At 63.3% G+C, this 201,344-nt stretch carries 203 protein-coding genes, 2 tRNA genes, 3 pseudogenes and 1 riboswitch (1 of these 209 running past the window's edge); of the genes and pseudogenes, 111 read left to right on the top strand and 97 right to left on the bottom strand.

What is annotated here, in order from left to right:
* Window positions 1-169 precede the first annotated feature (169 nt).
* Both NKI31_RS07695 and ykgO read right to left on the bottom strand, forming a co-directional pair.
* Entirely contained in the window at window positions 170-751 is a 582-nt protein-coding gene (locus NKI31_RS07695) for a tetratricopeptide repeat protein (protein ID WP_023711628.1), read from the bottom strand.
* A 113-nt stretch (window positions 752-864) separates the two neighbouring features.
* Window positions 865-990, bottom strand: coding sequence for a type B 50S ribosomal protein L36 (gene ykgO, locus NKI31_RS07690; protein WP_006327841.1), 126 nt, complete (start codon window positions 988-990; stop codon window positions 865-867).
* Window positions 991-1,232: 242 nt separating this feature from the next.
* Here ykgO and NKI31_RS07685 point away from each other — a divergent pair, with 242 nt between their 5' ends.
* On the top strand, window positions 1,233-1,661 hold the full coding sequence (locus tag NKI31_RS07685; RefSeq protein WP_352651061.1) for a lysozyme inhibitor LprI family protein: 429 nt from the start codon (window positions 1,233-1,235) through the stop codon (window positions 1,659-1,661).
* Window positions 1,662-1,699: 38 nt separating this feature from the next.
* Here the strand turns inward: NKI31_RS07685 and NKI31_RS07680 are convergent, their stop codons facing one another.
* From NKI31_RS07680 to NKI31_RS07645, 8 genes are all read right to left on the bottom strand, one after another.
* On the bottom strand, window positions 1,700-2,776 hold the full coding sequence (locus NKI31_RS07680) for a 5-(carboxyamino)imidazole ribonucleotide synthase (protein ID WP_023702776.1): 1,077 nt from the start codon (window positions 2,774-2,776) through the stop codon (window positions 1,700-1,702).
* Complete coding sequence (purE, locus tag NKI31_RS07675) at window positions 2,773-3,270, bottom strand: 5-(carboxyamino)imidazole ribonucleotide mutase (RefSeq protein ID WP_023708578.1); 498 nt, start codon at window positions 3,268-3,270, stop codon at window positions 2,773-2,775. The genes NKI31_RS07680 and purE overlap by 4 nt, the downstream gene beginning before the upstream one ends.
* Before the next feature lie 74 nt (window positions 3,271-3,344).
* A complete protein-coding gene (locus NKI31_RS07670) occupies window positions 3,345-4,550 on the bottom strand; it encodes an aminotransferase class V-fold PLP-dependent enzyme (protein ID WP_031197096.1) in 1,206 nt (401 codons plus the stop codon).
* A gap of 20 nt (window positions 4,551-4,570) precedes the next feature.
* Complete coding sequence (locus NKI31_RS07665; protein ID WP_023673109.1) at window positions 4,571-5,032, bottom strand: RidA family protein; 462 nt, start codon at window positions 5,030-5,032, stop codon at window positions 4,571-4,573.
* A 117-nt stretch (window positions 5,033-5,149) separates the two neighbouring features.
* Window positions 5,150-5,944, bottom strand: coding sequence for an amino acid ABC transporter ATP-binding protein (locus NKI31_RS07660; RefSeq protein ID WP_352651048.1), 795 nt, complete (start codon window positions 5,942-5,944; stop codon window positions 5,150-5,152).
* A 4-nt stretch (window positions 5,945-5,948) separates the two neighbouring features.
* Window positions 5,949-6,599, bottom strand: coding sequence for an amino acid ABC transporter permease (locus tag NKI31_RS07655; RefSeq protein ID WP_352651046.1), 651 nt, complete (start codon window positions 6,597-6,599; stop codon window positions 5,949-5,951).
* Window position 6,600: 1 nt separating this feature from the next.
* Window positions 6,601-7,266: an amino acid ABC transporter permease gene (locus NKI31_RS07650; RefSeq protein ID WP_023693641.1), complete on the bottom strand. Its 666-nt coding sequence runs from the start codon at window positions 7,264-7,266 to the stop codon at window positions 6,601-6,603.
* 69 nt (window positions 7,267-7,335) lie between these two features.
* Complete coding sequence (locus NKI31_RS07645; protein ID WP_023673105.1) at window positions 7,336-8,166, bottom strand: transporter substrate-binding protein; 831 nt, start codon at window positions 8,164-8,166, stop codon at window positions 7,336-7,338.
* A 156-nt stretch (window positions 8,167-8,322) separates the two neighbouring features.
* On the opposite strand from NKI31_RS07645, the gene NKI31_RS07640 reads away from it, so the two are divergent.
* A complete protein-coding gene (locus tag NKI31_RS07640; RefSeq protein ID WP_352651044.1) occupies window positions 8,323-9,138 on the top strand; it encodes an IclR family transcriptional regulator in 816 nt (271 codons plus the stop codon).
* Window positions 9,139-9,162: 24 nt separating this feature from the next.
* Here NKI31_RS07640 and NKI31_RS07635 read toward each other — a convergent pair whose 3' ends face one another.
* Entirely contained in the window at window positions 9,163-9,366 is a 204-nt protein-coding gene (locus tag NKI31_RS07635; RefSeq protein ID WP_023673103.1) for a YdcH family protein, read from the bottom strand.
* 239 nt (window positions 9,367-9,605) lie between these two features.
* Here NKI31_RS07635 and NKI31_RS07630 point away from each other — a divergent pair, with 239 nt between their 5' ends.
* The 6 genes from NKI31_RS07630 to NKI31_RS07605 all read left to right on the top strand — a co-directional run bounded on the left by NKI31_RS07630 (window position 9,606) and on the right by NKI31_RS07605 (window position 14,887).
* Window positions 9,606-9,785 carry a YdcH family protein gene (locus NKI31_RS07630; RefSeq protein ID WP_023684024.1) on the top strand — a complete coding sequence of 60 codons (180 nt, stop codon included), beginning with the start codon at window positions 9,606-9,608 and terminating at the stop codon, window positions 9,783-9,785.
* A gap of 286 nt (window positions 9,786-10,071) precedes the next feature.
* Window positions 10,072-11,325, top strand: a complete 1,254-nt coding sequence (ispG, locus tag NKI31_RS07625) for a flavodoxin-dependent (E)-4-hydroxy-3-methylbut-2-enyl-diphosphate synthase (RefSeq protein WP_023834970.1) — start codon at window positions 10,072-10,074, stop codon at window positions 11,323-11,325.
* A gap of 3 nt (window positions 11,326-11,328) precedes the next feature.
* Window positions 11,329-12,186: a lytic transglycosylase domain-containing protein gene (locus tag NKI31_RS07620; protein WP_023748319.1), complete on the top strand. Its 858-nt coding sequence runs from the start codon at window positions 11,329-11,331 to the stop codon at window positions 12,184-12,186.
* 14 nt (window positions 12,187-12,200) lie between these two features.
* Window positions 12,201-12,752 (top strand): chloramphenicol phosphotransferase CPT family protein, encoded by a 552-nt coding sequence (locus NKI31_RS07615; protein WP_352651041.1) that lies wholly within the window; start codon window positions 12,201-12,203, stop codon window positions 12,750-12,752.
* 163 nt (window positions 12,753-12,915) lie between these two features.
* Window positions 12,916-14,055: a sterol desaturase family protein gene (locus tag NKI31_RS07610; protein WP_198020049.1), complete on the top strand. Its 1,140-nt coding sequence runs from the start codon at window positions 12,916-12,918 to the stop codon at window positions 14,053-14,055.
* 79 nt (window positions 14,056-14,134) lie between these two features.
* Window positions 14,135-14,887: a Stf0 family sulfotransferase gene (locus NKI31_RS07605; protein ID WP_352538596.1), complete on the top strand. Its 753-nt coding sequence runs from the start codon at window positions 14,135-14,137 to the stop codon at window positions 14,885-14,887.
* Here NKI31_RS07605 and NKI31_RS07600 read toward each other — a convergent pair whose 3' ends face one another.
* The 3 genes from NKI31_RS07600 to NKI31_RS07590 form a co-directional block, all read right to left on the bottom strand.
* Window positions 14,888-17,230, bottom strand: a complete 2,343-nt coding sequence (locus NKI31_RS07600; protein ID WP_352651039.1) for a response regulator — start codon at window positions 17,228-17,230, stop codon at window positions 14,888-14,890. It abuts the gene before it with no gap.
* An 85-nt stretch (window positions 17,231-17,315) separates the two neighbouring features.
* Window positions 17,316-17,501, bottom strand: a complete 186-nt coding sequence (locus tag NKI31_RS07595) for a hypothetical protein (protein WP_023684018.1) — start codon at window positions 17,499-17,501, stop codon at window positions 17,316-17,318.
* 37 nt (window positions 17,502-17,538) lie between these two features.
* Entirely contained in the window at window positions 17,539-18,558 is a 1,020-nt protein-coding gene (locus tag NKI31_RS07590; protein WP_031195645.1) for a LacI family DNA-binding transcriptional regulator, read from the bottom strand.
* 218 nt (window positions 18,559-18,776) lie between these two features.
* Here NKI31_RS07590 and NKI31_RS07585 point away from each other — a divergent pair, with 218 nt between their 5' ends.
* From NKI31_RS07585 to NKI31_RS07560, 6 genes are all read left to right on the top strand, one after another.
* Entirely contained in the window at window positions 18,777-19,610 is an 834-nt protein-coding gene (locus tag NKI31_RS07585; protein ID WP_352538598.1) for an inositol monophosphatase family protein, read from the top strand.
* Between the two features lie 61 nt (window positions 19,611-19,671).
* A complete protein-coding gene (locus tag NKI31_RS07580) occupies window positions 19,672-20,697 on the top strand; it encodes an ABC transporter substrate-binding protein (RefSeq protein ID WP_023748323.1) in 1,026 nt (341 codons plus the stop codon).
* A 91-nt stretch (window positions 20,698-20,788) separates the two neighbouring features.
* Window positions 20,789-22,993, top strand: coding sequence for an ABC transporter permease (locus NKI31_RS07575; protein WP_502899104.1), 2,205 nt, complete (start codon window positions 20,789-20,791; stop codon window positions 22,991-22,993).
* 14 nt (window positions 22,994-23,007) lie between these two features.
* Window positions 23,008-24,108, top strand: a complete 1,101-nt coding sequence (locus tag NKI31_RS07570) for an ABC transporter ATP-binding protein (protein ID WP_352651036.1) — start codon at window positions 23,008-23,010, stop codon at window positions 24,106-24,108.
* 98 nt (window positions 24,109-24,206) lie between these two features.
* Window positions 24,207-24,680, top strand: a complete 474-nt coding sequence (locus NKI31_RS07565) for a carboxymuconolactone decarboxylase family protein (protein ID WP_023673089.1) — start codon at window positions 24,207-24,209, stop codon at window positions 24,678-24,680.
* Complete coding sequence (locus tag NKI31_RS07560) at window positions 24,680-25,537, top strand: sigma-70 family RNA polymerase sigma factor (RefSeq protein WP_352651034.1); 858 nt, start codon at window positions 24,680-24,682, stop codon at window positions 25,535-25,537. Before NKI31_RS07565 ends, NKI31_RS07560 begins: the two co-directional genes overlap by 1 nt.
* A 115-nt stretch (window positions 25,538-25,652) precedes the next feature.
* On the opposite strand, the gene NKI31_RS07555 is transcribed toward NKI31_RS07560, so the two are convergent.
* Window positions 25,653-26,237: a TetR/AcrR family transcriptional regulator gene (locus NKI31_RS07555; RefSeq protein ID WP_023818413.1), complete on the bottom strand. Its 585-nt coding sequence runs from the start codon at window positions 26,235-26,237 to the stop codon at window positions 25,653-25,655.
* A gap of 104 nt (window positions 26,238-26,341) precedes the next feature.
* On the opposite strand from NKI31_RS07555, the gene NKI31_RS07550 reads away from it, so the two are divergent.
* Together NKI31_RS07550 and NKI31_RS07545 are read left to right on the top strand one after the other, a co-directional pair.
* Window positions 26,342-27,157 (top strand): oxidoreductase, encoded by an 816-nt coding sequence (locus NKI31_RS07550; protein WP_352651031.1) that lies wholly within the window; start codon window positions 26,342-26,344, stop codon window positions 27,155-27,157.
* Between the two features lie 68 nt (window positions 27,158-27,225).
* Window positions 27,226-28,227, top strand: a complete 1,002-nt coding sequence (locus NKI31_RS07545) for an NADP-dependent oxidoreductase (protein WP_352651029.1) — start codon at window positions 27,226-27,228, stop codon at window positions 28,225-28,227.
* 97 nt (window positions 28,228-28,324) lie between these two features.
* On the opposite strand, the gene NKI31_RS07540 is transcribed toward NKI31_RS07545, so the two are convergent.
* Window positions 28,325-29,242, bottom strand: coding sequence for a polyprenyl synthetase family protein (locus NKI31_RS07540; protein WP_352651027.1), 918 nt, complete (start codon window positions 29,240-29,242; stop codon window positions 28,325-28,327).
* Between the two features lie 132 nt (window positions 29,243-29,374).
* Here NKI31_RS07540 and NKI31_RS07535 point away from each other — a divergent pair, with 132 nt between their 5' ends.
* From NKI31_RS07535 to NKI31_RS07520, 4 genes are all read left to right on the top strand, one after another.
* On the top strand, window positions 29,375-30,082 hold the full coding sequence (locus tag NKI31_RS07535; protein WP_352651057.1) for a transglycosylase domain-containing protein: 708 nt from the start codon (window positions 29,375-29,377) through the stop codon (window positions 30,080-30,082).
* Window positions 30,083-30,235: 153 nt separating this feature from the next.
* Window positions 30,236-30,418: a 50S ribosomal protein L32 gene (gene rpmF / locus NKI31_RS07530; RefSeq protein ID WP_008834724.1), complete on the top strand. Its 183-nt coding sequence runs from the start codon at window positions 30,236-30,238 to the stop codon at window positions 30,416-30,418.
* 197 nt (window positions 30,419-30,615) lie between these two features.
* Window positions 30,616-31,563: an agmatinase gene (locus NKI31_RS07525; protein WP_352651025.1), complete on the top strand. Its 948-nt coding sequence runs from the start codon at window positions 30,616-30,618 to the stop codon at window positions 31,561-31,563.
* A gap of 193 nt (window positions 31,564-31,756) precedes the next feature.
* Window positions 31,757-32,158, top strand: coding sequence for a hypothetical protein (locus NKI31_RS07520; protein WP_023670154.1), 402 nt, complete (start codon window positions 31,757-31,759; stop codon window positions 32,156-32,158).
* 245 nt (window positions 32,159-32,403) lie between these two features.
* Here the strand turns inward: NKI31_RS07520 and NKI31_RS07515 are convergent.
* From NKI31_RS07515 to NKI31_RS07505, 3 genes and pseudogenes are all read right to left on the bottom strand, one after another.
* Window positions 32,404-32,833, bottom strand: a pseudogene (locus tag NKI31_RS07515) (GlcG/HbpS family heme-binding protein).
* Between the two features lie 175 nt (window positions 32,834-33,008).
* Window positions 33,009-33,242, bottom strand: a complete 234-nt coding sequence (locus NKI31_RS07510) for a hypothetical protein (RefSeq protein ID WP_023684002.1) — start codon at window positions 33,240-33,242, stop codon at window positions 33,009-33,011.
* A gap of 79 nt (window positions 33,243-33,321) precedes the next feature.
* Window positions 33,322-33,849: a winged helix-turn-helix transcriptional regulator gene (locus NKI31_RS07505; protein ID WP_352651023.1), complete on the bottom strand. Its 528-nt coding sequence runs from the start codon at window positions 33,847-33,849 to the stop codon at window positions 33,322-33,324.
* A gap of 104 nt (window positions 33,850-33,953) precedes the next feature.
* Here NKI31_RS07505 and NKI31_RS07500 point away from each other — a divergent pair, with 104 nt between their 5' ends.
* The 5 genes from NKI31_RS07500 (at window position 33,954) to NKI31_RS07480 (ending at window position 36,771) form a co-directional block, all read left to right on the top strand.
* Window positions 33,954-34,787 carry an alpha/beta fold hydrolase gene (locus tag NKI31_RS07500; protein ID WP_352651021.1) on the top strand — a complete coding sequence of 278 codons (834 nt, stop codon included), beginning with the start codon at window positions 33,954-33,956 and terminating at the stop codon, window positions 34,785-34,787.
* 116 nt (window positions 34,788-34,903) lie between these two features.
* Window positions 34,904-35,560, top strand: coding sequence for a glutathione S-transferase family protein (locus NKI31_RS07495; RefSeq protein ID WP_352651019.1), 657 nt, complete (start codon window positions 34,904-34,906; stop codon window positions 35,558-35,560).
* Window positions 35,561-35,565: 5 nt separating this feature from the next.
* A complete protein-coding gene (locus NKI31_RS07490) occupies window positions 35,566-35,892 on the top strand; it encodes an ArsR/SmtB family transcription factor (protein ID WP_352651017.1) in 327 nt (108 codons plus the stop codon).
* A 23-nt stretch (window positions 35,893-35,915) separates the two neighbouring features.
* Window positions 35,916-36,290, top strand: coding sequence for a nuclear transport factor 2 family protein (locus tag NKI31_RS07485; protein ID WP_032887163.1), 375 nt, complete (start codon window positions 35,916-35,918; stop codon window positions 36,288-36,290).
* Between the two features lie 16 nt (window positions 36,291-36,306).
* Window positions 36,307-36,771 carry an SRPBCC family protein gene (locus tag NKI31_RS07480; RefSeq protein WP_023715031.1) on the top strand — a complete coding sequence of 155 codons (465 nt, stop codon included), beginning with the start codon at window positions 36,307-36,309 and terminating at the stop codon, window positions 36,769-36,771.
* A 29-nt stretch (window positions 36,772-36,800) separates the two neighbouring features.
* On the opposite strand, the gene NKI31_RS07475 is transcribed toward NKI31_RS07480, so the two are convergent.
* The 3 genes from NKI31_RS07475 to NKI31_RS07465 form a co-directional block, all read right to left on the bottom strand.
* A complete protein-coding gene (locus tag NKI31_RS07475; RefSeq protein ID WP_352651015.1) occupies window positions 36,801-37,064 on the bottom strand; it encodes an ArsR/SmtB family transcription factor in 264 nt (87 codons plus the stop codon).
* Between the two features lie 32 nt (window positions 37,065-37,096).
* Entirely contained in the window at window positions 37,097-38,335 is a 1,239-nt protein-coding gene (locus tag NKI31_RS07470; RefSeq protein WP_352651013.1) for an MFS transporter, read from the bottom strand.
* Window positions 38,336-38,431: 96 nt separating this feature from the next.
* A complete protein-coding gene (locus NKI31_RS07465; protein WP_023670145.1) occupies window positions 38,432-38,626 on the bottom strand; it encodes a DUF1192 domain-containing protein in 195 nt (64 codons plus the stop codon).
* Between the two features lie 146 nt (window positions 38,627-38,772).
* On the opposite strand from NKI31_RS07465, the gene NKI31_RS07460 reads away from it, so the two are divergent.
* The 3 genes from NKI31_RS07460 to NKI31_RS07450 all read left to right on the top strand — a co-directional run bounded on the left by NKI31_RS07460 (window position 38,773) and on the right by NKI31_RS07450 (window position 41,362).
* Complete coding sequence (locus NKI31_RS07460; RefSeq protein WP_352651011.1) at window positions 38,773-39,783, top strand: NAD(P)H-quinone oxidoreductase; 1,011 nt, start codon at window positions 38,773-38,775, stop codon at window positions 39,781-39,783.
* A 421-nt stretch (window positions 39,784-40,204) separates the two neighbouring features.
* Complete coding sequence (locus NKI31_RS07455) at window positions 40,205-40,345, top strand: DUF1127 domain-containing protein (protein ID WP_023670143.1); 141 nt, start codon at window positions 40,205-40,207, stop codon at window positions 40,343-40,345.
* Between the two features lie 324 nt (window positions 40,346-40,669).
* Complete coding sequence (locus tag NKI31_RS07450) at window positions 40,670-41,362, top strand: DUF1013 domain-containing protein (protein WP_023670142.1); 693 nt, start codon at window positions 40,670-40,672, stop codon at window positions 41,360-41,362.
* 63 nt (window positions 41,363-41,425) lie between these two features.
* On the opposite strand, the gene NKI31_RS07445 is transcribed toward NKI31_RS07450, so the two are convergent.
* The 3 genes from NKI31_RS07445 to NKI31_RS07435 all read right to left on the bottom strand — a co-directional run bounded on the left by NKI31_RS07445 (window position 41,426) and on the right by NKI31_RS07435 (window position 43,034).
* Window positions 41,426-42,145 (bottom strand): helix-turn-helix transcriptional regulator, encoded by a 720-nt coding sequence (locus NKI31_RS07445; RefSeq protein ID WP_023683994.1) that lies wholly within the window; start codon window positions 42,143-42,145, stop codon window positions 41,426-41,428.
* 126 nt (window positions 42,146-42,271) lie between these two features.
* The gene (locus NKI31_RS07440; RefSeq protein WP_033001206.1) at window positions 42,272-42,682 is read right to left on the bottom strand and encodes a hypothetical protein; all 411 of its coding nucleotides are present in this window, start codon (window positions 42,680-42,682) and stop codon (window positions 42,272-42,274) included.
* A 181-nt stretch (window positions 42,683-42,863) separates the two neighbouring features.
* Window positions 42,864-43,034, bottom strand: a complete 171-nt coding sequence (locus tag NKI31_RS07435; RefSeq protein ID WP_023670139.1) for a hypothetical protein — start codon at window positions 43,032-43,034, stop codon at window positions 42,864-42,866.
* A gap of 204 nt (window positions 43,035-43,238) precedes the next feature.
* Between NKI31_RS07435 and NKI31_RS07430 the strand changes: the two genes are divergently transcribed.
* Window positions 43,239-43,400: a hypothetical protein gene (locus NKI31_RS07430; protein ID WP_023670137.1), complete on the top strand. Its 162-nt coding sequence runs from the start codon at window positions 43,239-43,241 to the stop codon at window positions 43,398-43,400.
* Between the two features lie 218 nt (window positions 43,401-43,618).
* Here NKI31_RS07430 and NKI31_RS07425 read toward each other — a convergent pair.
* From NKI31_RS07425 to tkt, 6 genes and pseudogenes are all read right to left on the bottom strand, one after another.
* A pseudogene (locus NKI31_RS07425) lies at window positions 43,619-44,158 on the bottom strand (DUF899 domain-containing protein); the annotation flags it as partial.
* Between the two features lie 173 nt (window positions 44,159-44,331).
* Entirely contained in the window at window positions 44,332-45,357 is a 1,026-nt protein-coding gene (locus NKI31_RS07420; protein WP_023693667.1) for a class I fructose-bisphosphate aldolase, read from the bottom strand.
* Between the two features lie 120 nt (window positions 45,358-45,477).
* Window positions 45,478-46,680 carry a phosphoglycerate kinase gene (locus NKI31_RS07415; RefSeq protein ID WP_023752898.1) on the bottom strand — a complete coding sequence of 401 codons (1,203 nt, stop codon included), beginning with the start codon at window positions 46,678-46,680 and terminating at the stop codon, window positions 45,478-45,480.
* Window positions 46,681-46,825: 145 nt separating this feature from the next.
* Entirely contained in the window at window positions 46,826-48,712 is a 1,887-nt protein-coding gene (locus NKI31_RS07410; RefSeq protein ID WP_023683985.1) for a potassium/proton antiporter, read from the bottom strand.
* 205 nt (window positions 48,713-48,917) lie between these two features.
* Window positions 48,918-49,928, bottom strand: coding sequence for a type I glyceraldehyde-3-phosphate dehydrogenase (gene gap / locus NKI31_RS07405; RefSeq protein WP_023683984.1), 1,011 nt, complete (start codon window positions 49,926-49,928; stop codon window positions 48,918-48,920).
* Window positions 49,929-50,083: 155 nt separating this feature from the next.
* Window positions 50,084-52,075, bottom strand: a complete 1,992-nt coding sequence (gene tkt / locus NKI31_RS07400; protein ID WP_023670129.1) for a transketolase — start codon at window positions 52,073-52,075, stop codon at window positions 50,084-50,086.
* A 273-nt stretch (window positions 52,076-52,348) separates the two neighbouring features.
* Here tkt and NKI31_RS07395 point away from each other — a divergent pair, with 273 nt between their 5' ends.
* The 4 genes from NKI31_RS07395 to NKI31_RS07380 all read left to right on the top strand — a co-directional run bounded on the left by NKI31_RS07395 (window position 52,349) and on the right by NKI31_RS07380 (window position 54,867).
* Window positions 52,349-52,621: a DUF4164 domain-containing protein gene (locus tag NKI31_RS07395; RefSeq protein ID WP_023670128.1), complete on the top strand. Its 273-nt coding sequence runs from the start codon at window positions 52,349-52,351 to the stop codon at window positions 52,619-52,621.
* A 12-nt stretch (window positions 52,622-52,633) separates the two neighbouring features.
* Window positions 52,634-52,999 carry a cell division protein ZapA gene (locus NKI31_RS07390; RefSeq protein WP_023670127.1) on the top strand — a complete coding sequence of 122 codons (366 nt, stop codon included), beginning with the start codon at window positions 52,634-52,636 and terminating at the stop codon, window positions 52,997-52,999.
* Window positions 53,000-53,189: 190 nt separating this feature from the next.
* The gene (locus NKI31_RS07385) at window positions 53,190-53,849 is read left to right on the top strand and encodes a peroxiredoxin (protein ID WP_023727298.1); all 660 of its coding nucleotides are present in this window, start codon (window positions 53,190-53,192) and stop codon (window positions 53,847-53,849) included.
* Between the two features lie 145 nt (window positions 53,850-53,994).
* Window positions 53,995-54,867 carry an MBL fold metallo-hydrolase gene (locus NKI31_RS07380; RefSeq protein ID WP_352651006.1) on the top strand — a complete coding sequence of 291 codons (873 nt, stop codon included), beginning with the start codon at window positions 53,995-53,997 and terminating at the stop codon, window positions 54,865-54,867.
* Window positions 54,868-55,172: 305 nt separating this feature from the next.
* Here NKI31_RS07380 and rpoH read toward each other — a convergent pair whose 3' ends face one another.
* Window positions 55,173-56,084 carry an RNA polymerase sigma factor RpoH gene (gene rpoH, locus NKI31_RS07375; RefSeq protein WP_023670124.1) on the bottom strand — a complete coding sequence of 304 codons (912 nt, stop codon included), beginning with the start codon at window positions 56,082-56,084 and terminating at the stop codon, window positions 55,173-55,175.
* Between the two features lie 244 nt (window positions 56,085-56,328).
* Window positions 56,329-57,387, bottom strand: a complete 1,059-nt coding sequence (locus NKI31_RS07370) for an RluA family pseudouridine synthase (RefSeq protein ID WP_023706286.1) — start codon at window positions 57,385-57,387, stop codon at window positions 56,329-56,331.
* A 25-nt stretch (window positions 57,388-57,412) separates the two neighbouring features.
* On the opposite strand from NKI31_RS07370, the gene NKI31_RS07365 reads away from it, so the two are divergent.
* From NKI31_RS07365 to tolA, 6 genes are all read left to right on the top strand, one after another.
* Window positions 57,413-57,793, top strand: coding sequence for a hypothetical protein (locus tag NKI31_RS07365; RefSeq protein ID WP_023690093.1), 381 nt, complete (start codon window positions 57,413-57,415; stop codon window positions 57,791-57,793).
* A 13-nt stretch (window positions 57,794-57,806) separates the two neighbouring features.
* Complete coding sequence (locus tag NKI31_RS07360; RefSeq protein WP_352651004.1) at window positions 57,807-58,220, top strand: VOC family protein; 414 nt, start codon at window positions 57,807-57,809, stop codon at window positions 58,218-58,220.
* 85 nt (window positions 58,221-58,305) lie between these two features.
* Window positions 58,306-58,380: transfer RNA gene (locus NKI31_RS07355), tRNA-Glu, on the top strand.
* Window positions 58,381-58,974: 594 nt separating this feature from the next.
* Entirely contained in the window at window positions 58,975-59,556 is a 582-nt protein-coding gene (locus NKI31_RS07350) for a VOC family protein (protein ID WP_023818427.1), read from the top strand.
* A gap of 25 nt (window positions 59,557-59,581) precedes the next feature.
* Complete coding sequence (locus NKI31_RS07345; RefSeq protein WP_023818428.1) at window positions 59,582-60,463, top strand: glutathione S-transferase family protein; 882 nt, start codon at window positions 59,582-59,584, stop codon at window positions 60,461-60,463.
* 220 nt (window positions 60,464-60,683) lie between these two features.
* Window positions 60,684-61,052: a cell envelope integrity protein TolA gene (gene tolA / locus NKI31_RS07340; protein WP_023690097.1), complete on the top strand. Its 369-nt coding sequence runs from the start codon at window positions 60,684-60,686 to the stop codon at window positions 61,050-61,052.
* Window positions 61,053-61,187: 135 nt separating this feature from the next.
* Here tolA and NKI31_RS07335 read toward each other — a convergent pair whose 3' ends face one another.
* Window positions 61,188-61,403: a hypothetical protein gene (locus NKI31_RS07335; protein WP_023690098.1), complete on the bottom strand. Its 216-nt coding sequence runs from the start codon at window positions 61,401-61,403 to the stop codon at window positions 61,188-61,190.
* Between the two features lie 292 nt (window positions 61,404-61,695).
* Between NKI31_RS07335 and NKI31_RS07330 the strand changes: the two genes are divergently transcribed.
* Complete coding sequence (locus NKI31_RS07330; protein ID WP_023737394.1) at window positions 61,696-62,601, top strand: DUF2865 domain-containing protein; 906 nt, start codon at window positions 61,696-61,698, stop codon at window positions 62,599-62,601.
* Between the two features lie 118 nt (window positions 62,602-62,719).
* Here NKI31_RS07330 and NKI31_RS07325 read toward each other — a convergent pair whose 3' ends face one another.
* Window positions 62,720-63,076, bottom strand: coding sequence for a hypothetical protein (locus NKI31_RS07325; RefSeq protein ID WP_023670115.1), 357 nt, complete (start codon window positions 63,074-63,076; stop codon window positions 62,720-62,722).
* Between the two features lie 242 nt (window positions 63,077-63,318).
* Here NKI31_RS07325 and NKI31_RS07320 point away from each other — a divergent pair, with 242 nt between their 5' ends.
* From NKI31_RS07320 to phoB, 7 genes are all read left to right on the top strand, one after another.
* The gene (locus tag NKI31_RS07320; protein ID WP_352651000.1) at window positions 63,319-67,827 is read left to right on the top strand and encodes a PAS domain-containing hybrid sensor histidine kinase/response regulator; all 4,509 of its coding nucleotides are present in this window, start codon (window positions 63,319-63,321) and stop codon (window positions 67,825-67,827) included.
* A gap of 496 nt (window positions 67,828-68,323) precedes the next feature.
* On the top strand, window positions 68,324-69,352 hold the full coding sequence (locus NKI31_RS07315; RefSeq protein ID WP_023670113.1) for a substrate-binding domain-containing protein: 1,029 nt from the start codon (window positions 68,324-68,326) through the stop codon (window positions 69,350-69,352).
* A gap of 96 nt (window positions 69,353-69,448) precedes the next feature.
* Window positions 69,449-70,909: a phosphate ABC transporter permease subunit PstC gene (gene pstC, locus NKI31_RS07310; RefSeq protein ID WP_023706293.1), complete on the top strand. Its 1,461-nt coding sequence runs from the start codon at window positions 69,449-69,451 to the stop codon at window positions 70,907-70,909.
* A complete protein-coding gene (gene pstA / locus NKI31_RS07305; protein ID WP_352650998.1) occupies window positions 70,906-72,222 on the top strand; it encodes a phosphate ABC transporter permease PstA in 1,317 nt (438 codons plus the stop codon). The genes pstC and pstA overlap by 4 nt, the downstream gene beginning before the upstream one ends.
* A 17-nt stretch (window positions 72,223-72,239) precedes the next feature.
* Window positions 72,240-73,064 carry a phosphate ABC transporter ATP-binding protein PstB gene (gene pstB / locus NKI31_RS07300; RefSeq protein ID WP_352650996.1) on the top strand — a complete coding sequence of 275 codons (825 nt, stop codon included), beginning with the start codon at window positions 72,240-72,242 and terminating at the stop codon, window positions 73,062-73,064.
* 41 nt (window positions 73,065-73,105) lie between these two features.
* Window positions 73,106-73,810, top strand: a complete 705-nt coding sequence (gene phoU / locus NKI31_RS07295) for a phosphate signaling complex protein PhoU (protein ID WP_023670109.1) — start codon at window positions 73,106-73,108, stop codon at window positions 73,808-73,810.
* A 16-nt stretch (window positions 73,811-73,826) separates the two neighbouring features.
* Window positions 73,827-74,516, top strand: coding sequence for a phosphate regulon transcriptional regulator PhoB (gene phoB / locus NKI31_RS07290; protein ID WP_031193203.1), 690 nt, complete (start codon window positions 73,827-73,829; stop codon window positions 74,514-74,516).
* A gap of 30 nt (window positions 74,517-74,546) precedes the next feature.
* Here the strand turns inward: phoB and NKI31_RS07285 are convergent, their stop codons facing one another.
* Window positions 74,547-75,782 carry an ROK family protein gene (locus tag NKI31_RS07285; protein WP_352650994.1) on the bottom strand — a complete coding sequence of 412 codons (1,236 nt, stop codon included), beginning with the start codon at window positions 75,780-75,782 and terminating at the stop codon, window positions 74,547-74,549.
* A gap of 266 nt (window positions 75,783-76,048) precedes the next feature.
* Here NKI31_RS07285 and xylF point away from each other — a divergent pair, with 266 nt between their 5' ends.
* From xylF to NKI31_RS07265, 4 genes are all read left to right on the top strand, one after another.
* Window positions 76,049-77,089, top strand: a complete 1,041-nt coding sequence (gene xylF, locus NKI31_RS07280) for a D-xylose ABC transporter substrate-binding protein (RefSeq protein ID WP_023683968.1) — start codon at window positions 76,049-76,051, stop codon at window positions 77,087-77,089.
* 144 nt (window positions 77,090-77,233) lie between these two features.
* On the top strand, window positions 77,234-78,550 hold the full coding sequence (locus NKI31_RS07275; protein ID WP_023683967.1) for a sugar ABC transporter permease: 1,317 nt from the start codon (window positions 77,234-77,236) through the stop codon (window positions 78,548-78,550).
* 12 nt (window positions 78,551-78,562) lie between these two features.
* Window positions 78,563-79,360: an ATP-binding cassette domain-containing protein gene (locus tag NKI31_RS07270; protein ID WP_023683966.1), complete on the top strand. Its 798-nt coding sequence runs from the start codon at window positions 78,563-78,565 to the stop codon at window positions 79,358-79,360.
* Between the two features lie 156 nt (window positions 79,361-79,516).
* Window positions 79,517-81,163, top strand: coding sequence for a CHASE domain-containing protein (locus NKI31_RS07265; protein WP_023670103.1), 1,647 nt, complete (start codon window positions 79,517-79,519; stop codon window positions 81,161-81,163).
* Window positions 81,164-81,202: 39 nt separating this feature from the next.
* On the opposite strand, the gene NKI31_RS07260 is transcribed toward NKI31_RS07265, so the two are convergent.
* The 6 genes from NKI31_RS07260 to NKI31_RS07235 form a co-directional block, all read right to left on the bottom strand.
* Entirely contained in the window at window positions 81,203-81,445 is a 243-nt protein-coding gene (locus NKI31_RS07260; RefSeq protein ID WP_023670102.1) for a YMGG-like glycine zipper-containing protein, read from the bottom strand.
* A gap of 83 nt (window positions 81,446-81,528) precedes the next feature.
* Window positions 81,529-81,855 carry a hypothetical protein gene (locus NKI31_RS07255; protein ID WP_023670101.1) on the bottom strand — a complete coding sequence of 109 codons (327 nt, stop codon included), beginning with the start codon at window positions 81,853-81,855 and terminating at the stop codon, window positions 81,529-81,531.
* 142 nt (window positions 81,856-81,997) lie between these two features.
* On the bottom strand, window positions 81,998-82,174 hold the full coding sequence (locus NKI31_RS07250; RefSeq protein ID WP_023683964.1) for a hypothetical protein: 177 nt from the start codon (window positions 82,172-82,174) through the stop codon (window positions 81,998-82,000).
* Between the two features lie 129 nt (window positions 82,175-82,303).
* The gene (locus NKI31_RS07245) at window positions 82,304-83,338 is read right to left on the bottom strand and encodes a sensor histidine kinase (protein ID WP_023711673.1); all 1,035 of its coding nucleotides are present in this window, start codon (window positions 83,336-83,338) and stop codon (window positions 82,304-82,306) included.
* Between the two features lie 160 nt (window positions 83,339-83,498).
* Window positions 83,499-83,666, bottom strand: coding sequence for a DUF1328 domain-containing protein (locus tag NKI31_RS07240; RefSeq protein WP_023670098.1), 168 nt, complete (start codon window positions 83,664-83,666; stop codon window positions 83,499-83,501).
* A 220-nt stretch (window positions 83,667-83,886) separates the two neighbouring features.
* Entirely contained in the window at window positions 83,887-84,681 is a 795-nt protein-coding gene (locus NKI31_RS07235) for a response regulator (RefSeq protein WP_023670097.1), read from the bottom strand.
* A gap of 212 nt (window positions 84,682-84,893) precedes the next feature.
* Between NKI31_RS07235 and NKI31_RS07230 the strand changes: the two genes are divergently transcribed.
* Entirely contained in the window at window positions 84,894-85,097 is a 204-nt protein-coding gene (locus NKI31_RS07230; protein WP_023670096.1) for a NepR family anti-sigma factor, read from the top strand.
* Between the two features lie 3 nt (window positions 85,098-85,100).
* Window positions 85,101-85,652: a sigma-70 family RNA polymerase sigma factor gene (locus NKI31_RS07225; protein WP_023670095.1), complete on the top strand. Its 552-nt coding sequence runs from the start codon at window positions 85,101-85,103 to the stop codon at window positions 85,650-85,652.
* A gap of 56 nt (window positions 85,653-85,708) precedes the next feature.
* On the opposite strand, the gene NKI31_RS07220 is transcribed toward NKI31_RS07225, so the two are convergent.
* Window positions 85,709-86,086, bottom strand: a complete 378-nt coding sequence (locus NKI31_RS07220; protein WP_023806536.1) for a response regulator — start codon at window positions 86,084-86,086, stop codon at window positions 85,709-85,711.
* 279 nt (window positions 86,087-86,365) lie between these two features.
* Between NKI31_RS07220 and NKI31_RS07215 the strand changes: the two genes are divergently transcribed.
* From NKI31_RS07215 to NKI31_RS07205, 3 genes are all read left to right on the top strand, one after another.
* A complete protein-coding gene (locus NKI31_RS07215; protein WP_023806537.1) occupies window positions 86,366-87,127 on the top strand; it encodes a Crp/Fnr family transcriptional regulator in 762 nt (253 codons plus the stop codon).
* Between the two features lie 124 nt (window positions 87,128-87,251).
* Entirely contained in the window at window positions 87,252-87,578 is a 327-nt protein-coding gene (locus tag NKI31_RS07210; RefSeq protein ID WP_023670092.1) for an ElaB/YgaM/YqjD family protein, read from the top strand.
* An 11-nt stretch (window positions 87,579-87,589) separates the two neighbouring features.
* The gene (locus NKI31_RS07205; protein ID WP_023706299.1) at window positions 87,590-88,051 is read left to right on the top strand and encodes a hypothetical protein; all 462 of its coding nucleotides are present in this window, start codon (window positions 87,590-87,592) and stop codon (window positions 88,049-88,051) included.
* Window positions 88,052-88,109: 58 nt separating this feature from the next.
* On the opposite strand, the gene NKI31_RS07200 is transcribed toward NKI31_RS07205, so the two are convergent.
* Window positions 88,110-89,630, bottom strand: coding sequence for a sensor histidine kinase (locus tag NKI31_RS07200; RefSeq protein ID WP_502899103.1), 1,521 nt, complete (start codon window positions 89,628-89,630; stop codon window positions 88,110-88,112).
* A 166-nt stretch (window positions 89,631-89,796) separates the two neighbouring features.
* Between NKI31_RS07200 and NKI31_RS07195 the strand changes: the two genes are divergently transcribed.
* On the top strand, window positions 89,797-90,024 hold the full coding sequence (locus tag NKI31_RS07195) for a hypothetical protein (RefSeq protein WP_023696424.1): 228 nt from the start codon (window positions 89,797-89,799) through the stop codon (window positions 90,022-90,024).
* 26 nt (window positions 90,025-90,050) lie between these two features.
* On the opposite strand, the gene NKI31_RS07190 is transcribed toward NKI31_RS07195, so the two are convergent.
* Window positions 90,051-90,971 (bottom strand): diacylglycerol/lipid kinase family protein, encoded by a 921-nt coding sequence (locus tag NKI31_RS07190; protein ID WP_023696423.1) that lies wholly within the window; start codon window positions 90,969-90,971, stop codon window positions 90,051-90,053.
* A 259-nt stretch (window positions 90,972-91,230) separates the two neighbouring features.
* Here NKI31_RS07190 and NKI31_RS07185 point away from each other — a divergent pair, with 259 nt between their 5' ends.
* The gene (locus NKI31_RS07185) at window positions 91,231-92,535 is read left to right on the top strand and encodes a PRC-barrel domain-containing protein (RefSeq protein WP_352650989.1); all 1,305 of its coding nucleotides are present in this window, start codon (window positions 91,231-91,233) and stop codon (window positions 92,533-92,535) included.
* Between the two features lie 89 nt (window positions 92,536-92,624).
* Here the strand turns inward: NKI31_RS07185 and NKI31_RS07180 are convergent, their stop codons facing one another.
* A complete protein-coding gene (locus NKI31_RS07180) occupies window positions 92,625-94,175 on the bottom strand; it encodes an alkaline phosphatase family protein (protein WP_352650987.1) in 1,551 nt (516 codons plus the stop codon).
* A gap of 217 nt (window positions 94,176-94,392) precedes the next feature.
* Between NKI31_RS07180 and NKI31_RS07175 the strand changes: the two genes are divergently transcribed.
* The 4 genes from NKI31_RS07175 to NKI31_RS07160 all read left to right on the top strand — a co-directional run bounded on the left by NKI31_RS07175 (window position 94,393) and on the right by NKI31_RS07160 (window position 97,562).
* Window positions 94,393-95,325 (top strand): VOC family protein, encoded by a 933-nt coding sequence (locus NKI31_RS07175; protein WP_023715016.1) that lies wholly within the window; start codon window positions 94,393-94,395, stop codon window positions 95,323-95,325.
* Window positions 95,326-95,329: 4 nt separating this feature from the next.
* Window positions 95,330-95,962: an alpha/beta hydrolase gene (locus NKI31_RS07170; protein ID WP_352500613.1), complete on the top strand. Its 633-nt coding sequence runs from the start codon at window positions 95,330-95,332 to the stop codon at window positions 95,960-95,962.
* Complete coding sequence (locus NKI31_RS07165; RefSeq protein ID WP_023715014.1) at window positions 95,955-96,254, top strand: GNAT family N-acetyltransferase; 300 nt, start codon at window positions 95,955-95,957, stop codon at window positions 96,252-96,254. The genes NKI31_RS07170 and NKI31_RS07165 overlap by 8 nt, the downstream gene beginning before the upstream one ends.
* A 249-nt stretch (window positions 96,255-96,503) precedes the next feature.
* On the top strand, window positions 96,504-97,562 hold the full coding sequence (locus NKI31_RS07160) for a dipeptidase (RefSeq protein WP_352650985.1): 1,059 nt from the start codon (window positions 96,504-96,506) through the stop codon (window positions 97,560-97,562).
* A gap of 3 nt (window positions 97,563-97,565) precedes the next feature.
* Here the strand turns inward: NKI31_RS07160 and NKI31_RS07155 are convergent, their stop codons facing one another.
* Genes NKI31_RS07155 through NKI31_RS07140 form a run of 4 tightly spaced genes read right to left on the bottom strand, consistent with a single transcriptional unit; the run spans window position 97,566 to window position 102,263 of the window.
* Window positions 97,566-97,811 carry a hypothetical protein gene (locus NKI31_RS07155; protein WP_352650983.1) on the bottom strand — a complete coding sequence of 82 codons (246 nt, stop codon included), beginning with the start codon at window positions 97,809-97,811 and terminating at the stop codon, window positions 97,566-97,568.
* A 2-nt stretch (window positions 97,812-97,813) separates the two neighbouring features.
* The gene (locus tag NKI31_RS07150) at window positions 97,814-99,040 is read right to left on the bottom strand and encodes an aminomethyl transferase family protein (protein ID WP_352650982.1); all 1,227 of its coding nucleotides are present in this window, start codon (window positions 99,038-99,040) and stop codon (window positions 97,814-97,816) included.
* A gap of 51 nt (window positions 99,041-99,091) precedes the next feature.
* Window positions 99,092-100,657 carry a phytoene desaturase family protein gene (locus NKI31_RS07145; protein ID WP_352650980.1) on the bottom strand — a complete coding sequence of 522 codons (1,566 nt, stop codon included), beginning with the start codon at window positions 100,655-100,657 and terminating at the stop codon, window positions 99,092-99,094.
* Window positions 100,644-102,263 (bottom strand): phytoene desaturase family protein, encoded by a 1,620-nt coding sequence (locus tag NKI31_RS07140; protein WP_352650978.1) that lies wholly within the window; start codon window positions 102,261-102,263, stop codon window positions 100,644-100,646. Before NKI31_RS07140 ends, NKI31_RS07145 begins: the two co-directional genes overlap by 14 nt.
* A 202-nt stretch (window positions 102,264-102,465) precedes the next feature.
* On the opposite strand from NKI31_RS07140, the gene NKI31_RS07135 reads away from it, so the two are divergent.
* The 5 genes from NKI31_RS07135 (at window position 102,466) to NKI31_RS07115 (ending at window position 107,600) form a co-directional block, all read left to right on the top strand.
* Window positions 102,466-103,266, top strand: a complete 801-nt coding sequence (locus NKI31_RS07135) for a methyltransferase domain-containing protein (protein WP_352650977.1) — start codon at window positions 102,466-102,468, stop codon at window positions 103,264-103,266.
* A 27-nt stretch (window positions 103,267-103,293) separates the two neighbouring features.
* The gene (gene betI, locus NKI31_RS07130) at window positions 103,294-103,974 is read left to right on the top strand and encodes a transcriptional regulator BetI (RefSeq protein ID WP_023708595.1); all 681 of its coding nucleotides are present in this window, start codon (window positions 103,294-103,296) and stop codon (window positions 103,972-103,974) included.
* Window positions 103,975-104,032: 58 nt separating this feature from the next.
* Window positions 104,033-105,115, top strand: coding sequence for an ABC transporter substrate-binding protein (locus NKI31_RS07125; protein WP_023708596.1), 1,083 nt, complete (start codon window positions 104,033-104,035; stop codon window positions 105,113-105,115).
* Window positions 105,116-105,231: 116 nt separating this feature from the next.
* A complete protein-coding gene (locus NKI31_RS07120; RefSeq protein ID WP_023742923.1) occupies window positions 105,232-106,308 on the top strand; it encodes an extracellular solute-binding protein in 1,077 nt (358 codons plus the stop codon).
* Window positions 106,305-107,600, top strand: a complete 1,296-nt coding sequence (locus NKI31_RS07115) for a flavin monoamine oxidase family protein (RefSeq protein ID WP_352650974.1) — start codon at window positions 106,305-106,307, stop codon at window positions 107,598-107,600. The genes NKI31_RS07120 and NKI31_RS07115 overlap by 4 nt, the downstream gene beginning before the upstream one ends.
* A gap of 40 nt (window positions 107,601-107,640) precedes the next feature.
* Here the strand turns inward: NKI31_RS07115 and NKI31_RS07110 are convergent, their stop codons facing one another.
* The 3 genes from NKI31_RS07110 to NKI31_RS07100 form a co-directional block, all read right to left on the bottom strand.
* Entirely contained in the window at window positions 107,641-108,714 is a 1,074-nt protein-coding gene (locus tag NKI31_RS07110) for an ABC transporter ATP-binding protein (protein ID WP_352650972.1), read from the bottom strand.
* Between the two features lie 91 nt (window positions 108,715-108,805).
* Window positions 108,806-109,630: an ABC transporter permease gene (locus tag NKI31_RS07105; RefSeq protein WP_023670071.1), complete on the bottom strand. Its 825-nt coding sequence runs from the start codon at window positions 109,628-109,630 to the stop codon at window positions 108,806-108,808.
* A complete protein-coding gene (locus NKI31_RS07100; RefSeq protein WP_023701363.1) occupies window positions 109,627-110,544 on the bottom strand; it encodes an ABC transporter permease in 918 nt (305 codons plus the stop codon). Before NKI31_RS07100 ends, NKI31_RS07105 begins: the two co-directional genes overlap by 4 nt.
* A gap of 292 nt (window positions 110,545-110,836) precedes the next feature.
* Between NKI31_RS07100 and NKI31_RS07095 the strand changes: the two genes are divergently transcribed.
* Window positions 110,837-112,249 (top strand): aminotransferase, encoded by a 1,413-nt coding sequence (locus tag NKI31_RS07095; RefSeq protein WP_352650970.1) that lies wholly within the window; start codon window positions 110,837-110,839, stop codon window positions 112,247-112,249.
* 182 nt (window positions 112,250-112,431) lie between these two features.
* Here the strand turns inward: NKI31_RS07095 and NKI31_RS07090 are convergent, their stop codons facing one another.
* Window positions 112,432-113,634, bottom strand: coding sequence for an aromatic ring-hydroxylating oxygenase subunit alpha (locus NKI31_RS07090; protein ID WP_023696407.1), 1,203 nt, complete (start codon window positions 113,632-113,634; stop codon window positions 112,432-112,434).
* 504 nt (window positions 113,635-114,138) lie between these two features.
* Between NKI31_RS07090 and NKI31_RS07085 the strand changes: the two genes are divergently transcribed.
* Window positions 114,139-114,519: a hypothetical protein gene (locus NKI31_RS07085; protein ID WP_023701367.1), complete on the top strand. Its 381-nt coding sequence runs from the start codon at window positions 114,139-114,141 to the stop codon at window positions 114,517-114,519.
* A gap of 234 nt (window positions 114,520-114,753) precedes the next feature.
* On the opposite strand, the gene NKI31_RS07080 is transcribed toward NKI31_RS07085, so the two are convergent.
* Together NKI31_RS07080 and NKI31_RS07075 are read right to left on the bottom strand one after the other, a co-directional pair.
* Window positions 114,754-116,844, bottom strand: a complete 2,091-nt coding sequence (locus NKI31_RS07080; protein WP_352650968.1) for a PAS domain S-box protein — start codon at window positions 116,842-116,844, stop codon at window positions 114,754-114,756.
* 223 nt (window positions 116,845-117,067) lie between these two features.
* Window positions 117,068-117,796, bottom strand: coding sequence for a response regulator (locus tag NKI31_RS07075; protein ID WP_023670064.1), 729 nt, complete (start codon window positions 117,794-117,796; stop codon window positions 117,068-117,070).
* 94 nt (window positions 117,797-117,890) lie between these two features.
* Between NKI31_RS07075 and NKI31_RS07070 the strand changes: the two genes are divergently transcribed.
* Window positions 117,891-118,595, top strand: coding sequence for a response regulator transcription factor (locus NKI31_RS07070; protein WP_023670063.1), 705 nt, complete (start codon window positions 117,891-117,893; stop codon window positions 118,593-118,595).
* Between the two features lie 71 nt (window positions 118,596-118,666).
* Here the strand turns inward: NKI31_RS07070 and NKI31_RS07065 are convergent, their stop codons facing one another.
* On the bottom strand, window positions 118,667-118,837 hold the full coding sequence (locus NKI31_RS07065) for a hypothetical protein (protein ID WP_023670062.1): 171 nt from the start codon (window positions 118,835-118,837) through the stop codon (window positions 118,667-118,669).
* A 33-nt stretch (window positions 118,838-118,870) separates the two neighbouring features.
* Entirely contained in the window at window positions 118,871-119,203 is a 333-nt protein-coding gene (locus tag NKI31_RS07060; RefSeq protein ID WP_023670061.1) for a hypothetical protein, read from the bottom strand.
* 331 nt (window positions 119,204-119,534) lie between these two features.
* Between NKI31_RS07060 and NKI31_RS07055 the strand changes: the two genes are divergently transcribed.
* On the top strand, window positions 119,535-119,996 hold the full coding sequence (locus tag NKI31_RS07055; RefSeq protein ID WP_023670060.1) for a L,D-transpeptidase: 462 nt from the start codon (window positions 119,535-119,537) through the stop codon (window positions 119,994-119,996).
* A 164-nt stretch (window positions 119,997-120,160) separates the two neighbouring features.
* On the opposite strand, the gene NKI31_RS07050 is transcribed toward NKI31_RS07055, so the two are convergent.
* Together NKI31_RS07050 and NKI31_RS07045 are read right to left on the bottom strand one after the other, a co-directional pair.
* Complete coding sequence (locus NKI31_RS07050) at window positions 120,161-123,244, bottom strand: efflux RND transporter permease subunit (protein ID WP_023696405.1); 3,084 nt, start codon at window positions 123,242-123,244, stop codon at window positions 120,161-120,163.
* Window positions 123,241-124,545, bottom strand: a complete 1,305-nt coding sequence (locus tag NKI31_RS07045; protein ID WP_352650965.1) for an efflux RND transporter periplasmic adaptor subunit — start codon at window positions 124,543-124,545, stop codon at window positions 123,241-123,243. The genes NKI31_RS07050 and NKI31_RS07045 overlap by 4 nt, the downstream gene beginning before the upstream one ends.
* A gap of 149 nt (window positions 124,546-124,694) precedes the next feature.
* On the opposite strand from NKI31_RS07045, the gene NKI31_RS07040 reads away from it, so the two are divergent.
* The 5 genes from NKI31_RS07040 (at window position 124,695) to NKI31_RS07020 (ending at window position 129,925) form a co-directional block, all read left to right on the top strand.
* Complete coding sequence (locus tag NKI31_RS07040; RefSeq protein WP_352650963.1) at window positions 124,695-125,231, top strand: TetR/AcrR family transcriptional regulator; 537 nt, start codon at window positions 124,695-124,697, stop codon at window positions 125,229-125,231.
* Window positions 125,232-125,564: 333 nt separating this feature from the next.
* Window positions 125,565-126,353 carry a 3-hydroxybutyrate dehydrogenase gene (locus tag NKI31_RS07035; protein ID WP_023714996.1) on the top strand — a complete coding sequence of 263 codons (789 nt, stop codon included), beginning with the start codon at window positions 125,565-125,567 and terminating at the stop codon, window positions 126,351-126,353.
* A 141-nt stretch (window positions 126,354-126,494) separates the two neighbouring features.
* Window positions 126,495-127,313: a chromate resistance protein ChrB domain-containing protein gene (locus tag NKI31_RS07030; RefSeq protein ID WP_023737426.1), complete on the top strand. Its 819-nt coding sequence runs from the start codon at window positions 126,495-126,497 to the stop codon at window positions 127,311-127,313.
* Window positions 127,310-128,701: a chromate efflux transporter gene (chrA, locus tag NKI31_RS07025; RefSeq protein WP_352650962.1), complete on the top strand. Its 1,392-nt coding sequence runs from the start codon at window positions 127,310-127,312 to the stop codon at window positions 128,699-128,701. The genes NKI31_RS07030 and chrA overlap by 4 nt, the downstream gene beginning before the upstream one ends.
* A 237-nt stretch (window positions 128,702-128,938) precedes the next feature.
* A complete protein-coding gene (locus NKI31_RS07020) occupies window positions 128,939-129,925 on the top strand; it encodes a methyltransferase (RefSeq protein ID WP_352650960.1) in 987 nt (328 codons plus the stop codon).
* 10 nt (window positions 129,926-129,935) lie between these two features.
* On the opposite strand, the gene NKI31_RS07015 is transcribed toward NKI31_RS07020, so the two are convergent.
* Window positions 129,936-130,012: transfer RNA gene (locus NKI31_RS07015), tRNA-Arg, on the bottom strand.
* Window positions 130,013-130,119: 107 nt separating this feature from the next.
* Entirely contained in the window at window positions 130,120-131,283 is a 1,164-nt protein-coding gene (locus tag NKI31_RS07010) for a M20 aminoacylase family protein (RefSeq protein ID WP_023742908.1), read from the bottom strand.
* Between the two features lie 233 nt (window positions 131,284-131,516).
* Between NKI31_RS07010 and NKI31_RS07005 the strand changes: the two genes are divergently transcribed.
* Window positions 131,517-132,695 carry a D-alanyl-D-alanine carboxypeptidase family protein gene (locus NKI31_RS07005; protein WP_352651055.1) on the top strand — a complete coding sequence of 393 codons (1,179 nt, stop codon included), beginning with the start codon at window positions 131,517-131,519 and terminating at the stop codon, window positions 132,693-132,695.
* Window positions 132,696-132,698: 3 nt separating this feature from the next.
* Window positions 132,699-133,802 carry a CobW family GTP-binding protein gene (locus tag NKI31_RS07000; RefSeq protein ID WP_352650958.1) on the top strand — a complete coding sequence of 368 codons (1,104 nt, stop codon included), beginning with the start codon at window positions 132,699-132,701 and terminating at the stop codon, window positions 133,800-133,802.
* 12 nt (window positions 133,803-133,814) lie between these two features.
* On the opposite strand, the gene NKI31_RS06995 is transcribed toward NKI31_RS07000, so the two are convergent.
* The 5 genes from NKI31_RS06995 to NKI31_RS06975 all read right to left on the bottom strand — a co-directional run bounded on the left by NKI31_RS06995 (window position 133,815) and on the right by NKI31_RS06975 (window position 137,776).
* Window positions 133,815-134,063 carry a sulfurtransferase TusA family protein gene (locus NKI31_RS06995; protein WP_027050749.1) on the bottom strand — a complete coding sequence of 83 codons (249 nt, stop codon included), beginning with the start codon at window positions 134,061-134,063 and terminating at the stop codon, window positions 133,815-133,817.
* 60 nt (window positions 134,064-134,123) lie between these two features.
* Entirely contained in the window at window positions 134,124-135,419 is a 1,296-nt protein-coding gene (locus NKI31_RS06990) for a L,D-transpeptidase family protein (protein WP_023714988.1), read from the bottom strand.
* A 233-nt stretch (window positions 135,420-135,652) separates the two neighbouring features.
* Window positions 135,653-136,603, bottom strand: coding sequence for an acetyl-CoA carboxylase carboxyltransferase subunit alpha (locus NKI31_RS06985; RefSeq protein WP_023685389.1), 951 nt, complete (start codon window positions 136,601-136,603; stop codon window positions 135,653-135,655).
* 88 nt (window positions 136,604-136,691) lie between these two features.
* Window positions 136,692-137,603: a site-specific tyrosine recombinase XerD gene (locus NKI31_RS06980; RefSeq protein ID WP_352650956.1), complete on the bottom strand. Its 912-nt coding sequence runs from the start codon at window positions 137,601-137,603 to the stop codon at window positions 136,692-136,694.
* 20 nt (window positions 137,604-137,623) lie between these two features.
* Window positions 137,624-137,776 (bottom strand): hypothetical protein, encoded by a 153-nt coding sequence (locus tag NKI31_RS06975; RefSeq protein WP_023670666.1) that lies wholly within the window; start codon window positions 137,774-137,776, stop codon window positions 137,624-137,626.
* Window positions 137,777-137,948: 172 nt separating this feature from the next.
* On the opposite strand from NKI31_RS06975, the gene NKI31_RS06970 reads away from it, so the two are divergent.
* The 3 genes from NKI31_RS06970 to NKI31_RS06960 are packed head-to-tail and all read left to right on the top strand — an operon-like array spanning window position 137,949 to window position 140,583.
* On the top strand, window positions 137,949-138,560 hold the full coding sequence (locus NKI31_RS06970; RefSeq protein WP_023670667.1) for a shikimate kinase: 612 nt from the start codon (window positions 137,949-137,951) through the stop codon (window positions 138,558-138,560).
* On the top strand, window positions 138,557-139,687 hold the full coding sequence (gene aroB / locus NKI31_RS06965; RefSeq protein ID WP_023737433.1) for a 3-dehydroquinate synthase: 1,131 nt from the start codon (window positions 138,557-138,559) through the stop codon (window positions 139,685-139,687). Before NKI31_RS06970 ends, aroB begins: the two co-directional genes overlap by 4 nt.
* Entirely contained in the window at window positions 139,687-140,583 is an 897-nt protein-coding gene (locus NKI31_RS06960) for an HlyC/CorC family transporter (RefSeq protein ID WP_023737434.1), read from the top strand. The genes aroB and NKI31_RS06960 overlap by 1 nt, the downstream gene beginning before the upstream one ends.
* 41 nt (window positions 140,584-140,624) lie before the next feature.
* Here the strand turns inward: NKI31_RS06960 and NKI31_RS06955 are convergent, their stop codons facing one another.
* Genes NKI31_RS06955 through NKI31_RS06945 form a run of 3 tightly spaced genes read right to left on the bottom strand, consistent with a single transcriptional unit; the run spans window position 140,625 to window position 145,459 of the window.
* Window positions 140,625-142,175, bottom strand: coding sequence for a SpoVR family protein (locus NKI31_RS06955; protein ID WP_352650954.1), 1,551 nt, complete (start codon window positions 142,173-142,175; stop codon window positions 140,625-140,627).
* A gap of 9 nt (window positions 142,176-142,184) precedes the next feature.
* Entirely contained in the window at window positions 142,185-143,492 is a 1,308-nt protein-coding gene (locus NKI31_RS06950) for a YeaH/YhbH family protein (protein ID WP_023686733.1), read from the bottom strand.
* Between the two features lie 17 nt (window positions 143,493-143,509).
* Window positions 143,510-145,459 carry a PrkA family serine protein kinase gene (locus NKI31_RS06945; RefSeq protein ID WP_023714986.1) on the bottom strand — a complete coding sequence of 650 codons (1,950 nt, stop codon included), beginning with the start codon at window positions 145,457-145,459 and terminating at the stop codon, window positions 143,510-143,512.
* Between the two features lie 536 nt (window positions 145,460-145,995).
* Here NKI31_RS06945 and NKI31_RS06940 point away from each other — a divergent pair.
* Window positions 145,996-147,549 carry an acetolactate synthase large subunit gene (locus NKI31_RS06940; protein ID WP_352651053.1) on the top strand — a complete coding sequence of 518 codons (1,554 nt, stop codon included), beginning with the start codon at window positions 145,996-145,998 and terminating at the stop codon, window positions 147,547-147,549.
* Window positions 147,550-147,560: 11 nt separating this feature from the next.
* Here the strand turns inward: NKI31_RS06940 and NKI31_RS06935 are convergent, their stop codons facing one another.
* Complete coding sequence (locus NKI31_RS06935) at window positions 147,561-147,863, bottom strand: BolA family protein (protein WP_023670675.1); 303 nt, start codon at window positions 147,861-147,863, stop codon at window positions 147,561-147,563.
* A 168-nt stretch (window positions 147,864-148,031) separates the two neighbouring features.
* On the opposite strand from NKI31_RS06935, the gene NKI31_RS06930 reads away from it, so the two are divergent.
* From NKI31_RS06930 to NKI31_RS06915, 4 genes are all read left to right on the top strand, one after another.
* Window positions 148,032-148,661: a J domain-containing protein gene (locus NKI31_RS06930; RefSeq protein ID WP_032887126.1), complete on the top strand. Its 630-nt coding sequence runs from the start codon at window positions 148,032-148,034 to the stop codon at window positions 148,659-148,661.
* Window positions 148,662-148,784: 123 nt separating this feature from the next.
* Window positions 148,785-149,771, top strand: coding sequence for a cobaltochelatase subunit CobS (cobS, locus tag NKI31_RS06925; protein ID WP_352459735.1), 987 nt, complete (start codon window positions 148,785-148,787; stop codon window positions 149,769-149,771).
* A gap of 11 nt (window positions 149,772-149,782) precedes the next feature.
* Window positions 149,783-151,681 (top strand): cobaltochelatase subunit CobT, encoded by a 1,899-nt coding sequence (gene cobT, locus NKI31_RS06920; RefSeq protein ID WP_352650950.1) that lies wholly within the window; start codon window positions 149,783-149,785, stop codon window positions 151,679-151,681.
* Window positions 151,678-152,703 carry an esterase-like activity of phytase family protein gene (locus NKI31_RS06915; RefSeq protein WP_352650948.1) on the top strand — a complete coding sequence of 342 codons (1,026 nt, stop codon included), beginning with the start codon at window positions 151,678-151,680 and terminating at the stop codon, window positions 152,701-152,703. Before cobT ends, NKI31_RS06915 begins: the two co-directional genes overlap by 4 nt.
* Before the next feature lie 5 nt (window positions 152,704-152,708).
* On the opposite strand, the gene NKI31_RS06910 is transcribed toward NKI31_RS06915, so the two are convergent.
* From NKI31_RS06910 to rpmB, 3 genes are all read right to left on the bottom strand, one after another.
* Complete coding sequence (locus NKI31_RS06910; RefSeq protein ID WP_352650946.1) at window positions 152,709-153,380, bottom strand: polyamine aminopropyltransferase; 672 nt, start codon at window positions 153,378-153,380, stop codon at window positions 152,709-152,711.
* A 3-nt stretch (window positions 153,381-153,383) separates the two neighbouring features.
* Window positions 153,384-154,064, bottom strand: a complete 681-nt coding sequence (locus tag NKI31_RS06905; protein WP_023711707.1) for a queuosine precursor transporter — start codon at window positions 154,062-154,064, stop codon at window positions 153,384-153,386.
* A gap of 162 nt (window positions 154,065-154,226) precedes the next feature.
* Complete coding sequence (gene rpmB / locus NKI31_RS06900; protein ID WP_023670682.1) at window positions 154,227-154,523, bottom strand: 50S ribosomal protein L28; 297 nt, start codon at window positions 154,521-154,523, stop codon at window positions 154,227-154,229.
* A 259-nt stretch (window positions 154,524-154,782) separates the two neighbouring features.
* Here rpmB and NKI31_RS06895 point away from each other — a divergent pair, with 259 nt between their 5' ends.
* From NKI31_RS06895 to NKI31_RS06885, 3 genes are read left to right on the top strand one after another with little or no spacing between them, the layout of a single operon-like run.
* Window positions 154,783-155,583, top strand: a complete 801-nt coding sequence (locus NKI31_RS06895) for a DUF3108 domain-containing protein (RefSeq protein WP_352650944.1) — start codon at window positions 154,783-154,785, stop codon at window positions 155,581-155,583.
* A 45-nt stretch (window positions 155,584-155,628) separates the two neighbouring features.
* Entirely contained in the window at window positions 155,629-156,516 is an 888-nt protein-coding gene (gene yddG, locus NKI31_RS06890; protein ID WP_023699112.1) for an aromatic amino acid exporter YddG, read from the top strand.
* Window positions 156,513-157,187 carry a lysoplasmalogenase family protein gene (locus NKI31_RS06885; RefSeq protein WP_352500403.1) on the top strand — a complete coding sequence of 225 codons (675 nt, stop codon included), beginning with the start codon at window positions 156,513-156,515 and terminating at the stop codon, window positions 157,185-157,187. The genes yddG and NKI31_RS06885 overlap by 4 nt, the downstream gene beginning before the upstream one ends.
* On the opposite strand, the gene NKI31_RS06880 is transcribed toward NKI31_RS06885, so the two are convergent.
* Window positions 157,184-157,615, bottom strand: coding sequence for a cupin domain-containing protein (locus tag NKI31_RS06880; protein ID WP_352650942.1), 432 nt, complete (start codon window positions 157,613-157,615; stop codon window positions 157,184-157,186). The genes NKI31_RS06885 and NKI31_RS06880 overlap by 4 nt on opposite strands.
* A 20-nt stretch (window positions 157,616-157,635) precedes the next feature.
* Window positions 157,636-158,403 carry a hydroxyacylglutathione hydrolase gene (gene gloB / locus NKI31_RS06875; RefSeq protein WP_352650940.1) on the bottom strand — a complete coding sequence of 256 codons (768 nt, stop codon included), beginning with the start codon at window positions 158,401-158,403 and terminating at the stop codon, window positions 157,636-157,638.
* 117 nt (window positions 158,404-158,520) lie between these two features.
* Between gloB and NKI31_RS06870 the strand changes: the two genes are divergently transcribed.
* From NKI31_RS06870 to NKI31_RS06860, 3 genes are all read left to right on the top strand, one after another.
* A complete protein-coding gene (locus NKI31_RS06870; protein WP_023670688.1) occupies window positions 158,521-159,303 on the top strand; it encodes a class I SAM-dependent methyltransferase in 783 nt (260 codons plus the stop codon).
* A 136-nt stretch (window positions 159,304-159,439) separates the two neighbouring features.
* On the top strand, window positions 159,440-161,260 hold the full coding sequence (locus NKI31_RS06865; protein ID WP_352650938.1) for an ABC transporter ATP-binding protein/permease: 1,821 nt from the start codon (window positions 159,440-159,442) through the stop codon (window positions 161,258-161,260).
* A gap of 64 nt (window positions 161,261-161,324) precedes the next feature.
* Window positions 161,325-162,113 (top strand): DUF1194 domain-containing protein, encoded by a 789-nt coding sequence (locus NKI31_RS06860; protein ID WP_023714977.1) that lies wholly within the window; start codon window positions 161,325-161,327, stop codon window positions 162,111-162,113.
* Between the two features lie 51 nt (window positions 162,114-162,164).
* On the opposite strand, the gene NKI31_RS06855 is transcribed toward NKI31_RS06860, so the two are convergent.
* Complete coding sequence (locus NKI31_RS06855; protein WP_023673297.1) at window positions 162,165-163,100, bottom strand: glycosyltransferase family 2 protein; 936 nt, start codon at window positions 163,098-163,100, stop codon at window positions 162,165-162,167.
* A 248-nt stretch (window positions 163,101-163,348) separates the two neighbouring features.
* Between NKI31_RS06855 and NKI31_RS06850 the strand changes: the two genes are divergently transcribed.
* On the top strand, window positions 163,349-163,669 hold the full coding sequence (locus NKI31_RS06850; protein ID WP_023685354.1) for a DUF1330 domain-containing protein: 321 nt from the start codon (window positions 163,349-163,351) through the stop codon (window positions 163,667-163,669).
* Window positions 163,670-163,676: 7 nt separating this feature from the next.
* Here NKI31_RS06850 and metW read toward each other — a convergent pair whose 3' ends face one another.
* Both metW and metX read right to left on the bottom strand, forming a co-directional pair.
* On the bottom strand, window positions 163,677-164,291 hold the full coding sequence (metW, locus tag NKI31_RS06845) for a methionine biosynthesis protein MetW (RefSeq protein WP_023685353.1): 615 nt from the start codon (window positions 164,289-164,291) through the stop codon (window positions 163,677-163,679).
* Window positions 164,288-165,457: a homoserine O-acetyltransferase MetX gene (gene metX, locus NKI31_RS06840; protein WP_023685352.1), complete on the bottom strand. Its 1,170-nt coding sequence runs from the start codon at window positions 165,455-165,457 to the stop codon at window positions 164,288-164,290. Before metX ends, metW begins: the two co-directional genes overlap by 4 nt.
* A 60-nt stretch (window positions 165,458-165,517) precedes the next feature.
* A riboswitch (SAM riboswitch) is annotated at window positions 165,518-165,595 on the bottom strand.
* A 126-nt stretch (window positions 165,596-165,721) separates the two neighbouring features.
* Here metX and hisC point away from each other — a divergent pair.
* A complete protein-coding gene (hisC, locus tag NKI31_RS06835; protein ID WP_023686716.1) occupies window positions 165,722-166,831 on the top strand; it encodes a histidinol-phosphate transaminase in 1,110 nt (369 codons plus the stop codon).
* Window positions 166,832-166,835: 4 nt separating this feature from the next.
* Window positions 166,836-167,771: a prephenate/arogenate dehydrogenase family protein gene (locus NKI31_RS06830; RefSeq protein WP_023735196.1), complete on the top strand. Its 936-nt coding sequence runs from the start codon at window positions 166,836-166,838 to the stop codon at window positions 167,769-167,771.
* Between the two features lie 7 nt (window positions 167,772-167,778).
* Here NKI31_RS06830 and NKI31_RS06825 read toward each other — a convergent pair whose 3' ends face one another.
* Window positions 167,779-168,702, bottom strand: a complete 924-nt coding sequence (locus tag NKI31_RS06825) for a sugar kinase (protein WP_352650934.1) — start codon at window positions 168,700-168,702, stop codon at window positions 167,779-167,781.
* Window positions 168,703-168,826: 124 nt separating this feature from the next.
* Window positions 168,827-169,825 (bottom strand): DUF2125 domain-containing protein, encoded by a 999-nt coding sequence (locus tag NKI31_RS06820; RefSeq protein WP_352650931.1) that lies wholly within the window; start codon window positions 169,823-169,825, stop codon window positions 168,827-168,829.
* A gap of 124 nt (window positions 169,826-169,949) precedes the next feature.
* On the opposite strand from NKI31_RS06820, the gene NKI31_RS06815 reads away from it, so the two are divergent.
* From NKI31_RS06815 to NKI31_RS06805, 3 genes are all read left to right on the top strand, one after another.
* Window positions 169,950-170,483 carry a gamma-glutamylcyclotransferase gene (locus NKI31_RS06815; protein WP_023754180.1) on the top strand — a complete coding sequence of 178 codons (534 nt, stop codon included), beginning with the start codon at window positions 169,950-169,952 and terminating at the stop codon, window positions 170,481-170,483.
* A gap of 164 nt (window positions 170,484-170,647) precedes the next feature.
* Window positions 170,648-171,595, top strand: a complete 948-nt coding sequence (locus NKI31_RS06810; RefSeq protein ID WP_352650928.1) for an aldo/keto reductase — start codon at window positions 170,648-170,650, stop codon at window positions 171,593-171,595.
* A gap of 82 nt (window positions 171,596-171,677) precedes the next feature.
* Window positions 171,678-172,304, top strand: coding sequence for a LysE family translocator (locus NKI31_RS06805; protein ID WP_023698717.1), 627 nt, complete (start codon window positions 171,678-171,680; stop codon window positions 172,302-172,304).
* A gap of 69 nt (window positions 172,305-172,373) precedes the next feature.
* Here NKI31_RS06805 and NKI31_RS06800 read toward each other — a convergent pair whose 3' ends face one another.
* Together NKI31_RS06800 and NKI31_RS06795 are read right to left on the bottom strand one after the other, a co-directional pair.
* Window positions 172,374-173,183 (bottom strand): lysophospholipid acyltransferase family protein, encoded by an 810-nt coding sequence (locus tag NKI31_RS06800; RefSeq protein ID WP_023673308.1) that lies wholly within the window; start codon window positions 173,181-173,183, stop codon window positions 172,374-172,376.
* Window positions 173,184-173,298: 115 nt separating this feature from the next.
* Entirely contained in the window at window positions 173,299-174,204 is a 906-nt protein-coding gene (locus NKI31_RS06795) for a LysR family transcriptional regulator (protein ID WP_352650926.1), read from the bottom strand.
* A gap of 114 nt (window positions 174,205-174,318) precedes the next feature.
* Between NKI31_RS06795 and NKI31_RS06790 the strand changes: the two genes are divergently transcribed.
* Window positions 174,319-174,951: a pyridoxamine 5'-phosphate oxidase family protein gene (locus NKI31_RS06790; RefSeq protein ID WP_023711719.1), complete on the top strand. Its 633-nt coding sequence runs from the start codon at window positions 174,319-174,321 to the stop codon at window positions 174,949-174,951.
* A gap of 98 nt (window positions 174,952-175,049) precedes the next feature.
* On the opposite strand, the gene NKI31_RS06785 is transcribed toward NKI31_RS06790, so the two are convergent.
* From NKI31_RS06785 to ftsE, 3 genes are all read right to left on the bottom strand, one after another.
* The gene (locus NKI31_RS06785) at window positions 175,050-175,769 is read right to left on the bottom strand and encodes a YdcF family protein (RefSeq protein WP_023748503.1); all 720 of its coding nucleotides are present in this window, start codon (window positions 175,767-175,769) and stop codon (window positions 175,050-175,052) included.
* 133 nt (window positions 175,770-175,902) lie between these two features.
* A complete protein-coding gene (locus NKI31_RS06780; RefSeq protein ID WP_023673312.1) occupies window positions 175,903-176,892 on the bottom strand; it encodes a cell division protein FtsX in 990 nt (329 codons plus the stop codon).
* A complete protein-coding gene (gene ftsE, locus NKI31_RS06775) occupies window positions 176,885-177,544 on the bottom strand; it encodes a cell division ATP-binding protein FtsE (protein WP_023685344.1) in 660 nt (219 codons plus the stop codon). The genes NKI31_RS06780 and ftsE overlap by 8 nt, the downstream gene beginning before the upstream one ends.
* A gap of 173 nt (window positions 177,545-177,717) precedes the next feature.
* On the opposite strand from ftsE, the gene NKI31_RS06770 reads away from it, so the two are divergent.
* From NKI31_RS06770 to NKI31_RS06760, 3 genes are all read left to right on the top strand, one after another.
* Complete coding sequence (locus NKI31_RS06770) at window positions 177,718-178,353, top strand: hypothetical protein (RefSeq protein WP_352650923.1); 636 nt, start codon at window positions 177,718-177,720, stop codon at window positions 178,351-178,353.
* A 24-nt stretch (window positions 178,354-178,377) separates the two neighbouring features.
* Window positions 178,378-178,920 (top strand): hypoxanthine phosphoribosyltransferase, encoded by a 543-nt coding sequence (gene hpt, locus NKI31_RS06765; protein WP_023673315.1) that lies wholly within the window; start codon window positions 178,378-178,380, stop codon window positions 178,918-178,920.
* A 64-nt stretch (window positions 178,921-178,984) separates the two neighbouring features.
* Window positions 178,985-179,356 (top strand): response regulator, encoded by a 372-nt coding sequence (locus tag NKI31_RS06760; protein WP_023673316.1) that lies wholly within the window; start codon window positions 178,985-178,987, stop codon window positions 179,354-179,356.
* A gap of 6 nt (window positions 179,357-179,362) precedes the next feature.
* On the opposite strand, the gene NKI31_RS06755 is transcribed toward NKI31_RS06760, so the two are convergent.
* Entirely contained in the window at window positions 179,363-180,313 is a 951-nt protein-coding gene (locus tag NKI31_RS06755) for a DMT family transporter (protein WP_023673317.1), read from the bottom strand.
* 226 nt (window positions 180,314-180,539) lie between these two features.
* Here NKI31_RS06755 and NKI31_RS06750 point away from each other — a divergent pair, with 226 nt between their 5' ends.
* Window positions 180,540-181,403 (top strand): LysR family transcriptional regulator, encoded by an 864-nt coding sequence (locus NKI31_RS06750; RefSeq protein ID WP_023701399.1) that lies wholly within the window; start codon window positions 180,540-180,542, stop codon window positions 181,401-181,403.
* On the opposite strand, the gene NKI31_RS06745 is transcribed toward NKI31_RS06750, so the two are convergent.
* The 3 genes from NKI31_RS06745 to NKI31_RS06735 all read right to left on the bottom strand — a co-directional run bounded on the left by NKI31_RS06745 (window position 181,387) and on the right by NKI31_RS06735 (window position 185,478).
* Window positions 181,387-181,770, bottom strand: a complete 384-nt coding sequence (locus NKI31_RS06745) for a glyoxalase superfamily protein (RefSeq protein WP_352650919.1) — start codon at window positions 181,768-181,770, stop codon at window positions 181,387-181,389. The two genes, NKI31_RS06750 and NKI31_RS06745, sit on opposite strands and share 17 nt — an antisense overlap.
* A gap of 41 nt (window positions 181,771-181,811) precedes the next feature.
* Window positions 181,812-184,400 carry a TIGR02302 family protein gene (locus tag NKI31_RS06740; protein ID WP_352650916.1) on the bottom strand — a complete coding sequence of 863 codons (2,589 nt, stop codon included), beginning with the start codon at window positions 184,398-184,400 and terminating at the stop codon, window positions 181,812-181,814.
* Between the two features lie 136 nt (window positions 184,401-184,536).
* The gene (locus tag NKI31_RS06735; RefSeq protein ID WP_352650913.1) at window positions 184,537-185,478 is read right to left on the bottom strand and encodes a threonine/serine dehydratase; all 942 of its coding nucleotides are present in this window, start codon (window positions 185,476-185,478) and stop codon (window positions 184,537-184,539) included.
* Between the two features lie 50 nt (window positions 185,479-185,528).
* On the opposite strand from NKI31_RS06735, the gene NKI31_RS06730 reads away from it, so the two are divergent.
* Window positions 185,529-185,831: an ArsR/SmtB family transcription factor gene (locus NKI31_RS06730; RefSeq protein WP_352650911.1), complete on the top strand. Its 303-nt coding sequence runs from the start codon at window positions 185,529-185,531 to the stop codon at window positions 185,829-185,831.
* A gap of 20 nt (window positions 185,832-185,851) precedes the next feature.
* On the opposite strand, the gene lysA is transcribed toward NKI31_RS06730, so the two are convergent.
* From lysA to argH, 3 genes are all read right to left on the bottom strand, one after another.
* The gene (gene lysA, locus NKI31_RS06725) at window positions 185,852-187,120 is read right to left on the bottom strand and encodes a diaminopimelate decarboxylase (RefSeq protein ID WP_352650908.1); all 1,269 of its coding nucleotides are present in this window, start codon (window positions 187,118-187,120) and stop codon (window positions 185,852-185,854) included.
* Between the two features lie 64 nt (window positions 187,121-187,184).
* The gene (locus NKI31_RS06720) at window positions 187,185-187,391 is read right to left on the bottom strand and encodes a hypothetical protein (protein WP_352650906.1); all 207 of its coding nucleotides are present in this window, start codon (window positions 187,389-187,391) and stop codon (window positions 187,185-187,187) included.
* A gap of 68 nt (window positions 187,392-187,459) precedes the next feature.
* Window positions 187,460-188,860 carry an argininosuccinate lyase gene (gene argH / locus NKI31_RS06715; RefSeq protein ID WP_352650903.1) on the bottom strand — a complete coding sequence of 467 codons (1,401 nt, stop codon included), beginning with the start codon at window positions 188,858-188,860 and terminating at the stop codon, window positions 187,460-187,462.
* Between the two features lie 34 nt (window positions 188,861-188,894).
* Here argH and tlpA point away from each other — a divergent pair, with 34 nt between their 5' ends.
* Window positions 188,895-189,587, top strand: a complete 693-nt coding sequence (gene tlpA / locus NKI31_RS06710) for a thiol:disulfide interchange protein TlpA (protein WP_023737451.1) — start codon at window positions 188,895-188,897, stop codon at window positions 189,585-189,587.
* Here tlpA and NKI31_RS06705 read toward each other — a convergent pair.
* Complete coding sequence (locus NKI31_RS06705) at window positions 189,584-192,031, bottom strand: bifunctional diguanylate cyclase/phosphodiesterase (RefSeq protein ID WP_352650900.1); 2,448 nt, start codon at window positions 192,029-192,031, stop codon at window positions 189,584-189,586. The genes tlpA and NKI31_RS06705 overlap by 4 nt on opposite strands.
* A 477-nt stretch (window positions 192,032-192,508) precedes the next feature.
* Between NKI31_RS06705 and ugpB the strand changes: the two are divergent.
* The 4 genes and pseudogenes from ugpB (at window position 192,509) to NKI31_RS06685 (ending at window position 196,700) form a co-directional block, all read left to right on the top strand.
* Window positions 192,509-193,818: pseudogene (gene ugpB, locus NKI31_RS06700) on the top strand (sn-glycerol-3-phosphate ABC transporter substrate-binding protein UgpB).
* A 70-nt stretch (window positions 193,819-193,888) separates the two neighbouring features.
* Entirely contained in the window at window positions 193,889-194,773 is an 885-nt protein-coding gene (gene ugpA / locus NKI31_RS06695; RefSeq protein ID WP_023685330.1) for a sn-glycerol-3-phosphate ABC transporter permease UgpA, read from the top strand.
* Between the two features lie 9 nt (window positions 194,774-194,782).
* Entirely contained in the window at window positions 194,783-195,631 is an 849-nt protein-coding gene (ugpE, locus tag NKI31_RS06690; protein ID WP_023737453.1) for a sn-glycerol-3-phosphate ABC transporter permease UgpE, read from the top strand.
* A 7-nt stretch (window positions 195,632-195,638) separates the two neighbouring features.
* Entirely contained in the window at window positions 195,639-196,700 is a 1,062-nt protein-coding gene (locus tag NKI31_RS06685; protein ID WP_023673333.1) for a sn-glycerol-3-phosphate import ATP-binding protein UgpC, read from the top strand.
* 35 nt (window positions 196,701-196,735) lie between these two features.
* Here NKI31_RS06685 and NKI31_RS06680 read toward each other — a convergent pair whose 3' ends face one another.
* The 3 genes from NKI31_RS06680 to NKI31_RS06670 all read right to left on the bottom strand — a co-directional run bounded on the left by NKI31_RS06680 (window position 196,736) and on the right by NKI31_RS06670 (window position 200,548).
* A complete protein-coding gene (locus NKI31_RS06680) occupies window positions 196,736-197,818 on the bottom strand; it encodes an ABC transporter ATP-binding protein (RefSeq protein WP_352650898.1) in 1,083 nt (360 codons plus the stop codon).
* The gene (locus tag NKI31_RS06675) at window positions 197,815-199,386 is read right to left on the bottom strand and encodes an ABC transporter permease (RefSeq protein WP_023685328.1); all 1,572 of its coding nucleotides are present in this window, start codon (window positions 199,384-199,386) and stop codon (window positions 197,815-197,817) included. The genes NKI31_RS06680 and NKI31_RS06675 overlap by 4 nt, the downstream gene beginning before the upstream one ends.
* 154 nt (window positions 199,387-199,540) lie before the next feature.
* Window positions 199,541-200,548, bottom strand: a complete 1,008-nt coding sequence (locus tag NKI31_RS06670; RefSeq protein ID WP_023698702.1) for an iron ABC transporter substrate-binding protein — start codon at window positions 200,546-200,548, stop codon at window positions 199,541-199,543.
* Between the two features lie 204 nt (window positions 200,549-200,752).
* Between NKI31_RS06670 and NKI31_RS06665 the strand changes: the two genes are divergently transcribed.
* Window positions 200,753-201,304 carry a sigma-70 family RNA polymerase sigma factor gene (locus tag NKI31_RS06665; RefSeq protein ID WP_023671665.1) on the top strand — a complete coding sequence of 184 codons (552 nt, stop codon included), beginning with the start codon at window positions 200,753-200,755 and terminating at the stop codon, window positions 201,302-201,304.
* A 1-nt stretch (window position 201,305) separates the two neighbouring features.
* Window positions 201,306-201,344, top strand: the start of a protein-coding gene (locus tag NKI31_RS06660) for an NrsF family protein (RefSeq protein WP_352650896.1). 600 nt of this gene lie beyond the right edge of the window; the window shows 39 of its 639 coding nt (coding positions 1-39); it begins with the start codon at window positions 201,306-201,308; its stop codon lies off the right edge, out of view.

Here is a 201,344-nt window from a genome sequence, read left to right as displayed (position 1 = left end):
GGAGTAGGGAGTAGGGAGTAGGGAGTAGGGAGTAGGGAGTAGGGAGTAGGGAGTAGGGAGTAGGGAGTAGGGAGTAGGGAGTAGGGAGTAGGGAGTAGGGAGGTGGCGTCTCGACCAATCTCTCTACTGACTACTGACTACTGACTAATCCCTAATTCCTACTGCCTAATCAAATTCCTTCGCCGGCAAGCTCTTCCGAAATTGCCGCGACCTGGTCCTGGGCGCTGCGCATCATCGGATAGATGGTAAGCACCTTCTGCCAGGCTTCCAGCGCCGATTGCTTGTGGCCGGTGGCGGCCATGATCTGGGCCAGGCCGGAAAGCGCGCCGAAATGGCGTGGTTCCAGCTGCAGCGTCTGGTCGATGTCGGACATCGACTTCCCGAAATTCTTCATCATGTAATGCACGGTGGCGCGCCGGTTCCAGCCTTCGGCATATTTTGGCTGCAGGACGACGACCTGGTCGAGGAAGTCGAGGGCGACGTCGAACTTCTGGTCGTCCATCGCCTTTTGCGACCATTGCATCATCAGGTCGATCGAGGCGCTGCCGGACTGGAACCATTCGCCCCAGATGCGCCCGGCGATGCGCTCGGCCGCCTTTTCGTTGCGCTCGCGCTTCAGCTCGGCAAACAGTTGGTCGAGCCTGGCTTCCCTGGTCAGGGCAACCGGCGGCTTTGCCGGCGGATCGTCCGCCGACGCCGGAGCGACGCCGAAAAGAAACAGGGTCGCCAAAAATGCAAAAAGAATCCGCATCACCGGAATCTAACCCCGGACGGCGGATCGTCAAACTGAAATTAGCGTGAAAGTGCCTGAAACCAGGCAATTACCATCATATGGACGGAGGCAACGAGCCCCCGGCCGAACGCTCAGCCCTGGCGCGCCTTGTAGCGCGGAGCGGTCTTGTTGATGATGTAGACGCGGCCCTTGCGGCGAACCAGCTGGTTGTCGCGGTGACGCGCCTTCAGCGCCTTGAGCGAATTCTTGATCTTCATGGTCTTGCCCGTCGGTCTGGGCCCTGTCCGGGCCGAATTATTAAGGCGCGCCTGAAAAGCGCGCCTTTGAACTTGCGGTGGCTCATAAACGAGGAGCCTTGCCCGTGTCAACCGCAAGCGTGCTGGATAGAGGCCGAGAATGGCTTTGGCAATCAAATATCCGCCATCTCGGCTCCACGCCATTGCGCGGCCGAAGGCGGGCTGGAATGGTGCGGCACCCGCAAGCCGATTTGGAGACCTCCATGCGCCTGTTGTTTGTGTCCGCGAGCCTTGCCGTTATGGCAGCGGCATCCACCGCGCAGGCGCAGGAATGCGACCGCAACGACGACAGCCAGCAGATGATGAACATCTGCGCCGGCGAGGACTATCAGGCGGCCGATGCCAAGCTCAACCAGGCCTACAAGGATCTCGTCGGTCGCAACGACGACAAGAGCAGGAAGCTGCTGCAGGTCGCGCAACGCGCCTGGATCGCCTTCCGCGACGCCGAATGCGCCTATACGACGACAGACAGCGAGGGCGGCTCCATCCATCCGATGGAGGTTTCACAATGCCTGACCGAACTGACGGACCAGCGCATCAAACAGCTCACCGCGGGCGCCAATTGTAGGGAAGGCGATGCGAGTTGCGCCAGCCCCGACGAGGACGGGGATCTGAACGACGAGCTGCAATAGGGCTCGAGCCACGCCCTCGCGCAAAGTGCCGGAATGGCTTAGCTACGGCGGCTGATGCGCGTGAAATGGCCCATCTTGCGGCCTGGGCGCGCTTCCGCCTTGCCGTAGAGATGCAGCATCAGATCGGGCTCGGCGAGCAAAGCGGGTACGCGCAGCACATCGTCGCCGATCAGGTTTTCCATGATGCAGTTTGAATGCCGGCCAGGGTTGCCCAGCGGCAGGCCGGCAATGGCGCGGATATGCTGCTCGAATTGCGAAACGATGCAGGCGGCTTCCGTCCAGTGGCCGGAATTGTGCACGCGCGGCGCCATTTCGTTGGCCAGCAGCGTGCCATCGGCAAGAACGAAGAACTCGACGCCGATGACGCCGACATAGTCGAGGGCCGCCAGGATTTTCGCTGCCGACCCCTGTGCCGTCGCCGCCGTCTCCAGCCTGATCTGGGCCGGCAGGGTCGAGGTATGCAGGATGCCGTCGCGGTGGACGTTCTCAGCCGGATCGTAGGCGGCGACCGCGCCGTCCAACCCGCGCGCGGCGATGACCGAGATTTCGCGCTCGAAAGCGACGAAGGATTCGAGGATCAGCGGCACATTGCCCATGGTCTCGCATGTGCCGGCAAAGCCGCCCGTCTCCATGTTGCGGAAGACGCGCTGGCCCTTGCCGTCATAGCCCATGCGGCGGGTTTTCAAGATGCCGCTGCCACCGAACTCTCTCAGCGCCGCCGTCAGCTCGTCGTCATTGTCGACGGAGCGGAAATCCGCTGTCCTGATGCCGATGCCGTTCAGGAATAGCTTCTCCGCCACCCGGTCCTGGGCGACTTCCAGCGCCCTGGGCGGCGGATAGACCGGGACCTTGGCGGCGAGCGCGCCGGCAGCCGCTACCGGCACATTCTCGAATTCGTAGGTGACGACGGCGCTGACTGCCGCCAGTTCGGCAAGGGCGTCCGCATCGTCATAGGCGGCGGTGATCTGGCGGTTGGCGACCTGAGCCGCCGGGCAATCGGCCTGCGGTTCGAGGATAATTGTGCGGTAGCCGAGGCGCGCTGCGGCAACAGCCAGCATGCGGCCGAGCTGGCCGCCGCCGATGATGCCGATGCTCGATCCGGCGGGCAGGCTCACGGCGCGTCCGTCGGTTCGGTGGCGACCCTGGCGGTTTGGGCGGTGCGCCAGGCATCCAGGCGGGCGGCAAGTTTTTCGTCGTGCAGCGCCAGCACGGCGGCCGCCAGAAGGGCGGCGTTGGCCGCACCCGCCTTGCCGATGGCAAGCGTGCCGACCGGAATGCCGGCCGGCATCTGGACGATGGAGAGCAGCGAATCCTGGCCGGACAGCGCCTTCGATTCGACCGGCACGCCGAACACCGGCAGCGGCGTCATCGCCGCCGTCATGCCGGGCAGGTGGGCGGCGCCGCCGGCGCCGGCGATGATCACCTTGTAGCCGGCCGCCTTGGCGCCTTTGGCGAAATCATAGAGGCGGTCCGGGGTGCGGTGGGCGGAGACGATCAGCCGCTTGTGCGGAATGCCCAGCGCCTCCAGCGTTTCGGCGGCGTGGCGCATCGTCGCCCAGTCGGACTGGCTGCCCATGATGATGGCGACGTCGGCGCGGTGGTCGGTCAAGCGCATGCTCCCGGCGGTAAAGGCGCGCCTTAGCGGAATTCGGGCTGGCCCGCAAGGATGGCGGCCGCCGCAGCCTAGTCCGGCCAGCGCAGGGCGCCGGATGAATCCTTTCGCGGCTGTCTCATCGCATCCGCCGGCCTGTCGGCCGCGGTGAGCACGGCGCGGAGGCGTTCGGCGACGATCTCGGCCTCGCCTGGGTGCAGGTTGCACGGGTCGAGGAAGAAATGGCCACGCTCGACTTCGTGGTTGCGCACGATGATAGGCGGCGATCCGGCCGCCAATGCCGAGGCGAGGCCGGCGGCACTGAAGCGGCTTTCGGGGGAGACGAAGATCTGCAGCCGGTCGAGCGGATTGGCGGTCGGGTCGGGAATGATGTTTGCGACGATGCCGGGTATTCCCTGCAGCGAATCCCTCCACAGATGGAGCGCCGCTTCCTCGCGTCGGCGGATGCCGGCATGGTCGCGCTTTTCCCAGGCTTCGAGCGCCGCGATGGTGCCGGCGATGCTTTCCTTGCCGACCTTCATGGCGCGGGCGACGCCGCGGTTCTGCAGATAGGCGGCGCGGACCAGATCCTTGCGGCCGGTGACGATGCCGCTGGTCGGCCCCGAAAGGAATTTGTGGCCGCTATAGACGACGATGTCGGCGCCGCGCGCCAGGAAGCTGCGCAGGTCATATTCGGAAGCCGCATCGACGATCACCGGTACGCCCCTGGCGTGGCAGATATCGCAGAATTCCTCAAGGGAAAGCATGCCGTATTGCACGGTGTGGTGCGCCACGACGTAGAGCGCCGCCGCCGTGCGCTCGTTGATAGCCTCGCGCACATGATAATCCTGCGTGACGCTGACCGTGCCGGCCGGAATGACCTTGGCGCCGGCGACGCGGATCGACTGGTCGATCGGTGCGCCGTAATTGACGATATGGCCGAGCTGGATGACGACTTCGGACTTCAGCCCTTCGGTATCGTCGGGCAGCCGTTCGATCGCCAGCAAATTGGTGCCGGTCATCGCCCCGGCGATCGCCATTGTGATGCCTGAGGCGCAGCAGGCGGTGATGAAGCCGGCCTCGCCGCCGGTGAGGCGGGCGGTGATCACGCTTGCGGCGCGCTGCAGATCGTCCATCTCCACCCATTGCGAGGCGATCTCGGCCATGGCGCTGATCGCCTCGGGAACGATGATCGAGGCGCCGAGCGTCGTCATCGTGCCGGAGACGTTGATGATCGGCCGCAGTCCCAGCCGTTCACGGATCGTGGTGTTGGAGCCGGTGTCGGAATAGGTTTTCATGTTCAGCAATCCCTTGACGGTCAGGCGGCGATCTCGACGACCGCTTCGATTTCGACGGTGATGTTTCCAGGCAGCGAGCCGACCCCGATCGCCGAGCGGGCATGGCCCCCGATCTTGTCGAAGACGCTGGCGAACAGGTCCGAGCAGCCATTGACCACTTTCGGGTGGTCGCTGAAGGTCGGCGTCGCATTGACGAAGCCGAGCAATTTGACGACGCGCACGATGCGGCCGAGATCGCCGGCGGCGGCGTGCATGACGGCGAGCAGGTTGAGGCCGGTGAGGCGGGCATGTTCATAGGCCTGCTCGACGGTGACGTCCTCGCCGACCTTGCCGGTGCACAGCGTGCCGTCGGCGCGCAGCGGCCCTTGACCCGAAAGAAAGATCAGCCGGCCGCTCTCGGCATGGGTGACGAAATTGGCGATCGGTGTCGGCGGCTCGGGCAGCGTCAGGCCGAGCTCGGCGAGCCGGATGTAAGGCGTCATGGAAGAATTCTCCTTGGGCCGGCCTGTTGTTTTACGCAATTCCCAAGGGAAAGCGCTTCGCGCTTTTCCCGGGAAAACCGCTTACACTTTTCCTGGAATTGCTTTGGGCCGCCCATGTCAGAAATGGGAGGCGCGGAAGCGCGCCAGGAAAGAGCTTAGGCGCTCATTGGTGGTCTCTTCGGCAAGGATCTCCTTCGGCGGGCCAACAGCGCTGACACCGCCATCGGCCATGAAGACAATGCGGCTCGAAGCGTCGCGGGCGAAGGCCATCTCGTGCGTGACCATCACCATGGTCATGCCGTCTTCGGCCAGGCTGCGCACAACGGCCAGCACCTCGCCGACCAATTCGGGATCGAGCGCGGAGGTGATCTCGTCGAGCAGCAGGATCTTCGGCTCCATGGCGACTGCCCGCGCTATGCCGACGCGCTGCTGCTGGCCGCCGGAGAGTTCCGCCGGCAGGCTGTCGGCCTTGTGGGCGAGGCCGACGCGGCTCAGCCAATGCTCGGCGATCTGGCGCGCCTCGGCCTTGCTCTTGCCGCGCACCTTGGTGAGGCCGAGCATGATGTTGCCGGCGGCGGTGAGGTGCGGAAACAGGTTGAAGCTCTGGAACACCATGCCGGTTTCGGCGCGCATATTGGCAAGGTCGCGCTCGCTGCGCCGCTGGCGCGCGCCGGCCTCACGAAAACCGACCTCCTTGCCGTCGATTCGGATCGAGCCTGAGTCGTAGCTTTCGAGAAAGTTGACGCAGCGCAAAAGCGTCGTCTTGCCGCTGCCGGAAGGGCCGATGACGGTGACCACCTCGCCCCTGTCCACCTTGAGGCTGACCGAGCGCAGCACCTCGACGGAACCAAAGGCTTTCGAGACCCCGGCAATGTCGAGAAGGGCGGCATTGTCGTTCGAGCTTGTGGCCATCGTGCTAGTCCCGGATGAAGGCAAAGCGCCGTTCCAGCTGCCGGCTGGCGTAGGAAAGCGCATAGTTGACGGCGAAATAGATCAAGGCGCCGAGGATGTAGAGCGGCATCGCCTCATAGGTGCGGCCGATGACCTGGTTGATCGCCTGCATCAGGTCGGTGATGCCGAGCAGCGAGACCAGGGCGCTGCCCTTTACCGCATCGGTGACGCCGTTGATCCAGGGCGGCAGGAAGCGGCGGAAGGCCTGCGGAAAGATGACGTAGGTGAGCCGCTGGCGAAAAGTCAGCCCAATGGCCATCGCCGCTTCTGACTGGCCCTTGGGAATGGAGCCGACGGCGCCCCGGAGATACTCAATGACCTGCGCCGTCTTGAACAAGGTCAGCGCCAGCACCGCCGCCGAGAAGGATTGCAGATGCAGGCCGATGGCCGGCAGGCCGTAATAGACGAAAAACATCAGCACCAGGATCGGGATGCCGCGGATGGTGTCGGAGAAGATGCGCACCGCCCAGCGCAGCGGCGCCGGGCCGTAGACCAGGCCGACGCCGAGCGCGACGCCGGCAATCAGCGACAGCACCACGACCAGCAGCGACACCCACAAGGTGATGGCGAAGCCCTGGGCGAGGAACGGTACGGCGTAGAGGATCTGGCTCAGCATGTCAGCGCGCAGCCCTGAACCGGCGTTCGACCAGCCGCAGCCCGAAGAGCAGGGTGTAACCGGTCACCAGGTACATCGCCGTCGTCACCAGATAGACCTCGACGATGCGGAAGGTGTTGAAGTTGATCCACTGGGCGCCGAAGGTGAGCTCGGGCACCGAGATGACCGATGCGATGGACGTGTCCTTGAACAGCGAGATGAAGGTGTTGGACAGCGCCGGCAGCGTGATGCGCAGCATGGTCGGCAGGCGCACGTGAACCAACCGCTGCCAAGGCGTCAGCCCGATCGCCTTGCCGGCATCGAGCTGGCCGCGCGGCACGGCTTCCAGGCCGGAGCGGAACACCTCGACCAGATAGGCGCCGCTATAGACCGACAGCGTCAGCACGAACGAGGTCGGCGCGTCGTAGGCGACGTCGATCACCGTCGGCAGGCCGTAGAAGACAAGATAGACGAGCAGGATCAGCGGCACGTTGCGGATGAATTCGACGTAAGCCGCAATGATGGCGCGCACCACGCGTCCGGCCGAGACATACCAGACCGCCAGCACCAGGCCGATGACGACGCCGATGGCAATCGAAATCACGGCAAGCTCGAGGCTGAGCAGAAGGCCGCCCCACAGCTTGTCGAAATGCCGCCAGATCAGGTTGAAGTTGAGCGTATAGCCCATGCGTCTCCCGCAATAACCAAGGGGATGCGAACTAGAAGGCGGAAGGGCTAACCCTTCCGCCAGCACTTGTCAGACAACCGGGAAACCGGGATGGCGGGCCGGCGGCTCCTGGCCGAAATAGTCCTTGAAGGCGGCGTCGTAGAGTGCGGTCTCATGGCCGAACATGGCGATGGTGAAGGTCTGGTTGACGAAGGTCAGCCAGTCCAGGTCGCCCTGCCTGACCGCCGCGCCGTAGAGCATCGAGTACCAGCTCTTGCCGGCATCGAAATATTTGTCGGGGTTGCGCGAGGCCAGCCAGCGCACGGTTGAAAGATCGACAGCGGCGGCATCGGCGCGTTTCGATTCCAGTGCCTGCAGCACATTGGCCTGAGTGTCGATCTGCAGCACCTGCGCCTCCGGCAGGGCGTAATGGACCGAGCTTTCGGCATCGACATTCTGCAGGATCGAGATGCGCGTCGCCGAACCACCGGCGAGCAGCTTGTCGAAGGTCTTGTTTTCCGCCGTCGGCAGCGTCAGCAGGGCGACGCCCTCGACATAGTATGGCCTGGAGAAGTGGATGAGCTGCGAGCGCTGCGCGGTCATGGTCATGAACTGGATGGTAATGTCGACCTTGTTGGTGGTGACATTGGGGATGCGCTGCGCCGGATCCTGCATGACGAACTCGACCTTGCTCGGATCGTCGAACAGACCCTTGGCCAGAATGCGGCCCATGGTGATGTCCATGCCGACTAGCTCGCCGGCATCGTTTTCGAAATGCCATGGCGCGTTGGTGCTGCCGGTGCCGACGATCAGCTTGCCGCGGTCAAGCGCGGTGCGCAGAACGCTGTCGGATGCGGCTTGTGCCGCCGCCTTTTCGGCGCTGACAGCGGTCATCACGCCCGCCGTTGCAAGCCCGGCCATGCCCAGTTTCAGAAAATCTCGCTTGGATGCGTCGTTCACTGCGACCTCCTGTTGTTTGAGTTCCCCTTACAGACACACGTGTCGCCGACCTGAATTGTCTCTTACAATAGACACATGTATCCTATACAAGACAGATACTAACATCAGGAATCAGTTATGCAAGACAGCAATGGACTCACGGATCGGGCGGAGCTTGGTCCAGCCGAGAGCCCGACGCCCGACAAGACCTCCGGCTCGCGCGAGAAGGGCCTCAACCGGGTGCTGGAGATCCTGGAATTCCTGCATGTCACGCAGCGCGCCATCGGCATTGGCGATCTCGCCAAGGGGGTGAATGCGCCGCGCTCCACCACCTATACGCTGGTGCGTTCGCTGGTCGATGCGGGTCTCCTGGAGATGGAGGGCGACGGCAACCGGGTCTATTTCGGCAAGAAGCTCTACCTCTATGGGATGGACTATGTCAGGGGCAACGACCTGCTTAGGCGGGGCCGGCAGGAGGTCGACAATCTGTCGCGCGAGACCGGCGAGACCTCCGAATTGTGCATGCTGCAAAGCGGGCGCTATACCATCGTCCATTCCAGCCCCGGCACCAGGCCGTTCCGCATCAGCTCGGCCACTGGCTTGCAGATCCCGCTGCCATGGACGGCATCGGGGCGGCTGCTTCTGGCCGGATTGGAAAGGGCCGCCATCCAGGACATGGTCTCGGAAGACGACCTTTTGCTGCCCGACGGCCGCAGGCTGCAGTTCGACGACTTCATTGCCGATATCGCGACGGCCAGAAAGACCGGCTATTGCATCACTTCGGGGCTGGTCGACGCCTACACCAAATGCCTGGCCGCCCCTGTCTTCGCGGCCGCCGGCAAGGTCGAGGCGACGATGTGCCTGGTGGTGCCGATCGACACTTCAGCGGAGAAGACCGACGAATTGCTGACGTTGCTGCGCCATCGCGCGGCGCGGCTGTCGATAGCGGGGTGAGCAGTTAGGCCCCGAGGCCGTCGGCTAAGCGATGATGTCCGGAATGATCTTGTCTTCCAGCGCCATCAGCCGGTCCTTGAGGAAAAGCTTCTTCTTCTTCATGCGCTGGATCTGCAAGGGGTCGCAGCCCATGGCGATCATCGCATTGATGGCCGCGTCGAAATCGGCATGCTCCTGCTTCAGGCGGGAAAATTCGAGGCGGACATCGGCCTTTTCCTGGTCGGACATTCTCTACCGTCTGCATGTCTGCGGCGCCCGGCAATGGGCATGATTGGGCGGGGGCGGCATCAATTGCCGCCGGCGCGCAGCCAATATCACATATCACATTGTCGTGGAATGCTACCACGCAGCATTCGACATCGCAGCCGGATGGTGGCAGACTGTCATGGTGCCGTCACAGATGCGACCTGCGGTGGACGTGCCTTTGACGGCTGCAATCGAGGAAACCATGAAAGGGAGAACCAATCATGTCTCTTGCATCCCATCTTGATGAGTTGCAGCGGAAACACGGTGATATCGAACGCGAGATCGACGATGCGATGAACCATCCATCGGTCGACGACCTCGAAATCGTGAATCTGAAGCGACGCAAGCTGGCACTCAAGGACGAGATTGAAAAACTGAAGGCGAAACCGACGAGACACTGACGCCCTTCCAGGATTAGACGCGCCGCCTTGGCGCGTGACTATCGCTCCGGTGGCGACATGCCGCCGGAGGCCTGTGTTTGCTACTGATTCCGATACTGTTGCCGGCGAAACCCGTCTGTGGGGTCGCCGCGCTGCTGCGATTTGGCGGCTCTGCTTGTCTGTCGCCATTGACAAGCCATCTTTGCTCCTCCACCTCATGCCCGAACCTCAGCGCTATGCGCTGATAGCTGATTGAGCGTGCGTCGACGTGGACGTGTGTCGCTCGGGTGATCAAGAGGCTGCCGGCATGACCGGGTATTTTTCCTCCCCCTTTGGGCGCCGGACATCGGTCGGCGTCGATGTCGGCGGCGTGGTCGTCGGCGGCGGCGCGCCGGTCGTCGTGCAGTCGATGACTAACACCGACACGGCCGATATCGACCAGACCGTCGCGCAGGTTGCGGCTTTGCATCGCGCTGGCTCCGAGATCGTGCGCATCACCGTCGATCGTGACGAGAGCGCCGCCGCCGTGCCGCGCATCCGCGAACGGCTCGAGCGGCTCGGCATCAATGTGCCGCTGGTCGGCGACTTCCACTATATCGGCCACAAGCTGCTGGCCGACCATCCGGACTGCGCCGAGGCGCTGGCCAAATACCGCATCAATCCCGGCAATGTCGGCTTCAAGGACAAGAGGGACCGCCAGTTCGCGGCGATCGTCGAAATGGCGATCAGGCATGACAAGCCGGTGCGCATCGGCGTCAATTGGGGGTCGCTCGATCAGGAGTTGCTCACCCGGCTGATGGACGAGAACCAGCGTCAAGGCTTCCCGCTGACGGCGCAGGAAGTAACCCGCGAGGCGATCGTGCAGTCGGCGATCCTGTCGGCCGAAATGGCTGAAGAGATAGGCCTCGCCCGCGAAAAGATCATCCTGTCGGCCAAGGTCAGCGGCGTGCAGGATTTGATCGCCGTCTACACCGAGCTTGCCACGCGTTCCAACCATGCGCTGCATCTCGGCCTCACCGAAGCCGGCATGGGCTCCAAGGGCATCGTCGCCTCGTCGGCGGCCATGGGCATCCTCTTGCAGCAAGGCATTGGCGACACCATCCGCATCTCGCTGACGCCGGAGCCGAATGGCGATCGCACTCGCGAGGTGCAGGTCTCGCAGGAACTGCTGCAGACCATGGGCTTCCGTCAGTTCGTGCCGATCGTCGCCGCTTGCCCCGGCTGCGGCCGCACGACATCCACCGTGTTCCAGGAACTCGCCCAGAACATCCAGGCCGATTTGCGCAAGAACATGCCGGTCTGGCGGGAGAAATATCCCGGCGTCGAGAACCTCAAGGTCGCGGTGATGGGCTGCATCGTCAACGGCCCCGGCGAATCCAAGCACGCCGATATCGGCATCTCGCTGCCCGGCACCGGCGAGACGCCGACCGCGCCCGTCTTCGTCGATGGCAAGAAGTCGGCGACGCTGCGCGGTCCGTCGATCGCCGCCGATTTCGAAAAAATGGTTGCCGACTATATCGAGCAGCGGTTTGGCCAGCACGGCAAGGCTGCGGCCGAATAAGCCATGCGGGGGCTGCTCAAAGCCGGTGTGATCCTGCTCTGCGGGCTGGGTGCCGGACAGGCGCTCGCCGATCCACCGCAATCGCGCTCGGCGGCGAAACGATTGATCGGCCGTGTCTGTGACCTGATCGAGACGCATGCCGAGCGGAACGGCCTGCCGAAGGATTACTTCGCCCGGCTGATCTGGAAGGAAAGCCGCTTCGACCCCAATGCGGTGAGCCCGGTCGGTGCCGAAGGCATCGCCCAGTTCATGCCGGGCACCGCCAAGATGCGCGGGCTGGCCGATCCTTTCGACATCGACCAGGCGATCCCGGCTTCGGCGAAATATCTCGCCGAAATGAAGACCGGCTTCGGTAATCTCGGCCTGGCGGCGGCTGCCTACAATGCCGGCGAGAGCCGCGTTTCGCGCTGGCTGGATTCCGGCGGTTTCCTGCCGATGGAGACCGAGAGCTACGTCTTCGACATCATGGGCGAACCGGCCGACAAGTTTTCCGACAGCGCTTACGCCGGGACGGTCGAGCCGCTCGACGCGAAAACCAGCTTTCCCGTCGCCTGCCGCAAGCTGCCGGTGATCATGTCCAGAACCGTGGCGATGGCCTCGATCACTGTGAAGCCATGGGGCGTCCAGGTGGCCGGCAATTTCCGCAGGGGAGCTGCGATCAATCAGTGGCTGCGGGTCAGGAGCCGGTTTCCGGCGCTGCTTTCCGGTCGTGACCCGGTGGTCAGCCGGGTGCGCACGCCGATCGGCCGACGCGGCATCTACGCCGTCAGGATCGGCGTCGACGACCGTGCCGCCGCCAACGTCATCTGCCAGAAACTGCAAAGCGTCGGGGGCGCCTGTATCGTCGTGCGCAACCGATAGGCCGAGGGGGCGACATGACGGCCAAAATCGTCCTGCTTAATGGCGTCGGCAGCGCCGGCAAAAGCTCGATCGCCAGGGCGCTGCAAACAATCGCCACCGAGCCCTTCCTGCATGTCCAGATGGATGCTTTCATCGACATGCTGCCGCCGGCGCTGCAGGATCATGCCGACGGGTTTTCCTTTGAGACCGTGCTGGAAGACGGCAAGCCGTCGGTGGTGATCAGGAGCGGGCCGGTCGGCGCGCGAGCCATGCGCGGCATGCGCCATGCCATCGCCGCCATGGCCGGGCAAGGCAACAATCTCATTGTCGACGACGTGATCTTCAATGACGAGATAGCGGAGCACCGCATGCTGCTGTCGGGTTTCGACCTGCATCTGGTCGGCGTCATGGCGCCGCTGGAGGTGCTGGGAGCGCGCGAGGCCGCGCGCGCCGACAGGCTGCCTGGCCTGGCGCGCTGGCAATATGGACGCGTCCACAAGGGCATAGACTACGACCTCGAAGTCGACACCAGCCGGCTGACGCCGCTTGAATGCGCCCGTCGCATCCAGGAAAGATTCCGACTATAGTGGCCGGTGTTCTTTTGTTGCAATCATAGCTCTTCCAATCGCCCGAAAGCGATAGTCACCCGTCATGTGCAGGGTCGTGGCGATTAAATATTAATGAGCCCTGCTGTAGCAAAAGAGGTCGATATCTCGACGAGAGCTTTTGCGATCGTCAAAAAGGCGGGGCATGGGGGCGGTGGCAAATTTCCTTAGACGCGTTGTAAGTGAACTTGAAACGCCGCGCGCCAAACGGCCGTTCGGTTCTGGCTGGCTGTCCGGCTCGATTGGCTTGCTTGCCGGGGTCACCGCCCTGCTGATGGTCATCGTGCTGCGCTACCCGTCGCTTACATCGATGCCGGATCTGGCCCCCATCCACCAGATGCTGTTCTTCAAGCCGGTGCTCTATTTCGTCCTCATCTCCGGCTATATCCTGGCGATCCTCAGCATGACGCTGCGCAGGCAAAAGACGCTCGGCGCGGCAGCGATGTTCACTGTGCTGCTGGCGTCGCTGGTCGGCATGCTTCCGGTGCGCCATCAACTGCACATCGAAGGGGTGTTCTTCGGGCTTGATTTCTTCATCCTGAACGCCCTGTTCATGGGTGTGCTGTTCGTTCCGCTCGAACGTCTTTTCGCGCGCAACAAGGATCAGACCGTGTTCCGCGACGAATGGCGCGAGGACCTGTTCTACTATCTGGTCTCATCGCTGCTGGTGCAGATTTTGACCTACCTGACCTTGGCGCCGTCCAACTTCGTCAATGCGCAGGGCGCCCTTGGTTCGGTGCGCGCCTGGGTCCACGACTTGCCGTGGCTGGTGCAACTGCTGGCGGTAATGTTCCTGACCGACCTTGCCCAGTATTGGGTGCATCGGGCCTTCCATCGCATTCCCTGGCTGTGGAAGTTCCATGCCGTGCACCATTCCGCCAAGTCGATGGACTGGATTGCCGGTGCGCGCATGCATTTCCTGGAAATCATCGTGCTGCGCAGCCTGACGGCCACCCCGATGTTCGTGCTGGGGTTCGATGAATCGGCTATCCAGACGTATATATTGATCGTCTACGTCTATTCGTCTTTCATCCATTCCAACATCGGAACCAGTTTCGGTCCAGTCGAAAAGGTGCTGGTGTCGCCGCGTTACCACCACTGGCATCACGGCCTCGAGAAAGAAGCGATCGACGTAAACTTCGCCATCCATTTCCCGCTGCTCGACCGGCTGTTCGGTACCCACCATATGCCTGAAGGACGCTGGCCGAACGGCTACGGCATTCACGGACATCCCGTTCCGAACGGATACTGGCAGCAATTCCTCTATCCCTTCCGGCGCGGCTAGACTGGATCCATTAGCGAAGCGCGCGTGTCACCGCGCCTGGCGAGGTAGCCCAATCCATGACAAGCGACAGAGCCCCCAGATGCGTGACGGCTACATAATCTGCGGCACGCCGAGAACCGGAAGCACATTGCTGTGCGGTCTGCTGGCATCGATGAAAACAGCCGGCGATCCGCACTCCTTCTATAGGCGGGAGGACAAGGCGGAATGGGCCGAAGAGTGGAAATTGCCGCATCCCGAGACGATGAGCGCGCATGATTTCGACCTCGCCTATCTCGGTGCGGCAATCAGCGCGGGAAGGGGCGGAACGGGCGTCTTCGGCTTGCGCCTGATGCGGGAAAACCTGGATGAACTCTCGGCAATCCTCGACCGGATCTACCCAGACCTGCCATCGGACAAAGCACGCTTTGAAAAGGCCTTCGGGCGGGTCCTCTACATCCATCTTTCGCGCGAAAACAAGCTGGCGCAGGCGGTGTCGCTGATCAAGGCCGAGCAGACCGGGCTTTGGCACATCGCGCCCGACGGAACCGAGATCGAACGAGTCGCACCGCCGCAGGAACCCCGCTACGATTTCAAGCGGATCCAGCGCGAGCTTGCCGAACTCGAAGCCTATGACGCGGGCTGGAACGTCTGGTTCGCGGAGCAGGGGATCGTCCCGCTGCGCATCGGCTATGAGCGCCTGTCAGGCGATCCGGCAGCGGCATTGGCATCCATCTGCAAGGCCCTGGGCGTTCCGGCGCCGAATGCCGCCGACGTAAAGCCGGGCGTCGCCAAGCTCTCGGACGAGATTAGTCTGGACTGGATGCGCCGCTATCGTCTGGACGCGGCGATTTGATCAAGCCCTCTTTACCGCGACCGTTTCGCTGAGCCATGTGCCGATCTTGCTGCCGAGGCGGTCGGGCGACACCGGCTTGGGCAGATAGTCGTCCATTCCGGACTCGATACATTTGTCGCGGTCGCCCTTCAGTGCGTGCGCGGTGACGCCGATGATTGGTGTGTGATTGCCACTCGCTGCCTCCGCCGCCCGGATGGCGCGGGTCGCCTCGTAGCCGTTCATCTCCGGCATGGAGACGTCCATGAGAATCAGCTTCGGCCGCAGCGCCCGGTACATCTCGACGGCCGTGCGGCCATTGCTGGCGATGCGGTAGCTGAGGCCAAGCCCATTGAGGATCTGGCCGAACACCAGCTGGTTCACGTCATTGTCCTCGGCGATCAGAATATCGATCGGGCCGTTTGGCGTGGCGATCGATTCAGGCACTGTGGCCGCCGGAATTGCCGGGCCGCGAATGACGGTGAAGGCGGGTGGCGTCACGGGTGCCGCCTGCGGAACAACAGGCTCGCGAACGAACTGGGCCTTGCCGATCTGGGCCCGCGCTTTCTGGATGGCCGAGATGACGGTGCCGAGCAGGATGGCCGAGCGCGCCGGCTTGGTGAGATGCGCGGCGATGCCGAAATCGATGACCATCTTGCCGAAATCGACCTGGTCGACGGAGGTCAGCAGCACCACCGGGATGGCGGAGAGACGGCTGTCGGCGGAAATCGCCTTGGCGACATCGGCGCCGTTCATGCCGGGCATCTGGTAGTCGAGGATGATGCAGTCGACCGCAGCACCGAGTTGGCTGGCCCGGTCTAGAAAGGCGAGGCCGACGGCGCCGCTTTCGGCGGCCGCGCAGTCGAAGCTCCAGCTTCTGAGCTGCTCCAGCAAGATCTCGCGGTTGACCGGGTTGTCGTCGATGACCAGCACGCGAGCGCCGGTGACATCGACCGGCACGACCTCGTTGCGCGTGTCCTGCTGATGCGCCGGCAGCGGCACGGCGAACCAGAACACCGAGCCGCGGCCGATCTCGCTTTCGACGCCGATCTTGCCGCCCATCAGATCGATGAGGCGGGCGGCGATGGCAAGGCCGAGGCCGGTGCCTTCATGGCGGCGCGTCGACGAGCCGTCGACCTGCGCGAATTTCTCGAACACGTTCTCGAGCTTCTCGGCAGGAATGCCGATGCCTGTGTCCTCGACGCGGACCTTGAGCTGGACCATGCCGTCGACCACCTCGCCGCCGACATCGATCAGCACATGGCCCTTCTCGGTGAACTTCACCGCATTGCCGAGCAGATTGGTGACGATCTGACGGAACCGTCCGGCATCGCCGACGACATGGGCAGGCAGGCGCGGGTCGACACGCACGATCAGCTCGAGGTTCTTTTCGGCGACGCGCGCCGACACCAGTGTGGCCACGTCCTCGACCGCTTCGGCAAGCCGGAAGGGTGCAGGATCGAGCGTCAGCTGACCGGCATTGATCTTGGAGAAATCGAGGATGTCGTTGATGATGGTGAGCAGCGCATTGCCGGACTTGACGATGACTTCGGTGAAGGTTTTCTGGCGCGCGTTAAGCTCGGTCTTGGCGAGCAGTTCGGCCATGCCCAGCACGCCATTCATCGGCGTGCGGATCTCATGGCTCATATTGGCCAGGAATTCCGATTTGGCGCGGTCGGCCGCTTCGGCCTTGAACAAGGATGCGGCGGATTCGGTGAATGCGCGGCGGATCGCCTTTTCCATCGGCCGGAAGATCCAGAGGGCAACGATGGCAAGAACCGCGAACAGAAGGCCGCTTGCCCACAACAGCAGCCTGTCGCTGGAGGCGTCGGCCAGATGGCGTTCGCCATCCATGGCGGTACGCACACGCACCAGCATCGGCTGGACGAACAGGTCGTTCTGGTTGAGGATTTCGCGCGGGCTCCATTCGTCGGTCTGTTGCGCCGCCGACATCAGGTTGAAGTTGCGCACGATGTCGCGCGACGACCAGAACAGGTCGCCGTTGACGGCGGCCGACGAGAGTTCGTCCAGCGTTTTGGCCGACAGGCTCGGCTTGATGGCGGCCAACTCCGCGGACAGTGTTTCGATCTCGCCGGTCAGGCGTTGCGAATGGCCGCGCGCTGCGGCGGCAAGGCCGTCACGGGTTTCGGTGCGCCAGGTCGTGCTGGCGGTTTCGGCAAAGCTGGAGGCGTTGCGCAGGTCGCGGGTGAAGACGACGAGATTGCTGCTCAGCGCGTCGATGTCGTGGCGGAAGGAATTGACGCGATTGAGCGCAAACATCACCGCGGTGGAAGCCAGCGCAAAGATGAGCAATCCCGAGATGTAGCGGAACCGGATCGAGCGGATGAAGAAAGAATATTCCGGCATGCGCAACCCCAACACATACGCATCATTTTAACGGTCGGGATTACGCTTGATTTACATTAAAATTCCGTTCGCGCCTGGCGGGCCGTCAAGATCCTGGCTGCACGTGCCCGGAGTTGGCGCCATAGAGGGTGGCATCGCATTCGCGCATCATGCGCAGTGCTTCTTCCTCGGTCAGGCCGAACTTGCGCATCATGCTCCGGATTTCGGGGCCTACAGCTATCTCCACCGGTCTTGCCGCCTGGCGGGTCTTCCTGGCCTTTTTCTTGGACATCAGTACGTTTCCCGTCTTGACCGACACATGTTTCGCATCAGCCCTGGCCCGGCCTCACCGTGCTGCGCCAGACCATGGGCGCATGGCAGATCAGGCGGCTGCCAGCCTCCTCCCGCGCGCCGGTCGCGAGCCGCACGGCGCGCCTGGCGATCTCCTCGATCGGCGGCGAGAACGTCGTCAGCCGGTAAGAGGCCCAGTCGGCCTGTTCAATGTCGTCAAAGCCGATGACGCAGAGATCGCGGGGTACGTTGATGCCGAACTCGTGGCGGGCCGCATCGAGAAAGCCGCACGCAATCAGGTCGGTCACGCAGAACGCCGCATCCGGCCGCTGCCGGCCGGAAAAGAGCCGCCTGGCGCCATCGGCTCCGGTGGCATAGCCGGTGCGGCCCTCGCGCCACACGGTCACCTCCAGCCCTTCCTTCTGCGCGGCGGTAAGGAAGGCGGTTTCGCGGGAGAGCAGGCTGGGCGTGCCGGCAGCCGAGGTCACCAAAGCGGGGCGGGTACAGCCGGCCCGGATGAAGGCATGCAGCGCTGCCTCTGCGGCTGCAGCGTTGTCGACACCGATATTGTGCGGGCCGTCGAAGCGGTCATCGCGATTGATCAGCACCAGCCGCTGGCCGTTCTCAAGACAGGTGCGGATCAGCAACTGCGGCGGCGAGCCGGACAGAACGATGCTCGCATCGGCGCGATAGTTCAGCGTGTTGCGCAGCGCCTGGTCGACATGGTGGCTGGGGCCGGAGGTGTTGAACACCATGGCCATTTTGCCGGCGTCCCGCAGATGTTGGGTCAGCGCCTTCTGCAGGCGGGCATGATAGGGCGTGTCGCCATCGGCAACGATGAGGCAGACGATGCCGGTCGAAGCCCGCATCAGGCCGCGAGCCAGATGGTTGACGTGATAGCCGAGTTGCTCGGCCGCCAGCATCACCCGCTCGCGGGTTTCCCCGGAAACGGAAGCGCCGGGCGTGAAGGTACGTGACACGGCCGAGCGTGAAACCCCGGCGAGGTCGGCAACCTGCTGGGCGCTGGAAAAACCGGTGCGGATTCTCGGAACCGTCAAGCGAACGCTCTCGCTGCTGTTTTCGTGATTCTTTGCACGCCAGTGCAATGTAATGCAACTCTTCTGCCATTGCCACCCACCGCACTTGACAGGCATGGCCGAATGCAACAGCTTTGCACAGCCGTGCAATACAAGCCGGCTCAAGAGTGGCATCGGAGGAATACCCTGTCCATTTCGCCGAAGACGGCATTGAGGGCGCGATTGTCCGGACCGGCTGCATGAGCAGGGCGGCGGCGCATCCGAAGGCGGACCGGCTGTCCAAGGCCGAGATGGACAGGCGTGCCGAGGTCTGCCGGAAACTGCTTGTCACGGCCGGGCAACTGGCGATGGAAGGCTATGCCCGGCAGGGCGCCGTCCAGCCGGTGGCGATGAAAGGCCCGCAGGATTTTCTCACTGAAACCGACGGCAAGGTCGAGGAGCACATCCGCGCGACGCTGGCAGAGGCTTTTCCGCAGGACGGGTTTTTGGGCGAGGAAGGCGGCGGCATCGGCTCTGCCCGCATGTGGGTCGTCGACCCGATCGACGGCACCGCCAATTTCATGCGCGGTATTCCGCATTTCTGCATTTCGATAGCTTTCGTAGAGGACGGCCGCAGCGAGATCGGCGGCATTGCCAATCCGGCCATCGGCGAAACGTATTTTGCCCGTCGCGGGCAAGGCGCTACTCGCAATGGCGCGCCGATCCATGTGTCGCCGACGAAAGCGTTCGACCGCGCCTTTGTCGAATTCGGCTGGTCGCCCAGGATTCCCAATCGCGACTATCTGGACAAGGTGAGCCTTGTCTGGGCACTCGGCGCCAATGTGCGGCGCTCCGGCTCCGGAGCGCTTGGGCTGGCCTATGTGGCCGACGGCCGCTCGGATGCCTATGCCGAGCTGCACATCAATTCGTGGGACTGCCTGGCCGGATTGCTGCTGGTGGAGGAGGCCGGCGGCCGGGTGAACCGGTTCCTCGACGGCGACGGCATGGCGAAGGGCAATCCCGTGCTTGCGGCAGCACCCGGTGTTGCGGCGACATTGTCCCAGGTGATCGGAGTGCCTCTCGACGACGGGTAGATCGTTTCCAGTGAGAAGACAGGGAGGAATATCGATGAAGACATTTGACAGTAAGCAAGGCTTGCGCGCCGCCTGGCTTGGCCTTGGCGCGGCGCTGGCCATGTTCGGATTGGCGAGTGCCGCCCAGGCGGCCGACCGCAGCCTCACAATGTATTGCGCCGTCGACGAGGCCTGGTGCCGGGCGATGGCGACCACCTACCAGAAGGAGACGGGCGTCAGCGTCGACATGACCCGCATGAGCGCCGGCGAAATCTACGCCCGCCTCCGGGCCGAGAAGGACAATCCGCAAGCCGATATCTGGTGGGGCGGCACCGGCGACCCGCATCTGCAGGCGGCGGAAGAGGGCCTCACCCAGGAATACAAGTCGCCGCAACTGGCAAACTTGCGCGACTGGGCGCTGAAGCAGGCCGACAGGTCGAAGAACCGCACGGTCGGCATTTATCTCGGTGCGCTCGGCTACGGCTATAATGAGGAAGATCTGAAGCAGCGCGGGCTGACCGCTCCGGCGTGCTGGGCCGATCTGGTCAAGCCGGAATTCCAGGGCGAGATCGAGATGGCCGACCCGAATTCATCGGGCACGGCCTGGACTATGCTTGCCACCATCGTCCAGCTGATGGGCGAGGACAAGGCATTCGACTATCTCAAGCAGCTCAACAAGAACATCGCCGAATACACCAAGGCAGGGGCCGCGCCGGCGCTCGCCGTCGGCAAGGGCGAGACGCTGATCGGCATCTCCTTCCAGCACGACGTGATCAATGCCGCGAAACAGAACCCTGCCGTGAAGGTGGTGTCGCCTTGCGAAGGCACCGGCTTCGAGATCGGTTCGATGAGCATCGTGACGGGCGCCAAGCATGCTGAAGAGGCGCAGAAATTCTACGACTGGGCGCTGAGCCCGGACGCGCAGAAGCTCGCGGCGCCGAACGGCAGCTTCCAGATCCCGTCGAACACCGCCACGCCGGTGCCGCCCGAGGCGCCGGACCTCTCGAAGATCAAGCTGATCGACTACGACTTCGCCAAATACGGCTCGTCGGCCGAACGCAAGCGGCTGTTGAAGAAGTTCACTGACGAGGTCCGCAATGGCGGCTGAGCGCGTTCTTTCGCGCTCACTCTAGCATCTGATCGCCGGCTGCCCTTCGCGGCAGCCGGCGCACCATCCTTTGGCAACAGAAAGACATTGAATGGCCGCGGCCGGTTCCATGGTCAGTTCCGCTCCTGGACGCAGCGCGCTCGCCTGGGTAATGGCCGCGTGGGCGAGCTTCGTGCTCTTGCCTTGGTACAAGGTCGAAGGCGGCTTCCTGTCGTTCGACTGGCTGGCACAGCCGGCGGATGCGACGCCGGCCATCTTGCTGGCGCTCGGTGGCCGGCCCTGGCTGTTGCCGCTTATCCTGCCGCTTCTGCTGGCGAGCTGGCTAGTGGCGCGCAACAACCCCAAGAGCCTGGCGGTTGCAGGCGCGGCGGGCCTGCTGTGGCTGGCCATCGAAGGCTTTTCCATCATCCATTCGGGCTGGGGATTTGGCTTACTTACCCAGATCGCCGGCACGCCGGGACCGATACAGCCGGGGCTCGGCTGGGGTGCGGCGCTCTATGCCGTGGCGATGCTGATGTTCATCGCCGAGGCGCTCGCCGCGCGCGGCTGGTGCAAGGGCGACCGCTTCGTCGTCGGCTCGCTCTCAATCGTGATTGCTTCGCTGATCCTGTTCGTCGCCTATCCGCTGCTGTCGATCCTCACCTCGGCCATCAAGGACAATGACGGCAATGTCGTGCCGGCGCTGTTCGTCGAAAAGATCTTCAGCGCCAACATATGGAGCCTGCGCTGCCTCTATGGCGAGGGCTCCTGCGGCGTGGCGTGGAACACGGTGGCGATCGCAGTCCTCGTCGGCTTTTTCTGTACGGCGCTCGGTCTGGCGCTGGCGCTGATTGCGCTGCGCACCAAGCTGCCGGCCAAATGGCTGCTGCGCGGCCTGTCGATCCTGCCGATCATCACGCCGCCCTTCGTCATCGGCCTGGCGTTGATCTTGCTGTTCGGCCGCGCCGGCATCGTCACCAACCTCATGTCGGTGCATCTCGGCATTCCGCGCAGCCGCTGGATCTATGGCATGGCCGGCATCACCATCGCGCAGGTGTTGGCTTTCACGCCGATCGCCTTCCTGGTTTTGGTCGGCGTGCTGCAAGGGGTCAGCCCCAGCATGGAGGAGGCATCGCAGACCCTGCGCGCCAGCCGCTGGCGCACGTTTCGCACCGTCACCTGGCCGTTGATCCGGCCGGGGCTGGCCAGCGCGTTTCTGATTTCGTTTATCGAGAGCATGGCCGATTTCGCCAATCCGCTGGTGCTGGGCGGCAATTTCAACGTGCTGTCGACCGACATCTTCTTTGCCGTGGTCGGTGCGGCGCACGACCAGGGCCGCGCGGCGGTGCTGGCGATCGTGCTGTTGATGTTCACGCTGGCAGCCTTCGTCATCCAGCGCCGCTGGATCGGCAGCCGCAGCTACGTCACCGTCGCAGGCAAGGGCGATGGCGGCGTACCGGCGACGCTGCCCAAGGCCTTGCGGATCGGCTGCTACGCCGCCGTCGTTCCGTGGCTGGTTCTGACCATCGTGGTCTACGGCATCATCCTGGGCGGCGGTTTCGTGCAATCGATCGGGCGCGACAACACGCCGACGCTCGAATATTTCCTCACCGCCTTTTCGATCGAGAAAGGCGTCAATGGCTGGTTTTTCAGCGGCTCGGCATGGCCGTCGCTGCTGATGACCATCGGCCTGGCGCTGGTGGCGATGCCGTTCACCGCGGCGCTCGGCATCCTGACGGCCTATCTGCTCGACCGGCAGCGTTTCGCCGGGCGCACCATGTTCGAATTCCTGGCGATGATGAGCTTTGCGATTCCCGGCACGGTGATCGGCGTCAGCTATATCCTTGCCTTCAACGTGCCGCCGGTGCAGTTGACCGGCACCGGGCTGATCATCGTCATCTCCTTCATCTCCCGCAACATGCCGGTGGCGATCCGTGCCGGGCTCGCCAATCTCGGACAGATCGACAAGAGCCTGGACGAGGCATCGCTGACGCTTGGGGCGCGGTCTTTTGCTACCTTGCGGCGGGTGATCCTGCCGATCCTGAAGCCGGCGATCGTGACCGCGATGATCTACAGTTTCGTGCGCGCGGTGACGGCGGTCAGCGCCGTCATCTTCCTGGCGAGCGGCCGGTTCAATCTCGCCACGGTCTACATTGTCGGGCGCGCAGATGTCGGCGAATACGGCATCGCGATTGTCTATTCGGCGGTGATGATCGTCGTCATGATGGTCATCCTCATCGGCATCCAGCTGCTGGTCGGCGAACGCCGGCTCGGCCGGCGCCGGCCTGGGGCGGAAGCCGTGGTGGCAGCAATCTGATGGGGAGAAGCGGCGTGGATCAGACGGCGAAGAATGCTGCCCCGGTTGTCACGGACAGGCCGGCCGTGCGGTTCGAGGGCGTCACCAAGAAATACGGCGCGGTGATCGCCGTCGACAATGTCAGCTTCGACATCGCGCCGGCCAGCCTGGTGACGCTGCTCGGGCCCTCGGGTTGCGGCAAGACGACGACGCTCAGGCTGATCGCCGGGCTGGAACAGACCAGCACCGGGCGCATCCTGATCGACGACAAGGATGTCACCTTGCTGTCCGCCGCCGAGCGAGATGTCTCCATGGTGTTCCAGTCCTATGCGCTGTTCCCGCACATGAACGTGATGGAGAATGTCAGCTACGGCTTGCGGGCTATGGGGCTTGGCAAGGCGCAGGCAGCCGAGCGCGCCGCCGAAAAGCTGTCGCTTGTCGGCCTGTCCGGCTACGAGAAGCGCCAGCCGAGCGAATTGTCCGGCGGCCAGCAGCAGCGCGTCGCGGTGGCGCGAGCCATCGTACTGGAGCCGAAGGTGCTGCTGTTCGACGAGCCGCTGTCCAATCTCGACGCCAAGCTGCGCCGGCGCGTGCGCGACGAAATCCGGGGTCTCCAGCAAGATCTGGCGCTGACCATGGTCTATGTCACGCATGACCAGGAAGAGGCGCTCGCCGTCTCCGACCGCATCATCGTGATGAACGCCGCTCGCGTCGCCCAGGACGGCACGCCGCGCGACCTCTACAACGAGCCGACCAACCGTTTCATCGCCGACTTCATGGGCGACGCCAATCTGCTCGACGTCGAGGTGCTTTCCAGCAATGCGACCAGAGCGAGGGTCAAGGTCGGACCCTTGCTGCTCGACATGCCGGGTCGCGGTAACGCTCCGGGGCCGGCGATCCTCGCTGTGCGCCCGAATGCCGTGCGCATCTTGCCCGGCCAGCCAGCGGGCACCATGAAGGGCCAGGTGGTCAAGAGCTCGTATCTCGGCGACCACATTGAATACCGAATCGCGATCAGCGATCCGGCGGTCGAACTGTTCGCGACATCGCCTGATGTCACACCCGCCGTGGCGGAAGGGACGATGGTCGGGATCGATTTCGATCCGGCGAAGATCGTGCTGATCAAAGACGATTGAACGCGCCGGGAAAGCACCTTCGAAAAAATCCAGCCTGAATGTCACACCGGCCGGACCTGCCTCGTCATGATGGCGTACCCAACACAAGGACTGCAATCATGACTGCCAAAATCGACCTCTTCGCCGCCGCCCCTGCGCTGATCAAGCAGTGGCAGCGCGCATCGACCGAACTCTCCGTCGCCGCCGGGCTCGAGCACAGCCTCAACGAGCTGGTGAAGCTTCGGGCGTCGCAGATCAATGGCTGCGCCAACTGCATCAATCTGCATGCCACCGAAGCGCGCGAGAATGGCGAGACCGAGCAGCGCATCTATCTGCTGCCGGCCTGGCGCGAAGCGCCCTGCTACAGCGACCGCGAGCGTGCCGCGCTCGGCTGGACCGATGCGCTGACGCGCCTCTCGGAAGGACAGGACCGCGAAAGCGCCTATGATGATCTTAAGGCGCATTTCACCGAGGAGGAGCAGGTGAAGCTCACCGTTTTGATCAACATCATCAATGGCTGGAACCGCATCGCCGTTGGCTTCGGGCTCTACACCGACGCAGCAACGATACGCGCCAGCGCCAAGGCGGCCTGATGACGGCGACGGCACCCGACGACGCGGCAGCGGGCTTCGGCCCGCTGCGTCCGAAGCTGATGCGGGTCGCCTATCGCATGCTGGGCTCGGTGAGCGACGCCGAGGATGTCGTGCAGGATGCCTTCATCCGCTGGATGGGGACCGACCGCTCGCAGGTTCGCGAGCCAGAAGCGTTCCTGCGCCGCACGGTGACGCGGCTTTGCCTTGACCAGCTCAAATCCACGCGGCGCCAGCGCGAGACCTATATCGGCCCTTGGCTGCCCGAGCCCATCGTCGAAGAGGACGATCTTGAAGATGTCACCTTGCCGCTGATGTTGGCGCTGGAGCGGCTTTCGCCGCTCGAGCGGGCGGCCTTTCTGCTGCACGATGTGTTCGGGCTGGAATTCGAGGAGGTCGCGACCGCCATCGAGCGCGATTCAGCCGCCTGCCGCCAGCTTGCCGCTCGCGCACGGGGCCATGTCCGCGAGGCGCGGCCCCGCTTCAAGGTGGAGAAGCAGCGTGGCCTGGAGATCGCCGAAGCCTTTTACGCGGCATCGCGCAGCGGCGACATGCAGGCGCTCGGCGCGCTGCTGACGGAAGATGTCAGCGCTCATGCCGATGGCGGCGGCAAGCGTCCGGCGGCTTTGGCGCCGGTGCTGGGCTTCGACGCCGTCATGAAGCAATACGCGCAAGTCGCGGCCTGGCTGCGCGACAATCGCTCGACGCTGGTGCGCATCGGCTTCGTCAATGGACTGCCGGGGTTCGTCACGCGGGAGGCCGATGGCGAACTGCAGACGACCGCGCTTGACATCGAGGACGGGAAGATCGCGGCCGTCTATGTCATGCGCAATCCCGACAAGCTCAGGCATCTGCGTTAGACCCGATTGAATCGGAGCGAAATACCGGTTCGGCCCGCCTCCAAAAGCCGGCCCTTCCTGTGTGCGACCCGAGGACGATGTCAGGGCTGCCCTTTGCCGCTGCCGCCACCGACCTCTAGGATGCCTTCTCCCCGTCACGTGGCTGGATCAGCCTGCGCGCGGCATCTGCTCCTGCCGCAAGGAAGCGATCCGACAATTCGGTCCCTGCCACCGCGCGGGCCAGTTGAAGCGCGCCGATGAGGGTCGCAAAGACGCCCATGGCAACGCCTTCCGGATCCCTGGCCTGCGGAAGCGCTGCAGACAACTGGCGCACCAGAACCAGCAAGCGTTCGGTATAGACTTGTCGCGTTTCGAGCGGCTGACGCGCGAGTTCCGGGAGCAGCGCGGCGTTGGCGCAGCCCGTTCCCGGGTTGTCCCGGTGCGCAGCTGACAGATACGCCGCTATGCCCATCTCCGGACCACCGGCGGCCAATACCTCCTGCAGTTGCTGCACCTGGCTCTCCAGTGCCGCTACAAGGCTTTCACGCACGAGCTCCGCCTTGGACTGGAAATGCGGATAGAAGGCTCCGTTCGTCAGTCCGGCGTCGCCCATAATGGCTGCCAGTCCGGACGCGGCGATGCCGTCACCGCGAAAACGCTGGGCTGCGACCTCCACGATGCGATCGCGGGAGGCGTCCTTTCGGCCCTTTTCGTAGCGCATGGCTGCTATTCCTTTCTGCTATTGCATTACGGTCGTAATTTGATATTATGATCATAATTCAACCAGCGAACGAAAGCTAGCCCCAGTGGCTTTGGAGCATAAAAATGAATGCGAACTCTGGAAAGACCGCAGTCGTGACCGGAGCCTCTTCGGGCATCGGCCGCGCCAGTGCCGAGGCCTTGGCGCGGGCGGGGTATACCGTCTTCGGGACAAGCCGCAGCAAGGCCGGCAACGGCCCGGCGCAGGTGTCCATGCTGACCTGCGACGTGACCGACGGAGAGTCGGTCAGCGCCCTGGTTTCAACCGTGCTGGCCCAGACCGGCCGCATCGACCTCTTGGTCAACAATGCCGGTGTCGGCCTGCTTGGCGGCGCCGAGGAATCTTCGGTCGCACAGGTGCAGGCTCTGTTCGACGTCAATCTGTTCGGCGTCATGCGCATGACCAATGCGGTGTTGCCGTCGATGCGGCGCCGCGGCCAAGGGCGCATCGTCAACATCGGCTCGATTCTGGGATTGGTGCCCGCGCCATACTCAGCGCACTACTCCGCGGTCAAGCACGCGCTGGAGGGCTATTCGGAATCGCTCGATCATGAGGTTCGCGCCTTCAACATTCGCGTCTCGGTCATCGAGCCGGCATTCGTGCGCACCGTCTTCGACCAGAACGGCATCGAGCCGGATTCCCTGTTGAAGGACTACGATCAGGCGCGCGCCGGTCTCAAGGCGCTGCTTGCCGATGTGATGCCCAAAGCCGATCGGCCGGAAGTGGTGGCGGATGTGGTCGTCAAGGCAGCGACGGACGCCCGTCCGCGACGGCGCTATACCGCAGGGAAGGCAGCGCGCCAGGTCAGCCTGCTGCGCCGCTTCGCCCCCGCGGGGATGTTCGACAAGACCTTGCGCAAGCAGTTCCGCCTGCCGGTCTGAACAACGGTGGGACGGAGAATTTCACACACAAACGGCACACCAACGGACACTCTCAGAAAGTCACTGCCATGAAGGCATTCGTTGTCGATAAATATAGCAAGAAAGGCATTTTGCGGCTGGCCGAGATGCCGGAGCCGGAGCTGCTGGACAATGACGTCCTGGTCGAGGTCCATGCCGCCGGGGTGAACCTGCTGGATTCCAAAATCAGGACCGGCGAATTCAAACTCGTCCTTCCCTATCGCCGGCCCTTCATCCTCGGTCACGACGTTGCCGGGAGGGTTGTCAGGGTGGGCTCGAAAGTCCGCAAATTCAAACCCGGCGACGCCGTCTATGCGCGGCCGCCCGACGGCCGGATCGGGACATTCGCCGAATTCATCGCAATCGATGAAGCCGACGTGGCGCTGAAGCCGGCGAACCTCAGCATGGAAGAGGCGGCCTCGATCCCGCTGGTCGGTCTGACCGCCTGGCAGGCTCTCATCGAGAGGGCGGGTCTGAAGACAGGCCAGAAGATCTTCATCCAGGCTGGCTCCGGCGGCGTGGGGACATTCGCCATCCAGTTGGCAAAGCACCTCGGCGCGATCGTTGCGACAACAGCGGGCGCGGCAAGCAACGATCTGGTCAGGGATCTCGGCGCCGATGTCGTCGTCGACTACAGGAAGGACGACTTCGAGAAAATCCTGTCGGGCTACGACGTCGTCCTGAACAGCCAGGACGCCAAGACGCTTGAGAAATCCCTGACTGTGCTGAAACCGGGTGGGAAGCTCATCTCGATTTCCGGTCCTCCGGATCCCGAATTTGCCAGGAAACAGGGACTGAACGTGGTGCTAAGGCTGCTGCTGCGGCTGCTGAGCCGTGGTATCAGGACCAAAGCCAAGCGCCGGGGCGTGGGATTTTCGTTCCTGTTCATGTCGGCGCAAGGTGAGCAACTGAGCAAAATCACGTCCCTCATCGAAGATGGGGCGATTCGCCCGGTCGTCGACAGGGTCTTTCTTTTTGAAGCGACCAATGAGGCGCTGGCTTACGTCGAAACAGGACGCGCCAAGGGCAAGGTCGTCGTCAAGGTCAGATAGAGCGCGCAGTTGCTTTGGGGCATTTGAGAGACACCAAAGCAAGGCAGCGCAAGGCCGACAAATTCCGAAAACGGTTCGGCATCCGATCGCCCAAACCTCAGTTGTTGCGGATTGCAACGAAGCTTGCCGCTGCCTTCAGCAAGGCTGCCTGTTCACCGTAAGGCTCGAGCAGTTCATGGGCCTGCTTGACCAGCCCATGGAGCTGGCTGCGCGCCCAGTTCGCGCCATGCAGCGCCACCAGCGTCGCCTTGCCGGCGGCTGCGTCCTTGCCGGTCGCCTTGCCCATCTGGCTGGCATCGGCGGTCAGGTCGAGCAGGTCGTCGGCGAGCTGGAAAGCAAGCCCGACCGCCGAGCCGAATTCGGCCAGCCGGTCGCGGTCCTGCGGTGCGGCGCCGGCAATAATCGCGCCGGCTTCGCAGCCGAAGCGGATCAGCGCGCCGGTTTTCATCGCCTGCAGCCGGATAATGCCGGCTTCGTCCGGCCTGCTGCGCTCGGCTTCGAGATCGAGCGTCTGCCCGCCGACCATGCCCCCAGTGCCGGCCGCGCGCGCCAGCGCCAGCACCAGTGCCGCCCTGCGCTCCGCCGGCAGCGCCGTCGCCTCATCGGCGAGGACATCGAAGGCAAGCGTCAGAAGCGCATCGCCGGCAAGGATGGCGGTGGCTTCACCGAAGGCCTTGTGCACGGTCGGCTGGCCGCGGCGCAGATCGTCGTCGTCCATGGCAGGCAGATCGTCATGGATCAGCGAATAGCAATGCACGCATTCGATGGCCGCCGCCACGCGCATCGCCGCCTCGCCATCGGCGCCGAAAAGGGCGGCACTTTCCATGACCAGGAAGGGGCGCAGCCGCTTGCCGCCGTTCAGCACGCCATGGCGCATGGCCGCCATCAGACGCTCCGGCCGGGCGATCTCGCCGGCAAGCGTGCGGCCGTCGAGCAGCAGCCTGAGCCCGGCCTCGATCGCCGCCGCCCGCCCCAGAAGTGCGGCCTCAAAGGCCAATTGCTCGTCTTTCGTCATGGCCGGGAGCGGTAGCCGACACTCAGACGTTGCGCAAGAAGCCTCGCGCCATTATGCCGGAGGCGGGAGAGTGGCGCGGGTGGGGGCGGCTTGACGGAACCGATCGTCGATCATGAAACCGAAGGGTTTGAGATGGCGCGACCGAGGCGCGTGAACCGCGCCGGTCTGAAGCGCCTGGCACGGCGCGGCCTGGTCGTCGCCGTCGTGCTGGCGGCGATACCCGTTGGGCTGACCTTCCTCTATCTGCCGTCCTTCGTGCATCCGATATCGACCTTGATGGTCAAAGACCTCGCGACCTTCTCCGGTTACGACCGGCGCTGGGTGTCGATCGACGATGTGTCGCCGGTGCTGGCCAATTCGGTGATCATGTCGGAGGACGGGCAGTTCTGCTTCCATCGCGGCATCGATCTCGGCGAATTGCGCGGCGTCGTCGACGACGCGCTGGCCGGCGAAGCGACGCGCGGCGCCTCCACCATCACCATGCAGACGGTGAAGAACCTTTTCCTGTGGTCGCGGCCGCTGGGCTCGGTGCGCAAGGTGGTCGAACTGCCGCTGGCCGTCTATTTCGACGCGGTGATGTCGAAACGACGGATCATGGAGATCTACCTCAACATCGCCGAATGGGGGCCGGGCATTTACGGCATCGAGGCGGCGGCGCAGCATCATTTCGGGGTTTCGGCCAAACAGCTGTCGCGGCGGCAGGCGGCATTGCTCGCCGTCTCGTTGCCCAATCCGATCGCCCGCAATCCGGCCAAGCCCGGTCCGGGTCTGCGGCGCCTGGCGTCGCTGATCGAACGCCGCGCCGGCCGTTCGGGCGCGTATGTCGGTTGTCTTGATTAGGTCGAACCGCTGCCGGCTCAAAAAAAATCGCCACGGTGCTGGCCAAAACGGCGCAGGGCGTGTATAGGCACCCGACTTTCTCAGATTATGGCCCTGACGCGGCCCTTTCACGAGGGCTATCGGGGCATTTTGACCATGTAGTGGAGCATATCCATGGCCGTTCCGAAACGAAAAACCTCTCCGTCCAAGCGCGGCATGCGCCGCTCGGCCGACGCTCTCAAGGCCCCGACCTATGTCGAGGACAAGAATTCCGGCGAAATGCGCCGCCCGCACCATATCGACCTGAAGACCGGCATGTATCGCGGTCGCCAGGTGCTGACGCCCAAGGAAAGCTGAGACCAGCTTTCGAAGGGTTTGAATACCAAAAGAACCGGCCATTGGCCGGTTTTTTTGCGTTTGGTGCGCCGCGCCGCCAACTATGCCAAAGACCGGGCGTCCGTGGCGATACAAGCTGCGGCGGCGGTGCTGTATTGAGTCCGCATGCCTTGTCGCGGCGCTTCCGCGCGATGATCGACCGGCTTCAGAGGGACCGCATGACCAAGCTCACCACAGCACCCCGCGATATCTTCCAGACCTTCATGAACTTCCCGCTGGTCGAGGACCTCGATGCGCTGAAGGCGGATGTCGCCATCATCGGCATGCCTTACGGCAGTCCCTACACGATCGACGAGCTGGTCAACGACCAGACCAACGCGCCGACCGCGGTGCGGCGCGCCTCGCAGCGCATCAGCCTCGGGCTCGACCGCTATGATTTCGACATTGGCGGAACCCTGTTCGACGGGCAGGACGTCAAGGTGGTCGATGTCGGCGATGTTCCCGGCGATGCCGCCGGCGGCCACTACAGGTTGGCCGAAACGGCGATCCGCAAGATCCGCGTCGCCGGCGCCTTGCCGATCACCATTGGCGGCGATCACGGCATCCCGATCCCGATCCTGCGGGCGCTTGACGGCGAAGGGCCGATCACCTTGGTTCAGATCGATGCCCATCTCGACTGGCGCGACAATGTCAACGGGGTCAGGGAAGGCTATTCCAGCCCCATCCGCCGCGCTTCGGAGATGGCGCATATAGCCGGGATTTTCCAGCTCGGCATCCGTGGCCAGGGCAGCGCCCGGCTTGAGGAGGTCGAGGCGGCCCGCGCCTACGGCTCCAACATCGTCACCGCCAATGAATGGCAGGATATCGGTACGGCGGCGCTGCTCAAGCGCATCCCGGACGGTGGCCGTTATTACCTGACCATCGATGCCGACGGTCTCGATCCCGCTGTCATGCCGGCGGTCGAAGGGCCGGCGCCTGGCGGCATCAGCTACCGGCAGACGATCGAACTGATCAAGGGGCTGTTCGCCAAGGGACGTGTCGTCGGCATCGACATCGTCGAGATCGCGCCGGCGCGCGACGTCAACGAGATCACCTCGATGACCGCCGGCCTTTTCATCCTGAACGCTATCGGCGCCGCCGTGCGGACAGGCCAGTTCAAGCGCTGAATCCCGGCGTGTCGGTGGTCAGCCGGGGCAACTGTGGCTGACAGGGTTGTTTCGCGCGGTCTTTTTCCGTGTTTGCGGGCGCTAGCGAAAAATCTTGACGGCGTGCCTGCGGGGCATTCTACAGAAGGTGCCCCCATTGTTTAGGCAATTCCTTGGGAAACCGCTTTCCTGGAATTGCTAGAGGAGACGCCTGATGTTCGGTGCCATCCCGCTGCTGATCGTGCCCTTCGTGGCCTACAATCTCGGACTCCTCGGAATATTCGGCAGCGGCGACGATCCGTGGGCGACCGAGATCTTCTCGTTCAGCATGATGTCGGGCGGGGTGTTCTCGATGACGCTCGGCGACCTGATGGTGGTGATCGGGCTGATCTTCCTGTTCCTCGAAATGGTGAAGTCGGTGCGCACCACGAACGCCTCGATCATGGACCATCTGTTGTCGACGCTGGTCTTCGTGGCGTTCCTGGTCGAGTTCCTGCTGGTGAAGGGCGCGGCGCACTCCGTCTTCTTCACGCTGATGGTGATCGCCCTGTTCGATGTGCTGGCCGGGTTTTCGGTGTCGATGCGGTCGGCGAGTAGAGACATAAATTTGAACTAGCCGCCTTCGTTGGATGGTCGCATCCGTTCGCGATTGGCGTGGCTGCTCTTTCTGGTCCTCCTGGGGCGAAGCAAGGAGCGAAGCGACGCAGCGCAGACCTTGGGATCCATTCCGTGAAGCTAAGGCGTTGCAACGGTTCAGAATTCTGCTCCGCTTACACTTGCGGCAAAGGTCGCGGCATGGATCCCGGGGTCTTCGCGACGGAGCTTCGCTCCTGCTTCGCCCTGGGATGACGAAGCTCCCCCTCAGCCCGGATCGGCGGTGAAGCCGGCGGCTTCGATGCCAGCGATGGCGGCGGCCTCGTCATTGTCCGACGTATCGCCCGAAATTCCGACGGCGCCGATGGCGGCGCCTGCCTTGTCGCGGATCAGCACGCCGCCGACGACTGGCAACACGCGTCCACCCGAGACGTCGGAAATGCCGGCGACGAGATGCGGCCGCTCCTTGGCGAAAGCCTCGACACGGCGCGAGCCCATGCCGATGGCCAGCGCCCCATAGGCCTTGCCGGCCGACATTTGCGGGCGCAGGAACGAGGCGCCGTCCTGACGCTGGAAGGCGACGAGATGCGCCGGCATCCAGCACGGAAACGCCGAGCGGTTTGAGCTTCATCTCGGCGCCCTTGGCGAAGGCGGCGTCGATGATGTGCTTGGCTTTTTCGAGGGTCAGTGCGGTCATGGCTGTCTCCTGATCAAAACGCGTCAATCATCGACCTGACATGCGGGATGCGAAATCCCGGTTGCGGTTGAAATTGCTTCGCGTGGGAAAGCGGAATGGCGGGCATTGCTGATCGTGGCACATGGCGGATACGATCCGCCGGCATCCAGATCGGGCGTCGATGAAGAAGGCCGCGCTATTTTTTCTTGGCTCGGGGCGCTTTCTTGACCGGAACGGCAGGGGCGTTGGCGAGGTCTTCCGCTTCCTTGGCAAGGCGCAATGCCCGGAGCTTGTTGGTCTTGGCCTGGCGGGCGTCGGCCTCGGCGACATACTCCGCCATCGCCTTCTGCCGCACCGTGGCTGCCTCTTCCTGCTTCTTGAAACGCATATCTGCCCTGGCGCGGGCAGTATCCTTAGAGTTCTCGACCAAGAGCGTTATCCAATCCCGTAAATTATGTTTTTCAGCCCCTTGATAGCAGAGCCGGCCTGATAATGGGGAAATAAGTTGGTCAAGCGGCCGGGGCCTCGATGCCGCTCGACGCCTTGCGGGCGACCACCGCCTCATATCCGGCCTGCAATGTAGCGCGGACGGAAGGCTGCGCGGGTGTGGCGACAGGCGTGCCCAGATGGTCGTGGCGCAACTCGTCCATGAACTGCTCCCACATTGGCGGCCCGCCTTTCTCCAGCAGCTCGGCGCGGATCGAAAGTTCCTCGCTCACCGGCAGCCAGACGCGGCCCCAAGCGCCGAGATGCGCCATGATCGGCACCAGCGTGATGGCCATCTCGGTCAGGCTGTAGATCGCCTTCTGCTTGTGCGAGGGGTCGTCGGCCTTGGTCAGCATGCCGAGTTCCATCAGCCGCTTCAGCCGGTCGGCCAGGATGTTGGAAGCGATGCCCTCGATCGAGCCGTTGAGCAGTTCGCGAAAGTGGCGTTTGCCGCCAAAAATCATGTCGCGCAGGATGATCAGGCTCCAGCGATCGCCGAACACTTCCAGCGACAGATTGATCGGGCATCCCGAGCGGCGTTCGGTTTTCATCCGACTCTCCTCAAAAAAACCAGTTGCATTATCGTATCAGTTTTATTATCGTGCAACCGATTGTAAAACGCAATCAGTTTGATGGCCGGAGCGAGGAGAGTTCCATGACAAACGCCGAGGCACCCGAAATCGCCTCCCACACGTTCGGCGATCCCGGCGATCCAGCCGTTCTGCTGATCATGGGCGCCATGGCCTCGATGCTGTGGTGGCCGGAGGCGCTCTGCAAAAAACTCGCCGGCGAAGGCCGCTTCGTGATCCGCTACGACAACCGCGATACCGGCCTGTCGACCAAATATGCGCCGGGCGAGCCGCCGTATACGTTCGACCACATGGCGGACGATGCGGTGCGCGTCCTCGACAGCTATGGCATAGGAAAGGCGCATGTGGTCGGGATGTCGATGGGCGGCATAATCGCGCAACGACTGGTGTTGAAACATCCCTCGCGTGTCATCTCGCTGACGGTGATCAGCAGTTCGCCGGTGGTGATCGACACATCGAAGCTGCCGGGGGCGACCGAAGCCTATATGGAGCACTCGGCCGGTGGCGCCAGGGTCGACTGGTCGAACCGCGACCAGGTGATCGGCTTCGTCGTCAAGGACGCGCGTGCGATCGCCAGCACCGCGCATCCGTTCGACGAGAAGGCGATGCGCGCGTTCGTCGAACGGGACTACGACCGATCCGGCGGCTTCCTGAGCGCGACCAACCATTTCATGCTGAAGGGCGGCGAGGATATGAAAGGACGCCTGCGCGAGATCAAGGTTCCGCTGCTCGTCATTCACGGGACATCGGATCCGATCTTTCCGGTCGAGCATGGCGCAGCCCTTGCCGACGCTGTTGCCGGCGGGCGGCTTGTCCGCGTCGAAGGCGGTGGCCACGAACTGCATCCCGACGACTGGAGCACGATCGTTGCCGCCATCGTCACGCATACCAAACCCTGAAGGCAGTCTAGAACCTTGACACATTCGCCTCACGGAAATAGTTAAGTAAATGCTTCAGTGTCGGCGCAGGCTGGCACCGCTCCAGCATCGGCGAACCACAAACAGACGAGCAAAAAATGTCCCTGACCTTCCATTTCCATCCGCTGGCATCGTTCTGCTGGAAACCGCTGATTGCGTTCTACGAGAACGACACGCCCTTCACGCCGGTTATCGTCGACCTCGGCGACGAGCAGTCGCGGGCAGCGTTCCTGAAGGTGTCGCCGACCGGCAAGATGCCGGCGCTGCGTGACGATGCACGCAACCGCACGGTGCTGGAATCGACCATCGTCATCGAATATCTGGCGGCGCATTATCCCGGGCCGGTTGAGCTTATCCCGGCCGAGGCCGACCTTGCTCTCCAGGTCCGCCAGGCCGACCGTTTCTACGATTTCTACGTGCAGGCGCCGATGCAGAAGATCGTCGGCGACAGGTTGCGCCCGCAGGACAAGACCGATCCGTTCGGGGTCTATGAGGCGCGCGCGCAACTGCGCAACGCCTATGCGATCATCGAGGAGGAGATGCGCTCGAAACTCTGGGCGGCCGGGCCTACCTTCACCATGGCCGACTGCGCGGCCTCGCCGGCGCTGTTCTACGCCAACAAGGTCGAGCCATTCGGCGACAGCTATCCGGCCGTGAAACACTACCACGACCGCCTGCTCAAGCGGCCGTCCTTCGCCCGGGTGGTCGAGGAGGCGCAGCCCTACTTCAAGTTCTTTCCCTACAATAACGGCTGATCGCGATGCTGCACGATCCCGCCCAGTTCGACCTGATGTTCCAGGCGCTCGCGGACCCAGCCAGGCGCAGCATGGTCGAACGGCTGTCGCGTGGGCCGGCCTCGGTCAGCCAGTTGGCCGAACCGCTGGCGATGTCGCTGTCGGCCGTCGTCCAGCATCTCAACGTGCTCGAAGCAAGCGGGCTGGTGCGCTCGGAAAAGCTCGGCCGTGTGCGCACCTGCCAGATCGCGCCGCAGGCGCTGCGCAGCGCAGAACACTGGATCAACGAACGGCGGCTGACATGGGAGCGTCGGCTCGACCGGCTCGGCGATTTTCTCGCCGGGACCGAATGACCTGAAGCAGAGGAGAATTGACCATGCCCGGCAAAAGCAGAGCGGAGTTGATCCGCGGCTATTTTTCCGCCTACCAGGCGAATAACAAGGCTGCCGTCGCGGCGGTGCTCGCCGACGATTTCACCTTCACCAGCCCCTATGACGACGCCATCGACCGTGCGACCTATTTCGAGCGCTGCTGGCCGGACAGCCCGGCCTTCAGCTCGATCGTCATCGAGCGGATATGCGAGGACGAGGACGCCGCCTTTGTCCTCTATCGCTGCGAGACGGCGGACGGAAAGACCTTCCGCAACACCGAACTGCATCTGTTCCATGACGACAGGTTGCGCGCCGTCGAAGTCTATTTCGGCGCGTCCTATCGCGACGGCGTCTTCGTCGCGCAGAAACCATCAAGCTGACCAAGAGGACCTGACCATGGCCGAACGATCCGTCGTCCACTCCACCTTCGTCCTCGAGCGCCTCTATCCAGTTGCACCGGCGAAAGTCTATTTCGCGCTCAGCGATCCGGCCGCCAAGCGGCGCTGGTTCGCCGACCCCGACAACCCGATGACCCACAGGCACGAAATGGATTTTCGCGTCGGCGGCCAGGAGGTCAATGCCGGCGGGCCGAAGGACGGGCCGATCCACACCTATACCGCCACCTATCAGGACATCGTGCCCAACCAGCGCATCGTCTACAGCTACGACATGCTGTTCGGTGATGTCAGAATCTCGGTTTCGCTGGCGACAATTGAGCTTCGCCCGGAAGGCACGGGCACGCGTCTGGTGCTGACCGAGCAGGGCGCGTTTCTCGATGGGCACGACACACCGTCATCGCGCGAGCATGGTACCGGATTCCTGCTCGATGCGCTGGGCAAGGCGCTGGCAACGGACACTTGAAAGCCAGGGAGGCGAGCTGGAATCGCGGCCTATGCTTCCCAGAACTGATCAAGCCAAATATTGAGCTTGAGGAAGCCGCCATTGCTGACTGTATAGACCCGCCTCGTGCCCTCGGCCTTGGCCTGAACCAGACCGGCGTCCAGCAACACTTTCAAATGCTGGGACACGGCCGGGCGGGAGACTGGCAGGCCCGAAGCCAGTTCGTTGACGGTTTTCGGGCCACGCCGGAGCTCTTCCAGAAGATAGCGCCGGTTGGGGTCGGCAATCGCCATGAAGGCGTCAGAAAAGATCATGCCTATATTTGTGGGGCAAAGCTTTTCAAATCTCAACCGTCGGCTTCCGCTTTTCTGAGCCGCAGTGCTTCAGGGGTGACCGAGCGATCGGCCGGCTGGGTCTTGAAGGCATCGCGGTCTTCGATCGGCACCGGCGCGCGGCGGCTGATGCGCAGGAACGTGTAGGCGGCGAGGCTGAGATGCGCCAGCGCGGTGGCCAGGAACAGGCCTTCGGGGCGGAGCCAACCCATCAGGGCGGCAGCCAGCAGGGGCCCGATCATGGTTCCGAAGCCATACAGAAGCAGCAGGCCGCCCGAGACCTTGACGAAATCCTCCGATCGGGCGTGGTCGTTGGCATGCGCCACGGCGATCGAATAGAGCGTGTAGGCAAAGGCGCCGTAGGCGGCGGCGAAGACAATGACGAGGACGGCGGAACGCGGTTCGAACAGGAAGATCAGGATGGCGAACAGTGCGGCGCCGAAAGCCGCGCCCGCCAGCACGAAACGGCGGTCGGTCTTGTCGGAGAGGCGTCCGGCCGGAAGCTGCATGGCCGCGCCGGCAATAACGACAAGGCTCATCATCAGTGCGATCTGGGCGGTGGAGATGCCGATACGGGCGCCGTAGACGGCGCCAAGCGTGCCCCAGGCGCCATTGGCGATGCCGACCAACAGGCAGGCGATCGCCGACACCGGCGAGTTGGCGTAGAGACCTTTGACGTCGAGCTTGACGTCCTGCAAAGGCTTGGGAGACGAAGCGGACGACACCGCGGTCGGGATCAGCGACAGGCAGAACAATATGCCGGTGATCATGAACAGCGATGCCGATCTGACGTCGCCGCCGGCAACGATCATCTGGCCGCCCATGATCGAGGCATAGGTGACCATCATGTAGAGGCCGAAGACGGTGCCGCGGTTCTCGTTGGTGGCCTTCTCGTTCAGCCAGCTTTCGATGACCATGAAGGCTCCGGCCATGGTGAAGCCGGTGAAGGCGCGCAGCAGGATCCAGACATATTCGTCGATGATCAGGCCGGTAAGCAACGCCACGATGGCGCCCGAAGCGGCAAAGGCGCCGAACGCCCGGACGTGGCCGGCGCGGCGCACCAGGCGCGGTGCGAAGAAGCAGCCGGTGACGAAGCCGCCGGCCCAGGCCGTGCCCATCAGACCGAGCGATGCGGTCGAAAACCCTTCGATCTGGCCGCGCAACGGCAACAACAGGCCGTGCAATCCCGAAGCCGCAAGCAGGAAAGCGGTGCCGCGAAGCAGCGAGAGGATCGGCCTGTAGCTTGCAAACATTGTTTGATCCGTCTGGAGATTCGGTGGCGGAGTCTGAAGACAGGCGCATTCGGGCTTTTCGGCGGCGGATGCTCAACGCCGAAACTAACGCGAAAACTAGCCGCGGCGAAACAGGGCTTCGGCCGCCGATTTGGTGCTGCCCTTGGTCTGGAGCTCGGCTTCGAGCCGGGCAATCTCCTCGCGCAGGATGCTGATCCGTTCGGTAAGGTCACCGACCGAAAGCAGCGACAGATCCTGTCCGATCTCATGCGGGCGGGCTTTCTTTTTGGGTTCGTCGTCGAAGATCGCCATCGTCGCTCCTCCCTATTCGGTATTGGGCTGATTTGGCCATTTGCCTGATCCGGCAATCAGCATACATAGGGCAGGGGCGCAGATGCAAACAGCCGGCAAGAAGCTGGCACCCGGCGACAGACCGGCGGACCGAGACGGGAAATTTCATGGCGAGCGGACATAAAATTCCAGCCACGATGACGGCCATCGCGATCTCGCAACCGGGCGGGCCGCGGGTGCTGAAACCGGAAACGCGCGACGTGCCGGTGCCTGGTCCCGGCGAAATCCTGATCCGGGTGCGTGCGGCCGGCGTCAACCGCCCCGACGTGCAGCAGCGCAAGGGCGCCTATCCGGCGCCGCCCGGCGCCTCCGACCTGCCCGGTCTCGAGGCATCGGGCGAAGTGGCCGCCCTTGGCGACGAGATATCGCGCTGGCGCATCGGCGACCGGGTCTGCGCGCTGACGCCGGGGGGCGGTTATGCCGAATATGTCAAGGTTCATGTCGGCAGCGTGCTGCCGCTGCCCGCCGGCTTCACCCACACGGAGGCGGCCGCGGTTCCGGAAAACTATTTCACCGTCTGGCACAATGTGTTCGAGCGCGGCGGCTTGAAAAAGGGTGAGACGCTGCTGGTCCATGGCGGCTCATCGGGCATCGGCACCACGGCGATCCAGCTGGCGTCGGCCTTCGGCGCCTATGTCGTCACCACCGCCGGCAGCAAGGAAAAATGCGACGCCTGCCTGAAACTCGGCGCCGACCGGGCGATCAACTACCGCGAGGAGGATTTCGTCGCGGCGGTCAAGGATGCGACCGACGGCAACGGGGCCGACGTCATTCTCGACATGGTCGGCGGCGACTATATCGCGCGCAACTACGAGGCCGCCGCGGTCGAGGGCAGGATCGTCCAGATCGCCGTCCAGGCCGGCGCGGTGGCGAGCGCCGATTTCTCGAAAATCATGGTCAAGCGGCTGACCCACACCGGCTCGACGCTGCGGCCTCGCACGGTCGAGTTCAAGGCGGCGCTCGCCGCCGCACTGGAAGCACAGGTGTGGCCGCTGCTCGGCACCCGGAAGGTAGCGCCGGTGATGGACATGATCTTCCCGCTGACCGACGCCTGGCGGGCGCATGAGCGCATGGAAGAGGGCGAGCATATAGGCAAGATCGTTCTCGACGTCGGCTAGATGGGGCGAGATTCAGGTGAGGCCGGCCTGCGAATGGCGGCTCCCTGCGCTTCCGGCCTTCGCCGGCCGAAGCCCTCATGAGGCGTTGCGGCAGTTAAGGCTACGGCCGGCGTAGGCCGGTGCTTCGTACTGAAGTACGCTCCGCTCCGGCCTTCGCCGGCCGAAGGCGTCATAAATGCCTCCGCTCTATGAAGGCTACGGCCGACGTAGGCCGGTTCTCGGGAGCCGCCATTCTCTGCTCGGCCTGACCTGAACCTCGCGCCATGCTCCGCGCTCAGCCTGTCGGCAAGATGAACACAAGCTTAATGCTGCAATGCAGCATTTGCATTGCGGCTATGCAAAGACGTCTGTTCAATTCGTGGGCAGCACTGCCTATCTAAGCGTCATCGAAACGATTTGATCCAACAACTGGAGGACAACCATGAACCCGATCCGCGCTTTCCGTAACTGGCGTATGTACAACGAAACCGTGCGCGAGCTGAACAAGCTCAACGCCCGTCAGCTCAGCGACCTCGGCATTAGCCGCGGCGACATCGAGAGGATTGCCCGCAAGGCCATCTAATTCGAAGCCTGGTCGGCCGATGAGGCCTGACCACGCGGCAGAAGCAAGAGCCGCCGCAGCGTATCCCGTCGCCGGTTCCGAGCCCGCTGGACCCTGTCCGGCGGGTTTTGTCGTCTTGGACCCCCTGTACAACTCGGCATCAATGATCGCCGGAGCCGAGGTCCTCCTGGCCTCCCCCGCTGTCCGGTGTCCGACGGCTGCGCCCTGCGCCAAAAACATTGCGAAACGGCAGCGGAGCGGTTATACAGGCCGCGAATTTCCCATTTTGGTGGCTCTAAACCACCGCCCGCGCGGGAACGCGGGCGAACGAGAAGGATTTTTGAAATGGCCAATACGCTGCTGATGCCCAAGGCGACCGCCGTCTGGCTGGTCGACAACACCGCGCTTTCCTTCGAGCAGATCGCGCAGTTCTGCGGGTTGCATCCGCTCGAGGTCAAGGCGATCGCCGACGGCGAATCGGCGCAGGGCATCAAGGGCATGGATCCGATCATGACCGGACAGCTGACCCGCGACGAGATCGCGCGCGCCGAGAAGGATCCGAACCAGCGCCTGAAACTGTCCGACCCCAAGGTGCGGGTGCCGGAATCCAAGCGCAAGGGTCCCCGCTACACACCGCTGTCGAAGCGCCAGGACCGGCCCAACGCCATCCTGTGGCTGGTCCGCAACCATCCGGAATTGAAGGACGCGCAGATTTCGCGCCTGGTCGGCACGACCAAGTCGACGATCGAACAGATCCGCGAGCGCAAGCACTGGAATTCGGCCAATCTGCAGCCGATGGACCCGGTGACGCTGGGTCTCGCTTCGCAGATCGACCTCGACATGGAAGTCAACCGCGCCTCGCGCGGCCGCGAGCAGGCGCAGCCTGTCGGCGACACGCTGCTGCCGGCTGCCGTGACCGAGCGCCTGGTGCCGGCGCCGGAGAAGCCGAAGGACGAGGATGCCGAGCTCGACGCAAACGCCGTGTTCGCCAAGCTCTCGGCGCTCAAGTCCAAGAAGGAAGATGCGGACGACGAGTAAGGTTTGCGACAGTTCATCAAAAAAGCCCGCTTCGAGCGGGCTTTTTCATTGATTATCGAAGTCTCAGCTGCGCGCCGCCCGGTCCGGCGTCATGCCATAGTCCTCCGAGCGTTCGACGGCGCGGTAGAAGTCGGCGAGCTGCTTGCCGCGCTCCGGCTTGAAGATGCGGCCGGCGATGACCACCGAGGCGATGCGGTCGATGCGGAAGGCGCGGAAATCGTCGCGCATCTCGCACCAGGCAACCAGCGTCCATACCTTGCCCCAGAACCACAGACCGAGCGGACGGATGTCGCGCCCGGTGCCGCGGCCGGCCTCGTCGCGGTAGTCGATGGTCAGCACCTGTCGCTTCTCGACAGCGCGCTCGATCACGTCGATCGCCTCACGCGCGGCGTCGCTCACCACCCACATGGGCGTGTGGATCTCGGTGCGGGCGATGCGGTCCTTCTCGGCGTCGGGCAGGACGGCGCCGATCTTGACCAGCGCCTCGTCGGCCGCACGCGCCATGGCCGCGCCGCCAAAGGCCCGCACCATGCGGGCGCCGGCGACCAGCGCGACGATTTCGTCACGCGTGAACATCAGCGGCGGAAGGTCGAAACCCTCCCTCATCATGTAGCCGACGCCGGCCTCGCCGTCGATCGGCACTCCGGTCGACTGCAAATCGGCGATGTCGCGGTAGATGGTCCGCTCGGAAACCTCGAGCCATGTGCCGAGCTTCTGGGCGGTGACCAGCCGGCCGCCACGCAGGTGCTGCACGATCTGAAAGAGCCTGTCGGCACGTCGCATCGTATGGTCCCTCGGCTGCTTGTCTATGAATGTCATGGTCCCGAAACCGGTTCCGGGTGACATCCATGTCCTGTTTTATGCTTGTCGTTCTCCCAAAAACCGCTGCGCACTTTTGGGCGACACGCATTATGGTTTAAGTCCTTCGCGCTTGCGCTGCACGGCGACGAATTCCGCGCCGAAGGACAACTTCTTCGTTGTCGGCGTGTTCACGTCGAGCACACGCCAGTACGGCGTGATATCGTTCAGCGTCATGCCGCGTTCGAGATCCTCATTGGCGGCTTCGGCGACGGTTCGCAGATGATAACCGATGGTGACCGGACATGTCACTTGCGCCCCATGCTCGATGGCGAGCGCGGTGCGCAAGGCGCGTACATCCATCTCAAGGCCGTTGGGGATCGTGCGGATGAAATCATCGACCTGACGGGGCGTCGGCACCAGCATCGGCTGGCCCTCGACGACGTCGCCCATTGTGCGTGGCGTCGGCTTCACGCCGTTGACGCCCGGCGTGTTCAGCCTGTCGTTCCAGCTTTTCACCATTCATGTCTCCTGACACGTTTATGGCATGGTGCTCCTGACAGCATTCTGTCAGGAGCCTTCAGCATTGTCCGTAGCAGGCGCCAAAGTTTTTGCGCCAGCCCGAGGGGTCGCCGCCCGGGGGGCCATGTCAATGATCCGGGCGTTGCGGGGTTCGCATCCAAGCATTGTCATGTAAAACGCCTCAGATCTCGCGAATGCGGCTGTGACCCTCATACATATCCGGCCAGCCAATGTCCTTGCGGATGTCCGCGGGCAAGGAGTTCAGGAAGCGCTGGGTACGAACTTCATTGCGCATCGTGCGGATCTTGCCGACATAGTGCTGTACGCTGTTCAAAATACCAAAGCTGTTCATGACCATCTCCTCTTCTCTGATGGAGACACTATTGCATACCCCTCCTGACAGCAGTCTGTCAGGAGCATGTCAGGTCGTTGAAGAAAGCTGCGAGGTGCTTGGCGGTCGGTTCGGAAACGAGCCTTTTGTCAGGAATGGCCAAGTCGACCGAGACCATGCAAGAACCGCTTTGACAGCCTGTCGCGATGCTGCTCAAAGGCGGGCATGTCGAAACTCCTCGCGCTCGTCATCATCGGCATGATGGCCATTCAGCTGATCAAGCCGCTCGGCTGGCCGGGCCTGAAGCGGCGCGGCGATTTCTGGAAGCTGGCCCTGATCGCCATGGCGGCCATCGCGCTGGCGGGTGCGCTGGGGCACTGGACATAGCCTTGAGGGTCAGGTCGGGTCCACCGTTCCCATGGCAATCATCCGGATGGCGTTGAGGCTGGGCACGAAGAAGTAATCGCCACCGCGCGTCGTCATGAATTCCGGCAGGTTCGCCGCAATAAAAGGCGTGGCGCTGGCCGGGCCGGCCGGAATGACATGCTTGCTCGATTCGGCGCGGTTGCCGGTCAGCGTGCAGGTGTCGTTGCCGGTTTCGGAATCCAGAAAACACTGGTGCCGGGAAGGTCCTTTGACGTGCGCGGACGCGTCTCGAAATTGTAGGTGGTGTCGCCGCCCGCGATCTGCTTGTCGGTGAAGGAGACCTGCATGTCGAAGTTGAAATCCGAGGCGTAGGACGACACCCAGTCGAATTTCCAGCCCATACGCTGCTTGTAAGGCAGCAGTTCCGCCAGCGGCGCGCGCGCAACCACCACCAGCGACACGTCGTGGTGCCTGAGATGCTGATCGGCGCCGTCTATATGGTCGGCAAGGAAGGAGCAGCCTTCGCAGCGATGGTTCGATCCTGGCGTCATCATGAAGTGGTAGACGATCAGTTGGCTGTTGGCGCCGAACAGTCCGGCCAGGTTCTTCGGACCCTGCTCGGTCTCGAAGACATAGTCCTTGCGGATTTTCATCCAGGGCAGTTCACGCCGCTCGGCGGCGATGCGCTCACGCAACCGTGTCAATTCCTTCTCGCGCGCCAGATGCGCCTTGTGCGCCTCAAACCAGTCTTCACGCGAAACCACCTTGTTGCGAGTCATGAAGTTCTCCCTGTCTGTTCACCCAAGGACGTTTGGGGTGGGCAGAAACCGACATCGCTGTCAGCTTTTGCCGAAAGGTAGATAAGGATGAACGAACTCCGTCCAAGCCGGGCTTTGCATAAACAAAACCCGGGCGCATCGGCCCGGGTTGTATGACAACGGGAGGACTGCGCTCAGGCGGCCTGTTCGAGGCTCGCCGTCCATTGTCCCAGCGCCGCCAGATGGTTCATGTGGGCACGATGGGTGAAGGCGGCCTGGCCGGCGGCGACGTTCGATGCCTTGCCGCTCCAGGCCTTTTGCGGGGCGGCCTGCAAGGCGCGGCCATAGGAGAAGGTCAGCTTCCACGGATGCGGCCCGATGGCGTTGATGGCGTTGAGGTTGGCGGTCGCCTCCTCGTCCGACTGCCCGCCCGAAAGGAAGGCGATGCCCGGCACCGCTGCCGGTACGGTTTCGCGGAACAGTTTTATGGTCTTTTCCGCGACCTCTTCGGGGCTGCTCACCTTGCCTGATTTCCTGCCGGCCAGCACCATGTTCGGCTTCAGGATGGTGCCTTCCAGCACAACGCGCGCCGCATGCAGCTCGTCATAGAGCTTGATCAGCGTTGCCTTCGAGATGTCGTAGCAGGTGGCAATGTCGTGCGCGCCGTCCATCAGCACTTCCGGTTCGACGATCGGCACGATGCCGGCCTCCTGGCACAGTGCGGCATAGCGGGCCAGCGCATGGGCATTGGAGGCAATCGAATTGACCGAGGGCACGCCCTTGCCGGTGTCGATGTCGATCACCGCGCGCCATTTGGCGAAGCGGGCGCCGAGCTTGTAATAATCTGCGAGCCGCTCGCGCAAGCCGTCGAGGCCTTCGGTAACGGTATCGCCGGGAAAGCCGGCGAGTGGCTTGGCGCCGGCATCGACCTTGATGCCGGGAATGGCGCCCGCCGCCTTGATGATGTCGACCAGAGGCGTGCCGTCGGCAGCCTTCTGACGGATGGTCTCGTCGTAGAGAATGACGCCGGAGATGTACTTCGTCATTGCGTCCTTGGCGCGGAACATCATCTCGCGGTAGTCGCGGCGGCTATCGGCGGTCGATTCGACGCCGATAACGTCGAAGCGCTTCTTGATGGTGCCGGAGCTCTCATCGGCGGCCAGCAGGCCCTTGCCGCCGGCCACCATCGCGGCGGCAATGTCTTCGAGACGTTCGCTCATTTCTCTTCTCCTAAGGGGGTACGTTCCGCGCGTAACGGAAGTCTACCGCCAAAGGAATGGGATCGGAAAGCTCGAATCGATTGAAAGTTCCTGGCGTCCGTTTTTGCGCCCCCGATCCGGTCAGGCTTGTTTCTTCAGCACGTCGACGCCGGGCAGCGGCTTGCCTTCCATCCATTCGAGGAAAGCGCCGCCGGCGGTCGAGACATAGGTGAAGTCGTCGGCGACGCCGGCATGGTTGAGGGCGGCCACCGTATCGCCGCCACCGGCGACCGAGACCAGCTTGCCGGCCCTGGTGCGGGCCGCCGCGTGCCTGGCCGCCGCCACCGTGGCGTGGTCGAAAGGCTCGATCTCGAAGGCGCCGAGCGGGCCGTTCCAGACCAGCGTCGCGGCGCGGTCGATCCATTCACCGATCGTCTTCACGGTCTTTTCGCCGACATCGAGGATCATGCCGTCAGCCGGGACATCCGAAATGGCAACGGTCTCGCTGGCCGCACCCGCCTTGAATTCCTTGGCGACGACACCGTCGACAGGCAGGATGATGGCGCAGCCGGCCTCGGCGGCCTCGATCATGATCTGCTTGGCGGTCGCGGCAAGGTCATGCTCGCACAGCGACTTGCCGACAGCGGTGCCACGCGCGGCGAGAAAAGTGTTGGCCATGCCGCCGCCGATCACCAGCGCGTCGACCTTCTTCACCAGGTTCATCAACAGGTCGATCTTGGTCGACACCTTGGCGCCGCCGACAATGGCGACGACAGGGCGGACCGGATTGCCGAGCCCCTTCTCCAGCGCCTCGAGCTCGGCCTGCATGGTGCGGCCGGCATAGGACGGCAACAGCCGCGCCAGGCCTTCGGTCGAGGAGTGCGCCCGGTGGGCGGCGGAAAAGGCGTCATTGACGAAGATGTCGCCATTGGCGGCGAGCCGCTCTGTGAAATCAGGATCGTTCTTCTCCTCGGTCTTGTGGAAGCGGGTGTTTTCCAGCAGCAGCACATCGCCCTTGTTCATGGCGGCGACCGCACTGCCCGCCGTGTCACCGACGCAATCGCTGGCAAAGCCGACCGGGCGGCCAAGCACTTCCGCGGTAGCCTTGGCGATCGGCCTCAGCGAGAATTCGGGCGAGGGACCATCCTTCGGGCGGCCGAAATGCGCGAGCAGGATGACCTTGGCGCCCTTGCCGGACAGTTCGGCGATGGTCGGTGCGATGCGTTCGATTCGGGTGGCGTCGGTGACCTTGCCATCGGCGACGGGAACGTTGAGGTCGACGCGCACCAGCACGCGCTTGCCGCTGATATTGCCGATATCGTCGAGTGTCTTGAAGGCGGCCATGCGGGTTCCTTTCCGTGGAAAATCGCCGGGACCATACCTCGCATCGATGACGATGCAAGGCTTGAGCCGGGGTGCGAGCTAAATTTTGAGATCAAGGCGAAGGCTGTCGTGATGATGCGGGACGTCAGCGTGAACCGATCGCTTGTCAGCCTTCTGTCGTTATCTTTTCCGCCGTCGGCTCAAGGGCCTTCTCATTGGCTGTCGCCTCTGCAGTCTGCGTCTCGGTCGGCTTGCGCCAGTTGCGGATGAAGGCGGAGACACGATCGCCGATCTCGCCGGCGCTCAGGAACACCGGAACCCGCGCCACCGGCGCGGTCGGCTCGAAGGAGAGGCCGAGACCGGTGATCTTGCCCTTGTCGTCGACGTCGCGGACGATCAATTCGATCGGGCCGATCAGCACCCGGTCGGCATATTCGGCATGGCCGCCAAGCCTTGCCGTCACCAGCGCGCCGACGGTGAGCTTCTGCTCGGCTTCGCTCAATCCCGGTGTGTATGCGGCCTCGAGCTCTGCGGCCGAGCGGGCGGGATCGACGGCGAAGGCGCCGAAGAAGTCGGCATCCTCGGGGTCGACTACGGCGCGGCTGGCAAACAGCTTGTCAAGCAGGCGCGGATAGCGGTCGGGCACGAAGATATAAACCTGGTCGCCGGCCGCGAGCCGGCCCATGTCCTGGAAACGCATCGAGCGGCCGTCGCGCAGCACCAACGAGGGCCGTGCCCAGCGCGGGATACGCTCGCCGCGCGCCACCGGGCTGCCGGGCGCCACGCGGTAGGCGAGCAGTTCGTGATGGGCGGAGCCCGGCAGTTCGAGTTCGACCTTGTCGAGCGGCCCGAGCCTCGCCGGCACGATCAGGCCGAGCCGGCGCGCCAGCGGACCGACCGACCAGCCCTGCACCACCAGCGATACCAGCACGATGATGAAGGCGACGTTGAAGATGGTGCGGCCGTTCTCCAGTCCGCCGAGCAGCGGGGTGATGGCAAGCAGGATGGACACGGCGCCGCGCAGGCCGACCCAGGAGACGAAGGCGATCTCGGGACGCGGCAGGCGGAACGGGATCAGGCAGAGCCAGACGGCGACAGGGCGCGCGACAAACATCAGGAATAGGCCGAGCAGCACCGCCGGCACCATGATCGCCGGAAACTGCGAGGGTGTCGCGAACAGGCCGAGGATCAGGAACATGATGATCTGTGCCAGCCACGACATGCCGTCCTGGAAGCGCTTCAGGATGGTGACGGCGCGGATGTCGGAGTTGCCGGCAATGAGCCCGGCGAGATAGACCGCCAGGAAGCCCGAGCCGCCAATGGCGCCGGCCGCGGCGAACACCATCAGTGACAGGGTCAGCACGAAGATCGGCAGCAAGCCATGGTCAAGGTTGAGCCGGTCGACGAGGCGCACGATGCCGAGCCCGCCAAGCACGCCGACGACGGCGCCGAGCCCCATATTGAGCAGGAAGCCGAGGATCAGGTCGGTGACCAGCACATGGGTCTCGGGATTGGCGTGGGCGGCGATGATCTCGACCAGCGTGATGGTCAGGAAGATGGCGATCGGGTCGTTGGTGCCGGATTCAACTTCCAGTGTCGCGCGCACGCGTTCGCGCAGATTGATCTCGCCGGCGCGTAGCAGGAAGAAGACGGCCGCCGCATCGGTCGAGGCGACCGCGGCGCCGAGCAGGAAGGATTCCAGCCAGCTGAGGTCGAGCAGGTAATAGGCGGCGGCGCCGAACAGGCCAGTGGTCAGGATTACGCCGAAGGTCGCCAGCGACACCGCCGGTCCGGCCGCCTGGCGCAGCGCGTTGAGCGGCGTGCCGAAACCGGAATCGAACAGGATGACCGCCAGCGCCAGCGAGCCGGCAAAATATGCCACGCGCGCATTGTCGAATTCGATGCCGAGACCATCGACGCCGCTGGCGAGGCCGATGCAGAGGAAGAGCAGCAGCAAAGGGGCGCCGAAGCGGAAGGCGATCAGGCTCGAGAACGCTGCGGCGACGACTAGCGCTGTGCCGACCAGCGTGACGAGATAGATCGCATGCTCCATCCGTGATTTGCCCCTCGAATTCCTCTTTCTACCGATTCACGGGAGAGTGGGGCGAAGGCATGGCCGGTGCAAGGCGCAAGGATGGCTTTTTGCCTGATGCCGCTGATTTTCCGGCGTTTGGCGGCTTGGCGCGCCTTGCCCGCCGCCCTGACGAAAAACGCCCGGACAAGCCGGGCGTTCGAAGCTGCGAGACGATGCCTTCAGGTCAGGCGATGGTCTTGCCAAAGGCGACCGAGGTGTCGGCCATGCGGTTAGAGAAGCCCCACTCATTGTCGTACCAGGACAGCACCGAAACGAAGTTGCCGTCCATGACCTTGGTCTGGTCGAGCGCCAGGATCGACGAGCGCGGATCGTGGTTGAAGTCGATCGACACATTCGGGTGATGGGTGACGCCGAGAATGCCCTTCAACTTGCCGTTGGAGGCGGCGATCACCGCTTCGTTGATCTCCTGCACGGTGGTGGCGCGCTTGGCGATGAACTTGAAGTCGACAACCGAGACGTTGGGGGTCGGCACGCGGATCGAGATGCCGTCGAGCTTGCCCTTGAGGTCGGGCAGCACCAGGCCGATCGCCTTGGCCGCACCGGTCGAGGTCGGGATCTGCGACAGGGCAGCCGCGCGGCCGCGGTAGAGATCCTTGTGCATGGTGTCCAGCGTCGGCTGGTCGCCGGTGTAGGAGTGGATCGTCGTCATCATGCCCTTTTCGATGCCGACGGTCTCGTGCAGCACTGCGGCCAGCGGCGCCAGGCAGTTGGTGGTGCAGGACGCATTCGAGATGACGATGTGGTCCTTGGTCAGCTTGTCGTGGTTGATGCCGTAGACGACGGTGAGGTCAGCACCTTCGGCAGGCGCGGAGACCACGACGCGCTTGGCGCCGGCGGTCAAATGCGCGGCAGCCTTGTCGCGGGCGGTGAAGATGCCGGTGCATTCGAGCGCGATGTCGATGCCGAGTTCCTTCCACGGCAGTTGCGCCGGGTCCTTGATCGCGGTGACCTTGAAGGTCTCCTTGCCGACGGTGATCTGGTCGCCCGAGACCGACACTTCGTGCGGGAAGCGGCCGTGCACGCTGTCATAGCGCAGCAGATGCGCGTTGGTCTCAACCGGGCCGAGGTCGTTGACGGCGACCACGTCGATATCCTTGCGGCCGGATTCATGGATGGCGCGCAGGATGTTGCGGCCGATGCGGCCAAATCCGTTGATGGCAACTCTGACGGTCATTTTACTCTCCCTGGGAGCTGGAGGCGGCAGATGGGTCCGCAGCTTCATAGCGGCGGATGGCACAAGAATCCAGCCGCAGAAGGCCGAATTTAAATCGATTAGGTTGGTCCAGCCCCGCGAATCCGCCTTGGAGGTGCGCGGGACTGACCCTGATCTTACTTGCCGTGCAGGCGGGCTTCCGCGGCCTTGGCCGCGGCTTCGGCGGTGATGCCGAAATGCGGGTAGAGCTGCTCGATGGTGCCGGAAGCGCCGAAGCCGGTCATGCCGATGAAGATGCCGTCGGAGCCGATCAGGTGATCCCAGCCCTGGCGGATGCCGGCCTCGATCGCCATCTTGATCGGCGCGTTGCCGATCGTCTCCTTGCGGTAGGCGTCGCTCTGCTGGTCGAACAGTTCGAAGCAAGGCACCGAGACGACGCGGGTCGGGTGCCCATGCTTTTCAAGCAAATCACGGGCGCCGAGCGCGATCTCGACCTCGGAGCCGGTGGCGAAGATCGTCACCGCCGCTTCGCCGCTCGCCGCGGCCAGTTCATAGGCGCCCTGGCTGCTGAGGTTCCTGGCCGAGTGCTCGGTGCGCACCGTCGGCAGGTTCTGACGGGTCAGCGCCAGGGTGGACGGAGTCTTTTCCGATTCAATGGCGATCTGCCAGCATTCGGCGGTTTCCACCGCGTCGGCCGGGCGGAAGACATTGTGGTTGGGGATGGCGCGGAGCGCCGCCAGGTGCTCGACCGGCTGGTGGGTCGGGCCGTCTTCGCCCAAACCGATCGAATCATGGGTCATGACGAAGATCGAGCGGATGCCCATCAGCGACGCCAGCCGCATCGACGGACGGGCATAGTCGGAGAAGCACATGAAGGTGCCACCATAGGCGATGAGGCCGCCATGCAGCGTCAGGCCGTTGAGGGCGGCCGCCATGCCATGCTCGCGGATGCCGTAGTGGACATAGCGCTGGCCGTAATCGTCCGGCGTGATGTTCTTGGTCTGGCTGGTCTTGGTGTTGTTGGAGCCGGTGAGGTCGGCAGAGCCGCCGATGGTTTCCGGCACCGCGCCATTGATGACTTCCAGCGCCATTTCCGACGATTTGCGGGTGGCGACCTTCGGCTTGTCGGCCGACAGCTTCTTCTTGTAGTCGGCAATGACGGCATCGAAATTCGACGGCAGCTTGCCGGCGAGGCGGCGCTCGAACTCGGCCTTCAACTCAGGCTTGGCCTTGGCCAGGCGGCCTTCCCAGTCGGTGCGCGGCTTGACGCCGGCCTTGCCGGCGGTGCGCCAGGCGTCGAGAATGTCGGCCGGAATTTCGAAGGGCGGCGAGTCCCAGTTGAAGAATTTCCGCGCGCCTGCGATCTCGTCGGCGCCGAGCGGCGAACCGTGCGCCTTGTTGGTGCCGGCCTTGGTCGGGGCGCCGAAGCCGATGGTCGTCTTGCAGGCGATCATCGTCGGCTTGTCGGAATGGCGGGCGGCTTCGATGGCGTAGGCGATCGCCTCGGGGTCGGTGCCGTCAATGTGGCTGGCGTTCCAGCCCGAGGCCTGGAAGCGGGCGACCTGGTCGGTGTTGTCTGCAAGCGAAACCGGACCGTCGATCGAGATGTTGTTGTTGTCCCAGAAGACGATCAGCTTGTTGAGCTTGAGGTGGCCGGCCAGCGCGATGGCTTCCTGGGAAACACCTTCCATCAGGCAGCCGTCGCCGGCCAGCACATAGGTGTAGTGGTCGACGAGGTCGTTGCCGAAGGCGGCGTTCATGATGCGCTCGCCGAGCGCGAAGCCGACCGAATTGGCGAGACCCTGGCCGAGCGGGCCGGTCGTCGTCTCGATGCCGGTGGCATGGCCGTATTCGGGATGGCCGGCGGTCTTGGAACCCAGCTGGCGGAAATGCTTGATCTGGTCGAGGGTCATGTCCTCGTAACCGGTCAGATGCAGCAGCGAGTAGAGCAGCATCGAACCATGGCCGGCCGACAGGATGAAGCGGTCTCGGTCCGGCCAATGGGGGTTCTTCGGATCATATTTCAGGAAGCGGGTGAACAGCACTGTGGCGATGTCGGCGCAGCCCATGGGCAGGCCGGGATGGCCGGACTGGGACTTCTCGACGGCGTCCATGGAGAGAAAACGGATCGCATTGGCCATCCGGTCATGTTGTTCACGCGACGTCATGGTACCTCCGGGGTGGGGATTTGTGGGCTTGGCAGAGCCCAGGAAAGAGTGCGCGACACATAGCAGCCACGGGCTTTTAGTCAACAAATCGGCTGCACATTTGCCGGTCTTGTGATGGCTTTGAGACCTTATGGGGCGACCTACATTAGCGTTAGCGGGGGACAGTCGCGAGAGCTTTGTTGACGTTGCCTTCACCCGGTGCCTAATGTTTCCTTGTTAACGCGTTCTGAACGCGAAGCGATTCGGTGATGGGCAGGGCACAGGACGAAGGCCATGACCGGCGAAACCACACTCAAGGAAGTCATCCACAGGCTGGGCAAGGCCATCGAGGGGCTGGAAAACGCCGTCGCGGCCAAGCTCGAGCACGAGCGCGACTATTCCGAAGCCGAGGCTGAGGTGCAGCGCATGAACGCCGACCGTTCACGGCTGGCGCAGGAACTCGACAATTCCGAAGCCCGCGCCGAACGGCTGGAAGATGCCAACAAGGAAGTGTCGCGCCGCTTGGTGACCGCCATGGAAACCATCCGCGCGGTGCTGGACAGGTAGGAGCTGCAGGCCATGGCACAGGTCACGGTTTCCATCGACGGCAAGCAGTATCGCATGGCTTGCGACGAGGGTCAGGAAGAGCACCTGATCGACCTCGCCGAGCGGTTCGACCGTTATGTCTCGCATCTGAAGGATTCGTTCGGCGAGATCGGCGACCAGCGGCTGACGGTGATGGCCGGCATCATGGTGATGGACGAGCTTTCGGAGCTGCAGAAGCGGGTCAAGGGCATGGAGACCGAAGTGCAGACGCTGCGCAAGACGCGCGACGAAGCGCTGACCAAGGCCGACAAGAACGACACTGTGCTGACCAGCGCGCTCGGCGCGCTCGCCCAGCGCATGGAAGACCTGGCCACGTCGCTGGCGGTCAACAAGGCCTGAGCCTTTCCCGCACAAACGAAAGATTGTCGGCCCAACGTCGGTCCGTAGAACGAAAGTGCTCGTTCCGTCGCCAATAATAGTTTTCTATTGTCCTGCAGCCGCGATTTTTGCGCTAAGATGCGGGAATGCCGGAGCGTTGACGCCGTCCACGGCCGCTCCTGACGAAATCTGTTGCTGGGGAAATAATGCCATGAGCCTTCGTATCAACGACATCGCGCCTGACTTCACCGCCGAGACCACGCAAGGGCCGATCAAGTTTCATGACTGGATCGGCGACGGCTGGGCGATCCTGTTCAGCCATCCGAAGAATTTCACCCCGGTCTGCACCACCGAGCTGGGCACGATGGCGGGGCTCGAAGGCGAGTTCAAGAAGCGCAACGTCAAGGTCATCGGCATTTCCGTCGATCCCGTTGCGAGCCACGACAAGTGGCAGGCCGACATCAAGACGGCGACCGGCCAGACGGTGAACTACCCGCTGATCGGCGACAAGGATCTCAAGGTGGCCAAGCTTTATGACATGCTGCCGGCGGGCGCCGGCGAGACGTCGGAAGGCCGCACGCCGGCCGACAACGCCACGGTGCGCTCGGTCTATGTCGTCGGGCCGGACAAGAAGATCAAGCTGGTGCTGACTTACCCAATGACGACGGGCCGCAACTTCGACGAGATCCTGCGCGCGGTCGATTCCATGCAGCTGACCGCCAAGCACCAGGTGGCGACGCCGGCCAACTGGAAGCAGGGCGAGGATGTGATCATCACCGCCGCGGTTTCGAACGAAGATGCGGTCAAGCGTTTTGGCGCTTTCGAGACGATCCTGCCCTATCTCAGGAAGACCAAGCAGCCGTCAGCCTAGGTTTTCTCCGTCGGAGCTATTTGGGGCTTCAGTCCTATTTGTGGCAAGGCGTGCTTGACCGGCGCGCTTTGCCAGATGACCATGCTCTTGTTCAACCCGACGGAGAAAACGGTTCCTGTCGGGCAAGGGGCAGGGGGGCCGGACATTGGACATCGCTTCGGCCAAACCTGAGGTCGCCGGCTTCTACGACAAGCCGACCGGCGCCATCCAGTACGTCGTCACCGACCCGGTGACGAGACGCTGCGCCGTCATCGACCCGATCCTCGATTTCGACGAAAAATCCGGCGCGACGGCGACGAAGAATGCCGACGCCTTGCTGGATTTTATCCGCGAAAACGGGCTGGAGCTCGAGTGGATCCTGGACACCCATCCGCATGCCGATCATTTCTCGGCGGCGCACTATCTCCGGGAAAAGACCGGCGCGCCGACGGCGATCGGCGACAGGATCATCGAAGTCCAGGCGCTGTGGAAGGCGATCTACAACTGGCCGGATTTCCCCGCAGACGGCTCGCAGTGGGACCGGCTGTTTGGGGAAGGCGAAACGTTCATGATCGGCAACCTTCCGGTCAAGGTGCTGTTCTCGCCCGGCCACACGCTGGCCTCGATCACCTATGTCATTGGCGACGCAGCCTTCGTCCACGACACGCTGTTCATGCCCGACAGCGGCTCGGCAAGGACGGATTTTCCCGGCGGCAGTGCCGCGCGGCTGTGGTATTCGATTGAGGGCGTTCTGGCGCTGCCGGACGAAACGCGGGTGTTTGTCGGCCACGACTATCAGGCCGGCGGGCGCGAGCCGTGCTGGGAGAGCACGGTCGCCGAGCAGAGGGCAAAGAATATCCACCTCGTTGCGGCGCGCAGCGAAGCCGAGTTCGTCGCCTTGCGCGAAGCGCGCGACAAGATACTGCCGATGCCGCGGTTGATCCTGCATGCGCTGCAGGTCAACATGAATGGTGGACGGCTGCCAGAACCGGAGGCCAATGGAAGGCGGTATCTGAAGTTTCCGCTTGATGGTTTGTGAGAGGGTGCTGTCGGTGAACAGCTAAACTAATCTCCCCCCTTGAGGGGGAGATGCCCGGCAGGGCAGAGGGGGGTGCTGTCCCGCCGACCCGTCTAATGGTCTTAGCTGTGTGATCGAGCTGGTTCGGTTGGGGTAGCTAGCACGAAAAGGCGGCGTTCCGTCACGCCCCCTCTGTCCTGCCGGACATCTCCCCCCTCAAGGAGGGAGATTGGCTGTCGCCCGGTTTTCGCCAACCACCAGCGGACCCACAAAAAAGCGGCGCCAGTTTCCTGGCGCCGCTTTTTGTTTCGTAACCGAACCCGGCTTTACGCCGCCGGCTGCGCCTCGATCGTGCGCAGGGCCTGCATCTGGCGCTTGGCGGCGGCCTTGACCGCGTCCTGCACCTTCTCGAAGGCGCGCACCTCGATCTGGCGCACGCGCTCGCGGCTGATGTCGAACTCGGACGACAGTTCTTCCAGCGTCAGCGGCTCCTCGGCGAGGCGGCGGGCCTCGAAGATGCGCCGCTCACGATCGTTGAGCACGGCCAGAGCGCCCGACAGCATGCCGCGGCGGTTTTCCAGCTCGTCCTGCTCGATCAGCATGTCTTCCTGGCTTTCGTGGTCATCGACCAGCCAGTCCTGCCATTCGCCGGATTCACCTTCGCTGGCGCGGATCGGCGCGTTCAGCGACGCGTCGCCCGACAGGCGGCGGTTCATCGACACGACTTCGGCTTCCGACACGTTCAGCCGGGTGGCGATCTCGGTGATTTGGTCGGGCTTGAGGTCGCCATCGTCCAGCGCCTGGATCTTGCCCTTCACCTTGCGCAGGTTGAAGAACAGGCGCTTCTGATTGGCGGTCGTGCCCATCTTGACCAGGCTCCACGAGCGCAGGATGTACTCCTGGATCGAGGCCTTGATCCACCACATGGCGTAGGTCGCGAGGCGGAAGCCACGCTCGGGTTCGAATTTCTTGACGGCCTGCATCAGGCCGACATTGCCTTCCGAGATCACTTCGCCGATCGGCAGGCCGTAGCCGCGATAGCCCATGGCGATCTTGGCAACGAGCCGAAGGTGGCTGGTGACGAGCTTGTGCGCAGCGCTGGTGTCTTCATGCTCGGCGTAGCGCTTGGCGAGCATGTACTCTTCCTGCGGCTGAAGCATGGGAAAGCGGCGGATTTCTTCCAGGTAGCGGCTGAGGCCGCCTTCGCCGGAAACAATACTGGGTAGTGACTGGGCCATGATTGCGCCCCCTCTCTATTGGAGTTATGCCCCCGAAACGCGGCGGGCATGTGACGCGAGCACCAAAAGGCTCGCCCGCGGCAACTGATTTATATAGGAACAAAACCAGAAAAGACAGGCATTTGTTCAACACGAAACAGTGTGTCACGCTGAAGTGAACAATGCCGCTCAGGTTTTAGCTGGCTTGTTTAGACGCAATTCCGGACGGAAAACCGTTTCACACTTTTCCTGGAATTGCTCGGGTTCAGAGTTTGCGAAAGCCGCCGACGAGTTCCTCCATGTCCCCCGGTATCGGCGCCTCGAACCTCATCGACAAATGGGTAGCCGGGTGCCGAAATGCAAGGAGCCAGGCATGCAAAGCTTGCCTGGAAAATGCCTTGACCTGGGTTTTCAGCGGCTCGGGCAGCCGGTTGGCCTTGGTGCGGAAGGCCTGGCCGTAATCCGGGTCGCCGATGACGGGGTGGCCGATATGAGCCATGTGGACGCGGATCTGGTGGGTGCGGCCGGTTTCCAGCCGGCATTCGACCAGGCTGGCGGCGGCGAACGGCTGCTGGTTTTCGCCGAAACGCTCCTTGACGGTGAAATGGGTCACGGCGTGGCGGGCGTCGTCACGGCCTTCCGACACGACGGCGCGGCGCACGCGGTCGGCGGCACGGCCAAGCGGCGCGTCGACCGTTCCGGTCGGCCGCGACGGGATTCCCCAGACCAGCGCCAGATAAGCACGTTCGAGGTCGCCGGTGCGGCCGTGGTCGGCAAAGGCCTCCGACAGCGCCTTGTGGGCGCGGTCGGTCTTGGCCACCACCATGACGCCGCTGGTTTCCTTGTCCAGCCGATGGACGATGCCCGGCCGCCTGACGCCGCCAATGCCTGAAAGACTGTCGCCGCAGTGGTGGATCAGGGCATTGACCAACGTGCCGGTCCAGTTGCCGGCGCCGGGATGGACGACGAGGCCGGCCGGCTTGTTGATGACGATCAGCTCGTCGTCCTCATAAAGCACGTCGAGCACGATGGCCTCGCCTTGCGGTTCGGCCGGTTCCGGCTCGGGCATGACGACCGATACGCGCTCGCCGGCACTCATCTTGCGCTTGGTCTCGTCGACCGGCTTGCCGTCGATCGAAACGGCACCTTGCCGGATCAGCATCTGCACCCGGCTGCGCGACATGTCGGGACCAAGGGCGCTCGCCAGCCACTGGTCGAGGCGCTGGCCGGCCGCTTCCGCGCCGGCTTCGAGCACGGTTGGCGCCGCCTCTATGAATTGTCCAGCCTCTATCAATTCAGGGGTCTCTTCGCTATGAGCGCTCATCGAAAAAAGTTCCGGAAGTTCTGCCATGGCCCGGCCCGTTGCCGATGAAGAAGAAAAGCCGCTCGATCCCGAGATCGAAAAGGTGCGCGGCAGGCTCATCCGTTTCATGGCCATCAATCTCGGCCTGCTTTTGCTGGCCCTTATGGTGGTGATCGCGGCCATTGTCTACAAATCCCGCAAGGCGCCGCCCGCGAACCCGCCGCTCGCCAACGACATTCCAGTTCCGCCCGGCGAGCCGCTCGCGGCTGACATAGTGCTCCCGGTCGGAGCCAAGGTGATCAGCCAGGCTCTGTCGGGCAATCGCATTTCGATCGACGCCGAGCTCAGCGACGGCAGCCGCACCATCTTCGTCTACGACATCGCCGAGCGCCGTATCATCGGCCGCTTCGCCATCCGCAACAAATGAGCGGGCGGCAATTGTGAGCGGCTTCGCCGAACATCGCCGGGTCGCGACCGTCGCGCTGGTCGTCGCCAACTATGATGAGGCGATTGCCTGGTATGTCGAACGGCTCGGCTTTCTGCTTGCCGAAGATGTCGATCTCGGCGGCGGCAAGCGCTGGGTGACGGTGGCGCCGGCGAACGGTCAGGGCGCAAGGCTGCTTCTGGCCGAAGCTGACGGCGCGGCGCAAGAGAAGAGCATCGGCAACCAGAGCGGCGGCCGCGTCTTCCTGTTCCTCGAAACCGATGACTTTGCCCGCGACCACAAAGCGATGCTTGCGAAGGGCGTCGACTTTCGCGAAGCGCCGCGCTTCGAGCCCTACGGCACGGTGGCGGTGTTCGCCGATCTCTACGGCAATCTGTGGGATCTGATCGAGCCCAAACGGCAGGCATGAACAACGCAAATCAATGGTTCGGCGGAAGCGCTCGAAGCCCAGTTGCTTTTTCCCAAGCGTCAGCCTATATCGCCGGTTCTTGAACGCGCCCATCGTCTAGCGGTCAGGACACCGCCCTCTCACGGCGGGAACAGGGGTTCGATTCCCCTTGGGCGTACCAAGCAACCGCTTTCCTTCCGCATCATCGACAATTTCGGGCAGCAGCCGCGCGGATCGCGTGTGACCGCGAGGGCCGGCGGCATAAGCGAAAACCCGGCAAATCCGCGTCACAGATACACCCAATTTAAGTCAGACCGCGACGCTTGAAAGCGTAGCGATCTCTGTTACTTGCGGTGCGGGGATAGCATCTGCGGCAACGCGGATTTGGTTGGGCATAGCAGGTATGAGTTCGGCAAAAATGATATGCCCGTGCTGTCACGGCAGCGGGCAGGTTTTCGATTGCTTGAAATGGCGCGAGTCGAAAGGGCATTGCTGCCCGCAAGGCACGCATCGGGCCGGCTGTCCCGGGCAGACCATGGCATGCGCCGAATGCGCGGGCCTGGGCACGCTGGCGGAAGCCGAGCTCAGAGCGGTCGCGTAGCCTCAGGTCATGCAACCTTACGCCTCTTTCACCATCCAGCGCCGGCAGTCTCCGCGAGCTTCTGGCGCGGCGCTGCCAATTGCACTAGCATCATGTACGAAGCCTTGCCAAAGGGCTCGTTGCGGCGCGCAAGACGCCGGGGAACATAGGCGAGGGTCGGCGAGGAGGAGACCGATGCAGAAACTGCAGTCGCAGGGCGTCCATCACATCACCCTCGTCGGCGCCGGCCGCCAGACCTCGATCGATTTCTGGGAGGGCGTGCTCGGCATGCCGTTCATTTTCGAGCAACCCAATCTCGACAAGCCAAGCGAAAGCCATCTCTATTTCGATCCCGGCGACGGCAGGTTGATCACCGTCTTCACCGACGAGAGCCGCACGCCGGTCAAGCGGCGCACGCCCACCGAACCGGGCTGCGTCCATCATATTGCGTTCTCGGTGTCGCGCGTGACCTTCCTGCAGGCGGTCGCCCGGCTCGACGAGCGCGCCATCAAGCACAGCGGCGTCAAGGATCGCGGCTTCATGGATTCGATCTATTTCGAGGATCCGCTCGGCCTTCTGATCGAGCTGGCGTCCTACCGCTTCGAGCCGCCGGCCGGCTTCACCCATGCCGACGTCTTGATGCAGGCGCACAAGCTGCGCGTTGCGCGCGGCGACTACAACATCGCCGAAGTGCACCTTGCCGACGCGATCCAGACGCTGGTCGAGTGGTCGCGCGCGACCTTGTCGGACGACCGGACGCCGAAGAATCCATACTGACGGCCAGCAAAAGGGGAGGACCACAATGGCAAAGACAGTTAAGAGCGCTGGCAAATCAGCGCCCAAGCCTGCGGCAAAAGCGGCTGCGAAGCCGGCGGCAAAAGCGGCGGTAAAGGCCGCGCCGAAGGCAGCCGCAAAGCCGGCCGCGAAAACCGCGACGAGGCCGGCTGCCAAGAAATCCGCGCCGAAGGCCAAGGCGGCGAAAAAACCGGCGCTGAAGCTCTCGATGCTGAAGCCAAGCGTCAACAACATGACCGTTCGGGTGTTTGCCCGTGCGGCCGGGTTCGACGCCGCCGAGACCGACGCCTGGGGCCATACCCGGTCGCCGGAATATATGGCGCGCAATCCGGCGCATCTGACGCCGATGATCGAGGACAAGGGGCTGCCGCGCGGCGTGCTGTGGGAGAGCTGCGCCATCATGCAGTATCTCGCCAACAAGCACGGGCTGGAGAAATTCTATCCCAAGGCGCCGGCCAAGCGGGCGATGGTCGACAGCGCCATGTTCTACCTGATCGGCACGCTCTACCCGTATGTGGCGCGCGCCACCTATCCGGCGCTGGGTTTCCCGCACTATGCCGGCGAGGTCGGCCATAGCGACGCCCATCCGGAGAAGAAGTCCGAGGCGCAGAAGGCCGCCATGGCGGCAATTGCCGAGCCGCTGGAGGTGTTTCACTCCTTCTTCAGGGACGGCAAGCCGTTCATCGGCGGCAAGCACCCGTCGATCGCCGACATACGCCTGGCATCGACGCTGGAGTTCCTGGCCGTCATCGACTATGCGCTGCCCAAATGGGCCAAGGAGTATGTCGCTGCGATGGAGAAGAAACTCGGCCAGGCCTATGCCGAGCCGGCCGGCGATGTCAGAGGCTACATTGCCTATGTGAAGTCGCAGGCCAGCGCGCAACGCTAAGGATTCATTAACCAGAACGCTGTCTATTGAAGGCACCGCGCGACCACGGATGTACTGGCGCAAGGGTGAAGGGAAAGGTCGGCGCAATGCCGGCCTTTTGCTTTTCGCCGATGCGCCATCAGGCGCGTCTCATGCTGTAAAGTCCGACATCAGGCATATTGCCATCGTCTGCTTCGACCCTACCATCATGGTCGGCGGACGACACACGAGGAGCTTTGCGATGAAGGGCGTAGCGAGAGTGTTTGCGATTGCCGGTGTTGTGTTGGTCGGAGGCTACCCGTGCAATGCCGCGCCGCTCGACACGATGGCGGAGGTCGGCGATGCCATCCAGGCGTGCTGGACGCCGCCGGCGGGTGTTGGAAATGCCAGCGTCACCTTGAGCTTCAGCTTCAAGCGCGACGGCACGCTGATCGGTCCGCCGCGGCCGACGGCGATCAAGGTCGATGGCGATGCCGATACCAGGAAGTCATTCGTCGACGCCGCAACCACTGCCCTGCAAAAGTGCCTCCCGTTGAGCTTCTCGCCGACGCTGGCGCAAGGCGTCGCGGGCAATGTCTTCACCGTGCAATTCGCTTCGCCCAAGCAGTAGGCGAGCGGGCGAGCGTTTCACCGTTTTCACAGAAACGGCGACCCCCTCTCTCGTTGTCTTGACGCAATTCCCAGGGGAAAGCGCTACGCGCTTTTCCCGGAAAAACGACTCACACTTTTCCTGAAGTTGCTCTGATCAGTTGTGCGGGCGTCTGATATCGACATGCCGCTGCAGTTCCGGCGTCTCGAAGACGTAGTCGGCCCAGGCGGATTCCGGAATCTGTCCGGCCAGATAGCATTCCAGCAACAGGCTCTGTTCGGGATCGAGCGCTCTCGGCGCCCGCTCATGGTCCAGCCCCAGCGAGTGGAACAGGTTCCTGGTCAGGCCAGAGACAGTGAAGTGAATAGACATCTTCGTCTCCTTTGCCCGACACAACGCGAGACACCGGAGAAAGGTTTCATCCGCAAGGGCCCGATAACGCGGGATCGATGATTGCGGCGGCCCGGGCTCGCCCGAGCCTGGCCTCGTCGCAATCTTGAAACAAAAGTGTAATAGCGAATTTACAGGAACCGGCATAATACACTCGGCATAAAATACCTGGCGGTTGCTGGCGTCTCTTGAATTAGACTTACCTCACGCATTGAGGCTCAATCGGCTGGAGCGGCGATCGGCTCCACAGGGGTACAAGGACCAGGTGTCGCCGATGATGCGTTTGTGGCTTGTCGTGACCTTTGCACTGGTGTCGGCAAGCGTCCTCGGCATTTCGGCTTCCCTTGCCGATCCATGCGCCGCGCTCAGGAGCCAGCTGGCACCGTCCGGCCGCAGCGGCGGGATCAGCTCCGAGCTTGCGCAGCTGCGTCGCCAGCTTGCGGCGATCCAGGGGCTGGAGAGGCAACGCCGGTGCACGGCGCAAAGTGCGGTGGGGGGCTTCTTCAATGCTTGCGCCGACCTCGCCAAAAGCCGCACACAGGTGCAACGCCAGATCGCCGGCGCCGCGATTTCGCGCCGGGATGCGTCCGGACTGCAGGCCAGGCTCGTCGCGCTCGGCTGCACGCCCGCCGCCGGGCAACAAAGACAGCGTCCGGCTGGCGCCATGATCGGCAGCAATTCGATGCTGTTTTGCGTTCGTCTCTCCGACGGCTATTTCTTCCCGGCGCCGAAATCGCAGTTCGTGCAAGGCGGCGATGTCAAGGAGATGGTCGATCAGTGCCGCTACATCTGCGACGATGCCGGCGTCGACCTGTACACGCTCAGTGATCCAAGCCTTGAAACCGAAGAGATGGTCGCGCTCGATACGCGCACATCCTACAAGGACCTGCCGACGGCCTTCAAATATCGCAATGATGCGAACTTCAGGGCCTGCGACCTCAAGCGCTATCACCGGCGCGTTGCCGAGCTGAGAGCGCGCACGGTGACGCCAGCCAATATGGCCAACGCGATCATTCCTTTGCCGTCAGCGAAGCCGGATCTTGGCACCGTGGCGCAACTTCTCCAGCCTGGCGCAGACGCTGCAGAGGCCAGGGGCGCCGCCCAGCGACAATCGGTCGAGCCATTGGCCGGCTCGCGGCCGGTCAGGGTGGTCGGGCCGGCTTTCTTCCCGGCGGAGTAACCTGCGCCTAGAGCGTTTCACCGTTTCACCGAAACGGCGAACCGCTCTATGTCTTTGTTTTACGCAATTCCGGACGGAAAACCGTTTCACACTTTTCCTGGAATTGCACTAGTACCAGCTATTCGCAAACCATCCTGTAGCGTTTGCCGGGTTCGCTGACATTCTTGCAGGTGAGCGGATTGGCCGGTTCGGAAGCCATGCTGGGAGGGCTGGACCTGACGTGCCGCCTTGGCGCAGCTATTTGTGTCGTGTGCCTGCGTGCCGCGGGCCGGTAGGGCTCCTGCGGCGGCGGCGTCGGAAACACACCGGCTGCCGCCTGCATCCGGCTGGCCTCAGTCTGCGACGGATCGCGATCCCAGACCCGCCTGATATCGAGCGGCTTCGGGATCACCACCGTGCCGTCATAGCTGCGTGCGCAGCCGCTGCCCGCAAGCAGCGCCATGCACAGGAAACAAGGCACGATCCAACCGGTCATCAGCAACACCCCCGCCGACTTATAGCCCGGCCGGGGTTCCGCCGACAACCGGCGGAATACCGCAGGGCAATGTGGCTCTGGCCGCAGTCTGGATTGGTTATGGTTAGCGGATCATTAATGCTTCTCGGGCACATTCCGCCGGCGAACCGCTGAGGGGGTTCGGCCTTGGCTTTCGGGGTGGGAACGGGATGGCTGACGGGACTGTTGGAACACGCGGCGGACGCGGTTCCCGAAAAGGGGTGGTGAACGGCGAGGATACGTCCGTCGGGGGTTCGCCCGAAGCGCTGCGCGAACTGGTCGGGGCCGGCGCCGACTGGGTCTGGGAGACCGACGCCGAGCTGCGCTTTTCCTGGCTTTCGGAGAACTACCAGGCCGCCACCGGCATCGATCCCGCCAGCATTCTTGGCCGTTTCCGCTTCGATTTCCTCAAGCAGATGGTGCACGGCAATCGACACGCCGCCGCGCATCTGGAGGATCTGCAGGCGCATCGGCCGTTTCGCGACTTTGTTTATGAGTTGAAGGGCGGCCGTCCCGGCTGCCGCTGGGTTTCGATCACCGGTTCCCCGCGGTTCGACGGCGAAGGCGAATTCATCGGCTATCGCGGCATCGGCCGCAACGTCACGGCACTGGCCGGTGCGCTGGACGAACTGCGGCAGGACGAGAGCGATCCGCCGGCCGGCGAGGCTACGCAGCACCTCGCCGATCTCGAGCGGACAATGGATGCCATGCATATGGGCGTCGTGGTGCTTGACGCGAAGTTCGACACGCTCATCGTCAACAAGGCCTATCGCGAGCTCTCCAGGATTCCCGACGGCGCCGTCACGGTCGGCGCGCCGTTCAGCCTGTTGATGGAACTCAACCGCCGCAACGGCATCTACGGCGATCTCGATGAACAGCAGTGGCAGCACTACCTAGCCACCCGCATCGAGGAGATCAGCGCCGGCTCGGTTGCGCCACGCGAATTTCTCCATGCCAATGGCAGGACGATGATGTTCTCCGTGACGGCGTTGTCCGGCGGCAAGCGGCTGTTGACCTACTACGACGTCTCCGAGCTCAAGCGTCGCGACGCCGAGATCGAGAGTGCCAACGCCAAAATTACGGAGACCTTCGCCAATCTTCGCACGATGGTCGACCAGATGCCGATCGGCGTGCTCGTCCTCGATGCGGAGATGCGCGCGGAGGTGATCAACCGCGCCTTCTATGATTTCTGGGAAATCGATCCCCGACGCGCCGGCATCGGCTGCGGCTTCCGCGAACTGATGCAGGCCAGCCGCGATATGGACCCTTACGGTGCTGACGATGCCGAATGGCAGGGCCACATCGCCGAGCGCGAAGCAGAAATCTCGGCCGGCCTGGTTGGCTCCAGGCAACTGCCACGCAATGACGGCCGTACGCTGATTGCCTCGCTGGCGCCGCTCGCCGGCGGCAAAAGGCTGATCTCCTATGTCGACGTCACCAACATGAAGGATCGCGAGGCTGAACTCGCCCAAGCGCTGGAGAAATCGCGGCTGGCCGAGGCGGTGATCAACGGCGTCAAGGACCCGATCTTCGTCAAGGACGACAATCTGCGTTTCGTCTTCGTCAATGAGGCGTTTTCGGCACTGTTCGGACAGAGCCCGCAAGCGATGCTGGGCAGGCCCGGCGGCGACTTCCTCAAGCAAAAGGACGCCGCGCAATTCGAAGACAGCGAACGCGCCGTGCTGGCGACCGGCACGCCCTACGAGGTCGAGGAGACTTTCGACGCCGAGGACGCCAGCCGCTCGCGCATCGTGCGCAAGAACCGCGTCGGCATGCCCAGCGGCCGCAACTATGTCGCCGGTTTCCTGTTCGACATCTCCGACATGAAGCGCCGCGAGACCGAAGCCGAGGACGCCCGCAAGAACCTCACCACGGTGCTGGAGTCGCTGCCGGCGGCCGTCATCATCTATGACCGCGACGACAAGTTCGTCTTTGCAAACCGCAAGCTGCAGGACACGCTGCCGGAGCTGAAACCGGCATGGCAGCCCGGCCGCAGCTTCCGCGAGGCCCTGGAACTCGGACATTCGGTCGGCTATTTCCGATCGAGCGGCGATCGAGAAATCGATAGGCTCTATGAAGGCGACCCCGATGTCTGGCTCAATGCCATCCTCGCCCGCTATCGCCTGCCCAACTCGTCCTATGAGCGCCTCAATGCGGACGGCCGCTGGTATCAGGTCTACGATATGCGCACCGAGGACGGCACCTTCATCGGCGTGCGCGTCGACATCTCGGAGATCAAGAGCCGCGAAAAGGCGCTGCAGGAAAGCATGCGCCAGATCGACCTGTTCCGCCACGTCATGGACGAACTGCCGGTCGCCGCCTTCATCAAGGCGCAGGATCTGAGCATGGAATTCGTCAACAAGGCCTGGTGCGCGCTGACCGGCATCCCCAAGGAGGAAGTCATCGGCCGGACCGATCTCCAGCTTTTCGGCATCGACGACGCCGAAACCTACACCCATGACGACACCGAGGTCGTCGTCACCGGCCGCGGCCGCGAGATCGAGGAGCCCGTTACCCATCGCGACGGCACGGTGCGGCAATTGATGACGCGCAAGAGCCGGCTGGTGGCGCTCGATGGGTCGGTGCACCTTGTCGGCTCCAGCACCGACATCACCGACGTCAAGGCGCGCGAGCAGGCGCTGGAAGAGAGCATGCGCGAGAACGAGGTGTTCCGCAATCTCATCGACAACGTGCCGGTGTCGATCTACGCCAAGCGCTCCGACCTCAGGCAGTTCTACGTCAACAAGGGCTGGTGCGACCTCACCGGCCTCCGCAGGGAAGACGCGATCGGCAAGACGGACATCGAGATTTTCGGCGAAGACGGCGAAGCCTTCGTCAACAGTGATCTCGCCGTGCTGCGCACAGGCGATACACAGGAGATCGAGGAAACGGTGACGCTTGCCGACGGCAGCGTGCGCCACCAGTTCGCCCGCAAGGGCGCGATGATCGCGTCCGACGGTTCGCTCTATCTGATTGGGTCGACCACCGACATCACCGAACTGAAGCTGCGCGAGGCCGAACTGCGCGAGGCGCGCCAGCGCGCCGTGCTGGCCGACCGCGCCAAGTCGGAATTCCTGGCCAATATGAGCCACGAGATCCGCACGCCGATGAACGGCGTACTCGGCATGGCCGAGTTGCTGGCCAAATCCGACCTCGATCCCAAGCAGAAGACGTTCACCGATATCATCGTCAAGTCGGGTAACGCGCTCTTGACCATCATCAACGACATACTGGACTTCTCCAAGATCGATGCCGGACAGCTGGTGCTCGACCCTGCGCCCTTCAACCTGCCCGAAGCGATCGAGGATGTGGCGACGCTGATATCGACGCGCGCCAAGGAGAAGGACCTCGAGCTCATCGTGCGCGTCGAGCCGGGCCTGGAAAGCCTGTTCGTCGGCGATGTCGGTCGCGTCAGGCAGATCGTCACCAATCTGGTCGGCAACGCGGTGAAGTTTACCGACGAAGGCCACGTGCTGGTCGACGTGACCGGACAAAGGGGGCCGACGGGGACAAAGCTTACCGTTTCGGTCACCGACACCGGCATCGGCATTCCGCAGCAGAAATTAAAGCTCGTCTTCGAAAAATTCAGTCAGGCCGACACCTCGTCGACCAGACGCCACGAAGGCACAGGGCTCGGGCTCGCCATCACCTCGCGGCTGGTCGAGTTGATGGGCGGCGAGATCGGTGTCGAGAGCGCCGAAGGCAAGGGCTCGACCTTCTGGTTCACCGTGACATTGCCCAGGGCCGAGGAACAGACCGGACGGCGGATCATGCCGGTCGACGTGACCGGCTCACGGGTGCTGATCGTCGACGACAATGCCGTCAACCGATCGATCCTGAGCGAGCAGATGGCGTCATGGACCTTCGATTCCTGCGCCGCCGAAAGCGGACCCGAAGGGCTCAAGGTGCTGGTCGCCGCGGCTGCCTACGGCGTGCCGGTCGACTGCGTCGTGCTCGATTATCAGATGCCGGGGATGAGCGGCGCCGAAATGGCGCGCGTCGTGCGCAACACCGCAGGGCTGGCCGACACGCCGATCATCATGCTGACCTCGGTCGACCAGTCGCTCGCCAACACCAGCTATCGCGATCTCGGCATCGACGCCCAGCTGATCAAGCCGGCGCGTTCCTCGGTGCTTCTGGAAACGCTGGTCGCCACCATCCAGCGGCACCATCACAATATCACGGACGGCCGTGTGCTGCCGGCGGCAAGCAGCGGTTCCGGCGGCGGCAGGAACGAACCGTCGCCGGCAAAGCCGCCGCTCGCTGCATCGGAACGCGCCTTGCTGCAACCGCCGCCGGTTCGTGCCCGCGCCCGGGCCGCCGGGGATGAACGCCGGCTCGACATTCTCGTTGCCGAGGACAATGAGGTGAACCAGATGGTGTTCACCCAGATAATCGGCGAAACCGGCTACAGTTTCGAAATCGTCGGCAACGGCCGCAAGGCGCTCGACGCCTTCGGCCGGCTTAATCCGCGCATGATCCTGATGGACGTCTCGATGCCGGAGATGAACGGGCTCGAGGCCACCGCCGCAATTCGCCGGCTGGAAGAACATACGGGTATGCATATCCCGATCGTCGGCGTCACCGCGCATGCCTTGAAGGGCGACCGCGAGCGCTGCCTGGAAGCCGGCATGGACGACTATCTGCCCAAGCCGATCAGCCCCAGGGCGCTGCTCGAAAAGGTCGAGCGCTGGGTCGGCATATCAGGCGAAGCCCAACGAGACGCTGGATAGCAACCTGCGGCGCCGCCGGGATTCGGCCGCGCCGCAACGGCCAAGGATATGGTGCGATCGCACCATATCAAAGCTGGCGCCCAGTCAGGACAATGGTCGCAACGAAACCGCTCATTCAGTTACGGGCGGGAGCAAGCGACCGCCGACAAGAAACAGCGTCGAATCTACCCCAACGGACCTGTTTTTGGCGATGGCTCGGCCAAGATTCGCTCTGGTCACGGGCAACGCGCTCCCGTCCGGTTTTTCTTTCTCGGCATCGCGGCCTGCGGTGTGCCGGGACTTGATGCCAGCACGAATTGCGCAAGCGTCTGATTCCAGCGGCAACTTCCATTCCCACAAACCGGCTTAAAGGGTGCGGCCCACAAGACGTCTGTGCGACGTTACCGGGCTGACACGAAACTGTCATGCGACTGTAATAATCGAAGGCTATTGGCCTCAGCGGGCGCCGGTTTGAAGAGGGCGCCAAGAGACCATCTTCCGAACAGGAGCAGGCCACATGAAGAAATTCCTCGTTACGGCATCGGCCGTGGCGGTAGCGTTCGCCGCATCGTCCGGTGTCGCCGCTGCGCGTGACCAGATCCAGGTCGCCGGTTCGTCGACCGTGCTGCCTTACGCCAAGATCGTCGCCGAGCAGTTCGGCGAAACCTTCACCAACTTCAAGACCCCGGTGGTCGAGTCCGGCGGCAGCGGCGCCGGCATCAAGGAGTTCTGCAAGGGCGTCGGCGAAGACACGATCGATATCGCCAACTCCTCGCGCCCGATCAAGAAGGACGAGCTGAAGTCCTGCGCCGACGCCGGCGTCAAGGACGTCCAGGAAGTCCGCATCGGCTATGACGGCATCGTCTTTGCCACCGACATCAAGGGTCCGGACTGGGCGCTGGTTCCCGCCGACATCTACAAGGCGCTCGCCGCCAAGCTGGTGGTCGACGGCAAGCTGGTCGACAACCCGAACACCAAGTGGAACCAGGTCAATCCGAAGCTGCCCGACTGGGATATCGCCGCCTATATCCCGGGTGAGAAGCACGGCACCCGTGAAGTGTTCGAGACCAAGCTGCTCGACGCCGGCTGCGACAAGGCCGCTTTGAAGGCTGCCGGCATCGCCGACGACAAGGAAATCGGCAAGACCTGCATCGCCATCCGCAAGGACGGCAAGGCTGTCGACATCGATGGCGACTACACCGAGACGCTGGCCCGCATCGACTCCAACAAGACCGGCGTTGGCGTGTTCGGCCTCGCCTTCTACGAGAACAATGCCGACAAGCTGAAGGTCGCTACCGTGGAAGGCATCGTGCCTTCGACGCAGACCATCGCCGATGGCACGTACCCCGTGTCGCGGCCGTTGTTCTTCTACGTCAAGAAGGCGCATCTGGGCGTCGTTCCCGGCCTCAAGGAATATGTCGAGTTCTTCCTTGATGACCAGATGATCGGCCCGGAAAGCCCGCTCGCCCAGTACGGCCTGGTTTCCGCTCCCGACGCCGAACGTCAGGGCCAGCGCGACGCCTTCGCCGCCGGAAAGACGATGTAATCAACCGACCGGATCAGGGCGCGGACCAAATCCGCGCCCTGATTTCGCCGCTTGCCGCAACGGTGGCGGCGATCTGAATTTTCCCTGGGGTGGGTGATGTCGTCCTTGCTCGTACTCGCCATAGTCATCGCCATAGGCGTGGTCGCTTTTGTGATCGGCCGCCAGCGCGCAGCGGCGCAGGATACCGGCAAGGTCAAGCCGCATTCGCGCGCGCATTATCATGGCTGGTGGGCCTTTCTGCTCGCGGTCCTGCCTGCCGTCCTGCTGCTCGCCGTCTGGGATATCGGCTCTTCCTTCTATCTCGACCGGCACATCCATGCCGCTTTGCCCGAGCGCACCGCCGACACAAAGGTGGCCAGCGAAGCGCTCGACGCCAGCCTGGTGAAGAGCCTGGCCAAGGGCCTGCGCCGGCTCGATGGCGATACCGCACTTCCCGCTACTTTCGCCGAATTGCAGCCGCTGCTCGCCGCCAAGGGCGTGGCACTGGCCAGCGACACACAGGACTATATGATCCCGATCGCGGTCGAGGCGAACCAGGTCCAGGACCGGCTCGGCCTGTTCGGCGCCGTGCTGACCTTCGCGCTGTCGGTCGCCGGCGCCTTCTATGCGCTGAGGCAGATCGCGCCGCGCGCCAGGGCGCGCAACAACGTCGAGAAGCTGATGCTGTGGGGGCTGCTTGCGGCCTCGACCATCGCCATCCTGACCACGGTCGGCATCGTGCTGTCGATGCTGTTCCAGACCATCACCTTCTTCGAGAGCGTGTCGCCGATGAGCTTCTTCTTCGGCACGGTGTGGGATCCGCGTTTCGCCGCCGCCGGTTCCGGCGGCAGCCAGGGTCAGTTCGGCCTGATCCCGCTTCTTGCCGGCACGCTCTATATCGCCGCCGTCGCCCTTCTGGTGGCAGTGCCGGTCGGGCTGATGTCGGCGGTCTACATGTCCGAATATGCCTCGCGCGGTGTGCGCTCGGTGGTCAAGCCGGCGCTTGAACTGCTGGCCGGCATCCCGACCATCGTCTACGGCATCTTCGCCGTGGTCACGCTCGGACCGTTCCTGCGCGACCTGTCGGCGGCACTCACCGGCGGCTCGCCCTTCATCCAGGGCCAGAGCATCTTCACCGCCGGTCTGGTGATGGGCGTCATGCTGATCCCGGTCGTGTCCTCTTTGTCCGACGACATCATCACCGCGGTGCCGCGCGCAATGCGTGACGGCTCGCTCGGCCTCGGCGCCACGCGCTCCGAGACGATCAAGCGGGTGATCCTGCCGGCGGCACTGCCCGGCATCGTCGGCGCCATCCTGTTGACGGCGTCGCGCGCCATCGGCGAGACGATGATCGTCGTGCTGGCGGCGGGCGTCGCCGCCAATCTGACGGCCAATCCGTTCGAGGCGATGACGACCATCACCGTCAAGATCGTCAACCAGCTGACCGGCGATCTCGAGTTCAACTCGCCGCAGACGCTGGTCGCCTTCGCGCTCGGCCTGACGCTGTTCGCGCTGACGCTGGTGATGAACATCGTCGCCCTCTACATCGTGCGCAAGTACCGGGAGCAGTACGAATGACCGACATCCCCCTGGACACGATGGCGGGCGCCGTCGCGCGTCCGCGCCGCGACATCGGGCTGAAGGCGCGCTATGCCGCCGAACGCCGGTTCCGCATCTATGGCGTGATTGCGATCTCGGTGGGCCTGGCGTTCCTGGCCATCATGTTGATCACCATCGTCTCGAAAGGCTACACCGCCTTCTGGCAGACGACGGTGACGCTGCCGGTCACCTTCGACGAGAAGGTGATCGATCCCTCCGGCAAGCGCGCGACCGACCCTACCGTGCTGATCAAGGCGAACTATCCCAAGCTCGCCGAAAACGCGCTGGTGGCCAAGCTCGGCATCGATCCGGCCAACAAGCCGATGATGCTGAAGCTCAAGGGCTTCCTGTCGGAAGGCGCCCGCGTCCAGCTGCGCGACATCGTCTCCGCCGATCCGTCGGTGATCGGCAGGACGCGTGACGTCGACATCCTGGCTGCCGCGAACCTCGACTCGGCCTTCAAGGGCCAGATCGACCTCGGCGTCGATGAAGCGCGCCGCAAGGTATCCAACCAGCAGATCGACTGGATGAACAAGCTCAAAGCCGATGGCGCGATGGCCGAGCATTTCAACACCGGCCTGTTCAGCTATGGCGCCTCCAGCCGGCCCGAAACGTCGGGCATGGGCGTGGCCATCATCGGTTCGTTCTACATGATGGTGATCGTGCTTTTGCTGGCGCTGCCGATCGGCGTCGCCGCCTCCATCTATCTGGAGGAGTTCGCCAAGAAGAACCGCTTCACCGACCTGATCGAAGTCAACATCAACAATCTGGCGGCTGTGCCGTCGATCGTCTTCGGTCTGCTTGGCCTTGCCGTGTTCATCAACTTCCTCGGCATGCCGCGCTCGGCTTCCTTCGTCGGCGGCCTGGTGCTGACCTTGATGACATTGCCGACCATAATCATCGCCACGCGCGCCGCCCTCGCCGCGGTGCCGCCGTCGATCCGCTCGGCGGCCCTAGGTCTCGGCGCCTCCAAGATGCAGATGGTGTTCCATCACATCCTGCCGCTTGCCGCCCCAGGCATCCTTACCGGCACCATCATCGGCCTGGCGCGTGCGCTCGGCGAGACAGCACCGCTGCTCTTGATCGGCATGGTCGCTTTCGTCGCCGATTATCCGACGACGCCTTTCGATCCGGCGACCGCGCTGCCGGTTCAGATCTATATGTGGGCAAACGAGGCTGAGCGCGCTTTTGTCGAGCGCATGTCCGGCGCCATCATCATCCTGCTCGTCTTCCTCATGGCCATGAACATCACCGCGATCGTGCTCCGGCGCCGGTTCGAGCGGCGCTGGTAGAAAAAAGGCAATTTGGTATGAACATCATGACCGAACAGTCCCTTGAGAATGCAGTGGGCGACAAAATGAACGCCAAGTCGAACGAAGTCATCAAGATGCGCGGCGACAAGGTCGGCGTCTTCTACGGCGAGAAGCAGGCGTTGTTCGACGTCAATCTCGACGTCCGCCAGAACCAGGTGACGGCGCTGATCGGCCCGTCCGGCTGCGGCAAGTCGACCTTCCTGCGCTGCCTCAACCGCATGAACGACACCATCGATTCGGCGCGGGTGACCGGCAAGATCACGCTCGATGAAGACGACATCTACGACAAGAACATCGATGTCGTCGAACTGCGCGCCCGCGTCGGCATGGTGTTCCAGAAACCCAACCCGTTCCCGAAGTCGATCTACGAGAACGTCGCCTACGGCCCGCGCATCCATGGGCTGGCCAAGCGCAAGTCCGACATGGACCAGATCGTCGAGCAGAGCCTGAAGAAGGCTGCGATCTGGAACGAGGTCAAGGACCGCCTGCAGGAGCCCGGCACCGGCCTGTCCGGCGGCCAGCAGCAGCGCCTGTGCATCGCGCGCGCCATCGCCGTGTCGCCGGAGGTGATCCTGATGGACGAGCCCTGCTCGGCGCTCGATCCGATCGCCACCGCCCGTGTCGAGGAGCTGATCGACGAACTGCGCCAGAACTACACGATCGTCATCGTCACCCACTCGATGCAGCAGGCGGCGCGCGTGTCGCAGCGTACAGCGATGTTCCATCTCGGCTATCTCGTCGAGGAGGGCGCCACCGACAAGATGTTCACCAACCCCGACCACAAGCGCACCCAGGACTACATTACCGGCCGCTTCGGCTGAGCCGTCCGGCGGGTGAATTTTCAGGCACGAGGACCAAGATCATGGGTGAACATACCGTCGCCTCCTTCGATGAAGAGCTCGGGCAGATCAGCAAGCTGATCCGTGACATGGGCGATCTGGCAGGCTCGATGGTCAGCGGCTCGACCAGGGCGCTGCTCAATTCGGACAATGCGCTGGCACAGCGTGTCGTTTCCGACGACGCCATCATGGATGCGCGCCAGCGCGAACTGGACGACCGCGCCATCACGCTGATCGCCAAGCGCCAGCCGATGGCCAACGATCTGCGCGCCGTGGTCGGCTCGATCCGCATGGCGGGCGACCTCGAGCGCATCGGCGACCTCGCCAAGAACATCGCCAAACGCGTCGGCACCGTGGGCTTGAGCGTCACGCCGCGCGACCTCTCGCACTCCATCGATGCCATGGCGCAACTGGTGCTGATCCAGGTGCAAGGCGTCGTCGAGGAATATGCCGCCACCGATGCGGCAGCGCTTGCAAAACTCAGGAATGACGACGAGCGCATCGACGTCAAATACACGTCCGTGTTTCGTGAGCTCTTGACCTACATGATGGAAGACCCTCGCAACATCACCGCCTGCACGCATCTCTTGTTCTGCGCCAAGAATCTTGAGCGCATCGGCGATCATGTCACCAACATCGCCGAAAATGCGTATTATGTGCTGACCGGCCAGCAATTGCCCGCCAATCGTCCGAAGCAGGACGAGACGGCGATGGCCACGCCGGCCTGATGAGGGTGAACTGCCTATGATCGCGCCACGCATCATGGTCGTGGAGGACGAGGAGCCGCTAGGCGTGCTCCTCCGCTACAACCTCGAATCCGAAGGCTATCACGTCGAGGTGGTGACACGCGGCGACGAGGCCGAGATCCGCCTGCAGGAAAACGTGCCCGATCTCCTGGTGCTCGACTGGATGGTGCCCGCTGTTTCCGGCATCGAGCTCTGCCGGCGGCTTAGAGTGCGGCCCGAAACCGAGCGGCTGCCGATCATCATGCTGACCGCGCGCGGTGAGGAAAGCGATCGCGTGCGCGGCCTGTCCACCGGTGCCGACGACTATCTGGTCAAGCCATTCTCGACGCCGGAGTTCATGGCGCGCGTGAAGGCGCTGCTGCGCCGGGCCAAGCCGGAAGTGCTGTCCAGCGTGCTCAAGGTCGGCGACATCGTGCTCGACCGCGAGTCGCACCGTGTCTACCGCAAGAAGAGCGAGATCAGGCTCGGACCGACCGAGTTCCGGCTGCTCGAATTCATGATGCGCCATCCCGGCCGCGTGTTCTCGCGCAGCCAGCTGCTCGACAATGTCTGGGGCGAGACGATCTACATCGACGAGCGAACCGTCGACGTCCATGTCGGGCGCTTACGCAAAGCGGTCAACAACGGCCGCATGCCGGATGTCATCCGTACCATTCGCGGCGCCGGCTACGCGATCAGGGAAGACTAGGATGCTGCGCGTCGCGCCGTTGCCGGCCATTCAGGCGACATGCTTGCCGGATTTGGCCTGAATGCCCGGCGCGAAAATCTCCTGATCGACGAAGCCGAGCGCGCGCATGGCACAGCCTTCGCGGATCAGCGGCAGCTCGTTGGGCTCGGTGTCGAAGGAGATCGACTTCGAGTGCTGGCCGCCGGCGGTCTGGGCGATCGCTTCGCGCAATGCCGGCTCGATCAGGTCGAAGGCGGCGGCGCTGACGCCAACCATGGCGACAGGCGCCGGGTCGATCAGCGCAAACAGGCTGCCGAGGCCGAAGCCGAGCGCCTCACCGGCCTTGCGATAGGCTTCGCGCTCCGGGCCATCGGTTTCGCGGGCGCGCGCGGCGAGTGCGCGCATATCAGCGTCGCCGATATCGACCGGCTCGGCATCTTCGCTCATCATTTTGGCGCTGCGCCAGATGGCGTAGTTTCCGGCATAGGCCTCGACGCAGCCGCGCCGCCCGCAGCGGCAGAGCGCGCCGCCCGGACGGTGGATCATGTGGCCGAACTCGCCGCCCGAGGAATGGGTGCCGGTGAACAGTTCGCCTTTCAGCACCAGCCCCATGCCGATGCCGTGCGACAAGAGGATCGCGATGAAATTGTCGCAGTAGCGCTCGGGCTGGCGCCATTGCAGGGCCACCGCCATCATATTGCAGTCGTTCTCCATGGTGGCAGGAATGCCGAATTCCGCTTCCAACATGTCGGCGAAGGCAATGTCGGTCAGTGGCGTGATTGGCGACCACAGCATGGCCCGCGCCTGCGAATCGGTGATGCCCTGGATGCCCATGGCAATGCGGGCGATGCTCTGGACATCGAGGTCCGGGTCCGCGAGACGCCGCCCGACGATTGCTACGCATTCGCCGATCAGCTCGTCGCGCGGCATGGTCAGCGTGTCGAGCCGGCGCTGTTCTTCCGCGACCACCTGGCCGGCATAGTCGATGACGGTGACGGAGAGGAAGTTCAGCGACAGCACCACGGTCATGACCGCCGCCGCTTCCGGGTTGAGGCCAAGGCCGACCTGCGGCCGGCCGCGTTTCAGCGAGCCGGTCTCGCCAGGCTTGCCTTCAATCAGGATGCCTTCTTGAATTAGATCAGACGAGATTGCCGATATCGTCGAATGGCTGAGGCCGGTGGTCGCCGCAATCTCGGTCCGCGACGGCTGGCCGGCCCGGCGCACGGCCGAAATCACCATCGCACGGTTGCGACGGCGCAGATCGTCGTGGCGGATCCCAACCGACATTTGTTTTCCTCCCGGCCTCCTCGCGCCTCATGATAGTGAAGGCGTTCGACGGCACCAGCCAAATATTGGCAGACGCCGGCAGCCCTGTCATTGTTTATTGCGGAGCTCGAAAAAATTCGGCAACGCCATCAGAATCCATCATAATCGATGTTGACAGTGCCTTATCATTGAACCAGTATTTTTTCGAGGCTCGAAAAAATGGAGCCTCTTTGTGCAGGCCTTCGGGCCGGTTTTGTCGCGCCGTGGGCGGCGCAGGGAGGGTTATAATGAACAGATTTGCAGCCGCCATGCTGGCGGGTGTCGCCATGTCGCTGGCGCTGATGTCGGTCGCGCAGGCGAAGGACAAGGTCATCGGCGTGTCGTGGTCGAACTTCCAGGAAGAGCGCTGGAAGACCGACGAGGCGGCGATGAAAACGGCGATCGAAGCCGCCGGCGACAAGTACATTTCGGCCGACGCGCAGTCCAATCCCGGCAAGCAGCTGACCGACGTCGAAAGCCTGATCTCGCAGGGCGCCAACTCGCTGATCATCTTGGCGCAGGACGCCTCGGCCATCGGCCCGGCGGTGCAGAAGGCGCTGGACGAAGGCATTCCGGTCGTCGGCTATGATCGCCTGATCGAGAACAAGGACGTCTTCTACCTGACCTTCGACAACAAGGAAGTCGGCCGCATGCAGGCCCGCGAAGTGTTCAAGGCGAAGCCCGAAGGCAACTATGTCTTCATCAAGGGCTCGGGCTCGGATCCGAATGCCGATTTCCTGTTCTCGGGCTCGATGGAAGTGCTCAAGGAAGCCATCGACTCGGGCAAGATCAAGAATGTCGGCGAGGCCTATACCGATGGCTGGCTGCCGGCCAACGCCCAGAAGAACATGGAACAGTTCCTGACCGCCAATGACAACAAGGTCGATGCCGTGGTTGCGGCCAATGACGGCACCGCCGGCGGCGTTGTCGCCGCGCTGACGGCGCAGGGCCTTGCCGGAACGGTTCCGGTCTCGGGCCAGGACGGCGACCATGCCGCTCTGAACCGCATCGCGCTCGGCACGCAGACGGTGTCGGTGTGGAAGGACGCGCGCGAACTCGGCAAGAACGCCGCCGAGATCGCCTCGCAGCTTGCCGATGGCAAGAAGACGGGCGACATTGCCGGCGCCAAGGACTTCACCACGCCTGGCGGCAACACCGTCAAGTCGCTGTTCCTGACCCCCGTCGCGATCACCAAGGACAACCTCAACGTCGTCATCGACGCCGGCTGGATCAAGAAGGACGAAGTCTGCACGGGCGTCGCCGCCGGCAGCGTCGCGGCTTGCAACTGATCTCGACGACTTGAAGAAATGAGGCGCCCCGGCGGTGAAACCGCGGCGTTTTCTCTACGAGAATTGTGTGTTTCCGCCATCGGCGGCAAACTTCTAGGCTGTGGTCCGGCATCCGCGCCAGACGGCAAGCCGCTGGAGGACATCATGACCGACACGACCTCAAATCCGCAGGCCGATACGGCACGAGCGTCTGAACTCGGCGCGGTCGCCCGGTTCCTGAAAGCGACCGAGCTCGACACGCGCATGCTCGGCATGGTCGGCGCGCTGCTGGTCATCTGGGTCGGCATACATATCCTGTCGGGTGGGCTTTTCCTGACGCCGCGCAATCTTTGGAACCTGTCGGTGCAGACGTCCTCGGTCGCGATCATGGCGACCGGCATGGTACTGGTCATCGTCATGCGCAACATCGACCTTTCGGTGGGCTCCGTCGAAGGCGTGATCGGCATGATCATGGGCGTGGCACAGGCCGAATTCCTGATTCGCGTCATCGGCTTCCAGCTTGGAAACCCCTGGCTCTGGGTCGTCGCGCTTGCCGCCGGCGTGGTGCTTGGTCTGCTGATCGGCGCGTTCCAGGGCTTCATCATCGCCTATATGCAGGTTCCGGCCTTCATCGTGACGCTTGGTGGCCTGCTGGTCTGGCGTGGCATGGCATGGCTCATCACCAGCGGGCGCACGGTCGCGCCACTCGACGCCACCTTCCAGCTGATGGGCGGCGGACCACGCGGCTCGATTGGCGCCGCTGCCAGTTGGATCGTCGGCATCGTCGCCTGCGCGGCGGTCGCCTTCGCGCTGCTCAACGGTCGCTCACAGCGCAAGCGCTTCAGCTTTCCACTGCGCCCCGTCTGGGCCGAGACCTTGCTTGGCGTGGTCACTTGCGCGGCCATCCTCGGCGCCGTGTGGATCGCCAATTCCTATCCATGGCCGATCGGCATCGTGCGCCAGTACGCACAGCAGAACGGCATCACCGTTCCCGAAGGCGGGCTGTTCATCGCGCATGGCATCGCCATACCGGTGCTAATGGCGGTGATTGTCGGCATCATCATGACGTTCATCACCAAGCGCACGCGTTTCGGCCGCTATGTCTTCGCCATCGGGGGCAATCCGGAGGCAGCGGAACTCGCCGGCATCAACACGCGCTGGGTGACCATGAAGGTGTTCATGATCATGGGTGTGCTGGCTGCAATCAGCGCGGCGATCTCGTCGGCCCGTCTCAATGCGTCAACCAATGCGCTGGGCACACTGGACGAGCTTTTGGTGATCGCGGCCGCTGTCATCGGCGGCACGTCGCTCGCGGGCGGCGCCGGAACGGTGATGGGCGCCATGCTCGGCGCGCTACTGATGCAGTCGCTGCAATCCGGCATGGTGCTGCTCGGCATCGACTCGCCGCTGCAGAGCATTGTCGTTGGCGCTGTCCTGGTCATCGCTGTCTGGCTCGACACCGTCTACCGCAAGCGCGTCTAGGGAGGAACGATTATGGAAAAAACTGCTCCCACCGGTACGCCACTGATCGACATGCGCAACATCTCGATCGCGTTCGGTGGCATTCGCGCCGTCGACGATGCGTCCATCGATCTTTTCCCGGGCGAAGTGGTGGCGCTGCTTGGCCACAACGGCGCCGGTAAGTCGACGCTGATCAAGATCCTGTCGGGCGCCTACAAGCGCGATGCCGGCCAGATCTTGGTCAACGGCCAGGAGGCCTCGATCTCCAATCCGCGCGACGCCAAGAAATACGGCATCGAAACGATCTACCAGACGCTTGCGCTGGCCGACAATGTCGACGCTGCCGCCAACCTCTTCCTCGGCCGCGAACTGATGACCGCGTGGGGGACACTCGACGATGTCGCCATGGAGGCCGAGGCGCGCAAGGTGATGGGCCGGCTCAATCCGCGCTTCCAGCGCTTCAAGGAGCCCGTGATCAAGCTATCGGGCGGCCAGCGCCAGTCGGTGGCGATCGCACGCGCCATCCTGTTCAACGCCCGCATCCTGATCATGGACGAACCGACGGCCGCGCTTGGGCCGCAGGAGACGGCGCAGGTCGGCGAACTGGTAAAGCAGCTCAAGGCCGACGGCATCGGCATTTTCCTGATCAGCCACGACATTCACGACGTGTTCGAGCTTGCCGACCGGGTCTGCGTAATGAAGAACGGCCAGGTCGTCGGCACCGCGCTCACCACCGATGTGACGCAGGACGAAGTGCTCGGCATGATCATCCTGGGAAAGTGCCCGCCCGGCGCCATTCCCGGTCCGGGTGCGCTGAAGATCGCGGCCTGAGACCACGCTATCGTCAGCTGTCATGTTCACTGATGCTCGAGATCGATAAGCCGGCTAAATATGCATGATATGCCAGCTGTCATTATGGCTTGGCCGCGCCATTGTCTTGCCGCGGCGACTTGCCCATAAAGGTCCCGAACCGTCCATGGGCCTGCGTTGAAGAAGTTTTTCCCGATCCTTGCCTTCATTGCCGTTGCACTGATCAGCCTGACGATGGCGGGCTTCGCCTATTTCGCGACCCAGGAAGCGGCGCGCATCAAGTTCGAGGCGACGGCCGACGACGCGCTCAACCGCATCGAAAGCCGTATCGATCTGCATCTGTCACTGCTGCGCTCGACGCAGGCGCTGTTCGACGCCCGCAATGGCGAGATTTCAGGTAGCGAATTCAAGGCCTTCTTCAGCGCCCTCGATGTCGATAACAATTTCGCCGGCCTGCGCGGCATCGGCTATCTCAGGCTGGCCAAGACCGGTGACGAAGCGGCGGTCGAGCGCGACATGTTGCGCGACCGCGGCGCCGCCCACACGGTCTATCCGGACACGACACAGCCATGGCGCACGCCCGTCGTGCTGTTCGAGCCGCTCGACCCTGCCAACGAATCCACCATCGGCTACGACATGTTCACCGAGCCGGTGCGGCGCGAGGCGATCGAAAAAGCGATGGCCGATGACGCACAGCACGCAAGCGGTCTGGTCCAGCTCGGCCAGGACACTGGCGCGGCGCAGACCTTTACCGGTTTCCTGGTCTTCGTCAGGCTCAATGTCGAAACCGCGCCGGATGGTATCAATGCGTCCAGATCATCGACATCAGGCCTTCTCTACGCGGCCTTCCGCGCCCGCGACCTGTTCCAGACCGCGCTCAGCCGCACGCCTTTGCTGCCGGTCAACACCGCGGTCTATGACGGCACGGCCGACGCCGACAATCTTCTGTTCCAGTCGGAAACGCCGCCGGTTGCGAGCTTTGGCGACAGGCTGTTGGTGACGCGCAAGATCATCGTCGCCGGTCGGCCGTGGACGGTGCTGTTTCGGCCGACAAGTGCATTTTCGCAACCGTCCTCGCGCGCCATTCCGGTCATGCTCGGGCTGTTCGGCCTGCTTCTGGCCGGGGCCATCGCGTTGGTGGCGCGCTACCAGGAGCGCGCCTACGACGCCAAGTCGCTGCTGCATGAAACGACGGAAAAAAGCCTGCTCGAAAAGGATTTGATGCTGCAGGAGATGAAGCATCGGATCAAGAATTCGATCACGCGGGTGCTGGCGATTGCGCGCCAGACGGCAGCGCAAGCAACCGACGTGAAGGAGTTCTCAACTTCCTTCTCAGCCCGCCTGCAGGCAATGGCGGCTTCCCAGGATATGCTGACGCGTTCGCGCTGGCAGAAGGCCGATCTTGGCGACCTGCTGCGCATCGAGCTCGGCCAGGTGTTCGGCAAGGAGCTTCCGGAAGGGATATTGTCAGGGCCTCAGGTGCTGCTCGACGAGAGGACGACGCAGGCGCTTGGCCTGACCTTTCACGAACTGGCGACGAATGCGCTGAAATATGGCGAGGCCGGCAATTCCGTGGGTGCGCTCAAGGTCGACTGGTCGTTCGAGGGGCGCGGGTCCGAGCGGATGCTGGTTCTGAACTGGCGCGAGGCCGGGCAGAAGGAACTCGAAGCGCCGGCGAAGACCGGCTTCGGCACCAAGCTGATCGACCTCAATGTCACGCGCGAATTGCGCGGCACGATTGCCCGAGATTTTCGCATCGATGGGCTTACGGTGGAAATCAGGATCCCGCAGCCTGATGCAGTCAAACAAACGGAGACCGGCTGACCGGTCTCCGTCGCGATTGTCTGACGCTTTTGAAGCGGATCAGCAGCGAGCGGTGTAGAGCCGGCCGCGATTGTCGCGATACTGGCAATAGCCGTTGCGCAGGTTGCGCACCAGCAGGCCGGAACCGGCGCCAACGGCTGCGCCGATCAGCGCACCCTTGCCGCCGCCGATCAGTCCGCCGGCCAAAGCACCGACACCGGCGCCGACACCGACATCCTGCTCGGTCGTGCTGCAGCCGCTGACGGCGACCACCGCAACCATGGCAATAATCAATTTCCGCATAGAATCTCTCCTCACTTTTGTCCTCACTTTAGTAAGCTCCAGCCGCTATTTAGCACGAAACAGCAGCCTTTGCCCGCTCGATCTTATTGTTGGCTAAGAGAGTCTTTTTCGCGGCGCGTGGCGTTCGACGCGACCACGACACTGGAAATCTGCAAAGACGCGTCGAGGGTGCCGTCCGGGCGCACGTTCCAGACGATCTGGTCGTAATCATCTTCCAGCGCGGGGTCGACCGTAAGACATTTGGCAACGACGTGCTCGGCCTGACCCTGCACGTCGCCGGCAGCGAATGGACGTTCTGCCGTGCATGCTTCGGCGGTTTCGAAAACACTGACCGGCACCGGCAGTTCACGGCATTCGGTCATGTTGTTCGAACAGCCAATTACCAGAAGCAAAGCGGCGATGTGTTCCACGGCGACACGTCCTCTCGCCATAAGAACGGTCCACAGCCGTCAAAGTTCCTGTGCCGAAAGGGGCGTTAATAATTGGTCGGCTACGAGCTGGACAGTTTCTGAGCCAGGCTGCTTGGGAGCAGCGTGAACCTGAGCATCTGGCTCAGACCAATTGCGACGCCACGATCAGCACAACAGCGGCGACGAGCGCGACAGCGGCGACGCGAAGCAAGGGATGCCAGGCGTGCTGCAAAGGCGAGGCTGAAGCGTCAGGATCCTGAAAGCCGCTCATCGACACCCGGGCGGCCTGCTCCAGCCTGTTCATATCGGCAACCGTCATGATCATTCCTCCCATACTCGCGTTGCAGGCTGCGGCCGAAACATCGGTTGAATCGGTCAAGATCCAGCAATCTCTGGGAACCACAGCATCGGATTTTATGGTGAACAGCCGGTTAAGGAATCCCGCCGCTCATTCGGTTTCGAAATTGCCGTGCGGAACGACGAGGCGATATTCGAGGCGGTCACTGGTGATCTCCAGCGTCGCCGTGCCGTTCAGCGATGCCGGCACGACACGTTCGAGGGCAACGCTGCCGAAGCGTTTCTCGGTGCGCCTGTTATCATTGGCGACAATGGCCTCGACCCAGGTCAGCGACAAAGCCGGCTTGTCTGCGGCCTCTGCGACGTTCGACAGATCGGCGGTTACCTCGACAAAGCCGTCCGGCCGCGCCAGGGCGCCGTAGCTGAATGAATTGACGGCGAGTTCGTGCATTGCCAGTCCAATATGAATGGCCGCGTTGGGATTGAGGTAGGGGTTGACGCCATTGAAGCGCAGGCTCTGCGCGGGATCGGCGCCGTAGCGAACGACCTGGCCGCGGATAAGCTCGCGAAGTGCTGCACCCCGCCAGTTCGACGACGTTACCAGATCCTGGGAGGAAGCCAGTGACTGCAGGCGGCCGCGAAAGCGCTTCAGGAAATCGTCGGGTGTCTCGGAATAGCGGCCGGTCTGGGTGGCAATACTTTGGATGATGGCCAACAGGTTCTTGGAGCGGTGGCTGACTTCGCGCAACAGCGTCTTCAGCGTCTGTTCGCGGCGTTTCTGCTCGGTGGTTTCCACCATCGTGGTGACGACGCCCTGCACGTCGCCGCGATTGCCCCGATCGGCATCGACCCATACCTGGAACCAGCGCATGCCATCACCGGTGGGAACACTCAGTTCAAGGCGTTCCGGATTGCCGGAAGCGATCACATTGCTTTTGGCGGCGGCGATTTGCTCAGCTTGCGCCGGTGGCAACGCGCCGTTGCTGTCGGCTGTGTCGGAAACCCACGGCGCACGCATGTTGCGGGCCCATACAGTCTTCAATTCACGATCCTGATAGAGGACGGAAATGCCGGCATTGTGCAGAGCGTGAAGCAAGGCCCGGCCAAGCTGCATTCCGCTTTCAGCCGGGTGCAGTGCGATCACCTCGTCGCCCTGTCCGCTCTCGCCTCCGCCAATGGAACGCATCAATCACCTGTCCACCTGATCAGGACCGAACGATTCACTTGGACTCAGTTCCTGAGTAGGTCCCCAGAAAAGGTCCGCCGGACGATGTCCCGTTGGAGGACATCGCCCGGCGGTGGCTGGAAACCGTTTGAGGGGTGCGGCTTCCAGTGTTCGCCCGCTCCTACGATGCCCGTCTGAACAGGCCGGCCAGAAGCGAGATGACGAGGAAGGCGAGAAAGATGAAGAACAATATTTGCGCGATACCGGCCGAGGTACCGGCGATGCCGCCGAAACCAAGCGCGCCGGCGATGATCGCCACGACGAGAAATACGAGCGCCCAGTAGAGCATGATCTGTCTCCTTCCGATACTGGATCAAGAACGTGAGTGATTGCTGTTTGTTCCACCATTTGCCGAAAAAGAAGGTCTTTGGAAGAGGCCCGGACGCGAATTGATTCGCGCGCGTGAGCGCCATACGGCGCGACGGGCAGCCGCCGATCGCCGGGTTAGGCGATCGCCAGTGCCGCCAACGCTGCGAGGCGGCGAAAAGTTGGGGATTGAAGGCCCTACTTCACGCGGCGGCCTTGGCCTGCCGGTCGAAGAACAGCGCTTGGCTGATCAGCGCCTTGACCATGTCGGGATTGAACGGCTTGGTGACGAGGAAGGCCGGTTCAGGCCGCTCGCCGGTCAGCAGACGTTCGGGGAAGGCGGTGATGAAGATTACCGGCACCGAAGTCGACGACAGGATTTCGTTGACCGCATCGATACCCGAGCTGCCATCGGCAAGCTGAATGTCGGCCAGCACCATCTTCGGCCTTGTCTTGCCGAACATCGCCACCGCCTCGGTATGGGTGCGCGCGGTTCCGACCACGTGGTGGCCGAGGCTCTCGACCATTTCCTCGATGTCCATGGCGATCAGCGGCTCGTCCTCGATGATCAGCACATCGGTCGCCACCTGGCGAGAGATCTCGTTGCTCGCCTGGGCAAGCAGTTCGGAGAATTCCTTGGCGTCGACATCGAGAATTTCAGCTGCCTCGTCTTCACCGAAGCCTTCGACCGCGACCAGCAGGAAAGCCTGGCGTGGCCGTGGCGCAATGGCGTTCAGATTGGCGGCGGCGCGCTGCTCCCATGCCGATTGCGCCTGCTCCTGCGGAACGCGGATGGCAATGGAGGTGAACAGTTTGGCGAATACCTTGTAGAGCGCGATGCGGTCGCTTGACGCTTGCGGGAAGATGTCGACGTCGGCGATGATGGCTTCGAGCATCGCGGCTACCAGCGCATCGCCACTCTCCTGCGATCCGGATACGGCGCGTGAAAAGCGGCGCAGGAACGGCAGGTGCGGAGCGATGGTTGCGGAAAGGCTCATGGTAGACGTCTCCCTCAGATGACGTGATTGCATAGATTGCAGGTCAAGCTGATTGCAAGCCCCAACACCCAAACGCGGGTTTTGCGAAAAAGTTCCGACACTTGTGGAACGAAACTGCACGGGCGACGTTTGTGGTGCGATGGGCAACCAGACGAGGGGGCCGCTTTGCGTTGTGTAATGGGGCGGCTCGGGGCGCTGGATTTAAGGGCGAAATGAAGGACATGAATAAAGAAACGCTGGCTGGCGCCGCTGACAGGCGCCGGGCCAATTCCGGCGACCCGCTCGGGGCGAATTCGGAAATTGGCCGTAAACTCAAACAGTATTATGACGAGCTGGTCTCGGACAATGTGCCGGATCGCTTTGCCCAGTTGCTCAGCCAACTGGAAAAGGCCGAACCCGCACAGAAGAAGGACTGAGGCATGGCAGCTGTCTCACAAGGGTTCAAGACCGACCTGCTCGGCTCGATCCCGAGCCTGCGGGCTTTTGCCGTGTCGCTGACGCAGAATGCCGACAAGGCCGACGATCTGGTGCAGGAGACGCTGGTCAAGGCTTGGGACAAGCATGAGAGCTTTCAGCCCGGCACCAATCTCAAGGCATGGCTGTTCACCATCCTGCGCAACGAGTTCTATTCCCAGATGCGCAAGCGCGGCCGCGAGGTGCAGGACAGCGACGGCATCATGACGGCCAGGCTTGCCGTTCATCCGGCTCAGCACGGCCAGCTTGACCTCAAGGATTTCCGCGGCGCGCTCGAGCAACTCCCCGAGGACCAGCGCGAAGCCATCATCCTCATCGGCGCTTCAGGCTTTTCCTATGAAGAGGCCGCCGAAATCTGCGGCTGTGCGGTCGGAACGATCAAGAGCCGGGTCAGCCGGGCCCGCACGCGGTTGCAGGAGATCCTCAAAATCTCCGGCGAAGACGAATACGGGCCGGACGCGATCTCGTCCCAGGTGACGGGTTCAAACGCTGCCTGACGGCGGAGGCCCCGTTTGCGGGCCTGGGCTCTCTACACATACGCATCGAAGATATCTCAGACTGGCGCGCGTCCGCAGGCCGCCGCCAGAGCCTCGACGAGATCGGTCCCCGAATAAGGCTTGGTGACCAGGCGGATGCCGGGAAAAGACACTTTGATCTCATCCGGGTCCGAATAGCCGGAGGCAAAGACAAACGGCAGGCCCGATTGGCGCAGCCGCGAGGCGAAATCGAGTGTAGACGTTCCGCCCAGCATGAGGTCCACGATAGCGGCGTCGAACTCGCCAACGACCTTCTGCTCATCGATCTCGGCCAGAGCGCGGGCAATCACTACGTCGCTCGCGCCATGGTCGCGGCAAAGCTGCTCGACATCCATGGCGATCAGGAATTCATCCTCCAAGACAAGAATTCGCAATCCCTCAAGCAATGGCGGCACTTGGCAATCTCTCCTCAATTCTTGCAGCATCGGGTACAGTGACTCCAGTCAACCGCATCGCGGACCTTGGGGGATCGGTCAGGCCTTAATCCGAAAAGTTCGCCCACCGGCTCTACTCCACAAGCGAGCTTCGAATTCGCCTCAGTCGAGTGTAGCGAGTCATGATCGCTATTTGCCATCCTGTCATTTAAAAAAGACATGCCATCGGCAGCGGAACCGCGGCCTTGCAAAGGCGTAGCACTCAGTCTCTGGCAAGAGACTTTCGAAAGAGGGATCGAAATGTCTGGCCAGAATGGTCGTTCGTTTTCCAGCCGTCAGTACCCATGCGAGATCTGCCCGCTTCGGGCATTGCCGGTGTTCCGGGAATTCGAGAAGCAGGAGCTTGCCTATGTCAGCATGTTCAAGAAGGGCGAACTGGCCGTCGACAAGGGCGCCACAGTGCTGGTCGAAGGCAGCCAAAGTGCTCATCTCTACACCGTGCTTTCGGGCTGGGCCTTCCGCTACAAACTATTGTCGGACGGCAGGCGCCAGATCCTGAACTACTCCATGCCCGGCGATCTTATCGGGCTGCAGGGCAGCCTGATGGGCGAAATGCAGCACTCGGTCGAGGCGCTGTCGCCCATGCTGTTGTGCGTCTTCGAGCGTGAAAACCTGCACGAGCTCTACCGCAACCATCCGGGCCTTGCTTACGACATTACCTGGCTGGCGTCGCGCGAGGAGCGCATGCTGGACGAGAACCTGCTCAGCGTCGGTCGGCGCACGGCGGTCGAGCGCACCGCCTATCTCATTGCCTTCATCGCCAGCCGCGCGGCGGCAGTCGGGCTCAACGGCAAGGCGCCGGTGCAAATCCCGATTACCCAGCAGCATGTCGCCGATACGCTCGGCCTGTCGCTGGTCCACACCAACAAGACGATCCGCAAGCTCATCGATCGCAAGCTGATCGCCTGGCGCGACGGCGGTTGCGAAGTGATCGACGGGGAGGGGCTGAAGGATCTCGCGCGCTGGGAGGGCCTAAGCGAAGGCCGTCGGCCGCTGATCTGACAGGCAGGCCTCCATCTGGGGCTGGACTCGCACTTGCAAACACCCTTTCATGGATACGGTCTCCGATTTCGGAACCATGACGTGTGTCGGGCGTTTGAAGCCAAGCAAACGCAAGGAGTTTAGAATGGCAACTGCCGCAGGAAAAACCGCCAACGAAAGTCAGACGAACGCCGACCTGGAAGCCGACATTCGGCAGTTGAAGGCGGATATCGAAAAGTTGACCAAGCAATTGGCCAAGACCGGCGAACATGGTTACGGCACGGCGCGGCGCGCTGCTGCCGAAGGCGTCGACCAGTTGCGCGCGCAGGGCGAAGCCGTCTTCGACAGCCTGCGTGGCAACGCCAAGGATCTTGAGGCCCAGATCACGGCCAATGTGCGCGAGAAGCCGGTCACTTCACTGGCGATCGCGGCCGGCGTCGGCTTCCTGTTTGCGCTTCTTGCCCGGCGCTAGTTTCGACAGAGATGGGCATGCTGGCACCGCTTATCTCGGCCTTGGCCTCGGGTGAAGCCATTGCCGCCATGCGCCGCGCGCGCACGGCGGCAATCGTCTACGGGCTCGCCGCCGTGGCTGCCCTGTGCGGCCTCGGGTTTCTCCTGGGGGCGGCCTACATCTGGGCGGCTGACCGTTATGGCTCGATGGCCGCCTGTCTTGGCTTCGCGGCCGGTTTCCTGGTAACGGCCGGGCTTATCGTGCTCATTCATCAACTTGCGGCCGGAACGCGTGCGCGCCGACGTGCGCGAAGGCGCAATGCCGACCTGAAGGCGCTCGGTATCACCGCGGCGCTTGCCGTGCTGCCGGCCTTGCTCAAGGGGAAAGGCGGGAAGGGCGTCATTCTCGGCCCGATGATCGCGCTCGCGGCCTATGCCATCTACCGCGAGAACGTCAAACCGGATCCGGGCGATCCAGACAGCGAAGCCGACTAAAGCGCGTCGCGCTGATACGCTGTTCCCGGGAAAACCGCTTCGCACTTCTGAAATTGCTTTAAGCCGGCAGATCTTCAAGCGGCATCGATATTTCGGCGAACACGCCTTCGCTGCGGAATTCGTGGGTCACTTCGCTCGATAAAACCTTGGCGAGGCTGCGGCGGATCAGGATAGAGCCGAAGCCCTGGCGTTCCGGCGGGTCGACTTTCGGCCCGCCGCTTTCGCTCCAGGTCAGCACAAGGCGGCGCGCGCCTTTCTTGCCCGCCGCCTTCCAGTCGACATCGACCTTCCCCGAGCCAACCGACAGCGATCCGTATTGCAGCGCGTTGCTGGCCAGTTCGTGCATGATCAAACCGAGCCCCACCGCCTGGTCGGGCGAAAGCAGCAGCTCCGGACCGGAGATCACGATGCGCGGCCGTTCTGCCGAATCGAACGGCTTCACCTCGATCTGCATCAGTTCGCGAATACCGATGCCGCGCCATTCGCGATCCGACAGCAGGTTATGGGCAGCGCCCAGCGCCTGCAGCCTGGCGCCGAAGGCTTCCAGGAATTCGCTTGGGCGGCGAGCGTGGCGAACGGTCTGTGTGGCCAGCGCCTGCACGGTCGCCAGCGTGTTCTTGACCCGATGGTTGAGCTCGCGCAGCAGCAGCCTTTGCCGGTCCTCGCCGAGCTTGCGTTCCGAGATGTCGTAGTTGACGCCAAAGATCAGCGTCGGCTTGCCTTCGCCGTCGCGCTCGATGACGCGGCCGCGGGTGACTATCCAGCGCGGCGGATCGAAGCCTTTGACCCGGTATTCGCCGAAATAGTCGTCGCTGCCGGTCAGGGCATCGCGAAAGCGCGTCTCGGTCTGGTAGACGTCGCGCGGGTCGATGGCGGCCAGAATGTCGCGCGCCCGCAGCCGGTTCGAACGCGGCAGGTTGAACAGCTCCGACAAACGCACGTCGCATTCGATCATGTCGGTGCGGATATCCCAGGCCCAACTGGCGAGCGAGGCGGCGTCGAGCGCTATGGCTCGGCGCTTTTCCTCCTGCGCCAAAGCAGCCGTGGCAATGGCGCCGCTGCGGGTGGCGTCCTTGAGGGTAAACAGGCTGGCGGCGAGGCTGGCCAGCGATTTCAAATGATCGAGCGCGGCAGCGGACGGAAATTCATGCGGCTCCCGGTCGAGTACGCACACCGTGCCGACGCGCGCGCCGGCGACCACCATCGGCGCGCCGACATAAAAGCGGACATGGTGTTCGCCGGTGACCAGCGGGTTGCGGGAGAAGCGAGGGTCGATGCTGGCATCCGGCACCACCATGGGCTCGTCGCCGGCGGCAATGGTATGGGCGCAGAACGATATGTCGGTCGCGGTTTCGGTCTCGTTGAAGCCGACACAGGATTTGAACCACTGTCGTTCGGTGTCGAGCAGCGTGACGAGCGCGATCGGCGCCCGCATCACGGCGGCGGCAAGGCCGGTGATGCGATCGAAGTCGGGATCGGAGTCGGTGTCGATCGCGTCAAGCCCGTGCAGTACGGCAAGCCGCTCCGGCGCCGCCACGGCGCGGCGGACCTCAACCGGCAAACCAGCCTGCTTCGCCACCTTGCTATCCACCAAGCCCCCTCGCTTGCAGGCCCCACCCGCGGTGGCGCGCACCTTGCGCGGCCGTCGCGCGCCGGAACTTTTGTAGCAAGCAATCGTTACCCCACCATGTTTCGCCAGCGATGGTTTTATCCACCATCCCGGTTGCACGACAGGAACGCCGCCAATGACCAAGATCGCCCCTGAAAACAAAGCCCGTCAGGGGCGCTGGGGCTGGCACGGCCTGCGCATATTGGTCGCCGCGTTGCTCCTGGCTTTCATTGCTTGGGGAGCGGCCGAGATTTATGGCCAAAAGATAGATCCAGATACCCCTGAAAGCCAAGGGCAGCCCACCGGCCAGACCGCGCCGGCCAACCAGAGCGCGCCAGCCGGCGAGGGGCAGTCGGGCGGCTAGGGTTTTCCTCGTCATTCGTAATCGCATCAGGCGGCCTTTGCCTGGGCGGCTTGCGCCGGAACCAGGACGTTCAGTGCGCCAGGGTGAATCTGGATTGTCGTTTCACGCTCCAGCTTGACCAGTTCGCCGTCGATGACGGCGCCGAATTTCTTGCTCCCTGTATGGATTTTCACGATTGCCTTGTCGGCCTGATGAGTTTCGACATGATCGCTGTCGCGCCACCTGCCTCGAGCCATGTCGAAGAGCGCCCTGACCAGCTCGCCACGCTGCCGCGCCACGGTGACATAGATGCCGAGCACGCCGCCGGCAGGATTGTCGGCATAAGGCAGATGGCCTTCGCCAAACAGATTGTTGGAAATGCCGATGCCGCTGATGCGGGTCACGATCTCGGCTTCGCCGACCGTCAATGTCACCTTCATGGCGGGAGGATTGTTGATCGTCGTCCAAGCGGCCTTGGCCGAAGCGCGAATCTTTCCCAAGCGCGAGGCGAATTCCATATTGTCGCGCAGCTTTACCATCCTGGCGTGCAGGCCGATCGAGAACTGATGCACGAACGGCCGGCCATTCGCGCTCGCGATATCGACCGCCATGATCTCGCCGTCGGCAAAGGACTTCAGCGCGCCATCGATGGTCTGCGGAATTCCAAGGCCGCGGGCGAACAGGTTCATTGTTCCTGCAGGCAGGACGGCCAGCGCCTTCTTGCCATTCATCAGCCGCCCCGCGGCGGCCGAAATGGTGCCGTCGCCGCCACCGGCCAGCACGACGTCGATGTCGCGCCGCGCGGCGACCTTGTCGAGCGCCGCGACAATCTCTTTGCCGGCGACGATGTCGATATCGATGGAGTGACCAGCCGCCTCGAGCGTCTGGCGCATGCGGTCCGTTAGCGCGGAAAGATCGGTGGTCCGCAAGGTGCCGCCGTCCCGGTTCAGCACCGCTGCAAATCGCATGCCCCGCTCCGTATTCTTTTTTAAAGGCCGGAATGCCAGCCGCAGGCTGAAACGGGCAAGCTTGGCAAAGGTTCCATCGGCCGGGCGGGAATGTCGGGCGATTCCGCGGACTTGCCCAGGGTATTTCGATGCTCCCGTTTTTTCGGAACAAGCGCCTTGTCACAACGTTGTGATCCCACTGGAGGCGCCGCCTTCGGTCTCCCGGCAAGTGGTTTGCCGATTGCGGCGCGCATGAGATCACGCAAGAGGAGACTTAATCATGATCCGCACACTGTTCGCGACGACTGCACTCGCAACGCTGATCGCTACCGGTGCGTTTGCGCAGTCAACGACGACCCCGGCGACGACCCCAGCGCCGGCTGAAGCCCCTGCCACCATCGCGCCGGCGCCGCAACAGGCCGACGGCGCGCTGATGACCAATATCATCGGCGAGTCCGTGTACAATGGCACCGGCGACGATGCGCAGAAGATCGGTGACGTCAGCGACGTCGTCCTCGATGAAAACGGCCAGGCGAAATCCGCCATTATCGGCGTTGGCGGCTTCCTCGGCATAGGCAGCAAGAACGTCGCCTTCGACTACGGCAAGTTGCAATGGGTCGAGAGGAATGGTGACCGCTGGCTCGTCGCCGAGACGACGAAAGAAGCGTTGACGGCGCTGCCCGACTTCGACCGTAAGCCCTACGATCCGGCCTCGGCGCCTGCTTCCACGGCGCAGAACGACCCGCAGAAGCCGGTTGATCTCAACGCCGCGCCGTCAGATCCGGCGGTGAAACGCGCTGACGGCAATCTCGCAACCAACATCATCGGCGAGAATGTCTACAATGGCACTGGCGACGATGCCCAGAATATCGGCGACGTCAACGACATCGTGCTGACCAAGGATGGCAAGGCGCAGTCGCTGGTGATCGGCGTCGGCGGCTTCCTCGGTATGGGTGAAAAGAACGTCACCTATGATTTCGCCAAGGCGCGGTGGGCCGAAAAGAACGGCGATCGCTGGCTGGTGGCGCAGACGACCAAGGAGGAACTGCAGGCGCAGCCTGATTTCGACCGGAAGCCCTATGATCCGGCGCCCGTGACGACAACCTCCGACGCGACGCAGCCGACTGCTCCGGCTGCCCCGACGGCCGTTGCACCGGCTGACAATGCTCAGCCAGCGGACAAGACCGCGGAAGCTCCGGCCGGGACAAAGGCTACCGATCCGACGCAAACGGCAGCGATCGACAAGTCCACATTGACCGAAATGCCGGTCGGTAACATCAGAGGCGACGACCTGAAGGGCACCACCGTCTATGGCGCCAACGACGCCAAGGTCGGCGAGATCGGCGACGTCGTGCTCACGCCCGACAGCAAGCCGGATGCCGTCATCATCGATGTCGGCGGCTTTCTAGGCATCGGCGCCAAGGAGGTCGCGGTCGGCATGGACAAGCTCAAATTCATGACCGACAAGGACGGCAACAAATATCTCTACACCAACTTCACCAAGGAGCAGCTGCAGGCGCAGGCCGCCTATGACAAGGGCAGCTATGCTGAGAAGCGCGACCAGCAGCGGATGATGGTGCAGTAAGGGAATAGGCAGTAGGGATTGGGCAGTAGGCGAAAACCGAGTGACGAGGCATTAGCCGCCAGAACATTCTACTGCCTACTGCCTACTGCCTACTGCCTACTGCCTACCCACATACCCACCACCCCTTCGTCCGTCAGCTCTGCAAGCGCCAACGACTGGTCAAGATGCTCGGCGCGCCAGGCAAGCAGCCGCTCGGCAAATTCAAGCCGCACGCTGAGATAGGCCGGGTCGGCGGCAACGTTGGCCAGTTCGCCCGGACCCTTCTCCATGTCGAAAAGCAGCGGCGGCAGGCCGCCGAAATGCACGTATTTGAATTTTTCCGTACGGATGACGGCGAGGTTGCACTGGCGCGAGCCGATGCCGAAATGCCGTTCGGCCTCACCGCTGGCAATCGAGCGGAAGTCGAACTCCCAATGCGCCGCGTCGCGCCAATCCTTAGGCGGTTCATCTTGCAGGAACGGTTTTAGCGAGCGGCCGTCGAGATGCAGCTGGGCGTCGGCGTCAAGCAGATCGAGCAAAGTCGGAAAGATGTCGACTGCCTCGGTGAAGTGGTTGACGATCGAGCCGGCTGCATTGCCGCGTCGTGGGTCGCGCACGATCAATGGGATGTGATAGCTGCCGTCGAAGAAGCCGCCTTTGCCCAGCATGAAATGGTCGCCCATCATCTCGGCGTGGTCCGAAGTCAGCACGATGATGGTGTCATCCCATGCATTCGCCGTCTTGATCGCTTGCCAGATGCGGCCAAGCTGCGCGTCGACCTCCGAGATCATGCCGTAATAGATCGCGCGGATGGCCCGGATGTTGTCGTCGCCCCAGTCGCGCACGTGGCCGTCGGTGCCGGGGCGAAAGCTTCTCCGCTTCTGGCGACCAAGGTCGTAAGCCACATAGGGATGCCTTTGCGCCTCAGCCTGCCAAGTCTCGGCACGGCGGAAGGGCGGTCCGTCCGCCGGATCATACAGCGTGTTGTAGGGCTGCGGTACGACAAAGGGCGGATGCGGGCTGATGAAGGAGACATGCGCGAACCATGGCGCATCCTGTTCGTCCAGCCAGCGAATGAATTCGCCGGCAAGAAAAGCGGTCGGCGTCTCGTCCCTGGAATAGACCGGCGGCGCGCTGGTCACGGCGTCGCCCGCTTCCCCGCCCACGGGGCGGTGAATGCCGGGAGAGCCGGCGCTGGTGTCGACGCCACGTGCCTTCAGCCATGACAGCCATGGTTTCTGATGCTCAGGAAGGAACCGGCGAACGCTGAAGCCGGGCAGCACGCCCTCATAGCTTTTCAGCCGGGGATCGCCCGGCGCCATCGTGCGCGGATCGGGCGAGACGTCGGTGTAGCCGAACAAAGTCGGATCATAGCCGAGGGCGCGTGCCGAAAGCGCCATGTTGCCATGGCGGGCGTCGAGCGGCGTGCCGTTGCGGCAGACGCGATTGTTCATCTGGTAGAGGCCGGTGTAGAGGCACGCGCGGGCCGGCGAGCAGGGCGCCGCGCCGCCGTAATGCCGCATGAAAAGGACGCCTTCGGCGGCGAGCGCATCGGCATTCGGCGTCTTCACCACGGGATGGCCGGCAGCCGACAGGCAATCGCCCCGCCATTGGTCGCAGGAGATCAATAGGATGTTCGGGCGTCTGCTTTTCGCGGCCAATGCTCTATCCTGTCACGTCGGGAAGACGTTCAATGAACCGGAATTTGGCGGCAGCGCAAGCCTGTCAGTCTTGCTTAAATGGTGAACGAAAATTTCCTGCTGTTCACTATTAGGATACAGTCCATTCTGAGTTTGCCGCCTTTGCCATTGCCGGGCGGCCACTCATATAGGCGTGGACAGCGGCAAGAGCCGCAAACCGAAGGGAAGGAGCAAGACAATGCTCGACCAGATCAAGGGCCTGCATCACGTGACGTCGATGGCCGGCGATGCGCGCCAGAACAATGATTTCTTCACGCACAAGCTCGGCCTGCGCCGGGTCAAGAAGACCGTCAACTTCGACGCGCCAGATGTCTATCACCTCTATTATGGTGACGAGCACGGTACGCCCGGCTCGGTGATGACCTATTTTCCGTTCCCGGACATTGCCAGGGGCCGCCATGGCGTCGGGGAAGTCGGTACCACGGCCTATTCGGTGCCGGCCGGCACGCTCGGCTATTGGGAAAAGCGCTTCGCCGATGAAGGCGTTGCGGGTGTCTCCCGCGAAGAGACGTTCGGCGAGAAGCGGCTGGCCTTCGCCGGTCCCGACGGCGACGGTTTCGCGCTGGTCGAAGACAAAGCGGACAGCCGCGCGCCATGGTTGAAAGGCGGCATTCCTGCTGATGAGGCGATACGCGGCTTCCACTCGGTCTCGCTCAGATTGAAGGATGGTGGCGCCACGGAAGAGCTGTTGAAGTTCATGGGCTATGAGCAAGTGGACAAGTCCGGCAGTGTCAGCCGGCTCGCCATCAAGAACGGCAACGGCGCTGATGTCGTCGATATCGAATCGCTGCCTACCGCGGCCTTTGCCAATCTCGGCGCCGGCTCGGTCCACCATGTCGCCTTCTCGGTGGAGAACCGCGCCCAGCAGCTCGAAGTGCGCAAGGCGCTGATCGATACGGGTTATGGCGTAACGCCGGTGATCGACCGCGACTATTTCTGGGCGATCTACTTCCGAACGCCGGGCGGCGTGCTGTTCGAAGTCGCCACCAATGAGCCGGGCTTCGACCGCGACGAGGACACCGCCCATCTCGGCGAGGCGCTGAAACTGCCGACGCAGCACCAGCATCTGCGGCCCTATCTTGAAGAACATCTGCAGAAGCTGGAAGGCTGAGACGATGAGCAAGGAAGCTTACATCCATAAGGCGCTGCCGGGTTCGCCCGGCGGCCCGCTGCTCTTCGGCTTTCACGGCACCGGCGCGGACGAGAGCCAGCTGCTGTCGCTCGGGCGCGACCTCGCGCCACAGGCGACGATCGTATCGCCGCGCGGCGATGTTTCCGAGCATGGTGCGGCGCGTTTCTTCCGCCGCACCGGCGAGGGCGTCTACGACATGGACGACCTCGCGCGGGCGACCGCCAAGATGGCCGGTTTCATCAAGGCGCAGGTGGCGGCGGCAAGACCATCTTCGGTCTTGGGTCTCGGCTATTCCAACGGCGCCAACATCCTGGCGTCGGTAATGTTCGCCGCGCCCGAGCTGTTCGATGCGGCGGTGCTGATGCACCCGCTGATCCCGTTCGAACCGCAGGTGCAGGGCAGCCTTGCCGGACGCCGCATCCTGGTCACCGCCGGCAAACGCGATCCGATTTGCCCGCCCAACCTGACGTCGCGGCTGGAAGCCTGTTTGCGTGCCGATGGCGCCGATGTCACAGTGGAGTGGCACGATGGCGGCCACGAAATTCGGCCCAACGAGATCGAAGCGGCGAAGCGGCTTTTTGCCGATGCGCCGGTTGAAGGAGCAAGCGATGCCTGACCAGTTACCTGAGATCGAACTCGAGGACCGCGGCTCGAAGGGACGTTATGTCCTGCGCGGGCCCGGTGGCGCCGAGGCGGAAATGACCTTCACCAAGATCGGCGAGCACCAGATCATCATCGATCACACCGAAGTGCCGGACGTGTTTCGCGGCCAGGGCGCCGGCCTTCGGCTTGTCACACGCGCCGTCGAGGACGCGCGGGCAGTGGGCAAGAAGATCATCCCGCTCTGCCCCTTCGCCAACGCCCAGTTCCGCCGCCATCCGGAATGGGCGGATGTGCTGAAGCAATAGACCTTTTTCCCTTCTCCCCTTGTGGGGTGAGTTGCCGGTCGCCGAAGGCGAATTCATCGTGCCGGTGGCACGATGAAAGGCCGGCGAACGCCGGGACGCTGCGAAGCAGCGGGGACCCGGCAGGTGGTCGGAGTCGCTCAGCCACAAGAGCGAACACCTCTCTGGCATTTGCGCAGTTCGGCCTTCTTGCCTAAGTACACAGTTCGCTGCGGTTTGTCCGCTCCTGCCAACTGACCGAATGGCTTCCTGATGACCGAATCCGATCTCGTCCCCGTCTTCGACGGCCACAACGACACGCTGCTGCGACTGTACCAGTCGAAAGACACCGACGTCGAAAAGCTGTTCATCGAGGGGACGCAGGGCGGTCATATAGATCTGCCGCGCGCCAAGAAGGGCGGCTTTGCCGGCGGCATGTTCGCGATCTTTCCACCGCCGGTCGAGAAGAGCAAACGCTCTGCGGTGCCGCCGGCGCCGAGCGACAATGAGCCGTTGCCGCCGGAACTGCCGCGCGCTGATGCGCTCAATTCCACCATCGGCATGGCCTCGATCCTGTTTCGGCTGGAGCGAGCGGGGGCGCTGACCGTCTGCCGCAGTGCCGGTGACATTCGCGAGGCGATGGCGAAAGGTTCGATCGCGGCGGTGTTTCATATTGAAGGCGTCGAGGCGATCGATCCCGAACTTACCTTGCTCGACGTGCTCTACGAAGCCGGCCTGCGCTCGCTCGGCATTGTCTGGAGCCGCCCCAACGCCTTCGGCCACGGCGTCCCGTTCCGCTTTCCGTCGTCGCCCGATACCGGACCGGGGCTGACCGATGCCGGCAAGGCGCTGATCAAGGCCTGCAATCAGCTCAAGATCATGGTCGACCTGTCGCATCTCAACGAAAAGGGCTTTCGCGATGTCGCCGCACTCAGCGATGCGCCGCTGGTCGCCACCCATTCGAACGTGCATGCGCTGTGCACCCATTCGCGCAACCTGACGGACTGGCAGCTCGGCGCTATCCGCGAGACCGGCGGCATGGTCGGGCTCAACTTCGCCACCGGCTTCCTGCGCGAAGACGGACGGATGAACTCGGACACCAGCCTCGACATCATGGTGCGCCATGTCGACTCGCTGCTGCAGGCGCTGGGCGAGGACGGCGTCGGTCTCGGCTCCGATTTCGACGGCGCCATGATCCCGGCGGTCATCGGCGACGTTGCCGGCTTGCCAAAGCTGGTAGATGCGCTGGCCGCGCGCGGCTTCGGACGCGCGCTGATCGAGAAGATCGCCTATCGCAACTGGCTGAACGTTCTCGAAAGAACCATAGGCTGAGGCTTAAGCGCCCATGCGCTTCAGCCAATCCTGGCCGCCGCGATCCCTGATCATCGGCAGCGGGTTCTCCCAGTCCAGCCGCGCGCAGATGCGGTAGGCTTCGAGCGTCTCGGCGCTCATTTCGCCGCGCTTGTAGAAGTACATGGCGGCGGCATAGCGGGTACGACCCGACCATTTTTCGCCGAGCGGCGTGTTGACCAGCTGCCACTGTTCGGCGGCTCCCGCCTCATCATCCGGTTCGTCGGCCATGATCAGAAATCCGCCGGCGGATCGGCGGTGCGGCGGTCGAGCTTGATGAAGGGGCGGGCCACCACCTTGGCCCGCTTCATCAGCTTCTGGTACTGCAACTCGCGCATGGCGTAGATCTCGACCCAGAGGTCTTCCACCATCGTATCACCATAGGGACGCGTCAGCGAGGCGATGGCGATATTGCGCTTGGCCATCGGCGACCAGATGGCGGCGCTGACCAGCCCGACCTCCTGATGCTTCTTGTGGTAGACGATGGTGTGCTCGGCCGGGATGTTGCCTTCGATCTCCAGCCCGACCAGCACGTGGCGCAGCTTGCGTTTGGCACGGGCTTCGAGGATGGCGCCTCGGCCGTTGAAATGGCCTTTTTCCAAATCGATCATGAAGCCGAGACCGATCTCGTCCGGCATGCGCAGACGGTCGGCGCGAATGGCATGCTCGGCGGTGGTGAAGTCGGCATTGGCGACGATGAGGCCGGCTTCCAGCCGGGCGCGGTTGAGGGCGGCGTAGCCGATGGCGCGGATGCCGCGCAGTTCGCCTGCCGTCATCAGGCGGTCCCAGAGGCTGAGCGCTTTTTCGGCCGGCACGAACAGTTCGTAGCCGAGATCGCCGGTGAAGCCGGTGCGTGAGATGGTGACGGTGCTACCGTCATGCGGGAACTCGGCGAGATCGAACACTTTGAGTTTTTCAACGCCGGCAAAGCCGGCCTCGCGCAGCACGGCGAAGGAGGTTGGGCCTTGCAGAGCGAGACCAGCGACGCTTTCAGTCTCTTCTTCGACGGTCACTTCGAAACCGATGGCGCTGTCGAGCAGCCAGGGCAGGTGCCGCTCCTGCGAACACAGGCGGAAGCGGGTCGGCGACAGCCGGAACAGCGTGCCGTCATCGAGGACAAAACCTTCGTCGTCGCACCATGCGGTGTAGTGGACGCGGCCCGGTTTCAGCTTGGTGACATCGCGCAGCGTGACGCGATCGAGGAAGGCTTCGGCATCCGGCGCCTCGATGCGGTATTTGGTCATCGGCGAGATGTCGAACAAAGCCGCCTGGCTGCGGATGGCGAAATATTCGAGTTCCTCGTCCCACAGCGAATGCGGCGCGCGATAGCCGGCCCAATTGTACCAGTCCTGAGTTTTGGCCAGCGCATCGATGCGCGGCTGGAACGGCGTGCCGAGACGCAGTGTGCGGAAATGCGACTGCGCTGTGGTGCGGGCGGCGTTGTTGACCGGACTCGTCATGACGGCATTCCTTCGCCGTAAAGTGCGGCGTTGACTGGCTGAAACATCCGATCATCCCTTCATCGCGATGATGCGCCGCGCCGCATTCAAACCGGGAGCACCCGAAACGCCGCCGCCCGGATGCGAACCGGCGCCGGCCAGGAACAGCCCCTCGATCGGCGTGTCGTAGCCCGACCAGCCCGAGACGGGCCGCGACATCAGCATCTGGTCGGCCTGCAATTCGCCGTGGTGCCAATTGCCGCCCGGCATCCGGTAGTTGGCTTCGATACCGGCTGGCGTCAAAAGCTCGGCATGCAGCACGGACTTGCCGATACCGGGGGCGTACGCTTCGAGCTGCGCCATAACAGCCTTGAGGAATTTCGGCTTGCCGGCATCCCAACCCTCTTTCAGCGCGTAAGGCGCGTATTGCACGGTCGCCGACAGCACGCAGGCGCCGCTTGGCGCGAGCGAGGGGTCGGAGAGCGAGGGCAGTGTGATCTCCATCACCGGTTCGGCTGAGAACTCGCCATATTTTGACGGGTTGAAGGCGCGCTCGACATGGTCGGCCGAGGGCGCGATGACCAGACGGCCCTTGTGATTATCGGCGTCGACGCCGGAAAATTGCGGTGGCCGATCGAGCGCCAGATGGAGCTTGGCAGCGTCGCCCTTCATGCGAATGTTCTTCACCTTGCGCACGAAGCCGGTGCCGATCTCGCGTGACCCGACCAGGCCGAGCATGGTGGTCGCCGGGTTGATGGCGGAGATGATGGTTCTGGCTTGCAGCACCTCGCCGCTGTCGAGGGTCACGCCGACGGCGCGGCCTTTCTCGACGACTATCCTGGCCACGGGCGCTGCCGTGCGGATGGTGACGCCGGCTTTCTCCGCCGCCGCGCGGATCGCGGCGACGACCGCACCCATGCCACCTTTCGGCAGCATCTGTGCCCCTGCCGCACCGCCGGTCTCGCCGGCCAGCCGATAGTAGAGGCCGAGCAGGGAGGTCGGCGAACGCGGGCCGAGATGGCTACCAAGCGTGGCGTCGAAGGCAAGCAGGCCCTTCAGCCTGATATCGGCAAGCTGCTCGTCGAGCAGGTCGGCGACGTTCATCAGGAGAACGCGCAGAAAGTCGCGCATGTCTTCCTTGCCGAGCTTTTTCAGCGCCACGGCCGTCTGGCCGAGCGCTGCCGTTTCAAGCAGCGACATGCCACCGAGATCGGGCGGGCGCCGCGACAGGAACGGTTTCAGGATGCCGGCATAGCGCATGAGTTGCGCGCGCAATTCCTTCCAGGCGGACTGCTCGGACGGAGTGGAGCCGGTCAGCACTTCGCCATAGGCGCCATGCAGGACAAGCGGCGGGCCGTCCTTCGCCAAGGCGACCGACGGCATGAAGTCTGTACGGGTGACCTGCAGCCCGTGTTTCTCCAGCTCCAATGTCTTCACCACGTCGGGGTGCAGGCGGTTCAGCACATGCGCGATCGAGGAGACCCGAAAACCCGGCGCAAACTCTTCGGTGCGCGCCGCGCCGCCGACATCGCCAGCGGCTTCCAGCACCAGCACCTTGCGGCCGGCTTTCGCCAGAGTGGCGGCAGCGACAAGGCCGTTATGGCCGCCGCCTATGATGATGGCATCAAATGACGTCATGGGCCGGGCTCATATGGGAGGTCGATTTGGCGAGATCGCGCAGGATTTCGGCTGCCGCATTGCGGCCGGGCGCGCCCATGACGCCGCCGCCGGGATGGGTCGAGGATCCGCATATATAGAGCCCGCCGACCGGCGAACGGTATTGCGCGTAGCCCGGCACCGGCCGGTTGAACAGCAGCTGGTCGAAGGTCAGCTCGCCCTGGAAAATATTGCCTTCGGTCAGCCCAACCTCGGCTTCGATCTCGCGCGGCGTGCGAACCTCCATGTGAACGATGCGGTCGCGGAAGCCCGGCGAGTATTCCGCGATCTGCGCGACCACGCTTTCGGCGAAGCCGTCGCGGTCGGTATCGGTCCAGTCGCGGCCGTTCACCTTGGGCGGCGCGTACTGCACGAAGCAGCTCATGAAATGCTTGCCCGGCGGCGCCATGGTCGGGTCGAGCGTCGTTGGGATGACCATGTCGAGGAATGGGTCGGCCGACCAGCGACCGGCCTTCCAGTCGTCATAGGCGCGCTCCATGCGCTCCATGGAGTCGGTGAAATGCATGTCGCCGCGATAAACGGGCGAATCCTTCGGCAGTGCCGGGAAATCGGGCAGCGAATCCAGCGCGATGTTGACCTTGCCGGACGAGCCGCGGACCTTGAAGTTCCTGACCCGACGCAGGAAAATATCGGGCAGTTCCTTCTCCTCGACCAGTTTCAGGAATGTGCGTTTGGCGTCGGCGTTGGAGACGACGAGCTTGCCGTAGACCTCCTCGCCGCCGGCCAGCACCACGCCCTTGGCCTTGCCTCGGCTCACCAGCACATGGTCGACCTCGGCGCCGGTACGGATGGTGCCGCCGGACCCCTCGAAGGAAGCGGCGAGCGCCTTGGTGACAGCGCCCATGCCGCCGCGCGCATAGCCCCAGGCGCCGACCGAGCCGTCGACCTCGCCCATATAGTGGTGCAGCAGCACGTAGGCCGTGCCGGGCGACATCGGCCCGAGCGCGGTACCGATAATGCCGGACAAAGCGAAGTTCGCCTTGATGACATCGGTCTCAAAATATTCGTCGAGGAATTCCGAGATCGACATGGTCCAGAAGCGCAGCGTCAGCGCCATTTCTTCTGATGACAGGCCGGCGAATTTCCTGCCGAGATAGAGAAGCTCTCCGAGGTCACGCGGCTTGAGACTGGTCGGGTCCGGTGCGGTGCGCATCAGCAGCGGCTGGATGAAGCGGCACTGCCGCGTCACGTCGCGCGAATAACGGTCATAGGCCTCGGCGTCCCGCCTGGAGAAGCGGGCAAATTCGCGCCGGTGCGCATCGTGATCGCGGTAGTTGGCGAGGTAGTCGCCATCGCGCGTGAACACGGCGCCGCCCTCATAGGAAATCACCTGCAAGCCGAAGCGCGGCAGTTCGAGGTCGCGCATGATCTCGGGGCGAAACAGCGAGCAGACATAGGAGCAGTTGGAGTAGAGGAAGCCCGGCGTCAGCTCGCGGCTGGTGGCGGCGCCGCCGACCCAGTCGTTCTTTTCCACCACCAGCACGTCGAGCCCGGCGCGTTGCAAATAGCAGGCGTTGACCAGGCCGTTGTGTCCGCCGCCGATGACGATCGCATCCCAAGCTTTCATTCGCGCCCAGCCTTCATGGTGCTCGACCCTTCATTTTTCGCGTGATTTGTCGCCGAATGCGCGGAATTTGGCACGGCAGCGGCTATTCTGTCCAGCCGTTCTGAATGAATGTTCAACAAATTATATTGCGTTTTCCTGTTAATACGCTACGCTTTGCCGGCATTCGAACCTGCGCAATTCGGCTGATGGGACTTAAAGTCTGATGATCGAAACGGCAGATGGCGAGCCGGAATATGACGACGCCGCGATCCGCTTCCTCGAGGCGCTGTGGGGCGAGGGTTATCTGTCGCCGGGCGGACCCGACGAGGTCGACCGGGTGGTCGGAGGCCTGTCGCTCAAGGGCAAGACGATCCTCGACATAGGCTGCGGCTCCGGCGGCATCGCGTTGCATCTGATCGAGCGCCACGGTGCAGCCCATGCCACCGGCTTCGACATCGAACGCCCGGTGATCGAGGCGGCCAGAACGCGGGCTGCTGCACGCGGGCTCTCAGACCGCGCCAGCTTCATCCAGGCGTCACCCGGAGCGCTGCCTTTCACCGACGGCGCCTTCGATGTTGTGTTCTCCAAGGACGCGCTTTTGCATGTGCGTGACAAGGACGCGCTGTTTGCCGAAATCTTCCGCGTGCTGAAACCGGGCGGCGTCCTTGCCGCCTCCGACTGGCTGATCGGCCATGACGGCGAGCCGTCATCTGAGATGAAGGCCTATGTCGCGGCCGAAGGCCTGTCCTTCGCCATGGCCTCGCCGGCACGCTATGCGCAAGCGATGCGCAGCGCCGGCTTTGCCGATGTCGCCGTCAGAGACCGCAATTCTTGGTATCGCAAGGTCGCGCGCGGCGAGCTGGAAAGGCTGAAAGGCCCGCTCTACCAGACGGCGGCAGCCGCAGTCGGAGCGGCCTATATCGACAAGAACATACGAACCTGGGAGGCCATGCAGAAGGTGCTTGACAGTGGCGAGCACCGTCCCACTCATCTTCGCGGGTGGAAGCCGGCTGTGGTGGGATAGCCGGCAATGTGGAGCATGACGGCACCGATGAAAGCTGCAGCGCGCGAAGAGCGATCCTCCGACACGTCTGGAAAAACCGAACCGGAAAAACGCGGCCGCAAGGCGTCGAAGGAGGTCAGGCAACAGCAGCTGATCGAAGCGACCATCGATTCGCTGGCCAAGCGCGGTTATTCGGAAACGACGATGGCCGATGTCGCTGACGGCGCCGGCCTGTCGCGCGGCATCGTCAACTTCCATTTCGAGAGCAAGGAGAAGCTGCTCGTCGCCACGCTTGCCTATATGGCCGACGAATATGCGGCGCATTGGCGCGTCGCGCTGACCAAGGCCGGCGAGGATCCAGCCCGGCAGCTGCGGGCGCTGGTCGCCGCCGATTTCGACCGTTCGATCTGCAACAAGCGCAAGCTCGCGGCCTGGTGCGCGTTCTGGGGCGAGGCCAAGTCGCGGCCGACCTACCAGGCGCTGTGCGGCGCACGCGACGCGGCCTACCAGAAGATCTTCATCGACCTCTGTGCCACGCTCAAGCAGGGCGGTGGTTATGCCTATGAGCCGCAGGTCATGGCGCTCGCGCTCAGCGCCATGCTGGAGGGCTTGTGGCTGCGGCTGATGATGGGGACCGAGGACGTCACCCGTGAGAGCGCGCTGCAGGCGGCAAACGAATTCCTGTCGGCCGCCTTTCCGAAACACTACCGGCCGGGCAGCGGACGTTGACAACAACCGGCAGATCCAAGCCGGAGCGAACAATCAAAAACAAAGAGGATGGAACAGCATGAAAAGAATAACCCGACGCCTGACACTGACATTGGCGCTGACGGCGACGCTGGCTGGTTCGGCCGCGGCGATTGCGGTCGCCGCCGACAAGGACCTGATCGTGTTCGACTGGTCGGGCTATGAGGACCCGAGCTTTCACCCCAAATATGTCGAGAAGAACGGCGACTCGCCGACCTTCGCCTTCTTCGGCGACGAGGACGAAGCCTTCGAGAAAGTGCGCTCCGGTTTCAAGGCCGATCTTGGCCATCCCTGCTCGCAGAGCGTGACAAAGTGGCGCGAGGCGGGGCTGCTGCAGCCGCTCGACACCTCGAGGATCACCGGCTGGAAGGATCTCAATCCCGGCATCATGGCGATGAAGGATCTGGCCACCACTTCGGACGGCAAGGCCTGGTTCATGCCGTGGGACTGGGGCAACACCCAGCTCACCTACAACTCCGACAAGATCGACGCGAAGGATGTGCAGTCGCTGAAGGCCTTCGCCGACCCCAAGTTCAAGGGGCGGGTCTCAATCGGCGACAATGTCGACGACGCCTATGCGCTGGCCAGCCTTGCCATCGGGCTCAAGGACTGGACCAAGATGACGGACAACCAGTTCAAGCAGGCTTCCGACTTCCTGCGTCAGGTGCACAAAAATGTCCGCTCCTACTGGACCGATACCACCGACGTCGTGCAGTTGCTGAGCGGCGGCGAGGTCGATCTCGCCTGGGCATGGAACGATGCCACAGTACAATCCGTCGCTGCCGGTGTGCCGATCAAGTCCAAGAAGGATACGGACGAAGGCATCTCGACCTGGGTCTGCGGCTACGTGCTGTTCAAGGACGCACCCGGCAATGTCGACAAGGCCTATGACTACCTCAACGCGATCAACGATCCCGAGACCGCCAAGGTGCTGGTCAAGGACTGGGGTTATGGCCAGGCCAACGCCAAGGGCATGGCCGGCGTCGACCCGGCGATCCTGAAAGAAAAGGGCTATGACGACGTGCAGAAATTCGTCGACAAGACCCTGTTCCAATCGCCCGTGCCGTCGTCGCTCAAGCTCAAGATGATCGCCGAATTCGAGAAGATCAAGGCAGGCTACTAAAGCTCTGTCCGGCCTCCTCTGTCTGCCTGTCAGTGCGCCGGGCAGACGGTCTCGCCAAGGCCGCTGAAATTCCGTAACGTCGCCCGGCCGCTTTTCGCGATGAGGAGTTTCGCGCCATGAATTCCATGCTTCGCCGCCTCGCCCTTGCCGCTGCTCTTACAGTCGGCGCCGGCGCCGTGCTTGCTCATGCCGAAGGCGGCGGCGACCTCGTCGTGTTCGACTGGTCAGGCTATGAAGATCCGTTGCTGCACCCCGACTACACCGCCAAATACGGCGCCGAGCCTACCTTTGCTTTCTTCGGCGACGAGGAGGAAGCGTTCCAGAAGATGCGCGCCGGCTTCAAGGCCGACATCGCCCACCCCTGCTCGCAAAGCGTGACCAAGTGGCGCGAGGCCGGCATTCTGCAACCGCTCGACACCTCGCGGATCGCCGGCTGGAAGGATCTCAATCCCGGCATCATGGCGATGAAGGATCTCGCCGTCACCGCCGACGGCAAGGCCTGGTTCATGCCGTTCGACTGGGGCAACACTTCGCTGCTCTACCGCACCGACAAGGTCACGGCGGAGGAAGCGCAGTCGCTGAAGATTTTCGCCGATCCCAAATTCAAGGGCCGCGTCACCATCGGCGACAATGTCGATGACGCCTATGCGCTGGCCAGCCTGGTCATCGGCCTCAAGGACTGGACCAAGATGACCGACGCGCAGTTCCAGGAGGCGTCCGCCTTCCTGCGTGACGTCCACAAGAACATCCGCTTTTACTGGACCGACGACACCGACCTCAACCAGGCCTTTACCGGCAATGAGGTCGACCTCGTCTGGGGCTGGAATGAGACCTTCGTGACGCTCAAGGGCCAAGGCATGCCGATCGCCATGAACCGCGACACCAGGGAAGGCATATCCACCTGGGTGTGCGGCTATGTGCTGATGAAGGATGCGCCGGGCAAGCTCGATCAGGCCTATGATTTCCTCAGTGCGGTCAACGCGCATGCCGTGTCCGATTACTTGGTCAAGACCTTCGGCTACGGCCACGGCAACAGTGCCGGGATGGCCGCGATCGACCATCAGGTGCTGAGCGACCGTGGCTTCGACAATCTCGACAAGTTCTTGGACAAGACGCTGTTCCAGCAGCCGGTGCCGCCTGAGCTCAAGCAGCGCATGGTCACGGAATTCGAGAAGATCAAGGCCGGCTATTGAGCGACAGGACTGAAAGAACCGATGTCGTCATCGTCGGCGCCGGTTTCACCGGCCTGTCGGCTGCGCTTGAGCTGAGAAAGGCCGGCATCAATGTCGTGCTGCTCGAAGCACGCGACCGCGTCGGCGGCAGGGTCGAGGCTATTCGCAACGGGCTTGGCGAGCGCATCGACAGCGGCGGCCAGTTTTTCTGCGAAGACATGCCGGAGGTGACGGCGCTGGCCGCGTCCCGTGGCAAGGCCTTCGTCGAAACCTATGTGAATGGCGATTTCATCACCCATCCATCGCTGTCGGTCGAAGAGGCCGAACGGACCTATCATGGCGCGATGGCAATCCGCGAGCGGATGAATGCGATCGAGCCGGACGATCCCTCGATCGCCGGCATGAGCGCTGCCGCCTGGCTCGAACGCCAGCATGATCCCACTGACGCCAAGACGGCTTTCCGCTCGATGATCGAAGGCCTGTGGTGCCTGGCGATGGACAAGGTGCCGCTGTGGTACCTCATCGACAATGACCGCCGCATCACCAACGAGGTGCCTGAGCTGCAATATTCGCTGCTCGAAACCATGCAGTCGCTGGCCGAGGATATGGCCGGAGATCTCGGCGACAGGGTTTGGCTGAACGAGCCGGTTACGCGCATCGAGCACGGCCCGCAAGGGGTTCGTGCCGTCTCGGCAGGCAGCTCCATCGAAGCGCGAAAAGTGCTGGTCGCGCTGCCGCCGGCGACGGCCGCGAAGCTGGATTTCGCGCCCGCTCTGCCGCCGGCTCTCGCAAAGGCGCTCGGCGTCTGGGAAAGCGGTGCGGTGATCAAGATCCTGGTGCGCTATCCCACGCCGTTCTGGCGCGAGCGCGACCTGTGCGGCATGGTGATGTGGCGCGACCTGCCGGGCCTGTTCGCCTGTGACGCCAGCAAGGATGCGCAACATGCCGCGCTGGTCGTCTTCGTCGGCGGACCACTGGCGTTGCGTTGGCGTCCGCTCGCGGACGCGGCGCTGCGTGCGGAGGTCACGGCAAGGCTCCTTGATGCCCTTGGCCCGGAGGCGGCCGATATTATCGATTTCAGCCAGCGCGACTGGATCGATGACCGCTGGAGCGGCGGCGCCTACAGCGACCTTATTGTCGATGTGACGGCAAGGGATGCCGAGCGCACGATCCGTGCCGGCGCAGATCCTGTTCATTTCGCATCGTCGGAACTGTCGCCGTCATTCCCGGGCTATGTCGAAGGCGCCATCGTGATGGGGCGGATCGCAGCCAAACAGATCGCGACGGAACTTAAAATTCTTAGTGGAGCATGATCTTATTCCGAAAACCGGTTTCCACTTTTCGGGATCATGCTCAGTCCGCCATCGCCACCAAGGCCTCCGGATCGTAGCCGAGGCGGATCGAAGTGCCGACGGGGATATCGTCGGCGCCGAAGTCGTTGGTCTCGGTGACCGACAGTGGCTTTTCCAATCCGGGTATCTCGACGATGAGATGGGTGATCTCGCCAAAATAGTGGCGTTCGACCACCTTGCCGGCCACTTCGAATTTCGCCGTCGCGTTGTCCCACAGCACGCGCAATCGCTCCGGCCTGATGCCCAGCGTGGCGCCGCCGCCATTGCGCACGAAGGCCTTCGGCTTGTCGGTCCTGACCCGGCCGAAGCCCAGCGTGTCGACGACCAGCGAGGCGGCATTCTCCTCTATGATCTGCGCTTTTACGAAATTCATGCCGCCGAGGAAATCGGCGACCTGGCGGTTGACCGGCCGCTGGTAGATTTCCTTGGGCGAGGCGACCTGGGCGATCTTGCCGCCGAACATTACGGCGATGCGGTCGGACATAGCGAGCGCCTCATACTGGTCATGGGTGACCAGCACGAAGGTGATGCCGACCGCCTGCTGCAGGCGGCGCAGTTCGACCTGCATCTGCTCGCGCAATTTCTTGTCGAGAGCCGACAGCGGCTCGTCGAGCAGCAGCACCTTGGGCCGCATCACCAAGGCGCGGGCGAGCGCCACGCGCTGGCGCTGGCCGCCGGAAAGCTCGGTGGCGAGGCGTTTGCCGAGGCCGGTGAGCGACACCTGCGCCAGCCCTTCCTCGACGCGGCGCTTTTCTTCCGTTCCTCCCAGCCTGAGCCGTTTCAGCCCATAGGCGACATTCTGCTCGACATTGAGATGCGGGAAGATGGCATAACTCTGGAATACCATGTTGGTCGGCCGGCGGTTGGCCGGGATGCCTTCCATCGACTGGCCGCCGACCGAGATCGAGCCGCTGGTCGGGTTGTCGAAACCGGCAATCATGCGCAGCAGCGTGGTCTTGCCGCAGCCGGAAGGGCCGAGCAGCGAAAAGAACTCGCCCTCCTTGATGGTCAGCGAGGCGTCGTCGAGCGCCTTGAACGCCCCATAGCTGCGGGTAACGGTGCGGATTTCGATCATTGCTCGGTCGGTTTGGGGTCGATCAGATTGGGCCCGCTCGGACTTATCTTGCTTGGATGGCTCATCCTGAGGCCGTTCGGCCCGGGACTGCTCAGGCATAGAGGCCTCCCTCGCTCTGGGTGCGTCTGGCCGCATGGCGGCGCAGGATCTCGGCAACGGTCATCAAAACGAAAGAGGCAACCAGCAGCAGCGTGCCCAGCGCCAACACACCCGGCAGCTTGGCGGCAAAGCGCAACTGGCCCCAGATATAGATCGGCAGCGTCGTCTCGGTGCCGGTCAGGAAGAAAGCGATGACGAACTCGTCGAGCGAGATGGTGAAGCAGACCAGGAGGCTGGAAATGATCGCCGGCGCCACCATCGGCAGCGTCACCCGCCGGAAGGTGCCGAAGGCACTCTCGCCGAGATCGGCGGAGGCTTCTTCGAGGCTGCGGTCGAAGCCCTCGAAACCGGCGGTCAGCACCGTCATCGAATAGGGAATGCAGATCAGGACATGGCCGAGTACGACGGTGAACAGCGAAAGGCTTAAGCCCAGTTGCAGCATGACCAGCAGCATGGAGATGGCGAGGATGATTTCCGGCAGCACCAGCGGCGCCATGATCAGGCCATTGATAGTGCGGCGGCCGGGATAGCGGTAGCGGGTGATCGAGCGGGCGGCGAGGATGCCGAGCAGCGTCGCCAGCACCGATGCCGAGATACCGACGATCAGGCTGTTCCAGGCGGCGTCAAGCAGCGCCGGCGTCTTCGGCAGGTCTTGGTACCATTTCAGCGTATAGCCGGTGAGAGGAAATTTTGGCGTCGGCGCGGTGTTGATCGAGAAGATCGGCAGGAAGATCACCGGCAGATAGAGAAAGACGACGTAGAGGAAGGCGTAGGCGGACAGCCAGCCGCCGGGAAAAAGGCGCCGCCTCGCCGTCATCGCGCCAGCCTCTGCAGCGCGCGGATGATGAGCACGGTGGCGCCCGCCATCAGCGTCACGACCAGCATGGTGGTCACGGACAATGCCGCGCCGAGTGGCCAGTTGGAGGCCTTATGGAACTGCGACTCGATGGCATTGGCGATCATCACGCCATCCTTGCCGCCGACCAGCCTTGGGGTGACGTAGTCGCCGACGGTGGGGATCATGACGATGAGAGCGGCCGAGATGACGCCCGGCGCCGACAGCGGCAGCGTCACGCGCAGGAAGGAGCGCAGCGGGCCGTCGCCAAGATCGGTGGCAGCCTCGACCAAGGTGCGGTCGACCTTCTCGAGCGAAACGAAGATCGGCAGGATGGCGAAGGCCGCCCAAGCGTGTGTGAGCGTGATGATGACGGCGCTGGAATTGTAGAGTAGCGCGGTCGATGGTTCGTCGATGATGCCGAGGCCCATCAGGCCGGAATTCAGCACGCCATTATAGCCGAGGATGACTTTCCATGACATCACGCGCAGGAGATAGCTGGTCCAGAACGGGATGGTAATCAGGAACAGCCACAGGCTCTTGTGGCGACCGCCATGGAACGAGATGAAATAGGCGATCGGATAGGCGAGGATGACGGTGAAAAAGCTCACCGTCAGGGAAATGTAGAGCGAGCGCCACAGAAGATCGCGGTAGATCGGCTCGGTCAGCGCGATGCGATAGTTCTCCAGCGTGAATGTATGGTCGATGGTGAGGTAGTTCTGCGTCCAGAAGGAGTGGGCGAAGACCACCAGGATCGGCACCAGCAGCAGGATCAAAGCGTAGACCAAGGTCGGGCTGATCAGGGCAAGGCCCTGGACGGATTCGGACTGCAGAAGGGCGTTTCGCCTTGCTCGCGTCATGCGTCGCGTGGGCACCCCTTCGGCAGCTACCGTCATTGCAGCGACCCGGGCGTGATCTCGGTTGCTGGCTCGAACTGTTCCGCCATGATGCTCCCATTGACCGGGCCGGCTGCCTGTTCCCAATTTTTGCGGAGCGCGCTTTGCTGGTTGCGCTCCAAGCTTGCCGGCTTTCTTTCATCATGAGCGCATCCGTGCATTGAAATCAAGCGCTATTTCTGTAATATTGATTGAACGGACATTCAAAACGAAGTGAAGAAAGCCGGCTTTCCTGCCCTTGGCGCTTCGCTTTCTGTCCGGTGAAATTACGCTCAGACGATGCGAGGCAATGATGGCGGCTGCAAGAGACCTAAGAGCGATGGAAATGGCTGACGGTGGCGATGCGGTCGAGCTGGCCAAGCGCCATCTCATCCAGCCCTGGCCTTATGCCGGCTCGGTCGGCAATGAAGCGCGTGCGCTGATTGGCGAGGGCGATGGCATCTACATCACCGATGTAACAGGCAAGCGACTGATCGACGGGCCGGCCGGCATGTGGTGCATCAATGTCGGCCACCGCCGCGAGGAGCTGGCCAGGGTGATGTACGACCAGGCGATGATGCTGTCCTACAACACGCCCTGGTATACGATGAATGCGCCGTCGGCCGAGCTCGCCAAGCGCCTCGCCGATCATGCGCCGGGCGATCTCAGCCATACCTTCTTCACCACCGGCGGATCGTCGGCTGTCGAGACGGCGCTGCGCTTCATGCAGTTCTACAACAATGTGCGCGGGCGGCCGGAAAAGAAGCTGATCCTCAGCCGCGGCGGCGCCTATCACGGCTCGACCTATCTGTCGGCCTCGCTCAACGGCCGGCCGCGCGACCGCGACTGGATGGACGGCGCCGACGATCTGGTCGTCAAACTGTCCTCGCCAGACCCGTTCCGGCGGCCGAAAGGCATTGACATCGCCGCCTTCTGCGATTTCCTGGTCGATCAGTTTCGCGATACGGTCGCCCGCGTCGGCGCAGAGAAGATCGGTGCTTTCGTCGGCGAACCGGTGCAGGCATCCGGCGGCGTCGTCGTGCCGCCGGATGGCTATCTCAAGCGCATTCGCGAAATCTGCAGGGACAACGATATCCTCTATATCTCCGATGAGGTGGTGACCGGCTTCGGGCGGCTCGGCCATGTCTTTGCCTCCGGCGATGGCTTCGGCATCGACCCCGACATGATCACCTTCGCCAAGGGCGTCACATCAGGCTATTTCCCGCTTGGCGGCGTCATCATCTCGGAGCGGCTGCTTCAGGAAATGCGCCGTTCCAACCATCCCGATGCGATGTTCGGCCATGGCCTGACCTATACCAGTCATCCCATCGGCTGCGCGGTGGCGCTGAAGAACCTCGATATCCTGGAAGACAGCGTGCTGGCCCACACGCGCGATGTCGCGCCCTATTTCCAGGCGCAGTTGAAGACGCTGGAGGAGCTGCCGCTGGTTGGCGAAGTCCGCGGCGTGGGCCTGATGGGCTGCGTCGAGTGCGTAGCCGACCGCGAAAGCAAGGATCCGCTGCAGCTCGACAAGGATGTCGGCAAGCGCATCGACGCGCATTGCCACGAACTCGGCCTCCTGGTCCGGCCGCTGATCAACATGTGCGTGATGTCGCCGCCGCTGATCATCACGCGAGAGCAGATCGACGACATGGTGGCGATCCTGCGTGAGGGGATCTCGCGGACCATGGATGATCTGCGCAAAGAGGGCGTGTGGCAGGGGTGATAGCATTCCTCGCCCCGTTCTACGGGGAGAGGATTCCGGCAGGCGGGCGGCCGGCTTGCGAGATTTTGGCGCAGGCGCTTGCCAAGGTTAGGATTCCGCAACCAATAGCGAGATGATGGCGCTGCCCATCATCCACCCTTTGGGCACCTTCTCCCCGTGAAACGGGGAGAAGGGAAAAGGCCCTACACCTGCGAGCGCATCGCCTCATTGAGGTTCCACATGTCCTTCTCCTCCGGCGCGGTCTCCAGGCCCAGCACCGGGATCTGCTTGCGCAGATGGTCGTGGTGGGTGCGCACACCGTATTCGAGGTCGGAGAGATAAAAACCCTCGAAGGCCTCCGAGATCATGGACTCGTTCGACCACACGGAAAGCTGCACGTCCTCGTTCATGGTGTCCCGGTCGATGCGGTAGGCGAGATAGCGGGCGGCCGCCTGTTCCCGGGTCTCGTCGGGGTAGCGGTAGATGGCACCGCGCAGCAGCGTCTCGCCGGTCGACAGCGGGAACTCCTGATAGAACTGCACCGATTCCGGCATGATCGACAGCGCGTTGTTGGGGAAGATGCCGTAATAGATCCAGGCCCTGCGCAGATGCTCCGGCAGGTGTGAGGCATCGGGCGTGAGCTTGATGTATTCGCGCACGCTCCAGCGCCGGCCGGCATGCGGATTGTAGGTGGCAAACGAGCGCGACACGCCGTTGATGAACGGCTCGTCGAAATAGGTCGAGCCGTAGAGATCCTGCAGCGCCGGATGCGCCATGGCGACGTGGTAGCCTTCATTGTCGACGTCGCGCACCGACTTCCAGTTGACCGGCGTTTTCTGTGTCCAGATGCCCCAGGACGGCACCATCTCGGCTACATTGTAGTGGGCCATCTCGGCCTCGATCGGCTTCAACAGTTCGGCCACCGAAGGCTGCGGGCCCCCCTTGCGAAAGCGGACAAAGATGAAGCCCATCCATATCTCAAGGTCGAGCGGCATCAGGCCGAATTCGGTCTTGTCGAGCTCGGGGAAGGAGCGCGGCCGGGCGGCGCCGCGCAACGTGCCGTCGAGATTGTAGACCCAGCCATGGAACGGGCAGACCAGCGCGTTCTTGCAGGTGCCCTGGCTGTCGGCGACGACGCGGCTGCCGCGATGCCGGCACATGTTGTTGAAGGCGCGCACGACGCCGTCCTTGCCGCGCACGATGAGCGCCCGCTCGCCGACCACGTCCATAGTCAGATAGTCGCCGGCATTCGGCACGTCGCAGACATGGCCGGCGATCTGCCAATGGTTGCGGAAGACGTATTCCTTCTCAAGTTCGAGAAGCGCGTCGGAGTGATAACTCCAGCCCGGCAGACCCCGCCGGTCCCAATCATTGGGGATCGCCACGTCACGGAGATGCGGGTTCATAAAAAAGCTCTTCTTTTATTGAATACTCATTCAATAAAACCATATTTTGCGTTGAAATGCAATGGCTTGTAGAAATCTCAACTTTTCAAGTCGGCACAACAGGGCCGGCTGAAAGCCGGAAAATCCCGGAATATCCGGGCGTTAACCGGGGTCGTGAAATAGCTGTCCGGCATGCGGATTTGGCCGTGCCGAGCTTGCAAACACGGCCCGCTCCGAGACGAAAAATACCTGGCGTCCGCAAATTCGATCCGCAGTGTGAGCTTGTTCATAGTGCGGCCGACAGGAAGCGGGCTTGGTGCGTTCGCGGCCCGCCTGTCGTCAACATTTGATTGCGCGCATGAAACAGCTTCGCAAATGCATCTTGCCGTCGGCACATGACCGGATCTGTCCGGATATGCCCGAATTTCTTGTTTCAAACCTGTTACGCGGGCAAGCCAAGCGCATCATTCGCCCGTTACCAGGCGCGCTTAGGTTCGTTTCATAAGAAAACGAAGGGGAGCAGCAATGCATACGAAAATCGAGATCACCAGCAACGAACGGCGCGCCAAACCGGCACTGCGTCAGCGCGCCAGCGACCATCCGGTTGCGATGTTCTCCATGCTGGGCGCCTGCGCTCTGGCCGTCATGTTCCTGACACCGGCTTCCGGTCCGGCCTTCGCTTCGCTCAACCCGCCGGCCAATGTCGTCCAGGGCGCGCTGACCACCATCAAGACCGCCCGGCTGCCGGAGCCGGAAATCGATTTTGCCTGCCAGGGCCAGGCCTGGGGCGCCGAGAGCGCGGAGTGCCTGCGCGTCATCGCCGCCCAGTCCGGCGTGCACAAGGCGCGTGCCGTCCGCATGATCGCCAACGCAGCGCCGCTGACCACGACACCCAACGTTTTCTGAACCTCCCGAGCGCTTCCTCCCGCGCTCGTTCTTGGCTCCCGCCGCTTCCCTCGGTCGGGAGCCTCTTTTTTAGGGTCTATCGAGATTCGGGTGAGGCCGGCCTGCGCATGGAGGTTCCCTGCGCTTCCGGTGCTCGCGTACTTCAAGTACGCTCCGCTCCGGTTCTCGGGAACCACCATTCTCGACTCGGCCTGACCCGAATCTCGATAGACCCTACGTGGGTGCTTCGAAAACTTAGCCGGCGGCGGCGACCTGGTCGGCTATTGCCGAGAGTACGCCGCGGACGTCCAGCGTCGAGAACGGCTTTTCCAGGATTTGCGGGCGCTGCGGCGCCGGCAAGGCTTCGATCTCGGCCTTGGCGCCGATCAGGTCGCCGGTGACCAGCACGAAGCGTTTGGCCAGCGCCAGGTTGTCGGCGAGCAATTCGCGGTAGATGGCAATGCCGCTGGTGCCGGGCATGCGCAAGTCGGAAAAGACGATGTCTGGCGGCATGTGGCCGGTCAAGGTCGCCGCCGCCGACGTCCAGGCCGGCACAACCCGCGACTTGATACCCATCAGTTCCAGGATGTCGGAGAGGGAGCCGGCGACGTCGGGTTCGTCGTCGATGATCAGCGCATAGCGCAAGCCGCTGGAACGAGCCGGGCTGTCGCCGGCTGCTGCCGCGCCGCCGGTGATTACCGGCAGCTGGACGACGAAGCGCGCGCCGCGCGGCAGCACCTCCTCGAACCAGATATTGCCGTTGTGGCGCTCGACGATCGATTTCGAGATCGACAGGCCGATGCCGGTGCCGACGCCGACCGGCTTGGTGGTGAAATAGGATTCGAAGATGCGGCTGCGGATCGCCTCGGGAATGCCCGGTCCGTTGTCCTCGACCGAAAACCCGGGGTTGCCGCGATCGCTGCGGAATGTCCGCACCTTGATCAGGCGGTCGCCGCCGATACCGGCCAGAGCGTGTTGGCTGTTGATCAGGAAATTGGCGGCCACCTGCGTGACGTGGTCGGCATCGGCCATCGCCAGCAGCGGGCCGGGCGCGAAATCGGTGTCGATGATGATGCCGCTCGAGCGTGCGCCATAGGCGGTCACTTCGAGTGCCGCGCGGATCACCTGGTTGAGATCGGTCTCGGCCTGCGCCGCCGGATGCAGGCGCACCATCGACAGGAAGCTTTTGACGATGCGGCCGCAGCGCTCGGCAGCGGCGCGCACTTTCTCGGCGCGAACCTTGGTCTGCGGGTCGGTGGCGAATTCATGCAGCAGCGTCGACTGAGCAACGACCACGGCGAGCGGATTGTTGAGCTCGTGCGAAACACCGGCCAGCAGCGAACCCATCGCCGCCATCTTCTCGTTCTGGTGCAGTTTTTCGCGCTGGCGGTTGATCTCTTCTTCGGCGCGCAGCTTATCGCGCAGATCGCGGATCGAACCGAAGATGAGCTGACGGTCGGCCACCCGCATCTCGGTCGCCGTCAATTCGATGGGAAACACCTCGCCGGCCGCATTCTGTGTCACGGTCTCAAGCCGCTGGCCAACCATCGGCGCGCCGCGGCCAGACATGTATTCGGCGCCCGAGACATAGCCCTTGCGGTAATATTCCGGCACCACGGTATCGAGCAGGTCCTTGCCGAGGATGTCGCTGCGCTGATAGCCGAACATCTTTTCGGCGGCCGGATTGAATTCGATGATCGAGCCGGTCTCGTCGATGACGATGATGGCGTCGAGCGACGCCTGCAGCATGGTGCGGCGGATGACTTCGCTGGCATGGGCGTCGGACGGCGAGTGCTCGATGGCGTCGCCGATGGCGAGCGCGATGATGTGCATCGTCGCCTCTTCCTCTTCGGTCCATTCGCGCTCGTTTAGGCAGTCATTGACCGCGAACGTGCCCCACAGATGACCGTGCGCGAACACCGATACCGACAGGAACGACTTGATGTGCTGCTTTTCGAAATCGGCCCTGAGGAACCCGTCGAGATCGCGCGTATGGCCGGCGAAGATCTTGCCTTGCCGCTCGTCCTCTCCAATCCGCTCCAGCAGCGGATCGGTATCGACGATCGACTGCATGATCACCGTCGGCGAAGCCAGTTCGCCGCCGAAGCGAGGATCGATCCAGTAGGCGGCGACCGATTGGGCGAAGCCCTGGCCGGGCAATTCGCGCAGCCTGAACAGGATGCCGCGCTGGCAATTCATGGCGCTGCAGAGCGTTTCGAGGATGGTTTCCATCTCGCGCTGCCAGTCGCCGGCATCGCGCAACCGGCGGACGACGCGCACAGCCGCCATCGCGGCGCTCTGGCGAGCGCCTTGCGGGTCCATACGTGGTGCTGGTTCAGCGGTCATGTCAGCCATCAGTAAAGGGCCGTCGAATTAGGCAGCTATGGAGCATTTCACGAAAAAGGTGAAACGCTCCATGTTTCAATGCAATCCCGAACGGAAAATCGCTACGCACTGTTCCTGGAATTGCTAGAGCGTTTCACCGTTTCACGGAAACGGAGAAGCCTCTATCTCTTTGTTTTTACGCAATTCCGGGCGGAAAACCGCGTACACTTTTCCTGTAATTGCTCTAGTGCCCGTCACCGGTCGGCAGCGAGAAGATATAGCCTTCGCCGCGCACTGTGCGCAAAAATTTCGGATTGGCCGGATCGGTTTCGATCTTCTTGCGCAGCCGCATGATGCGAATGTCGACGGCGCGCGACGATTCAGGATCCTCAACAAAACCAATCGCCTCGGAGATCGCCGATCGCGTCAACAGCCGGTTGGCGCGGGTCAGGAAAACCTCCAGCACATCGAACTCGCTCTTGGCCATGTCGATGACGGCGCCGTTGGCGCCAGTGACAAGCCTGCCGTCGAGGTCGGCCTGGAACGGGCCGAAGGTCAGGCGGCGGCCGCCATCGGCTTGTGTCTTCGCCGCCTGGGGCGGGCTCGGCTGCGGAACGCGGCGCAGCACGCTGCGCACACGAGCCAGCACCTCACGCAACTCGTAGGGCTTGACGATGTAGTCGTCGGCGCCAAGCTCCAGCCCGACAATGCGGTCGAGTGCGGTGCCGGCAGCCGTGGCATAGATGATGCCGACCGGTATTTTCGAGCGCAGCCAGCGGCCGAGCGACAGTCCGTCCTCGCCCGGCATGGCGATGTCGAGAATGGCCAAATGAAACGATTCCGTCTCCAGCAAGGCGCGCGCCTCGGCCGCGCTTCCGGCCTGGGTCACATCGTAGCCGTTGGCGCCGAGATACTCGGCGACCGCGTCCCGGAGATCGGGCTCGTCCTCGACGATGACAATCCGTGCCCGCACTATGGCCTCGCTCCCGCTTTCAGCGGAAAGTAGATTGGGTATAAACATGATGTCCAGCACTCATATCCGGTTGCGGGGGAACGGGAAGAAAAACATGGCTGCACGATCCGTCATCGCGCTGGTTTCCGTCGCCGATGTGGTGGCCGGCGATCTTGCCGATCATCTCGACCGGCGCGGCCATGACGTGCGCGAGGCGCGGCAGCCCTGGGAAGCTGAATCCCTGCTTTCGGCCGGAGGCATCGATATCGTCATCGTCGGCGACAGCCTCAGCCAGGCGGAAGGGCGGGACCTGCTCAGGCGTTATGGCGGCGGCCAGAGCGCGGACGGGAAGGCGGGGCCGGATTTCATCCTGATCTGCCGGCCGGCCGATCTGGTCGACAAGGTGCTGGCGCTCGAGCTTGGCGCCGCAGATGTCGTCGAAAGTCCGCTCAATGTCAGGGAGCTTGCCGCGCGCATCGGCGGCCTGCTGACGCGGCGCGGCAGGTCCGCCCAGGAACTGATCGTGCTGGAAAATGCCACCGTCGATTTGCGGTCGGCCATCGTCATGCACCGTTCGGGTACGGAAGAACAGCTGTCGCCGGGCCAGGTGGCGCTGCTCAGGCTGTTTCTGGCCAGCCCGCGCAAGGTGCTGACGCGCGACGACATCATTGCGGCGGCGCCCGCCGAAAATGCCGATGCCTTCGACCGCTCGATCGATTCGCGCATCGTGCGGCTGCGCCGCAAGCTCGACACCGAAACCATCACAACTATACGCGGCGCAGGCTACCGGTTCGACCCGCCGACGCAGCGCGCCGACTGAGGGTCGGGAGGCTGGATTGTTCCTCGGCTCGCCCAAAAAAGCTGCGCAATCTCGGGCGCCATGCATAGGCGTCAGCGCACCACCAGAAGCGATGGTCCCGACGGCAATTCGCTGGCGACTACGATTTCGCTGGCGGCATGCGCGCGGTCCTTCAGGAGAACCGTGGCGAGACCGGCAAAGCCGAGCAGGCCTTGTGCATAGAGCAGTACCGAAAGCACGGAGGCTGCAGATTTCGTCTTCATCGGTTGTCCCCAAAAATCAGAACCGCGGGTGCTTCAGGATAAACCCGAAGTGCCCGCGTCGCCCACGGAGCCCCCCGTTGCGACGCGGGCCTTCGGTCCTCTCGGCAGCAAGTTGCCGGAGGGGCCGCGCATCCACTTCAACCCGAGGCCGACCCGCCAGAGGGCCCTGAGACGGTTGATGCGCAGACTGGAGACAATCCAGACCAAGGCTATGAACAGCGCGGCATGCAGCGTCGAAATCTCACCCGAATTCATCACCGCCAGTTTCGTCATCGGGGTGCCGGCTACTGTGCCGATGCCGCCGACGACAAATGCGGCGATGCTTATCCTGAAGAGCCAGGACAGGGTGGTCGATTTGATGCTCATTTTCGTTGGCGCCGGCTGTTCTCGTTGGGATGACTGTGCCGCGAGCCTGTAACCAGATCATGCCGCCCAGGCCGCGCTTTGTTGCAAGTCGGTTTCGAGCGAAGCCAATCTTCTTTCATATAAGGACATCAGCACTTTCGTTTGGGGGCGCGGTGCGTGATCGGGAGTGCGCAGCGAAGGCGGAGCACGCTTCCCTTGTCCACCTTGCTTGTTAACCAGAGGAAACAGATTCGAAACACAAACGAGCCTCAGCGAAGTCAGTCTGAAACATGGCGCGGGGATAAGGCGGCCACCGAATTGACGCCGGCAGGACCGGCAAAGAGGAGCCATCATGTACAAAGCCATTTCCGCCAAACTCATCAACGTCACCGCCGCAGCCGGCGGCGCCGCGCTTCTGCTTGGCGCCGCCAACAGCACCGCCCATGCCGCGGCAAACCAGATCGTGGCGCGTGTTTCGCTGTCGCAGCAGACCATGGAAGTGCTGGTCGATGGCCGGCCGACTTTCGCCTGGAAGGTCTCGACCGGCGACAGTGCGCATGTCACGCCGACCGGCTCGTTCAAGCCGACCCGCATGCACGAGATGTGGCATTCGAAGAAATACGACAACGCGCCGATGCCGCATTCGGTCTTCTTCAGCGGCGGCTACGCCGTGCATGCGACCAACGCCATCAAGCGGCTGGGACGGCCGGCGTCGCATGGCTGCGTGCGGCTGCATCCCGACAATGCCGCCGACTTCTACCAGTTGGTCGAAACCTTCGGCCCGACCAACACCAGCATCGTCATCGTCAAGTAGCAGACTGCGTTTGGAGCGATGGTGCAGCGCAGCCGGCCAGGTCATGCCGCACCGCAAGTTCCCGCCTGAAGCTCCATCAGAGCTTCGCGGTAAATCAATCCAGTCAAAAAAGAGGCCGGAAATTTCCGGCCTCTTTTCGTTTGTTCGCTAACGCCGTTCGCAGCTCAGTCCGCGTGCACCGGCATCAGCTTCGGGTCTGGCTTTTCGGCGTGGTGCGGCAGGTCCTTGCTGGCGATGAAGGTGTAGAACATCGGCACCACGAACAGGGTGAACATGGTTCCGACCAGGATGCCGGTGAAGATCACGAGGCCCATCGAATAGCGCGCCGCCGCACCAGCACCACTGGACACGATCAGCGGCACGACGCCGAGCGCCATCGCCGCTGTCGTCATCAGGATCGGCCGCAAGCGCACCTTGGCCGAGGCGACGATCGCATCGCGCCGCCTCATGCCATGCAGCTCGCGCTGCTGGTTGGCGAACTCGACCAGAAGAATGCCATGCTTGGTGATCAGACCTATCAGTGTGATCAGGCCGACCTGCGTGTAGATATTGAGCGTTCCAAGCCCCAGATTGAGCGGCACGATGGCGCCAAAGATCGACAGTGGCACCGCCATCATGATGATCAGCGGGTCGCGGAAGCTTTCGAACTGCGCCGCCAGCACCAGATAGATGACGATTACGGCGGCTGCGAACGCGATAAGGATCGTGTTGCCCTGCTCCTTCTCCTGCCGGGACTGGCCGGAATAATCGATGAAGAAGGTATCGGGCAGGCTCTCCTTGGCAAGGTTCTCCAGGGTCTGCAGCCCGTCGCCCGTGGTGACGCCGGGAAGCGGCAGCGCTGATATCGTCGCCGAGTTCAGCTGGTTGAACTGCTCGATCGCGGCCGGCGCGGCGTTGGTCGAAATCTTCACCACCGCTGAAAGCGGCACCATTTCGCCGGTCACGCTACGCACGAAATATTCGCCGAGCTTCTCGGGATTGTCGCGGAATTCCTTCGGCACCTGCGGGATGATGTCGTAGCTGTTGGAGTCGCGGTCGAACTGAGCCACTTCGGCGCCGCCGACCAGCAGCGTCAGCGTCTGGCCGATGTCGGCGATCGGCAGGTTGAGAGCCGCCGCGCGGTCGCGGTCGATGGTCACCGTCACCTGCGGAGCGTCAAAGGACATCGAGTTTTGCACGACGATGAAGCGGCCGGAGGCCTGCGCCTTGTTCTTAATCTGCTCGGCCGCCTCGTAGACCTCGGCGGAACCACCGGTCGAGCGCACCACCATGGAGATCGGCAGGCCGCCGCCGGAGCCCGGCAGCGTCGGCGGCGCGAAGACGAAGGCCTCGACGCCGGCCACCTTGCCGAGGCGTCCCTGGATATCGGCTTGAAGCTCCTTTGAGTTGCGCTGGCGCTCGGCCCAATCCTTGAAGGCGAAGCCGACAAAGGCGCCGTTGGTGGCGCCGCCAAAGGCAACGGCGGAGAATTGCGCCCTGGTTTCGGGAATGTCCTTCACCAGGCCGAGGATCTGGTTGACGTAGGTCTCGGTGTAGTCCGAGGTCGCGTAGCGCGGTGCCGTCACGATAGACAAGAGGAAGCCCTGGTCCTCTTCCGGCGCCAGTTCGCTCGAGGTCTTGGTGAACATGAAGCCGGTGAGCGCAACCAGCGCCACGACCATCAGCAGCGTCACCGGTCGATTTCTCAAGGAGGCGGTGACCGCCCGCTCATAGACATGCTCGACACGGCTGAAGGTTCCGTCGACGACGCGCTGGAAGCGACTGTGCGATCCCGCCTTGAGCAGACGCGCCGCCATCATCGGCGTGATGGTGACGGCTATGAGGCCGGACAGCACCACCGAACCGGCGAGCGTCACCGCGAACTCGCGGAACAGCGCGCCGGTCAGGCCGCCGGTGAAGGCCAGCGGCGCGAACACGGCGGCGAGCGTGATGGTCATGGCCACGATGGCGGAGAAAATCTCGCGCATGCCGTTGAAGGCCGCCTGCATCGGCGACATGTGGTCCTCTTCCATGTGGCGATGGATGTTCTCCACCACCACGATAGCGTCGTCGACGACAAGGCCGATGGCCAGCACCATGGCCAGCAGCGACAGAAGGTTGATCGAATAGCCGACCGCAAACAAAAGGAAGCAGACGCCGACCAGCGACAGCGGGATGGTCACGATCGGCATCATCACCGAGCGGAATGAGCCGAGGAACAACAGGATGACCACGACGACGATGGCGACGGCTTCGGCGATGGTCTTGAACACTTCATCGATCGAGGCGCTGATCTGTTCGGTGGAATCGTAGACGATTTCGATGGTCATGCCTTTCGGCAGCGTCTCTTGAATCAAAGGCACGATCTTGTGGATCGCCTCCGCCGTTGTCAGCGGGTTGGCGGCCGGCGTCGGGAAGATGGCGAGGAAGGTGCCGGGCTTGCCATTGAAGCTCACCCTCGTGTCGGTGCTCTCGGCGGCAAGCTCGACTCGCGCCACGTCGCGCAAGCGCACCACCTGGCCGTCCGTCGAGCGCAGCGGAAGCTCGGCAAAGGCCTCAGGCGTCTGCAGCGTCGAGCGAACCGTGATCGAGGAGACGACATATTCGTTCTCGGTGTTGCCGGGCGCCGACAGGAAGTTGGAGTTGTTGATCGCCGCCAGCACTTCGGCGGCGGTGACGCCACGCGCAGCAAGCTTGACCGGGTCGATCCAGACCCGCATCGAATATTCCTCGGCGCCGAAGATCTGCACGTCGGCGACACCTTCGACCGTCGACATGCGGGGCCGCACGACGCGCTCGATATATTCGGTGAGCTGCTCCTTGCTCATGTTCGGATTCTGCATCGAGATGTACATCATCGCGAACTCTTGGCCGGTGCCCTTGACGATGACCGGGTCCTTGGATGCATCCGGCAAGGTGCCGCGTACGCCCTGCACCTTCGACAGGACCTCGGTGAGCGCGACATCCGGATTGGAGCCGAGCTTCATCTGGACGACCACAGTGCTCGAAGACGGCCGGCTGGACGAGGTGACGTAGTCGATGTTCTCGGTCGAGGCGACGGCCCGCGCGATCGGGGCGGAGATAAAGCCCTGGATCAGGTCGGCGCTGGCGCCGGGATAGGCGGTGGTGATGGTGATCGCCGTCTCGTCAACCTTGGGATACTGCCGGATCGACAGGTTGAAGATGCCCTGGAAACCCAGGAGCAGGATCATGCAGGCGAGGACGGTGGAGAGGACCGGCCGGCGAATGAAGATGTCGGAAAAGTTCATTGCTGAGCCTGCTGGTTAGCCGACTTGCTGGGGTCAATGGTGTTGTCGACAGCGACGGACATGCCGTTGAAGAGACGGTTCTGACCGGCGGTGACGACCTCGTCACCGGCCTTGATGCCCTCGATGATCTCGACCATGCCGTCGTTGCGGCGGCCGGGCTTCACGAACACCTGCGACAGCACGAGCGCCGGCTTTTCCGGTTCTGCCGCGGGCTTCGCGGGGTCGACAGCCGGCTTGTCCGCGGGCTTCGCCGCGGCGTCTTCGGCAGCCGGTTTCGCGTCTGCCGGCTTTGCATCTGCCGCCGGCTTTGCTGCGTCGGCCCCTGCAGCAGGCTTTTCCTCGGGTTTCGCGGCTGGGGCGCCTTCCGCCGGCTTCGCCGGAACGACGACGAAGACGAAGTCGCCATAGAGGCTCGACGTCAATGCCGTCTGCGGCAAGGACAGAATGTTTTTCTCCTGCGGCAGCTCGACGCGAACCTGGACGAACTGGCCGGGCGTCAGCTTGCCGTCAGGGTTGGCGACCTCGCCGCGGACGGACACCAGGCGGCTTGAAGCGTCGATCTTGGGATCGATGCCGCGAATGGAGCCGGCAAACGGCATGTCGGCGCCGCCGCCGGTGCCGCCGAGGCCGAGCCGCACCGCCTGGCCTATCTTGAGCAGCGGCAGCTGCTGTTCGGGTACCGAGAAATCGACCCGCATGGTGTCCAGATCCTGCAAGGTCACCACTGCGTTGCCGGGCGAGAGATATTGGCCGAGGTCGATCTTGGGGATGCCCACGGTGCCGGCGAACGGCGCCGTCAGCTGCTTCTGATCGAGCACGGCCTGCAGCTTGTTGACCTGCGCGGCGGAGGCCGATGCAGCGGCTTGAGCGGTGTCGAGCGTGGCATCCGTTCCGACGCCGCGCCGCTGCAGCTCCAGCGCGCGTTCGAGCGCCGTCCTGTCGGAGACGGACTGCGCCTTGGCCGCGACCAGATCCGCGCGTTCGACGGCATCGTCGAGCTGCAGCAGGACCGAATCGACCGGCACCTTCTGGTTGGCATGGAAAAGGATGTCCTTGACGATGCCGCTGGTCTCGACGGTAAGGTCGACACCGCGCACGGCGCGTACCGTGCCGATCGCCTCGACGCCCGGCGTCCAGTCGGAAGGCTTGACGACAACCGTCGATACGGTCGTCGCCGGCGGCTTCATGGTGGCGAAATACTGTTTGATAGCGTTGTCGCGGAACAGGTTGAAGCCGACAACGCCGACGCACACCAGAGCGAGCAGAAGCAGAATTGCGGTGATAGAGATGAAGCGCTTCACGAACTGTCCCCTCGGCCGGTGTCCGGCAAAATAGCCGAATAGCGGGACACTTATCGACGCCAGGTCCCGATTACAAATGACGGCGAACTTACTGTACCGTCTGGACGGTCTTGTCAATTCCGCCTAGGCTGGTGCGGGGGAAGGGATCGATGAAGACCCAAAGGGCAAATTCGCGCGACAAGATACTCGCCGCCGCCGCCGATGTCGCACGCGAGGCCGGTCCCGGCAGCCTGTCGCTTGACGCCGTCGCCAGCCGCGCCGGCGTGTCGAAAGGCGGCCTGTTATATAACTTTCCGACCAAGGCCAAACTGATGCAGGGCCTGGTGGAGAATTACCTGCGCGCGTTCGAGCTGGCGCTGGAATCGGGCCGTGTCGCCGGCGCCAGCGGCGAGAGCCTGCTCGCCACCTATATCCGGCTCTCGGCGGATGATTGCGAGGAGCCGAAGCCGACGGCTTCGTGGATATTCTCGGCGATCGCCGAGGATCCGGATTTCCTGACGCCGATAAAAGCCTTCAAGTCGCAGCTGCTGCAGCGGCTGAAGAGCGAGACGCCGGACCTGAAGACGCTGCTGGTCTGCTTTCTGGCCATCGAAGGGCTGCGCAGCATGAACCTCTTCGATTCCGACGTGCTTTCCGCCGACGAACGCTGCTTGCTGGTATCGGCCCTGCTGGAGATTGCGGGATAGCTCAAGGCGTCGGGTCGAAGAAGCGATACGGGCCGGGCGGAAAGGACGGTTGGTGAGCGGCATGGCATAGGCACGCATCACGACATCGGCGATTACAAGCTACAGCCCCCCTGATTCGTTGGATCGATGGTTCAGGAATGACTGCGCGAATGCGCGGCCGACTATGTTGCGCCGCACCATAACACTGCCGTGTCAGCCTTGAGACGGCGCTCGGCGAGGCCGGCAAAGCGCGTTTTAGGGCTGTGATGGCGCCGACATATGGTTATGGCATTGTCATGTTGCGGCGCACAAACTATGTGCCTTTGTAGTCCTCCTAACAGTCGCGAGATCTCCATGGGTTCCCTTTCTTCGAAGAATGCGCTCGTCACCGGATCGACCAGCGGCATTGGCCTGGCCATTGCCCGCGCCCTTGCCGCCGAGGGCGCCAACGTCACGATCAACGGCCTTGGCGAAGCCGCGGCGATCGAACAGGAGCGCGCCGGCATCGAGAAGGATTTCGGCGTCCAGTGCCGCTACTCCGGCGCCAACATGATGGACGGCGCAGCGGTGACCGCCATGGTGCGCGAAGCCGAGCAGGCCTTGGGCAGCCTCGACATTCTGGTCAACAATGCCGGGATACAGCATGTCGCGCCAATCGAGGAGTTTCCCGACGACAAGTGGGAAGCCATCATCCGCATCAATCTGCTTGCCGCCTTTTACGCGATCAAGGCCGTGGTGCCCGGCATGAAGGCGCGCAAATGGGGCCGCATCATCAACACCGCGTCGGCGCATGCACTGGTCGCCTCGCCGTTCAAGTCGGCTTACGTCTCGGCCAAGCACGGCATAGCGGGTCTGACCAAGACGGTAGCGCTGGAAGTCGCGCAGGACGGCATCACCGTCAACGCCATCGCGCCCGGCTATGTCTGGACGCCACTGGTCGAAAAACAGATCCCCGACACGATGAAGGCGCGCGGCATGACCGAGGAACAGGTCAAGCACGACGTGCTGCTGGCAGCGCAGCCGACGAAGCAATTCGTCACCGTCGAGGAGCTCGCCGCGCTGACTCTGTTCCTGTGCTCTGACGCAGCCAGACAGATCACCGGCACCACCTTGCCGATGGATGGCGGCTGGACGGCGCAGTAGGCGCGGTCCCCCCGGCGCCGCTCTTTCCTTGACAAAGGCGAAGGATCAATCCAGCATTGTGGCAAGGGGTTCCTTCGCGACGACCCCGTGAGGCGTCAGCCCAATGATCGCGTCCAAACTCTCACGCTGGAGGTGGACGCCATGCCGTCAACAACCGCAATCACCGTAGCGCAGCTTTCCCGCCTTGTCGGTCTGTCCGACGCGCCTGTTCTTGTCGATGTCCGCATCGACGAAGACTACGACGCCGATCCGCGCCTGCTTCCGGCCTCGTGCCGGCGCGACTTCAAGTCTGTTTCGAACTGGGCGGCCGAATTAACGGGGGCTCATGCTGTCGTCATCTGCCAGAAGGGGCTGAAGCTTTCGCAAGGCGTTGCCGCATGGCTGCGCCATGAGGGCATTGCTGCCGAATCCCTTGAAGGCGGCTTCGAGGCGTGGCAGGCGGCCAAGGGGGTTCTGGTCAAGGCCGACAAGATACCGCCCCGCGACGACAAGGGCCGCACGGTCTGGGTGACGCGTGCCCGCCCCAAGGTCGACCGCATCGCCTGTCCCTGGCTGATCCGCCGCTTCGTCGATCCCTCGGCGGTGTTCCTGTTTGTCGAGCCGTCTGAAGTGCTGGCGGCCGCCGATCGGTTTGGGGCGGTTGCGTTCGACATCGACGACGTGTTCTGGAGCCATCGCGGCGAGCGCTGCACCTTCGACACGATGATCGAAGAGTTCGGGTTGCAGTCCGAAGCGCTCGATCGCCTTGCGCTGATCGTGCGTGCAGCCGATACGGCGCGCCTCGATCTCGTACCGCAGGCGGCCGGGTTTCTCGCTGCATCGCTCGGGCTGTCGCGCATGTTCCGCGACGATCTCGAACAGCTTGATGCCGGCATGCTGCTCTACGATGCGTTCTTCAGATGGTGCCGCGATGCCACTGACGAAACCCACAATTGGCCCAGCGCGGGCAAAGCGCCATGAGCGCCCTCGCCGCGGACGACGATGCACGGGCTACCGAGGCTCCGATCGTCCCGACCTTCCGCCAAGCCGCGAAACTGTGGGCAAGGGTCGGCCTGCTCTCCTTCGGCGGGCCGGCCGGACAGATCGCGCTGATGCACAAGGAATTGGTCGAGGATCGCCGCTGGATCGGCGAGCAGCGGTTCCTGCATGCGCTCAACTACTGCATGCTTCTGCCTGGCCCCGAGGCACAGCAGCTCGCCATCTATATCGGCTGGCTGCTGCACCGGACCGCCGGCGGCCTCGTTGCCGGCATCCTGTTCGTGCTGCCCGGTGCGTTTGTCATGCTGGGCCTCAGCATCTTCTACGTGCTCTACAATGATGCGCCTGTCATCGAGGCGCTGTTTTTCGGCATCAAGGCGGCGGTGCTGGCCGTCGTCGTCGAGGCGGTCCTCCGCATCGGCAAACGGGCGCTCAAGAACCGGGTGATGGTGGCGATCGCGGTGGCCGCGTTCCTTGCCATCTATGTCATCCGGCTGCCGTTTCCGCTGATCATCCTGGTTGCAGGGCTGACCGGCTGGATCGGCAACCGCCTGGCACCGGCGCGTTTTTCCGGAGCCGCACGCGGCAAGGACAATTTGCCCGATGTCAGGGGTGCCGTCGACGTCATGTTCGAACGCGGCGAACTCGCTCACACCAAGCCGACGAAATGGCACGCGCCGCGCACCATCGCGATCTGGCTGCCGATCTGGCTCGGGCCGGTCGTACTGATCCTGGCGCTGACCGGCCCTGCCAGTGTTTGGGCACAGCTTGGCGGCTTCTTCAGCCTGATGGCGGTGGTCACATTCGGCGGCGCCTACGCCGCGCTCTCCTATGTCGCGCAGGCAGCCGTGACGTCGTTCGGCTGGCTGGCGCCGGGTGAAATGGTCGATGGGCTTGGCCTGGCCGAGACGACGCCGGGACCATTGATCCTGGTGCTGCAATTCGTCGGCTTCGTCGCCGCCTACCGGCACGCCGGTGCGATGGGACCGCTTGTCGCCGGATCGCTCGGCGCATTGCTGACGCTCTGGGTGACGTTCGTGCCGTGCTTCTTCTGGATCTTTCTCGGTGCCCCCTACATCGAGGCGCTGCGCGGCAACAAGGCACTGTCGGCGGCGCTGAGTGCGATCACAGCGGCTGTCGTCGGCGTGGTGATGAACCTTGCGCTGTGGTTCGCACTGCATGTCGTCTTCGGCGCGGTGCACCGCGTTGGCCTGGGCACGGAGGTGCCGGTGCTGTCGTCGCTGGACTGGCGTGCCGCGTTGCTGGCGGCAGCCGCCATGGTCGCCATGCTGAAACTGAGGATCGGCATGCTGCCGACATTGGCCGGCTCGGCGCTGGCCGGACTGGCGCTGCTGGCCTTGCCTGCGTAGCGTTCGAAGGCGCGGCCAGCCATTATCACAGCCGGATTTTTGAGGTATGCCGGGGCGGCGCACAACGGTCGCGGGCGCTGGTAGGATCAGCGCCAGCCCCGGAGATACGCTTTACGTCGAACCCGATACCGCCAAGCTGAACCTGCTCGACGCGGAGAGCGGCGCGCTGGTGAACTGATTTGACGAGGTTGGCCGAGCTGTTCAAAGTCGATCCTGGACCGCACAACGGGATATGACATGGTGGATTCCGATCGGATCGACAAGCTGATCGCAGGGGTGCCCCCTGCCTTGGCGCTTCGTGCCGGGCTGGACCTTGGCATCTTCACCCGGGTCGGCGGCGATGCTGCGACTGCCGACAGCCTTGGGGCAGCGCTCAAAGTCGAGCCCGCTCGTCTGTCGCGGCTCCTCTACGCGCTCGCCAGCATCGGTCTCCTCGACGTCGAGGATGGTCAGTTTCGCAACGGAGCCGAAGCGTCGGAGTTTCTCGACGAGTCCAAGCCGACCTATCGCGGCGGCGATCATGTGCTGCTGCGCGAACTCTGGGGAGCCGACCTTTTGACCGCAGAGTCGCTGCGGCAGAACCGGCCGGCCGCGCTGCACGACTTTTCCGAAGCGGGGCCAGAATCCGCAGCGGCCTTCAGCCGCATGCTCGCACCGGGAGGGGTGATTTTCGGCCGAAATCTCGCCCGCGAGCTGGACCTCTCGGCGGTCCGTTCGGTGATCGACATCGGCGGCGGCGCCGGGACCATTCTGGTCGGTCTTCGCGAGCGATGGCCGCATATTGCGGCGACTTTGATGGAACTCCCGACGGTCGCGGCGGTCGCACCAGCGATCCTGTCGGAATACGGTGCCGGCGATGTGGTTGTCGAAGAAGGCGACATAACGGTCGCGCCATCGACCGGCCGGCATGACTTGGCGATCCTGAAGGCCGTCGTCCAGGTCCTGCCGCCGGACCAGGCGCGCAGTTCGATCCTGAACGCGGCGCGTTGCCTCACCCAAGGAGGCGAGATCGCAATTGCGGGGTGGGGTGTCGTCGATGACGACCGTCTCGGCCCGCCTGAGGGTGTGTTTCTCAATCTCACCTTCCTGAACCTTTACCGCGCAGGCGAATCGTACACGGAAGGTCAGTATCGCGGGTGGATGGCCGAAGCTGGGTTCCGGGATATCTCCAGGTCGCAGCTGACCGATGGCACCACGTTGTTTCGTGGGCGCCTCACGGACTGATCGTGGCTGCTGGTGATCCCGACAGGAATCGAACCTGTGACCTACAGATTAGGAATCTGCCGCTCTATCCTACTGAGCTACGGGACCACGCGGCCCGACACATAGCCGCTTCCGATCGTTTCGCCAAGAGGGCTCGCCGAAGGCAATGAAGAGGCCGGCCGAAGGCAATTCGGCCGGCCTTTCGGCGGCATATGTCAGGCTGCGAGCGCCGTTTCGGCCAGTTTTACCCAGTAGCTCATGCCGTGCGGGATGACTTCGTCGTTGAAGTCGTAGGCCGGATGGTGGAGGCCGGCGGTCTCGCCATTGCCGATGAAGATGAAGGCGCCAGGGCGGGCTTCCAGCATGTAGGAGAAGTCTTCGCCGCCCATCACCGGCTGGATGGCGCGGTGGACCTGGGTGTCGCCGGCGACATTTGCCGCGACATCGCCGGCAAAGACCGTTTCTTCCGGATTGTTGAAGGTCACGGGATAGTTGGCGTCATAGTCGACGGTGATCGTCGCGCCGAAGGCGGTGGCTATTCCTTCGCAGATGGTGCGGATGCGCTCTTCCGATTTCTTGGCGATCTCTTTCTTCAGCGTGCGCACCGTGCCGGCGATCTCGGCGGTCTCGGGAATGACGTTATAGGCGTCGCCGGCGTGGAATTTCGTCACCGAAACCACCACCGCCTCGACCGGATCGGTGCTGCGCGAAGCGACCGTCTGCAGGGCGCCGACCAGCTGGCTGGTGATGACGATCGGGTCGATCGTGCCGTGCGGCATCGCCGCATGGCCGCCGCGGCCCTTCACGGTGATGGTGAACTCGGCGGTCGCCGCCATGATCGGACCCGGCCGGATGGCGAACTGGCCGACCGGCAGGCCCGGCATGTTGTGCATGCCAAAGACGCGCGAAATGTCGAAACGCTCCATCATGCCGTCCTTGACCATCTCGTTGCCGCCGCCGCCGCCCTCTTCGGCCGGCTGGAAGATAACCGCGACCGAACCGGCGAAATTGCGCGTTTCGGTCAGATATTTGGCGGCGCCCAAAAGCATCGCCGTATGGCCGTCATGGCCGCAGGCGTGCATTTTGCCAGGCACGGTCGAGGCATAGGGCTTCCCGGTGATCTCGTTGATCGGCAGCGCGTCCATGTCGGCGCGCAAGCCGATGGTCGCGCCTTGCCCCTTGCGGCCATGGATGATGCCGACGACGCCGGTCTTGCCGAGGCCCGTCACCACGTCGTCGCAGCCGAATTCCTTCAGCTTCTCGGTGACGAAGGCGGCGGTCTTGAAGACATCGAAATTCAGTTCTGGCGTTTGGTGCAGATGGCGTCGCCAGCCGGCAACTTCATCCTGCATCTCGGCGGCGCGGTTGAGAATCGGCATAATGGTTCCATCTCGCTGTTGGAGCAGACGATCTGGCCTGCTTGATTGCAATTGTGATTGCCATGCTTGTTGCCATCTTGGCACTTTGCCATCTTGGCGTCACATAGGGCAAATAGCACCCCAGACAATGTGATCCGGAGATTGAGGGCCGGATCAGGTCATGCTGGCCATCGCGTAACGAAATCTTACGGAGCCAGGGGCGACTACGGCAAGAGGCGATTTCGGATTCCATGATGCGGCACAGCCATATCCTCAAATTACTGCTAACGGGCGGCTTGGCGCTACCCATGCTGGCTGGGCCAGCTTTGGCCAATCCGGTGATCCTGTTCGACCTCAACAGCGGCAAGGTTCTGCAGCACCAGGACGCCTTCAAGCGCTGGTATCCCGCTTCGCTGAGCAAGCTGATGACCGCCTATGTCACCTTCCGGGCGATTGCCGCCGGCGAGGTCCAGCTCGATTCACCGATCAAGGTGACCAAGCATTCGGCGGGCGAACCGCCGAGCAAGATGGGCTTCAAGCCGGGCTCGGTGATGCGGCTCGACAATGCGTTGAAGATGATGCTGGTCAAATCGGCCAACGATATCGCCATGGCCATCGGCGAAAACATAGGCGGCTCGCAGGTCGGATTCGCCGTGCGCATGAATGCGGAGGCGGCGCGGCTCGGCATGACCGGAACGCATTTCGTCAATCCGAACGGACTGTTTTCGCCGGAGCAGTATACGACGGCGCGCGATCTTGCCCTGCTGGTGATGGCGATCCGCAAGGAATTCCCGCAATACGCCCCCTGGTTCTCGATCGAAGGCCTTGCCGTCGGCAAGAAGGCGATCTCCAACTACAATCTCTTGATCGGGCGCTATCCCGGCGCCGACGGCATGAAAACCGGGTTCGTCTGTCCCTCGGGCTTCAACATGATCGGCTCGGCGACACGCAATGGCCGCACGCTGGTCGCGGTCGTGCTCGGCGAAAAATCGGCGATCAGCCGTGCCGAGACCGCCGCCAGGCTGCTCGACCAGGGCTTTGCCACGCCCGACCCGAACTGGCTCACGGTCGCGGCCATGCCTTCCTATGGCGATACAATGTCACCCAACGACATGCATGATGAGATCTGCAGGAAGAAGGCGCCGCACGAGCAGTCCGAGGCGGCTCCGCCGGTGGCCGCGAAGGGTGCCGACGTGCCGAAATCGCCCTATCAGGAAAAGCTCGACCACGTGCCGACGCTGGTTGCCGTGGGCCTCGGCGGCGCCACCGGGCCGGCGCCGAAGGCGATGCTCGACCAGGGCGGCCAGGAATACGCCGATGTGCCGCTGCCGAGCTGGCGGCCAGACATTCCGGCGCCAAAGGGCGCCGAACCGGCCGTGGTGGGCCAGGCAACCGCGGTGCAGGGCGAGCAGCTGGTCAAAGCCGCGAACTAGGCGATGGCTGGCTTTCCGATACCCGTCACGGTGGTCACCGGCTTCCTCGGCGCCGGCAAGACGACATTGCTCAACCGGCTGCTCAAAGATCCGGCACTGGTCGACACGGCCGTCATCATCAACGAATTCGGTGAGGTGGCGATCGACCACCTGCTGGTCGAGCAGGCCTCGGACGGCATCATCCAGTTGTCCGACGGCTGTCTGTGCTGCACGGTGCGCGGCGAACTGGTCGATACGCTGGCTGACCTCGTCGACCGGCTGCAGACCGGCCGTATCGCCCGCCTTGCCCGCGTCGTTGTCGAAACCACCGGGCTCGCCGATCCGGCGCCGGTGCTGCAGTCGATCATGGCGCATCCCGCCCTTGTGCAGGCCTTCCGACTTGATGGCGTCATCACGCTGGTCGACGCGGTCAACGGCAATGCGACGCTCGACGGCCATGTCGAGGCGGTCAAGCAGGTGGCGGTCGCCGATCGCATCGTGCTGACCAAGGTCGATCTGGCCAGCGATCCCCGCGACGTCGATGCTTTGCGAACGCGACTCCATCAGCTCAATCCAGGCGCCGTGGTGCTGGACGCCGGCGACGGCCGAACCGGCGTCACGGCGCTGTTCGATTGCGGCCTCTACAATCCGGCGACCAAATCCGCCGATGTCCGGCGCTGGCTCGGCGAAGAAGCCGCCCATGGGCACCACCATCATCATGATCATGACCACGGCGAGCATGAGCACCACCACCGCCACGATTCCCGCGTGCGCTCCTACTCGCTGGTCCATGACGGCCCGGTGCCGTTTTCGGCGATCGAGATGTTCCTCGACCTGCTGCGTTCTGCGCATGGCGACAAGCTTTTGCGGATGAAGGGCGTCATCGAGCTTGCGGAGGACCCGTCGCGGCCGCTTGTCGTCCACGGGGTGCAGAAGATCCTGCATCCGCCGGCGCGGCTGCTGGCCTGGCCGGACGGCCAACGCGGCACCAGGCTGGTGCTGATCACGCTCGATATGCCGGAAGATTATGTGCGCCGGCTGTTTTCCGCCTTCACCAACCGGCCGTCGATCGACACGCCGGATCGCGCGGCGCTGGAGAGCAATCCGCTGGCGATAGCCGGGGGCTGATTGTCAGGCTCGCTATGCGCCGCGTTCGACCAGGAAGCGGTGGCCGCCGCTGACGGCTGATGTTTCAACAAGCTGGTGGCCAGCGTCGGCGCAAAAGGCGGGGATGTCGATGACCGCCAGCGGGTCGGTGGTCTCCAGCCAAAGCCGGCTGCCCGGCTGCATTGCCGCCAGGCGTTTTTTCGCCTTGAGAACGGGCAGGGGGCAGTTCAGGCCCTTGAGGTCATAGATCGCGGTGTGATTTGTTTGTTTGTCTTCATGCATGTCTTTGTCCCAAAACCGCTGCGCACTTTTGGGCGACATGCATCGGCAAGGCGAAAAACCTCAGCCGCCGAACATGCCTAGCAGCTTGTTCTTGATCTTCGACATCCGGCTTTCGTCCGCCGGCGGTTCTGCAGGCGCCGCCTCGACGCTCGCAGTGGCGACCGGCTGCTGGGGGGCCTGCTTGGCTGCTTCCTTTTCGGCCAGCGCTTGGGCCTTTGCGGCTTGCTTTTCAGCCAGTGCCTGGGCCTTGGCGGCTTTCGCAGCCTCGATGGCAGCAACCCGCTGTTCCTCGGCCTTGCGCTTGGCTTCCTTCTCTGCGTCCAGCGCCGCCATCTTGCGGCCGGCGGGCGAATCGATGCGGCCCATGCGCGCCGTCTCGGTCAGCGTGCCGTCGGAATTCAGCGACGGCGGTTCGATCGGCACGCGCTCGCCCCGGGCGCGGCGCTTCGACCATTCGGAAACGATGGCGGCTTCCTTGATGCCGGCAATGGTCGGCTTGGGCGCCGGAACACTGGCCTTGACCGCGCCGGTGAAGGCCGCGTCATAGCTGCTTTGATAGGCGTTGAGTGCGCTCTTCAGCGAATCCGGCTGCGTGGTCGCGGGGCAGGCGCCAGTCGGATCGAATGTCGTGCCCTCAGGCGCCACCTGGTTGAAGACATAGCGCTTGTCGCAGACATCGACCTTCGGCGGCACCTTGGTGATCTCGAAATTGTCGTAACCGACCTTCAGCATCTTCCAGAACTCATAGTTCGGGTCGTTGCGGTAGCGCGCCATGTTGGCGGCGGTCATGCGGAATGGGAACGCCTGGATCTGGAACTCGGTCTGGCCGCCCTGGAAGGCATCGCGACCAAAAGCGTAGATCTGCTCGATCTGCGGGTCCGTCATCGAATAACAGCCCGACGACGAGCAGGCGCCATGCACCATCAGATTGGCGCCGGTGCGGCCATTGGCACGGTCATAGGCGTTGGGATAGCCGATGTTGAAGGACAGGTGATAGTTCGAGCGCGGATTCATCTGCGACGGGCGGACCGTATAGAAACCTTCCGGCGCCTGGCGGTCGCCCTCGGTGTATTTCGGGCCGAGCTTGCCCGACCATTTGCAGATGTCGTAGCTGGCGACCATCTCGTAGCGGCCGGTGGTCTTGGCCTTCCAGATTTCGAGCTTGCCTTCTTCCTTGAAGATGCGAGCCATCACCGACGAGGTGCGGATCATGCCCTTGGCCTTCATGTCGGCCAGGATCTTGTCCGGCAGCGGCTTGCTGGCTTCCGGCGCAAAATTCTTCATCGAGGAATCGTTGCAGCCGGCAACGCCAAGCGCGGCGATCAGAAGTCCAGTGCGGGCAAGCTTGGTAAACATGGATACGGCTATGTCTTTTTCTCGCGGCACGGCCGGATAGCGCCCGGGCCTGCATGCTGAACACTGACGGACCCTAAGCCCGTTAACCTTGAAAATTCCTTACCGCAAGCGTCGGACGGCGCCCCCCACGGCAATTCGCCCGGTGTCACGGATTTTTATTGAGCCGAATGCGGCGGCATTTTTGTGGCGAAATTGCTCCTTGACGCCACATTGCGGTGCGCTGCCGGCCAAAATCAGAGGCTGCGGCCCATCGCCAGATATTTTTCGCGGCGCTGTTCGCGAAAATCGGTGTTGGCGCCGGCAAAATCCTTCATCGTCTTGGCGATGAGGTCGCCGGTGGCGGCGATCACCGTTTCGGGCGCGCGCTGGGCGCCGCCGAGCGGCTCGGCAATGATGGCGTCGATGATCTTCATTTCCAGAAGGTCCTGGGCGGTGATCTTCATGTTGGTCGCCGCATCCTTCGAGCGCGTGGTGTCGCGCCACAGGATCGAGGCAGCGCCTTCCGGCGAGATCACCGAATAGATGGCGTGTTCCAGCATGTAGACGCGGTTGGCGGTGGCGATCGCAATGGCGCCGCCCGAACCGCCTTCGCCGATGACGACCGAAATCGATGGCACTTTGAGGCCGAGGCAGGCCGAGGTTGAGCGGGCGATGGCTTCAGCCTGACCGCGTTCCTCGGCGCCAACGCCGGGATAAGCGCCGGCGGTGTCGACCAGCGTCAGAAGTGGAATCTGGAAACGGTCGGCAAGTTCCATCAGCCGGACGGCCTTGCGGTAGCCTTCAGGACGCACTGAGCCGAAATTGTGCTTGAGCCGGCTCGCCGTGTCGGAGCCCTTTTCCTGGCCGATGACGGCCACCGGTTCGCCGCGGAAGCGAGCGAAGCCGCCGATGATCGCCTGGTCCTCGCCGAAATTGCGGTCGCCGGCGAGCGGCGTGAAATCGCTGAACAGGCCCTTGATGTAGTCGAGGCAATGCGGCCTGTCGGTGTGGCGCGCGACCTGCACCTTCTGCCACGGCGTCAGCGCCTTGTAGATGTCGCGCAGCGCGTCGCGCACGCGCTTCTCGAGCCGGCTGATTTCGTCGCCGACGTCGACCGCCTCGCCATTCTCGGCAAGCTTCTTCAGCTCGAGGATCTTGAGTTCAAGGTCCTGCACCGGCTTTTCGAAATCGAGGTAATTGTACATTCTTGAGCGGACCGATGCGTCGGAAGGCAAACATCGCGCAGATGTAGGCTCCGCGCGGACACGTTGCCCTCACATAGCGATATGAGGCCTAGTCGGCAAGCGGATGATGATCGTTGACCAGCCGCACCAACCGCTCTTCCAGCACATGCGTGTAAATCTGCGTGGTCGAGATATCGGCGTGGCCGAGCAGCTGCTGCACCGCCCTGAGATCGGCGCCGTTCTGCAGGAGATGGCTGGCGAAAGCATGGCGCAGCACATGCGGCGAAATTTTCGCCGCCGATATGCCGGCCCGCGCGGCAAGGCCTTTGAGATCGCGGGCAAAGACCTGCCGGGAGAGAAAGCCGCTGTCGCCGGCGGCCGGGAACAGAAACGGGCTGTCGGCGAAAGCCGGCACCGACGCCCGGGCCGTGAGCCATGCCCGCATCGCCATGCGGGCCTTGGCCGACAGCGGCACCATGCGCTCCTTGTCGCCCTTGCCGCGCACCATGAAGAAGCGGTCGTCGCGCTGGGCGACGGTCACCGGCAGGCCGACAAGTTCGGAGACGCGCAGGCCGGTGGCATAGAGCACCTCGACCAAAGCGTGCAGGCGCAGTGCCGCCACCCGGTCGCCATTGACGCCATCGCCTGTCTCAAGCGCCGCACGGTCGAGCAGCCGACCGGTATCGGCCTCGCTCATCGTCTTGGGCAGCGGCCGGCCCTTTTTCGGACTGTCCAGCGTGCCGGTCGGGTCGTCGCCGCGCAAGCCCTCGGCGTAGAGAAACTTGAAGAACTGGCGGATCGCCGACAGTTTGCGCGCCTGCGACGTCGACGCAAAGCCGCGCGCTGCGATGTCGTCGAGATAGGCGCGGATGTCGGCTGCGGCGGCGGCGGCAAGCCCGCCGGCAATCTGCTGCGAAGCGTCTTCGAGATCCCGGCGGTAGGAAGACAGCGTGTTTTCAGCGGCACCGCGTTCGGCGCTCATCATCTCGAGAAAGGCTTCGATGCGGGCCGCGCTGTTCATGTTCCAGGGGTCAGTTTGGGTCAGTTTTTCTTGGGGTTCAGCTTTTCCGGTGGGATGCGCACGGTGATTTCCGCCTTTTTCGGCTCGACGAACATCGCCAACGCCACCATCGTGCCATAGGCAATGCCGGCAAGAATCATCATCGTCACGACAAAGCGGAACAGCGTCGGCATCAATCTTCGCCCGTCTTCTTGCTCTGCGATTCCAAACCCTGTGCCCTTATGGGACGCTAATTCCTTCAATTCAAGGACGAAGGGCTCTGGGTGCGAAAGGCGCTATGCTTGACGCAAACGGGCTTTTGATGTCGATACGCCGGCAAAGACGGCTTAGAAACAGCATGGTCTCATGAACGCGTTACCAGCAAATCCTCCCGGCGATAGCCATGCCGCGCTGCTCGACAGGCTGGGCAGCCGCTCGATCGTCTTTGTCGGCCTGATGGGCGCCGGCAAGACGGCGATCGGCCGCAAGGTGGCGACGATGCTGTCGCTGCCCTTCGTCGACAGCGACCAGGAGATCGAAACCGTGTCGCGCATGACGGTGCCGGAACTGTTCGAACGCTATGGCGAGACCGAATTCCGGGCATTGGAGCAGCGCGTCATCCTGCGCGTGCTGGAGAGTGGGCCGCAGGTGCTGTCGACCGGCGGCGGCGCGTTCATGAATGCGCAGACGCGGGAAGCGATCGCCGGGCATGGCGTGTCGGTGTGGCTGAAGGCCGAGATCGACCTATTGATGGAACGCGTGTCCAAGAAGCAGAACCGGCCGTTGCTCAAAAGCGCCGATCCGCGCGCCGTGCTCGAGCGACTGATGGGCGAGCGCTACCCGGTCTATGCCACGTCCAACATCACCGTGCCGACACGCGACGACCGCAAGGAGGTCATTGCGACGGAGGTTGTCGACGCGCTGTGCGGGCATTTCGGCATTCCGGCTCCGACTGCGCCAGGCGAGGTGCGGCTGTGAGCGAACCGGTCACTGTCGAGGTCGGCCTTGGCGAGCGTGCCTATGACATCCTGATCGGCCCTGGCCTTTTGGCGCGCGCCGGCGCCGAGATTTCTAGCCGCCTGCCCGGCACGAGGGCGGCGGTGGTCACCGACGACAATGTCGCGGCGGCACATCTCGACGCGCTGAAGGCCGGTCTGGAAACAGGCGGCATCCAGCCTGCCGTCATCACTTTGCCGGCCGGCGAAAAGACCAAGAGCTTTGCCCATCTCGAAGAGGTGGTCGACGGCGTGCTCGCCGCCAAGCTGGAGCGCGGCGATGTCGTCATTGCGCTTGGCGGTGGCGTCATCGGCGACCTGACCGGCTTTGCCGCCGGCATCGTGCGCCGCGGCATGAATTTCGTCCAGATTCCAACCTCGCTGCTGGCGCAGGTCGATTCCTCGGTCGGTGGGAAGACCGGCATCAACAGCCCGCGCGGCAAGAATCTGGTCGGCGTCTTCCATCAGCCGAAGCTGGTGCTGGCCGACACCGAAGTGCTCGACACGCTGCCGATCCGCGAATTTCGCGCCGGCTATGCCGAGCTTGCCAAATACGGGTTGATCGACCGACCGGAGTTTTTCGCCTGGCTGGAAGCGAACTGGGAAAAGGTGTTCGCTGGTGGTGCGGAACGGGCGGAGGCGATTGCCGAGGCCTGCCGCGCCAAGGCCGATGTCGTCGCCCGCGACGAGTTCGAAACCGGCGACCGCGCACTGCTCAATCTTGGCCACACATTCGGCCATGCGCTGGAAGGCGCCACACAGTATGACGGCGCCCGCCTCGTGCATGGCGAAGGCGTCGCCATCGGCATGGCGCTGGCGCACGGCTTTTCCGCAAGGCTCAATCTGGCCAGCCCCGACGACGCGGCGCGGGTCGAGGCGCATCTTCGCGCCGTCGGTCTACCCTGGCGGATGGCCGACATCCCTGGTGAGTTGCCCGATCCCGAGGTGCTGCTTGGCTTCATCACCCAGGACAAGAAAGTGTCGCGCGGCGCGCTGACATTCATCCTGACGCGCGGCGTTGGCCAGGCTTTTATTGCCAAGGATGTACCGGCGTCTGAAGTGCTTTCGTTCCTCAGGGAGAACCACCCGGGCCAGGAAAGCCGGCAATGATGATCAACGAGCCCGGCTGGACCGCCGTCGCCGTCCTTGCCATCCTCATCCTGCTTGTCCTGGCCGTGCGCACGCGCCTGCTTGCCATGTTCGGCTATGAGTTGTCGCGCATCGAGCCGCAGCGCTCGACCCAGGACGAGTTGCGCGGTGCGGTCGACGATTTCCGCCGCGACGGCCAGATGGTGCGAGAGGACCGCGACCGCGTCGGCGGGCTGTTCGATCTCGCCGAGCTCGAAGTCTCCGACATCATGGTTCACCGCACCAATATGCGCTCAGTCAATGCCGACAATGGGCCGGAAGCGGTGGTGCGCGAGATCCTGCAGAGCCCGCACACCCGCATGCCGTTGTGGAAAGGCTCTCTCGACAACATTGTCGGCGTGCTGCACGCCAAGGACCTGCTGCGAGCGCTGAACGAGGTCGGCAACGACTTTTCCCGGATCGACGTGATGAAGATCGCGTCGAAGCCTTGGTTCGTGCCCGACACCACCACGCTGCAGGAACAGCTCAACGCCTTCCTGCGCGCCAAGGCGCATTTCGCTATCGTCGTCGACGAATATGGCGAGGTCGAAGGGCTGGTGACGCTGGAGGACATTATCGAGGAGATCGTTGGCGAGATCGCCGACGAGCACGATGTCGACATTCAGGGCGTGAAGCAGGAGGCGGACGGTTCCGTGGTCGTCGACGGCACCGTGCCGATCCGCGATCTCAACCGGGCGCTCGACTGGAACCTGCCTGACGAGGAAGCGACCACCATTGCCGGGCTGGTCATCCACGAGACGCAGTCGATCCCCGAGGAAAAGCAGGCTTTCACCTTCCACGGCAAGCGCTTCGTGGTGATGAAACGCGACAAGAACCGGATCGCCAGGATCAGGATCAGGCCGGCGGGCGAATCCTAAAGGTACCGAGCAGGCCCGCAACAGAACGCTCTTTGCCGAGTTTATGCCGCGATCTGGCTCGTAGACCGTTCGTGGATTGTCGCACCGGTTTGAGCGTCAACTGCAACCAGGCTGACCTCGTAGCCCCAGAGGCTGCGGACATGGCGGAGCGTCGCGTCACGGCTGGCGCCTTCGAGCACAACACCATCCTTTACCCTGTGTTGCAGTCGCAACTGCCGGTCGCCGAGCAGGTCGACATCAATCACCTGGATGTCCGGCCGATTCGCTCCAAGGTCGTAACTGTGGGCAAGCTGGGCGCGTATCTTGTGATAGCCACGTTCGTTGTGGATCGACGCGACTTCGAAATGCGGTTTGTCGGCTCCATCGCCAAGCACGAAGAACCGCCATTTTCGGATCAAGCTCGGGCTGAGGTACTGTCGGATAAAGGATTCGTCGCGGTGGTTGGCCCAGGCCTCAAGCAGGACCTCGCGCCAGTTGCCATGTCCTGCAATGTCCGGGAACCAGTCGCGGTCCTCCGCCGTCGGCTCGGTCGAAATGCGCTGTATGTCCTGCATCATGTCGAGGCCGAGGGCATAGGGATTGATGCCTGAAAACCGGGAATCGTCAAAGGCCGGCTGGAAGATCACGTTCGAATGGTTGCGCAGGATTTCGAGCATGGCACCTTCGCCGATCCGGCCACGATCGAATAGCATGTTCATGAGCGTATAATGCACGAAGGTGGCGCAGCCTTCATTCATCACTTGAGTCTGTCGCTGCGGGTAGAAATATTGCGCGATGACGCGGACGATCCTGATGATCTCGCGCTGCCAGGGTTCCAGGATCAGGCTGTTCTTCTCGAGGAAATACAGGAGGTTTTCCTCGGGCAGGTTGAGCGATCTCTTGCGCTCCGCCATCCCTTGATCCTCATTGCCGGACTTGTTTTTGTTCTGCGACGGCGGCAGCGTGCGCCACAGATCGTTGTAGGAGCGCTCTTCATATTCGAGGCGCTCGCGAAGCCCTTCGCGCTGTCGCTCCGACGAGAGCTTTGGCGGCCGGTGGTAGCGGAACACCCCTTGTTCCATCAGCGCATGGGCGGAATCGAGAATGGCCTCCACTGCTGCAAGGCCGTGCCGCTCCTCGCACCGGGCGATGTAGCCCTTGGCGAAGTCCAGATAACCCAGGATTGCCCCGGCGTCGGTCCATTGCTGAAACAGATGATTGTTCTTGAAGAAATGATTGTGGCCAAGCGCCGCGTGGGCCGTCACAAGGGCCTGCAACGCCATGGTGTTTTCCTCCATGAGGTAGACGATGCAGGGATTGGAGTTGATGACCAGTTCATAGGCCAGCCCCCGGCCACCCTTACGGTAAAGAAGCTCCTGGTGAAGGAAATGTTTGCCGAACGACCAATGCCGATACATCAGTGGCATGCCGATAGATGAGTAGGCGTCGAGCATCTGCTGGGAGGAGATTATCTCCATCTGGACCGGGTAAGTATCGAGATGCAACTCGTCGACCGCGATCGCCTCGATCTCTTCAAAAGCCCGCGATAATTTCTCGAAATTCCAGTCAGAACCGGAAAACAACAAATTCGTTTCGTTGGCTCGCCTGACCATCTCTCTCTCTCAAGCGCTCTTGATGGCCGCCGGCTGCCTGGCGAAGAGCCGGTGGAAGACCGGGTAAATATCCGCGGGAGCAGCGATGCGGCTCATCTGGAAGTTGGGCCATTTCAGCTCAATCGTACTGTAGGCGCGCCAAAGCGACGTCCCGTTTTCGGTAGCACCGAATATGTGGCTCTCGCGTTCGTCGATGATCTCGACATAGGCGAAATACTGGCACAGGCGCATGAGCTTGCCGTTCATGAGCTCTATGCATCGCTCGGAATCGGTGGTGAAATTGTCCCCGTCAGAGGCCTGCGCGGCGTAAATGTTCCACTCGCTGGCAGGATAGCGCTGGCCGATAATGCGGTGCATTTCGTCGAGCGCGGTGGAGACGATCGTACCGCCGCTCTGCGTGTTGTAGAAGAACGTGTCCTCATCCACTTCGTGCGCCTCATGGGTATGGCGGATGAAGACGATCTCCGTGCGTTCGTAGCGCCGTTTCAAGAACAGGTGCAGCAGCACGAAGAAGCGTTTGGCCAAGTCCTTTTCGCGTTGGCCCATCGATCCGGACACGTCCATAAGGCAGAACATGACGGCATTGGCATTCGGCACCGGCCGGGCGTCGAAGCGGTTGAATCGGATATCGACCGGATCGACAAAGGCAATTCGCCTGCGCCGTCGCTCCAGCCGGTCAAGCTCGTCGCGTAATTCCGCGATGCGCTGGCGCACCGCCGCGCCGGCCGGGGCCGACTCAAGCGTGACGATTTCCCGGAGGATCGCCTCCAGTTCCTGCTGCGTGGGGCGCCTCAGCGCAATGCGTCGGCCTAGGCTGTTGCGCATGGTGCGGCCGGCATTGATGTTGGTCGGGGAACCGGTCGCCGCGAAGCCGGCCCGGCGCGGCTTGAAGGCAAGGATTTCCTTGAGATTGAGCTTAACCAGGTCGGGCAGTTCGAGATCCTCAAAAAAGAGTTCGAGCACCTCCTCGCGTGACAGCACGAAACGAAAATCGTCTTCCGACGCCGTGTTTCCTGGCGACGACGCCGCGCCGCCCCCATGCGGCTTCGGGAGCAGGTCTCCAGGGGAAAAATGCCTGTTGCCCGGAAGGATGTGTCGGCGCCGTCCGCTGGCCCTGTCATCGTTGAAGCTCGGCTCGGCTGTTTTCCTTTCAGGCATGGGCACGGCGTGCTCGGTATCCACGTCGGCGATCCTGCCAGTGCGGATTTGATCGCGAATGCTCCGCTTCAACTCCTCGCGAGCACGCCTGAGGAAGCGCTGTCGATTGCCAAGGCTCTTGTCCTTGGGGTTCAGGCGACGGTCGATGAAGATCGGCATGGAACCATCCGGCTCTGTCAACCCGCCTTGTTCACCCGCATGTACCAGTCCACCAGCCGGCGTACCTGCCGTTCTGTGTAGCCACGCTCGATCATGCGCTGCACGAATTCGTTGTGGCGCTTTTCCGTAACGCTGTCTTGCTTGGAGCCGAAGCTGATCACCGGCAAGAGGTCCTCGACCTGTCCGAACATCCGCTTCTCGATGACCTCGCGCAGTTTTTCATAGCTGGTCCATGACGGGTTGCGGCCGTGGTTTCTTGCGCGAGCGCGCAGAGTGAACTTCACCACCTCGTTACGGAAGTCCTTGGGATTGGCGATGCCTGCCGGTTTCTCGACCTGCGAAAGTTCGTTGTCCAGGATCTCCCGGTTGAGGATCTGGCCGGTGTCGGGGTCCTTGTAGTCCTGGTCCTCAATCCAGGCATCCGCATAGGCGATGTAGCGGTCGAAGAGGTTCTGGCCGTATTCGCTATAGGACTCCAGATAGGCCTTCTGGATTTCGTGGCCGATGAACTCGGCGTAGCGCGCCGCAAGCTCCGACTTGATGAATTCAAGATAGGCCGCTTCCGTTTCCTTCGGGAACTGCTCCCGCTTGATCGCCTCCTCCAGAATGTACATCAGATGCACAGGATCGGCGGCCACCTCCTCATTATCGAAGTTGAATGTCTGCGAAAGGATCTTAAAGGCAAAGCGCGTGCTGACGCCCGTCATGCCTTCATCGACGCCGGCGGCGTCGCGATATTCTTGGACCGACTTTGCCCTGGGATCGACTTCCTTCAGGTTTTCGCCGTCATAGGCGCGCATCTTGGTGTAGAGCGGCGAGTTGTCGTGCTCGGCCAAGCGCGTCGAAACTGCAAAGCGGCTGAGGATGTCCAAAACTTCAGGGGCACAGGGGCTGGCGGCCAACTCGCTCTCACGCAGCAATTTCTCATAGATCTGCCTCTCTTCGGTGATCCGCAGGCAATAGGGTACCTTGACCACCAGGATGCGATCGAGAAACGCCTCGTTGTTCTTGTTGCTCTTGAACTGTTGCCATTCCGACTCGTTGGAATGGGCGACGATGATCCCCTGGTAGGGAAAGGCGCCGAAATTTTCAGTGCCGTTGTAGCTGCCTTCCTGTGTCGCGGTCAGCAGCGGATGCAGAACCTTGATGGGTGCCTTGAACATCTCGACGAATTCAAGCAGACCTTGCGTGGTCCGGTTCAGGCCACCGCTATAGGAATAGGCATCGGGGTCGGACTGGCTAAAATTTTCCAATTGCCTGATGTCGACCTTGCCGACCAGGGCCGAGACATCCTGATTGTTCTCATCGCCAGGTTCGGTCTTGGCAATGCCGATCTGGCGCAGCCGCGAAGGCATCAGCTTGACGACGCTGAATTTGGAAATGTCGCCAGACAATTCGTCGAGGCGCTTGGCCGCCCATGGCGAAATCAATCCGTTCAGCCGGCGCCGGGCTATGCCGTATTTATCCTCTAGCAGATCACCCATGTGATCGGGATGGAACAGCCCAAGCGGCGACTCGAAAACCGGGCTGATCTGGTTGCCGACCTTCAGCGTGTAGATCGGGCGCTGCTCCATCAGTTTCTTCAGGCGCTCGGCCAGAGAGGATTTGCCGCCGCCGACCGGGCCGAGGAGATAGAGGATCTGCTTGCGTTCTTCGAGCCCCTGCGAGGCATAGCGGAAATACCCGGCTATGCGCTCGATCGTATCCTCCATTCCATAGAAGTCGGAAAAATGAGGGTAGACCTTGAGGGTCCGATTCGAGAAAATGCGGCCGAGCCGCTCGTCTTTGCTGGTGTCAACCAGCTTTGGTTCACCGATTGCGTCGACCATCCTTTCGGGAGCCGAAGCGTACATCGATTTGTCTTCCCGACAGGCAAGAAGATACTGTTGGATGCTGACCTCTTCGTCCGCCGCATTGGCATAAATTTCCGAAAAAAGATCGAAGACGTCGGATTGGGTTGCACGCATGATGTTCTGCCCTCGGAGCCGATCTGGATTCCAATCGCCTCATCACCTTCAACTGTCGGAAAGCATTGTTGGTTCCCTTCACATGAAGGAGAGTGGCTGCAATCCGGGTAGAAGGCTTGGGAGGAAACATTCGGAGTGGCTGGAATGGCGGGTTGCCCGTTGCTGCGCCGCTGATGGGCGGCGTTGTCGCCGGCCAGCTATCTCGATGGACACAAGCATCCGCCGACCTTCATCGCCTATTCGCGCGCCGAATGCCGCGACGACCAAACGAAGGCTTTGCCAAACGCCTGCGCGCCACCGGCACTGAAGTGACGCTGTTCGACGGCAACGCCTACACGCATATGTCGATCAATCACGACTTCGGCGAGGACGGCGACGCGTTGACCGCCGCGATGCTGGCCTTCCTGAATGGACCGTCGGTTGATCCCGGATCCCCTCGAGGCGTCCTGGATCAGACCAAAAGCCCCGGCGGGACATTGCCGACCCGGCGGCTACAGGTGCAATTGTTCCTGAATTGTCGATTGGGAAAGAAAATCATGAATGGCGCCGATCTGCTGTGCGACGTGCTCCTGGCCAATGACGTCACGGTCTGCTTCGCCAATCCTGGCACATCCGAAATGCATTTCGTTGCCGCACTGGACCGCAAACCTCAGATGCGCTGCGTGCTCGGCCTGTTCGAGGGCGTGGTGACCGGCGCCGCCGACGGCTATGCGCGCATGACCGACCGCCCGGCAGCAACGTTGCTGCATACCGGACCGGGTCTCGCCAACGGTTTGGCCAACATGCACAACGCAAGGCGTGCGCGCAGCCCGATGATCAACATTGTCGGCGACCATGCTTCTTACCATCTGCCGCTCGATGCCCCGCTGACCAGCGACATAGAAGGCCTGGCGTCGCCGATGTCGAACTGGGTTGGCCGCGTCAAGGGGCCGGCCGATGTTGTGCCGGCCGCAGAGGCGGCTTTCCGCGCCTCACTCACGCCGCCCGGCGTCACGACCTTGATCCTGCCTGCGGATGCCGCCTGGGGCGAAGTTGCTGCGATTTCGCCTGGCAAGGTGAAGCTGGAGCCGCCGCCCGCCGTCGACATGGCTGTTGTGCGCATGATCGCCGAAGCAATCCGCGCCGCGCCGGGCCGTGTCGGCATGGTGGTGCGTGGGCAGGCGGCGCGCGCCGATGGACTTGAAATCGCAGGGAGAATCTCATCGGGAAGCGATGTCAGGCTGTTCAGTGAGGTTCTGATCGCCCGCATGCAGCGCGGCCGCGGGCGGTTCGCCCCGACCCGCATTCCCTATCCGGTCGATGCGGCGACGGCCATGCTCCGGGATATCGACTTGCTGGTGCTGGTCGGCGCCAAGGAGCCGGTTGCCTTCTTCGCTTATCCCGGCAAGCCCGGGCGGCTGGTTCGGGACGATTGCAAGGTGCTTTCGCTGGCGGCGCATGGCCAGGATCTGAAAGCGGCGCTGGAGGCGCTGGCCGACGAGCTCGGCATCAAGCCGACGCAGCAATTCGCCGCCGCAACCGCCATTCCAGACGAACCGACGCTGAGCGGCAGACTGACGGACGATGCCATCGCGCTGTCGGTGGCGCGCAAACTTCCGGCCAATGCCATCGTCTGCGACGAAGCGGTCACCTCGGCGAGACGGTTCTTCACGCTATCCGCCTTTGCGGCGCCGCACGACTACATGATGGGTACGGGCGGATCGATCGGCGGCGGCATTCCCATGGCTACCGGCGCGGCGATCGCCTGCCCGGACCGCAAGGTGATCAATCTCGAAGCCGACGGCAGTGGCATGTACACGGTGCAGGGACTGTGGACCCAGGCCAGGGAAAAGCTTGACGTCGTGACCATCATCTTTTCCAACCGGACCTACGCCATCCTGCATGGCGAAATGAAGAATGTCGGGGTCAATGAGATCGGCGAGAACGCTAGGCGCATGCTCGATCTCGACCATCCGGCGCTGGACTGGGTTGCGCTGGCCAAAGGCATGGGCGTCGAGGCGGCCCGCGCCGACACGTGCGAGCGGTTCGACGCGCTGCTCGACAGTGCCCTGTCGCGTCCGGGACCGTTTCTCATCGAAGCGGTGATCTGAGGCGGAGAGACTTACCAACGGGTCTTTTCGCCGGGTGCAGCCGGTTCGATTGCCAGCGCATGGACGCCGGCTTGCAGCTCCGCTGCGAGCAATTCGTTGACGGCGCGGTGGCGGTCGATGCGGCTCATGCCGGCAAAGACGGATGAGACGATGCGGACGCGAAAATGCGTCTCGCCGGTGCCGTCATAGGCACCGTGATCGTCGGAGCCGTGGTGGTGATGACCGGCATGAAGGTGGCTTTCATTGACGATCGCCAGCCGCTCCGGCGAAAACGCCTTGTTCAGCTTGTCTTCCATCGTCGCCTGTATGGACATCGCCATCTCCCTTCACCATATCTGCAAGGCGTGATCGGGAAATCGGGATCGATCCCGCCGGGCCGCCTCAAAAATCGCCATTCGCCCTGCTTTATGCCGCGATTCAGCGGTTAGGGCGATGATCGCGAAAATGTCAATTCTTGTTTCGCACGTGCGAACAGCCCATAAATGGGTGAGATGAAACCGTACCCCAAATATTTCGAGAAAATTCGGGTCCGTCCCGACAAGGATGCGGAGCTGAAGTCGCACTCGCCGATCTGCCAGTGGGACGGCTGCAAGGAGGCCGGTACCCACCGGGCGCCGGTCGGACGCATGAAGGAAGGCGAGTATTTTCAGTTCTGCTTCGATCATGTGCGCGAATACAACAAGGGTTTCAACTACTTCTCCGGCGTGCCGGACACCGAGATAGCCCGCTTCCAGAAGGAAGCGATGACCGGCCACCGGCCGACATGGAAGATGGGCGTCGCCGGCGCCTCGACGCGCTCCTCGCCCGATTTCGCCCAGCAGCGTTCCGGTCGCGCCGGCTATTACAACCGCATGCGCGATCCTTTCGACCTGTTCAAAGGGCCGAAGGACCCGCGCGAGGCGCGCGAACGCAAGGCCAAGCCGCTTGAGGCCAAGGCGCTGGAAACGCTTGGCCTTGATACAAAGGCGACTGGCAAGGACATCAAGGCGCGCTATAAGGAACTTGTGAAGCGCCACCATCCGGATGCGAATGGCGGCGATAGAGGTTCGGAAGACCGGTTCCGCGATGTGCTGCAGGCCTATCGCGTGCTCAAGCAGGCGGGTTTGTGCTGAGCAACCTAACGGTTCGTGTCGTTTTCCAACTTTCATAAGGGTGGAAAAGGCTCTAAGACCGCCCCCGGACAAAATCGATTGCCGGCGAAATCAGGCATTTCGCCCGTGGAGACTCGGATAGAGATGAACAAGGTCGATCGCGACATCGCCAATTTGCCCGACACGACGGTGTCGGTGAAAGACAAATTCGGCTTCGAGTCCAAGATGGTGGTGCCGGCTTATTCGGTGACCTCGGAACATGTGCCGGACATCGATCCGGATTATCTGTTCGACAAGGCGACGACGCTGGCGATCCTTGCCGGCTTTGCCTACAATCGCCGCGTCATGGTGTCGGGGTATCACGGCACTGGCAAATCGACGCACATCGAACAGGTCGCAGCCCGCCTGAACTGGCCCTGCGTGCGCGTCAACCTCGACAGCCATGTCAGCCGTATCGACCTCGTCGGCAAGGACGCCATCGTCGTCAAGGACGGCCTGCAGATCACCGAATTCCGCGACGGCATCCTGCCCTGGGCCTACCAGCACAATGTCGCGCTCTGCTTCGACGAGTACGATGCCGGCCGTCCGGACGTGATGTTCGTCATCCAGCGCGTGCTGGAATCATCGGGCCGCCTGACGCTGCTCGACCAGAGCCGAGTCATCCGCCCGCATCCGGCGTTCCGGCTGTTTTCGACCGCCAACACGGTCGGCCTCGGCGACACCACCGGCCTCTATCACGGCACGCAGCAGATCAACCAGGCGCAGATGGATCGCTGGTCGATCGTCACCACGCTGAACTACCTGCCGCACGACAATGAGGTGAATATCGTTCTGGCCAAGGCCAAGCACTATCGCGACGCCAAGGGCAAGGACATCGTCAACAAGATGGTGCGGGTCGCCGACATGACGCGCTCGGCCTTCATCAATGGCGATCTGTCGACCGTGATGAGCCCGCGTACCGTGATCACCTGGGCCGAGAATGCCGAAATCTTCGGCAATGTCGGCATGGCGTTCCGGCTGACCTTCCTCAACAAGTGCGACGAGCTGGAGCGCTCGGTGGTGGCCGAGTTCTACCAGCGCGCCTTCGGCGAGGACCTGCCCGAGAGCGCCGCCAACGTGGTGCTGGGCTGAGCAGAGCCTCAATGGCGGGTCCGGGCGACAACACGCGCAACAAGTCGAAGACGGGGTCTGAAGCCGACAGCTTCAAGCGTGCCGTCACCGTCTGCATGCGCGCCATCGCCGGCGACAAGGAGCTCGAAGTCGGTTTCGCCAAGGACCGCCCGGCGCTCGCCGGCAGCCGCGCCCGTCTGCCCGAACTGCCGAAGAAAGCGTCCAAGACAGACATCGCGATTACTCGTGGCCTGGGCGATTCCATGGCGCTGAAGCGCGCCTGCCACGATCAGCGCATCCACACCAAACTGGCGCCGGAAGGCAAGCTGGCGCGCTCGATCTATGACGCCGTGGAACAGGCCCGCGTCGAGGCGATCGGCAGCCGCGCCATGCAGGGCGTCGCCGACAATATCGGCTCGATGCTGGAGGACAAATACGCCAAGGCCAACCTTGTCGACGTCAAGGACAAGGCCGACGCGCCGATCGAGGAGGCGCTGGCGCTTATGGTGCGCGAAAAGCTGACCGGACGGCCGATCCCGAAGAGCGGCGAACGGCTGGTCGACCTCTGGCGGCCCTGGGTCGAGGAAAAAGCCAAGGCCGATCTCGACGGACTGTCGGCCAAGCTTGGCGACCAGCAGGCCTTTGCCCGCGTCGTGCGCGAGATGCTTGCGTCCATGGAGATGGCCGAGGAACTCGGCGACGACCAGGAAACCGAAGACTCCGAGGACAGTGACGACAACCAGCCGCAAGGCGAGGAGCAGAGCGAGGAGGGCGGTGAAGACGATTCCGGCTCCGAGCAGTCGCAGTCCGAGGATGCCGAGGCCTCGGCCGACGACGAACAGTCGTCCGAGACTGAGGCCTCCGACGCCACTGCCGACGATCTTTCCGACGATGACGATGCGGACGCCGAAACGCCGGGCGAGGCGCGCCGTAACGACAACCCCTTCGCCAACCTGCCGAAAGAGATCGACTACAAGGTTTTCACCACCGCCTTCGACGAGACGGTCGGTGCGGAAGAGCTGTGCGAGGAAGAAGAACTCGACCGGCTGCGCGCCTTCCTCGACAAGCAGTTGGCCAATCTCTCCGGCGTCGTCGGCCGGCTCGCCAACCGGCTGCAGCGCCGCCTGATGGCGCAGCAGAACCGTTCCTGGGATTTCGACCTCGAAGAGGGTTATCTCGATCCGGCACGCCTGGTTCGTGTCGTCATCGACCCGATGCAGCCGTTGTCGTTCAAGCAGGAGCGCGACACCAAATTCCGCGACACGGTGGTGACGCTGGTGCTCGACAATTCGGGGTCGATGCGCGGTCGGCCGATCACGGTTGCCGCCACCTGTGCCGACATTCTGGCGCGCACGCTGGAGCGCTGCGGCGTCTCGGTCGAGATCCTCGGCTTCACCACGCGGGCGTGGAAGGGCGGACAGGCTCGCGAGAAGTGGCTGAAGGACGGCAAGCCGCCGAACCCCGGCCGGCTCAACGATCTGCGCCACATCATCTACAAATCCGCCGATCATCCGTGGCGTCGCGCCCGGCGCAATCTCGGCCTGATGATGCGCGAGGGCCTGCTCAAGGAAAACATCGACGGCGAGGCGTTGTTATGGGCGCACAACCGGCTGATCGCCCGGCCCGAACAGCGCAAGATCCTGATGATGATCTCGGACGGCGCGCCGGTGGACGATTCGACGCTGTCGGTCAATCCTGGCAACTATCTCGAGCGGCATCTGCGCGCCGTCATCGAACTGATCGAGACGCGCTCGCCGGTCGAGCTGCTGGCCATCGGCATCGGCCACGACGTTACCCGCTATTACAGGCGCGCCGTCACCATCGTCGATGCCGAGGAACTGGCCGGCGCCATGACCGAGCAGCTGGCCTCGCTGTTTGCCGAGGAAAACGTGCGCGATACACGCCGCGGCGGCTACCGGCGCGCCGGATGATTTTTTTGCGCGGCGGGTTTCGGCAGATGCTCTTCGCGGTCACTGCCTTGTTCGGCATGGCGTTTGCGCCGGCCATCGCCGCCGGCCCAAGCGCGGTCGAGCCGGTCGAAGTCTCGGCGCGGCCGATCACCACCTTCCGTATCGGCAGCGCCGACAAGCAGTTTGGGCTGCTGGAATTGGTCGGCGGTCTTGAGATGAACTCGACGACGCGCGATTTCGGCGCGCTGTCGGCATTTCGGTTCGTCAAACCCGGCAGCGATTTCATCGGCGTCGCCGATACGGGCTTCTGGTTCTTCGGCTCGATCACCCATGATGCCGACAAGCGGCCGTCCGGCATCCAGAATTTCCGCATGCAGCAGATGGTCGATGAGAAGGGCCGGCCGATCGACAAGAAATGGGAAGTCGATGCCGAGGGCCTTGCAGTCAACGACGGCATTGCAACCGTCGGCTTCGAGCGCGATCACCGCGTCGCCCAGTTCAAGATCGACCCCAGCAACATGACTGCGCCGTTCAAGCAACTGAACTTCCTGGTTCCAGCCCGGGAACTGCGGCAGAACCGCGGTTTCGAGACCGTCACCCACGCCAATCCTAACGGCCAGCACGAGGGCGGCCTCGTCGTGGTCTCGGAAAAGAGCTTGGACAAGGTTGGCAACATCTATGCCGCCATCATCGAAGGGCCGCACAAGGGCGTCTTCACGGTCAAGCGCAACGGCGCTTTCGACATCACTGACGGCGCCTTCCTGCCGGATGGCGACCTGCTGCTTTTGGAGCGCAGTTTCTCGATGGCCGGCGGTGTCAGGATGCGGCTAAGGCGCATCTATGGCGAAAGCGTCGAGAAGGGCGCGGTTGCCGACGGGCCGGTGCTGATGGAAGCCGACATGGGCTACCAGATCGACAATATGGAAGGACTCGACGTCTGGACCCGCGATGACGGGGCGCTGATGGTGTCGCTGATCTCGGACGACAACCACTCGATCCTGCAGCGCAACCTCTATCTGGAATTCATCCTGCACCAGGATTGAGAGCCCTAAGGCTTGGTGGCGATCCAGATGACGTGGCGCGCGCCGCGCTTGCCATTGGCGCGCGTCTTCACCTCGTCCACGACAAAGCCCGCCTGCTTGAGCCTAAGTGTGAAGCCGGCATCGGGGCCTTGCGACCAAACAGCCAGCACGCCCCCGGGCCTGAGCGCTGCACGCGCCGCGCCGAGCCCGGCAGCGCCATAGAGGGCGTCGTTGCCCTTGTAGACGATGCCTTCGGGGCCATTGTCGACATCGAGCAGGATGGCGTCCCAGGCTGCCTTGTCGGATCTTATGATGTGCCCGACGTCGGCTTCGCGAACCGTCACACGGGGATCGTCGAGACAGCCGGCGAAGACCGCCTCCATGGGGCCGCGCGCCCAGGCGATGACGGCGGGGACAAGCTCGGCAACGGTGATGCCTGCGTCGGCGCCCAATTGGGCAAGCGCAGCGCGCAGCGTAAAACCCATGCCGAGGCCGCCGATCAGGATTTTCGGTTGGGCGCGGTCGCCGATCTTTTCACAGGAGAGCTTGGCCAGCGCTTCTTCGGAGCCGCTGAGGCGGCTGTTCATCAGCTCATTGGTGCCGAGCATGATCGAGAATTCGCTGCCGCGCTGCTTAAGGCGCAGTTCCTGTCCGCCGTCAGGCGTTTTGGCCGAGCCGAGCTGGACCCAAGGGATCACGGCCTAGACAGCCACGGCCGGCTGGCTCCAGTGGGCGGCGAGCAGCCGGTAGGGGATCAGGGCCACAACAGCGATGATCAGCTTCACCGAAAGGTCGCCCAGGGCCCAGGAGACCCAGCGCATGGTCTCGACCGGCAGCACGCCCATCAGCGGCGCCGTCTCCAGCGCAAAACTGTCGTTCGGGCCGGCAAAAGCGAAGGCGGCCGAAAAGGCGATGCTGAAGAACACCAGGGTGTCGAACACCGAGCCGACCAGCGTGCCGACGATCGGCGCGCGCCACCAGCTCTGCCGGCGCAACCGGTTGAACACGGTGACGTCGAGCAATTGCGCGCAAAGGAAGGCCGCGCCGGAAGCTGCGGCGATGCGCACCAGCCGGTCGGCTGATGTCTCGAACTCGATCAGGCCGTGGCGAAACAGGAAGGGCGGGACGAGAATCGAGCAGACCACCGCGGTCATGAAGCCGACAAAGACGATGCGGCGCGCCACCGTCGGGCCGTAGCGGCGGTTGGCAAGGTCGGTGACCAGGAAGGAGAAGGGATAGGTGAAGGCGCCCCAGGTCAGGATGTCGGCCAGCGACAGACCGCCGGCCTGACCCTGCATCGGGAACTGCACGAGGATGTTCGATACCACGACGACAAGCGCCATGGCGGCCACAAAGGGCAGATATCGCGAGAAGGAAGTCATTTTTTTATCCTGGGTAATGGAACCAGCCAGGCGCTAGCCGAAATCCGGATCGCGCTGCCTTGCAAGTTTTGAGCATCGGATTGCTCCGATGCTGCTGCCTTAGAAGTTTTGAGCATCGGATTGCTCCGATGCTCAGGGCGGTCGTCCCCCGCCTTGATATCGTTAAGCGGCGGGCTGGTCGGCCAGCTTCTTGGCGATCTGCTTCTTCAGCAGCCGCGCGCGCTGCGACAATTCCTTGGCGTCGGCCTTGGCCAGGAAGGCGTCGAGGCCGCCGCGATGCTCGACCGAACGCAGCGCGTTGGCCGAAATGCGCAGGCGCACATTCTGGTTCAGCGCTTCCGAAATCAGCGTCACATTGACGAGGTTCGGCAGGAAGCGGCGCTTGGTCTTGTTGTTGGCGTGGCTCACATTGTTGCCGGTCTGGACTGCCTTGGCAGTGAGTTCGCAGGTGCGGGACATGGTTCTAACCTTCAGTTCTGTCTAGCCTGCCAAACCTTGTTCGCCCGCGCCGGGTGGCGCGCGGTTTCAGTCAGGCGGCCTTATGGAAAAGTTGGCGTTCCATAGTTGCATTTCGCCAATGCGTCAAGCTCCGGCTTGCCCACGACTGTGACGAGCGTTTCACATAAAGGCCGGAATTCAGCCTATAAGCGGTCGGACAGGGACATCTCAAGCCGGAGTCGCCCGCCTCCGGTTAAAAAAATCAAGGACCGAGCCCGCCATGCTTCGCCCGTCACATGCCGTTGTCGCCATACTTGTCGCCGCCTTGCCAACATCAACCCTTGCCGCCGCGCCCGCAGCCACCGCACAGTCCTTCAAGGGCGAATACACGGTGTCGTTCCTCGGCCTTTCCGTGGCCAAGGCGACATTTTCCAGCCACTACGAAGGCGATAGCTATTCCATAGAGGGCACCGTCTCCAGCGCTGGTCTCGCCACCTTGTTCGACGACACGAGCGGCACGATCTCGTCAAAGGGCAAGATCCTGGGCAAGCAGATGCAGCCGCAGGTATTTCGCGCCGATTATAAGTCCGGCAAGAAGGCTTCCATGGTCGATATCCGCTTTGCCAATGGCGCGGTGACCGCCACCCAGGTCATTCCCGAACCGAAAAAGCGCAATCCCAAAAACTGGATACCGCTGGGCAGCAACGATCTGGCATCTGTGCTCGATCCGATGGCGGCTACCGTTATCCATGCCGACAGCCTCGACCAGGTCTGCGGGCGCAAGGTGAAATTCTATGACGGCGAGATGCGCGCCGACCTGACGCTGACCTACGCCTCGAAAGGATCGATCTCGGTCAAGGGTTACAAGGGCGATACCGTCACCTGCAAGATGAGCTTCGAGCCGGTGGCAGGCTACCGCAAGGGCCGCAAGGCGCTGAATTACCTGAAGAAGAAGAGCCAGATGATGGTGACGTTTGCACCGCTCGGCCAAACCGGCATATATGCGCCGATCCACGCCACGGTCGGGACGCAGATCGGCACCTTGACTGTCAGCGCGGGGCGGTTCGAAGCAACTGAATAGACGCTCCCACCCGAATAGAAATGGGGCGCGTCGCCGGAGACGGGCATGGGGCGCGCAACACTGATCGGTTTCTCGGCGGTCGCCATGTGGGCGCTGCTGGCGTTGCTCACCGATGCGTCGGGCGCCGTGCCGCCATTCTTGCTCTCGGCCATCACCTTCACCATCGGCACCGCGGTCGGGCTGGTTGCCCGGCTGTTCATGCCGGCCACCGATAAAAGCCTGAAGATCCCACGCCAGGTCTGGGTGATCGGCATTGCCGGACTGTTCGGCTACCATTTCTTCTATTTCACCGCGCTGCGCAACGCGCCGGCGGTGGAGGCAAGCCTGATCGCCTATCTGTGGCCGCTGCTGATCGTGCTGGGATCAGCGCTGATGCCGGGCGAGAAGCTGGCCTGGAACCATGTCGTCGGCGCGCTGCTCGGGCTCGCCGGGACCGTGCTGATCGTCACCAAGGGTGGCGGCCTCGCCTTCGATGCTCGCTACACCTTCGGCTATGCGATGGCGGCCGTCTGTGCGCTGCTGTGGTCGTCCTATTCGCTGCTGTCGCGGCGCTTTCCGGCGGTGCCGACCTCGATTGTCACCTGGTTCTGCGCCGCCACGGCAGCCCTGTCTCTCGTCTGCCATCTTCTCCTGGAAAAGACGGTGCTGCCCGATGGTCCCGGCCAGTGGCTGGCGGTGCTTGGTTTGGGGTTGATGCCGGTGGGCGCGGCCTTCTACGCCTGGGATATCGGCGTAAAGCGCGGCAACATCCAGGTGCTCGGCGCGGCAAGCTATGCGGCGCCACTGCTGTCGACATTGGTGCTGATCGCGGCGGGCGTTGCCGAGCCGTCGCTGCGTATCCTGGCGGCCTGCGTGCTGATCACCGGCGGCGCGGCACTGGCGGCGAAATCGTTGTTCCTGCGCAAGGCGGCAACTGGTGGGGCAAGCGCATGACGATGCCGTTTGCCGGCGGCATCGACGCCAACGCCAATGCAACATTGATTTTTTCGCTGGTGGCGGCAGTGATCTACGCCTTCACCCTGGATATGCGGCCGACGCTGGCCCGCTCGGCGGCAAAGACGCTGGCCGTGGCCATGCTTGCGGCACTCGCCTTCATGCAAGGTGGGCCGCTGTTGCTCGTCGTCGCACTGCTGCTCAGCGGCGTCGGCGATGCCTTCCTGTCGCGTGACGGCGAAAAGGCCTTCCTCGGCGGGCTGGCCAGCTTCCTTGCGGCGCATGTCCTCTATGTGCCGCTCTTCCTGCGCGGCGGCGGCGGGCTGGATGTGCTCAGCACCGAGACATGGCGCGGCGCCATCGCGCTGGCCATGGCGGCCTTCGCAGTCGTCATGCTGGCAGCACTCTGGCGCCGTGTCAGTCCCGGCCTGCGGGTGCCGATCGCCGTCTATATCGCGGCCATTCTGGCGATGGGCATCTCGGCGTTGACGCTCGACAATCCGTGGGTCATCGGCGGCGCTGTTATGTTCATGGCATCGGACGGGCTGCTTGCCGCGGAGAAATTCCTGGTTCCGGCAATAGCACCCTATCGCGCCGGCATCCGTTATGCGGTCTGGGTGCTGTACTACGCCGCCCAGCTCTGCATAACTCTTGGTTTTCTTCTGGCCTAAGGCTGCCAGCCCGGCTCGGCCATTTCAAACGCGGCGAAGTCGAAGCCCGGCGCCACGGTGCAGCCGACCAACGTCCATTCGCCGAGGCTGCGCGCCGATTGCCACCAGCCGGCCGGCACGACGATCTGCGGCCGCTCGCCCGCCGCAAGTTCAATGCCGAGCACCTGCTCGATCACCTGGTTAACCTTTGGACTGCCTTCCTCCCAGATTGACAGCGCCAGCGGTGCTCCGGCATGGAAGTGCCAGACCTCGGCCGCGTCCTTGACCCGGTGCCAGGCCGAAATCTGGTCCTGTTCGAGGAGGAAATAGATCGCCGTCGAATGGCCGCGCGCGCCACCCGCGTCGTCGCGAAAGGTCTCGGCATACCAGCCGCCTTCCGGATGCGGCTTTAGGCCGAGCATGGCGATGATTTCAGCGGCGCTGGTCATGGCTGATCCCGGAACGATGCTCAGAAATTGTCCTTGCGCTTGCGGATTTCCGCGAACACTTCGGCGTCGGAGGCCTCCTCCATACCGAGATGCTTGCGTATCGCCGGGTCGTGCCAGCGCAGGAACGGATTGGTCGACAATTCCTCGCCGATCGTGGTCGGCAGCGTCGCCTTGTCGTCGGCGCGCAGGGTCTCGATTTTGGCGGCGCGTTCCCTGAGCGCCGAATTGGTCGGGTCGACGGTCAACGCAAAGCGGGCGTTCGAAAGCGTATACTCATGGCCGCAATAGATGACCGTGTCGGCCGGGAGTGCCGCCAGCTTCTTCAGCGACTCGTACATCACCGGCGGCTTGCATTCGAACAGCCGGCCGCAGCCGAGCGCGAACAAAGTGTCGGCGGTGAACGCCACTTTCGAGGCCGGAAAATGATAGGAGACATGGCCCGCTGTGTGGCCAGGCGTGGCGATGACATCGATCCGCTCACCGCCGAGATGGACGACCGAGCCTTGCCCGACGGTCTCGTCGATGCCGGGGATCTTTTCCTTTTCCGCCTCCGGTCCGACGATGCGCAGCTTGAAGCGCTCCTTCAGCGCCAGATTGGCCTCGACATGGTCGACATGGTGGTGGGTGGTCAGGATCATCGTCGGCTTCCAGCCGGTACGCTCGATAGCGGCAATGATCGGCGCTTCTTCGGGTGCGTCGATAATGGCGGTCTCGCCGCTTTTCGGGTCATGCACCAGCACGCCGAAATTGTCGCTGCGGCACATGAACTGTTCGATTTCGACGGGCATTGGCATCTCTCCATCTGTTGGCGCAGACATAGGGCGCTTGGCCGCTGATGTCATCTAGCTTTGCAGAACGTGCCGGCTTTGTTGAACTTGGGCGGCATCGCAGCTACCGTCCCGCGCATGCATTCCGATATCGTCGATCTCCGCTCCTTCTATTCGACCACGCTCGGCCGCCTGGCTGAACGCTCGATCACCATGGCGCTGTCCTCAATATGGGCAACAGTGCCCAATGAGCGGCTGGTCGGGCTCGGCTATACCTTGCCGTGGCTGGAGCGGTTCGGCACCGATGCCGAGCGGGTGTTTGCCTTCATGCCTGCTACGCAAGGCGCCGTCGTCTGGCCGGCGAACGGGCCGACGGCTACGGCGCTGGTCTTCGACGAGGAATTGCCGCTGGTCGATTCCTGCATCGACCGCATGCTGCTCGTGCATTCGCTCGAACATGTCGAAAACCCGCGCGAGACGCTGAACGAGATCTGGCGGGTGCTGTCGCCGGCAGGGCGCGTCGTCATCGTCGTGCCCAACCGGCGCGGTGTCTGGGCGCGGTTCGAGCACACGCCGTTCGGCAATGGCCGGCCGTTCTCGCGCGGCCAGCTGACAGAATTGCTGCGCGAGGCGAATTTCACACCGGCTTCCTGGTCCGACGCGCTGTTCTTCCCGCCATCGCCGCGGCGCTTCATGATGCGGTTCCACAATGTGCTGGAGCGCGCCGGCCGGCGGTTCTGGCCGATCTTTTCCGGCGTCATCGTGGTCGAGGCGCAGAAGCGGCTCTATCAGGGCGTGCCGGTCGCGCAGCGCGCCTCGCGCCGTGTCTTCGTGCCGGTACTGTCACCGCACGGTGCGACGCGGCTTGGCCGCCGGGCGGAAGGGGTGACATCGACGACGCGTCAGGTGACACCTTCGTGATCATCATGAAAACTGGTGTTGCGTGGGTTTTTCCCACCTATCTGTCGCAGATGCATTCGCGGTCCGTTTGAGCGGCGGATGCCTTCAAGTCTCTCCATCTGGTTCAGCAACGCTTCTGAACGCAAGGACCTCGTGCATGGCTGATCAACCGGACAAGTCCGCCACCGCTCAGCCGGTAACCGTCGAAGCCAGCAGCCTGCGCGATCAGGTGGCGACGATCAAACGGGCGCTGGTAGGCTCACCGGTGCGCAAGTGGCTGGTCTGGACGTCGGTCGGCATTATGGCGGTCATCGTCGCCACGTCGATCGGCCAGGTTCTGCTCAACCGCTGGAACCAGCCTTTCTACGATGCGCTGGCGCGTCGCGACATGGCGGCCTTCCTGCATCAGCTGATGATCTTTGCCGTGATTGCCGGCACGCTGCTCCTGCTCAACATCGCTCAGACCTGGCTCAACCAGATGATCCGGCTGAAGCTGCGCGAGGCGCTGACGCTCGACCTGATCGACCAATGGATGCGGCCGGCGCGGGCCTTCCGGCTCGCCAATGCCGGCGCCATCGGCGTCAATCCCGACCAGCGCATGCAGCAGGATGCCGCGCATCTGTCCGATCTGTCGACGGACCTCGGCGTCGGCCTGCTGCAATCCTTCATCCTGCTGGTGTCGTTCGTCGGCGTGCTTTGGCAACTCTCGTCGGGCTTCGTCTTCCACATCAACGGCTGGTCGCTGGCGATACCGGGCTACATGGTCTGGGCCGCGTTCCTCTATGCCGGCATCGCCTCCTGGCTGAGCTGGCTGGTCGGGCGGCCGCTGATCTGCCTCAACAGCGACCGCTACACCCGCGAGGCCGAGCTGCGTTCCGGGATGGTGCGCGTCAACGAGAATGTCGACGCCATCGCGCTCTATCACGGCGAAGCCGATGCCAAGAGACGGCTCGAAATCGACCTTGGCACGGTGCTGGGCGCGATGCGAAACATCTACAAAGCGCAGATCAACCTTTCCTGGGTGACCGATACCTATGGCTGGATCACCGTGGTGGCGCCGATCCTTGTGGCATCGCCGGTCTATTTTTCAGGCGATATCAGCTTTGGCGGGTTGATGATGGCGGTCGGCGCCTTCAACCAGGTGCACTCGTCGCTGCGCTGGTTCATCAACAATATCGGCGGCATCGCCGACTGGCGCGCCACGCTGATGCGCGTTGCCGACTTCCGCATTGCGCTCGATGAAACCGATGTGTTGCACGACAAGGAAAAGCGCATCGAATTCGGCGATAACGCCAATGGCAGCCTGACCTTCGAGAAGCTCCAAGTGGCCTCGCCGGAGGGCTGCACCAAACTTTCAGACAGCCATGTCGAGATCCATCCCGGTGAGCGCGTCGTGATCACCGGCGACCCAGGCGCCGGCAAGACATTGTTCTTCCGCGCCATTGCCGGCCTTTGGCCCTGGGGCAGCGGGCGGATCGGCTTGCCGGCCGGAGAAACGCCGATTTTCGTGCCGCGTGTTCCGTATTTTCCTGCCGGCACGTTACGCGAAGTGCTGCATCCGAATGGCTCGGCGCCGGCTGGCGATGCTGATTTTGGGGCGGTGCTGGCCGAGGTCGGCCTCGAGCGGCTGTCATCCTCGCTCGACCGTTCCGCACGCTGGGAGCGTGAACTCAACGATGACGAACAGCGGTCGCTGGCCTTCGCCAGGCTGGCCTTGCGGCAGCCGAAATGGGTGATCATCGACGAAGCGATGGACGCGTTCGATGGTCCTTCGCTGCGAAGGGTACTGTCCATGCTGGAGAAACGCCTGCCGGAAACCGCGATCCTCAACATCGGGCGCGGACTGCACAATGGTCATTTCTTTCCACGCGCATTGAACATCGTGAAGGATACGGGTGCTGCGCCACTGAAACCCGCCCGAGTCAGGACCGGCGCCATCGACCCGCCGCCGAAAGCGGCCGTGCGGCGAAAGAAGTAGAAGGGGCTTTATTTCGCCGCGATCGCGGCGAAGATTCACGGGTCGAAACGTCCGTGGTGCGGCCATGCTCGATGCGCTCAGCCTGCTTGCCTGCCTTGCCTGCACCACGCCCGTGGCTGCCCCGGCCGTTGCCGTGGATGTCGAACTGGTGCTGGCCGTCGACATCTCACAGTCGATGGACGAGAGGGAGTTCGCGCTGCAGCGCGCGGGCTATGTCGAGGCGCTCAGGCATCCCGATTTCATCAAGGCCGTGCGCTCGGGAACCACCGGGCGCATCGCGCTTGCCTATTTCGAATGGGCGGGCGTCGTGCGCGAGGATGGCGTCATCGCCTGGCAGGTGATCGACAGCGCAGAGAGCGCCAACGCCTTCGCCGACAGAATAGAAGCGCGGCCGTTCCGCAGCTTTCGCGGCACCTCGATTTCCGGTGCGCTTGCCTTCGGCGCCGGGCTGTTCGAGGGCACGGGGTTCGATGCGCCACGCAGCGTCATCGACATTTCCGGCGACGGTCCCAACAACACCGGGCTGCCCGTCGCCACGACACGCGATGCGGCGGTGGCCAAGGGCATCGTCATCAACGGCCTGCCGATCCTGATCAGCCCGTCGCCGACCTTCAGCCATCTCGACCAGTATTATGACGACTGCGTCACCGGTGGGCCCGGCTCCTTCGTGTTGCCGATCTATGCGGCCTCGGAATTCGCCACCGCCATACGCCGCAAGCTGATCCTGGAGGTGAGCGGCATCGCCGATGCGACCGTGGTCCCGATCGATGCCGCCGCACCCATGGACTGCCTACAGGGCGAACGCGACCGGCGGCTATATTCCGACCCATATCTGCCGGAACTCGACAAATGAGGTTTGAGGCAGTTCGGAGGGGAAAGCCGCTGCGCGGCTTGTCGGCAAACTTCAGGCCGGCCGTGCACCGTATTTGTCGCGAAATTCGGCATAGAGATCGCGGCGCCAGCGCCGGCCGCCGACATAGCCACGCAACAGCTGCGGCAGCGAATAGCCAAGCGCCTTCGACGACCGGTTGGCCATATAGCCGGAGAACGCCTGCGAAACCCTGCCCTTGAGTGCATCGGCGATGAGCTGCCGGGCGATCATGTAAGGCGGAATGTAGGGGTAGCGGTCGGCGATATAGGGGTGCTTGTCGATCAAGCTCGCATAGGCTTCGACATAGCCGTCCCGGCGACCGGAGATCGAATTCTCCGAGTTGTACTTTTTCCAGTCGATCACTTCGGACAGCTGCGCGCCGCTGCGACGGGCAAAGCGCAGCAACAATTCGCGATCCTGCATGCGCGTGACGTCACTGTCGTAGCCGCCGATGGCCAGCAGCGACTCGCGCCGGGCGGTGATTGCCGACCCGGCAATGAAGATGGTCTGCGCGACAAGGGCCCGCTCCAGCGAGTCGCGGCTCAGCAGCGCTTCGCGGTTGACGCAGTTGGTGCGGCGATTGCCCTTCAGCGACACGAAGGAACTGATCAGCACTTCGAGCGAGGGATTGTTGTCGAACTGCTCCAGCGTCCGCGCCAGGCGATCCGGCAAATAGACGTCGTCGGAATCGAGGAATGTCACCACCGGCGCCTGCGCCCGCTCGATGCCGGCATTGCGGGCGGCATTGGCGCCGCGCCATTTCGAGCCAACATAGATCAGCCGTGGATCGCGGATTTCGGCAAGTGCGGCTGCCGTACCGTCGGTCGAGCCGTCATCGACGACAATGTGTTCGAACCGGGGAAAATTCTGCGCCAGCACGCTCTCCACGGCGCGCACCACCTTGCTGCGGCGATTGTGCGTCGGTGTGATCACCGAGATCAGCGGAGCGAGGTCGGTTGCCTTGGACATGTTGCTTCGATTGTGCCCCGAAATGCCTGGAGGCCGGAGGTTTTGATGGTCGCCGTCCAAGCCTTACCCCGGGATGGCATTCGATTCGACGCTACAAAAAACCAGCGGCAATGTCATCACAAACTGTTGAGCCAGGACGCCGGTAAGCCGGCCGATTACCCCAGACGTAATCGACCGATGGCCATCATGTCTGCAGATTGCGCCAACGAAGCCGGTCGTCGGGCTTCGATCTCACAGGGAGTTCAGCCATGGCCGCCTACGCCGTCGCCCATATGCGTCAAGTCACAATGGGCCCGCAGATTGTCGAGTATCTGCAGAGGATCGACGCCACATTGGAGCCGTTCGGCGGCCGCTTCCTTGTCCACGGCGGCGACATGGACGTGGTCGAAAACGAATGGCCCGGGCATCTGATCGTCATCGAGTTTCCGGACAGGGCGCATGCGTGGGGCTGGTACGATTCATCAGCCTATCGCGAGATTCTGGCCTTGCGCACCGACAACTCCCACGCCGATGTGATCATCGCCGATGGCGTTCAGCACCCGCACAAGGCGACGAACGTGCTGGAATAGGGGCAAACTACCGCTTCAGCAAGAACACCGCTTGCTGGCCGAAGAAATTCCAGAACCACCATGGCATCGACAGGCCGATCTTCTGGCCGTTGCCGTCGAGCGCGGTGGCTTTCTCGACCGAAGCGCCGAGTTCCTCGACCAGATTGACGAAGTCGCGGATGGTGCAGAAATGGATGTTGGGCGTGTCGTACCAGGAATAGGGCAGGTCCGCGGTTACCGGCATCCGGCCCTTGACGAACAGCGACAGCCGCACCCGCCAGTGGCCGAAATTGGGGAAGGAGACGATGGCGCGGTTGCCGATTCGCAGCAGCTCGTCGAGCACCAGCTTCGGGTTGCGGGTCGCCTGCAGCGTCTGAGACAGGACGACGAAGTCAAAACCCTTGTCCGGATAGAATTCGAGGTCGGTATCGGCATCCCCCTGGATGACCGAGAGGCCGCGCGCCACGCATTCATTGACGCCGCGCTGTGACAGCTCCAGCCCGCGGCCGTCGACCTGCTTGGTCTCCTGCAGGAGTTCGAGCAGCAGGCCGTCGCCGGAGCCGACATCGAGCACCCGCGACTGCGGGGGTATCAGGTTGGCCACGACTTCGAGGTCGACGCGCTGGCTGCCATTGACGCTCATGAGGCGAGCCCCCTTGCGCGGGCCGCCGAGCCGATGAAGCCCTTGATGGCGGCAAACAGTTCGGGTTCATCGAGCAGGAAGGCATCATGGCCGCGGTCGGTGTCGATCTCGACGAAGGAGACGGAGGCGCCGGCGGCGTTAAGCGCATGCACGATCGAGCGGCTCTCCTCGGTCGGGAACAGCCAGTCCGAGGTGAAGGACACCAGGCAGAAGCGGGTCTTGGTCCCGGCAAAGGCATCTGCCAACCGGCCGCCATGGTCGGCGGCGAGGTCGAAATAATCCATCGAACGGGTCATGTAGAGGTAGGAGTTGGCGTCGAAGCGGTCGACGAATGTCATGCCCTGGTGGCGCAGATAGCTTTCGATCTGGAAATCTGCGTCGAAACCGAAGGTCAGCGCTTCGCGGTCCTGCAGATTGCGGCCGAATTTCCGATGCAGGGCGGCTTCCGACAGATAGGTGATGTGGGCGGCCATGCGCGCCACGGCGAGCCCCTTTTCCGGGCGCTTGCCGTGCTCGAAATATTTGCCGCCATGCCAGTCCGGATCGGCCATGACGGCCTGCCGGCCGACCTCGTGGAAGGCGATGTTCTGCGAGGAATGGCGTGCGCCTGTGGCGATCGGCAGGGCCGAGAAGACGCGCTCGGAATAGCATGACGCCCATTCCAGCACCTGCATGCCGCCCATCGAGCCGCCGAGCACGCAAAACAGCTTTTCGATGCCGAAATGGTCGACCAGCATCAGTTGCGCCCGCACCATGTCGCGGATGGTGATGATTGGCAGGTCGAGGCCGTAGGGCTTGCCGGTGGCGGGATTGGTCGAGGCCGGACCGGTGGAGCCGAGGCAGCCGCCGATGACGTTGGAGCAAATGACGAAGAAGCGGTTGGTGTCGATGATCTTGCCGGGACCGATCAGCACTTCCCACCAGCCGGGCTTGCCGGTCACCGGATTGGTGCTGGCGACATGCTGGTCGCCGGTCAGCGCGTGGCAGACCAGGATGGCGTTGGTGCGGGCATCGTTGAGGGCGCCATATGTCTGGTAGGCGATCTGGAACGGCGACAAAAGCGTGCCGGCGTCAAGCTTCAGCGGCTTGTCAGGGCCAAAACGCAACACAGGGCTCGACGGGTTGTCGGCCTCGTTGTTGGTTTTTGTAGCGCGGAGCGCGGCCATGTGACTCTCCTTGCCCGCCGTCAGGCAATAAAAAACCGGCAATGCGATCGCAAAGCCGGTTACGTCACGCAAACGGCCCTTTAGCGAGTTGTTTAACGTGGCTGCAAGCCGACCGGCCAAATCACCACGGAACTGTTGCGTTCTTCTAGAACTCGTGCGGCCCGGCGTCAACGGCCAGCTATTGCCCGCCTCTCGACATTCGCGGCTACGGCTTGTATTTCCGCTGCGGCCTCCGGACGGAGGCATTCTCGATGGATTTGCGACATGGACAAGACAGCGGACAAGGCACGACCGACGCCCCGCGCGGGCATTATGGACATCGACGCCTATGTGCCGGGCAAGAGCACGGCACCGGCCGGCGTCGCCAAGGTCCATAAATTGTCGTCGAACGAGAACCCGCTCGGCCCGTCGCCGAAGGCGATCGAGGCCGCGCGCGAAGTGGCCAGCAAGCTCGATGTCTATCCCGACGGCACCGCCCGCCGGCTGCGCGAGGCGATCGCCGAGGTGCATGGCCTCAACCCGGCAAACATCATCTGCTCCAACGGTTCCGACGAGATTTTGGGCCTGCTGGCGCAGACCTATCTGGCGGCCGGCGATGAGGCCATCATCACCGAACACGCCTTCATGATCTACAAGATCTACATCCAGTCGGCCGGCGGGACACCGGTGACGATCAAGGAAACCGAGGAACGCGCCGACGTCGACGCGATCCTGGCCGCGGTGACGCCGCGGACCAAAATCATCTTCCTCGCCAATCCCAACAATCCGACCGGAACCTATCTGCCGTTCCAGGAGGTCCGCCGCCTGCATTCCGCTCTCCCGGGCAACGTGCTTCTGGTGCTCGACGCGGCCTATGCCGAATATGTCAGGCGCAATGACTATGAGGCCGGCATCGAGCTGGCGGGCAGCGCACAGAATGTGGTCATGACCCGCACCTTCTCCAAGCTCGGCCTTGGCGGCGCGCGCATCGGCTGGATGTATGGCCCACTGCACATCGTCGATGCCATCAACCGCATCCGCGGCCCTTTCAACGTTAACGCAACAGCGATCGAGGCCGGCATTGCCGCCATCCGCGACCGCGCCCATGTCGAGCGCAGTTCGTTGCACAACGAGACCTGGCTTACCTGGCTGAATGAAGAACTGACGAAGCTTGGGCTGCGCGTGACGCCCAGCGTCGGCAATTTCGTCCTCATCCACTTTCCCGACGACAAGAGGCATTCGGCTGAGGCGGCGGACGATTACCTCACCCAGCGCGGCTATATATTGCGGCGCGTTACCGGCTATGGCTTTCCCAATGCGCTGCGCATGAGCGTCGGCACCGAAGAAGCAAATCGCGGCGTCATCGATGCCCTCACGACATTCCTGAAAAGCTGAAACAATGACAGCACCGATGTTTGAAAAGATCGCGCTGGTCGGCATCGGCCTGATCGGCTCGTCGCTGGCCCGCATCATCCGCCGCGAGGGCCTGGCCCGCCATGTCGCCATCGCGACGCGCAGCCCGGCCACGCTGGCGCGGGCGAAGGAGCTCGGTCTTGGCGAGAGCTACACCACCGACGCCAGGGAAGCGGTCCTCGACGCCGACCTGATCATCGTCTCGGTGCCAGTGGGGTCGTCGGGCGAGGTGGCGCAAGAGATCGCAGCGGCGCTGAAAAAAGGCGCCATCCTCACCGATGTCGGTTCGACCAAGGCCTCCGTCATTGCGCAAATGCAGCCCTATGTGCCGGACGGCGTGCACTTCATTCCGGGACACCCGCTGGCGGGTACGGAGAAATCGGGCCCGGATGCGGGTTTCGCCGAGCTGTTCGAAAACCGCTGGTGCATCTTCACGCCGCTGCCGGGAACCGATCCGGCCGCGCTGGAAAAGCTGTCGGAATTCTGGCGGCGCTGCGGCTCCAACATCGACACGATGGACCCGCAGCATCATGACATGACGCTGGCCATCGTTTCGCATCTTCCGCACATCATTGCCTACAACATCGTCGGCACGGCCGACGATCTGGAATCGGTGACCAAGTCGGAAGTGATCAAATATTCGGCTTCCGGTTTCCGCGACTTCACCCGTCTGGCCGCCTCCGACCCGACCATGTGGCGCGACGTGTGCCTGCACAACAAGGATGCCATCCTGGAAATGCTGGCGCGCTTTTCGGAGGACCTCGCCTCGCTGCAGCGGGCGATCCGCTGGGGCGACGGCGACAAGCTGTTCGACCTGTTCACCCGCACCCGGGCCGTTCGCCGTTCGATCATCGAGGCCGGCCAGGATATCGACGTGCCGGATTTCGGCCGGCAGGCGGTCGAGCACCCGGTGAAAAGTTAAATCTGTTTCAGACGGGCCAGGTCGCCGCGACCATGGCCATTGTCTCGGCCCGGTCCGGCGCGCCCAGCCGGCCGCCGAAGCGCTGGCATTTGAGCGCGGCCGCCGCGCTGGCAAAGCGCAACGCCTGCTCGATCGCCATGGTTTCCGCCAACGCGACAGCAAAGGCGCCGTGGAAGACGTCGCCGGCGGCAAGCGTGTCGACCGCCTTGATCTTCGGCGCCGCGATGTGGCGCACGCATCCGGCGGACCGGTCATGCCACCAGCTTCCCGAGGCGCCGCCGGTCACCGCCACGAAGGCGTCGGTGCGGCTGGCGAGGTCGGCACAGGCGGTTTCGGGGTCCAGCGCATGGCCGCAGACGATGCGTGCCGCCGTCTCCGAAGCGACGATGTGCGATGCCAGCGGCAGCAGGCGCTCCAGCACCTCCAGCGGCGCCGTGTCGGCGTCGAGGATTGCCGGGCAACCGGCGTCGCGCGCGGCGGTCAAGGCAAGAGCAGCGGCGCCCGGCCAGCGCACATCGACCAGCACGGCATCGAAGCCGGAAAGATCGGCGACAGGCACCGCCTCGGGGTCGGCCTGCGCCTTTGGGTCGTAGAAGGGCACGATGATGCGCTCGCCATGAGCGTCGACCAGGATCGCGGCCAGCGCCGAGCGGGCGCCTTCGACGCGGCGGACAAAGTCGCAATCGACGCCCTCGGCCTCGATGCCGGCCAGCAATTGGTCGCCGACGGCATCGTCACCTGCACTTGCCCACAGGAACACCTCGGCGCCGAGACGGCGGGCGGCGCAGGCAGCACTTGTCGCCATGCCCGAGGCGATCTGGATGCCGTCCGAGGCGATGAACTTGCCCTGATGCGTGGGCAGGGTTTCGACGCGCAGGATGGTATCCAGCGTCAGCGCGCCAACGCTCAGCAGTTTCACCGGTCGGTTCATGCGTCGGCTTGCTCGAGCATGATCTCTCCCCAAAAGCCGTTGCCGCTCTTTGCGATCATGCTCTGTCTCTTTGTTTTAACGCAATTCCGGACGGAAAACTGCTCACACTTTTCCTGGAATTGCTCTAATCGAGCGGCTTGATCTTGCCCAGCGGAATGAAGCCGAGCGAGACCTTGCCCTTCACCACCTTGAGCGGCATCGACGGTTCGTTGCCGAGCAGCGCCAGACCGGCAAAGCCTTGCTCGATCTGGCTCTTCTGCTCGGGGATTGCGGTGGCGAGGATTGCCGCCACGGCTTTGGGATCCTGCAGCTTGATCGTCAGGTCGGCATTGACCTGGCCGTTGGCGTCGACCGACACCGGGCCGGAGACGGTGATGCGCGCGGTTCCCGACGACAGATCGAGCTTGTGGATGCCGACCGCCTGGCCGCGCAGGCTCCTGGCCTGCGTCTTCATCAGCGCGACGCCGTTCTTCAGCGTCGCGTCGCCGCTGCCGTCGAGCGGCGGCAGCACGCGCCCGCCGATCGCGTCGGCGTCGATCTCAAGATCGGTGAAGCTTCCGGTATAGCCAAGGTCCTGGCCGTCCGGCCGCAACTCGCCCGCCGCCGTTCCGGCGCTGAATAGTGAAACCGGGTCGGTGTCGTCGGCCGGATCGGTCTGGCCGGACAAGCTCTCGGCCTGCAGCGAAATGCTGCGTGGCAAGGGCCAGGAGAGCTTGGCATTGGCCTGCAGATTGTCCCAATCGATCCATAGCGGCGCCATCCCCGGCACCGAGGTGCGCAGCGGCCCACGCAACTCGGCGGCAGGCGACAAAGGCCGGATGAGCTCTGCAACGAAGTTGAAGCTGCCTGCCGAGGCGGCGACGTTCCTGGCGTCGTCCTCGTAAGCCAGATTGTCACAGGAGATGGCAAAACTCAGGGGGTAGCCGCTGACGGTGAGGTTGGCGCAGCCGGCCTCGATGCCTTTGTCCTTGAGCGAGGCTACCGCTTTGTCGGCTTCGCTGCTGACGCGACCGGCGACATAGAACCAGACCGCGCTGTAGGCGCCGAACAGCATAACGACCAAGGCAGCGAGCCACATCAGCCGGCGGCGAAACTTCGACGGACGCTCGTCACTTGACGTCATGCTGCGGCTTTCATTAACGCGGGCGTGTTGCGGGTGGACTGTGGCTTACGCAACAAGCAAAAAGAACAGAAGAGCACCGATTCCGATGCGGCGGCGTCACTCTCGTGCAATCAGGCTTGGCGATATGGGCGATTTTTGGGTTTTTGGCTACGGCTCGCTGATCTGGCGACCGGGATTCGCGCATGTCGAGACCCGCCGCGCGCGGCTTTACGGCTACCGCCGGTCGCTCTGCGTCTATTCCTTCGTGCATCGCGGCACGCGTCAGCGGCCGGGCCTGGTGCTCGGCCTCGACCGTGGCGGCTCCTGCATCGGGCTGGCCTTTCGCGTGCCCGGCGAGCTGCGCGATGAGGTGCTGACCTATCTGCGCGAGCGCGAATTGGTGACCAGCGTCTACCTCGAGCGTGTGCTCGATATCAGTCTCGACGTGAATGGTGCGGCCGCGGGAGAGAGAGTGAAAGCGGTCGCCTATATCGTCGACCGCCAGCATGAGCAGTATGCCGGCGGGCTCGATGCCGCGCATGCGGCAGGTGTTATCCGTGGCGCCGTCGGCCAGTCCGGAAACAACGAGGACTATGTGCTCAACACGCTGCAGCATCTCGCGGCGCTGGGTATCAGCGACCACTGGCTGGAAGAGGTGGCGAAGCGGATCGCCTCGTGAGCCGGTAGACCACGGCGAGCCTGCAGGCGAAGCGCTCGCGCCTTTGTGAAGCGCTGGCCCGCTGGAAAAATTGGCTGAGGCCTTTGACCTCGGCGCGGCGGGACCTAGCTTAGCTGCGGCCCGAAGCATTCGGGTCGCCCGCCGCCAGCCCACGGAGCCCCGTCTTGCAAAAACGCCGTCTCGGTCAAACCGACCTTTCCATCGCGCCGCTGGTCCTGGGCGGCAATGTCTTCGGCTGGACCGCGGACGAGAAGACCTCCTTCGACCTGCTCGACCGGTTCGGCGACGCCGGCCTCAACGCTATCGATACCGCCGATGCCTATTCGCGCTGGGTGCCGGGCCACGCGGGCGGCGAGTCCGAGACCATCATCGGCAAATGGATGAAAAGCCGCGGCAACCGTGACAAGATCATCGTCATCACCAAAGTCGGCTCGGATATGGGACAAGGCAAGAAGGATCTGTCCGCTGCCCATATCGAAAGGGCAGTCGAGGCGTCGCTCAAGCGACTGCAGACCGACGTGATCGACCTTTATCTCTCGCATTGGCCGGACCCGACAACCCCTTATGAGGAGACGCTCGGCGCCTACCAGAAGCTGCTCGCTGCCGGCAAGGTCCGCCATATCGGCGCCTCGAATCTCGACGCCGGCCAGCTGCGCGCCGCGCTCGATGTTGCCAGCCTGCGCGGGCTGCCGCGCTACAGCGTGCTGCAGCCGGAATACAATCTCTACGACCGCTCATCCTTCGACGGGCCGCTGCATGATCTGTGCGTGGCCGAGGATATCGGCGTCATCACCTATTTCAGCCTCGCCAAGGGGTTTTTTAGCGGCAAATACCGTAGCGAGGCCGATCTCGGCAAAAGTGAACGCGGCGGCGGCGTGAAGGCTTATCTCAATGCGCGCGGCATGCGCATTCTGGCCGCACTCGACACTGTGGCGGCGCGCCATTCGGCCAAGCAGGCGGAAGTAGCACTCGCCTGGGTGATGGCGCAGCCCGGCATCACCGCGCCGATCGCCAGCGCCACGACGCTGGACCAGGTCGACAGCCTGGTGCGCGCCGCATCGCTGAAGCTCAGCGCGGAGGATCTCGTGGCGCTGGACAAGGCCAGCGCCTAGCCGCGCAGGTTCGGCACGATCGTCCAAGACGACGGCTGTCCGCCTTGCCACACTGTTCTCCATTATTGGGAGAAGAGGCAGCATGGCCGCAGACATTCTTTCGCAGGCGCAGCCCTGGCAGCAATTGCTGGCGCTGGTGCTGGCGGCAACCGTCGTCATGGGCAGTCCTGGCCCGGCGACGATCAGCGTCACGGCGATAGGGGCCGCCTTCGGCCTGCGCAATTCGCTTCACTACACATCGGGGATCATTTTAGGCACGGTCGCGGTGCTGCTGGTGGTGGCCACCGGCATCAAGGCTATCCTCACCTCGATGCCGGGCGTAGCGCCAGTGCTGGCGGTCGCTTCCGCCGCCTATATTCTCTACCTCGCCTACAGAATAGCGACAGCGCCGCCGCTGGCCGCGCGTGACAGCAGCGCGGTTCTGCCGACCTTCCTCGGCGGCTTCCTGCTCGCCGTTGCCAACCCGAAAGCCTATGTGGCGATTGCTGCGGTCCTTGCTGGCTCCGCGACCGCAGCCGGCGCCGATGCTCTCGGCATCCCGGCCAGGCTGGCGGTTCTCACCCTGATGATCGTAGCCATCCATGTGCTGTGGCTGCTGGCCGGCGCGGCCTTCGCCCGCACCCTGCGCCAGCCGCTGGCGTCGCGGATCATCAATCTGGCCTTCGCGGCGACGCTGGTGCTGACAACGGCGCTGGCGGCGTGGCCTTGAGCCGGCCCGCAGAAGAGATCAAGCTTTGGTCTTTTTTGTTTTGGCGCGATTCAGGACGGAAAAAACCGCTCACACTTTTCCTGGAATTGCTTTGGCGGCCGCGGCGAGTTCGGCCAGCCGCTTGACCGCCGTCGGCGGCATTTGCGGCGGGTTAGGAGCCTGCGATGCCTCGATCAGCAGCTGGTCGCAGGCGGCTTCCGTATCGCCGATCAGCCGGTCCATGAATTCGTCCTTGCCGAGCCCGGGCGGAATCGGCGGCAGGAAGCGGGCCTTGATGGTGCCGGGAAAGCGCAAGAATTTGCGGCGAGGCCAATAGAGGCCGGCGACATGGGCGACCGGTACCACCGGGACGCCAAGCTGCGTATAGAGCTCGACAATGCCGTATTTGTAAGCCGGCTCGTCGCCTGGCGCTCGGCGCGTGCCTTCGGGGTAGATAATCAGCTGGCGCGGATTGCGCCCCATCTCCTGCTTTGTCGATGCAACGACCTGCTTCAACGCCTTGGAGCGGCTGCCGCGGTGAACCGGGATCATCCGCATCTTCAGGATGTACCAGCCGAAGAAGGGGATCCAGGTCAGCTCGCGCTTCAGGATATAAAGCGGATCGTGGAGGAACGGAAAGAAAGCGATCGCGTCCCAAAACGACTGGTGTTTCGGCGCCAGGATGAAAGAGCCCTCCGGCAGGTTCTCGACGCCGGTGATGTCGCTCCTGGTGCCGGCGATCTTGTCGTAGAGCCACAGGCTGGTGCGCGACCAGAATTTCGGCACGAACCAGGCGCGATGGCGTGGCGAGAGGAAGTAGTAAGGGGTCCAGAGGACCATCTGGACGATCAGATTGACATAGAAGACGAAGTTGAACGCCAGCGAGCGGATATAGAGCATGCGGGGAAGGGCCCGTTGAGGAGGTGTGCGTTGGTTACACCAAGCGCGGGCAAAAAGGAAACGCCGCAATGGCCTGACATAGGCCGGCTCGCCACTGACTCAAGCCAGTCTCAACTCACCACGTCGCCTGCAATAGCCGCTGCTTCAGCCGCGGAGCGGCGAAATCGAGGAACGCCCTTAGTTTCACCGCCGGCAGGCCTTGGCCGGCATGGACGAGGCTCACCGGCCACGGCTGCGGCTCGAAGGGTCGCAAGACCGGGACGAGCACGCCGGAACGTACTGCGTCCGCGATCTGGTAGGAGAGCACCCGCGTCATCCCGGCGCCTGCAATCGCGGCATCGATTGCAGCTTCCGCCGTGTTGACGCGCAGCCGTGAGCGGATCGGCACGATCAGTTCGCCCTTGTCGCCGGCAAAGCTCCAGCTGGCGAGCGCTGCAGGCCCTTCGAAACTGATGCATTCATGCGCGGCCAGATCGTCCGGCGTCCGCGGCATGCCATGCGCGGCGATATAGGCGGGGCTGGCGCACACGACGCGACGGATCGCGCCGACGCGGATGGCAATGAGGCTCGAAGGCGCAAGCTCGCCGATGCGGATGGCAAGGTCGAGATGTTCCTCCGCCAGTTGGGTTATCCGGTCAGCCAGCGTCAGGCGAATGTTGACTTGAGGATAAGCCGCCAGGAATTCGGTGACGACAGGCAGCACGTGCAGGCGACCAAAGACGACCGGCGCGGTGATGAACAGGTCGCCGGTCGGCGTGCTGTATTCGCCGGCAGCGGTGCGTTCGGCTTCGCCGACCTCGCCGAGGATGCGGCGGCAGGCGGCGAGATAGGCCTGGCCGGCATCGGTCAGCGTGAGCTGCCGGGTCGAACGGTTCAGCAGGCGCGCCTGAAGGTGCTTCTCGAGGTCGGAAACCTTGCGGCTGACCGTTGCCAGTGGAATGCCGAAATGGCGGCCGGCAGCGGAAAGGCTGCCCGCTTCCACCGCGGCGACGAACAGCGACATGGCTTCGAGACGATCCATAGTGTCTTCCGGAAATTGGAAGGATAGCTTGCAACTATGCCATCTACATCCAAAACATGGAAGGACCTACCTCTTCGCGTACAATGGCCGTGTTTCGGCCCCGCGGAGGCTTCCATGAATGCTCATACTTTCACCAGCGATGTCGCCTTCACGCCGACGGTCAAGGCGATCCAGACCCGCAAAGGTTCGCGCAAGGGCTATGCCAGCGCCGAGGAGCGCGGCGGATGGCGCGCCCATATCACGCCCGACCTCGCCGACTTCATCGCGGCGCAGACCAGCGTCTTCCTGTCGACCGCAAATGGCGAGGGTCAGCCCTATATCCAGCATCGCGGCGGGCCAGCCGGCTTCCTCAAGGTGCTGGACGAAAAGACCATCGGCTTCGCCGATTTCTCCGGGAACAGGCAGTTCATCACGCAAGGGAATCTCGCCGACAACAACCAGGCATTCCTGTTCCTGATCGACTATGCGCATCGCCAGCGCGTCAAGATCTGGGGCACGGCGCGCGTCGTCGAGGACGATGCCGATCTTCTGGCAAGGCTGATGCCGCAGGACTACAAGGCGCGCCCCGAGCAGGTCATCTTGTTCACCGTCTCGGCCTGGGATGCCAATTGCCCGCAACACATTCCGCAGCGATTCGAGGCCGCCGATGTCGCGGCCGCACTCGCCGAACGCGACAAGCGGATTGAAAGCCTCGAACAGGAGATTGCGCGGCTGCGTGGCGCGGAAGACGGCACGGCCAAGGGGTAATCGAGCGCCGTCAGAGTCGTCTGTCTGGACGCAATTCCCAAGGGAAAGCGTACGTGCTTTTCCCGGGAAAACCGCTACACACTTTTCCTGGAATTGCTTTAGTCCTTGGCGGTCGAAACCTCGGCCAGTGCGACGCTGTCGGCGGTCTGGCGGACCGGGACGACGCCGCGCGCAAGCGCCAGCAGGTATTTGCTGTATTCGGTCAGAAGCACGCGTAGCGCTTCCGGCTTGGTCAGCCAGTCGCCATTGTCCAGATTGGTGTTGACCACTGGATAGGGTTCAAGCCTGGCGCCATGCAGCAGGCGGCCCATCTCGAGCAGGCTGCGCGGCATGTGGTAATTGTTGGTGACGAGGATGACGCTGCCATAGGCGTGGCTCTCCACCCATTTAGCGCTTTCCTCGGCATTGCCGATCGTGTCGAGCGCGGCGCGGTCGATGTCGACACAGCAGGAAAACAGCGCCTTGTCGCCGCCGGTAGCAGCCTGCAATTGGCGGCGGCTGGCAGAGGGATGCACGCCTGAGATCAGCAGCCGCTCGCCCTTGCCGGAGGCAAGCAGATCGAGTGCTGCGTCGAGGCGGGCCTGACCGCCGGTCAAGACGATGATCGCATCGGCCTTGGCCGGGTTGGTCGGGGTCGTCATGTGGCTGACCTTGCTGGCGAACCAGCCGAAGCCACCGGCAAACAGGGCCACCAGCAGCAGTAGACAGAGGGAGGCGAGACGCAGGGCGGTGCGCAAACGGCCCAGCCCGGTGCGCATACGCGAACGCACCACTGGCATCTGTCCAGCCGTTCCGGTCGACTCCCGCGCGTTCATCATCCTATGGTTAATCCTGAAATGCCTTTTTGGTAAGGAAAAAAGCGCACATTGCGTTACGTCGGTTTTCGATCCGTGATCGTCCCTTCCATTCCTGTCCTTGCCCCCGAACTGTTTTCGCTTCTGCCCTCACGGTTCACCCCGCATCCGGCTGGCGGACATCGATGTCGCTGAGATAGGCGACGACGGTGGCGTGCGAGGTCGCCGCCGTCAGTCCGCCGATCACCAGCACCATCAGGCCGACGCCGAGATAGCCTGCCGATCCGATGGCGAAATTGCCGAACAAAGCGGTGGCCTGGTCGGCCTGCGGCGTTGCCATGTTGCGCGACGACCACCAGGAAAAGACGATGAAAACCAGGATCGCGGCTGCGCCGCCGGCGGCCGCGCCCTTCATCCCGGTGACCAGGAAATGCCAGCGGAATTCACGCGCGATGAAGCGCGCCTCGGCGCCGACGAAATGCAGCACTTCGATGATATGGCCGTTACCCGCCATAGCGCCGCGCGTCGCAAACACTACGGTCAGCACCGTCGCCGACAGCATCAGGACCAGCACGGCGATGCCGATGGTGACCGTGGTGCGGGCCATGGCGACCAGCCGGTCGACCCATGTACGGTGATCGTCGAGCGAAGCACTCGGCAGCTTGGGCGTGAGCGCCGCACGGATGGCGCTAAAGTCGGGCGGACTGGTCTCGTCGATGGTGACGATGATCAGGCGCGGCACCGGCAATTCGTCGATATTCAGACCCGAGCCCAGCCATGGCTCCAACAGACGCGCGGTGGCGTCGCGATCGATGATCCGGGTTTCCTTCACGCCGGGGAATTCGCCGACGATCTGCGAGGCCTGGGCAAGGGCTGCCTCCATGTCGAGGCCGTCGACCGGTTTGATCTGAATCGTCGCCTCGCGCGAGATCTGGTTTTCCCAGACCGAGGCAGTGTCGCGCACCAGCGTGACGGCGCCGAAAGTCAGGCAGGACAGGAAGGTCATGATGGCGATGACCAGCACCAAGGCGCGGCCGGCAATATTCTGCGCCGGCACGATCGGCGCCATGCGGCGCTGGACGCGCTGCGTCGTCGTTGCGGGCTCGGCGGCGTCTTCATGCAGCTGTTCGGCCGATAGCTCAGTCATAAATATCCAGCCTTCCGCCGGCCAGGATCATGCGGCGCGCGTCGACCTGTTCCATCAGGCCGAGATCGTGAGTGGCGATCACCACAGCGGTGCCGAGCCGGTTGAGCTCGATGAACAGCCTGAGCAGCCGGCGTGCCAGCGGCGGGTCGACATTGCCGGTCGGCTCGTCGGCAAGCAGGATTTCGGGCTGTTCGATCAAGGCCCGGGCGATTGCCGCGCGCTGCTTTTCGCCACCCGAAAGGACCGGCGGCAGCACATGCATGCGCTCGCCCAGGCCAACCCATTTCAAAAGTTCGGTGACGTCGGTGCGGTAGCTCGCTTCCTCGCGGCCGCGCACGCGCAGCGGCAGAGCGACATTCTCATAGGTGGTCATGTGGTCGAGCAGGCGGAAATCCTGGAACACCACGCCGATCCGGCGCCTGAGATGCGGCAGTTCAGCGCGCGAGATGCGCGAGCGGTCCTTGCCGAAGATGGTGATCAGCCCGCGTGTCGGCTTCAGCGACATGAACAGAAGGCGCAGCAGCGTCGTCTTGCCGGCGCCGGAGGGCCCGCTCAGGAACTGGAAGGAGCTCTCCGGAATGTGCAGGGAGATGTCGCGGAGGATTTCCGGACCCATGCCATAGCGGAGGCCGACATTTTCGAAGCGGATCACGTGCGACGACCTGAGGGCGGCGGCGTGCCAGCCCTTTCTGTCCAACGACCATCGGCCGCCATGGTTAACCGTCGGTTAATTTTCGCTGTTCTTGAGTGCGTCACAAGGGTTCCGGAGGGAAGCGTTAACCATTTCCATTTACGCAAAAGAAACGAAGAGGCAACAGCGGGGCCATGATGGCTGAGCAGCGAACCGCGCGCCCGGTTTCCGGCGAAATCATGACCGGGACAAGTGTCGCACCGGAATCGCGTCCTGTGGCGACCGACATCGTCGATGCGGATTATGAGGTGCTGCCGCAGCCGATCCCATGTGTAGAAGCCATGCCGACGCCGGCGCGCGACATCGCGACGCCGTCGATCGAAGGCATGGAGATGCTGCGCAAATCAGATGCGTCAGCCGGGCGGCCGGCATCGCGTGGCGGGCCGATCTTCTGGATTGCCGGCATCGGTGCGGCGCTTGCCGCCTTCTGGGTCTCGGGTGGCCACGTGCTGGTGCGCCAGACGCCATTCTGGTCAGTCGAACAGCAGGAGGGCGCCGTACTCAGCATTGCCGGCGTCACCTCGCGTGTCGACGCCTCGGGACCCACCCCGGTGCTGTTCGTGGATGGCGAGGCCGTCAATGACGGTTTGAAGGCGGGACAATTGCCGCCGCTGGAGATACGTGTCACCGGCAATGACAGCCGCATCACCCGCTATACTCTGGGGACATCCAACCGTTCTCTGGCGCCCGGCGAAAGATTCGGCTTTTCCAGCCGCCTCGATGTGCCTAGAAACGGCGTCAAGGCCGTGGCGGTCACCTTCGCCGGCTAGTCGGTTTCTCTGGAAAGGTTGTTGATGCCAGTTGTGCGCGGCAAGGACATCGAGGTCCTGTTTTCGGCGTCCGCGATCGCGCGGCGCAATCTCGAACTCGCCAAGGAGATCGCCGAGCACGACTATCACGACCTGCTGGTGATTTCGGTGCTGAAGGGCTCGTTCATCTTCGCCGCCGATTTGATCCGCGCCATGCACGATGTCGGGCTGTCGCCGGAGGTCGAGTTCATCTTCATTTCCAGCTATGGCGCCGGCACCACCAGCGGCGAGGTGAGGGTGCTGCGCGACATCGACAATGAGGTCGCCGGCCGCGACGTGCTGCTGATCGATGATATCCTGGAATCCGGCAAGACGCTGTCCTTCACCCGCAACCTGATGCTGTCGCGGGGCGCCAAAAGCTGCGCCATCGCGGTGCTGTTGGACAAGCGCATGCGCCGCCAGACGGAGCTGAACGCCGACTATGTCGGCTTCGACTGTCCCGATTACTTCGTCGTCGGCTACGGCATGGACGTCGCTCACGCTTTTCGCGAACTGCCGTTTGTCGGTGTCGTCAAAGGCGATGCCTGAGAAAAGGCCCCCGACGCTTCAAATTTTCAGAAAAAGTCAACTTTTGCCCGCCAAATTCCGGCCCATGGCAAAGCTTCTGATCGTCGAGGACGATGAGTCCGTCCGCACCCTCGCCGCCCGCGCGCTCGAACGCGCCGGGCACTCGATCGATATCGCCGCCGACGGCGCGCAAGGGCTGGCGATGGTCAGTGCTGCAGGCGGCGGTTACGACCTCGTCGTCTCCGATATCCGCATGCCGGAAATGGATGGCATCGAGATGGCGATCGCCGCAGCCAGGCTTTTCCCTGACATGAAGATCCTGCTGATGACCGGCTATGCCGACCAGCGCGAGCGCGCCGAGGAATTGAACGGCATCATTATCGACGTCGTGCAAAAGCCTTTCACGCTGGCCGAAATCCGATCGCGGGTCGACCAGGCGCTCGCCTGCTTCGCCTGACACGCTTCAGGCGGCATCCTGAGACGCGGCGAGGACAGGCGCAGCGCTCCGGCGCCGTTCGGTGTTGAGCGCCAGCAGACCGGCGCCGATGATCAGCGCCGCACCGATGGCGGTGGTCGAGCGCGGCACCTCGTCGAAGAACAGGAAGCCCCACAGCGGCGACCAGATAATCCCGGTGTATTCGAAGGTGGCGACGCGGTTGGCGGGCGCCAGCCTGTAGGCCTGCGACAGCAGAATCATGCCGGCCGAAGCGACGAAGCCGCAGGCCGCCATCTTGAGGAAATCCGGGGTCGTCGGCCAGACCCACGGCCGCACCAGGAATTCGAGGCTGGGGTGGACAGCATGGGTTATGCCGGCAAGCCAGAATGTGCCGGCAACCGCAGCGGCGCCGACCAGATAGGCGCCGTTCTGGTAGAAGGCCATGACGGTGGAGGATTCGGTGTCGCCGATCTTGCGCGCCATCAGCTGTGAAAAGCCGTAGAGCAAAGCCGAGCCCAACGAAAGCAGCGCCGCCCAGTCGAACAGGCCGGCGCCCGGGCGCAGCATCACGACCACGCCCAGCATGCCGATCAGCACGGTGGCGAGAGCCTGCCAGGATACCCGCTCGCCGAGATAGGGCCCGGCTATCGCCATGATGAACAGGGGCGCCATGAAATAGAGCGCCACCGCGTCGGCGAGCGGCAAGGCAGCGATCGCCAGATAGTAGACCGTATAGGAGGAGAACTGGACGAAGGCGCGTATCGTCAGCAGGCCGAACCGCTTCGAGACAATGGCCCGCAGGCCGACATCGGCGCGAACGAGAACGACCAGGATCGGCAAAGCGACGATCGAGCGGATCCACATCACCTCGGTCACGGGATAGCCGGCCGACACCGCCTTGACCAGCGGGTCCTGGAGCGAGAACACCAGCACGCCAAGGCACAGGCTGATGATGCCGAGAACGATCCGGTTGCGCATATTGTTCTGCCGGCCCTTGCCTTAACTGCCCGCAGCCGCCCGGCCATGGGGTAAAAAGAACCCGCCACCGTTTTGGGCAGCGGGTATGAGTGAGGACTCTTTGATTGGTCCGCAGCCGGTTTCGCGGCGGCATATCCAATGGGTGAGCGGACTATGCTGCGGCGTTTGACATGTTGCAAACGAATTGGAATGATACCAGAGATCAAATTTGCTTATGACGGACTCGATGCGGCCAACCCTCGACAGCGATCTCCTGCGCACCTTCGTCGCCATTGCCGAAGCGGGCAATTTCACCCGGGCGGCGGAGCAGGCCGGGCGCACCCAGTCGGCGGTGTCGATGCAGATGAAGAAGCTCGAGGAGCTGGTCGGCGACAGCCTGTTCGAACGCGGCTCGCGCGGCGTGGCGCTGACGCGCCGTGGCGGCGAGCTGATCGTCAATGCCCGCCGCATCGTCTCGCTGCTCGACGAGACGGCGGCATCGATGGCGGCGGCACCTCTTGGCGGGCCGGTGCGCATCGGCATTCCCGAGGAATATGGTCACGCCATCCTGTCGCGCGCGCTCGGCGCCTTCTCGAAGCGTCACACCAAGGTCGAGGTCACCGTGCGCTATGCACATTCGGGCGCCCAGCTGGCAGCGTTGGCGGCCGGTGAACTCGACCTCGCCGTGGTGTTCGAATGGCAGGATCCTTCCGGCGGCGAGGTGCTGATGCACGATCCGACCGTGTGGGTGACATCGAGCCTGCATCACATGCATGAGGAGCGGCCGGTGCCGATCGCGCTCTACAACCGGGCCGGCTGGTGCAAGGACTTTGCCATCAAATCGCTTGAGCAGCGTGGGCTGGCCTACCGTGTCGCCTATACCAGCGACACCACCGGCGGCCTGAAGCTCGCCGTCACCTCTGGCCTGGCGATCGCGCCGATCTCGCACAGCAATATTCCGGATGGCTGTCGTGAACTCACCGCCGCTGACGGGTTCGGCCATATCGATTCCTCGAATGTGGTGATGCACCGCAGCCCAAATGCCTCAGGCGAAGCTATCGACGGCATGCAGGAGGCGATCCGCGAGGCGTTCGTCAACCGGCCGGCTTAGTCTGTTGCATCCTCGTAGAAATGCAGGCGATTGCCGAAGGGGTCGCCGACCGACACTTCACGGGTCTGCCACGACGTGGTTCGAGGCCCGGCCGGGCGTAGCGGTATCTCTTGCCGATCAGTTCGCGGTGCAATGCCGCGATGTCCTCGACCTTGATGCGCATGGCTATACCCGGCGCGCCGTCGCCATGATGTTCGCTCAGATGCAGGACACAGCCGTCGCGGATTACACCCATGTAGAGCGGCGCATTGTCGTCGAAGCGGTGCTCGAACTCGACCTTGAAGCCGAGAAAGTCGACATAGAATTCGCGTGCCTTGGCGATGTCGAAGATGCGCAGGATGGGCGTGACGGCACCGAGTTTCGGCATGGCGCTGATACCATTCAGTTCGACGGATGTTGCCTTGGAAGCTACTTCAGCTCCAGCAGCCGCTCGAGGTAGCTGCGCTCGATGTCGGGGCTGAGCGCGTTGCCGAGCCGCTTGCGAATCGCCTCGAGAATCTGGCGGGCGCGCTGCACGTCGATCTCGTCGGGCACCTTCACCGAATCGCCGAAATCGGGTCCGCGGCTGGCGCGTGGTCGGCCCAGCGGATCGCGGCCGGCGTCCTGTTGGCGGCCGCCTTCCTGGCTGCCACCCTGGTCGCCCTGCATCGCCTGCAGCTGCTTCATCATCTCTTTGGCGCCCTTGCGCAGCGCTTCCAGCGCGCGACCCTGGTGGCCGACGGCCTGGTCGCCTTCGCCTTCGCCAAGCGACTTTTCGGCATTGCCCATGGATTTGCCAGCGTCGCCAAACCCCTCATTGGGTTGCATGCCCATGCCTTCCAGGCCCTTCTTCAGCTTGTCGAGTTCGCTCTGCAACTGGCCCTGGCCTTCCTGCAGCTGCTTCATCGCATCGGCGAATTCCTGCGGTGTCATCGACTTCGGCCGGGCGAGAGGATCGCGATCCTTGCCGACGCCCGGCTGGTCCGGGTCGTCGCCATTGCCTTCGCCGGGCTGCTGATTATCTCCGCGCTGCATCTGGTCCATGCGGTAGGTGTCGTTCATCATCTCCTGCTGGCGGCGCATGATCTCGCCCAGCTTGTCCATCTGCTGGCGCATCTCGCTGTCCTGCTCGCCGCCTTGCTGCTGACGGCCGGCCTGCAGGTTGTTCATCATGTTTTCCAGCTGCGACAGCAGCTCCTGCGCCTTGTCGCGGTCGCCTGATTTCGCCAAATTCTCGATCTGGTCCATCATGCGGTCGATATCGCTCTGGCGCAACTCGCGGCCGTTCTGCTGCATCTGCGGCGCGTTCGGGTTCTGCTTGGCGCGCTCGGCGAATTCCTGCAGGAATTCGTTCATCGCCTCGCGCAGTTCCTTCATCGCCTTTTCGATCTCTTCGTCGCTGGCGCCGCGCTTGATGGCGTCCTGCAGCGCCTGCTGGGCCTGGCGGAGCCGCTTTTCGGCGGACGAGAGATTGCCTTCCTCGATGCCGAGCGCGATTTCCCAGAGATAGGCAACCTCGTTGCGCAACTGATCGTCGCTGTCCGACATCTTCAGCCGGCTGCGGGCGCTCATGATGGCGAGGTAATGCGACATGTTGTCGAACGTGTCCTCGGGCCGCAGCGTGATGGCGTCCATCAGGTCGAGCACGCGCGGCTTGGCATTGGCGTCGAGCGCCAGCAGGCGGCGCTGCTCGACCACCGCCCGCGCCAGTGGGTTGGCGAAGGGCCGCTCCGGCATCACAATAGTCTTGGTCTCGCTGGTCGCGGTGTGTCCGGCATCGTCGGTGGCGACAAGCGACAGCTTGATGCTGGCGCCGGCCCAGACGTGCTCGGTGAGGTCCTTGGTGGTCTTGGCGGCGTTCGCCTTGCCGCCGCGGCGCGGCAGCGCCAGCGGCAGGTCAGGCGGACCGTAGAGCGGATGCGCATCGGGCGCCGCCGGATCGGCCAGCGCGAAAACCGCCTTGGCGGTGGCCGCGCCATAGTCGTCGTCGATCTGGTAGTTGAGCTCGAAGGCGCCGTTGACGGCGCGCTTGGGCTCGCCGACGAAGCGGATCGTCGGCGGCTTATCGGGGATCACCGCGAAGGCCCAGCGACCGAGATCGGCTTCGCCCGACTTCAGCGTCAGCGTGCCGTCGGCGGTCAGCTTGCCGGTGAACTGGCGCAGCTTGGGGGTCGCGGGGTTGACCGCCGCTGCGTTGACGGCCGCCACCTGTGGTCCCGACGGGTCGATGGCGCGAGCATTGCCGCCCTTGTCGGCAAAGCTTAGCGTTTCCTCGCCGGAGCCGCCGGTCACGCGCAGCGAGACGTCGCTGCCTTGCGGCACGGTGAAGGTGGCAACCGCCTGCTTGGCGTTGCCATCGATGACTGGCGCGGTCAAGAAGATGGGCGGCTTGCCGGTATAGGCCGGCGGGGTCACCCAGGCATCGATGCGCGGCGGTACGATGTCGCGCGCCGCATGCGCACTGAAACCATCGGACAGCCTGCCGCCGGACGGTCCGAAGGAAAAGGCAAAAGCGGTGACCAACAGCAGCGCCGCCACGGCACGCAATGCCCACGGATCGCGCTCCGGCACGCGGGTACGCGGCAGGTCGGCGCCAAGGCTGCCGAGCTTGTCGGCCATGCGCTTTTGGTGTTCGCGCCACAACGCCTGGGAAAAGATGCTTTCCTTGCCGCTGGGACGGTCGGTCTGCACCAGCACCGGGCTGTGCTGCAGCTGGTTGGCGGCCTCGATACGGCGGTCGATTTCAGCGGCGGATGGAAGCTTGAAGAAACGCAGCGGATAGAGCGCCGTCAGCGTGGCAATACCGAACGCAGTGACCAGGATAATGCGCGCAATGTCAGGCAGCCGGGGGAAAAGGCCGAGCCAGGAGAGGCTGAGAAACAGGCTGGCGATGATGAGCAGCGGCAGAAGCAGCGGCCAGCCGCGCTCGACCGTCATCGAGACCCGTGTCGCCAGCCGGCTCAGGGCAAGCCGCCCGGCCAGGCTGCGATCGCCACTGGAAATGGGGCGTTCCGTCATCGGCCCTTCCTGCCCGGGCGGGATAGCCCGGACTCAACAAGCAGAAGTTTACCAGCAAACACGGCAAAGGCGAGGCGGTTCCGGAAAACTTGAAAAGCTTTGACGGGTTTGCGTCCCACTTCAGTCGAAGCAAGGTTTAGAATTTCGCCGGATCGGTATTCGAGCCGCAGACAAGGACGGCGATCCGCTCGCCCTGCGCCGGCGTGTAGCGGCCGGACAGCAGCGCTGCGAAGGCCGCTGCGCCGCCCGGCTCGGCGATGATCCGCACCCGCTCCCACAGCGCCTTTTGCGCGGCGATGATGGCGTCGTCGGTGACCAGGATGGAGCGTTCGACGAAGGCCTCGGCGATCGGGAACATCATCTCGCCGACGCGTTTGGGCGCCAGCGAATCGGCGGCGACGCCTTCGGCCGGCGCATCGACGGGGTGGCCGGCTTCGAAGGCGTGATGCAGCGTCGGCGCGCCTTCGGGCTCGATGGCGATGATCCTGATGCGGCCGGCAAACCAGGCGGCGATGCCGCCGATCAGGCCGCCGCCGCCGACAGCGACCAGCAGCGTGTCGATGTCGGGCAGATCGTTTTCGATTTCGAGGCCGAGCGTGCCTTGGCCGACCAATGTTTCCTCCTGGTTGAAGGCATGGATCTGCAGCGCGCCGGTCTTTTCAGCAAAAGCCTCGCTGGCGGCCAGCGCCTCGGCATAGCGGGCGCCGCCGACGATCAGTTCGGCGCCGTAGCCGCGGATGCGCTGCAGCTTGGCCGCCGGGCTGACTTCGGGAACGAAGATCGTCGCCTTGTGGCCAAGCCGCATGGCGGCATAGGCGACCGCGGCGCCATGATTGCCGCCCGATGCGGCGACGACGCCGGCCGCAGGCACCGGCCGTTCGAGCAGATTGGTGAAGGCGCCGCGCGCCTTGAACGAGCCGGAATGCTGCAGGCATTCGAGCTTGAGGTCGACCGCCAGCGGCGGCCGGTCGAAATCGGCCATGTCGACGCGCAGCACCGGCGTGTGCCTGATATAGCGGCGGATGCGCGGTTCCATCGCGGCAATGCGTTCGCGCGTGACGGTGTTGCCGTTCGTCATGACCATCTCCTTGGGATTGACAGCAATTAGTAACTTGGCAAAATGGCTAAATGCAAGAGGTTGATGTCTTCAAGGCGATCGCCAACGAACGCAGGCTGCAGATCCTCGACTGGCTGAAGGATCCGCAGGCGCATTTCCCGGCCCAGGCAGACGGCGATCTGGTCGATGACGGCGTTTGCGCGCTGCTGATCGCGGAGAAGCTCGGCATTACGCAGGCGACGCTCTCCGAACATATGCGCGTGCTTACCCAGGCCGGCCTGCTGCGCCCCAAGCGCATCAAGCAATGGACGTTCTACCGCCGCGACGAGGACAGGATCGCCGACACAAGGATGCTCATCCAAAACCGGCTGTAGCGCAGCCGCCGTGGCGGCTCCTATGCAAGCCAGTCGGGCACCGAATCCAGGCCGATCAGTTCGTCATAGGTCTGGCGCCGGCGTACGACATGGAAACGGTCGCCGTCGACCAGAACCTCGGGCACCAGAAGGCGGGTGTTGTAGGTGCCGGATTGCACCGCGCCATAGGCGCCGGCGGTGGTGACGGCAATGAGGTCGCCAGACTTGAGCCGGGGCAGGTCACGGTCGAGGCCGAGATAGTCGCCGGTCTCGCAGACCGGGCCGACGACGTCGACCGCCATGCGCGGCGTGTCGGCCGGCGGCTGCACCACCGGCTTGATGTCGTGGAAGGCATCGTAGAGCGTCGGCCGGATCAGATCGTTCATGGCGGCGTCGACGACGAGGAAGTTCTTGGCGTCGCCTTCCTTCACGAAGATCACTTCCGAGACCAGGATGCCGGCATTGCCGACGATCAGCCGGCCCGGCTCGAACATCACCTTCACTCCAAGCTTTGTCAGGTGCTTCCTGACGATCTCGGCATAGGCATCGGGCAGAGGCGGCGGGCTGTTGTCGGTGCGGTAGGGGATGCCGAGGCCGCCGCCGAGATCGACATGCTCGACGGCGTGGGCATCGGCGCGCAGCGCGCCGACCAGTTCCGCCAGAAGCGCGAAAGCATCGTCAAAGGGCTGCAACTCGGTGATCTGGCTGCCGATATGGGTATCGATGCCGATGGGCTTGGTGCCCGGCAAACCGGCCGCGCGGGCATAGACCTGGCGCGCTCGTTGCCAGGGAATGCCGAACTTGTTCTCGGCCTTGCCGGTGGAGATCTTCCTGTGCGTCCTGGCGTCGACATCCGGGTTGATGCGCAGCGAGACCGGCGCCACCTTGCCGAGCGCGGTGGCGCGGGCCGACAGCAATTCAAGCTCCGGCTCGGATTCGACATTGAAGCAGAGAATGCCGGCCTCGAGCGCAAAATCCATTTCGCGCGCGGTCTTGCCGACGCCCGAGAATACGATCTTGCTGGCCGGGATGCCGGCGGCGAGCGCGCGGCGCATTTCGCCTTCCGAGACGGTATCGGCGCCGGCGCCGAGCTTTGCCAGCGTTCGCAGCACCGCCTGGTTGGAATTCGCCTTCAAGGCGTAACAGACCAGCGTGTCGAGCCCGGCAAAGGCCCCGGCGAACACCCGGTAGTGCCTCGTCAAGGTTGCCGTCGAATAACAATAGAACGGCGTGCCGACGCTTGCGGCGATGTCTGGTATCGCCACGTCCTCGGCATGGAGCACGCCGTCGCGGTAATCGAAATGGTTCACGAGAGTGTTTCCGGAAGTTGGAGCACGAGACCTGGTTAGAAAGACCAAGCCGGTCTCATCGGCCCTAGATCAGCGGGTCGAGGATGAATTTCTTGTCCACGACCGGTTTTTCCGGCTCCGGCGGCACCGGCTGTTTGGCGCGCTCGGCGTCCTTGCGGGCCTGGACGGCCGCTTCATAGGGCGTGTCGAGACCAGCCTTACGGCCGCAAGCGGTCACGGCAGCCATCGCCGTCAGCAGCGTCAGCGTCACGAAAATCCTGCTCGCGGTCATCGATCCATCCGTCCGAAACTCTATGTGCTGCGCTTTTAACCGAGTTTTAGGCGCATTGCACCCCGGCATCATGCCTTGGCGATGCGCTTTTTCCAGCTGCGGATCTGCTTCCTGACCTCCGATGGCGCGGTGCCGCCGAAACTGGTGCGGCTCTTCACCGAATTCTGCACCGCCAGAACCGAGAAGATGTCTGCCGTGATGCCGGGGTTGATCGACTGCAGATCCTCCAGCGACAGCTTTTCAAGGCTCACCTTCTTCTCTTCGGCCAACGCCACCGCGCCGCCGGTGACATGGTGTGCCTCACGGAAGGGCAGGCCCAGCGTGCGCACCAGCCAGTCGGCGAGGTCGGTCGCGGTCGCGTGGCCCGAGCCGGCGGCTTTTTTCATGGCGGCGGCATTGACCGTCATGTCGCGCACCATGCCGGTCATCGCAGCCAGCATCAAATCGAGTGTTTCGGCGGCGTCGAAGACGGATTCCTTGTCTTCCTGCATGTCCTTGCCGTAGGTCAGCGGCATGCCCTTCATCACCGTCAGCAGCCCGACGAGATGACCGGTGACGCGGCCGGTCTTCCCGCGCACCAGTTCGGCGGCGTCCGGGTTCTTCTTCTGCGGCATGATTGAGGAGCCGGTGGAGAAACTGTCCGACAGCCTTACGAAGCCGAATTGCGGCGTCGACCAGATGATGATTTCTTCGGCGAGCCGCGACAGATGCGTGGCGCAGATCGCCGCCAGGCTCAAAAACTCCAGCGCGAAATCGCGGTCGGAGACGCTGTCCAGGGAATTGCGCATCGGCTCGCGGAAGCCGAGCGCCTTGGCGGTCTTGTGGCGATCGATCGGAAAACTGGTGCCGGCAAGCGCTGCCGCGCCGAGCGGGCTTTCATCCATCCGCTCGATGGCGTCGCGGACGCGCGACAGGTCGCGCGAAAACATCTCGACATAGGCCATGCAATGGTGGCCGAAGGTCACCGGCTGCGCCGCCTGCATGTGGGTGAAGCCGGGCATCACGGTCGCCGCATGCTCCTCGGCGCGGTCGAGCAAGGCTGAGATCAGCCCCTTCAGCGCCTCGGCGACGCGAAAGCACTCGTCCTTGACCCAGAGCCGGAGATCCACCGCCACCTGGTCGTTGCGTGACCGCGCCGTGTGCAGGCGGCCGGCGGCCGGGCCGATCAGATCGGCGAGGCGGGCCTCGATGTTCATGTGAATGTCTTCCAGCCGGGTCGAGAACTCGAACGTGCCGGCCTCGATCTCTTTCAGGATCGTGTTCAGCCCGTGAGCGATCTTTTCTTGATCGGCCACCGAAATAATGCCCCTTTCAGCCAACATCTCGCTGTGGGCGACCGAACCTCTTATGTCTTGCGCATAAAGTTTGCGGTCGAACGAGATCGACGCGTTGATCGCTTCCATGATCGCGGCCGGACCCGAGGCAAAACGTCCGCCCCACATCTGGTTGCTGGCCTTCTTGTCGCTCATCGCTATAACCCGTGCTCCGGAGCAGTCTTAGAAAATGGCAGACGGTAACAGATACTTCCCGGCCCCGCGCCTGATCCTCGCCGCTTTGGTGGCGGGCGTGCTGGCCGGCGCGGTCGCGGTATATGTCAGCGAGAGCGGGTCTGGCAACAACGCAGCCACCGGCAGCGCACCTGCGGCCGGCGCGGGCAACAGCAAGGACGATGTCGCCTGCGCCGCCAAGAGCGACCGCGCCAAAAAGGTTGCCGCCGCAGCCACCGGCCAGGTGGCGGCATTGCTGCCCGCCGATCCGCCGCAATCGCTGAAAAGCCTCGCCTTCAACGGCCCAGACGGCAAGCCGATGACGATCGCCGATCATGTCGGCAAGACCGTGCTGCTCAACTTGTGGGCGACGTGGTGCGCGCCCTGCCGCGCCGAAATGCCGGCGCTCGATACGCTGCAGAAGGAAAAGGGCAGCGATGCCTTCGAAGTGGTCGCGGTCAATGTCGATGCCGGCGACGATGTGAAGCCGAAGAAGTTCCTCGCCGATATCGGCATCGGGTCGCTCGGCTACTACCGCGATTCGACGCTGGCGCTGTTCAACGACGTCAAGACGCGTGGCTTGGCGCTAGGCCTCCCCGTCACCATGCTGATCGATGGCGAAGGCTGCCTGGTCGCGCATATGAACGGACCGGCGGAATGGTCGGGACCGGATGCCAAGCGCCTGGTCGAGGCCGCACTCGCCCCTTAGGATGAGCGCAGGGCCGCCGCCGGCGGCAGCATCAAGATGCTGCCGCCGCGTTGTTTGACGCTGGCGTCCTCTTGTGCCGCCGGCGCCGCGACGCCGGTCAGTTCGCTGAACGCCTCGATCGGGCTCGGCCGGCCTAGATAGTAGCCCTGGCCGATCTCGCAGGCCTCGGCGTCGAGGAATTTCAGCTCGCCCAGCGTCTCGACGCCCTCGGCCAAAACCGGCAGGCCGAGACCGCGGCCAAGCCCCAGAACGGCGCGCACGATGGCTGCCACCTGGCCGTTGCTGTCGACTGATTTGATGAATGAGCCGTCGATCTTGATCTTGTCGAAGGGGAAGGCGCGGAGATTGGACAGCGAGGAGTAGCCGGTTCCGAAATCGTCCATCGCCACACGCACGCCAAGCGCCTTCACCTGGCGCAAGGTCGCCAGCGCGCGCGGCATGTCCTTGACCAGCGCCGTTTCGGTGATCTCGAGTTCGAGCCTGCCGGGCGTCAGGCCGGAGCCGAGCAGGACTTCATGCACCTTGCGGCTGAAATTCGGATTGTGGAGCTGCACCGCCGAGACATTGACCGCGACGGTGAGAGGGTTCTTCCAGCGCGCAGCCTCGGCGCAGGCCGTCGCCAGCACCCATTCGCCGATCTGGATGATGACGCCGCTGTCTTCGGCCACCGGGATGAAGGTCGCCGGCGACACGTCGCCGCGCTGCGGATGGCGCCAGCGGATCAGCGCTTCGAACCCGACCATCCGCCCGCTGCTGATCTCCTTTTGTGGCTGGTAGACGAGGCGAAACTCATCGCGCGCCATGGCCTGGCGCAGTTCGTGCTCCATCACGCGCCGGTCTCGCGCCTCGGCGCCCATCGAGGCCTCGAAGTAACGGTAGGTGTCCTTGCCCTCGGCCTTGGCGCGGTAGAGCGCGGTGTCGGCGTGGCTGACCAGGAGTGTCGGCTCATCGGCGTCGAGCGGATAAAGTGCAATGCCGATGCTGGCCGACACCAGCCCGCCACCGACCGACAGCCGGTTTTCCTCGCGCATGGCCGCCAGCACCGCCTCGGCGATGCGGCCGGCCGCCTGCGGATCGGGAAGGTTCGGAGCGATGATGGCGAACTCGTCGCCGCCGAGACGCGCCAGCATCTGTCCGTGGCGGAGCACGGCGGAGGCGCATAGCGCCACCTTCTGCAGCATGGCATCGCCGGCGCCGTGCCCGAACAGGTCGTTCACTTCCTTGAAGCGGTCGAGGTCTAGCAGCAGCAGCGCAAGATGCCCGCCCTTGCCGCCGCGGTCCATTGCGGCAATTTCGGCCTCGAGCCGGCCGGAGAAACTGCGGCGGTTGGGGAGCCCGGTCAGCGGGTCGAAATGGGCGAGGCGCAGTATCTCCTGCTCGGCCTTCCTGCGTTCGCGGATGTCGCGCACGGCGACCACGCTGTGCCGCTTGCCGCAATAGTCGATGCTCCTGGCGATAAGTTCGACGGGGATGGTGGCGCCGTCATGGGCTCTGAGCTCCGCTTCCTGTGCCTGTCCGCTGCAGTCGGACATGCCGGCCGCGGTGCGTTCGCCGAAGAGATCGCCAAGCAGCATCGCGTTCAGCACTTCCGGCGCCATGCCGGTTAGCGCGGCGATGCTGTCATTGGCGCTGACGATGCGGGCGCCGTCGCAGACGATCAGCCCCTCGACGGCGGCGTTGGCGAGGCCGTGCATGCGCTCTGCCTCGAGCTTGTGACGACGGAAACGCAGGTCGATCCACAATGCTGCGGCTGAAAGCACCAGGATAGCCATGCTGACTGCAGCGGCGGCGAAGGCCTGCGACACCGGTTCAACCGTGAACTGCGATATCTGGATGGAGGAGTCCGGGAAGATCGACACCGCGCCCATCGCGATGAAGTGCAGGCTGCAGATCGCCAGCGTCAACAGGATGGCGGCGGCGATTGTGGCCTGCATGGACGGCCGTCGCAACACGACCAGCAGCGCCAGCGCGGCGAGGGTGACGCCTGTCAGCACCGAGACGCCGACCAGCAGCGGGTTCCAGACGATGCGCCCTTCGACCTCGAAGGCGGCCATGCCGATATAGTGCATGGCGGCGATACCGGCGCCGAGGACCGCGCCGCCGACCAGAGGGTAGTCGATGCCCCGGCGCAAGGTGGCGATCCACATGCCCGCGGCGGTAAGGGCGACGGAACCGGCGAGCGAAAGCGCCGACATCTCCGTATTGTAGGCGTTGGGGATTCCGGGAGAAAAAGCAAGCATTGCGATGAAATGCGTTGCCCAGATACCGAAGCCGGTGGAAGTGGCTGCTATCATCAGCCAGGTATAGCGGTTGCGCTCGCTCGAGCGGTCGACATGGCGAAGCAGGTTAACCGCCGAGAAGGAAGAAATACCGCAAATGAGCGCTGCCAGTGCGACCAGTCTCAGATCGTGCTCATGCACGATACAATTATAGACCGTCAGCATCTCGCCCCACCTGCTCTCCCACAGCAATCAAGCCGTCCACTTGATTAGTATGTCGCGCTTGACGAAGAATCGGTTATGCGAACTACAACTACAGCGGGTTTTTCGGGTTGTACCTTGCGGCGATCCTGTCTCATTCCAGACAGGGTCACAGCAGCGCTTGGCGCGATGCCGCTCTACCGATCTCGATCTGGCCGAGCGCCGGTTTGGCGGCCGCACGGTGCAGGTGCGTGGCGCTGTCACGCGGGCCCTTCACGCATCGCTGGGCGGTCGGCGATCCTTGCAGGCCCACCATGCCCCATTCTATCGCTGAGCCGGCTTGGCATTTCTCTCTGTCCTCGTTGCAAAGCGAGGGGGCGCGAAGTTAGCCGGGTATGAAATTCACGAAACAGCAACAAATCCGTTGTCCGATTGTCATCAGCGACACATATTGCGTTCGCGGGAGCGCCCCTTTCGCCAATGACAAACGGGAGATGAAACATGAAGTTGTTCGGCTTTGCGGCCGGTGTTGCCGCCACCTTGACCCTGCTTTCCACCACCTCCGCCTTCGCCGCCACCCAGATCAGTTGGTGGCATGCAATGACCGGCGCCAATGCCGAGGTGGTCGACAAGATCGCCAAGGATTTCAATGCCAGCCAGAGCGACTATGAAATTCTCCCTGTCTTCAAGGGCACCTATCCCGAAACGCTGAATGCCGGCATCGCTGCCTTTCGTGCGGGGCAAGCGCCCGACATCATCCAGGTGTTCGACGTGGGTACCGGCGTCATGATGGCCGCCGAAGGTGCGATCAAGCCGGTGGCCGATGTGCTGACCAGCGCCGGCGTGACCTTCGACAAGAGCCAGTATTTGCCCGGCATCGTCGGCTACTATTCGAAGCCGGACGGGACCATGCTGTCCTTCCCCTATAATTCCTCGTCGCCCATCCTCTACTACAACAAGGATATCTTCCAGAAGGCCGGGCTTGATGTGAACAATCCGCCAAAGACCTGGAACGAGGTGTGGGAAGCCGCCAAGAAGATCAAGGCGAGCGGCGCCGCTTCCTGCGGCTATACCTCGACGTGGTTGACCTGGATCCACCTTGAGGCCTTCGCTGCCTGGAATGACGTTTCTGTGGCACCAACCAGAACGGACTTGCCGGAACCGACGTCGAGCTCAAGATCAATGCGCCGATCTTCGTCAATCATTTCCAGGCGCTCGCCGACCTGGCCAAGGACGGCACCTTCAAATATGGCGGCCGTACATCCGAAGCCAAGCAGATCTTTCTTGCCGGAGAATGCGGCATCTTCACCGAATCGTCGGGGGGTCTCGGTGACATCGTCAAGTCGGGCATGAACTACGGCATCGGCCAGCTTCCCTATGATAGTGACGCCAAGGGCGCGCCCCAGAACACCACGCCGGGCGGCGCCAGCCTGTGGGTGTTCGGCAACAAATCGGACGAGGAATACAAGGGCGTCGCGGCGTTCTTCTCCTACCTGTCCAAGACCGAAGTGCAGGAGTATCTGCATCAGAAGTCGGGTTATCTGCCGGTGACGCTCGCTGCCTATGAGGCGACCAAGAAGTCCGGCTTCTATGACAAGAACCCGGGCCGTGAGACGCCGATCCTGCAGATGCTGGGCAAGGCGCCGACCGAGAACTCGAAGGGCGTGCGCCTCGTCAACCTGCCGCAGGTGCGCGACATCGAGAATGAGGAGTTCGAGAAGATGCTGGCCGGCCAGCAGACTGCGCAGCAGGCGCTCGACAACGCGGTCGCACGCGGCAACAAGGCGATTCAGGAAGCGATCGGAAACTGAAGCGATTGTCAGTTGAACCTCGTCCACGCGGACCCGCGTGGACGATTTCCTGAATAGCGAGGGAATCACCCTGTCTCCACGCGTCGTCTTTCCCAACAAGACCCTGCCTTATCTGCTGGTGGCGCCGCAACTCGCCATTACGCTGATCTTTTTCTACTGGCCGACCGGGCAGGCGCTCTACCAGTCGATGCTTAGGGAAGACCCGTTCGGGCTGAAGAGCAAGTTCGTCGGGCTCGCCAATTTTCGCAAGGTGCTGGCCGACCCGGCCTACCTCAACTCGATCAAAGTTACGCTGGTGTTCTCTCTGGCGACCGCGATGGTCGCCATGGGTGTGGCCCTGTTGCTTGCCGTCATGGCCGAGAAGGTGGTGCGCGGCAAAGGCCTTTATCGCACGCTGCTGATCTGGCCGTATGCGGTGGCGCCGGCGATTGCCGGCATGTTGTGGCTGTTTCTGTTCAACCCCTCGATCGGTTCGCTGGCCTACGCCTTGAGAGGTCTCGGCATCGCCTGGGATCCCTTGCTTAACGGAAACCAAGCCATGATCCTGCTGGTATCTGCGGCTGCCTGGAAGCAGATCAGCTACAATTTCCTGTTCTTCGTCGCCGGGCTGCAGGCGGTGCCGAAGACGTTGATAGAGGCGGCGGCCATGGACGGCGCCGGGGAGACGAAGCGCTTCTGGACCATCGTCTTCCCGCTGCTCGCACCGACGACCTTCTTCCTGCTGGTCGTCAACACTGTCTATGCGCTGTTCGACACTTTCGGTATCGTTCATGCCGTCACCGGCGGCGGGCCAGGCAAGGCCACCGAGACGCTGGTCTACAAGGTCTACAATGACGGTTTCGTCAATTTGATCCTCGGCGATTCGGCCGCGCAGTCGGTCATCCTGATGGTCATCGTCATCTCACTCACGGCCATCCAGTTCCGCTATGTGGAACGCAAAGTCCACTACGGTTGAGCGCGAGCGATGATTGGTCAGTCCCCGCTTCGCGCCCTCATCGCCCACGCCGTGCTCATCCTGGGCATCCTGATCGTCGCTTTCCCGATCTACTACACCTTCGTTGCCTCCACGCAGACGCTGCAGACCATCCTCAAGCCGCCATTGCCTCTTTTGCCCGGCGACCAGGTCTGGAACAATTACAGCGAGGCGCTGTTCGGCGGTGTCGGCCGCATCGGCGGCGTCAGTGTCGGCCGATTGCTGCTCAACACCACGATCATGGCGCTCGGCATCGCGGTGGGGAAGATTTTCATCTCGATCCTTTCGGCCTATGCGATCGTGTTCTTCCGTTTTCCGCTTCGGATGGTCTTCTTCTGGCTGATCTTCATCACGCTGATGCTTCCCGTCGAGGTGCGCATCCTGCCGACCTACAAGGTGATGGTCGATCTCGGCATGATCGACACCTATGCCGGCCTGATCATTCCGCTGATCGCCTCGGCCACCGCCACGCTTCTGTTTCGCCAGTTCTTCATGACCATCCCAGGTGAGTTGGTGGAAGCGGCGCGTGTCGACGGCGCCGGACCATGGCGCTTCTTTTTCGACATCCTGCTGCCGCTGTCGCGCACCAACATCGCGGCGCTGTTCGTCATCCTCTTCATTTATGGCTGGACGCAGTACCTGTGGCCGCTGCTCGTCACCAACAGCAATGACATGAACACCATCGTCATCGCACTTAGAAAGATGGTCTCCTTCGCCGATGCCGATACCCAATGGCATCTGGTCATGGTCACCGCGATGATGGCCATACTGCCGCCGATCCTGATCGTGGTGCTGATGCAACGCTGGTTCGTGCGCGGACTGGTCGATACCGAAAAGTGAGAAGCTGATGGCGACCATCGATCTGAAGGATGTGAAGAAAGTCTATCCCGGCGGCGTCGAGGCGGTGAGGGGTGTCTCGATCGCCATTCCCGACAAGGAGCTTTGCGTGCTGGTTGGGCCGTCCGGCTGCGGCAAGTCCACGCTGCTGCGGATGATCGCCGGGCTTGAGACCATTTCTTCCGGCACCGTCGCCATCGACGGCAAGATCGTCAACACGATCGGTCCGACCGAGCGCGACATCGCCATGGTGTTCCAGAACTATGCGCTCTATCCACATATGAAGGTCTACGACAACATGGCCTACGGGTTGCGCAACCGGGGTACTCCCAAGGACGAGATCGACAGCAGGGTTCGCTCGACCGCCAAGGTGCTGGAGCTCACGGCGCTGCTCGACCGGCGCCCGCGCGAGCTTTCCGGCGGCCAGCGCCAGCGCGTGGCCATGGGTCGCGCAATCGTGCGCAATCCAAAAGTCTTCCTGTTCGACGAACCGCTTTCCAACCTCGACGCCAAACTGCGCGGCCAGATGCGGGTCGAAATCAAGAATTTGCAGCGCTCGCTCGGTGTCACCTCGGTCTACGTCACCCACGACCAGCTTGAGGCGATGACGCTGGCCGATATTCTCGTCGTCATGAATGGCGGGTTGGTCGAGCAGACGGGCGCGCCGCTCGACATCTACGAGAAGCCGGCATCGACCTTCGTCGCCTCCTTCATCGGAGCGCCGCCGATGAACCTTCTGCCTCTTTCGCAAGGACCGGCTGGTCCGGCGCTGACCGACGGCAAGACGGTTGACTTCGCGCCTACGAACGCCGCCACGCTTGGCTTCCGCCCTGAGGATGCCGACGTCACCTTCAGTGCCGAGGCATCATCCGGCGCGCTTATTCTGCCTGCGGCGGTCGAGGCGGTCGAACCTGTGGGAGCCGAAAGCTTTCTTCACTGTGCCGCCGGCGGCAACCGCATCGTCGTGCGTGTGGCCGGCCGCGCCACGGCCAAACCCGGCGATCAACTGCGCGTCGTGGCCAGGGCCGAGAAGCTGCATTGGTTCGACAATGCTGGGAAACGAGTCGATTGACGCAGCCGCTCGCGCCAATCCGACGCATCGGCAGTTCAGGCGAAGACATGCGCCTTGCCGGAAACTGTCAGGCGCACGATCTCGCCGACGGAAGGCGCGTCGATTCCCGGCTTGCGTAAGGTCAGCGGTGTGCTGCCGATCGCCGCGGCGTCCGGCGGATCGGGGTTGTTCAACAGCCGCACGGCAATGGTGCACATCGAGCCTGCGAATTCCGAGTCCGTCACCTCGGCGAATATCGTGCCCGCAGGACCCGACATGCCTTCGCGCGACGTGCGCTTTACCTGCACCTGCTCCGGTCGCAGCATGATGCGGGCGATGTCGCGCCGCTCCTTCGAGTCGACGGCTATGCGACCAAGCGAGGAGGTGGCGAAGCCGCCTGAAATCTTTGCCGGCAAGATGATGGCGTCGCCAAGAAACTCGGCAACCATGCGGTCTTTCGGCTGCAGATAGAGTTCTCGCGGTGTGCCGATCTGAGAGAACTTTCCGTCGCGCATGACCGCCACCTGGCTGGCGAAGGACAGCGCCTCGGCCTGGTCGTGGGTGACCAGGATGGTGGTGATGCCGGCGGCTTCGAGTAGTTCGGCGACCGCCTTGCGCATCGAGGCGCGCAGACCGGTGTCGAGCGCCGAGAACGGTTCGTCGAGAAGCATCAGCCTGGGCTTCATCGCCATGGCGCGGGCCAGCGCCACGCGCTGCTGCTGGCCGCCGGAGAGCTGGTGCGGGCGGCGCTTGAGGATCGCCTTGTCCAGCCCGACGGTATAGGCGAGCTCGGCGATGCGCTCGGCGCGCTGGTCCTCGCCGCGGGCCATGCCAAAGCCGATATTGTCGCCGATGCTGAGATGCGGGAACAGGGCGCCATCCTGCGCCACCAGGCCGATGCCGCGGCGGTGCGCCGGCACCGCATGGCCGCCATTGGCCAGCACCTCGCCGTCGAGCACGACGCGGCCCTGGTCGGGCGCCTCGAAGCCGGCGATCAGCCGCAGCAACGTCGTCTTGCCGCAGCCGGACGGGCCGACGATCGCGGTGCGACTGCCGCTTGCGGCGCTGAGCTCGATGCCGGCAAGGGCTGCGACCGGGCCGTAGTGCTTGGTGAGGCCACTGATTTCGAGAAAGCTCATCGCCCGGCCATCCGTTTCGACTGGACATAGAGCAGCCAGGTCAGCGGCAGCGACATCGCCACCATGATGAAGGCGTAAGGGGCGGCGGAGGCATAGTCGATCTCGCCGCTATAGGACCAGAACGCCATGGCCAGCGTGCGCGTGCCGTTGGGCGCCAGCATCTGGGTGGCGGTCAGCTCGTTCATGATGCCGAGCGCGACCAGCGCCATGCCGGCCGCAGCCCCCGGCGCCGACAGGCGAATCGTTGTCGACCAAAGCGCCTTCAGCGGCGGCCGGCCAAGGCTGGCGGCGGCGCGTTCGAGCTCGACCGGCGCCTGTGCGATCGAGGCTCTGAGGCTGATCAAGGCGCGCGGCAGGAACATCAGGGCATAGGCGACCAGGATTGTGAACAGCGTCTGGTAGAGCGGCATGGCGATGCGCACGGTAATGGTGACCAAGGCCAGCGCGATGACCACGCCGGGCAGCGAACCGACAATGTAGTTGCAGCCTTCGAGCAGCCGCTGCAGCGGTCCCGGCGCGCGGATCGAGATCCAGGCCATCGGCATGGCGGCGATGGTCGCAAGCAAGGCGCCGGCCAGCGCCAGGAACAGTGTCTGGCCAAGCGCCAGGCCGATCTCGTCCAAACGCCAGACATCGGCGCCGCCGGCGACCAGCCAGCGGCCGATGGTGACGAAGGGCACGCCGATGGCGAGCAGCGTGGTGACGGCAGGCAGAGCCAGGCAAGCCAGCGTGGCGCGCCCGAGCCTCGAGCGCTGCCGGTGGCGCGCCGCGCCTGAGCCGACGCGGGCATAGCGCTCTTCGCCGCGCACCAGCACCTCCAGAGCGAGCAGCACGAAGCAGCATGTCACCAGGACGCCGGCCAGCATGTTGGCGGCGGGGCCGTTGAAGGTCGACTGGAACTGGTCGACGATCGCGGTGGTGAAAGTGTCGAAGCGGATGAAGACATAGAGGCCATATTCGGCAAGCAGATGAAGTCCAACCAGCAGCGCACCGCCGCAAATGGCGAGCCTGAGCTGCGGCAGCACGACGCGCCAAAACACGCGCCATGGTCCGAGGCCAAGCGCTGCGGCCGCATCTTCCAGGGCGGGATCCAGCCGGCGCAATGCGGCCGCTAGTGGCAAATAGAGGAATGGGAAATAGGCAAGGACCGACACCAGCACGCCGGCCCACAGGCCATGCAGTCCCGGCACCAGGGTAATCCAGGCATAGGAGTGCACGAAGGCGGGGATGGCAAGCGGCGCTACCGACAGCCAGGCCCAGAGGCGGGCGCCTGGCAGGTCGCTGCGCTCGGTCAGCCATGCCAGCGTCACCGACAGCACGGTGGCGATCGGCACGGTGAGCGCCACCAGAAGCACGGTGTTGACCAGAAGTTCGCCGACGCGCGGCCGGAAGACCAGGGCCGAAGCAGTGTCCCAGCCGATCTGCACGCCGATCCAGATGATGAACGCCAGCGGCAGCAGCGACAGCAGCGAGACGATTATGGCGACAAGCGCGATCCAGGACATGGGCTTCCGGCGGGACCGCCCGACTGTCTGGCCTGAACGTGCGAGATCGACCGCAGTTTGCATCAGCTCGACCGCGCCACTGCCGCCGGGGCGGGGGCGCCGCAGGCGCGGCCGGAAACGCAATGTGTCGTCATGGACAATGCCATCTCGAAAACAGAGCGCTCCTGCGGAAAGTCCGGCAGGAGCGCAATCGTTGCCCTTTTAGGACGAACCCAGCCTAAAGCAAGCCGGCTGCCGTCATCAGGTCCGTCACCTTTTTGGAGTTCAGTGTCGCCGGATCGACCTTCGGCGCCTGCAGGTCGGCCAGCGGCACCAGCTTGGGATTGGACTGCGCGTCCTTGCCGATAGCGTATTCGAAGGACGTGCCGGTCTTCAGCACGTCCTGGCCGCCTTTCCCGGTCACCCATTTGAGGAACGCCTGGGCTTCCTTCGGGTGCTTGCTCGAGGCGAGCACGCCGCCGCCGGAGATCGAGACGAAAGCGCCGGGATCCTGGTTCTTGAAATAATGCAGTTCGACGTTCTTGCTGTTTTCGCCGGTCTTTGCCTGATCGCCGAAATAGTAATAGTGGTAGATGATTCCGCCTTCGATCTCGCCGGCATTGACCGCCTTCATCACCGTGCCGTTGCCCTTGTAGGCGGTGAAATTCTCCTTCATGGCCTTCAGCCAGTCGGCGGTTGCGGCTTCGCCCTTGAGCTCGAGCAACGCGCTGACGATGGCCTGAAAATCGGCGCCGGAAGGCGAGGCTGCCCAGCGGCCTTTCCAGGCGGGATCGGCGAGATCGAGCATCGATTTGGGCAGCTTTTCGGCCGTGAGCTTGGTCTTGTTGTAGGCAAAGACGGTGCTGCGCGCCGCGACACCCACCCATTTGCCGCTGCTCGGCTGGAATTCGGCCGGGACTTGCGCCAGCGTGTCGGCGTCGACCGGCGCGAAAAGGCCCGCCGCTTCGACCAGAGTCATCGCCGGCGAGTTCTCGGTCAGGAACACGTCGGCCGGCGAAGAAGCGCCCTCGGCGACGATCTGGTTGGAGAAATCGCTGTCGCCGCCATTGCGCAGCGTGACCTTGATGCCGGTTTCCTTGGTGAAACCTTCGACCCATTCCTTGGCCAGGCTCTCATGCTGGGCGTTGTAGACGATGATGCCGGCATCCGCGGCCATCGCCGGCCCGGCGATCATGCTCACGGCCAGCGCTGTGGCCCCCGCTAGGGTGGAGAGCGTGTATCTCATGGCGTCATCCTCAATCTCGGTGGTTCTGGTTTCGCAGGCTGCACCTATCGATACCTGACAGCAGTAGTCAACATTGCTCGGCTGCTTCAATCGGTCGCCGCTCCCGCAAACTTTCGTGATTTTGCGGCACTTTGGCTTGGACATCATTTCGCCGGACACGTAACAAATCGATGCCGAGGCGCGAAGATCGGGGAGTGAACTCTTGTGAGCGGCAAGGATGAGGCCGAGCTTTCCCGGCTGATGCGGGCCGCGATCGCGGGAGATGAAAGGGCCTACGCCGACTTTTTGCACCGGATCGCCGCGCTGGTTCGCGGCTTTGCGAGGCGCAAGATCGTACAGGGCGGGGTCGATCCCGAGGATGTCGTGCAGGAAACCTTGCTGGCCATTCATGTGAAACGGCATACCTGGCGCCAGGACGCGCCGGTGTTGCCATGGATCTATGCGATAGCCCGCTTCAAGCTGATCGATGCTTTCCGGCGGCGCGGACGGCGCATCGAAATCGAGATCGACGAGATCGCCGAGACCTTTGCCGAGCCGGAAACCGAGACCGTCAGCGAACGCGACATCAACCGGGCGCTGGACGGACTGCCGGCTGCGCAGCGTTCCGTCGTTTCTTCGATCTCGGTCGACGGCCGCTCCATCGGCGAGACGGCGGCCAGGCTCGGCGTCAGCGAGACGGCGGTGCGGGTGTCGCTGCATCGCGGGCTTGCCGCGATCGCCAAGCGATTTGGGCAGGGGCGCTTCGGGCGGCAGTGACATGAGGACGGAGGATCTCATCAAGGCACTCGACGCCGAC

This window comes from Mesorhizobium sp. M0659, assembly GCF_040320605.1.
Classification (GTDB): Bacteria; Pseudomonadota; Alphaproteobacteria; order Rhizobiales; family Rhizobiaceae; genus Mesorhizobium.
The sequence above is the reverse complement of the archived record's forward strand: the minus strand, read 5'-3'. Positions and strand labels throughout refer to the sequence as shown.

Coding starts and splice junctions, on each gene's coding strand:
- NKI31_RS06930 (WP_032887126.1), top strand. CDS start 148,032: ATGGGTGAGATGAAACCGTACCCCAAATATTTCGAGAAAATTCGGGTC.
- NKI31_RS06785 (WP_023748503.1), bottom strand. CDS start 175,769: ATGATGAACGCGCGGGAGTCGACCGGAACGGCTGGACAGATGCCAGTG.
- NKI31_RS06870 (WP_023670688.1), top strand. CDS start 158,521: ATGCATTCCGATATCGTCGATCTCCGCTCCTTCTATTCGACCACGCTC.
- NKI31_RS07270 (WP_023683966.1), top strand. CDS start 78,563: ATGGAAAAAACTGCTCCCACCGGTACGCCACTGATCGACATGCGCAAC.
- NKI31_RS07030 (WP_023737426.1), top strand. CDS start 126,495: ATGCCGTCAACAACCGCAATCACCGTAGCGCAGCTTTCCCGCCTTGTC.
- NKI31_RS07100 (WP_023701363.1), bottom strand. CDS start 110,544: ATGACGGTAGCTGCCGAAGGGGTGCCCACGCGACGCATGACGCGAGCA.
- NKI31_RS06685 (WP_023673333.1), top strand. CDS start 195,639: ATGGCGACCATCGATCTGAAGGATGTGAAGAAAGTCTATCCCGGCGGC.
- NKI31_RS07215 (WP_023806537.1), top strand. CDS start 86,366: ATGTCTGGCCAGAATGGTCGTTCGTTTTCCAGCCGTCAGTACCCATGC.
- NKI31_RS07445 (WP_023683994.1), bottom strand. CDS start 42,145: ATGCGACGTGCCGACAGGCTCTTTCAGATCGTGCAGCACCTGCGTGGC.
- NKI31_RS06740 (WP_352650916.1), bottom strand. CDS start 184,400: ATGACGGAACGCCCCATTTCCAGTGGCGATCGCAGCCTGGCCGGGCGG.
- NKI31_RS07055 (WP_023670060.1), top strand. CDS start 119,535: ATGTACAAAGCCATTTCCGCCAAACTCATCAACGTCACCGCCGCAGCC.
- pstB (WP_352650996.1), top strand. CDS start 72,240: ATGAACATCATGACCGAACAGTCCCTTGAGAATGCAGTGGGCGACAAA.
- NKI31_RS07070 (WP_023670063.1), top strand. CDS start 117,891: ATGGCTGCACGATCCGTCATCGCGCTGGTTTCCGTCGCCGATGTGGTG.
- ispG (WP_023834970.1), top strand. CDS start 10,072: ATGACCGGGTATTTTTCCTCCCCCTTTGGGCGCCGGACATCGGTCGGC.
- NKI31_RS07460 (WP_352651011.1), top strand. CDS start 38,773: ATGGCGAGCGGACATAAAATTCCAGCCACGATGACGGCCATCGCGATC.
- NKI31_RS06865 (WP_352650938.1), top strand. CDS start 159,440: ATGGCTGATCAACCGGACAAGTCCGCCACCGCTCAGCCGGTAACCGTC.
- NKI31_RS06780 (WP_023673312.1), bottom strand. CDS start 176,892: ATGACTGAGCTATCGGCCGAACAGCTGCATGAAGACGCCGCCGAGCCC.
- NKI31_RS06670 (WP_023698702.1), bottom strand. CDS start 200,548: ATGAGATACACGCTCTCCACCCTAGCGGGGGCCACAGCGCTGGCCGTG.
- NKI31_RS06955 (WP_352650954.1), bottom strand. CDS start 142,175: ATGGTCAGGCGAGCCAACGAAACGAATTTGTTGTTTTCCGGTTCTGAC.
- cobT (WP_352650950.1), top strand. CDS start 149,783: ATGGCGGGTCCGGGCGACAACACGCGCAACAAGTCGAAGACGGGGTCT.
- NKI31_RS07645 (WP_023673105.1), bottom strand. CDS start 8,166: ATGGCCGGGCTTGCAACGGCGGGCGTGATGACCGCTGTCAGCGCCGAA.
- NKI31_RS07485 (WP_032887163.1), top strand. CDS start 35,916: ATGCCCGGCAAAAGCAGAGCGGAGTTGATCCGCGGCTATTTTTCCGCC.
- NKI31_RS07235 (WP_023670097.1), bottom strand. CDS start 84,681: ATGAGCCTTTCCGCAACCATCGCTCCGCACCTGCCGTTCCTGCGCCGC.
- NKI31_RS06760 (WP_023673316.1), top strand. CDS start 178,985: ATGGCAAAGCTTCTGATCGTCGAGGACGATGAGTCCGTCCGCACCCTC.
- NKI31_RS07465 (WP_023670145.1), bottom strand. CDS start 38,626: ATGGCGATCTTCGACGACGAACCCAAAAAGAAAGCCCGCCCGCATGAG.
- NKI31_RS06980 (WP_352650956.1), bottom strand. CDS start 137,603: ATGAACAGCGCGGCCCGCATCGAAGCCTTTCTCGAGATGATGAGCGCC.
- NKI31_RS07610 (WP_198020049.1), top strand. CDS start 12,916: ATGGGGGCGGTGGCAAATTTCCTTAGACGCGTTGTAAGTGAACTTGAA.
- NKI31_RS07535 (WP_352651057.1), top strand. CDS start 29,375: ATGGCGCGACCGAGGCGCGTGAACCGCGCCGGTCTGAAGCGCCTGGCA.
- NKI31_RS07225 (WP_023670095.1), top strand. CDS start 85,101: ATGGCAGCTGTCTCACAAGGGTTCAAGACCGACCTGCTCGGCTCGATC.
- NKI31_RS07430 (WP_023670137.1), top strand. CDS start 43,239: ATGTCGAAACTCCTCGCGCTCGTCATCATCGGCATGATGGCCATTCAG.
- NKI31_RS07020 (WP_352650960.1), top strand. CDS start 128,939: ATGGTGGATTCCGATCGGATCGACAAGCTGATCGCAGGGGTGCCCCCT.
- NKI31_RS06990 (WP_023714988.1), bottom strand. CDS start 135,419: ATGTTTACCAAGCTTGCCCGCACTGGACTTCTGATCGCCGCGCTTGGC.
- NKI31_RS06855 (WP_023673297.1), bottom strand. CDS start 163,100: ATGTCCAAGGCAACCGACCTCGCTCCGCTGATCTCGGTGATCACACCG.
- NKI31_RS07260 (WP_023670102.1), bottom strand. CDS start 81,445: ATGCGGAAATTGATTATTGCCATGGTTGCGGTGGTCGCCGTCAGCGGC.
- NKI31_RS07370 (WP_023706286.1), bottom strand. CDS start 57,387: ATGAGCGCTCATAGCGAAGAGACCCCTGAATTGATAGAGGCTGGACAA.
- NKI31_RS07545 (WP_352651029.1), top strand. CDS start 27,226: ATGAAGGCATTCGTTGTCGATAAATATAGCAAGAAAGGCATTTTGCGG.
- NKI31_RS07630 (WP_023684024.1), top strand. CDS start 9,606: ATGTCTCTTGCATCCCATCTTGATGAGTTGCAGCGGAAACACGGTGAT.
- phoB (WP_031193203.1), top strand. CDS start 73,827: ATGATCGCGCCACGCATCATGGTCGTGGAGGACGAGGAGCCGCTAGGC.
- NKI31_RS06935 (WP_023670675.1), bottom strand. CDS start 147,863: ATGTCCATACAGGCGACGATGGAAGACAAGCTGAACAAGGCGTTTTCG.
- NKI31_RS07330 (WP_023737394.1), top strand. CDS start 61,696: ATGATGCGTTTGTGGCTTGTCGTGACCTTTGCACTGGTGTCGGCAAGC.
- NKI31_RS06985 (WP_023685389.1), bottom strand. CDS start 136,603: ATGTACAATTACCTCGATTTCGAAAAGCCGGTGCAGGACCTTGAACTC.
- NKI31_RS06850 (WP_023685354.1), top strand. CDS start 163,349: ATGGCCGCCTACGCCGTCGCCCATATGCGTCAAGTCACAATGGGCCCG.
- tolA (WP_023690097.1), top strand. CDS start 60,684: ATGAAGGGCGTAGCGAGAGTGTTTGCGATTGCCGGTGTTGTGTTGGTC.
- NKI31_RS06730 (WP_352650911.1), top strand. CDS start 185,529: ATGCAAGAGGTTGATGTCTTCAAGGCGATCGCCAACGAACGCAGGCTG.
- cobS (WP_352459735.1), top strand. CDS start 148,785: ATGAACAAGGTCGATCGCGACATCGCCAATTTGCCCGACACGACGGTG.
- NKI31_RS06790 (WP_023711719.1), top strand. CDS start 174,319: ATGAATGCTCATACTTTCACCAGCGATGTCGCCTTCACGCCGACGGTC.
- NKI31_RS07145 (WP_352650980.1), bottom strand. CDS start 100,657: ATGACGTCATTTGATGCCATCATCATAGGCGGCGGCCATAACGGCCTT.
- argH (WP_352650903.1), bottom strand. CDS start 188,860: ATGAGCGACAAGAAGGCCAGCAACCAGATGTGGGGCGGACGTTTTGCC.
- NKI31_RS07060 (WP_023670061.1), bottom strand. CDS start 119,203: ATGAGCATCAAATCGACCACCCTGTCCTGGCTCTTCAGGATAAGCATC.
- betI (WP_023708595.1), top strand. CDS start 103,294: ATGAAAGCTGCAGCGCGCGAAGAGCGATCCTCCGACACGTCTGGAAAA.
- NKI31_RS07520 (WP_023670154.1), top strand. CDS start 31,757: ATGTTCGGTGCCATCCCGCTGCTGATCGTGCCCTTCGTGGCCTACAAT.
- pstA (WP_352650998.1), top strand. CDS start 70,906: ATGACCGACATCCCCCTGGACACGATGGCGGGCGCCGTCGCGCGTCCG.
- metW (WP_023685353.1), bottom strand. CDS start 164,291: ATGAGCGTCAATGGCAGCCAGCGCGTCGACCTCGAAGTCGTGGCCAAC.
- NKI31_RS07495 (WP_352651019.1), top strand. CDS start 34,904: ATGTCCCTGACCTTCCATTTCCATCCGCTGGCATCGTTCTGCTGGAAA.
- NKI31_RS07410 (WP_023683985.1), bottom strand. CDS start 48,712: ATGGAGCATGCGATCTATCTCGTCACGCTGGTCGGCACAGCGCTAGTC.
- NKI31_RS07470 (WP_352651013.1), bottom strand. CDS start 38,335: ATGTTTGCAAGCTACAGGCCGATCCTCTCGCTGCTTCGCGGCACCGCT.
- NKI31_RS07655 (WP_352651046.1), bottom strand. CDS start 6,599: ATGCTGAGCCAGATCCTCTACGCCGTACCGTTCCTCGCCCAGGGCTTC.
- NKI31_RS07065 (WP_023670062.1), bottom strand. CDS start 118,837: ATGAAGACGAAATCTGCAGCCTCCGTGCTTTCGGTACTGCTCTATGCA.
- NKI31_RS06720 (WP_352650906.1), bottom strand. CDS start 187,391: ATGACCGCGAGCAGGATTTTCGTGACGCTGACGCTGCTGACGGCGATG.
- NKI31_RS06815 (WP_023754180.1), top strand. CDS start 169,950: ATGGGCGATTTTTGGGTTTTTGGCTACGGCTCGCTGATCTGGCGACCG.
- NKI31_RS07275 (WP_023683967.1), top strand. CDS start 77,234: ATGACCGACACGACCTCAAATCCGCAGGCCGATACGGCACGAGCGTCT.
- NKI31_RS07010 (WP_023742908.1), bottom strand. CDS start 131,283: ATGCCGATTCTCAACCGCGCCGCCGAGATGCAGGATGAAGTTGCCGGC.
- NKI31_RS07395 (WP_023670128.1), top strand. CDS start 52,349: ATGACCGGCGAAACCACACTCAAGGAAGTCATCCACAGGCTGGGCAAG.
- NKI31_RS07585 (WP_352538598.1), top strand. CDS start 18,777: ATGAGCAGGGCGGCGGCGCATCCGAAGGCGGACCGGCTGTCCAAGGCC.
- NKI31_RS07135 (WP_352650977.1), top strand. CDS start 102,466: ATGATCGAAACGGCAGATGGCGAGCCGGAATATGACGACGCCGCGATC.
- NKI31_RS07600 (WP_352651039.1), bottom strand. CDS start 17,230: ATGCCGGAATATTCTTTCTTCATCCGCTCGATCCGGTTCCGCTACATC.
- NKI31_RS07035 (WP_023714996.1), top strand. CDS start 125,565: ATGGGTTCCCTTTCTTCGAAGAATGCGCTCGTCACCGGATCGACCAGC.
- NKI31_RS07175 (WP_023715016.1), top strand. CDS start 94,393: ATGCTCGACCAGATCAAGGGCCTGCATCACGTGACGTCGATGGCCGGC.
- NKI31_RS07195 (WP_023696424.1), top strand. CDS start 89,797: ATGACCAAGATCGCCCCTGAAAACAAAGCCCGTCAGGGGCGCTGGGGC.
- NKI31_RS07245 (WP_023711673.1), bottom strand. CDS start 83,338: ATGCGTTCCATTGGCGGAGGCGAGAGCGGACAGGGCGACGAGGTGATC.
- hpt (WP_023673315.1), top strand. CDS start 178,378: ATGCCAGTTGTGCGCGGCAAGGACATCGAGGTCCTGTTTTCGGCGTCC.
- NKI31_RS07140 (WP_352650978.1), bottom strand. CDS start 102,263: ATGAAAGCTTGGGATGCGATCGTCATCGGCGGCGGACACAACGGCCTG.
- NKI31_RS07660 (WP_352651048.1), bottom strand. CDS start 5,944: ATGGCCACAAGCTCGAACGACAATGCCGCCCTTCTCGACATTGCCGGG.
- ugpE (WP_023737453.1), top strand. CDS start 194,783: ATGATTGGTCAGTCCCCGCTTCGCGCCCTCATCGCCCACGCCGTGCTC.
- NKI31_RS07240 (WP_023670098.1), bottom strand. CDS start 83,666: ATGCTCTACTGGGCGCTCGTATTTCTCGTCGTGGCGATCATCGCCGGC.
- NKI31_RS07550 (WP_352651031.1), top strand. CDS start 26,342: ATGAATGCGAACTCTGGAAAGACCGCAGTCGTGACCGGAGCCTCTTCG.
- NKI31_RS07160 (WP_352650985.1), top strand. CDS start 96,504: ATGACCGAATCCGATCTCGTCCCCGTCTTCGACGGCCACAACGACACG.
- chrA (WP_352650962.1), top strand. CDS start 127,310: ATGAGCGCCCTCGCCGCGGACGACGATGCACGGGCTACCGAGGCTCCG.
- NKI31_RS07555 (WP_023818413.1), bottom strand. CDS start 26,237: ATGCGCTACGAAAAGGGCCGAAAGGACGCCTCCCGCGATCGCATCGTG.
- hisC (WP_023686716.1), top strand. CDS start 165,722: ATGGACAAGACAGCGGACAAGGCACGACCGACGCCCCGCGCGGGCATT.
- NKI31_RS07615 (WP_352651041.1), top strand. CDS start 12,201: ATGACGGCCAAAATCGTCCTGCTTAATGGCGTCGGCAGCGCCGGCAAA.
- NKI31_RS07540 (WP_352651027.1), bottom strand. CDS start 29,242: ATGACGAAAGACGAGCAATTGGCCTTTGAGGCCGCACTTCTGGGGCGG.
- NKI31_RS06800 (WP_023673308.1), bottom strand. CDS start 173,183: ATGCTCTATATCCGCTCGCTGGCGTTCAACTTCGTCTTCTATGTCAAT.
- NKI31_RS07455 (WP_023670143.1), top strand. CDS start 40,205: ATGAACCCGATCCGCGCTTTCCGTAACTGGCGTATGTACAACGAAACC.
- NKI31_RS07335 (WP_023690098.1), bottom strand. CDS start 61,403: ATGTCTATTCACTTCACTGTCTCTGGCCTGACCAGGAACCTGTTCCAC.
- tlpA (WP_023737451.1), top strand. CDS start 188,895: ATGGCAGACGGTAACAGATACTTCCCGGCCCCGCGCCTGATCCTCGCC.
- NKI31_RS06940 (WP_352651053.1), top strand. CDS start 145,996: ATGAATGGCGCCGATCTGCTGTGCGACGTGCTCCTGGCCAATGACGTC.
- NKI31_RS07385 (WP_023727298.1), top strand. CDS start 53,190: ATGAGCCTTCGTATCAACGACATCGCGCCTGACTTCACCGCCGAGACC.
- NKI31_RS06805 (WP_023698717.1), top strand. CDS start 171,678: ATGGCCGCAGACATTCTTTCGCAGGCGCAGCCCTGGCAGCAATTGCTG.
- ykgO (WP_006327841.1), bottom strand. CDS start 990: ATGAAGATCAAGAATTCGCTCAAGGCGCTGAAGGCGCGTCACCGCGAC.
- NKI31_RS07105 (WP_023670071.1), bottom strand. CDS start 109,630: ATGACGGCGAGGCGGCGCCTTTTTCCCGGCGGCTGGCTGTCCGCCTAC.
- NKI31_RS07205 (WP_023706299.1), top strand. CDS start 87,590: ATGGGCATGCTGGCACCGCTTATCTCGGCCTTGGCCTCGGGTGAAGCC.
- NKI31_RS06895 (WP_352650944.1), top strand. CDS start 154,783: ATGCTTCGCCCGTCACATGCCGTTGTCGCCATACTTGTCGCCGCCTTG.
- NKI31_RS07490 (WP_352651017.1), top strand. CDS start 35,566: ATGCTGCACGATCCCGCCCAGTTCGACCTGATGTTCCAGGCGCTCGCG.
- NKI31_RS07165 (WP_023715014.1), top strand. CDS start 95,955: ATGCCTGACCAGTTACCTGAGATCGAACTCGAGGACCGCGGCTCGAAG.
- NKI31_RS07085 (WP_023701367.1), top strand. CDS start 114,139: ATGCATACGAAAATCGAGATCACCAGCAACGAACGGCGCGCCAAACCG.
- NKI31_RS07095 (WP_352650970.1), top strand. CDS start 110,837: ATGGCGGCTGCAAGAGACCTAAGAGCGATGGAAATGGCTGACGGTGGC.
- NKI31_RS07565 (WP_023673089.1), top strand. CDS start 24,207: ATGACTGCCAAAATCGACCTCTTCGCCGCCGCCCCTGCGCTGATCAAG.
- NKI31_RS06745 (WP_352650919.1), bottom strand. CDS start 181,770: ATGCCGAAACTCGGTGCCGTCACGCCCATCCTGCGCATCTTCGACATC.
- NKI31_RS07000 (WP_352650958.1), top strand. CDS start 132,699: ATGGCTGGCTTTCCGATACCCGTCACGGTGGTCACCGGCTTCCTCGGC.
- NKI31_RS07595 (WP_023684018.1), bottom strand. CDS start 17,501: ATGTCCAAGAAAAAGGCCAGGAAGACCCGCCAGGCGGCAAGACCGGTG.
- metX (WP_023685352.1), bottom strand. CDS start 165,457: ATGGCCGCGCTCCGCGCTACAAAAACCAACAACGAGGCCGACAACCCG.
- rpoH (WP_023670124.1), bottom strand. CDS start 56,084: ATGGCCCAGTCACTACCCAGTATTGTTTCCGGCGAAGGCGGCCTCAGC.
- xylF (WP_023683968.1), top strand. CDS start 76,049: ATGAACAGATTTGCAGCCGCCATGCTGGCGGGTGTCGCCATGTCGCTG.
- NKI31_RS07475 (WP_352651015.1), bottom strand. CDS start 37,064: ATGATCTTTTCTGACGCCTTCATGGCGATTGCCGACCCCAACCGGCGC.
- NKI31_RS07250 (WP_023683964.1), bottom strand. CDS start 82,174: ATGACGGTTGCCGATATGAACAGGCTGGAGCAGGCCGCCCGGGTGTCG.
- NKI31_RS07480 (WP_023715031.1), top strand. CDS start 36,307: ATGGCCGAACGATCCGTCGTCCACTCCACCTTCGTCCTCGAGCGCCTC.
- NKI31_RS07620 (WP_023748319.1), top strand. CDS start 11,329: ATGCGGGGGCTGCTCAAAGCCGGTGTGATCCTGCTCTGCGGGCTGGGT.
- NKI31_RS07150 (WP_352650982.1), bottom strand. CDS start 99,040: ATGACGAGTCCGGTCAACAACGCCGCCCGCACCACAGCGCAGTCGCAT.
- NKI31_RS06860 (WP_023714977.1), top strand. CDS start 161,325: ATGCTCGATGCGCTCAGCCTGCTTGCCTGCCTTGCCTGCACCACGCCC.
- NKI31_RS06825 (WP_352650934.1), bottom strand. CDS start 168,702: ATGAACCGACCGGTGAAACTGCTGAGCGTTGGCGCGCTGACGCTGGAT.
- NKI31_RS07185 (WP_352650989.1), top strand. CDS start 91,231: ATGATCCGCACACTGTTCGCGACGACTGCACTCGCAACGCTGATCGCT.
- NKI31_RS06950 (WP_023686733.1), bottom strand. CDS start 143,492: ATGCCGATCTTCATCGACCGTCGCCTGAACCCCAAGGACAAGAGCCTT.
- NKI31_RS07050 (WP_023696405.1), bottom strand. CDS start 123,244: ATGAACTTTTCCGACATCTTCATTCGCCGGCCGGTCCTCTCCACCGTC.
- NKI31_RS07110 (WP_352650972.1), bottom strand. CDS start 108,714: ATGATCGAAATCCGCACCGTTACCCGCAGCTATGGGGCGTTCAAGGCG.
- NKI31_RS07575 (WP_502899104.1), top strand. CDS start 20,789: ATGGCCGCGGCCGGTTCCATGGTCAGTTCCGCTCCTGGACGCAGCGCG.
- NKI31_RS07420 (WP_023693667.1), bottom strand. CDS start 45,357: ATGAGCGAACGTCTCGAAGACATTGCCGCCGCGATGGTGGCCGGCGGC.
- tkt (WP_023670129.1), bottom strand. CDS start 52,075: ATGACGTCGCGTGAACAACATGACCGGATGGCCAATGCGATCCGTTTT.
- NKI31_RS07365 (WP_023690093.1), top strand. CDS start 57,413: ATGGCCCGGCCCGTTGCCGATGAAGAAGAAAAGCCGCTCGATCCCGAG.
- NKI31_RS07170 (WP_352500613.1), top strand. CDS start 95,330: ATGAGCAAGGAAGCTTACATCCATAAGGCGCTGCCGGGTTCGCCCGGC.
- NKI31_RS07440 (WP_033001206.1), bottom strand. CDS start 42,682: ATGGTGAAAAGCTGGAACGACAGGCTGAACACGCCGGGCGTCAACGGC.
- NKI31_RS07450 (WP_023670142.1), top strand. CDS start 40,670: ATGGCCAATACGCTGCTGATGCCCAAGGCGACCGCCGTCTGGCTGGTC.
- gap (WP_023683984.1), bottom strand. CDS start 49,928: ATGACCGTCAGAGTTGCCATCAACGGATTTGGCCGCATCGGCCGCAAC.
- NKI31_RS07345 (WP_023818428.1), top strand. CDS start 59,582: ATGGCAAAGACAGTTAAGAGCGCTGGCAAATCAGCGCCCAAGCCTGCG.
- NKI31_RS07560 (WP_352651034.1), top strand. CDS start 24,680: ATGACGGCGACGGCACCCGACGACGCGGCAGCGGGCTTCGGCCCGCTG.
- NKI31_RS07670 (WP_031197096.1), bottom strand. CDS start 4,550: ATGAAAACCTATTCCGACACCGGCTCCAACACCACGATCCGTGAACGG.
- NKI31_RS07415 (WP_023752898.1), bottom strand. CDS start 46,680: ATGGCCGCCTTCAAGACACTCGACGATATCGGCAATATCAGCGGCAAG.
- NKI31_RS07350 (WP_023818427.1), top strand. CDS start 58,975: ATGCAGAAACTGCAGTCGCAGGGCGTCCATCACATCACCCTCGTCGGC.
- NKI31_RS07090 (WP_023696407.1), bottom strand. CDS start 113,634: ATGAACCCGCATCTCCGTGACGTGGCGATCCCCAATGATTGGGACCGG.
- NKI31_RS06915 (WP_352650948.1), top strand. CDS start 151,678: ATGATTTTTTTGCGCGGCGGGTTTCGGCAGATGCTCTTCGCGGTCACT.
- NKI31_RS06705 (WP_352650900.1), bottom strand. CDS start 192,031: ATGCTGACGGTCTATAATTGTATCGTGCATGAGCACGATCTGAGACTG.
- NKI31_RS06885 (WP_352500403.1), top strand. CDS start 156,513: ATGACGATGCCGTTTGCCGGCGGCATCGACGCCAACGCCAATGCAACA.
- NKI31_RS06820 (WP_352650931.1), bottom strand. CDS start 169,825: ATGACGTCAAGTGACGAGCGTCCGTCGAAGTTTCGCCGCCGGCTGATG.
- NKI31_RS06880 (WP_352650942.1), bottom strand. CDS start 157,615: ATGACCAGCGCCGCTGAAATCATCGCCATGCTCGGCCTAAAGCCGCAT.
- yddG (WP_023699112.1), top strand. CDS start 155,629: ATGGGGCGCGCAACACTGATCGGTTTCTCGGCGGTCGCCATGTGGGCG.
- NKI31_RS07210 (WP_023670092.1), top strand. CDS start 87,252: ATGGCAACTGCCGCAGGAAAAACCGCCAACGAAAGTCAGACGAACGCC.
- NKI31_RS07315 (WP_023670113.1), top strand. CDS start 68,324: ATGAAGAAATTCCTCGTTACGGCATCGGCCGTGGCGGTAGCGTTCGCC.
- NKI31_RS07435 (WP_023670139.1), bottom strand. CDS start 43,034: ATGAACAGCTTTGGTATTTTGAACAGCGTACAGCACTATGTCGGCAAG.
- NKI31_RS07285 (WP_352650994.1), bottom strand. CDS start 75,782: ATGTCGGTTGGGATCCGCCACGACGATCTGCGCCGTCGCAACCGTGCG.
- NKI31_RS07650 (WP_023693641.1), bottom strand. CDS start 7,266: ATGGGCTATACGCTCAACTTCAACCTGATCTGGCGGCATTTCGACAAG.
- NKI31_RS06735 (WP_352650913.1), bottom strand. CDS start 185,478: ATGACGAACGGCAACACCGTCACGCGCGAACGCATTGCCGCGATGGAA.
- NKI31_RS07640 (WP_352651044.1), top strand. CDS start 8,323: ATGCAAGACAGCAATGGACTCACGGATCGGGCGGAGCTTGGTCCAGCC.
- NKI31_RS06960 (WP_023737434.1), top strand. CDS start 139,687: ATGATCAACGAGCCCGGCTGGACCGCCGTCGCCGTCCTTGCCATCCTC.
- NKI31_RS07525 (WP_352651025.1), top strand. CDS start 30,616: ATGACCAAGCTCACCACAGCACCCCGCGATATCTTCCAGACCTTCATG.
- NKI31_RS06675 (WP_023685328.1), bottom strand. CDS start 199,386: ATGCAAACTGCGGTCGATCTCGCACGTTCAGGCCAGACAGTCGGGCGG.
- NKI31_RS07635 (WP_023673103.1), bottom strand. CDS start 9,366: ATGTCCGACCAGGAAAAGGCCGATGTCCGCCTCGAATTTTCCCGCCTG.
- NKI31_RS06830 (WP_023735196.1), top strand. CDS start 166,836: ATGACAGCACCGATGTTTGAAAAGATCGCGCTGGTCGGCATCGGCCTG.
- NKI31_RS07190 (WP_023696423.1), bottom strand. CDS start 90,971: ATGCGATTTGCAGCGGTGCTGAACCGGGACGGCGGCACCTTGCGGACC.
- NKI31_RS07505 (WP_352651023.1), bottom strand. CDS start 33,849: ATGAAAACCGAACGCCGCTCGGGATGCCCGATCAATCTGTCGCTGGAA.
- NKI31_RS07605 (WP_352538596.1), top strand. CDS start 14,135: ATGCGTGACGGCTACATAATCTGCGGCACGCCGAGAACCGGAAGCACA.
- NKI31_RS06755 (WP_023673317.1), bottom strand. CDS start 180,313: ATGCGCAACCGGATCGTTCTCGGCATCATCAGCCTGTGCCTTGGCGTG.
- NKI31_RS06770 (WP_352650923.1), top strand. CDS start 177,718: ATGATGGCTGAGCAGCGAACCGCGCGCCCGGTTTCCGGCGAAATCATG.
- NKI31_RS07120 (WP_023742923.1), top strand. CDS start 105,232: ATGAATTCCATGCTTCGCCGCCTCGCCCTTGCCGCTGCTCTTACAGTC.
- NKI31_RS07080 (WP_352650968.1), bottom strand. CDS start 116,844: ATGACCGCTGAACCAGCACCACGTATGGACCCGCAAGGCGCTCGCCAG.
- phoU (WP_023670109.1), top strand. CDS start 73,106: ATGGGTGAACATACCGTCGCCTCCTTCGATGAAGAGCTCGGGCAGATC.
- NKI31_RS07325 (WP_023670115.1), bottom strand. CDS start 63,076: ATGACCGGTTGGATCGTGCCTTGTTTCCTGTGCATGGCGCTGCTTGCG.
- rpmB (WP_023670682.1), bottom strand. CDS start 154,523: ATGTCCCGCACCTGCGAACTCACTGCCAAGGCAGTCCAGACCGGCAAC.
- NKI31_RS07230 (WP_023670096.1), top strand. CDS start 84,894: ATGAAGGACATGAATAAAGAAACGCTGGCTGGCGCCGCTGACAGGCGC.
- NKI31_RS06795 (WP_352650926.1), bottom strand. CDS start 174,204: ATGGATCGTCTCGAAGCCATGTCGCTGTTCGTCGCCGCGGTGGAAGCG.
- NKI31_RS07685 (WP_352651061.1), top strand. CDS start 1,233: ATGCGCCTGTTGTTTGTGTCCGCGAGCCTTGCCGTTATGGCAGCGGCA.
- NKI31_RS06905 (WP_023711707.1), bottom strand. CDS start 154,064: ATGACTTCCTTCTCGCGATATCTGCCCTTTGTGGCCGCCATGGCGCTT.
- NKI31_RS07390 (WP_023670127.1), top strand. CDS start 52,634: ATGGCACAGGTCACGGTTTCCATCGACGGCAAGCAGTATCGCATGGCT.
- NKI31_RS06975 (WP_023670666.1), bottom strand. CDS start 137,776: ATGCCGACGCTGTTCCGCTTTGTCGTGACGATGATGATTCTTGCCGGC.
- NKI31_RS07500 (WP_352651021.1), top strand. CDS start 33,954: ATGACAAACGCCGAGGCACCCGAAATCGCCTCCCACACGTTCGGCGAT.
- pstC (WP_023706293.1), top strand. CDS start 69,449: ATGTCGTCCTTGCTCGTACTCGCCATAGTCATCGCCATAGGCGTGGTC.
- NKI31_RS07125 (WP_023708596.1), top strand. CDS start 104,033: ATGAAAAGAATAACCCGACGCCTGACACTGACATTGGCGCTGACGGCG.
- gloB (WP_352650940.1), bottom strand. CDS start 158,403: ATGCCCGTCGAAATCGAACAGTTCATGTGCCGCAGCGACAATTTCGGC.
- NKI31_RS07005 (WP_352651055.1), top strand. CDS start 131,517: ATGCGGCACAGCCATATCCTCAAATTACTGCTAACGGGCGGCTTGGCG.
- NKI31_RS06680 (WP_352650898.1), bottom strand. CDS start 197,818: ATGAGCTTTCTCGAAATCAGTGGCCTCACCAAGCACTACGGCCCGGTC.
- NKI31_RS07665 (WP_023673109.1), bottom strand. CDS start 5,032: ATGACGCCTTACATCCGGCTCGCCGAGCTCGGCCTGACGCTGCCCGAG.
- NKI31_RS06750 (WP_023701399.1), top strand. CDS start 180,540: ATGCGGCCAACCCTCGACAGCGATCTCCTGCGCACCTTCGTCGCCATT.
- NKI31_RS06995 (WP_027050749.1), bottom strand. CDS start 134,063: ATGCATGAAGACAAACAAACAAATCACACCGCGATCTATGACCTCAAG.
- NKI31_RS06970 (WP_023670667.1), top strand. CDS start 137,949: ATGAACGCGTTACCAGCAAATCCTCCCGGCGATAGCCATGCCGCGCTG.
- NKI31_RS07155 (WP_352650983.1), bottom strand. CDS start 97,811: ATGGCCGACGAACCGGATGATGAGGCGGGAGCCGCCGAACAGTGGCAG.
- rpmF (WP_008834724.1), top strand. CDS start 30,236: ATGGCCGTTCCGAAACGAAAAACCTCTCCGTCCAAGCGCGGCATGCGC.
- NKI31_RS06945 (WP_023714986.1), bottom strand. CDS start 145,459: ATGCGTGCAACCCAATCCGACGTCTTCGATCTTTTTTCGGAAATTTAT.
- NKI31_RS07695 (WP_023711628.1), bottom strand. CDS start 751: ATGCGGATTCTTTTTGCATTTTTGGCGACCCTGTTTCTTTTCGGCGTC.
- NKI31_RS07040 (WP_352650963.1), top strand. CDS start 124,695: ATGAAGACCCAAAGGGCAAATTCGCGCGACAAGATACTCGCCGCCGCC.